Origin of the sequence: Brevundimonas mediterranea (assembly GCF_014196125.1) — a bacterium.
GTDB lineage: Bacteria > Pseudomonadota > Alphaproteobacteria > Caulobacterales > Caulobacteraceae > Brevundimonas > Brevundimonas mediterranea.
Genome location: NZ_JACIDA010000002.1, coordinates 277749 through 508434 on the forward strand (window position 1 = coordinate 277749; position 230686 = coordinate 508434).

The following is a 230686-nucleotide window of genomic DNA, read 5'->3' on the forward strand; positions in this document are numbered from 1 at the left end:
ACCAGACCACGCCGGCTCTCTACATCACGCCCGGCCTGGAGGCCCAGCTGACCGGGATCGATCCCAATGATCCTGCGGTGCTGGCGGCGACGGCGGCGGCCAACAACGCCCCCGTGCAGAAGGCCTTCAATCCGCGCGGCGCCGTCTATGGCGCGCCCGCCACCGCCTCCCAGGTAGTGATCCAGGCCAAGAAGGCCGGCGCCCTGGTCGTTCGGCTGGGGGACGGTCAGGCCCTGTTCGCCCGCCAGATGGCCGCCGGCGAGGCCTGGCGCGCGCCGATGGGCGTCAGCGCCACCATCGATGTATCCGATCCGGCGGCCTTTGACGTCTATCTGAACGGCGAACACGGGGGCATCCTGCCGGCTGTCCTGACGCCCCTGACCCAGTTGAACAGCCGCGCCGAACAGGCCGCCCGCCAGGTGGCGGAGGACCAGGCCCGCCGCGTGGCTCAGGCTCAGGCCGTGCGGGCGGCCCAACAAGCCGCTCAACCTGCCCCTCCCCCCGTCGCGGCGACAAACTGATCGTCGCCCCCGTGGCCCTGACGCCGTCTTCGGCCTATATGAGCCCGTGATGAGCGACCATACCCACGTCCGACCCTGGCGCCATATCGAGCGCCGCAAGAGCCGCCAGATCCGCGTGGGCTCCGTCCTGGTGGGCGGCGACGCCCCGATCAGCGTTCAGTCGATGACCAATACGCCGACGTCCGATGCGGCGGCGACCATCGACCAGATCCGCCAGCTGGAAGAGGCCGGCGCCGACATCGTCCGCGTCTCCTGCCCCGACGTGGAATCGACAGAGGCGTTCAAGATCATCGCCCGCGAGGCCAGGGTCCCCTTGGTCGCCGACATTCATTTCCACTACAAGCGCGGCATCGAGGCGGCCCAGGCGGGCGCCGCCTGCCTGCGGATCAATCCGGGCAATATCGGCAGTCCCGACCGCGTCCGCGACGTGATCCAGGCCGCCAAGGACCACGGCTGTTCGATGCGGATCGGCGTCAACGCCGGCTCGCTGGAAAAGGAGCTGCTGGAGAAATACGGCGAGCCCTGCCCCGACGCCATGGTCGAGAGCGCCCTGAACCACGCCCGCATCCTGCAGGACCACGACTTCCACGAGTTCAAGATCTCGGTGAAGGCGTCCGACCCCTTCCTGACCGTGGCCGCCTATCAGCAGCTGGCCGAGGCCATCGACTGCCCCCTGCACCTGGGCGTGACCGAGGCCGGGCCGCTGCGCACCGGCACGATCAAATCGGCCATCGGCATGGGGTCGATGCTGTGGGCCGGCATCGGCGACACCATCCGCGTGTCGCTGGCCGCCGATCCGGTCGAGGAGATCAAGGTCGGTTTCGACATCCTGAAGTCGCTGGGCCTGCGCCATCGGGGCGTCAACATCATCGCCTGTCCATCGTGCGCGCGTCAGGGCTTCAACGTCATCGAGACCGTGACCCTGCTGGAAGAGAAATTGGCCCATATCTCGACGCCGATGAGCCTGTCGGTCATCGGCTGCGTCGTGAACGGCCCGGGCGAGGCCCTCTATACCGACATCGGCTTCACCGGCGGCGGCAAGGGCGCCGGCATGATCTATCTGAACGGCAAGATCGCCCACAAACAGGCCAACGACGGCATGATCGACCACATCGTCGACCTGGTCGAACAGAAGGCCGCTGAGCTAGACGCCGCACGGGCGGCGGAGCTTCAGGCGGCGGAATAGGCTCCGCGTCCGCGAGTTGTGTCAGTTTTGATAAATTGCACGCGTATCGATTGACGACCCACCCCCCAGATGCAACCTATGCCGTAAGTTCACCTGGGGAGGGTGAACGGTAATCCATTGAGGGGCTTCATGATATTCCGTAATCCCGCGCGCTTCGGCGTGCGTGCGCTCGCGCTTGCCGGCGTGGCGTTGTCTCTGCCTGCCTGCGCCACCGTAACGCGTGGTTCGAGCCAGCAGTTTTCCGTCCAGAGCACGCCGCCTGGCGCGCAGGTCAGCACATCGAACGGCTTTGAATGCCAGGCGACGCCCTGCACCTTCCGCATGCCGCGCAAGGACGCCTTCCGCATCACCGTGTCCAAGGACGGCTACGTCGCCCAGACCCATGACATCACCAGCAGCGTCTCCGGCGCGGGCGGTACGGCCATGGCCGGCAACATCCTGATCGGCGGCATCATCGGCGGGGCGATCGACGCCACCTCCGGCGCCATGAACGATCTGAAGCCCAATCCGCTGATCGTGACCCTTCGCACCCCGGCCGAAGAAGCGGCCGCAGCCCAGGCCCCCGTCTCGACGCCGCCCGCCGCAGCCGCAGCCGCAGCCGGAGGCGAATAATGATCCGTCGTCTCGCCGCCGCCGCCGCTCTGGGTGCCCTGATGGGCGTCGCGGCCTGCGCCAGCCCGTCCAACCCCGCCCTGATGACCTTGCCGGCGACATCGGGCCTCACAGCGGCGCCCGGTGATCTCGGCTATCGGTCGGTGACGACGGTGACGGTTTCCGGCGGCCAGAACACCAATCCGATGTGGACCTCCGAGGTTTCGAATGCGGACTTCAAGACCGCACTGGAAGGCTCGTTGACGGCCGCCGGCTATATGGGGACCGAAGGTCAGCCCATGACAGTCTCCGCATCCTTGATCGACCTGAAACAGCCGATGGCCGGCTTTGACATGTCTGTGACCAGCCAGGTTCGCTATACCGTGATGCGAGCCGACCGTTCCGTCTTCGACGAAACGGTGGCGGCGACCGGCACAGCGACCATGGGTCAGGCCTTCATGGGCGTGGAACGTCTGCGGATGGCCAACGAAGCCTCGATCCGCGAAAACATCAAGGAATTCCTGACCCGCTTCCGCGCCCGCGCGCGCTGATCGGATCAAGGAAGACCACGGCGACGGTGGGCCCCGACCCGCCGTCGCCTTTCGTCTCAAATCACCCCGAACAGCCGCAGGGCCTGATAGCCGGCGGACAGCAACACAACGGCCCCGACGCCGTAGGTCAGGATCCGACGGGGCGCGATCCGCGCGATCACCCCGGCGAAGGGCGCGGCGATCAGACCGCCCAGGATGAGGCCCAGGATGGAGGCGGCGTGGGTGGCGACGCCTTTGGCGTCCGCCCAGTGACCGGTCAGCAGGGCGGCCAGGAAGGTCGCCGAAATGGCCGAGGTGACGAAGAACTCCGCCGTATTGGTGGTGCCGATCGCGGCGCGCGGGTCGCCCCCCGACCCCACCAGGGTCGTCGTGACCGTCGGCCCCCAGCCGCCGCCGCCGATGGCGTCGAAGAACCCGCCGACGACGCCCAGCGGCCCCGCGAACCTGACCGGGAAGATCCGCGCGCGAGTCTGGCGGGTCGCGCGCCAGATGATCACGCCGCCCATGATCGCCAGGTAGGCGGTGATCCAGGGCTTGACCAGGTCGCCGTCGATGCTGGTCAGGACGAAGGCTCCCAGGCAGCCGCCCACCACCCCGCCCATGGCCAGGGGCACGAACAGTTTCCAGTTCACATTCTTGTTGACCGTGTGAGATCCGGCCGACGCCGCCGTGGTGAAGACCTCTGCGGCATGGACGCTGGCCGAGGCTGTCGCAGGGGGCACGCCGAACGACAGGAGGACCGTCGAGGAGATAACGCCGTAGGCCATGCCCAGGGCCCCATCGACCGACTGGGCCAGGAAACCGACGAGGAGAAAGACGAGGAAATCTTGCATGGCCGCCCCTGAAAATCCGTTCGACGGTGCGTGTTATTTTCCTATCGGGTCAATAGGAGAAGAATTGGAGGCGGCTTGCAGAAGGCTTCGCGCCTCGAACACGGCGGCGACGGCGTCGCGCCCTTCCTGCAGGACCGGCTGCAACGGGCAGGTCTCGACGTCCGGACAGGTCTCGCAAGGCCCATGGGCGGTGCGCGACGCGCAGGGCGCCAGGGCCAGGGGGCCTTCCAGCGCCCGGATCACATCGGCGAAACTGACAGCCTCGGCCGGCGCCGCCAGGGCGTAGCCTCCGGTCCGGCCGCGCTTGGACACCAGCAGGCCTTGGCGCCGCAAGTCCAGCAATATGGCTTCGAGAAACTTGCGCGGCGCCGCGGCCGCCTCGGCGATCTCGCCGATGGTCGCCGGGCCGCCGCCGGGCAGACCGGCCAGATGGATCATGGCGCGCAGGGCGTAGCGGGACCGGTTCGACAACATGGTCCGTGATCGCGCGGCCGCGCGCCGGACGCAAGACGCTGTTCGCCCTTCGGCCCGACCTCACCCCGGACGGCCCAGCCGGCCCACCGCCGCCAGGATCTGCGGACCGGTATAGGGTTTCAGCACCAGGGCCTCGGCCAGGGGGGCGTAGCGGTCGGCGGCGTCAGCGTCGCCGGAAATGAAGATCACCCGGACGTCCCAGCGCCGCGTCAGAACCTCGGCCAGTTCACCCCCCGTCGTGTCGCCCGACAGATTGATGTCCAGCAGGGCGCCGTCGATGGCGTGCAGGGCCGCCGCAGCCTCGGCCGCCGCCGCGCTGTGGAACGGCCCCACCACCCTGTGTCCGGCCTCGGTCAACAACTCGGTCAGGTCGGCGGCCACCTCGGCGTCGTCCTCGACCACCAGCAGGGTCAGGGGCTCCAGATCGGCTCCCACGACGGCGGTCTCAACCGGCCGAGGCGCCGGGTCTTCAGCCGGACCGGCCGTCTGGCCCACGATGACCCGACGCAGATCGCGCCAGACCTCGGTCGCCGGCCGGTCGCTGTTCAAGCCATAGAGGCCCGCCATGGTCTTCAGGTCGCGCGCGTCGTCCGGCGACAGCCGGCCGCCCGCTGCGGCGAGACGCGCGTCATACAGGCGGCACAGCCGTTCCACGCTGTCGGCGCCGTCCGGAGTCGCGTCGGCGGCCCGGGCGACAGGCTTCGACGGCGGCGGGCGATCGAACATGACGTCCTCCTCACGGCTGATCGGCCGTCAGCTAGTCGTTTGGAACCCTCGGCGTAAGCGCCTCTGACGCCATCGTTATCCAAAATCACAATCCCGGCGCCGACCGTGGTCCCCGCCGACAATCGACATCGCGCCCCTCGGCGCGCTAAGGACGGCCCTCCCTTCTCCAGGATTGCCCCCTTGCGTCTGCCCCAGGCCCGTCTCGATCAGGTGCTCGACCGTTTCCACGAGGTGGAGGCCCGCATGGGTGCGGCGACGGACGGCGTCGAGATCGTCCGCCTGTCCAAAGAGCATGCCGAGCTGAAGCCCGTCGCCGACGCGGTCCAGGGTCTGGCCCGACTCCGCGCCGAGATGGCCGATCTGGAGGTCATGGCCGCCGATCCCGAAATGGCCGCCATGGCCCAGGACGAGCTGCGCGACCTGACCGAACGCCTGCCGCAGATGGAACGCGACGTCGCCCTGCTGCTGGCCCCGCGCGACGCCGACGAGAACGCCTCGGCCGTGCTGGAAGTCCGCGCCGGCACCGGCGGCGACGAGGCGGCCCTGTTCGCCGGCGACCTGTTCCGCATGTATTCGCGCTACGCCGCCACGCGCGGCTGGCGGATCGAGCTGGATTCGGCGACCGAAGGGGACGCCGGCGGCTACAAGGAGATCATCGCCACCGTCACCGGCGACGGCGTCTTCGGCCGGCTGAAGTTCGAGAGCGGCGTCCATCGGGTCCAGCGCGTGCCGACGACCGAGGCCGGGGGCCGCATCCACACCTCGGCCGCCACCGTCGCCGTCCTGCCCGAGGTCGAGGACGTCGAGATCGAGATTCTGGAAAAAGACATCCGCATCGACACCTTCCGCGCCTCCGGCTCGGGCGGTCAGCACGTCAACAAGACCGACTCGGCGGTGCGGATCACCCACCTTCCGACCGGGATCGTGGCCACCAGTTCCGAGAAATCGCAGCATGTGAACCGCGACAAGGCGATGAAGAACCTGCGGGTGCGCCTGTACGACATGCAGCGCCAGGCCAAGGATCTGGCCCGCGCCGACTCGCGCAAGTCCCAGGTCGGGTCGGGCGACCGGTCCGAGCGGATTCGCACCTACAACTTCCCGCAGGGACGCGTGACCGACCACCGGATCGGCCTGACCCTGCACAGCCTGCCCCAGATTCTGGAAGGCGACCTGGACCCGATGCTGAACGCCCTGATCGCCGAGGATCAGGCCGCGCGCCTGGCGGATCTCGAGGCCGAGTTCGGCTGATCAGCCCAGCACGCCCGTCATCGGCAGGCAGAGCACCAGACCGGTGGCGGCGGTATAGCCGGCGAAGGCGTGGATCGAGCGTCGGCGGCAGGTGACGGCCTCAGGCTCGCCGATACGCGACACCTGATCGGTCCAGAGCAGATACAGGGCCTGCACCGTCCACCCGGCCATGAAGGCGACCACGGCCCAGCCGCTGAGGGCCGCCAGCGTCGCGCCGGACAGCATGATCAGTACGCCGGCAAGGACGATCACCCCATCCCCCACATGCTCGGCGACGGGGATGGCGACCAAACCCGCCAAGGCGCGTTGCAGACGCCAGTTGAGCCAGGCCTGATACAGAAGCATCAGCCCGCCCAAGACGTAGAAAACCCCTATCGCGCGCGCAGCCCACTCCATGGCAGGAATAAGGCGCCATTCACCGCCCCGCCGGAAGTGCGGAAAAGTCCTTAGTCGAGCGAATGGCGGCCGACCGCCGCTCGCAAGACACAACCATCGATATCTCAGATGGAAGTCGCGCCTTCGGCCTGAAGCGCTCGAACGACCGCCGGACGCCGGCTCATCCGTTCGTAGTGAGCAAGGACCCGGGGAAACTCGGCCATATCGACCCCGTCGCTCTCCAGCCAGCCGGAGAGGGTGAACAGATAGGGGTCCGCAACAGAATAGGCGCCGCCCATCACCCAATCGCTGTCTCCGTTCTGGGCCAGACCGTCCTCGATCAGCGCGAAACAGTCCCGCATGTTCTGCGTCACCTTGGCCGCCATCGAGGCCTGGGCCGCAGCATCGTCGCTCCAGCGCGAGGGCCGTCGGCCATGCGCGTGGGCGACGTGGACGGTCGAGGCGAGATAGAGGTTGAACGCCTGCATCCGCGCAAAGGCGAAGGGCTCGACCGGCGCCAGCATAGCCTTCGGCGCGAGCGCGGCGATATAGGCCAGGATGGCGGGACTTTCGGTCAGAACGCCTTGATCGGTCGTCAGGGCCGGAACCCGCCCTTTGGGGTTCATCGCGAGAAACTCAGGTCGGCGCTGATCGCCGTTAGCGAGGTCGGTCAGCCGGATTTCGAAATCCAGCCCGGATTCTTCCAGCGCGATATGGCTGGCCCGGCTGCAGGTTCCGGGCGCGGTATAAAGGGTCAGCATGATCGTCTCGGCGTGAAAGAAAAAAAGGCGGCGAGATCATCGCCGCCTTTCCAGGTCTCTTACAGGTCCAGCAGGGCCCGCTGCGGATCTTCCAGCAGTTCCTTGATGCGGACCAGGAAGGTCACGGCTTCCTTGCCGTCGACGATCCGGTGGTCGTAGCTCAGGGCCAGATACATCATCGGGCGGATCTTGACCTCGCCGTTGATGGCCATCGGGCGCTGGACGATGTTGTGCATGCCCAGAATGCCGGACTGCGGCGCGTTCAGGATCGGCGTCGACATCAGCGACCCATAGGTGCCGCCGTTGGTGATGGTGAAGGTGCCGCCCTGCATCTGGTCCATGGTCAGGGCGCCGTCACGTGCAGCCTTGCCCAGGGCCCCGATGCCCTTTTCGATGCCCGCCAGAGACAGGGTGTCGGCGTCGCGCAGCACCGGAACCACCAGACCCTTTTCGGTGCCGACGGCGACGCCGATGTCATAGTGGTTCTTGTAGATGATATCAGTGCCGTCGATCTCGGCGTTGACGGCCGGAATCTCGTGCAGGGCCGCGACGACGGCCTTGGTGAAGAAGGACATGAAGCCCAGCTTCACGCCGTGGCGCTTCTCGAACACGTCCTTGTACTGGGTCCGCAGGGCCATGACGTTGGTCATGTCCACCTCGTTGAAGGTGGTCAGCTGGGCGGCCGTGTTCTGCGATTCCTTCAGGCGACGGGCGATGGTCTGACGCAGGCGCGTCATCTTCACCCGCTCTTCGCGCGGACCGACGGCGCGCGGGGCCGAGGGAGCCGAGACGGCAGGAGCCGGAGCTGGAGCAGCGGCGCCGATGGCGGCGATGGCGTCAGCCTTGGTGATATTGCCCTTGGGCCCGGTGGCGGCGATGGCCTTCGGATCCAGATTGTTTTCGGCGACGACGCGCTGGACGGCCGGCGACAGGGTGTCGTTCTTGCCGCCCGAGACCTGGGCCGAGCCGGTGTTGGCCGGAGCGGCGGCCGGCGCCGGGGCGGCGGCGGTCGGAGCCGAAGCGGCTGCGCCCGAACCCGAAACCGAACCGATCTTCTGGCCGGGGGTGACGGTCGCGCCCTCGTCGGCGGCGATGGTCAGGACGCCGTCAGCCGGGGCCGACACCTCGACCGCGACCTTGTCGGTCTCGATTTCGACCAGCAGTTCGTCCTTCTTGACCGCATCGCCGCTCTTCTTGAGCCATTTGCCCATCGAGCCCTCGGCGACGCTTTCGCCCATGACCGGCACGGTGATGTCGATGGCGGCGGCCTCGGCGGGAGCGGCCTTGGTCTCGGCCTTGGCGGCCTTGGCCGGAGCGGCGGCGGCAGGCGCTGCAGCGGCGCCGCCCTCTGTCACCGAACCCAGGACGGTGCCGGGCACGACGGTGTCGCCCTCGGCGGCGTTGATGGCGCCCAGGACGCCGTCGGCCGGGGCCACGACTTCCAGCGACACCTTGTCGGTTTCCAGTTCGACGAGCAGTTCGTCCTTCTTGACCGCGTCGCCGACCTTCTTGGTCCATTTCGCGATGGTGGCCTCGGTGACGGATTCACCGAGGGCGGGGGTCAGGATGTCGGCCATGTCGGGTCCAGCTGTCTTTCGGAGTGTCGTGTGACGTGTATCAGGCGAAGGCTTCGTTGGTGAAGGTCTCGAGTTCCTTCAGGTGTCGGCTCATCAGGCCGGCGGCCGTGGAGGCCGAGCCGGGACGACCGACGTAGCGGGCGCGCTTGGAGGCGACGTCCAGCTTGTCGAGCGTCAGCTCCAGCCACGGATCGACGAAGGTCCAGCCGCCCATGTTCTTTGGTTCTTCCTGGCACCAGACCACTTCCGCCTTCGGGAATCGGGCCAGTTCCTTGCGCAGGGACTGGATCGGCCACGGATAGAACTGTTCCAGGCGCAGGATATAGACGTCGTCCACCGCCTGGCCGTCCTTGGCCTTCTTCTCGCGGGCGTCCAGCAGGTCGTAATAGACCTTGCCCGAGCACAGGATGACGCGGCGGATCGCCTTGTCGGCCTTGATCTTGATCCCGGCGACGTCGGGGCGGGTCTGGGCGTCGTCGTGCAGGACGCGGTGGAAGGACGAACCCTCCGCCAGATCCTTCATCGACGAGACCGCCTTCTTGTGACGCAGCAGGCTCTTGGGCGTCATCAGGATCAGCGGCTTGCGGAACGGCCGGTGCATCTGGCGACGCAGGATGTGGAAATAGTTGGCCGGGGTGGTGCAGTTGGCGACCTGCATATTGTCTTCGGCGCACTGTTGCAGGAAGCGCTCCAGACGGGCCGACGAGTGTTCCGGCCCCTGGCCTTCATAGCCGTGCGGCAGCAGCATGGTCAGGCCGCTCATCCGCAGCCATTTGCGTTCGCCCGAGCTGATGAACTGGTCGATCACCACCTGGGCGCCGTTCACGAAGTCGCCGAACTGGGCTTCCCACATCACCATGGTGTTGGGGTCGGCCAGCGAATAGCCGTACTCGAAGCCCAGCACCGCCTCTTCCGACAGGGCCGAGTCGATGACCTCGTAGTTGGCCTGGCCTTCGCGCAGATTGTTCAGCGGGATGTACCGCTCTTCGGTCGTCTGATCGATGACGCCCGAATGGCGCTGCGAGAAGGTGCCGCGCACCGAATCCTGGCCCGACAGGCGCACCGGGAAACCTTCGTCCACCAGAGAGGCGAAGGCCAGGCTCTCGGCCGTGGCCCAGTCCAGGTTCTCGCCCGAGGTGATGGCCTCGCGCCGGCCGTCGATGACCCGCTTCAGCGTCTTGTGCATGTCGACGCTGTTGGGGATCGTGGTCAGGCGATGGCCCAGGTCGGTCAGCTTGGCCAGAGGCACGGCGGTCTCGCCGCGCAGCTCGTCCTTGGGCGCCTGGAAGCCCTGCCATTGGCCGTCCAGCCAGTCGGCCTTCTCGGCGGACCAGGTCTTCCCGGCCTCGAACTGGTCGTCCAGGAAGGTGTCGAACCGGGCGATCTCGGCGTCCACATCGGCCTGAGAGACCACGCCCTCGGCGACTAGACGCTGCGAATACAGTTCGCGGGTCGAGCGCTGGGCGCGGATCTTCGAGTACATCAGCGGCTGGGTGAAGGTGGGATCGTCGCCTTCGTTGTGGCCGAAACGGCGATAGCAGAACATGTCCACCACCGCGTCCTTGTGGAACTTCTGGCGGTATTCGGTGGCCACCTTGGCGGCGAAGACGACCGCTTCCGGATCATCGCCGTTGACGTGGAAGATCGGCGCCTGGACCATCAGGGCCACGTCCGACGGATAGGGCGACGAGCGCGAGTTGCGCGGGCTGGTGGTGAAGCCGATCTGGTTGTTGATGACGAAATGCAGGGTGCCGCCCGTGCGATAGCCCTTCAGACCCATCAGGGCGAAACACTCGGCCACCACGCCTTGACCGGCGAAGGCGGCGTCGCCGTGGATCAGCAGGGGCACGACCTTGGAGCGGTCCAGGGCCCATTCGGCCTCGGGCTTGCCGGCGTTGGCCTCGCGGATGTCGAACGCCTGTTTGGCGCGCGCCTTGCCCAGCACGACCGGATTGACGATTTCCAGGTGCGACGGGTTGGCGGTCAGCGACAGGTGGACGTGGTTGCCGTCGAACTCGCGGTTCGAGCTGGCGCCCATATGATATTTGACGTCGCCCGAGCCCTCGATGTCGCTCGGCACGGCCGAGCCGCCCTGGAACTCGTGGAAGATCACCTTGTAGGGCTTGCCCATCACGGCGGCGAGCACGTTCAGGCGGCCGCGGTGGGCCATGCCCAGCACGACCTCGTCGACGCCCAGATTGCCGCCGCGCTTGATCACCTGCTCCAGCGCCGGGACCATGGCCTCGCCGCCGTCCAGGCCGAACCTCTTGGTGCCGGGGAAACGCTTGTGCAGGAAGCGTTCGAAGCCTTCAGCCTCGATCAGCTTGTGCAGGATGGCCAGCTTGCCTTCCTTGGTGAAGGCGTTCTGCTCGAACTTGTCCGGCCCCTCGAACCGCTGCTGCAGCCAGGACTTCTCCTCCGGCTCGGCGATGTGCATGTACTGGATGCCGATGGTGCCGCAGTAGGTGCGCTTCAGGATGTCCAGGACTTCGCGGATGGTGCCGGTCTGAAGACCCAGGACTCCGTCCAGGAAGATCGGGCGATCCAGGTCGGCGCCCGAGAAGCCATAGAATTCCGGCGTCAGTTCCGGGTTTTCGACCGGCTGTTCGATGCCCAGCGGGTCCAGCTTGGCCTGCAGGTGACCGCGCACGCGATAGCTGCGGATCAGCATCAGGGCGCGGATGGAATCATGGGCGGCGGCGCGGATGGCGTCGCCTGAAACTTCTACGGGGGCAGGCTTGGCAGGGGCCGTTGTCGCAGCAGGCGCAGCACCCGGCTTTTTCGGATCAGGCTTGGGCGCCGGCCAGCGGCCGTCGAACACGGCGTTCGCCTCATTGGGCTCCGTCGCTGTGCCGCGCCCCCAGGCGCCGGCCTCGGCCGAGGCCTTCACGCTGGCGGCGTTGTCGCGCAGCTGGTCGAAGAAGGCTTTCCATTCCGCAGAGACCGAGCCGGGATCATTGGCCCATTTCTCGTGCAGCTCCTCGATATAGGCCGCATTGGACCCGTAGAGGAAAGAGGTCTCGGCAAAGACCTGGTTCAGCCGACCCGCATCGTCCGCCATTGTTCTCGCTATCCTTCGGACCCCGCGGACACATCTCCGTGAGGGGCGCGCCCGTCATATAGGCTCGCTTTCCTTATGGGTCATGACCGAAACGGGGCAATTCGGTGAGAAATTGGTCGCAGCCGCAAAGAAAAACGCCCCCGGGCTGAGCCGAGGGCGTACATTCCTGCCGAGACCGGCATTTTTCGTTCTCCCTCCCCGCAGGGGAAGGGAGAAGCACACGCGGGTCTTGGATTTTTAACCCTTCAGCACTTCCACCAGGGTCTTGCCCAGGCGGGCCGGCGATTCCGACATGCGGATGCCGGCGGCTTCCATCGCCGCGATCTTGGATTCCGCATCGCCCTTGCCGCCCGAGACGACGGCGCCGGCGTGGCCCATGGTGCGGCCCTTGGGCGCAGTACGACCCGCGATGAAGCCGGCCATCGGCTTCTTGCGGCCCTTCTTGGCTTCGTCGATCAGGAACTGGGCGGCCTCTTCTTCCGCGCCGCCGCCGATTTCACCGATCATGATGATCGAGGTGGTTTCCGGATCGGCCAGGAACAGTTCCAGCACGTCGATGAATTCGGTGCCCTTGACCGGGTCGCCGCCGATGCCGACGGCCGTGGTCTGGCCCAGGCCTTCGTTGGTGGTCTGGAACACGGCCTCATAGGTCAGGGTGCCCGAACGCGACACGATGCCGACCGAGCCCTTCTTGAAGATATTGCCCGGCATGATGCCGATCTTGCACTCGTCCGGCGTCAGGATGCCCGGGCAGTTCGGGCCCAGCAGGCGCGACTTGGAGCCTTCCAGGCGGCGCTTGACGTTGACCATGTCCAGCACCGGGATGCCCTCGGTGATGCAGGTGATGAAGGGGATCTCGGCGTCGATGGCCTCGATGATGGCGGCGGCGGCGCCCGACGGCGGGACATAGATCACCGAGGCGTCAGCGCCCGTGGCGTCCTTGGCTTCGGCGACCGAGGCGTAGATCGGCAGGGTTTCGCCGTGCGAACCGGTCCAGTTGGTGCCGCCCTTGGTCGGGTGCACGCCGGCGACCATCTTGGTGCCGTGATAGGCCAGGGCCTGTTCGGTGTGGAAGCCGCCGGTCTTGCCGGTCAGGCCCTGAACGATGATCTTGGTGTCTTTGTTGACGAGGATGGACATGGGGTCTCGTTTCTGGGGTTAGGCGGAAAGGAAAGGATTTTCGACCCGGACCGACCCGTAGGTCTGACCGTGATTGAGGTCTTCGGAGTAGAGGACTTTCGCGCCGAGCCGTTCGGCGGCGGCGATGATGGCGCCGTCCCAGTAGGACAGTTGGTAACGCCGAGCATTGTCTATGCCGGCGACCACGACTTCCGGCGTGACGGGCTGACATGGCTTCAAGGCGATTACCCGAACCCACTCCCGCGCCTTGTCAGGGCTCAGCGGCGTCGGGCCCTTCTTGATCGCATTGTGATAGAATTCGGCCAGCACCTGACCAGAGGTGCAATAGTCCTCGGTCAACACGATCTCGCGCGCCCGTTCCAGCCGATCCGCAGCATGTCTACGGCCCAGGGCGGCGTAGAGCAGGATGTTCGTGTCCAGAAAAACCTCGGTGTTAGCGATCAAACCGAGGGTCTCCGCTGTAGGTCTCAGCCCGGCTAGGCCGCCAGTCGCCCATGTCGCCGTCCGACTCGTCGATCAGTTTCAGCAGCGCCTCGCGCGCCTCGTCCTTGGAGGTCTCCTGCTCGACCAGCCGTGTCAGAAAGCCGCGCACCATCTCGTTGACGCTGGTCCGCTTCATGGCGGCCAGAACCCGCACCTTGTCGAGCAGGTCGTCGTCGATGGCGAGAGTCAGGTTGCGGGTCATCGGCCTACACGGGTTATGTGGAACACATAGGCCGTGGAGCGAGACGGGGCAAGTCAGTCCTTTGTCGGCCAGCGGGGGCTCGAAATATCGAGCAACAATCCCAGCCGCCGCAGAATCCAGGCCTGAACCGGCGTGAGGGCGTACAGTCTCTCGAACAGCGCGGCCTCCCGGCCCGCGGCCCGCGCCTCGGCGTAGTCCGCCTGCTGCCGTCTTCGGCGACGGCCGCACTCAGCCGTATCGCCGACAGCCAGCCGTCGATCCCATTTGGCGCGCCAGCCGTCCAGGCTGATGGCGTCATAGTGGAGCAGCCAGGCCCGACCGCCAGCGCCGGGGTCGCGGGCGAGGGCGGCCTTCAACGGAACCCCCACCCGCTTGGATTCGTGGATGCAGACGGTGATGTCTGCCAGGCCGCGCCGCACGGCGTGCTTGCCCATATGATGGCCCAGCAGCCCCCGGACGAAGAACTTGCCGGCGCCCGGATAGAGGCCGTGGCTCAGCTCGGACCAGAACGGCCCGCTGTAGGACTTGCGGGCCAGACTGGCCCCGTATTCCAGATTGAGATCGTCCCCGGATCGCCAGACCGCCTCGACAGTCTCGAAGATGACGGACTCACAGTCTGCCGGCACCGCCTCCAGCACGGCGGCAGGCGAGACCGCGCCGAACAGCTGCTCGTCTATATCGACGACCAGCAGCCAGTCGGCGGCCAGGCTGCGATAGGCCGCGCCATAGACGACCCTTTGCCGATCCTCGACCGTCGCCGGCCGACCGCCGAGTGCGGACCAGAAGGCGTCGTCACAGACGATCAGCTCACCTTCAGCCAGGCCCACGGCGTCCGGCGCCGGCGCGGCCGCGCCGTCGAAATAGACGCGAACGCGCGCGGCCCCCTTGCGGCGGAAATGATCGACGAAGGCCGCGACATGCCGCTCTGGCGCCAAGGCCATGGCGACGACTTCGAACACGGCCATCGACGATTTCCGCCTGGGGCGGCCGCCGGACCTAGCCGACCGCCGCGACGATCTTCTGGGCGGCGTCGTCCAGATCATCGGCGGCCTGGATGGTCAGGCCCGACTCGTTCAGGATTTTCTTGCCCAGTTCGGCGTTGGTGCCTTCCAGACGCACGACCAGCGGCACCTTCAGACCGACTTCCTTCACCGCGGCGACGACGCCCTCGGCAATGACGTCGCACTTCATGATGCCGCCGAAGATGTTGACCAGGATGCCTTGGACGTTCGGATCGGCGGTGATGATCTTGAAGGCCGCTGCGACCTTCTCCTTACCGGCGCCGCCGCCGACGTCGCAGAAGTTGGCCGGCTCCTTGCCGTACAGTTTGATGATGTCCATCGTCGCCATGGCCAGGCCGGCGCCGTTGACCATGCAACCGATGTTGCCGTCCAGCGAGACATAGGCCAGGTCCCACTTGGAGGCTTCGATTTCCTTGGCGTCTTCCTCGGTCTCGTCGCGCAGGGCCTTGATGTCGTCGTGGCGGAACAGAGCGTTGCCGTCGAAGCTGACCTTGGCGTCCAGGACGCGCAGATGGCCGTCCTTCATGACGATCAGCGGGTTCACCTCCAGCATGTCCATGTCCTTCTCGACGAAGGCCTTGTACAGCGCGGGGAACAGGGACTTTGCGTCTTCGGCGGCGGCGCCCGTCAGGCCGTAGGCGGCGCTGATGGCGGCGACGTCGGCGTCGGTCACGCCCGCGCTCGGGTCGATGACGATGTTCTGGATCTTCTCGGGCGTGTCGTGAGCGACGGTTTCGATGTCCATGCCGCCTTCGGTCGAGACGACGAAGGCGATGCGGCCATAGGCGCGGTCGACCAGCAGCGAGCAGTACAGTTCACGATCGATGTCGGCGCCGTCCTCGATATAGAGGCGGTTGACCTGCTTGCCGGCGTCGCCCGTCTGGGCGGTGACCAGGGTGTTGCCCAGCATTTCCTTGGCGTGGGCGACGGCCTCTTCGACCGAGAAGGCCAGGCGCACGCCGCCCTTGGCGTCGGCCGGCAGTTCCTTGAACTTGCCCTTGCCGCGGCCGCCGGCGTGGATCTGCGACTTCACAACATAGAGGGGACCGGGCAGGGATTTGGCGGCCGCCTCGACCTGATCGACGGACGTCACCGCGACGCCTTCGGCGACCGGGGCGCCGAAACCTTTGAGGACCTGCTTGGCCTGATATTCGTGGATGTTCATGAGGGACCGTCGCAACCGCTGCTGGGAGAGTTGCGGGGCTTATAGGCCCCGTCCCTTCGCAGGTGCAACCGTCCACAGCCTCCCTTTAGTCGACCCAGTCCCGCTTCAGCGTCCGCGAGGCCCCGATCAGCAGGATCGCCGCCAGCACATAGAAGCCCATGCCGGTGTAGATGGCCCACCTCAGGCTCTCCTCCCCGAACCGGGGCGCCAGCAGGTCGCTCATCCAGCCGAAATAGTAGAAGCCGACCGCGATCCCCAGCAGATTGTTCAGCAGCAGGAACAGGGCCGAGGCCGTGGACCGCATGGCCGCCGGCACCAGATGCTGGACCGCGGCCGTGATCGGCCCCAGCCAGGCCAGGTTCAGACCGGTCGGCAACAGGAAGATGAGGAAGGCCAGGACCAGCTGCTGGGTGTTGCTGCCCCCGCCCGGCAGGACCAGGCCGATCAGCCAGGGCGAGTTCATCGCCAGAATGAAACAGGGCGCCGAGATCAGGAAAGCGATGGCCGGGGTCAGGGGATAGGCGCCCTTGCCCTTCTTCGAGAGCTTGTCGGCGATCATCCCGCCCAGCCAGATGCCCAGCAGACCGCCGATCAGGGCGATGCCGGCGTAATACCAGCTGGTCTGACGCAGGGTCAGGTCGAAGCTGCGCATGAAGAACAGCGGCAACCAGCCCGCGACGCCATAGCCGCACACCGAGGACGAGGCCGCGCCCAGGCCCAGCAGCCAGAAGCTGGGCTTCTTGATCACCACCGAGGCGGTGCGTCGCGCCACCATCAGCGACACCCCGATCACGCCCGCCAGCAGGCCGGCGAAGGCCAGGACCAGCGGACTGCCCAGGGACACGCCCAGCAACCAGTTCGCCGCCGCCAGGAGCAGCAGCCCGGCGCCCAGGCCCAGCATGACCTGGGCCGCGATCCGGCCCGCCCGGTCGGTGCCGACCGGCGCGGCCGCCAGGGCCGCGACCTGGGCCTCGGTCTTGATCGCATCGGTTCCGCCGCGCTGGGGATCCTTCACCGTCAGCCTCAGCAGGGGTGCGACCAGCAGGCCCAGCAGGCCGACGACGATGAAGGCCGTGCGCCAGCCGTAGGTCGCCGCCAGCAGCCCCCCGACCAGGGTGCCCGCCGCCATGCCCAGCGGAATCCCGAAGGCGAAGGCCGCGAGGGCCCGCGCCCTTTGATGGGGCGGGAAATAGTCGGCGATCAGCGAATAGGCCGGGGCGACCCCGCCCGCCTCGCCCACGCCCACGCCCATACGGCACAGGAACAGCTGGCCGAACGACCCCGTCATGCCGCACAGGGCGGTGAAGCCCGACCAGACCGCCAGGGCTCCGGTCATGATCCAGACCCGGCTGAACCGGTCGGCCATCCAGGCCAGGGGAATGGCCAGGGTCGAATAGACCGATGCGAAGGCGATGCCGCCCAACAGGCCGAACTGGCTGTCGGACATGCCGAACTCTTCCTTCAGCGGCGCGGCCAGGATGCCGATGATCTGCCGGTCCAGGAAGTTCAGCATGTAGATCAGGATCAGCACCGCCAGCACATAGAAGCGGTAGCCCGGTCGGTGCGGCGCGGGCGCCTGCGCGTCCGTCAGCGTGTCGGTCGTCATCGGCGTTTCCCTCGACATGTTCTTCTTGTTGGGGCGAGCCTAGCCGCAAGTCCGCCCCCTGCAAAGCAAAGGGCGGCGGCCCGGAGACCGCCGCCCTCCGTCAGGCGTCTTCGGCGATCAGAACCGGTAGGTCAGGCGCGCCGAATAGGTGGTCGGCGGGCCGTAGAAGGCGCTGATCGAGTTGTTGTAGGTCGCGCCCGGGAAGCTGTAGCCCCCGACCTTGTAGCGGACATCGGTCAGGTTGCGGCCGAACAGGCCGACCTCCCACTGCTTGCTCGGCGCGATCCAGACCACGCTGGCGTCGGCCAGGACATAGCCGTCCTGGTCCAGGATGGGGTCCGGCGTGTCGAACAGGTGGTAGTCCGACCGGTAGGACAGCGACGGCGTCACCCGGATCTCCCCGCCCAGGATGTCGCCCCGCCAGGTCATGCCGTAATAGGCCGACCATTCCGGCGAGTTCTGCGGCTCGCGGGTGTCCGAGATATCGACCGGCGTGCCCGTGATCCGGGTGATGAACTCGTCGAACTCGTTCTTCAGATAGCCCAGCGAGAAGTTGGCGGTGATGTCGTCGGTCAGGAAGGCCGACCCTTCCAGCTCGAAGCCGTAGATGGTCGAGGCGCCGGCGTTGTCGACCACCGAGGCGATGCCGACGGCCGGGGCCGTGGCCACCTGCTGGGTCGTGATCTGCTGGTCCTTGTAGTCGGAATAGAAGACCGCCGAGGCGAAGTTCATACGCCGGTCGAAGGCCGACCCCTTCAGGCCCAGCTCATAGGTGGTGACCGTCTCGGGCTGGTAGCCATTGACCGTCTGCGGCACCAGGGCGGCGTCGCCCCGCATGTCCCAGCCGCCCGACTTGAAGCCCTGGCTGACCGAGGCGTAACCGGTAACCTCCTCGGTGAAGTCATACGAGATGCTGGCGCGCGGCGTGAACTTCTCGAAAGTGTCCGAGGCGGTGTAGTCGGTGCGTGTGGCGAAGATCGGCCGGGCGACCCCGCCGGTGTAGGGCGTCGGCGTGGCGCCCAGATAGAAGAGGCGCAGGACCGAGGCGTCCTTGTCGTCCTTGGTGTAGCGCCCGCCCAGCGAGACGTGGAGCCGGTCAGAGATGTCGTAGCTGAAGTCGCCGAACACCGAGAAGGACTTTGTGTCCACCGACCCCGCCGCCGCGATGGCCAGGCCCAGATTGCCCGCGATGGTGTCGAAGGCGCCCGAGGAGGTGCCGTCCAGATAGAAGACGCCCGCCACGCCCGACCAGCGATCTCCGGTGAACAGGGCCTGGAACTCCTGGGTGAACTGGTCGTCCGAATAGATGGCCGGCACGTCCAGGGTCGGCAGCGGCGTCTGGTCGAAGTCGATGACCGTCGAGGTGTCGCCCGACCGATAGGCGGTGATGGACTTGAGGGTCAGCATGTCGTTGACCCGGTATTCGCCGGTCAGGGACACGCCCTCGGTGACCACCTTCTGCTCGCCGGTAATCCCGGCGTAGGTGTCATATTCGCTGGCCGGAGGCGTATAGCCGCCAGTGGTCGAATTCACTTCGCGGTGGCCGTGACGGGGGCTGGAATCGTCCTCGACCCGATCCCAGGCCAGTCGGAAGAACAGGTTCTCATTCGGCGTCCATTCGGCGCTGGCGCGATAGGCGGTGACGTCCTTGTCGTACTGGTCCTGGCCGGTGTTCAGGTTCTCGCCGTAGCCGTCGTGCTGATAGGTGGCGACCGCGCCGCCGATGGCGAACGCATCACCGACCGGGACCGAGCCGGACAGAAGGAAATTGTGCTCGTTATACGAACCGACCTCGGCCCGCGCCGTCAGGCTGGGATCGGCGCCCAGGCGTTTGGTGACATATTTGATCGCCCCGCCGATGGTGTTGCGGCCGTACAGGGTGCCCTGGGGCCCGCGCAGCACCTCAATGCGCGAGATGTCGAAAATGTCCAGCACGGCGCCCTGCGGCCGGGCCACATAGACGTCGTCGATATAGAGGCCGACGCCGGGCTCGAAGCCCCACAGCGGGTCCTGCTGGCCCACGCCGCGGATGAAGCTGATCAGGGTCGAGTTGGAGCCGCGGGCGATCTGCACCGTGGCGTTCGGCGTCTGCTGCTGCAGGGCCGTGATATTGGTCGCGCCGGTCTGTTCCAGACGCTCGGCGCTGAGGGCCGAGACCGCGACCGGCACGTCCTTCAGCTGTTCGTCGCGCCGCCGGGCGGTGACGACGATGTCCTCGACCATATTGGCCTGTTCTGCATTGGCCGCCTGGGCCGCCGCCTCGGCGTCCTGGGCCGTGGAAGCCCCCGCCAGCACGCCCCAAGCCGCGCCGGCCAGCAGCGCGCACTTCACATGATGTCTCATGATCCTACCCCTTTGGTTGTCGTTTCCAGCCCGTTGACGCTTTTATTCAGCGTTCAATGATTTTCTTGAACCTGACCCGGTTTCCGCCGTCTGTCAAACCCTCCCCTTACCTTGCGTCGCCGCGCCGCCGCTTCGATCGCGGGCGTGGCGCCGTTGCACCGGTGCGACCGCCCGCCTAGCCTCACGGACATGAGCAAGCCCGACGCCTCGTCCCCTGCCGCCCGTCCCATCGCCGCCGCGCGTCGCAAGTCGGCCGCCGACGCCGTTCCAGCGCGACGCGGCCGGCCGCCCAAGACCCAGGCCAAGGCCGCCGGCGAGACCCGCGACCTGATCCTGGACGCGGCCGAGGACCTGTTCTCCAAACACGGCTTCTACGGCGTCACCATCCGCGAGGTGGCGCGCGAGGCAGGCGTGGACACCGCACTTGTGCATTACTATTTCGGGGCCAAGCGCGACCTGTTCGACGCCGTCTTCCTGCGCCGGGCCCAGGTCTGGAACGACGACCGCGTCGCCGCCATCGATCGTTACGCCGAGGCCGCCGGGCCGGACATGACCCTGGAGGGCCTGCTCGAGGCCTTCCTGCGCCCCCCGTTCGAATGGTCGCTGAAGGGCGGGCCGGGCTGGAAACACTATGCCGCCCTGGTGGCCCAGACCAACGCCAACCCCACCTTCGGCGGCGAGACCATGGCCCGCTATTTCGACCCGGCCATCCGCCGGCTGATCGAGCTGATCGCCGTGGTCCTGCCGGACGCCAGCGAGGTGGACCTGTACTGGGGCTATCACAATCTGTCGGGCGCCCTGACCCTGACCCTGGGCGAGACGGGCCGTCTGGACCGGCTGTCGGGCGGCCTGGCCCGATCCGGGGACCTGGAGACGGCCGGCGACTATATGGTCCGGTTCGCGGCGGCGGGCTTCCGCGCCGTCGTCGGCATGTCGCCCCGCTAGCTGAAGAAGATCGCCCACATCAGCCGGCCAGGCAGGAAGGTCAGCAGGCCGGCGACGATCAGCCCGCCCACGAACATCCCCGTCATCGCCCGCCGGTGCGTCTGCACCCGATGCCGCCGCGCGGCGTAGACCGCCATCGGCAGGCCCACCATGGTCCAGCCGCTGAGCAGATGGATCAGCGACAGACCCGCCGGCCCGCCCGGATTGATCGCGTGGATGAAGAAGGAGCTGACCGCCGTCGTCCCCATGGCCAGCACCCAGGTCCAGCCCAGCGCCCGGTGCAGCCGCGTCCCCTTGATCCCCGCCAGCAGCACGATGCCGATGGCGAGGGCGGTCAGGGCCGCCGCCACATGGATCTGGATCGCGGTCGGCGCCGCCGCCAGAAGGCCGAAGTCGGGCGCGCGCAAACTGAACCCGAGCAGGGCGATCCGCCCCCCGTCCGCCGCCAGATAGGCGACAATGGGGGCGCCCAGCAGGACCAGGGCGACGATGGACGGGACGAAACGGGCGAGACGGGCGTGACGAAACAAGGGGAACCTCCGGCGATCTGTCTCGCCGCTTCTGACGCACGGCTCGCGGTCGCGCCTCCCGTCCTGCGTCAACGACCACCTCGGCTTCGCGAACGGACACCCCTTCCTCAGCAAGGGAAATCGTGATTTCAGACAGGCGCCCTTCCTTGAAAGCCGCCATGACGTCTCCCGCCGCCGACAGTCGCCAAACCTTCCTGCGCGGCCTGGTCGTCGCCACCCTGGTCGGCGTCTTCCTGGCTACGACCGGGGCCTTCGGCAGCGCCAACGCCCCCTATCTCCAGCGTCTGGCCTACTGGGTGTTGGTGATGATCCTGGGCGGACTGTGGGGCCATATGTCCAGCCGGGTCGTGACCCGGTTCATCGACGTGGACGACCGCCCCTGGGTGACGGTCGCGGTGATGACCGCCGTGATCACCGGCCCCCTCAGCGTCATCGTCTGGGCGGCGACGGGCCTGTTCTTCGCGCAGAAACTCTATCCGCTGGCGGCCCTGCCCCAGCTGTTCGGCCCGGTGCTGGTCGTCACCCTGGCGGTCACGACGGTCAACGTCTTCCTGGGCCGGGCCCAGCCGGTCCAGACCCATGCTGCGGCCCCCTCCCCAACGTCGTCGCCGGCGCCCGTCCGTTTCCTGGATCGACTGCCGTTCAAGCTCAGGGGCGCGACCCTGCACGCCGTCCAGGCCGAGGATCACTATCTGCGTCTGCACACCGACCGAGGCTCGGACCTGATCCTGATGCGCCTGTCCGACGCGGTTGAAGAGCTGGAGGGGCTGGAGGGCGCCCGCACCCACCGCAGCTGGTGGGTGGCGCGGTCGGCCGTGCGCGGCGTCGATCGCGGCGACGGCCGCGCCACCCTGACGCTGGAGGGCGGCCTCAGCGTCCCCGTCAGCCGCCGCTACGCCCGCGCCCTGCGCGAAGCCGACTGGTGGTGACGACCGGGGCCGGTCAGGGCGCCGGCGCGACTTTCAAGGCGGAGGCCGAGGCCGCACAGCCGCTCAGGGTGTCGTCGCCGATCTCGACCCGCGCGGTCAGCGGATAGGTGCGGTCGCTCATGCCGTCCGAACATTCGGTAGCGATCAGCACGACGTTCATCGCCGCATTCAGGTCGGTGGAGGTGGCGTAGGTGGCGACCGTCCCCTGAACCGTCGCCCCGCGGTTGGGGGCCCGCTGCGTCGGCTGGTCCATCCGGGTGTAGATCAGGGTGTCCGGCGTGATCTCCACGCTCCAGAAGGGTTCGGTCCCCAAGGCCCGCACGGGCTTACCCAGATCGACCCCCGCCAGAACCGGCGCGGCCTCAGGCGGCGGGGCGGCCTCAGGCGCCTTGTCCCGACGGTCGTAGCAACCGACCAGGGTCAGGCCGAGAACCGGCCCGATCAGCAATGTGGTGAGTATGGCGCGCATGACGGACCCCCGCGTTCAGCCTGCAGGTGTGGACGGGGCCGGCCTCGGTCAAGGGGCCGGGCTGAGTTATGGTGGCCGCATGTCGATTCGCCCGACCGCCTATGAATTCTTCGCCGGGGGCGGTCTCGCGGGCCTGGGCCTGTCCGGCGCGAGCCTCTCAGGCCAGAGATGGGCCGGCGTCGACACCGTCTTCGCCAACGACATGGACCCCGCCAAGGGGCGGGCCTTCGTCGCCAACCATCCCGACATCCGCTTCCATCTGGGCGACGTCTGGTCCCTGCGCCCCGCCGACCTGCCGGGCGCGCCCGATCTGGCCTGGGCCTCGTCGCCCTGTCAGGACGTCAGCCTGGCCGGGGCGCGGGGCGGACTGGAGGCCGGTCGATCCGGCGCCTTCTGGGGCTTCTGGCGTCTGATCCAGGGTCTGGCGGTCGAGGGACGGGCGCCCCGCGTCATCGTGCTGGAAAACGTCATCGGTCTGCTGACCTCGGGCCCTAAAGACGAATTGGGCCGGGATTTTTCCGCCGTCTGCGCCGCCATGGTCCAGGCCGGCTATCGCGTCGGGGCGCTGGAGATGGACGCCGCCCACTGGCTGCCCCAGTCACGCCCGCGCCTGTTCGTCGTGGCGGTTCAGGAGTCGGCCCTGAATGGCGCGCCCGAGGCCTCCGCCCCCTCGGGACCCTTCCACTCCGCACGCCTGGTCGCCGCCCATGCCCGGCTGCCGGACGCCGTGCGCGAGGCCTGGGCCTGGTGGAGCCTGCCGGTCCCGCCCCGGCGCAATCTGGATCTGGCCGCCCTGCTCGAGCCGGATGGATCCGTGGAATGGCTGGACGACGGCGCGGACATCCTGGCCCTGGCCGCCCCGCTGCACCGCGCCCGGATCGAGGCCGCCGTCGCCTCCGGCCGACGCGTCGTCGGCGCCGCCTATCGTCGGGTGCGGACCGAAGACGGCCGCAAGGTCCAGCGGCTGGAGATCCGGTTCGACGGCCTGGCCGGCTGTCTGCGCACCCCGGCGGGCGGGTCGTCGCGGCAATATGTGGTGGTCTGCGACGGCGGTCGGGCGCGGGTGCGACGCCTGACCGGGCGCGAGGCGGCAAGGCTCATGGGCGTGTCGGACGACTATCGTCTGCCCGGCAGTGAGAGCGCGGCGCTTAAATTGATGGGCGACGCCGTCGCCGTGCCCGTGGTGCACGCCCTGACCGAAGGCCTGCTTCTGCCGGCCCTGACCTTGCGTCGCACAGCGGCCTGAAGCCCGCAGGATCGACCCGGCGACGCCGGATCGATCATCCAGGCGCCTGGCTCAGCGCTGGACCCACTGGCCCTGGGCGTTGCGGTACCACTGGCCCGACTGGATGCGGGGCAGAAGCTGGCTTTCGAACATCCGGGCGCCGGCGACGTCGGCGCTGGTGCCGGCGTCGGCCGCGCTGCGGGCGTAGGCGGCGCGGCGGCCGGCGTTCATGGCGTCCACGGCGGCGCGCAGGGCGGCGTCGGACGTGCTGACGCGGAAGCCGACGAAGCCGTCGGCCTGTTCGCCGACCGTGCCGGCGGCCTTGGCCTGGTCGACCAGGGTCTTCTGGGCTGCGGTCTGGGCCAGGGCGGCGCCGCCGAACGACACGGCGGCGGCCAGGGCGCCGATGGCGAGGAATTTACGAAGGCTCATGTCGGCCTGTCCTTTCAAAAGAAGCGAGGCGATCAGAAGAGGTTCGGGTTCTGCTGAAGCAGTTGCTGCAGCTCCTGATCCAGCCGGACGCGGACGTCTGCATCCAATTTGGCGTAGATCTGGATCGGCGCAACCTCCAGACGGATGGTCGGGGCGCAGGCCGCCACGGCGACGACGACCGCCCCGAGGCCGAGTCCGGCCAACTTGCGCTTGTTGATCATGGCGAGAACTCCGGGTCGGTCAAGGTTGAGAGGGTCATTAGCACGCTATCGCGTGAACGGTCGCTGAATGGTTCGGCTCACGGCGTCTCGGCCGCCGGAACCGGCACAGGTGCAGGCGCAGACGCCGGCTCGGGTTCTTTCTGACCCTGACGCGCCCGATTGACGGCCATGATGTCCGAAAACAACTGGTTGGCGTTCAGGGTGGTGTCCAGCGTCAGGTCGATCTGGGTGCCCGACGGCAGGGGCAGTTCCCGGTTCAGGAACTCCCGGCTGATCAGCTCGGCCACCGTCAGGCGCAGTTCCTGGCGCTGCGGCGGTTCGTGCCGCCCCCGGATGTGGAACAGGACCGAGATCCGTCCCTCGTCCAGACTGTTCACATCCGCGCTCAGCACGTCGAAGGCCAGATGCTCCATCGCCTGATAGGCCAGGTCCTCGACCATATTGGGCGGCACGTCGGCGCCCCCGCCGCCCGCGTCCACGTCGGTCAGCACCTCGCGCTGGATCGACAGCCGTCCCGGCTGGACCGCGCCCAGGGCGCCGGCCGTGATCTTCAGGCCCAGTTTCGGGTCCATGGTGAAGGGCAGCCGGCCCGACACCACCGCGTCCAGCATCACCTTGTCGGCGAAACCGCTGTCGGCGACCACATCCCCCAGCTGGACCCGGTCCAGCACGATGACCCCGCTATAGGCCTGGGTCGGGTCCAGCGGCACGACCAGGGGCTCGATGGAGACGGTCCCGCCCCCGGCCTGGACCGACCCGCCGGCGATACTGATCCCCGCCGCGTCGATGGCGAAGTTCAGGTCCAGGGCCGTGGCGTCGGCCCCGATGTCCAGGCTGTCGACCGTCAGCCTCTGGTTCGGCGCCGTGACGATGGCAGGGCTCAGGCTGGTGAATTCGATCTCGCCGCGTGCGCCCTTGACCGGCCCGGCGGGGCTGACGAAGTCCAGCCCCGGCACGCTCAACCGCCCGCTGGACGTCGGCTCGCCGTCCTTGGTCCAGTCGAACCGGCCGTCGAACCCGACGACGCCGGTCGCCGGCGACTGGACGAAGGCCTCGACCAGGGGGCTCAGCATCGAGGGCTGAAGGCCGCCCTCGACGAACCGCACCTCCGGCGCGGCGATATGAACGCCCCCGGCCCCGGTTCGACCGTCGTGGGCCAGGGTCAACCGCCCCAGGGTGGTCGCGGCCGCCTTGCCGGTTCCCTTCAGGTCGAACCCGCCGGTCCAGCGCTCATTGGCCAGGGTCGCCTGGCCCGAGGCCGCCAGGGTCTCGAACCGTTTGGGCGTGGTCGCATCGACGACCTGGGCCCCCGCCACCGTCGCCGTCAGCCCGACCCCCGCCTTGGTCCCATCGACCACCACTCGGCCCGAGGCCTCGGCGAACCGCATGCCCAGGAAGGGGGCGTCGGCCGACACGCCCTGGAACCCGCCGACCACGCGCCAGACGCCGTCCTTGGAACTCAGCAGGGGTCCGGTCTCGGGACACAGTTTCCCGGCGACCTGATGGACGTCGTTCTCGTCCAGCTCCAACCGCTCGACCGTCAGGTCGACACAGTCCGGGGTGACATAGGTCAGCCGCCCGTCGGCCATGGCCAGCAGGCCGCGCGTCCGGGCGTCGATCCCGCGCGCCAGATCGAAGTCCAGCCGCGCCCGCCCATCCAGCCGCGCCTCGAAGCCGCTGTCCGTCAGCCGCCATTCCGGCACGGTCACGGCCATTTCCGGCAGACCCCGCCCCCGCGTCGCCGTCAGATTCAGCGCCCCGCCGCCCAACCGTCCCGGTTCGGCCTGATAGGCGCCCGCGCCCCCCTGGGCGACCGTCAGCACCCCGCCGTTGGCCGGAGTCAGGGTCACGGGCCGGGCCAGGGTCACGCTGGTCCCCGCCGAACCCGTAGTGAAGCGGATGGCGGGCGCGTTCAGGGCGAAATCCCCCAGCGCGGTCTTCATCTCGGTCAACTCGGCGATCTCATCCGGCCCGACCGGCCCGAACAGGGGCCAGGCGCCGCCCGCCGAGCGCAGGCCGCCTTCGGCCGCGATCCGCATCGCTCCGTCCTGAACCACGTCGAGGCTCAGTTCGCCCCGCGCCTGTTTCAGCATCAGGTCGCCGAAGCCGATCCGGTCGAACGCCGCCATCACCGGCCCGGTCGCCTCAAAGGCCGTATCGCGCCCGCCCATCGACAGACCATTCGACTGGATCGAAAGCCCCTGGGCCTCAGCTTCGCCGGCCTGGCCGGAAGCCGCCGTCAAGTTCAGCGGCGTCTCCAGGCTCCAGCGCACAGCCTCATCGCGCGACACCGTCAGCCGACCGCCCGCCGCCGAACCGGCGACCTGACGCGCCGCAAGGCCCGGCCCATCGATCGCCGCCGCCTTCAGGTTCAGGGCGGTCGCGCCTTCCAGCCGGAAGGTCTCGATCCATCCGGCCGTCACGCCGTCGAACCGCGCCGACAGCTCCGCGTCCCGCGCCTGGGTCTGCTGTCCGCCTTGACCCAAGCCCAGCGCGCCGCCGACCAGACGGGCGTCGATCACGGCCCGGCCGTCGCCGCGCCGCCTCTTCATGTCGGGATAGGGCAGGTCGCCGGTCAGGCTCAGCCGCATCGCCCGGCCGTTCAGGGCGGCGGTCTGGACCCGGTCGCCCCCAGCCTCGACCCGCAGGGCGATCCGGTCGTCGGTCGTCGTCAGATCGACGACGGCGCCCAGGCCTTCCGCCTCGAATTCTCCGCTTTTCAGCGCCGCACGCGGCATCCGCGCGCTCAACCGCATCAGCTTGCCGTCGTCCACCCGCGCATCGGCCAGCAATTGCACCGGCCCATATTCTGTATCGAGCCGCGCCCGCCCGCCCTCGACGATCACCAGAGGGCTGCGCGAATCCGGCCTGGGCGGCCCGCCTGTGAACTGTTCGACCAGCGGATCCAGCGACCCCAGGGACAGTTTTCCGTTCTTCCAGCTGGCCCGCATCACCGGTCGCACCAGGCGGATCCGACTGGGCGTCACCCCCATGCCGGTCTTGGACCACGGCAGGGCCACGGCGTAATCCACCTCGACGCGCTCGACCGTCACATCCGGATTGCGCGGATCGCCGATGCGGATGCGGCCGACGAAACCGTCCAGCTCGATCCGCTCGACCTCCACGTCGGCCTGAACGCCCTGCCGCTCCAGCCAACCGACCAGAACCTCGCGCGCTGCGGCCCGGCGATTCAGATAGAGGGCGGCCGCCAGCAGGGCCACGACCACGAACACGGCGAGCAGGCCCAGGCCCAGTCGACGCCGCAGGCCGCCCTTGCGCCTGACACGTGGGGATCCGTCGGAAGGACTGTCCGGAACTTCGGTCAAACAGGGACGCCGTATCGATTGAGAACTGATCGCCGGACCACCATCGCCACCCTCGATGCGAATACAAGCCTCAAGCGTCGCCGACAGGCCCGAACCCTGCGTCCGTCGCAGCCAAGCTGGGCGACAAGAGGGCGAGCCTGCGTGTCAATCGCATGAGTATGTGAGACTTTTTCCGCCCACGTCCGGTTCTTAACGGTTTGTAACGGTCTGTCTTCCCAAACTGAGACAGGCAGGTTATAGCCGATGACTTCGTGCCCGGGGTCTATCGGCGCGATTTTGGGTAAAAAGTTTGGCGCCTCGGGCGTCGCAACACGATGAGACCGATGGCTCAGTTCGACCCACGCCGCCAACCTATGCGTCTCGCACCGCATGTCGTGACCGCCGCCGCCGCCATTTCGGTCGCCCTGCTGGCCGGTCGAGTCTATCAACCCGCTCAGGCGGAAGAAGTTCCCGTGATATCGTCGGCTCAGATGGCCGCCATGGAAGTCCAGGCCTTCGCCGCCGCCAACGCCCCGGCCGGCATGACCGCCCCGGAAGCCGTCCCCGTCCAGATCCGTCGCGGCGAAACCTTCGAGCAGGCCGTGCGCCGCACCGGCGTCGCGCCGGAAGAAGCCAGCGCCGTCGCCGCCACCGTCGCCAACGCCTTCGACCTCGCCGACCTCCGCGCCGGCCTTCGCTTCGAAACCGCCATCGCCAAGCCGCGCGACGGCCGGGGCGACGCGCGCCTGATCGGCCTGACCATGCGCACCGGACCGGCCAGCCAACTGACCGTGTCGCGCAGCTTCGACGGCGCCCTGCGCCTGCGTTCGCTGGAAGAAAAAGTCACGCACGAGACCGTGGTCCTGAAGGGCGACGTCGAACGCTCCCTGTCCGCCAGCGCCCGCGAACTGGGGGCCACCGCCTCCATCGTCCGCTCCGCCAGCCGCCTGTTCGCCACCAAGTTCGACATGCAGCGCGACATCCGCGCCTCGGACGAGTTCACCATGGTCTTCGACCGCGACGTGACCGAGGCCGGTCGCACCGTGGGCGTCGGCGACCTGATGTACGCCGAACTGCGCGGCGTTACCTTCTATCGATTCAAGCCGGCCGGCGCCAAGGAAGCCCAGTTCTTCGACGCCTCGGGCAAGAACCTGCGCTCGGCCATGATGCGCACCCCGCTGCAGAATTTCCGTCGCGTGTCGTCAGGCTTCGGTTTCCGCACCCATCCGATCTCCGGCTATAAGAAGATGCACCAGGGCATCGACTTCGCCGCCGGCTCCGGCACGCCCATCGTCGCCCCGGCCGACGGCGTGGTGGTCGAGGCGCGTCGCTGGGGCGGCTACGGCAACTGGTTGCGCATCCGTCATAACAACGGCCTCGAAAGCGGCTACGGCCACCTGTCGCGTTACGGCTCCGGCATTCGCGCCGGCCAGCGCGTGAGCCAGGGCCAGGTCGTCGCCTATGTCGGTTCGACCGGCGCCTCGACCGGCCCCCACCTGCACTATGAACTGTGGCGCAACGGCCAGCGGATCAATCCCGCCGGCGTCCGCACCCAGGAAGGCACCGAACTGGCCGGCGGCGACCTGGCCGCCTTCCGCGCGGAAAAGGCCCGCATCGACCGCATCATTGCGTCCGGCGGACAGAAGCGCCCGGCCCTGCAACAAGCCTCCGCCGACGGCCTGCGCCCCGTTCGGGGCTGATCAAGCCGTAACGGCACGCTTCCTCAACCCGCGCCTTCGCCGGCGCGGGTTTTCTATTGCGCCGACTGCAGAGCGAGACGGATCGACGTCAGTCCTGCGAATGTGCCAATCCGAGGCAGGCGAGGTGGCAGGCGTCGCAAACTGAGCGATGCGGACAGCGCGAAGGTTAACCCTGTCTCCCGGTCTGCGGGACGATCTTCAATGCGTATCAGGGCTTCGTCTCGAGGCTCGGTTAACGCCTCGAACGCGGAAAGACGCGGCCGTTCTTGCAATCGACAGAACGCCGTCATTTCCGGCGGCCATCCTCTTGGGGCTTTCAAATGACTCACAATATCGGCGTGACCAGCCTGGCGGCCGCGGCCGCTCTCGGCATTCTCGCATCCGGCGCTCAGGCGCAGTCTACTGTTGCATCGAACCAGAAGAACACGGCGACCGTCCGAGCTCAGCTCAACGCCGTCGTCAACGACGTCAACGGGAACGTCTCGCAGACCTCGGCGGCGATCAGCAACTCCGCGACGATCTCCGGCGCCGGGCCGACGACCGTGCGGAATCTTCAGGATAGCTGGGGTTCGACCAGCGCCGCCCTATCCAGCAATGTCGCCGACGTAAACGGCGATGTCGCGGCCACGGCGGCGGCCCTGGGCAACTCCGCCACCGTCACCCTGGACGGCAATGTCGTGTCCAAGGTCGCCAACACCCAGTACACCCACCGCGGACAGTTTCTGGCCGACGCCAACCTCAAGGTGGCGGACATTGACGGCGCCGTGAACGGCACCGCCGCCGCCATCGCGAACTCCTTCACCGCCTCGGGCGAGGGGGCGATGACCGTGACCAACGCCCAATATTTCAACGGCGACTCGCGAGCCGTGCTGAACGCGACGGTCCAGGACGTGTCCGACAAGGTGAACCTGACCTCGGCCGCCCTGGCCAATTCGGCGACCATCGACCTTCAGGGCGCGGGCAAGGGCACGGTCACCAACACCCAGATGTCCGGTTACGACCCGACCGCCACCCTGTCCGCCACGATCGCCGACGTGGATGGCGCGGTGTCGGCCACCTCGGCGGCGATCTCCAACTCGCTGACGCTGAACACCGGGCCGAACACCATGCTGACGGCTTCCTCTGTTCAGGACAACAAGGCCCTGACGCAGGCGATATCCAACGTCACGGTCCGGTCCGTGGATTCGGCGTCGCTGACGGCGGCGGCCATCGGCAATTCGGCGACCATCAGCCGAGTGACCGGGGGGCTCTGACCCTTCGTCGCGCGGGACGACCCCGTCCCGCGCGACGGATCGGGGGACTGACCCAGACGAAAAAGGCCGTCGCGAACCTCGCGACGGCCTTTTTCAGTCCGTTTGGAGAACCCGGAAAGTCCGTGGCGCCTCAACCGCCCGCAGTCGTCGTCCCGCGCACTGCCGACGACGGCGCAGTGCGCCAGCTCGAGGGATCCAGCACCCAGCGGGCCGGCGGTCCCGCAATCGGGCGGGACGGGGCCGGCCGATCGCCGGGCGGCGTGGCGGACGGCCGTTCGGCCTGGGGCGCAGCCGCTTCCACCGCGCGCAGCGCCAGCAGGCTCTCGCCTTGCAGCCCCGTTTCGGGCCGCGCGAGACAGCGGTCCCGGGGAATGGCGTAGAGGTCGGCGACGAAGTCGTACAGGCCGCGTTCGATCGCGGTTCGGACGGCGAACTGGATCGGCTCCATGCCGGAGGCTCCAGCGGAAAGGTCGAAAATATTGCCGTGGGTGAAGTCGAACACGCCCACGCGGATCTCGCGACCGACAAGCTGCTTTTGATAGGAGGCCGTGGCGACGACTTCCTGGGACTGGGTGTCGACCAGGCGAAGATCGATGGCGATGTTCATCACATAGCCGCTGCTTGTCAGCCCCCCCTTGACCCCGCTGGCCTCGATTCCCCCGGCGGAGACATCGACCCCGGAAGACCGAAGATTATAGTTCAGCTCGGTGACCCCGCCCACGACATAGTATCGCGAACCGGCGATCTGACCGGCATAGATCGGGCGGAAATTCTCGGCGCTTTCGCCGGCCGCCTGGGGTGTGTCGGACAGGAGATGAGATTGGGCATATTGTCGTTCGACCTCCGAAACCCCGCGATCCTGGCGCTCCACCGTGGGCACTCCGGCCTTGGTCAGGGCTGTCACGGCGAACAGGGACGCGCCCTGGCTGATCTTGCGTCCTGTCTCCAGATCATTGCGGCCGGTCAGGTCGGCGATGTCGCCGACCGCCAGCCGCGGCGCGCTGCGCCCCTCCGCCTGGCCTGCCGACGCCAGACATCTCAGCGCGGCGGAATAGGCGGTGTCGTTGCCGGTCGCCGGCGCGCCGCCGATGGGATTGGCGTAAAGACCGGTGGCGGGGTCGTAGTGTGCGGTCGTGCAGCCGGCCAGACCGACCGCCGCGATCATCGACGCCTCCAGGAGCGGTCTCAGTCTCACGAAGCGGCTCCTGCGGCGATGGCGTAGGTCTGGACCTCGACGGGGTCGTCGGCAGGCAGGCAGGTCGCCTTGGCGCCCGGCGTCTGGATGCCGGCCAACAGTTCGAAGACGCCGCGTTCGACCACCGTTCGCACGGCGGCCTGCACCGGCTCCATCGCGCCGCCGCCGGCCGTCGCAACGCCGCCGACCGATCCCTGGCTTCCCGTCAGCCCGAGGCTGCGGTCCACGCCGACCACCTGTTTCTGGAAGCTGACGCTGTTCACCACCTCCTGCGAGCGCGTATCCACCAGTCTGAGGTCGACCGCGACGTTCATCACATAGCGCGACGCCTGACCCAGGCCGCGCAGGCCGGTCGTGCTCACATCGCCCGCCTGGACGTTCACGCCGTTCGAGGCGATATTGTAGTTCAGTTCGGTGACGCCGCCGACGAGATAATACCGCGACCCCGCGACCTGGCCGACGTGGATCGGCCTGAAATTCTCGGGATCCTGACCGGCCCGTTCCGGGGCGTCGGACAGCAGGTGCTGGCGCGCATAGTTCAATTCGATCTCGGCGACCGTATTGTCGAGCCGCTCGACCACCGGCGCGCCGGAGCGGGTCAAGGCCGTGATGGCGAACAGCGCGGCGCCCTGCGAGACGCGTGCGCCGGTCTGGAGATCGACCCGGCCCGTCATGTCGGAAATCCGGCCCACCGCGATCCTGGGCGGGGCGCCGTCGATCCAGCCGCCCCGCCGCGACAAGCAGGTCAGGGCCGCAGAATAGGGAGACGGATTGGCTGTAGCGGGGGCGCCGCGGATCGCGCCCGGATTCATCCCACCCAAAGGTTCCGCCGTCGCGGCTCCGGCGACCAGGCCGAGCGCGATCCCCATGATCGCCGCCCGCCTCATGAGCCGGACTTCCGCACATTGGCGCTGACGTCGCCGCTGTTGGTCTGGCGGCTGTTCAGCACCACGGTGTTGCCGTGGCCGATGATGGAGACGTTGACCAGGTTGCCCACGGCCGTCGCGCTGCTCGTATCGCCCAGCGCCGCAGCGCCGCTGTCGAAATAGGCGGCGCCCGACTGCGTGTTCGACCCTGTGCTGGTGTAGCTGACGGTCGTGCCGGCCTGACTGTTCACGATGACGCCGTTGACGACCAGCCGATTGCCGTTGGCGTCGCGCGTGACGGGGTTGAAGGTCTGGGTCGCGACGGCGCCGGAGCGGCCGTAGCCGGCCTCCATCGAAGCCGCTCCGGCAGACTCGGTCGAGGATTGCGCGAGGGCCCGCCCGGAGAGACCGGACAGGGTCAGGATTACGAGCGGCAAGAGCGGCGTCTTGGTCATGATGTGTGTCATCTCAGCGGGAAGGGGAGCGGGGTGAAACGGCGGAAAGGGCCGACGCCGCCTTCGCGGAGAGCGCCGGCCTATTCACTCAGAAGCCGGTTACGGTCAAGCTGTTGCCAATGGCCGCCGCCGTGTTGGTGACGGCGCCCGAGACGTCACGCACGGTCGTGGTGGCGATGGCGGAAACCCCGGCTGTATTGGTCTGCGACGAGTTCAGGGAACCCAGCCGCGAGTCGATGGTGGCGGAGTTGCTGATGGCCGCCGCCGTCGCCGAAACCGTGCCCGACACGTCGCTGATGGTGGAGTTCAGCGTGGCCGAGGGGTCGTTATAGGCGACCTGGGTGTTGGTGATCGCGCCGCCCCAGTCAGAGGTCTTGATCGTCGCCGAGTTGGCGATGGCCGCCGACGTCGCCGAGACATCCTTGGAGACATCGCCGATGGTCGCGTTCAGCTGGGACGACGCGCCGCCCCAGGCGTTCTGATTATTGTTCAAGGACACCGCCGTGCCGCCGTCGATGGTGACGCTGTTGGAGATGGCGGCGGAGGTGACGGAAACCGAATTGTTCACGTCGGTGATCGTGGCGTTCAGCTGCGAGCGGACGGATGCATTGTTCGACTGGCCTGATCCGATGCTTTGTGCATGGGCGGCGCCGGCCGTCGCGACGCCGAGAACGGCGGTCATGATGAGGATCTTGGTGGTCACGAGATTTCTCCAGAAAGCCCAACATCGGGCAACCGGCTCAGTGCAAAAACCCGTCCATTACAATGACTAATACAAATTAGGCATAGGCGGTAAGGGGTTGATCGACGCGGAAGACGCAAGCGATTGATCTGACATCAAACCGCGTTCGGACAGGGTTAATACGGCCACTCTTAAAGCGTGGGGCGGCAGACTGGCTACGGGGCATCGTGAGTGCAGGCCTGTCGCAATTCGGCATGGGCGTTCGTCAACTGTCTCGAGACGGGGCGCCTGCGGACGGCGCCGCTGCGGCATAGGACCAAGCGGCTGAAGCGGGGCATGGATCGGGCTTCGATCCGCCTCCGCCGATGGCGGCCGAGTCGGACCCGGACTGATCCGCGGCGTATAAGGCTTGTCCGCGAAAGACAGCCCGGTTCCGGCCACTGTCACGCCGTCAGGAAAATTAGTCGGCGAACGGCATGACCAATTCGAAAACGGCGCCCCCGGTCGTAGGCATCAGATCCAGGGTGGCGTCGTTCGCGGCCAGCAGGGCGCGGGCGATGGACAGGCCGAGGCCGGCGCCGCCTTCTCCGCGTCGCGTGGTGAAGAACGGCTCGAAGACGCGACCGGCGTCGGCCGGCGCGACGCCTGGACCATCGTCCGCCAGGGTGACGACAAGTCGATCGGGCAGGGCCGCCGCCCTGATGCTGACGGCCGTCGCGCCGGCCTGGCGGCTGTTTTCCAGGAGCGTCGAAACGACCATCTCGATGGTAGACGCTGGAACGGCCACCCTGGGCGTTTCGTCCCCGAACATCACCGAGATCGCCAGCCGGCTTGACCTGGCGTCGACCGCCTTGCCGATCGGGAGGCGCACATCGACCGACAGTCCGGCTTGGGGACGCGCCATATCGGCCCGCGCCAGATCGAGCAGGCGCGTCACGAGGGCCGAGAGACGGCGAGCGTCGGCGGCGATGTTGTCGAGGAACCGCCGACGTTGGTCAGGAGCCATCTCATGGTCCTGCAGCAGTTCGACGGCGCCCTGTATCCCGGACAGGGGCGTCTTGAACTCATGGCTCACGGCGGCGGCGAAATCACGCAGATAGCGGGAGCGGCGATCAACGGCCTGAGCCATCCGCCCGAAGTCCTCATAGAGGGTTCGGATTTCGACGGCGGCGGTGGCCGGCGCGGGGGGAAGCACGCCGCCGCCGTTGGCGACATCGCGTGTCGCCCGGCTGAGCGCCTCGATCGGGCGGGCGATGCCGCGCGAGACCAGGACCGCCAGAAGGGCGATCACCCCCAGGGTGCCGACGACGCCCAGCCCGATCTTGATCCGGTCCTGGTACAGCCCCTTGAACAGGGCGCGGGGCGAGCGGGACGCCACGACGACCCCCTCGACCCGGCCATTCACCATCACCGGCCGCGCGTGGTGGATACGAACGCCCGCTGCACGGCTGAGCCATTCCATGGAATAGCGCGGGCGATAGGCGTCGTTGCGACGCAGGACCGTCCGAGGCCGGCCCGCAAGCGCCGAGCGCACTTCGGTCAGATCGGCCAGGCCGCCGCCCTGGCCGTAGCCCAGAACGATCGTCCCGTTGCGATCAAGCAAGAGGATCGAGGCCAGGGTGGTGCGGCTGGTCTGCTCGACGACAGGACCAAGCCGGGCGGCGACCCCGACCGCCCCTGCGTCAGGCGCGGCGGCGGCGCGCGGCGAGGGTCGGGCCGGCAAGACCGGCGTGGACCCCAGGTCGATCGTTGCGGGTTCAGGCCTGTAGTAACCCGGATCGTCGCGCCGGGCGGGATCGGGCGAAACCACGACGGCGCCGGGCCAATCCGAGGCGGCGACGGCCGACAGGACGACGGCCTGGGCGACCAGTTCCGCCTCCGTCTGGCGCACGAGGGTGTTCTCGTAGACCCGCAGGAAGATGGCGCTGAGCCCCGGCAGGACGCCGGCGAAGATCAGCACCGACAACAGGATCGTCCGGAGCCTGAGCGCCGGCCAGTGACGGCGGACGAAGGCGCGCAGGCGTGCGATCACGCCTCCGGCGCCCCGGGCGCGCCGAGGCAGGGGCCAAGCTGGTAGCCGATGCCGGGTCTCGTCTCGATCACGTCAGCCCCGCCCACCATGGCGAACTTGGCCCGCAGGTTGCGGACATGGCTGTCGATCGTCCGGTCGGTCATGGCGAAGCCTGGGCCGTGGACCCGGTCGATGATGGCGTCCCGCGTGAAGACCCGGCGCGGCGCATCGGCCAGGGTGCGCACGATGCTGAACTCCGTCACCGTCAGCGGCACCTCGATATTGCGCCACGTCGCCCGCCATCCGTCCGCGTCCAGGCCCAGGCTCCCCAAGGCGAACTGGCCCGGCGTCGGCGGGGGCGGGCTCCGCGCGATCCGGCGCAGGATGGCGGCGACCCGCGCCACCACCTCGCGCGGACTGAAGGGCTTGGTCACATAGTCGTCCGCCCCCAGTTCCATGCCGAGGATGCGATCGATCTCGTCGTCGCGCGACGACAGGAACAGGACCGGAAGATCGCCCTGGGCGCGGATTCTACGACAGGTCTCGATCCCGTCCATGCGGGGCATGTTGATGTCCAGCACGACGAGGTTCGGCCTGCACAGGGCGATGTCGGCCAGAGCGGCCTCGCCGTCGGCGGCCTCCCGCGTAGCCAGACCGGCCTTCTGAAGCGCGAAGGTCAGCAGGTCGCGGATGTGCGGGTCGTCATCGACCACCAGGACGGTGCTTTGCATGATGGCCATGTTCAGCCTTCCGTCCGCGAGGTCAACGGGACAGACGGCGGGGCGGCGATAGGCGCTGGAGCTGAAGGCGGCGCAGTTCGGATAAGCCGTCCGTCCCAATCGCGTGCGCCAGGCAACGGCGGCGATAGCGCGTCGTTCCGTTGCAAGGCATCGACACGATCGAGGCGACGCTGGTCGCGCCAGGTCCAGCCGCGCCATTCGCTTTGTCGGCGACGGACGTTCAGCAGGATGTCCTGGCGGACGGCGGCGACCCTGTCGCGCAGTACGGCGTCGTCGAGGGTCGTTTCCAGCTCGACCAGCGAGACGAGGGCGGGCGCGCCCAGGGTATGGAGATAGCCGAGGTCCAGCGCGACCCCGCGACCTCCGACTTCCCTGGCATGCCGCACGTTCCAGCCGGCCACGACGGCGCCGAGATCGACGACGCTGACGACCGCCAGCACGACCAGCGCGGCCGCAGCGTTGGCGTTGATCAGCCAGTGCGCCGACTTGGCAGCCAGCATGCGCCAGCAGATCAGCATCAGGCCCACCGCCACCAGCCCCATCCAGATCATCGCGGCGATGCGGAAACGGGTCAGGGCGTAGGCCTCGATATAGTCGGCGGTGCGCAGCAGGCTGGATGCGACCAGGATCATGTTCTGCGCGATCCAGACGACCACCAGACGACGCACCAGCGGCCTGTTCGCTGTGTCGGAACCCGGCTGGAGCGCCGCCAGGACGAACAGCCCGGCGAGCAGGGCGGTGACGATCAGGGGATAGGCGCCGCGATGGGCGTATTCGGCCAGGCCCATATCGCCGGGAAGCGGCGCGCCGCTCCACAGGAAGGCGATGTCCAGGCCGTTCTGGAGCGCGAAGACCGCATTGAAGACGATCAGGGACAGGGTGATCGTGCGGGTCAGGAAGGCTGAAGGCTTTCCGATCTTGCGTTCAGGCAGGGCGAGCAAGGGCTTGCGCCAGCGCGGACGCAGCAGGCCCAGAGCGCCGATGAAGACGACGCCCCAGAACAGGGCGCGAAGGGTGTTCTGGGGCGATAGGGACGGCAGGGACAGGTTGGCGAGCGCATTCGAAATGAGCGGATTCGCCGCCGAGAACAGGGCGAGGAAGACACCGCCGCCGACCACGGGCATGATGAGAAGGCCAAGCAGGTTCAGAGCGGACATTCCGCCGCGACCGCGCCTCTGCCGCGAGACCCTGAACAGGTCGACCACAGGGCCAAACAGCGCAAAAAACCAGTGAAGCGCCAGTCTTTGGGTCCAGCCCCACGCCGTCTCGTTCGGCCCCACCCGGCTCGACAACGCCCCGAGGCTGATCGAGACCCCGAACAGAGCCCAGGCCAGCAGCCCAGGCCGGTCCGCCAGAACCAGGGCGAAGGCCACGCCGACCAGGACGAAGCCCCGGCCTCGACGGTCTTGCAGCAGGTCTTTCCGGCCAAAGAGCGCGCCCCCCAGGACCGCGAAGGCGAACAGGCCAAGACTCGTACCTGGGGCATGGGCGAAGAACAGCAGGTCGGCGAGGCCGACCAGGGCGGCGCCGACGGCGACCCTGAGCCAGAATGATGATCGAGGCAGAACGGGTATGTGAAGCATGGGGCCTCCCTTTCGGGAAATGCTTCTCCGCCATGGCCGTCGAGAACGGTTGCGCCGTCGATGGATTGTCAGCGCAGCCGTTATGCAGGTTCGATGCACACGGCGACCCTTCTCGAGCCTCGGACCCTATAAACCGGGTGCGTTGTCTAAAATCAGAGACTTGGATTCGACTGTCGGCAATATTACAGCCAGCCCGTCGGTTGGACTCGCAGCGCGGCCCGTCTACCCGAATGATATATTTGTGGAAGTGGCGCACCCGGAGCGATTCGAACGCCCGACCCCCAGATTCGTAGTCTGGTGCTCTATCCAGCTGAGCTACGGGTGCGGCTGCCTTGCGGCGAGGGCGGGTCTTTAGCCGTAGAAACCGGCGGGCGCAAGCGGCGGAATGCAGTTTCTGCGTGGTCGGCGGTTGGCGCGGCCCCCAGGACGGCCTAGGTCGGGAGACGACGTCCTCCCTCGTCCGGATTTTCTCATGCATTTCATCCGCCGTCGTCTCGCCGTCCTGCTCATTCCCATTGTCATCGCCGGCTGCCAGACGGCGGGCGGGAGCGCCCCGACCGCGGCCGAGACACCGGTTCAGGGTCAGGCGACGAGGCCAGAGCCCGGAACGCCTGCGCGCGGCCCCTTCGTGGCGGCGGCCAATCCGCTGGCGGTCGAGGCGGGGATGAAGGTGCTGCGGCGCGGCGGGTCGGCGGTGGACGCCGCCGTGGCAGTGCAGGCGGTTCTGGGCCTGGTGGAGCCCCAGTCGTCGGGTCTGGGCGGCGGGGCCTTCCTGATGAGCTATGAGGCGGCGACCGGCCATGTGACAGCCTATGACGGGCGCGAGACGGCGCCGGCCTCGGCCACGCCCGAGCTGTTCTACGAGAACGGCAAGCCGCTAAGCTTCGTCGACGCCCTGCTGTCGGGCCGCTCGACCGGCGCGCCGGGCGCGGTGGCCATGCTGGCCATGGCGCAGAAGGACCACGGCAAGCTGGCGTGGCGCGATCTGTTCAGCGAGGCCGAGCGGCTGGCGCGCGACGGGTTTGTCGTCAGCCCGCGCCTGGCCGGCATGATCAGCGGCGCCGCGCCCCAGGCGAGAACCCGGTGGGCCAGAGCCTATTTCACCCGGCCGGACGGCGAACCCTATCGGGCCGGCGACGTGATGCGGAACCCCGCCTATGCCCGAACTGTGGCGGCCCTGGCGAACGAAGGGCCGGGCGTTCTGTATGGCGGCCGCATCGGGCGCGAGATCGCCCAAACAGTGGCCGAGGCGCCGCGGCCCGGCGGCCTGACCGAGACGGACATCGCCGCCTATCGCCCGCTGCGTCGCGACGCCCTGTGCCGGCCCTATCGGATCTATGTCGTCTGTGTGCCCCCGCCGCCGTCCAGCGGGGTGGCGCTATTGCAGTTCCTGGCCATGGCCGAGCAGACGCCCGACGTCCGAAAGGGCCCCGACAGCCCGGCCGCCTGGGTCGCCTTCGGCCGGCTTCAGCGTCTGATGTACGCCGACCGCGACCGCTATGTGGGCGATGCGGACTTCGTCGGCGTGCCGATCGCCGGCCTGCTGGATCCGGACTATGTCGCCGCGCGCGCGGCCCTGGCGCCGACCCTGAACGGTCCCGCGACGGCCGGCGCTCCCACGGGCTCGCCCCCGCGCGGCGTTGACCGCACGGCCGAGCCCGGCGGCACCTCCCACATGGTCATCGTCGATGCGGAGGGGAATGCGGTCAGCATGACGACCACGGTCGAGAGCATCTTCGGCAACGGCCGGATGGTCGAGGGTTTCTTCCTGAACAACCAGCTGACCGACTTCTCCTTTACCCCGAGCGAGGACGGCCATCCGGCCGCCAATGCGGTGGCGGCAGGCAAGCGGCCGCGGTCGTCAATGACGCCGGTGCTGATCCTGGACGGTCAGGGCCGTCTGGTCGGGGCCATCGGCTCGCCGGGTGGGTCCAGCATACTGGCCTATGTCGCCAAGGCCCTGATCGGGATGATCGACTGGGACCTGCCGATGCAGGAGGCCGTCGCCCTACCCAATCTGGTGGTGCGCGGCGAGATGGTCGGGGCCGATACGGCCCTGATCGCGCCGGACATCCGCGACGCCCTGGGCGCGGCGGGCATGAGCCTTAGACCCAATGCGACCGAGACCTCGGGCCTGCATGGAGCCATCTGGCGGAATGGACGCTGGGACGGCGGCGCGGATCCACGCCGAGAGGGCGTGGCGGTGTCGGAGGTCCAGTAACCATAGGCCTGGACCGTCGCAGGGTCAGCGGCGCGGCTTGATCGACAGCTGGAAGGCGATCAGGCCCTCGTCCAGATCGGTGTCGAGGCCGTTCATGCCCCGCAGCCCCTTGCCGGCGTCGATCTCGCGATAGACCAGCCCCACCGAGGTCTGAACATCGCCCCGGCGATAGGCCACTCCGACGGAGGCGTCGCCCAGGAAGGCGCCCCGGTCCTGGGTATAGCCGGAGCGGGCGTAGTCCCCGTCGCGGGTGCGGGCGAAATTATAGCCTACCGCCCGGCCCGAGCCTGCGGCGTACAGATACCAACGGGCGCGTTCGCCGAAACGGGCGCTGCCGTCCGGCGCCAGACGATCCAGTCCCTCGCCGATCTTCAGGGTGGCGCCGGCCTCGGCCGAGCCGCCCTCGCTGCCGACGCCGAAACCGGCGTGGGGCGTCAGGCTGACTTCCAGACCCGAGGCGGTGCGTCCCACCGGGCCGCGGAAGCCGCGCACATAGCGCAGGTCATAGGCGTCGTGACTCACCTCCGCCCGGTCCACCGGCGTGACGGGAAGGGGCGATCCGTCGGCCCGGTGCAAACGCCCGGCGGTTTCCAGCGAGACCCGGTCGGTGAAGGTCTTGCGATCGATCCAGACGTCGCTGCGAACCCCTGCCTCCAGTCCAGACCCATCGGCCGTCCGGAACGCGGTCGGAATCTCGATGTCAGGGCCGAAACGGGCGTCGGGCGTGACGCGGAACCGTGTTTGATCAGTAAGGCGTGCAATATCGGTCTGGGTGGTTTGAGGCGCCCGATCGAAGGCGTTGGGCGCCCAGGCCTGAGCGCGGGCGTCTACCGCGCCGGCCATCGCCAGCACGCTTCCCATTCCACCAATCCAGGCCGCTACGCGCATTCGGTCTCCCCACCGTCCGCTGGTTGCACCCTGCACCAGACGGAACAGGAGTCCAACAGACATTTTCGCGACAGTCTTTCGTCGCTTTTGAACGCCGCCTTTCGGTCGCGGTTCCGGAAATGCAGAAAGGCCCCGCTTTCGCGAGGCCCTTCAAAGTCTTGATCGGAATCTGAAATCCGGGCCGCCCTACTGGCAGGCGAGGCACTCGTCGTAGTCGGTCTTGGGCATGGAGAAGAGGTCGGGCTGGTTCGGGTCGATGACCGCCTCGGCCTTGTCCTCGGCGCCGGCGAAGGCGGCGCGCTGCACCGACTTGGAGCGCAGATAATACAGCGACTTCACGCCGCGCTCCCAGGCGGACCAGTGCAGCATGTGCAGGTCCCATTTGTTGACGTCGCCCGGGATGAACAGGTTCAGCGATTGCGCCTGACAGATTTCCGGCGCGCGGTCGGCGGCCAGTTCCACCACCCAGCGCTGGTCCAGTTCGAAGGCGGTCTTGTAGATCCCCTTCTCGTCCTCGTTCAGGGCGTCCAGGTGCTGGACCGACCCCTCGTGCTCGAGGATCGAGTTCCAGACGGCCTCGGTGTTGATCCCCTTCTCGTCGAGCAGGCGCTCCAGATAGGGGTTCTTGACCGCGAACGAGCCCGACAGGGTCTTGTGGGTGTAGATGTTGGCCGGGATCGGCTCGATGCCGGCCGAGGTGCCGCCGCAGATGATCGAGATCGAGGCGGTCGGGGCGATGGCCAGCTTGTGGCTGAACCGCTCCATAACGCCGCGCTCCTCGGCGTCCAGGCAGGGCCCCTTCTCTTCGGCCAGGACGCGGCTGGCCTTGTCGGCCTCGCGGCGCAGATGTTTGAACAGGCGCATGTTCCACGACTTGGCCATGGCGCTTTCGAAGGCGACGCCCTGGCCTTGCAGGAAGGAGTGGAAGCCCATCAGGCCCAGACCGACCGAACGCTCGCGCTTGGCCGAATAGACGGCGGCCTTCATTTCCGACGGCGCGCGGCGGATGAAGTCCTCCAGCACGTTGTCCAGGAAGCGCATGATGTCTTCGATGAAGCGGGGCTCTTCGCGCCACTCCAGGAAGGTCTCGGCGTTGACCGACGACAGGCAGCAGACGGCGGTCCGGTCCACGCCCAGGTGGTCACGGCCGGTGTGCAGCATGATTTCGGCGCACAGGTTCGACTGTTTGACCTTCAGGCCCAGGTCACGCTGATGCGGCGCCATCTGGCGATTCACCGTGTCGGAGAAGATCATATAGGGCTCGCCGGTCTGCATCCGGATGTCGAGCAGCTTGGTCCACAGCGAGCGGGCGTCGACGGTCTTGATGACCGCGCCGTCCTTGGGCGACTTCAGGTCGAATGTGGCGCCGGCCTTCACCGCCTCCATGAATTCGTCCGTGACGTTGACGCCGTGGTGCAGATTCAGGGACTTGCGATTGAAGTCGCCCGAGGGTTTGCGGATCTCGAGGAATTCTTCGATCTCGGGGTGATGGATGTCCAGATAGACGGCGGCCGAGCCGCGGCGCAGCGAGCCCTGGCTGATCGCCAGGGTCAGCGAGTCCATCACGCGGATGAAGGGGATGATGCCCGAGGTCTTGCCCGCGCCCTTGACCTTCTCGCCGATGGAGCGGACGCCGCCCCAGTAGGTGCCGATGCCGCCGCCGTTCGAGGCCAGGGCCACGTTCTCGTTCCAGACGCTCTGGATGCCGTCCAGGCTGTCGCCGACCGCGTTCAGGAAGCAGGAGATCGGCAGGCCGCGATCGGCGCCGCCGTTCGACAGGACCGGGGTCGCCGGCATGAACCACAGGCGGCTCATATAGTCGTACAGGCGCTGGGCGTGCTCGGCGTCGTCCGAGAAGGCGGTCGAGACGCGGGCGAACATGTCCTGATAGCTCTCGCCCGCCAGCAGGTAGCGGTCTTCCAGGGTCTTCTTGCCGAAGTCGGTGAGCAGGGCGTCGCGCGAACGGTCCACCTGGACCGATTTCACGACAGTCAGATGCGGCTTCTCAGGGGTCGTATTCGTCACAACACCTTGGAATTCCGTCGTCTTCAAAGCCTCGCCGCCAGCCATGGTCATCTGCGTCCTGAACAATAAACAGCCTAGAGCCACCTGCGCCGTGACCACATCATCTAGTGGTCTCAACGCTCCCTGAGCCCACATATAGGGCGCACATGCCTAATAACCCGTCAACGTCTTGACGGTCGCTTTGTAAGCGAATCGGTCGGACAAGTCGTCCACGCCTGGGGAAAATCCAGCAAGCAAGCCAGCAAACCCCTCACAGGCCTTCGCAGTTGCGATATCACGAACGCGTGATCGGAACATAGGGCGAGCTTGGCCGTTTGGCCCGTCCATGACCGTTTCAGATTTCCGTCCCTTTTTGATACGCGCCCTGACGGTTGCGCGAACAGAGATCGCCGCTTTGACGGCCCTGTTCGTCGCCGCGATCGGCGTCATGACCTTCGTCGAGATCGCCGACGACATGACGGAGGCCGACGGCCAGGCCTTCGACCATCAGGTTCTGGCCCTGCTGCGCCCCTATGCCGACGATCCCGGCCGGCCCTGGGGGCCGTGGTGGCTGAAGGAGGCGGCGGCCGACATCACCTCGCTGGGCGGCATATCGGTGCTGGGCCTGTTCGCCCTGATCGTCATCATCTTCCTGTTGAGCCAGAGGAAATGGCTGTCGTCCGTCCTGTTGGCCCTGGGCCTGATCGGCGGCGTGATGCTCAGCGAGGGGCTGAAGGCGGTGTTCGAGCGCGAACGCCCGCCCCAGGCCCTGCAGGCGGTCGAGACGATCAACGCCAGCTTCCCCTCGGGTCACGCCCTGCTGGCGACGGTCTTCTACCTCAGCGTCGCGGTCATGCTGACGCGGGCCTTTCCGCGCCAGAGGTTCAAGATATTCGTTCTGGGCGTCGGCATTCTGATGGCCCTGCTGGTGGGGCTGACCCGCATCTATCTGGGCGCCCACTGGGCGACGGACGTGTTCGCAGGCTGGGCCGTGGGCTCGGCCTGGGCCATGGTCTTGTGGCTGGTCGCGTATGGGATTGCGCGCTGGCAGAGGCGCCGCCGCGCGCCCCTGCAGGACGAGCCCTCGCCGATCGAGCCCGAGACCAGGGACGATCCGACCAAAGTCTAGCCCCGCCTTGGCGTCAGACGCAGGATAGTCTGTCTTGAGACGCCGCCTCGATCTGAACAGAGCGGCGCGCAGACGGGAGATACGCCATGGACCACGCCGCCCTCTATGCCGAACGGCTGAAAACGCCGGACCAGGCTGCGGCCCTGATCCGGTCGGGCGCCAAGGTCGCCATGGGCCTGGGCGTGTCCCAGCCCCCGGCCCTGCTGAAGGCCCTGGCCGAACGGGCTGAGCGCGGCGAGGTCGAGGATGTGAACCTCTATTATCTGCTCTCCACAGCCATCGCCGGCGACACGGTGCTGCGCTACGAGCTGATGGATCGGATCCGGCCGTGGAGCCTGTTCCACAGCGCCGTCGAACGCCGGCTGGAACAGCGCGCCTTCGAGGAGGGACGGCCCAATCCCGTCCAGTTCATCCCGACCGGCTTCCAGCAGTCGCCGCGCCTGCTGTGCGACGAGGTCGGGGTGGATGCGCTGGTCTGCACCGTCTCGCCGATGGACGCCGACGGCTTCTTCTCCTTCGGGACCAACACGGACTACGCCAAGCCGGTGTCGGAGACCGCCCGCACCATCGTGGTCGAGGTCAATCCGCACATGCCGCGCGTATTCGGCGACTGCACCGTCCATGTGTCGAAGGTCGCCGGGATCGTGGAACACGCCGCCCCCCTGCTGGTCGTGCCCCGGGCCGAGCCCCAGCCGGCCGACCTCGCCATCGGTCGGATCATCGCCGATCTGGTCGAGGATGGAGCGACGCTGCAGATGGGGATCGGCGCCCTGCCCAACGCCGTCTGCGACGCCCTGAAGGACCACCGCGACCTGGGGGTCCATACCGAGATGCTGACGCCGGGCCTGGTCGAGCTGATGCAGGCCGGGGTGGCCAACCACGCCCGCAAAACCCTGCACCCCGGCGTCGGGGTCTTCGCCTTCTCGATGGGCGACCAGAACACCTATGACTTCCTGGACGGCAACCGCGGCCTGGAGGCCCGTCCGGTCTCCTATGTGAACGACCCTGCCGTGATCGCCCGCAATACGAAGATGGTCTCGGTCAACGCCACGCTTCAGATCGACCTGAGCGGCGCCTGCTGTTCGGAGTTCCTGAACGGGCGTCAGTTCACCGCCTCGGGCGGACAGCTGGACTTCGTGCGCGGAGCCTATGGCTCCGAAGGGGGCAAGTCGATCATCGCCTGCCATGCGACGGCGGCCAAGGGGACCTGTTCGCGCATCGTCGCCCGGCTGGACGGCCCCGTCACCACGCCCCGCAACGACGTCCACATCATCGTCACCGAACACGGCTGGACCAACCTGAAGGGCCAGTCGACCAGCGAGCGGGCGCGCGCCCTGATCGCCCTGGCCGCGCCCGAGTTCCGCGACGACCTGACGGCGGAAGCCGGGCGACAGGGTCTGATCTGAGACAAATCTTGCGAGTCGTTATCGACTTTTCATTTCTGGCGGCGCGGCCTAAACCCCGCCTCGTCATCGGGGAGTAGCCGCCCGCAGCAATCAGCGGGGCTCGCGTCAACATGCTTCCTCTCCCGGAGAGGATGGCGCGGGAACGGTCCGAGGCCCTTTTTGGGGTCCGGGACTACGGCAAGACCGGCGGCTTTCGCAGGGACGTCCACGCGGGGCCCGGCTGCGAACGCCACAGGTCCGTCCGCCGAGGCTCCCGCGCATATGGTTCCGTTTTGGAAGCCTTTCTGATCTCGACCGGCCTGGTCTCCATCGCGGAGATCGGGGACAAGACCATGTTGTTGTCCATCGTCATGGCGGCGACCTGGCGACGGCCCACGCCCATCATCCTGGGCATTCTCGCCGCCACCCTGCTGAATCACGCCTTCGCGGCCCTGGCCGGCACGGTTCTGGCCCATTTCATCACCGGCGAATGGATGCGCTGGATCGTCGGCGTCGCCTTCCTGGGCTTCGCCGCCTGGGCCCTGATCCCCGATACGCTGGACGAGCAGAAGGGCGAGGTCCAACGCGGCTTCTGGGCCATCTTCTGGACCACCGCCTCGGCCTTCTTCCTGATCGAGATGGGCGACAAGACCCAGGTCGCCACCGCCATGCTGGCCGCCCGGTTCGAGAACCTGCCGCTGGTCGTGGCGGGCTCGACCCTGGGCATGATGCTGGTCAACGGCCCCGCCGTCCTGCTGGGCGAGACGGCGGCGAAGAAGCTGCCGCTGAAATGGATCCGTCTTGCCGCCGCTGTGGGTTTCGCCGCGACGGGGTTGTGGATCCTGTTCGCCACATAGGAAGCCCCGCCCGAGGCTCGCAATCTGTCCGGCCTGGCCTTACCAAGAACCCATGCGCCGTCACATCCGCCCCCTGCTTGCGCTCCTCGCGCTCGCCCTGCTGAGCCTCCCGGCCGGCGCCAAAGCCGCCTCGCGCGCCTATGCCGTGGACGGCGACTGCGGCGGGCGGCCCGCGACCACGGTGCGGATGGCGCCGGGCTATTGTCTGGGCCTGATCTGGCAGGGCGCGGGGACTGACGGACCCCGCATGCCGCGCGGCCTGCTGCCCCTGCCCGGCGGAGACTGGCTCGTCACCGACCTGGGCGGGTGGGAGGCGGGACGCGGCGCGGTCTGGCGGCTGTCGTTCGGCGCCGACGGTGCGGCGCGCTGGCGCAGGCTCGCCCAAGGGCTGTCCATGCCCCACACGGTGGCGCGGGGCCCGGACGGAAGAATCTATGTGTCCGAAATGAACCGCATCCTGACCCTGGACCCCGACGCGGCCGATCCGGCGGCGACGGTGCGGACCGTAATCGGCGACCTGCCGGACAACCGACTGCACGACAATCGCCACCCCCTGTCCAGTTTCGTCTTCGACGGCGACGGCGCTCTGCTGGTCAATGTGGGGGCGCCCAGCGACCGTTGCCTGGACGTTCGGGGGCGGCCGCGCACCGACGGCTCAGGCGGGTGCGCCGACAGCGCCGAAACGGCCCAGGTGCGGCGCCACGCTTATCTGGGTAATGGTCGGTGGGCCGAGGACAGCACGGTCTTCGCCTCGGGCCTGCGCAACTCCATCGCCCTGGTGCGGCATCGGTCGGGGACCATCCTGCAAGGCGAGAACTCGGTCGACCTGACCACGCCCGACCATCCCTATGACGAGATCAATGTCCTGCGTCGGGGCGGCCATTACGGCTGGCCTTATTGCGTGGACCTGACGACGCCCCTGCCGGGCTGGAGCGCGGCCCAGGCCCGCTGCGACCGACGCGACCGACCGGTCGCCCTCTTGCCGCCGCACGCGGCGCCGCTGGACCTGATCTATTACGAAGGGGCGATGTTTCCCGAACTGCGCGGCCGGCTGTTGATGAGCTGGCACGGCTATCGTCGCGCCGCTGGACGGATCGTGGCGGCCGAGACCGACGCGCAAGGCCGCCCTCTGACCGACATCGGCGGACGCTACGCCATCTACCCGCGCGGCGCCCTGCCCTATCCGGCCGGCGCGCCCAGCGTGCGCGGCAAGGCGCTGACGCCGGGTTGGGACGCGGTCGCGGGCCGCCAGCCGCGTGGCTCGCCGGTGGTTCTGGCGGTCGCCGCCGACGGATCGATCTGGGTCACGGACGACCGCAGCCGGGCGATCCTCAGGATCGCCCGGTTGGAGATCGCCGACTAGGCCGGAACGGCGCGCCTAGGTCCGAAGCGTCAAGGCCAGGTGCTGCAACAGCATGATGGTCTTGGCGTCGCGGATGCGGCCGTCGGCGATCATGGCCAGGGCTTCGTCCAGGGTCGGCTCCAGCACCTCGATGTCCTCGCCCTCGTCCGGATGGCCGCCGCCGTCGCCGATCTTCATCGACGGATCGTACTCGGCGACGAAGAAGTGCAGGATTTCGGTGACGGAGCCGGGGCTCATGAAGGCCTCGAACACCTTGCGCACCGCGCCGAGCCGATAACCAAGCTCCTCCTCGACCTCAGCGCGGATCCGCACCTCGGGCTCGGCGTCGTCCAGCAGGCCGGCCGCCGCCTCGATCAGCAGGTCGTCGTAACCGTTCAGATAGGCCGGCAACCGGAACTGCCGCACCAGCAGCACGGTGCGCGCCGCCGGATTATAGGGCAGCAGCACCGCCCCATTGCCCCGGTCGTAATGTTCCCGCTCCTGGGTTTGCCAGCGTCCGTCGCGCCGTTTCCAGTCGAACCGGGTGGTCTTCAGCACATACCAGTTGTCCGAGAGAAGCCGGGTCTCGTGGATCCTGAGACGGTCCTTGACGGTCATCGGCTTGCCTCGGGCGGTCTGGCGCTAGGCTTTACGGGCGTCGCGCTTGGCCAGGACGCGCAGGCGGAGCGCATTCAGCTTGATGAAGCCGGCCGCGTCCTTGTGGTCATAGGCCTGGACGCCTTCCTCGAAGGTGACGAGGTCCTGGTCGTACAGGCTGTAGGGGCTCTCGCGGCCGATGACCGAGACATTGCCCTTGTACAGCTTGACCTTGACCGTGCCGGAGACGTTTTCCTGGCTCTTGTCGATGGCGGCCTGAAGCATCTCGCGCTCGGGCGAGAACCAGAAGCCGTTGTAGATCAGCTCGGCGTATTTCGGCATCAGCTGGTCCTTCAGGTGCATGGAGCCGCCGTCCAGGGTGATGCTCTCGATGCCGCGGTGGGCCGCGATCAGGATGGTCCCGCCGGGGGTCTCATAGACGCCGCGCGACTTCATGCCGACGAAACGGTTCTCGACCAGGTCCAGCCGCCCGATGCCGTTGTCGTGGCCGTACTGGTTCAGGGCGGTCAGGATCGTCGCGGGGCTCATGGCCTCGCCATTGATCGACACGGCGTCGCCCTTCTCGAAGCCGATCTCGATGACCGTGGCCACGTCCGGCGCGTCCTCCGGCGAGATGGTGCGCTGGTGGACGAACTCGGGCGCCTCGACCGCCGGGTCTTCCAGCACCTTGCCCTCGGAGGAGGAGTGCAGGAGGTTGGCGTCGACAGAGAAAGGCGCCTCGCCGCGCTTGTCCTTGGAGATCGGGATCTGGTTCTTCTCGGCGAAGTCCAGCAGGGCCTCGCGGCTGCGGAACTCCCATTCGCGCCAGGGCGCGATGACGCGGATGTCCGGCTCCAGGGCGTAATAGCCCAGTTCGAACCGGACCTGGTCGTTGCCCTTGCCGGTCGCGCCGTGACAGACGGCGTCGGCGCCGACCTGACGCGCGATCTCGATCTGGCGCTTGGAGATCAGCGGCCGGGCGATGGAGGTGCCCAGCAGATAGTCGCCCTCATATTGCGCATTGGCGCGGAACATCGGGAAGACGAAGTCGCGCACGAACTCTTCGCGCAGGTCGTCGATGAAGATGTTCTCGGGCTTGATGCCCAGCTTCAGCGCCTTCTCGCGTGCGGGGCCAAGCTCCTCGCCCTGGCCCAGGTCGGCGGTGAAGGTCACGACCTCGGCGTTATATTCGGTCTGCAGCCACTTCAGGATGATCGAAGTGTCCAGGCCGCCCGAATAGGCGAGGACGACCTTCTTGATGGGCTTGTCGGCGGGGGCGGACATGGCGGCTCTTTCTACAGGCTTGGGCAGCAGTCTTCGGGGAGTTGACGCGCGCATAAGACCGGGGGTCCGGGGATGCAACCTTTTCCGGGGGTACGGCGCGCGAAGATGAAGCTTTGTTCATGTTCAATGGGTCGCGTTGCCAGCGCATCGACCATCGTTATGGTCCGATCCAACTGTAACCCAAGGATGTCATCCCATGCGCCGTACCGGTTCCCTCGTCGCCGCAGCCGCCCTTCTGGCGGTCACCACTCCGGTCTGGGCCTCGGCGCCCGCGGCGCCGGCTCAGGCCGCCGCGCCCGCGATTCAAGCCGCGCCGGTGTCCGAACTGGTCGCCGAAGTCGATATTCCCTACACCAAATTCACCCTCGACAACGGCCTGACCGTCCTGGTTCACGAGGATCACAAGGCCCCGGTCGTGGCCGTGTCGGTCTGGTATAATGTGGGCTCCAAGGACGAGCCGGCCGGCAAGACCGGCTTCGCCCACCTGTTCGAACACCTGATGTTCGGCGGGTCCGAGAATGCGCCCGGCAGCTATTTCACCCCGATGCGCAACATGGGCGCGACGGACATGAACGGGACCACCTGGTTCGACCGCACCAACTATTTCGAGACCGTCCCGACCCCGGCGCTGGAACAGGCCCTGTTCATGGAAAGCGACCGCATGGGCTATATGCTGGGCGCCATCACCCAGGAGACGCTCGATCTGCAGCGCGGCGTCGTCCAGAACGAGAAACGCCAGGGCGACAACCAGCCCTACGGCCTGAACGAGTACAAGCAGCTGGAGGCCCTGTTCCCCGAAGGCCACCCCTATCGCCACTCGACCATCGGTTCGATGGCCGACCTGGACGCGGCGTCTATGGAGACGGTGCGCGACTGGTTCCGCTCCAACTATGGCCCCAACAACTCCGTCCTGGTCCTGGCCGGCGACATCACGCCCGCCAAGGCGCGTGAACTGACCCAGAAATATTTCGGCCCCATCCCGCGCGGTCCGGTCAACACCCCGGCCCAGGCCGCAGTCCCCACCTTGGCGGCCCCGATCGCTGAGACCACCCAGGACCGCGTCTCCAACGCCCGGATCCAGATCAGCTGGGCCGTGCCCGGCATGCTGGACGCGGACGCCGTGCCCCTAAGCGTCGGCGCCTCGGTGCTGGGCGGCCTGGCCAGCTCCCGCCTGGACAACGCCCTGGTGCGCGGCGAACAGAGCGCCGTCTCGGTCAGCGCCTCGAACGGCGCCTATCATCGCGTCGGCATGTTCGAGATCACCGTCGACGTGAAGCCGGGCCAGGATCCGGCCGCCGTCGAGGCCCGCACCCGCGAGATCCTGAACGGCCTGATCGCTGACGGCCCGACCGCGGCCGAGGTGGAACGGGTCAAGACCCAGTATGTCTCGCGCACCGTCCAGGGGCTGGAACAGGTCGGCGGCTTCGGCGGCAAGGCCGTGGCCCTGGCCGAAGGCCAGCTCTACGCCGGCGATCCGGAACACTACAAGAAAGAGCTCCAGGCCTATGCGGCGGTGACCCCGGCCCAGGTCCAGGCGGCCATGCAGAAATGGCTGACCCGCCCCGCCTATACGCTGACGACCCTGCCGGGCGAACGCGAAGCCTATGAAGAGGCGGCCGAAGCGCCGTCGGGCGCCAACCACACCCCCGCCCCGCCGATCGAGCGTGTGGCCCGCATGCCCAAACCCGAGATCGCCCCGGTCGCCAATGTCGACTTCCCGGCGGTCCAGCGCGCCCGTCTGTCGAACGGCGTCGAGGTGGTCTACGCCCAGCGTGACGCGGTGCCGGCGACCAAGATCGCCATCGACTTCGACGCCGGCCTGGCCGCGGACGACGCCTCGAAACTGGGTCTGCAAAGCCTGATGCTGGACCTGATGGACGAGGGTACGCGCACAATGAACGCGACCCAGCTGGCCGAGGCCCAGGAAGCTCTCGGCGCGACCATCATGACCGGCGCCACCATGGACCGGTCGGTGGTCCAGCTCTACGCCGTGACGCCGAACCTGCAGCCGTCGGTGGCCCTGCTGGCCGACGTGGTCAAGAACCCGGCCTTCGCCAGTTCGGAACTGGAGCGCCTGCGCGCCACCCGCCTGTCGCGCATCGCCGCCGAACGGACCCAGCCGGCGGCCCTGGCCAGCCGGGCCCTCCCGGAACTGATCTACGGCTCGGCCAGCCCCTATGGCCGTCCCTTCAGCGGCAACGGCGATGAAGCCAGCGTCAAGGCGATCACGGAAGCCGACATCCGCGCCGACTACGCCGAATGGATCCGGCCCGACAACGCCAAGATCTTCGTGGTTTCGGACAAGCCCCTGTCGGAGATCACGCCGGTGCTGGAAGCCGGTTTCGGCGCCTGGACCGCGCCGTCTGCCGCCAAGGGCGTCAAGGACTTCTCAGCCCCCATCCCGACCAGCACCTCGAAAATCGTGCTGATCGACCGCCCGCAGTCACCTCAGTCCTACATCATGGGCGGCGAGGTTCTGGCGGCGCGGGGCACCGACGACCTGCTGGTGCTGAACGCGGCCAACAATGTGCTGGGCAACGACTTCCTGTCGCGCATCAACTCCGACCTGCGCGAGACCAAGGGCTGGTCCTACGGGGTCAATGCTTCGGTCGCCGGCTTCGCCGGCCGCGTGCCCTATCTGGTCACCGCTCCGGTCCAGGCCGACCAGACCGGCCCCGCTATCGAAGCCCTGAACCTTCAGTTCAACGACTTCCTGAAGGGCGGCAAGGGCGTGACCCCCACTGAGCTGGAACGCACCGTCAACGGCAACACCCGCCGCCTGGCCGGCAGTTACGAGACCTCGGCCGCCGTTCTGGGCGCCATGCGGACCAATGACCTGCTGGGTCGTCCGGACGACTATCCGGAAACCGTCGCGGCGCGCACCAACACCTTGACGGCGGCTGAGCTGGACGCCGCCGCCAAGGCGGCTCTGGACCCCTCACGCTTCGTCTGGGTGGTCGTCGGGGACGCCTCGGTGGTCAAGCCGCAGCTTGACGCCCTGGGCCTGCCGGTCGAGGTCCGCTCGGCGGCTCCGGCCGCCCAGTAGGGCAGGCGATAGGCTGAAACGATTGAGGCCCGGAGAGCGATCTACGGGCCTTTCTTTCGTGATCCTCCGGCAAGCCGCGTCTTCGGGGCGCAGACCGGGGGCGCAGCGGCGCGCGTGAGCGAACCAGTCGCGCCCGCAATATGAAACCAGAAGGCGGAAGCGGACAGGCTGAGCCTTCGCCCATGTCGCCCGGCGGCATTCGAAATGCGCTGCGGAAAGTCGCTGCGAACTGATCTGTGTCAAGGCCGCTGGTACGGCAAGCGCCCACAGCGACGGGGTCGGCGACGACATCGCGCAAGGCGGGCTCCGTTATGGCCATAAAGATATCGATCCTGAGCGAGACCCGGAACCGCCAAGGCCGGGCCGAGATGACGCCCGCCGCCGGACCGGCGCAGGTCGGCGATCTTCCTCTCGGCAGCTGACCCGGTCCCTCCGACACATTTGCATCGCATTAGAAGGGAACCGATCGTGGCCTACCAAACGACAAATCCATTTACGGGCGAGGTGCTCAGGACCTTCCCCGACGCCACGGACGCGGAGGTGTCTCAAGCGATCGAGCACGCGCACACCGCCTTCCTGGCTTGGCGCGAAACGGCTTTCATCGAGCGCGCCAGAGTGATGCGGAACGCCGCCAGCCTCCTGCGACAGGACGTCGACGCCTTCGCCGCGATCCTGACCACCGAGATGGGCAAGCTGCTGTCCGAGGCGAAGGCCGAGGTCGAGCTTTCGGCGCAGATTTTCGACTACTACGCCGCCAACGCCGAAAATCTGCTGGCCGACGAAATCCTGCCCGTCGCCCATCCGGCCGAGGGCGAGGCGCGGGTGACGCACGAACCGCTCGGCGTGCTGCTGTGCATCGAACCCTGGAACTTCCCCTACTATCAGATCGCCCGGATCATCGCGCCGCAACTGTCGGCCGGAAACACCATGCTGCTCAAGCATGCCTCCAACGTCCCCCAGAGCGCCGAGGCTTTCGAGACGCTGATGAAGGCGGCCGGCCTTCCCGAGGGCGCTTTCAAGAATCTGTTCGCCACGCGCTCGCAGATCGAGTTCATCCTCAATGATCCTCGCGTTCAGGGCGTGGCCCTGACCGGTTCGGAAGCCGCCGGATCGATCGTGGCGGCCCAGGCCGGCAAGGCCTTGAAGAAGTCGACCCTGGAGCTGGGGGGCGCGGACGCCTTTGTCGTGCTGGCCGACGCCGATCTTCAGAAGACGGTCGACTGGGCGGTGTTTGGACGCCACTGGAACGGCGGACAGGTCTGCGTGTCGTCTAAACGGATGATCATCGTCGATGAGATCTATGACGCGTTTCTCGACCTTTACCGCCAGGGCGTGGCGGCCTTGGTCGCAGGGGATCCCTTCGACCCCCAGACCACGCTCGCGCCGCTGTCCTCTCAGGGCGCCGCCAATGAGGTGAAGGAAAAGATCGCCGAAGCGGTCAAGCTGGGCGCCAAGGCGGAAGCCGTTGGACCAGCCGCGCCTGACCGGGGCGCCTTCGTGCAGCCGACCATTCTGACCGAAGTCGGTGACGACAACCCGGCGCGGCACTGGGAGTTTTTCGGGCCGGTCTCGATGCTGTTTCGAGCCAAGGACGAGGCCGACGCCATACGCATCGCCAACGACTCCCCGTTCGGGCTCGGCGGCTCGGTCTTTACCAGCGATCCCGCCCATGGCGCCGAGGTCGCCAGGAAGATTTCCACGGGCATGGTGTTCGTCAACCATCCAACCATGGTCAAGGCCGACCTGCCGTTCGGGGGCGTGCGGCGCTCCGGCTATGGGCGCGAACTCATCGGCTTGGGCATCAAGGAGTTCGTCAACCACAAGCTTATCGACGTCGTCGACATAGACGCGCCGTTCTAGCGCACTGAGATCACCGGAAAGGACGTCGCCATGTACTATAGCAGCGGAAATTACGAAGCCTTCGCCAGGCCTCGCAAGCCCGAGGGCATAGAGAACAAGACGGCGTTCTTCGTCGGCTCGGGTCTGGCCAGTCTGGCCGGCGCGGCCTTCCTGATCCGCGACGGGCACATGTCCGGCGACAGGATCACCATCCTTGAACGACTGGCGCTGCCGGGTGGCGCGCTGGACGGGATCAAGGATCCGGAGAAGGGTTTCGTGATCCGCGGCGGTCGCGAGATGGAAGAACACTTCGAGTGCCTCTGGGACCTCTATCGCTCGATCCCCTCGCTTGAGGTCGAGGGGGCCAGCGTGCTCGATGAGTTCTACTGGCTGGACAAGGACGACCCGAACTTCTCCCTGCAGCGCGCGACCCAGAACCAGGGCCGGCCCATTGAGGATGTCGCTCTCCTCACCCTGAACGACAGGGCGCAGAAGGACCTCATCACCCTCTTCCTGGCGACCCGCGAGGAGATGGAGAACCGGCGCATCAACGAGGTGATGGGCGAGGACTTCCTGAAGAGCAATTTCTGGCTCTACTGGCGCACCATGTTCGCCTTCGAGGAGTGGCATTCGGCGCTGGAGATGAAGCTCTATGTCCACCGCTTCATCCACCACATCGGCGGCCTGGCCGATTTCAGCGCCCTGAAATTCACCCGACGAAATCAGTACGAGTCGCTGGTGTTGCCGCTGTACAAATGGCTGACCGATCACGGCGTCACATTCCAGTACGGCGTGGAGGTCACCGACGTCGACTTCGACATCACGCCCGAGCGCAAGCAGGCCACCCGCATTCACTGGCTGCAGGACGGCGTCGTTGGCGGCGTCGATCTCGGCCCCGACGATCTGGTCTTCATGACCATCGGCTCGCTGACCGAGAATTCCGACAACGGCGACCACCACACGCCCGCGGCGCTGAACCAGGGCCCCGCTCCCGCCTGGGACCTCTGGCGCAAGATCGCGGCCAAGGACCCCGCCTTTGGTCGGCCCGACGTCTTCGGCGCCCATATTCCGCAGACCAAGTGGGAATCGGCGACGATCACGACGCTGGACCCCCGCATCCCCGCCTATATCCAGAAGATCGCCAAGCGCGACCCATTCAGCGGCGCGGTCGTCACCGGCGGCATCGTCACCGTCAAGGATTCCAGCTGGTTGATGAGCTGGACCGTCAGCCGCCACCCGCACTTCAAGCAACAGCCGAAAGACCAGGTGGTCATCTGGGTCTATTCGCTGTTCGTCGACACCCCCGGGGATTTCGTCAAGAAGCCGATGCAGGACTGCACGGGCGAGGAAATCACCCAGGAATTGCTCTATCACCTCGGCGTGCCGGTCGAGGACATCGCGGAACTGGCCGCGACAGGCGCCAGGGCCGTGCCGGTGATGATGCCCTACATCACGGCCTTCTTCATGCCGCGGCAGGCGGGGGATCGTCCGGACGTCGTGCCCCAGGGCGCGGTCAATTTCGCCTTCATCGGACAGTTCGCCGAGTCGGCCGAGCGCGACTGCATCTTCACCACCGAATATTCGGTGCGCACGCCGATGGAGGCTGTCTATACGCTGCTGAATGTGGAGCGCGGCGTTCCCGAGGTCTTCAACTCGACCTATGACGTGCGCAAGCTGCTGGCCGCCGTCGGGCACGTTCGTGACGGCAAGGCCCTCGATATTCCCGGGCCGGCGTTCATCCGCGATTTTCTGCTGAAGAGGATCGACGCCACCGAGGTCGGCGAACTTCTTCGGGACGCGCATCTGATTTCACAGTGAGGCAGGCCCCGGCCTCGCCCCTGGCGTCGCGCCAGGGGCGAGGCCTGCGATCGCCGCCTTGAATATCCGCTTCAGGTCGTACGCTGGCCTAGCACAGGCGCCGATGCCGGACTTTCACCGCCAGGCCTTGCCGATCCCGGTGGATTTCCGCCGGATGATGACAAACGGTGTCAGTCGATCGTCGCGCCGGTGGTGCGCATGATCTCGGCGCGCAGTTCGGGCAGGCCCAGCCCCTTCTCGGAGGATGTCAGAAGCACCACCGGGAAGGCGGCAGGGCGTTTGGAGATGGCCTTCAGCGTGGCCTCTTGCACGGCCTCGCCTTCGCCCTTCTTCAGCTTGTCGGCCTTGGTCAGGACGATCTGGTAGCTGACGGCGGCGAGGTCGAGCGCGTCCAGCGCCTCCTTGTCCACGCTCTTCAGCCCATGGCGGCTGTCGATCAGCAGATAGACCCGTTTCAGCGTCACCCGGCCGCGCAGATAGTCGCGGCCCAGGTCCTGGAACTTGCGCACCGTCGTCTTGGACGCCTTGGCCCAGCCGTAGCCGGGCAGGTCGACCAGACGCATCCGGCCGTCCAGGTCGAAGAAGTTGACCTCGCGCGTCCGACCCGGCTCGTTCGAGGCGCGGGCCAGCTTGTGCATCCCGACCAGGCCGTTGATCAGGCTGGACTTGCCGACGTTGGACCGGCCGGCGAAGGCGATCTCGGGCAGGTCGGGATCGGGCAGTTGCTCGATCTTGGCGGCGCCCATGATGAAGGTCGCCGGCCGCGCGAACAGGATCCGCGCGGCCTCGATCTCTTCGGGGGTGAAGTCGGTTTCGTCGATCACGCGGCCTTCGTCTTCCGGATACGGGCGATGAAGTCGTCGATCGGGTTCTCAGCCTTGTAGCGGTGCATGATGTAATACTGCTGCAGGATGGTCAGGATGTTCGACCAGGCCCAGTAGACCAGCAGGCCGGCCGCGAACGGGGCCATGATGAAGGTGAAGACCAGCGGCATGAACTGGAAGATCTGGCGCTGAACCGGATCGGCCGCCGGCGGGTTCATCGCCGTCTGCAGCCACATGGTCAGCCCATAGGCCACCGCCAGCAGGCCGATCCCCAGAGGTCCGACCAGCAAGGCGCCCAACAGGGGCAGGGTCGCCGGATCCCACGGGATCAGGCCGAACAGGTTCCACACCACCGAGGGGTCACGCGCCGACAGGTCGTGGATGAAACCCAGGAAGGGCTGGTGGCGCATTTCGATGGTGACGGTCAGCACCTTGTACAGGGCGTAGAAGACCGGGATCTGCAGCACCAGCGGAAGACAGCCGGCGACCGGATTGATCTTCTCCTTCTGGTACAGGGCCATCGTCTCCTGCTGCTGCTTCTGCGGGTCGTCTTTGAACTTCTTCTTGATCTCCTCCATCTTGGGCTGGAGGTTCCGCATCTTGGACATGCTGGCGTAGGCGTTGTTGGCCAGCGGGAACATGACCAGCTTGACGATGACGGTCAGGGCCAGGATGGCGACGCCGAAGCTGCCGACCAGGCCATAGACGTTCTCCAGGATCCAGAAGATCGGGCGCGTCAGGAACCAGAACATGCCCCAGTCGATCGCATAGACGAAGCGCGGCAGGTGCAGGGTCTCTTCATAGGTCTTCAGCACCTCGGCCCGCTTGACGCCGGCGAACAGGCGCTGGGTCTCGGTCGCGGTTCCGCCGGGCTGGATGGTGCGGGCCGCGCCCAGGATATTGGCTTCCAGCTGCTGGCCCCCGTTGACGTCGCGGACGCGGAATTCGGTCTCGACCGCCTCGTTCTGCTGCGGCAGCAGGGCCGCCAGCCAGTATTTGTCGGTGATGCCCAGCCAGCCGCCGGTCGAGGCGTTCTCGATGCGGGGCTCCTTCAGCCAGTCCTTGTACTTCTTCTGCTCGGTCCGGTACTCGCCCGGCTTGCCGAAGGTGCCGATGGCGCCCTCGTGGACGATGTGGGACGAACCGGCCAGCGGCGGCACGCCCTGACGCTGGACGCTGCCGTAGGGGGCGATGGTGATGGACTGGGTTCCCAGGTTCTGGACCGTGTCCAGAATCGAGAAGACATAGCGATCATCGACCGACACCAGGCGGGTGAAGCGCAGGCCCTGGCCGTTGTCCCAGGTCAGGGTGACGGGCGTCGTCGGGGTCAGGGTCGAACCGGCGGTCAGGCGCCAGACGGTGTTGGGTCCGGGAACCCCGCCGACCACATTGGGGCCGGTCCAGCCGAACTGGGCGAAATAGGCGTTCTGCATGCCCTGCGGGCGGAACAGTTCGACCGGTTCGGGCTTGTCCTGCGTCTCCTTGTAGTCGGTCAGGAACAGGTCGTCGATGCGGCCGCCCTGCAAGGACAGCGAGCCCTTCAGGGTGCCGGACTGGATCGGCACGCGCGCGGCGGTGCTCAGCGCCTGGCTGCGGTCGGTGACGAAGGTCGGGCCCTGAGGGTTCAAGGCCGTGCGGGCGGCGTTCTCGGCCGTCTGGGACTGTTCGGCCTGGGCCTGCTGCTGGACGGCGCGGCGTTCAGCCTGCGGACGCAGCACGGTAAACCAGTAGACCCCCAGGATCAGGGCCGAGCACACGATGAAGATGATCGTGTTGCGCGAGTTCTCGTTTTTCATGGATTCGGGCGGTCCTGGCCGGAAGGGGCGCGGGCGGGCGAAGGCCGGTCGGCCTTCGGTGTCGCCAGCCTTGTAAGCGTCGATTTCACGTCGTCAAGCAGACGGTCCCACGCGCGCTCGGTCGTGCCCATGCGGGCGATGAAGACATAGTCGCTGCCGGGCACGCCATGGACGGGCAACATGGCCCGCGCAGCCTCACGCAGACGGCGTTTGGCGCGGTTCCTGACCACCGCCCCGCCGATCTTGCGGGTGGCGGTGAAGCCCAGGCCGATGTGCGGCGAACCGTCGCCACGCTCCAGCCTCTGGATCACAACGCCGCCGCGTGCTTCGGAAACGCCTTTGGCGGCCGCCAGAAACTGGGGCCGCCGCAACAGACGTTTGATCTGTAAAGGGTCGCTCATGCGTCCTTGGCTCCGGACGCGAGAGCCGCTTACGCCGTCAGGCGCTTGCGGCCCTTGGCGCGACGGCGCGCAACAATCTTCTGGCCGTTCTTGGTGGCCATCCGGCTGCGGAAGCCGTGACGGCGCTTGCGCACGAGTCGCGACGGCTGATAGGTCCGCTTCACGGTCGGCTCCTGACGTTAAAAGGTTGGGCGACGGGGCAAGAGGCGTCCGTCGCAGGAAGGGCGGGCGTATAAGTCGCATGTCCGCGTGAGTCAACGCTCGGACGGCATTTGGGGAATGAAGAACGTATGGCGAAACGAACGGCGAAGGAATGGGGCCTGCGACTGCTGCCGCTGGCGGTCATCGCCGGCCTGGTGGTCGCCTTCTTCGCCCTGGGCTGGAACCGCTATCTGTCGATGGATCTGATCCGCGAGCACGGCCTGAACCTTCAGGCCTATGCCCAGGCCCACTGGTGGATCGCCCTGGTCGCCTTCATCGCCGTCTATGCCGTCGCCACCGCCTCCACCATTCCAGGTCCGGTCTTTCTGACCCTGCTGGGGGGGATGATGTTCGGTCCCTATGTCGGCGCCCTGGCCCAGGCCAGCGGCGCCACAATCGGCTCGGTCGTCATCTATTCTGTCTATCGTACCTCGATCGGGACCTGGCTGCGCGCCAAGTTCGAGGCCGACGCCGGCTTTATGGATCGGCTGGCCAAGGGGATCGACCGCAACGCCTTCACCACCCTGTTCACCCTGCGCGTCATCCCGAGCGTGCCCTTCGTCCTGGTCAACGCCACGGCGGGCATGATGGCGGTGCCGCTGCGGCCCTATGTGATCGCCACCTTTATCGGCCTGCTGCCGTCCACCTTCATCTACACCTGGATCGGGTCGCAGCTGGCCGACCTGCTGCGGGCCGGGGTGCGGCCGGACCTGCCGATGCTGCTGCGCCAGTTCTTCTGGCCGCTGATGGGGGTGGTCTTCCTGTCCCTGCTGCTGCCCATCGGCATCAAACTGGTCCAGATGATCCGCGCCCGACGCGCAGAGGCCGCGCCGGCATGAGCGCGCTGTTCGACAAGGCGGCGGCGGCGCTGAAACTGTCGCCCGAGGTCGTGGAGACCTGGCGCGAGCGACTGCGGCCCCGAGCGCCCGACGGACTGTCGGCGCGGCTGCTGCTGCTGACCGTGGCCTTCACCCTGGCGGTCGAAGCCCTGATCATGGGGCCGAACCTGGCCGCCTTCCACGAACGCTGGCTGCGCGACCGGCTCCAGGCGGCCGAACTGGCCTCGGTCGGGGTCGAGGCCCTGCCCTACAGCGCGGTCGAGGACGACACGGCGGCCGAGCTGATGCGGATCGGCGGGGTCCAGGCCGTGGCCCTGACCGAACAGGGGGTGCGGCGGCTGCTGCTCCAGGCCCCCAATCTGCCGCGGGCCCCCGAACTGATCGACCTGCGCCAGCAGAACAGCTGGGCGCGGCTGACCGACCCCTGGCGCACCCTGTTCGGCCATCCCGACCGGTCGCTGCGGGTCCAGGCCAAGCCCCGCTATCGTTCGGGCGACTTCATCGAGATCGTCACCCCGGCCCAGCCGCTGAAGCTCGAGCTGAAGGCCTTCCTGCTGAACAGCCTTCTGGTCTCACTGCTGGTGTCGGTGACGGCGGGCGCCCTGCTGTATGGCGGCCTGGCCCTGCTGGTGCTGCGCCCCCTGCGGCGCGTCACCCGATCAATGGAGCGGTTCGCCGCCGATCCCGAGAGCGAGGCCGAGGCCCCGTCCGATCGGCACGACGAGATCGGCCGGGTCGAGCGCGAACTGTCGCGGATGCAGGAGGAGGTGCGTCAGTCCCTGCGCTCGCGCGCCCGTCTGGTCGCTCTGGGCGAGGCGGTGGCCAAGATCAACCACGACCTGCGCAACATGCTGACCTCGGCCCAGATGGCGTCCGAGCGACTGGCGACCTCGGCCGATCCCCAGGTGGCCAAGGCCCTGCCGCGACTGGAGCGGGCGCTGAGCCGGGCCGCAAGCCTGTCGCGCAATGTGCTGGAGTATGGCCGCAGCGAGGAGCCGGCGCCCCAGAAGACCCGCGTGGTCCTGACCAAGGCCCTGACCGTGGCGGCCGAGGACGCGGGGCTGGAGCCGGACGGCGTGCGGCTGGTCAAGCAACTGCCCGCCCGGTTCGCGGTCGAGGCCGATCCGGACCAGCTCTACCGCATCCTGGTCAATCTGATGCGCAACGCCCGCCAGGCCATCGAGGCCGACGGGGGACGTCCGCCGGAGCGACGCGGCCGGGGGGCCGTCACCGTCAGCGCCTTCGGCGAGGACGGGGTCTGCGTGGTCCGCATCGCCGACGATGGGCCGGGTATTCCCCCGCGCCTGGCCGAACGTCTGTTCGAACCCTTCGTCAGCTCCAAGAGCTCGGACGGATCGGGGCTGGGCCTGACCATATCGCGCGAACTGGCGGCCCTGCACGGCGGCGACCTGAGACTGGTCCCCAGCGAAGGGGCCAATGAGGGAAGCGGGGCGGTGTTCGAGCTGCGCCTGCCGGCCTAGAGCTTCAGATCCGGCGCCTATTCCAGACCGTCGTCCGAGACGATGAAGGCGCGGTTCGCCGCCTTGGCCTGGGCCGCCAGCTCATCCTGCACCAGATGCCAACGGCGCAGGCGTTCGTAGTTGATGGCGTGTTCGGGCGAGGCGTCCAGCCAGTGACGGAAATCCTCGATCTGCAGCCGGGCGTTCGGCGCGGCCGGATCGGGCAGGGCGGGCACGTTCGGCAGTTGACGCGCGACGTCGGCGGGGATCGGATAGTCTCCGGACGAGGTGCTTAGAATCATGAGGTCTGCTCGGTGGCGGGTTTGGCGATCGGAAAGATCGCGACCATGACGTGAAGCGCCGCCGCGCGCCACCTTTTCGTCACGTCTGCGTTATTGCGGATCGACGCCGTTACGGCGAAGGTTGGTTGATAGGCCTTGAGCGAAGGATAGCTGCATGACCATCCGAATGTCCCTGTTCGGCGCCCTGCTGGCGACGATCGCCCTGACCGGCGCGGCTCAGGCCCGGTCGGCGCCGCAGACGGCCCCGGATCCCTATAGCGCGCCGGACCCCTATCGCGATCAGCGCGCCCTGCCCGACCCCAATGACCCCGCCGCGCGCGAGGCGCTGCTGCGGGCGAAGGGCGAAGCCTACCACCGGGCTGAGGATTCCAGACAGACCGAGGAAGAATTGCGCCTCACCCGAGCGCTGAACGACGAGATCGCCGCCCAGAACGCCCTGGCCGACAAGGCGGACGAGGCCGCCCGCCTGGACTATGACGCCGCCGTGGCCCGTCATCAGATCGAGGTGCGTCAAGCCGAGGAACAGGCGCGAGCCGCCGCCGAGGCGACCCGCGCGGCCCAGGACCAGTACGACCGCGACTATGCGGCCTGGCGCGAGCAGGTGCGGCTGTGCCAGTCGGGCTTCCGCGAGGCCTGCACGGCCCGACCCGCCTGGGTCAGGCCGCAGCCGTAACCAACAGGGCTCAGCCGGCGACCAGGCTCATGTCGCGGCGGGCCATCATCCGGTCGAACTCGGTCCAGACGCCGTCCGAACCGTGCCAATTGCCCTGCGTCGCAGCCTTCGAATATTCGGTGGCGCGCGCCTCGAAGAAGTTGGCGTGTTCGACGCCCGACAGCAGGGACTGCAGCCAGGGCAGCGGGTTTTCCTTGACCCCATAGACTTCCGGCAGCTTCAGCTGGCGCAGGCGCCAGTCGGCGATGAAGCGGATGTACTGCTTGATGTCCTCCGGCGTCATGCCCTGGACCGAGCCCATTTCGAAGGCCAGGTCGATGAACCTGTCCTCCATGCTCACCACGGTCTTGCAGCAGTCGACGATGTCGTCGGCCACGGCCTTGGTGACGGCCCCCGTCTCCTTGTTGAAGGCGTGGTAGAGCTTGATGATGCCTTCGCAGTGCAGGCTCTCGTCGCGCACCGACCAGGACACGATCTGGCCCATACCCTTCATCTTGTTCTGGCGCGGGAAGTTCATCAGCATGGCGAACGAGGCGAACAGCTGAACCCCCTCCGAGAAGCCGCCGAACATGGCCAGGGTCCGGCAGATGTCGGCGTCGGAATCCACGCCGAACTGGCCCATATAGTCGTGCTTGTCCCGCATGGCCTCATATTCCATGAAGGCGCCGAACTCGCTCTCGGGCATGCCGATGGTCTCGAGCAGCAGGGCGTAGGCCGCGATATGGATGGTCTCCATATTGCCGAAGGCGGCCAGCATCATCTTGACTTCAGTCGGTTTGAATACCCGACCGTAGCGTTCCATATAGTTGTCCTGAACCTCGATGTCCGCCTGGGTGAAGAAGCGGAAGATCTGGGTCAGCAGATTGCGTTCGTTATCGTTCAGGGTCGAGGCCCAGTCCTTGACGTCCTCGCCCAGCGGCACCTCTTCCGGCATCCAGTGGACCTGCTGCTGCTTCTTCCACATGTCGAAGGCCCACGGATAGCGGAACGGCTTGTAGGCGGCGGAGGGCGTCAGAAGACCGGCGCGGTCGGGGCGGATGATCGGGGTGATGGCGTTCATCGAACTGGACCTGAAAGAGCGATTCCGGAGAGGAGTTCACCATGCGACTCCGCACGCCCGGCGCCAAGTCGGAAATCACCTATTTGGTGATCACAAATTGTCCTACCCGCTACATCTTGTGGTTTGGATTGAGGAAACTGGGGACGGGCCTGGGGATGCCTCCCACGGATCAAGCTTGGCTGCCGCTCCGGGGTCTTGAGCGGCGGCCCTTCCGGGGACACCATCCGCCGGCCCCAGTGGCGACGATCAAAGGAGCCGCGATGAGTTTCACCGTCTATGGCGCCGCCGGGTCCGGATCGGTGCCGGTCGAGGCGGCTCTGACCCTGCTGGGCCTGGCCTATACGGTGGTCGAGGCGCCGACCTGGGAGGGGGAGGCCGAGCGGGACAAGGTGGCGCCGGTCAATCCGATGCGGCAATTGCCGGTCCTGGTCACGCCCGAGGGCGAGATCCTGACCGAGAGCGCCGCCATACTGATCTGGCTGGCGGACCGTCATCACCCTGCTCGACGAGCCGAGGCGGGGCTGGCGCCCGCGCCGGACGACGCCCGACGCGGGCAGTTCCTGCGCTGGATGAGTTTCGTGCCGGCCGCCATCTATTCGATGTACTGGGTGCGGGACGTGCCTTCGCGGCTGGCGGGCAACGATCCGGAGGATCAGGCGCGCATCCTGCAACGCACCGAAGACCGGATCGCGGAGTGCTAGGGGATGATGGACAGCCAGATCGAACCGGGGCGGTTTCTGCTGGGCGAGACCCTGACGGTGCTGGACCTCTATGTGGCCGTGGCCAGCCGGTGGACGCCGAGACGCGCGCGCTTCTATGAGGTCGCGCCGCAGATGGCGGCGGTGGTGAAGCGGGTGGATGAGTTGCCGGAGCTCAAGGATTTCTGGGCGGAACGATTTCCGTTTGAGGCGGGGTGATGCGGACCCGGTCATCACCACCGTCGGAGTCGCAACCAAACCCTCTCCCGCTTGCGGGAGAGGTGGCCCGGCGTCCGCGCAGCGGACCAGGGTCGGAGAGGGAAGTGTCGCCTGCAGCAAGACTTCCCCCATCGTCAGCCGTCTCGCTGCGCTCGACGAGCTGACACTTCCCCCGCAAGCGGGGGAAGGTCTGTTGAGAGGCGACGCCGGCCTATTCCGTTCGTCATCTTGTCTATAGCTTTTCTACTGCCTTCCCTTAGCAAACATGGCCCCTCCCGCGCATTGACCCGCCGCATCTCCGCCCTGATATGGCCATGACCGCGAGGCGTTCCCCCTGACCGCGCGGTCGGAGACGACGATGTCCAAAGTCCTGACACAGGCCGGCCCTTATCGGCGCGGCGGACGATGTAGCGGCTAAAGCCGCCGATCCGTCAGATCCCCCCTAGGCCGGACGTCGAAGACGCCGGTTCCGCGCGCCATGCGCGCCAAGACACAATCATCAGGAAATCTCTCAATGCGCACCGCCTTCCGCGCCGCCTCTCCGGCGCTTCTCGCCACCGTCTCCGCCGTCGCCCTGCTGAGCGCCGCGCCCGCCTTCGCCCAGGAAGCCGCCCAGAATGAAGCCGCGACCGTCGACGAGATCGTCGTCACCGGCACCCGCGTGCCCAATCGCTCGCGCCTGGACACCCTGGCCCCCGTCGATGTGGTCACGGCCCAGAGCCTGCAGAACCGGGGCACGACCGAGTTCGCGACGGCCCTGGCCCAGTCCGTGCCGTCCCTGACCTTCCCGCGGCCCTCGGCCAACGACGGCAGCGACTCGATCCGTCCGGCGACCCTGCGTGGCCTGTCGCCGGACCAGACCCTGGTCCTGGTCAACGGCACGCGGCGCCACGCCTCGGCCCTGGTCAACACCAACGGCGTCGTCGGCCGCGGCTCGGCCGCCGTGGACCTGAACGCCATTCCGACCGCGGCCCTGGACCGGGTCGAGGTGCTGCGTGACGGGGCCTCGGCCCAGTACGGCTCGGACGCCATCGCCGGGGTGGTGAACCTGCGGCTGAAGGAGGCCTCCAGCGGCGGCGGCGCCAGCGTCACCTACGGCCAATATCTGACCACGGTGAAGACCGCGCGCGGCGAGCGCGACGAGGAGGACGGGGCCACCACCACCGCCTCGGCCTGGCAAGGGTTCGCCCTGGGCGACGACGGCTTCCTGACCCTGTCGGCCGAATATCTGAACCGCGAGTCCACCAACCGCTCGGACAATGACCCCCGCGCGGCCGCCAACGGCGCCGTGACCGCCCGGTTCGGCGATCCGGACGTCGAGCAGTGGACCGTCTTCGCCAACGCCGGCAAGGGACTGGGGAACGGCTGGGAGGCCTATGGCTGGGCCGGTTATCAGGACCGCGACAGTTCGGGCGCCGCCTTCCCGCGCCTGTCGGACAACGTCAACAACGTCACGGCCGTCTATCCGAACGGCTTCCTGCCCAAGGTGGCGGTCAATTCCCAGGACGCGTCGCTGGCCGGCGGCCTGCGCGGCGTCATCGCCGGATGGGACGCCGACGTCAGCCTGGTCTATGGCCGCAACGCGCTCGATTTCCGCACCGAGGATTCGCTGAACTCGACCTATGGGGCGGCGTCGCTGACCAGTTTCGATTCCGGCAGCCTGATCTATGACCAGCTGGTGCTGGGCGCCGACTTCAGCCGGCAGTTCGAGGCGGGTCTGGCGGGCGGACCGCTGAACCTGGCCTGGGGTCTGGAGCAGCGCTGGGAGAATTACCAGATCGAGGCGGGCCAGGCCGAGAGCTACAACCGCGGGCCGCTGGGATCGAACACGGCCCTGTCGGGCGGGGCCCAGGGCTTCCCCGGCTTCCAGCCGTCGAACGAAGTGGACGTGGATCGCGACAATTTCGCCGCCTATGCCGATATCGAACTGCCGATCACCGAGAAACTGACCCTGGCCGGGGCGGTGCGGTTCGAGGACTATTCCGACTTCGGCGACACCCAGACGGGCAAGCTGTCGGGCCGGTATGACTTCACGCCCAACTTCGCCCTGCGCGGCTCGGTCTCGACCGGCTTCCGCGCCCCGTCGCTGCAGCAGTCCTATTTCACCTCGACCTCGTCGGTGATCCAGGACGGGGCGGTGGTGGAGACCGGCACCTTCCCGTCGGTCAGCGCGGTGGGGACGGCCCTGGGCGGACGGCCGCTGAAGCCCGAGACCTCGACCAACTATTCGCTGGGCGCCGTGGTGCGGCTGGGGGCCTTCGATCTGACGGTGGACGCCTACAAGATCGATATCGAGGACCAGATCGTCCTGTCCGAACTGATCCGCGACCCGACCCTGCTGACCCCGCTGGGGGTTCAGGCGGCGCGCTTCTTCCTGAACGGGGTCTCGACCACGACGGAAGGGGTGGACGTGGTGGGCCGCTATCGCCTGCCGACCGAGAGCGCGGGCGACTTTGACTTCACTGTGGCCGCCAACTTCAACGACGTCTCGCTGGACACCGACCTGTCGACCACCCTGTTCGGCCGCCAGCGGATCCTGACCATCGAGGAGGGCACGCCGGACGTGAAGGTCTCGGCCGGCGCCGACTGGCGGCTGCAGAAGTGGGGCGCCACCCTGCGGGCCACCTATTACGGCGACGTGCTGCAGCCGGGGTCGGTCGCGGCCAACGACTATCGCACGGGCGAGAAGACGGTGATCGATCTGGAGGGCCGGTACCAGCTGACCGACCGGGTCGGGCTGGCGGTCGGGGCGGACAATCTGTTCGACGAATATCCGGACGCGACGCCCCTGGCCCTGAACTCGAACGGGGTGCTGGGCTATCCCTACAACTCGCCGTTCGGCTTCAACGGGCGGTTCGTCTACGCGCGGGTCAACCTGACCTGGTAGGCGGGCCTGGGCCGACCCTAGGCGGCTCGGACGTCGTCGATCCTGTGTTCGGCGGCGTCCATGGCCTGGTCCATGGCCGCATAGAGACGGGCCTGGGTGACGGGCTTGGCCACATGAGCGTCCATGCCGGCTGACAGGCAGCGCGCCACGTCCTCGGGCATGGCCTCGGCGGTCACGGCCAGGATGGCGGTTCCGGCCGCAGGCCCCTCCAGCGCGCGTATGGCCCGGGTGGCGGCGACGCCGTCCATCACCGGCATGCGGATGTCCATCAGCACCAGGTCGAAATCACTCGTCCGCACGGCCTCGACCGCCTCGCGCCCGTCGCAGGCCTCGGCGGTCTCGCAGTCGACGGCCTGCAGCATGATCCGCAGCAGGTCGCGGTTGGCGGGATGGTCATCGACGACCAGGACCCGCATGCGTCGCGCCTCCAGCGGCGGCGCCTCGACCGCAGGAGCGGCTGCGGCCGCCACGGCCTTGGCCGGGATCTCCACCGTGAATGTCGTCCCCCTGTGGGGCGTGCTTTCGACGGTCACGGTCCCGCCCAGCCGGTCGATATGGTTCTTGGCCAGGGCCAGACCCACGCCGGCGCCCTCATGGGCGCGGCTGGTGGTGGCGTCCGCCTGTTCGAACAGGCTGAAAATTCCGGCGAGAACATCCTCGGTCATGCCGCAACCGGTGTCATTGATCACGAAACGCAGTCGGTCGCCGACCCGCTCCACCCCGATGCGCACGCCGCCCTTTCCGGTGAACTTCACAGCATTGCTGCCCAGGTGGTGCAGAATCTGGCGCAGGCGTCGCCCGTCGGTCAGGACCAGGCCTTCCGTACCGGGAGCGAGGCCTACAGCGAAGTTCAGGCCCCGGACAGCGGCCCATTCGCGCGCTGGCCCGACGGCCTCCTCAATCAGGGTGGAGAGGTCCTCCGGCTTCAGGTCGAGCGCAGAACAGCCGTTCGACACCTCCAGCAAGTCCTCAATCAGGCGCAGCATGGCCTCACCGCACTGATGCACGGCCTCGACCTGACGTCGGCCCTCAGCGTCCAGTTCGGGATGTCGCGACAGCAGGTCCGCATAGCCGGTGATCCCGGTCAGGGGCGTGCGCATCTCGTGGCTCATCATGGCCAGGAAGCGAGACTTGGCGGCGTCGGCCTGTTCGGCGCGTTTCAAGGCGGCCAAGGCGGCTTCGGTGCGCACGTTCAGGCGGGCGACAAGGCGACGCCGTTCGGTCGACAGGGCGGTGATCGGCAGGGCCGTGCTCACCACGGCCAGGAGAAACAGATGAAGCACGTTCATCTGCCGCATGACGGCGGGAACCCCCTCCAGAGCCGGGTCCAAGGCCAGCCGGGTCAGAATAACGGGTCCATGGCCGGTGACGGTGGCGCCGGCTCCGATGACCGAGACCAGGATCACCGCCCCCGCCGTCCACGGCGGAGACAGGCGGAAGGCCAGCAGGATCAACGGCGGGAAGATGATGAACAGAATGGGCGCCAGGTTCTGACCGAAGGCCCACAAGGCTGCAGCGGCCACCAGGCTCATCAGAACGACGAACTCGGAGCGCGACGCCAGGGCGTCCTTGCGGAAGCGGTGATTGCGCGCGACCAGCAACAGGGTCGGCGTGACGATCATCATCGCCAGCAGCTCCATGTCGAACAGGTGGCGCATGCGGAAGCCGAGGCTTTCCAGCGGCGGCCGCCCGGCGATGACCGCGATCAGGCCCGCCAGCAGGGTGGTCACGGCGACGGCCGGAACCCCTGCCCCGACAGCGAAACGGAACAGGCGAAGCGGACGCCGCATATCGAGGGCCGCCCCGCAAAGGCGGCGAGCCAGCAGAGCCGCGATCCCCACCTGCAGCAGGTTCAAGGCGACATTGGTCACCGCGAACAGGAGAGGGTCGCCCCGGACGATATTGCTGGCCAGATTGATCAGGACGCAGCCGACCATGACCCCCATGGCCTTGTCCCGGCGCAATTGCAGGACCGCCGCCAGCAGTATGGCGTTGGCGGGCCACATCACGGTGGCGTGCAGGGCCGCGATGCTCCACTGGCCCAGCAACTGACTGGCTATGAACAGCAATACGTAGAACCAGGGCGGCGGGCCTGCCTCCCGACCGGCGTCATGGCGGAAAAACCGCCAGCGCCCGCGCCCCAGACTCGATCTGCTCCGACTCATAGTAGCAGGCTGGGCCAAAGCCCTTAGAATTCCGTTCTTTAAAATCTAGGTAGAATTGCGCACCTGGAGGATCCCAACACGGAGCGGCCAATGCTCAGGCGTTTTCAGAGATCCGCCCGCTCTTTCCTCAGTTGCGGTCCGGCGGCGGCAAGCCTTATCGTCTCCAGGGATCTGGCGCGGAAACGGCTTGCCGGCGCCCTTGTAGGAACAATTGTGCGGCGACCTGCCGCCTTCGGAGCGTCCAGATCATGCGTCTACTGTCTTCCGTCGCGGCCATCGCCGTCCTGAGCTTGGCTGCGCCTGTCCTGGCGTCTCCGGCCGTCGCGCAGCAAGCCGCGCCCCCCGCAGCGCCGGCTGAGGAGGCCGGCAGTCCCGACGAGGCCGCCTTCGAGGCCCGCGCAGAGGCCTTCGGCAAGAGCATGGAATCCATGTCCGCCGAGATGGAGGCCGCCGCGACCCAGGCGGACAAGGCCAAGGCCGCGACCGACCTCGCCGCCATCCAGGCGCGTTACGACTCGGAGGCCGCGTCTTTCGCCGCCGAGGTTCAGACCTTCGCCGTCGACCAGGGCGCATCCGCCGAAGAGGTCGCTGCGGCTGTGGAGCAGATCAAGTCCGTTCCGGCCATGGTCCGCGCCCAGATCGCCGCCAAAACCGCCTCTGCGCCGCAGTAGCGCCGCGTCTTACCGCGATTTCACTTGAGGCGGAGCGGCCTTGGGCGGAGTTTGTACGGGTCATCAACGGGGAAACTCCCATGATCCGCGCGCTCAGCCTGACGGCCGCCCTGGCCCTTCTGCCCCTCTCCTCGGCGCTCGCCCAGAATGCGGCGTCCCAGAATGCGGCGTCCGAGGCGGCGCCGGCCGGGGCCGTGGCTCACGACCCCGACTCCGCCGAAGCGCGGCTCGAAGCCGCCGCCGACGCCTTTGAGGCGCGGATGGAGGCTTTCGGCAAACGGGCCGAGGCCATTTCCGAAGACCCGAATCTGAGCGAGAGCGCCCGCGGCCAGAGCATCGCCGCCCTCTGGTCCGCCTATGCGCCGGACGTCGCCGCCTTCACCGCCGAGGCCACAAAACACGCCTCGGAACTGGCCGCCGAAGCCCTGAAGGACATCGACGTCGACGCCCTGGTCGAAGACGCCCTGAACGACCCCGAGGTCAAACGGGCGATGGAAGAGGGGATGCAACAGGGCGTCGCCGCCGGAACCGGCATCGCCCGCAACAGCGCCTGGACCAATCCCGATCCCGAACAGATGGTGACCTATGGTCTGATCGCCCAGTATGCGATGGACCAGGCCGCGGACGCCGTGGTCTCGGAGGAAGAGGCGGAGGATGTGGCGTCCATCGCGCCGCCTGAACCGCCGCAAGCCCCCCAACCGCCGGCGACCTGACCCGGTTTCGCAGTCCGCGTCTGATGAAGGCGTCGCCCGGCCTTGACCGCCGCCGCCATTACAGCGACATCGCGCCGCATGTCCGCCCTCCCCGTCGATCCGCACCTCTATTCGACCTTCCTGGGGGTGATGGCGGTCATGGCGATCACGCCGGGGCCCGCCAATCTGTTCGCCGTCGCCACGGGGGTGGAGAAGGGCCGGGCCTCGGCCCTGGTCGGGGTCGTCGGCATGAACTGCGCCACCCTGGTCTGGTTCGCCGCCGCCGCCCTGGGCCTGGGCGCCCTGGTCAAGGCCTTCCCCGACGCCTTTCGCCTGATCGCCGTACTGGGCGCCCTCTATGTCGCCTGGCTGGGGGTCAAGGCCCTGCGTGGCGCCTTGCAGAACACCGCCCCGACCGATCCCCAGCAGCCCGATCATGCCGTCGCGGTGCGCAAGGGCCGCAGCGCCTTCGTCGACGGCTTCGCGGTCCAGATCGCCAACCCCAAGGCCATCCTGTTCTTCACTGCCGTCCTGCCGCCGTTTCTGGACGTCGAACGGCCTGTGGCGCCGCAACTGGCCCTGTTCGCCCTGGCCGTCATCGGCATGGATATGATGTCGATGAGCGCCTATGCCCTGTCGGGCGCCGCCTTGTCGCAGCGAATGCAACAGCCCCGGTTCCGGCGCGGCTTCGGCCTGTTCGTCGGCATCCTTTTGCTGACGGCGGCCGTACTGATCGTATTGCGGCTCTAGACGCAGCCCGGCTTCGTCCTAGATTGGTGGGGAACATGGCCGTTCATGCGCCGTTCAGCCGCCAGCGCGCCCGAATGGGCGATCAAGGAGTCGATTCATGAAAGCCCTATCCAGAAAGACGCCGGCGCTCAGAGCCCTGGCGATGACGGCTGTCGCGGGATTGGCCCTGGCCGCCTGCGCCACCGCCACCCCCTATCAACCCGCGGGCCTCAATGGCGAGCGCGGCGGCTATGCCGAACAGCGGGTCGAGAACAACCGCTATCGCGTCAGCTTCGCCGGAAACTCGGTGACCTCGCGCGAACAGGTCGAGATGTCGCTGCTGCTCCGTTCGGCCGAACTGACGGTCGAGAGCGGCTATGACTGGTTCTCCACCGTCAACCGCGCCACCGACCGCGACACCCGCTACGTCACCACGCCGGACCCCTTCTACAGCCGCTACAACAGCTTCTACGGTCCCTACTGGGGTCCGTCTTGGCGCTATTACCGCGGCGGTTTCTGGAGCCCGTGGAATAGCTGGGGCGGCGACGATTTCGACACGCGCCAGATCGACCGGTACGAGGCCAACGCCGAGATCATCATGGGCCGCGGTCCCAAGCCGGCCGGCGACCCCAACGCCTTCGACGCCCGCGAAGTGGTCCAGAACCTGTCCTCGCGCGTCACCCGGCCGCCGGTGCGCTGAGGCGCAGACGAGCAAAAAACAGGAAAGGCCCGGAACTGCGGTTCCGGGCCTTTGTCGTTTCAGGTCGCGCCCGCCTATTTCATGGCCGCCAGGGCGTGGCCGGCGATCAGGGCGTCGGCCAGGCCGTGCGGATTGCGGACATTGTAGTTCTCGGTCGTCACCACCACGACCGTGTCCAGGTCCGGAACGATCACCACCTTGTTGCCGCCGGTCCCCGACATGCTCCAGGCCGGATGGGCCACGCCGTTGACCTGATAGGTCGGCAGCCAGACCAGATAGCCGTAGTCGCCCTTTTCCGCGTCCACCGTGGAATGCGGGGCGGTCATGGCGCGCGTGAAGGCCTGGGGCAGAACCTGACGGCCGTCCCAACGCCCCTGGTTCAGCAACAGCTGGCCCAGCGTCAGCAGATCGCGGCTGCGCAGGCCCAGGCCGCCGCCGCCCTGGGCCAGACCCGTCGGCGAGGTCTGCCACTGCTCACCCTCGATTCCCAGCGGGCCGAACAGGGCGTCGCGCGCAAAGGCCTGAAGCGGTTCGCCCGTCGCCGCCTGGACCACGGCGCCCAGGGTGGTCACGCCGGCGGTGCAATAGCTGAAGGCCCGGCCATAGGGCTGGTCCGCCGGTTTGGGGATCCAGGCCGGAAAGCCGCGGATCGGCAGGTCCATGGCGAACTTGACCCAGTCCTCGATCAGATACATCCGCTCCTCATTGCCGCGCGAGAAGGAATTGTCGTCGTCGCATTCCAGCAGCGAGCTCATGGTCAGCAGGTCCTCGACCGTGATCGCGGCCTTGCGCGGGTCGGGATTGTCGAACGGCCCATGGTCGGCGACGAAGGGCAGGATCGGGGCGTCGATGCTGGCGATGTCGCCGCGGGCGACGGCGGCGCCGACCAGCATGGCGGTGACGGTCTTGGTCACGGAGCGGGTGTTGCGTCGGCTTTCACGACCCGCGTCATCGAAATAGACCTCGTGGACCAGTCGGCCGTGACGGGCGATCAGGATGCTGGTGATCTTCTGGAAGGTCCCGGCGCGGACGGCGGCGTCCATGGCCGCCAGCCCCTCGGCCGACACGGCCTGGCTTTCAGGCGAAGCCACCGGCCAGGCGGGTTCGGCGAGCACCGGAGTTGAGACGAGCGCGAGACTGAGTGTCGCGAGAAGCAGATGACGCATGACGGTCCTTGAGGGGAAGAGACAACGACCGCCTGTCCCACGGCGGCGCGACAGGCGTCTTGAACAGGTGAAACCGCGCCGGCGCGGCGGCTAGGCGAACAGGGCGCGATAGCGGGCGGGAGTCAGACCGTAAATGGCCCCGAACTCTCGCGTCAGGTGGCTTTGATCCGCATAGCCCGCGCCCAGGGCCAGTTCGGCAAGATCGCGTCCCCGCGCCACCTGGGCCGCCGCCCGATCTGCTCGCACGGCCCGAATGGCGGCCGACGGAGACCGCCCGAAATGGCGGCGATAACGCCGGGCCAGGGAGACGGGATGGACCCCGACCATTTCAGCGACGGTCGCCACCTCCAGCCCCGGCTGGTCGGCCAGGTCGTGCAGCACCTGATGCGCGCGCAGCAGCCACTCCGGCGCCGGGTCCTCGTTCAATTCGACCGGCGACAGGACCGCCGCCGCCAGGTCCAGGGTCAGCCCCTCCATGACGACCGCGTCGCCCGCCGCGAACCGGCCGGCCACCCCGACCAGACGCCGCGCGGCGCTCTCGGCCCGCAGACCCCGCAGTCGTAGCGGATCGCCCTGGCCGGCGCCCTTCGGCGGATCGAAACTGATGGACAGGAAGCGACCGCCGGCGACGTCGAAACAGTCCCGATGCTCGACCCCCGGCGGGTTCCACACCAGGGCGCCGGGGCCAAAGGCGGCGCCCTTGGGCGTCAGCGGGTCATGGGCCAGGCTGCGGTAGCCGTCGTCCAGCGCCAGGACGAAATGGGCGTCGTCATGGGCGTGCTGTTCGACGCCTTCGGGCGGCCGGCTGGCGATCCACAGGCCGACGCGAAAGCCACCGGCCTGGACCGTCCGCGAGGCGGCGCCGAAGAAGTCGCCGGACGACAGATGGGGCCTGGCCATGAACGCAACGCCTTCCTCGACGCCCCGCGTGCGACGCCCCCATCATGCGCGGAACCGGACAAAAGAAAAGGTCCGGAACCTGGGTTCCGGACCTCAAACTCTCGGCGCCTGCGTACCCCGGACCTAGTCCAGGCTGCGCTTGATCTCTTCGACCGTGAAGCACTCGATGTAGTCGCCTTCCTTGATGTCCTGGAAGCCTTGGAACTGCATGCCGCATTCCTGGCCGGCCGTGACTTCGTTGACCTCGTCCTTGAAGCGTTTGAGCGTGTTGAGCACGCCCAGCTCCAGAACCACCACGTCGTCGCGCACGATACGGACGCGGGCGCCCTTGCGGACCACGCCTTCCGACACCCGGCAACCGGCGATCTTGCCGATCTTGGAGATGTCGAACACCTGCAGCACGGCGGCGTTGCCCAGGAAGGTTTCCCGTTGCAGCGGCGCCAGCATGCCGGACAGCACGCCCTTAATATCGTCCAGCAGGTCGTAGATGATCGAATAGTAGCGGATCTCGACGCCCTCGCGCTCGGCCAGATCACGCGCCTGTTTCGACGCACGGACGTTGAAGCCCAGGATCGGCGCCCCGGCCGACTTGGCCAGGTTGACGTCGCTCTCGGTGATGCCGCCGGCGCCGGAATAGACCGTGCGGGCGCGCACCTCGTCGGTGCTCATCTTGTCCAGCGAGCTGACGATGGCTTCGGCCGAACCCTGCACGTCCGCCTTGATGACGACCGGCAGTTCCGAGACCTTCTTGGACTGCAGGCGGGACATCATGTCGACCAGCGACACGGAACCGCCCGAGACCTGGGCCTTTTCGCGCTTCACCCGCTGACGGTATTCGGTCAGCTCGCGGGCGCGGGCTTCGGATTCCACCACGGCGAAGACGTCGCCCGGAGACGGGGCCTCGTCCAGACCCAGGATCTCGACCGGGACGGACGGACCGGCTTCGGTCAGCTGTTCGTTGCGTTCGTTCAGCAGGGCGCGAACCTTGCCCCACGATCCGCCGGCCACGACGATGTCGCCGCGCTTCAGCGTGCCGCGCTTGACCAGGACGGTGCCGACGGGGCCGCGGCCCTTGTCCAGCTTGGCCTCGATGACCACGCCCTCGGCCGAGCGATCGGCGTTGGCGCGCAGGTCCATAACCTCGGCCTGGACCAGGATGGCTTCCAGCAGGCCGTCGAGGTTCATCCGCTCCTTGGCCGAGACCTCGATGATCTGGGTCTCGCCGCCCAGGTTTTCGGCGATGACTTCGTGCTGCAGCAGTTCGTTGACGACCTTCTGAGACGTCGCCCCCGGCTTGTCCATCTTGTTGACCGCGACGATCAGCGGGGCGCCGGCCGCCTTGGCGTGCTGGATGGCCTCGATGGTCTGCGGCATGACGCCGTCGTCGGCGGCCACGACCAGCACCACGATGTCGGTCACATTGGCGCCGCGCGCCCGCATGGCCGAGAAGGCGGCGTGGCCCGGGGTGTCCAGGAAGGTGACCTTCTGGCCGTCATCCAGGCGCACCTGATAGGCGCCGATATGCTGGGTGATGCCGCCGGCTTCGCCGCCCGCGACGTCGGTGGTGCGCAGGGCGTCCAGCAGCGAGGTCTTGCCGTGGTCGACGTGGCCCATGATGGCCACGACGGGGGCGCGGACATCGGCCGCTTCTGCGTCGTCGGCGTCGCCCAGGAAGCCGAACTCGATGTCGGATTCAGAGACGCGCTTGACCGCCATGCCGAACTCCTCGGCCACCAGTTCGGCGGTGTCGGAGTCGATCACGTCGTTGATCTTCATCATCAGGCCCTGTTTCATCAGGAATTTGATGATGTCGACGCCGCGCACGGCCATCCGGTTGGACAGCTCCTGCACGGTGATGATGTCAGGGATGACCACTTCGCGCGGACGGTTGGGCGCGTCGGTGGAGCCGCCCTTGCGCTTTTCCTTCTCGCGTTCGCGGGCGCGGCGGACCGAGGCCAGCGAGCGCATGCGCTCGGCGGCGTCGCCGTCGCCGACCACGGACTGGATGGTCATGCGGCCTTCGCGGCGCTTCGGCTCGCCGCGCGTGCGGCTGACCGCCTTGCCGGCGTCGGAGAAACGCTTCTCGCGATCGTCGTCGCGACCGACCGGACGGCCGAAGCCGGCGCCGGGCGCACGGGCCGGACGCAGAACATTGGCCTCGGCCGGGGGGGCGTTCGGGGTCGGACGACCGCCAGGGCCGGTGCGCGCGCCGCCGGGACGGGCGGCGCCGGGGGCCGGACGCGGATTCAGGGCCGAATAACGGACCGGCTCGGCCGGCTTGGCGCCTTGCGGACGACCTGCGCCGCCGGGGGCCGGACGGGCGCCCTGGGGACGGTCGGCCTGCGGACGATCGGTCTGCGGGCGATCCGTATAGGACCGTTCGCCGCCGCCCATCGCCTGTTCACGGGCCGAACGACCGCCGAAGGCGGGACGCTCGGGGGCCGCGCGCTGCGGATTGCCGGGCTTGGGCACGCGCTGGCCGAAGTTGACCACCGGACGGGCCGGAGCCGCCGGACGGGCCGGAGCGGCGGGTGCGGGGGTCGGCGCCGGAGCCGGCGTCGTCGTGGCTGTCGGGGCGACCGGAGCCGGAGCCGGAGCCGGAGGGGCGGCGACGGGCGCAGCCGGCTTGGCCGCGGGCTTGGCCGGAGCGGCGGGCGCCGCGGCGGTCAGTTTGGCGGCCTCGGCGCGTGCGGCTTCGGCTGCAGCCTGAGCCGCGGCGGCCTCGTCGCGCGCGGCCTTGGCGGCGCGTTCGGTGGCGGCGGCCTGTTCGCGCGCAGCGGCGTCAGCCGCAGCCTTGGCCGCAGCGGCGGCGTCGGCCTTGGCGGCGTTGGCCTGGGTGGCCATGGCGATGGCGCGGCGACGCGCTTCCTGCTCTTCGGCCGACAGCGCGCCCCCGGCCGGTTGCGACGGCCGCTGACCTTGCGGACGGTTTTGCGACGACTGCTGCGGACGCGCCACGTCGAAGCCCTGCGGGCGTTGCGGCCCGCCGGCGCCGGGTCGACGCTTGGTCTCGACCACCACCGTCTTGGACCGCCCGTGGCTGAAGCTCTGCTTGACGGTCCCGGTCGGGACCGATCCCACAACGCGCGGCTTCAGGCTCAGCGGAGCGCGCGGCCCCGTCTGGGACGGCGCGCCGCCCGGAGTGCCCTGGCCCGAACCCTGGCCTTGGTTGGTCTTGTCGTTTTCGTCGCTCATACGGTCGCTTTAATAGGGGCGGAAAATCCCGCCGTCGTCTCAATGCACATGAACGACCGTGAGCCCGTCTCCGCCCTTGGAGACAGGCCCTCGGCCGCCAAAATCCTCAGCTCGCCCCACCTTTATCAAGGTCAGTCGGGGTTGCTCCCGCCGATCCGTCCCCGTCCCTGGGAATATCCCAGTGAGCGGGGCGAAGCGGCCGAAATCCAGCCAGTCGTTCGACCTCCATGGTCCACCGATCGGCCCGTCCGCCCGCAAGCAGGACGGCGTGTATCGCATTTTCCAGCCCAAGGGCCAAACTCAAATCGTCCACAGTGAACGCGCCGCAGACTTTCGCGGTCTGATGGCGGGCCAGAGCGAGGATTTTGCCACGCCCGTCGGCCGAGCCGTCGGCGGCCTCGATCACCCATGCGACCTTGCCGGCCCGCAGATTGGCGGCGGACTTTTCGAAGCCTGAGATAAGCACGCCTTCGCGCCGGGCAAGACCCAGCTGGTCGAGACAGCGCCGGAACAGCAGCCGTTCGACGACATCGGCCAAGTCGGCCGGGGCGGTCAGCTTGGTTTTGGCCGAGCGGGTGAAGCCGTTCTTCTTGACCGCCGTCTCGATCGAGGCGCGGCTGGCTTCGACCCACAGGCCGCGTCCGGGCAGTTTCCTGCCCAGGTCGGGAACCACCTGGCCATCGGGCCCGGCGACGAAACGGATCAGGCGAGATTCGTCCATGACCTCGTGAGAGACGAGGTCCCGGCGTTCCCGATCAATCGTTGCGTCGCGCAAGCTCATATGTGGCCAGGTCTCCCATCACGCGTTCGACGGTTCGGAGTCGTCCTCGGCGAGGACCTCCGTATCGTCGGAAGCGTCGTCTGAACCGTCGGCGTCGGCTTCGGTTTCAGCCGGCGCGTCGCCGAACACCTGGTCCGGGTCGTATTCGCCGTCGGCGAAGTCTTCCTCGGCCTCTTCCGGCGCGGGCTGCGGCAGTTCCGAGGCGTCGATCCAGCCGGCGGCCACACGGGCCTGCAGGATCAGCATTTCGGCGTCTTCCTGGGCCAGGTTGAAGCTTTCCAGCACGCCCGGGACCTTGACCCGTTCGCCGTTCTTCACTTCGTAGCCGCCGCGGATTTCGTCGGTGGCCAGGTCGGCCAGATCCTCGACGGTCTTGACCCCGCCTTCGCCCAGGGCGACGGCCATGGCCAGGGTCACGCCCGGAACCTGCAGCACGCCGTCCTCGACGCCCAGTTCGACCCGCTTGGCGTCCAGCTCGGCGGCCTTGCGGTCCAGGAAGTCGCGGGCGCGGGCCTGCAGCTCCTCGGCGGTCTCCTCGTCGAAGCCCTCGATTTCCGAGACTTCATAGGGATCGACATAGGCCAGGTCTTCGACCGTGGCGAAGCCTTCGGTGACCAGCAGCTGGGCGATGACCTCGTCAACGTCCAGGGCTTCCTGGAACAGGCCGGTGCGCTCGCTGAACTCGCGCTGGCGGCGCTCGGAGTCCTGAGACTCGGTGATGATGTCGATCTGCCAGCCGGTCAGCTGCGAGGCCAGACGCACATTCTGGCCGCGGCGGCCGATGGCCAGCGACAGCTGTTCGTCAGGCACGACCACTTCGACGCGGCCGGCTTCTTCGTCGAGCACGACCTTGGAGACTTCGGCCGGGGCCAGGGCGTTGACGATGAAGGTCGGCTCGTCCGGGTTCCACTGGATGATGTCGATCTTCTCGCCTTGCAGTTCGGCGACGACCGCCTGAACGCGCGAGCCGCGCATGCCGACGCAGGCGCCAACGGGATCGATCGAGCTGTCGTTCGACAGGACGGCCATCTTGGCGCGCGAGCCCGAGTCACGCGCGGCGGCGCGGATCTCGATCACGCCGTCGTAGACTTCCGGCACTTCCTGGGCGAACAGCTTGGCCATGAAGCCGGGGTGGGCGCGCGACAGCATGACCTGCGGGCCCTTGGCCTCGGGGCGGACGTCGTAGATGTAGGTGCGGATCCGGTCGCCGATGTTGAACACTTCGCGCGGGATGGACTGGTCGCGGCGCATGACGCCCTCGCCCCGGCCCAGGTCGACGATGGTGTTGCCGTATTCGACGCGCTTGACCGTGCCGTTGACGATCTCGCCGACGCGATCCTTGAACTCTTCGTACTGGTTGGCGCGCTCGGCCTCGCGGACCTTTCCGGTCACGACCTGGCGAGCCATCTGGGTCTGGACGCGGCCGAACTCGAACGGCGGCAGGGTCTCGACATATTCCTTGCCGACCACGGCTTCCGGATCGCGCTTGGATGCGTCGGTCAGGCGCACCATGGCGCTGTCGTTGAACTCTTCCAGCTCGTCTTCCGGCTGCCAGTCGTCCTCGACGATGGTGACGTGACGGGTCAGGGCCAGTTCGCCGGTCTTGTGGTCGATCTTGGCGCGGATGTCGTGATGGGCGCCGTAACGCGACTTGGCGCCCTTCTGGATCGCCTCCTCGATCGCCTCGATGACGACTTCGCGCTCGATGTTCTTCTCGCGGGCCACGGCCTCGGCGATCTGCAGCAGTTCGAGGCGGTTGGCGGAAATACCGGTGACGGCCATCAGGCGTTGTCCTCAGAAGGGGTCGTGGTGTCGGTTGTCAAATCAGCAGCCTCGCCTTCCGGCAGGCCGTCGTCTTCAGGTTCGCCGCGTGCGGCGCGAATGGCGGCGCCCCGTTTCATCAGGGCGTCGGTCAGGACCAGTTTCGCATCGCTCAACCAGTCGAAGGGGATCAGGGCGGTTTCGTCCTCGCCGTCCAGATCGACCAGGACATTGCCGTCCTCATAGCCGGCCAGAACGCCCTTGAACCGCTTGCGGCCCTCGATCATCCGGTCCGTCTCCAGCCGCGCCTCCTCGCCCTCGAACAGGTCGAAGTCGATGGGACGGGTCAGGGGCCGGTCGATGCCGGGCGACGAGACTTCCAGCATATATTCGCCGGCGATGGGGTCGGCGGCGTCAAACACCTCCGACACGGCCCGGCTCAGCTTGGCGCATTGCTCGACCGAGATGTCGCGGTCGGACGGGCGTTCGGCCATGATCTGCAGACGCTGGCGCTTGGAGCCGGTCATCAGGCGGACGCGCACGATCTCGAGACCGAGCGACTCCGCAATGGGGTCGATCAGCTCGAGCAGTTGGCGGTCCTGGGCGGTTCTTGCGCGCAAGCGGCGATTATCCAAAACAAAAGCGGCGGTCCGTCCGGGCCGCCGCTTGGAACGACGCCGTTGGACGCCGGTCTAACGATGTGGAGGGCCATATAGGCGTTTCACATTCGCTTGTCAGCCCTCTTTGTGTCGGGGGCGCGGGCGTTGGGCTCAGATCAGCGCCAGCCGCCCCAGATAATCCATCTTGCTCAGCGGCACGCCTTCCTTGCGCAGGATGGCGTAGGCGGTCGTGACGTGGAAATGGAAATTGGGCAGGACGAAGCTGGTGAGATAGCCCAGGCCGTCGAAATTCATCTCGCGGTTCGGCGTCTTCAGCTTCACCGGCCGGGTCTCGGCCCCGACGAAGGCGGCGGGGTCCACGCTCTCGATGAAGGCGAGGGTGCGGGCGATCCGATCCTTCAATTCCGCGAAACTCGTCTCGTCATCGGCCATGGCCGGATTGTCGACGCCGGCCAGCCGCGCCACGGCGCCCTTGGCCGAGTCCGACGCCAGTTGAACCTGGGCGGACAGGGGGCGCATGTCCTCGTGAAGCCGGGCCTGGATCAGGACGGCTTCGTCGAAGCCCTCCGCCGACGCCTTGTCCAGAAAGCCGGACAGGTTGGTCAGGCCGCGCACGAGGATGGGCGAGGCGACGTCGTAGATCGAGAAGGTCATTCCAGGGTTCCGGCCAGGGCTTTGGTAAGGAGGCCATAGCTGGGCGGTTCATCGCCGCCGCGCCAGCCCCCGCTCCACCTCCGGCCCTAGAATTCTTCCCAGCCCTCCGAAGCAGGTGCGGCCTGAGGTGCGGCCTCGACCTTAAGCGCCGCGCCGCCGCGACCGAGAGTCTTCAGGGCGGCGACCATAGGGTTCGAACGGGCGGGAGCCGGGGCGCTGGGCCTCGACGCAGCGCGGGGCGCGGGCGCGGAGGCGTGGGCCGACACGGTTTCGCCGACCTTGAACTGGGCCACCGAGGCCTGCAGGGTCTCGGCCTCCTGGGCCAGGGAATGGCTGGCGGCGGTCGATTGCTCGACCATCGCAGCATTTTGCTGAGTGACCTGATCCATCTGGTTCACGGCCGTGTTGACCTGGGCCAGGCCCACGGCCTGTTCCTGGGCCGACGCCGCGATCTCCGACACCAGGCCGTCGATCTCGGCGACACGATCGACGATCCGTTGCAGGGCCTCGCCGGTCTGACCGACCAGTTTGACGCCCGACCCGACCTGGGTGGTCGAGGCCGAGATCAGGGTCTTGATCTCTTTCGCGGCTTCCGCCGACCGTTGGGCCAGGGCCCGGACTTCTGACGCCACGACCGCGAAACCACGACCGGCCTCGCCGGCCCGCGCCGCCTCGACGCCGGCGTTCAGGGCCAAGAGGTTGGTCTGGAAGGCGATCTCGTCGATGACGCCGATGATCTGATTGATCTGCGCCGAGGAGCCCTCGATGGCCTGCATGGCCGTGACGGCGTCGCGAACGATGGTTCCCGAGGTCTCCGCGTCCCCCTTGGCGGATTGAACCACGTCCGAGGCCTGGCGCGCGCCCGAGGCGGTCTTGTTGACCGTGGCGGTGATCTCGTCGAGCGCAGCGGCGGTTTCTTCAAGCGAGGCCGCCTGTTGTTCGGTGCGGCGCGACAGGTCGTCGGCGGCCTGCGAGATCTCGCCGGCGCCCGAGCGGATGCCCGCCACATTGCCCAGCACCACGCCCATGGCCTGCTGCAACTGCGCGATGGCGGTGTTGAAGTCCGACTTCAGCTTGGCGTAGTCGCCGGGGAAATCATGGGTGATATTATAGGTCAGGTCGCCGCGCGTCAGGTGTTCCAGGCCTTCGCCCAGGGCCGCGACCACGGTCGCCTGCTCGCGGGCCAGGGCCTCGGCGGCGCGCTGGTTGCGGGCCCGCTCCTCGTCCGACTGGTTGCGCAGCGCCGCGCCCTCGGCTTCGAGCTGCATCTTCTCGATGGCGGCGTCGCGGAAGGCGATCAGGGCGACGCCCATCTGGCCCAGTTCGTCCCTGCGCTGGGCGTGCGGCACGTCGATCGTGGTGTCGCCGGCCGACAGCCGCCCCATCCGGTCGCCCATGCCCGACAGGGCGCCGACGATGGACCGCGCCACGACAAGGCCGGCGGCCAGGGCGGCGATGGTCGCCACCGCGATGGCGATCAGGGTGGTCAGCGCCGCCGCATTGACCTTTTGCGACGCCCGCGCCGACTCCTCGGCGGTCAGTTCGACCTTGGCGTTGGTGAAGGCGGTCAGTTTCGGGATCAGATCCGCCATCCTGGCGTCCATCTCGGTCAGCACGGGACGCCCCGCCACCGCGTCATTGGCCAGGCCCAGCTCGACAGACCGCGCAGCCAGGGCGCGGACTTCGTTCAAGGGGCCGCGGAAGCCCTCGATCTCGTCCTTCCAGTGCGGCGCGATGGATCCCGCCTCCGCCAGCAAGCTCTCGATCGTCTCGATTTTTTCCTTCGCCTGATCGGCCGCCTGGCGCGCCTCGGCGGAGGCGCCGTCATAGACGAAGACCTTGTAGGCGTCGTAGCCGAGGCCCTGAAGGGTCCGGTTCACCCGGATCATCTTCACCAGGGCGACGTTCTCCACATCGACCAGCCGGCTGTAATCGGCGTCGATCTTCTTCATCTCCCAGGCGCTGTAGGCGGCGCCCCCCAGCCCCACCAGGGCCAGCAGGACCAGGGGCACGATGATCTTCACGGCGATCTTCGTATCGGACAGGATCTTGTTCAAGGCCATCTCCAGGCGCCAAGGCAAGGACAGGATTCAAGGATTTTGAACCCTGGCTTCAGGCGCTCCGCTGGGCATGCGGCACCGGAGGAACGGACAATCCAGTCCCCAGGAGCGACACAGGGGTGAAGCCTGAAACCTGGGAGAATGTGGCGTCCCGGATCGGGACGAATCGTAAACTCGGGGTTAGGGCAAACTACATATATCGCCGCTCTCTAAGTGGCGGCCTGCGCCTCCGAGGTCAGAACTCTTCCCAACCCTCGGACTCGGCCTGGGGCTTGGGCGCCGCGCCGCCACGACCGGTGGTCTTCAGCGCCTGAACCAATTGGCGGGCCGGCGCCGCGCGCGCCGGCGTCGGTGCGGCGACCGGCGCGGCGCCGCTCGTCCCGACCTTGAACTGGGCCACCGAGGCTTGCAGCGACTGGGCTTCCTGCGACAGCGAATGGCTGGCGGCGGTCGACTGCTCGACCATCGCAGCATTTTGCTGAGTGACCTGGTCCATCTGGTTGACGGCGGTGTTGACCTCGGCCAAGCCGATGGCCTGTTCCTGGGCCGAGGCCGCGATTTCCGACACCAGGCCGTCGATCTCGGCGACACGGTCCACGATCCGCTGCAGGGCCTGGCCGGTCTGACCGACCAGTTTGACGCCCGAGCCGACCTGGTGGGTCGAGGTCGAGATCAGGGTCTTGATTTCTTTCGCCGCCTCGGCCGAACGCTGGGCCAGGGCGCGGACTTCCGACGCCACGACCGCGAAACCGCGACCGGCCTCGCCGGCGCGCGCCGCTTCCACGCCGGCGTTCAGGGCCAGCAGATTGGTCTGGAAGGCGATCTCGTCGATCACGCCGATGATCTGGCTGATCTGTTCGGACGAGCCCTCGATCGCCTGCATGGCCTGAACGGCGTCGCGAACGATGACGCCCGAGGTCTCGGCGTCGCCCTTGGCGGCTTGGACCACGTCCGAGGCCTGACGCGCGCCCGAGGCGGTCTTGTTCACCGTAGCCGTGATTTCGTCCAGCGCAGCGGCGGTCTCTTCCAGCCCCGCCGCCTGTTGTTCGGTGCGACGCGACAGGTCGTCCGCGGCCTGCGAAATCTCGCCGGCCCCCGAACGAATGCCGGCGATATTGGCCACCACCACAGCAACGGCCTGCTGCAGCTGGGCGATGGCGGCGTTGAAGTCCGACTTCAGCTGCGCCGCCTTGGGCGCGAACTCGGCCTCGATCCGATAGGTCAGGTCGCCGTCGGCCATGGCCGACAGCCCCTGCCCCAGGGCTTCGATGGTGACGCGGTCGGCCTCGGCCTCGGCGGCCTTCTCGGCCTCGCGCGCGGCGCGCTCCTGTTCGCTCATCGAGCGTTGCGACAGGGTCTCGGCCTCCAGTCGGTCCTTCTCGATGGCGGCGTCGCGGAAGATCGCCAGGGCCGAGGCCATCTTGCCGATCTCGTCGCCGCGCTTGACACCGGGAATCTCGGAGGTCTTGTCGCCGTCCGCCAGACCGCGCATGCGCCGTTCCAGCGCCACCACCGGGGCCGACACGGACCGGCCGATGAACCAGCCCGTCGCCCCGACCGCCAGCAGCACCAGCAGGGCCATGGAGCCCAGGGCCAGGGCCGCCTTGCCCACGGCCGCCGCGATCTGGTCCGTGTAGACGCCCGAGCCGATCACCCAGCCCCAGGGCGCGAAGCCCTTCACATAGGAGATCTTGGGCGAGGCCCCGTCCTGGTTCGGCTTGGCCCACTGATAGTTGACGAAACCCTCGCCGTCCTTCTGAACCACGGCGACGAATTCCTTGAACATCAGCACGCCGTCGGCGTCCTTGTTCGCGCTCACGTCCTTGCCGTTCAGCGCCGGCTTCATCGGGTGCATCACCATGGTGGGATGCATGTCGTTGATCCAGAAATAGTCGTCGGCGCCGTAACGCATGGCCCCGACAGCGGCCTTGGCGGCGTCCTGGGCCTGATCGCGCGTCAGCCGGCCGGCCGCCTCCTCGCCCTGATAATAGGCGACCACGCTGTGGGCGATCTCGACGCCCTTCTTCGTGCGGTCGGCGATCTCGTCGCGCATCACCGCATCCAGCCGCATCAGGGAAAGACCGGTCACGAGCAACAGGCCCGCCATGGTCACAAGGGCGAGGAGATTGATCCGCCCGCCGATCGTCAGCGTCTTCATGGTCCCGTCCCCCAATACGATTCGGGACCATTTCTAACCAAGTTCGTTAAACACCCGTCTATCGGCTGAATAAGTAGAAGTGCGTATATCGGAACGTCAGGATTTTCTGCGGTATTCCAGGAAGATCGGCGCCGTGTCCCCCAGCCGCTTTTCTTCGTAACGGGTGATGACGTGGTCCGCCGGCGGAACGAACCAGTCCTGATCCACCGCCCCGATCCGCTGCAGCCCCTGCGTGCGCTCAAGCCGCTCCAGCGTCCACTCGGCGTAGTCGCGCCAGTCGGTGACGAACCGCAGCGTCCCGCCCGGCTTCAGGATGCGGGCGAAGGCCTGGGCCGTCTCGTCCTGCAACAGGCGGCGCTTGTTGTGCCGCGCCTTGTGCCAGGGATCGGGAAACAGGATCAGCACCCGGTCGACCGAGACGTCGGGCAGGGCGTCGACCAGGTCGCGCGCGTCGTCGGCGTGGATGCGGACATTCTTCAGCCCGCCCTCTTCGACATGGCGCAGGGCCGAGGCGACGCCGTTCAGGAAGGGCTCGCAGCCGATCACCAGGGCGTCGGGCCGCGTCGCCGCCTGGGCCGCCATATGCTCCCCGCCGCCGAACCCGATCTCCAGCCAGACCTCGACCGCCTCGGGCATCATCGCCCTCGGGTCCAGCGGACCGGCCTTGGGATCGGGCACGGCGATCTGAGGCAGCAGCGTCTCCATCAGCGCCGCCTGCCGCGGCTTGATCGGCCGCGCCTTGATCCGGCCGAACGACCGCAGCGGCCGGTCGAGATGGGGGTTTTCGTCGTCGTTCATGCGCGTGCCGTTAGCGGTCCCAGGCCGGAGCGTCCAGACCATCCGCTCTCACCTCCAAAGAACATCGAAATCTTTTGACGCCTCCGCCGGATGCCCCTCCTATGACGATCGCAAGACACGTCGGGCTGGCGTGTCGTCGGGAAGAGGGGATCTGATGATCGGACATCATCTGCGAGGCGTCAGCCTCGCGGCCATAGGCTGTGCTGTGCTCGGCCTGTCGGCTTGCGCCACGACGGGCGCGGAATCGGAGACGGCGGCGCCGTCCAAGGACAAGACCCTGGCCGCCGGCCTGGATCCGGCGACCACGCTGAACCCCTATCCGTCCACCTATCAACCGTTGCCGCGCGAGAATTTCGCCGTGGTCGGCGCGACCGTCCTGACCGGCACGGACCGCAAGATCGAGAACGGCGTGGTCGTGGTCACGGACGGCAGGATCGCCGCCGTCGGCGACGCCTCGACCCCCGTCCCCGCCGGCTATCGCGTCGTCGAGGCGCGCGGCCGCTATGTCACCCCCGGCGTCATCGACGTCCACAGCCACCTGGGCGTCTATCCGTCGCCCGGCGTGCAGGGCATGAGCGACGGCAATGAGGCGACCAGCCCGAACACCGCCCAGGTCTGGGCCGAACATTCGCTGTGGCCCCAGGATCCGGGCTTCAACACCGCCCGCGCCGGCGGCGTCACCACGCTTCACATCCTGCCCGGCTCGGCCAATCTGTTCGGCGGCCGGGGCGTGACCATCCGCAACACGCCGTCCATCACCATGCAGGGCATGAAGTTCCCGGACGCCCCCTATACGGTCAAGATGGCCTGCGGCGAGAACCCCTCGCGCGTCTATGGCGGCCGTAACCAGAGCCCGGCCACCGGCATGGGCAATATGGCCGGCTACCGCGCCGCCTTCATCGCCGCGCGCGACTACAAGGCCAAGTGGGACAAGTGGCGCGAGGACGGCGAGGGCGCGGCCCCGACCCGCAATCTTCAGAGCGAGACCCTGGTCGGGGTGCTGGACGGCTCGATCCTGATCCAGAACCACTGCTACCGCGCCGACGAGATGGCCATGATGATCGATATGGCCAAGGAGTTCGGCTACCGCATCACCACCTTCCACCACGCCACCGAGGCCTACAAGCTGGCCCCGCAACTGGCCGCCAACGGCATCTGCGCCGCCATGTGGACCGGCTGGTGGGGCTTCAAGATGGAGGCCCTGGACGCCATCGAGGAGAACGCCGCCCTGGTGGACGCGCAACAGGGCTCGTGCGCCGTCATCCACTCCGACGACGCGGAACTGACTCAACGGTTGAATCAGGAAGCCGCCGCCGCCCTGTCGGCCGGTCGCCGCGCCGGGCTGAACATCTCCGAAGAGCACGCCATCGGCTGGATCACCTCCAACGCCGCCAAGGCCATCGGCATCGCCGACCAGACCGGCTCGCTGGAGGCCGGCAAGCGCGCCGACGTGGTGATCTGGAGCGCCGATCCCTTCTCCATCTACGCCCGCGCCGACCAGGTCTTCATCGACGGCGCCCTGACCTTCGACCGGACCAACCCCGCCTATCAGCCGACCAGCGACTTCGAGCTGGGCCAGCCAGGCTATGGCCTGACCACCGCCAACGTCGCCGAAGGAGCCCGCTGATGCGTCTGTCCCACATCCTCGCGGGCGCCGTCGCGGCCCTGTCTCTCGCCGCCCCGGCCCTTGCTCAGGACACCGTCGCCATCGTCGGCGGCCGCGTCCTGACCGGAACCTCCGTCATCGAGCAAGGCACCGTCGTGATCCGTGACGGCAAGATCGTCTCGGTCGGCGCGGGCGCCGCCCCCTCCGGCGCCCGCGTCATCGACGCGACCGGCAAGGTGGTCGCCCCCGGCTTCGTCGCCGTCGATTCCGGTCTCGCCGGGACCGAGGTCGGCGCTGTCAGCGGCACCAACGAACTGCGCAACAGCGCCAACACCCTCAGCGCCGCCTTCGACATCTCTTACGGCCTCGACCCCTGGTCCTTCACCCTGCCGGTGGCGCGCCTGGGCGGGATCACCCGCGCCGTGGTCGTGCCCCAACACCCCGGCTCGTCCGGCGGCCATGTGCATGAGGACGAAACGGCCGGCGCCGGCGACGGCGGCTATCAGACGCCGGGCCTGTTCGCGGGCCAGGCGGCGGTCATCCGTCTTGCTCAGGGCAGCGACATCCTGATCAAGCCGCGTGTGGCCATGGTCGCCCCCTTCGGCGAGGCCGGCGCCGACATCGCCGGCGGCGCGCGCGGCGCCCAGTTCGTCCTGTTCAAGGAGACCCTGGCCGAGGTCCGCCTCTACGCCCGCAACAAGTCGGCCTATGAGCGGGCGGGCCTGCGCGACCTCAGCCTGTCGCGCGCGGACCTGGAGGCCCTGATCCCGGTCGCCAACGGCTCGATGCCCCTGATCGTCAGCGTCCACCGGGCGTCCGACATCCAGCAGGTGCTGCGTCTGGCGCGCGAGGAAGGGATCAAGCTGATCCTGGACGGCGCCGAGGAAGGCTGGCTGGTCGCCGGCGACATCGCCGCGGCGGGCGTGCCGGTCCTGCTGAACCCCATCTCCAACCTGCCCGCTGACTTCGAGATGCGGGCGGCGCGGATGGAGAATGCGGCGGCCCTGAACGCGGCCGGCGTCGTCATCGCCATCAAGGGCAACGAGGGCTCGACCCACCGCGCCCGCGAGGCCCGCTACAACGCCGGCAACGCCGTCTCGCACGGCCTGCCCTATGGCGCCGCCATCGCCGCCCTGACGGTCAATCCGGCCAGGATCTTCGGCATGGCCGGCCAGTTCGGCCAGATCGCGCCGGGCGCCGCCGCCGACGTGGTGGTCTGGTCCGGCGACCCGCTGGAGCCGCTCAGCCAGCCCTCGGCCGTCTTCATCGACGGCGTCGAACAACCCCTGACCAGCCGCGCCCTGCTGCTGCGCGACCGCTACCGGCAACAGACGCCGATGCCGCCGGCCTATCGCAACTGACGGCCTTCATGGTCTGAAGAAAAGGGGCGGGACCGCAGGGGCCCGCCCTTTTTCACATCCGCCTATCGGACCATAAACCGCAGGGCCGCACGCGCCAGCCGGCCCGCCGCCCCGTCCCACGGCGGCCCCAGCCGTTCGAAAACGTTCACCGGCCCGACGTCATAGACCGCCCGCGCATGGCTGAAGCGTTTGAAGCCCTCATGCCCATGATAGGCGCCCAGGCCGCTGGGGCCGACCCCGCCGAACGGCAGGTCGTTCTGGGCGATATGGAGCATGGTCCCGTTCAGGGTCACCCCGCCCGACAGGCCGGCGCCCAGGATCCGGTCGCGCGTCCGCGCCTGGTTCGTGAAACCGTACAGGGCCAGAGGCCGGGGCCGGGCGGCCACGAAGGCCAGGGCCTGATCCAGGGTCTCATAGCCGATCACCGGCAGGACCGGCCCGAAGATCTCCTCCTGCATCAACAGCCCGTCGGTCGGCGGGTTCAGCACCAGGCTCGGGGCGATCTTGCCCCCCTCGGCGGCCGCATCAGGGTGTTCCAGCACCACCGCCCCCGCCGCCCGCGCCGCCGCCACCGCCTCGCGCAGCCGGACCCGGTGGCGATCGCTGATGACCCCGCTGTAGTCGGGATTGTCCCCAAGCCTCGGATAGGCCCGGCGCGCCTGATCCAGCACGGCCTCCGCAAAGGCCTGGACCTGCCCGGCCGGGACCAGGGCGTAGTCGGGGGCGATACAGGTCTGGCCCGCGTTCAGGAACTTGCCGAAGGAGATCGACTGCGCCGCCTTGTCCAGCGGATAGTCGGGGGCCACGACCGCCGGCGACTTGCCGCCCAGCTCCAGCGTGACCGGGGTCAGGTTCTCCGCCGCCGCCCGCATCACCTCGCGCCCCACCCGCGTCGATCCGGTGAAGACCAGATGGTCGAAGGCCAGGCGCGAAAAGGCCTGGGCGGTCTCCACCCCGCCGTTGACCACGTTCAGCACCGCCGGATCGAACCGCTCGGCCACCGCGGCCTCCAGCAGGGCCCCGAAGGCAGGCGTCAGTTCGGACGGCTTGATCATCACCCGATTGCCGGCGGCCAGGGCGTCCACCGTCGGCCCCAGGGCCAGCAGCAGCGGATAGTTCCACGGCGCGATCACCCCGACCACGCCCAGGGGCTCATGCCGGATCCAGGCCCGCGACGGCTGGAACATCAGGTCCACCCGCCGCCGCTCGTCCCGCATCCACCGCCCCAGATGGGCGCGCGCATGGTCCAGGCTGCGGATCAGCGGCGTGACCTCCAACAGCCCCGTCTCCATCGCCGACCGCGCCCCGAAATCCGCATCTATGGCCCGCGCAAAGGCCTCGCGCCGCTCCAGCACCAGGGCCTTCAGCGCCGCCAGCCGCTCGCGCCGCACCTGGGCCGACGGAGCCCCCTCCGCCCGCGAGGCCGCGTGCTGAAGCCCGAACCGGTCCGAGAGCCCGTCGTGTGTCATCGCATCCAGATCCTTCGCCGCGCCGGCCGCAATCGCCCGACCGCCCCCACTTCTCAAACCCGCTCCGGCCGGGGTCAAGCCCCATCCCCAAACCCTGTCTCCTCCCCCTCTGGGGGAGGTGGATCGGCGCATAGAGCCGAGACGGAGGGGGCGCGTCCGCACGACCCGCGCCTCTTGCGGACCGCTGCGATCCGGGTCCAAATGGTGCGCTGACGACTGCGGGAGGGCAGACGATGTCGAAACTGAGCCTTGCCTTGTGGGCGGCCCTCGCCACCTTCCTAATAGGGACTTTCCGGACCAGTTTTCCGGCTGAATGGGGCGGACGCCCCGGCCTCTTCGCCCTGGTCGTCGTGGCCGTTCCGACGCTCGCCTGGACCATCGAATACACACGTCGGCGGCAGCGCCTAGGCGACAGACGCTAGATCCAAACCGGCCACGCATGCCGATATTCCGAAACCCCTGGCTACAGGCCGTACTCCTGGGCGCAGGCCTGTTCGCCCTATCCCTGCTCATCCGAGCGGCGGCCAATATGGTCGTCGGCAGCTTCACCGCCGGCCCCAGCGCGCCGGACGCCTTGGTCGCCGCCCAGGATACGGTCTCGCGGTTCGCCTATGGGTTTCTCCTGGCCGTGTTTCTGCCTGCGGTCATCGAGACGCCGCTGGTCGTCTGGGCGGTCCGGCGCGCCCGCGACGACACCCCAAGCCTCGGGCTGGCCTTCATCATCGCGATCATTGCGGCGCTCGCCTGGCTGTTGCACGGCATGAGCCCCGGCTCGCTCGGCCAGGCGACCGCCTTCGCCGTGATGGCCTACGCCGCCTGGGGTTGGTCGCGACGGCTGGGACGGCTTCGCGCCTACGCCCTGCCGACCCTGTCGCACGCCGTCTGGAACAGCATCGGCCTGGCCCTCTTCATGGCCAACCCGAGCTGAGCCCAGCCCCCGACCTGCCGCCGTCCCCCACACCCGTCTCCTCCCCCTCTGGGGGACGCAGCGCGGCGCGTCTTCCGCGCCGTGACGGAGGGGGTGTGTCCGCAAGACCGGCGCCGTCTTTGACTGGAACGTGGCGGAAGTGGAACTTGGGCCGATAGTCTAGAGACCGATAGAGATCCATCGTAAGGGCGGTGGTGGCCTTGTCGATGGATCTCCGGCCCGATCCGAGGAGAATTTGGTGCTCACTGCAATCATGATGGCCGCAGCGGTGCAGGCGGTTGCGACGGATGAGTTTCCGAAACAGGCCTATGTGATGGTGCAATGTGTCGCCGGGCCGAACGAGACGGTCAGCGATTGTCGTGTGCTGGAAGTCAGCCACCCCGGCCAAGGCCTCGAAGACGCCGCCATAGCCGTGGTCCGCCGCGGGCGCGTAGGGCAGAGCAACGGCGTGGCTGTGGGTCAGACGTTTCGGATCAAGATTGCTTTCCGTTTAGCTGACGAGGACGATGAGACGCCCCCGCCAAAATCGATTGGCGGCGAGGCGCCCCCCAACTCAAACTGACGGGTTTGGCGCCGGCAAGCAGGGAGTCGACGACCCGCCCCCGTCCGCGCTAGGTCAGGCCCATGCCCACCGCCCTCTACATCGACGCCGACGCCTGCCCGGTGAAGGAGGAGGTCTATCGCGTCGCGCGGCGCTATGGGCTGAAGACCTATGTGGTCTCCAACGGCTGGATGCAGGTCCCGCGCGAGGCCCTGATCGAACAGGTGGTGGTGGACGCCGGGCCGGACGTGGCCGACGACTGGATCGCCGAACGGGCGGGCCTGGGCGATGTGGTGATCACCGCCGACATCCCCCTGGCCGACCGCTGTCTGAAGGCCGGGGCTCAGGCGCTGAAGTCCAACGGCCAGGCCTTCACCCCGGACTCCATCGGCTCGGCCCTGGCCGGGCGGATGGTGGGCGAGCATCTGCGGTCGATGGGGGTCGCGACGTCCGGCCCTCCGCCGTTTTCGGCCGCCGACCGGTCGCGGTTTCTTCAAGCCCTGGACCAGGCTGTGGTCAAGGCGCGTCGAGTCGCCCCCCCGAGCCAGCCATGACGACGGTCATTCCCGAGGACGAGCTGGAGTTCCACTTCTACCGCGCCGGCGGACCGGGCGGCCAGAACGTCAACAAGGTCTCGACCGCCGTCCAGATGCGGTTCGACGTGAAGAACTCCCCCAGCCTGACCGAGCCGGTGAAGCAGCGGCTGATGAAGCTGGCCGGCAGTCGGCTGACGCTGGAGGGAGTGATCCTGATCACCGCCGTGCGCCACCGCACCCAGGAGCGCAACCGCGCCGACGCGATGGAACGGCTTCAGGCCCTGGTGGACGAGGCTTCGATCCGGCCGGTCTTCCGCGTCCCGACCCGGCCGACCAAGGCCTCGAAGGAGCGCCGGCTGAAGGCCAAGACCAGCCGCGCGTCGATCAAGTCGGGACGCGGCCGGCCGACGCTGGACTAGGACTCAGCTCTCGACCGGACGGAACAGCAGGGCGGCGATCTTGTCGTCGGCGTCGAAGCCGATCACCCATTCGGTGACCTGGTTGTCGAAGGTCACCTTGAACAGATGGGCCTCGCCTTCCGGCCGTTCGAAGGCGACGGTCTTGACCGCGCCGAAGCCCTTGACCAGCGGCGCGACCTGATCCGCCTGCTGGCGGATCTGGGCCGCCAGGCTGTCGGTGAAGACCGAATAGTCGAAGCCGGGACCCTGGGCCGCCGCGATCACGGCGCGCAGCGCCTCTTCGGACCGGGCGATGTCGGGTGCGGTCGCCGCAACGGCGGGAGCGGTCGGCGCCGGGAGGGCCGGTTGAGATTGCGCCTGGGCCGGCCGGTCGAAACTGTTCGGCACGGCGCCGGCTGCGGCGCCACTGGATTGGGCGAATGCGGAGGCCGGGGCCAGAAGCAGGGCTACGGCGATCAGGGTCGACTTCATGCGAAGGCTCCGGTCAGTGCAGATAGGGCCAGAGCGAAAGGCCCAGGGCCGTCAGGGCCGCGATGACCGCGACCATGACTGAAGCCGTCACCCAAGCGGGAGTTCCCGACTTTTCGATGACCACCGTCGCCGGACGCGGCGGGTCCTGCACCAGGCGCGAGATGGCGCGCGCCGCCGCGATCATCTCGTTCAGGGCGTCGCGGGCCTGGGCCTGGGGCCCCAGCTCGCGCCGGATCCAGCGTTCGACCACCGGCTGGGCGGCCTTCCACAGGTCGTGGTCGGGCTGAAGCCGGCGCGCCACCCCCTCGACCGAAACCATGGTCTTCTGCAGCAGGATCAGTTCGGGCCTCAGCCGCATGTCGAACAGGGCGGTGATCTCGAACAACTGGCCCAGAAGCCGGCCCATCGACACCTGGCTGGCGGCCCGGCCGATCACCGGCTCGCCCACGGCGCGCAGGGCCTGGGCGAAGGTCTCGACGGAGTGATGCGGCGGCACATAGCCGGCCTCGAAATGGACCCGGGCGATGCGGTCGTAGTCGCGGCTGATGAAGCCCCACAGGATCTCGGCCAGATAGCGCCGCTCGGCCGGCCCAAGCCGCCCCACGATGCCGAAGTCGATGGCCGTCAGATGGGCCGGGGCGCTGGCGAACAGATTGCCCTCGTGCAGATCGGCGTGGAACACCCCGTGGTCCAGGGCCTGGACCAGGAAGGCCCGCACCACATTGTCGGCCAGCAGATCGACATCCAGGCCCGGCAGATCCGCCAGGGCCGGATCGGTCATGGGCAGCCCTTGCGCCCATTCCAGCGTCAGCACCCGCTTGCCCACCCCGTCCCACACCACGGCGGGGGCGGACATATAGCCGTCCTTGGCCATGACATCGGCCATCTCACTGGCGGCGGCCGCCTCAAGCCGCATGTCCAGCTCCAGATCCATCGAATTGGCGATGGTCTCGACGAAGGCCTGGGGCTCCAGCCGGCGCGACAGGGGAACCAGCCGGTACACCAGGGCGGCGCCCAGCCGCATGGCGTCCAGCCCGTCGGCGACCCGGCGCTCGACCCCCGGCCGCAGCACCTTGACCGCCACGGCCCGGCCGTCGGCCAGGGTCGCGCGGTGCGCCTGGGCCAACGACGCGGCGGCGACCGGCGGGCTCAGATCGATGAACAGGCTTTCGACCGGTCGGCCGAGGGATTTCTCGATCTCGCGCCGCGCGTCTTCCAGCGGAAAGGGCGGCAGGGCGTCCTTCAACCGGCCCAGGTCACGCGCGAATTGCAGGCCGAAGATGTCGGCGCGGGTGGCCAGGACCTGGCCCAGCTTGATCGCCACCGGCCCCAGATGTTCGAACGCCTTGCCCAGTCTCTGGCCCGGCCGGCCCTGACGCCCGTCTCGGCCGGACAGCATCTGCACCGCGCGGGCGAAGGGGCGAGCCCAGACGGGCAGCAGGGGATTGGCCTCGCGCGGGATCAGGGCGTCATGACGCGCCAGAACCCACAACCAGCCCAGCAGGCGCAGAAAGGCCGCCACAGGATTGTGCACCGCCACGGCGGCGGGGGGCGGCGGGGCCGTGCGGTAGACCCGGGTCAGATCGCCCACCCGTGGTGGATGGCGGCGATCCCGCCCGACAGATTGGTCACCGACACGCGTTTGAAGCCCGCGTCCTCGATCAGGGCCTTGAACGCCGCCTGGTCAGGGAAGCGGCGGATGCTCTCGACCAGATACTGATAGCTGTCGCGATCCTTGGCCACCCAACCGCCGATGCGGGGAATGGCGTGGAAGGACCAGGCGTCATAGGCCGCGCGGATCGGCCCTGTCGTCGGGCGCGAGAACTCCAGGCACAGGAACCGGCCGCCCGGCTTCAGCACGCGCCGCGCCTCGGCCAGGGCCTTGTCGATATGGGCCACGTTGCGGATGCCGAAACTGATCGAATAGGCGTCGACCGAGGCGTCCGGCAGCGGCAGGGCCATGGCGTCGCCGACCGACCAGCTCATCTCCGGCTCGCCGCCCTTGTGCACCCCGGCCAGGATCATCTCGGCGTTGTAGTCCAGCACGATCACCGAGGCGTCCTCGCCGCCGCGCCGCTCCTGGGCCGCGCGCGCCATCTTGGAATAGCGCCGGGCCATGTCGCCGGTGCCGCCGGCCACGTCCAGGATGGTCTCGCCGGGCCGAGGGTTCAGCTTGGCCGCCGCCGCGTCCTTCCAGAGGCGGTGGACGCCCACGCTCATCAGGTCGTTCATGACGTCATAGCTGGAGGCGACGGAATCAAAGACCCCGCGCACCATCTTGACCTTCTCGCGCGCATCGACGTCGCGGAAGCCGAAGGAGGAACGGTCGCCCGACGAATGCGGGCCGTGAGAGGAGGCGTCGGTCATGCGCGCGGGTCTAGCGCGTCGCGGGCCGCCCGTCACGCCTCACTAGAGCCTGATCGCGTCGCTTCCGATCCGGCTTGCGGCTGGGGCAGTTCGAGATCCTTCATCACCTCGCGCATCAGGCCGTAACAGCCGCACGACGCTTCCTCCAGCCCGTCACGGTCCAGCACCCTGACCCAGCCCCGGCCCCGCTGGATCAGGTCCTTGCCCTCCAACACGGTCCCGACCTCGGAGACCGTGGCGCGGCGCACGCCCAGCATGCCGGCGATGTCGGCCTGGGTCAGGTCGATACGGTCGTCCTCGGCCCGGTCGTGCAGGGTCAGCAGCCAACGCGCCAGCCGCTCGTCCAGCCTGTGCTGGGCGTTGCAAGCGGCGGCCTGCTGCACCTGGGCCATCAGGCCTTCGGTGAAACGCGACAGGGCCTGGCGCAGGCCTTCGCTCTCATCCAGCGCCTCGCCGAACACCTCGGCCGAACAGCAGACGGCCACCCCGTCGCGCTGGGAGATGGCGCGACTGGCGGCGCGGGCGTTGAACGGGCCGCAGGTCACCCCGACCAGACCTTCGCGCCCGATGGCGGCGGTCTCCACCATCTTGTCGTCCGGCAGGACGGTCATCAGCGACACCACGCCCTTCAGCGGGAACCAGACCTGATCGACCGCCTCGCCGGCGTCGTACAGCATCTGGCCGCGCGCGATCTGGTGCTCGCTCAGATGAGGTTCGATCCGCTTCCGGTCGGCCGCGTCCAGGGCGGCGAGCCACAGATTGTCCATATCCACTTCCTCCGCGCCAGAAACGGCGACGCTTTCGCGACGTCCGATAACGCCAGAGCTTGACTATGCGTTCCGCGACCGTCGGAGACGTTTGCGCACGCTTGCCGCGATCCGTCGGGCGCCTTACGCCGGAAGAAAAGAGGAAAGCCCATGACCGACACTCGCCTTGACGTTGCGGAAGCCCTGAAAACCCTGCCCGCCTGGTGCCCCCATGACGGCGACCGGGCGGCCATTTCGCGCAGTCTCAAGTTCGCGGATTTCAACGCCGCCTTCGGCTTCATGACCCGCGTCGCCCTGATGGCCGACAAGATGGATCACCATCCGGAATGGTCGAACGTCTATGACCGGGTCGAGGTGCTGCTGACCACCCACGACGCCGACGGCGTGACCGACAAGGACGTGACCCTGGCCCGGTTCATCGACCGCGCCGCCGGCGACATGGGAGCGATCTCGTGAGCGCCGCTTCCTCCGCCCGCCCGGGCCGCGTCGCCGGCAAGACCGTCCTGATCACCGGCGCCGCCGGCGGCCTGGGCGAGGCCATGGCCTTCATGATGGCCCGCGAAGGCGCCCGCCTGGCCCTGACCGACATCGACGGCGACCGCGCCGCCGCCCTGGCCGCCCGGATCAACGCCGAAATCCCCGGCGTCGCCTTCGCCTACGCCCACGACGTGGCCAGCGAGGCCGAATGGGAACAGGTGATCGCCGCCGCCGTCGCCGACCTGGGCGGCCTGTCGGTCCTGGTCAACAACGCCGGCGTCGGCGGCCCCCTGGCCTTCGTCGAACAGGACACGGTCGACAACTGGCAGCGTCAGTACGAGATCAATCTGCGCTCGATCATGCTGGGCGCCAAATACGCCATGCCGCACCTGCGCGCCGCCGCCCCGGCCTCGATCATCAACATCTCGTCCATCGCCGGCCTGGTCGCCGCCCCCGGCATGGGCGCCTATAACGCCACCAAGGCCGCCGTCTGGATGTACACCAAGACCCTGGCGCTCGAGGCCGCCAAGGCCGACTGGAACGTGCGCTGCAACTCGGTCCATCCGGTCTTCATCAAGACCCCGATCCTGGATCCCTTCATCGCCATGGCCGGCGGCGACGAGGCCAAGGCTCACGAACGCCTGACCCGCGGCATCCCGCTGAAACGGATCGGCGAACCCGACGACGTCGCCTGGTGCGTCCTCTACCTCGCCTCCGACGAGTCCAAGTTCGTCACCGGCTCCGAGTTCAAGATCGACGGGGGCATGACCGCGCAATAGGGCGTGAACGCCCTATTGCTTTCTTAGGGGGCCTATCGCGCTTCGCGCTGCATGAGGCCAGGGAGTCTCTTTTCGGCCTATCGCGCTTCGCGCTGCATGAGGCCAGGGAGTCTCTTTTCGGCCTATCGCGCTTCGCGCTGCATGAGGCCAGGGGGCGCCCGGCGGCGGCGGTTGGAAGACAGTCATCCGACCGTCTTGCGCGCATTCGGGATTGAGACCGCCCGCCGCTTGCTGTAAGCGGCCTCTTCGGCGTCACGCCGACCACGCACCCGTAGCTCAGCTGGATAGAGTACTGCCCTCCGAAGGCAGGGGTCACAGGTTCGAATCCTGTCGGGTGCGCCATCTTCTCGTGCATGATCCCGAAAGGCGGATCTATGAGGACCGGCGCCACGCCGAGCCACCAGATCTTGGTCGCCGGATCGCACCCTAGCAGCACGGTTCATTGAGAGCGCCCGTCGGTTGAACCTAGGCCCCGACGCAACTCCTAGAGGATTGACAGCCGCCACCGGTTGAGTCTCAATCCTCTCGCAACCTTTGGAGGCAAATCGTGATGAGAACCGCGTTCTTCTGCACTGCCGTCGCCGCTTTCGCGCTGTCCGGCTGCGCGGCCCACACCGGCGGGGCGGCGTCCGTGGCCATCTCGGCCACAGACTATTCCAGCTTGTCGTGCGAGACCTCCCGTACCGAGCTGACCGAGGCCCGCGCCCGGAAAGGCGACCTGACGCGCCGTGAGAGCCACGCCGCTTTGGTTGACGTCAACGGCGTCTCCCGGTCGACAGTCTGGCGGGGATCGGCCTTCGGCGCCGAGTTGGAGGGCAAGCTGGCCCAGGCGAAGGTCGAGGTGGAGACCCTAGAACGGAGCATCCAGGCGCGCTGTAACGGCTGATCCCCATCAGGATCGGACAGAAGCGCCCGGACGCCCCCACCCTGCATCGCCGACCTGCTCTTGCGCTGGCCGGGTTGGGCTGTTTCGGATTTTGCGACTTGAGGAAAAGGCTCAACCTTCCCCTAGGATCCCGTCCAGCCGGGCCGTCAGTTCCGCCTCGTCCAGCCCCTCGACCTCGACCATCTTCAGCCGCGACTGGCCGCCGCGCGCCAGATCGACCGACGACTTCGACACCCCCAGCGCCTTGGCCAGGAACTTGACCAGGGCGGCGTTGGCCTCGCCGTCCACCGGCCGGGCGCGCAGCCGCACCTTCAGCACCGGCCGGCCCTCGGCGTCGACGTCCCAGCCGTCGATCCGGTCGCTGGAGGCGCCGGGCTGAAGCTTGATCGGCAGTCGGGCCATTCGGTCCCCGCAGAATGCAGAAAGGGCGCGACGTCCGGCGTCGCGCCCTCCCCTTATCGGATAATTCCCCGGCGATCAGCCCAGGGCCTCAGCCCAAAGCCTCAACCCAGGGCGGCCATCAATTCCGGCACAACGGTCTTGTAGTCGCCGACCAGACCATAGTCCGCGACCTGGAAGATCGGGGCGTCCGGGTCCTTGTTGATGGCGACGATGGTCTTGGAGTCCTTCATCCCCGCCAGGTGCTGGATGGCCCCCGAAATGCCGATGGCGATATACAGGGCCGGGGCCACCACCTTGCCGGTCTGACCGACCTGGTAGTCGTTGGGGGCGTAGCCGGCGTCGACCGCCGCGCGCGAGGCGCCGATGGCGGCGCCCAGCTTGTCGGCCAGGGGCTCCATCACGGCGTGGAACTCGTCCGCCGAGCCCAGGGCGCGACCGCCCGAGACCACGATCTTGGCGGCGCCCAGGTCCGGGCGGTCCGACTTGACCATTTCTTCCGAGACAAAGGCCGTCTTGGGCGCATCGGCGCCGGCGACCCTCTCGACCGGGGCGGACCCGCCCTCAGCCGCAGCGGCGAAGGCCGTCGGACGCACGGTGATCACCTTCTTGGCGTCCGCCGACTGGACCGTCTCCAGGGCGTTGCCGGCGTAGATCGGCCGCACGAACGTATCGGCCGACACCACCTCGATGATGTCCGAGATCGGGGCGACGTCCAGCTTGGCGGCGATCCGGGGCGCGAAATTCTTCCCGTCCGTCGAGGCCGGCGTCAGGATGGCGTCGTAGCCGGCGGCCAGGGGCACGACGGTGTCGGTGACCGCCTCGGCCAGGCCATGGCCCAGGCCGGCGCTCTCGGCCAGCAGCACCTTGCGCACGCCCGCGATCTTGGACGCGGCGTCAGCAGCGGCCTGCGCCCCCTGCCCGACGACCAGGACGTCCACGTCGGACGACAGGCCCAGGGCGGCGGTCACGGTCTTGTGGGTGGTGTCGCGAACGGTCGAACCGTCGTGATCGGCGATGACGAGGACAGCCATATTACAGCGCTCCCACGGACTTGAGCTTGGAAACCAGTTCGGCGGCATCGGCCACCTTGACGCCGGCCGACCGCTTGGGCGGCTCGGTGACCTTCAGGACCTTCAGACGGTCGGCGACATCGACGCCATAGTCGGCGACCGCCTTGACGGCGATCTCCTTCTTCTTGGCCTTCATGATGTTGGGCAGAGAGGCGTAGCGCGGCGTGTTCAGCCGCAGGTCCACCGTCACCACCGCCGGCAGGTCGGCCGCCAGGGTCTGCAGACCGCCGTCGACCTCGCGCGTCACCGTCGCCTTGCCGCCTTCGATCACCAGTTTCCCGGCGAAGGTCGCCTGGGGCCAGTCCAGCAGGGCGGCCAGCATCTGGCCCACCGCATTATTGTCGCCGTCGATCGACTGTTTGCCCATCAGCACCAGGTCGGGCTTTTCTTCCTCGACCACAGCCTTCAGCAGCTTGGCGACCGCCAGCGGCTCCAGGTCCGTGTCCGACTGGATCAGTATCCCCCGATCCGCGCCCATGGCCAGGGCGGTGCGGATGGTTTCCTGGGCCTGGGTCACGCCGATGGAGACCACGACGATCTCGGTCGCGGTGCCGGCGGCGTGATGTTCCTTGCCTTCCTTCAGACGAACCGCCTCTTCGACGGCGATTTCGTCGAAGGGATTCATGCTCATCTTGACGTTGGCCAGATCGACGCCGGACTGGTCAGCCTTGACGCGGGCCTTGACGTTATAGTCGATCACCCGTTTGACGGGGACGAGAACCTTCATGGGTCTATCCGTGAATTCGCCTGAATGTAGGGGCAGGACATGGAGCGGTCGCGAAGGCCTGTCAACGTAACGCGGGGTCAAGCTCCCGTGCAAAACCCGCCTAACGGATCCTGAGATGAAGCGTTTCCTGACCTTTCCCCGCCTGGCCATGATCTTCTTCGCCCTGTTCGGCGTCGCCGTGGCGGGGGTTTTCGCGGTCCAGGCCTATTGGGTCGCGCCGGGCGAACGCTGCGAGGCGGCGGGCAAATGGTACGACATGGAAAACCGCATCTGCGCCCAGCCCATCTCCATCGCCCAGATCACCGGCCGCCCCAACGGCGTCTCCCGCGCCCAGGCCTCGGACGAAAAGAACCGCGAACTGATCCGCATCGAGGACGAACTCGCCGCCCAGGACCGCGCCCGCGCCGCCGAAATCACCCGCCAGAAGGCGGCGCTCAACGCGGCCAGACCGGCGACCTGATCGGATAACGTCACCTCTCCGCGCGCGAAGGCGCGGGGAACCAGACCCTCTCCCGCTTGCGGGAGAGGTGGCCCGGCGTTCGCGAAGCGAACCAGGGTCGGAGAGGGAAGTGTCTCTCAAAAGAAGACTTCCCCCATCGTCAGCCGTCTCGCTCCGCTCGACGAGCTGACACTTCCCCCGCAAGCGGGGGAAGGTCTGTGACCAGGATTCACCTCCCCCTTCGCCTTCGCGCGCGGAGAGGTGACGCCGCCCTCTCTTCTTTCGTCATGTATGGACGGTGCGCCCCCTACCGCCGCACCGCTTCCGCTCGCCCCGCCTGACGAGCGACCGTCTTGCCCGTCCCCTAACGCCCGTCTACCCTAGGGACCGGCCACGCCGCCCGGAGGTTGCGGCCGAAGGGGGACTTCTATGCCGTCTATGCGTCGCCTTGCGCTTGCCGCGGCGGGGGCCTTGGCCCTGTCGGCCGCTACCTTCCCCGCCGAGACCCAAGCCGCCCCCTTGCCGTCAGGATCGCCGCCACAGAACGCAGCCCCGCCCCCAGCTCAACTCCCGGCCGCCAGAGACTGGGGGAAAACCCTGCGCGAGGATGCGACGGCGATTCACGACGCCATCGCGTCCAGCCATCCCGGCATGGTCAACCCCGACGACCCACAGTTCGCGCGCCTGAACGAGGCGCAATACGCCCTGGCTCTGACCCGCGCCGACGCCGCCGACAGTTTCGCCGACTACTTCTACGCCCTGCAGCACTATGTGGCGGCGTTCAATGACGGCCATCTCGGGTTCGGCGTCTACGGATCGACGCCCGACCAGGTGAAGACCTGGCCTGGCTTTATCGCGCGGGACGACGGGGCCCGAGGCCTTGTGGTGACGTTTGCAGAGCCGTGGGCCGGCGTGCCTGCGGGCGCCAAAATCGCGTCATGCGACGGTCGCGACGCCTTCCAGGTCGGAAATGATCGGATCGGCGCCCGTTTCGGGCGGTGGGAACTGGCGTCCCAGCGCGTCCTTTCCGACGGAATGGTCATGCTCGATACGGGCGATCCGTACGTCGAACCCATCAAAAACTGCGTCTTCGAAACCCCCGCCGGCGCCCGCGCAGTCGACCTGGACTGGCGACCGGCCGGACCCGACTTCTATTCCCGCTACGATGTCTTTCCAGACCCCAAGCGAGGTGCGATCGGGATGCGCCGCCTGGACGACGGTCGCTACTGGATCACGCTTCCGACCTTCAACGGCAACCCGGAAAGTGAAGACGGGCGCGGTCTGGCCGGCTTGATCACGCAGATCGCAGCACAGGCCGACGCCCTGCGTTCCGCCCCGGCGATTGTCTTCGACCTTCGCGGCAATGGCGGCGGATCATCGCTGTGGTCGGATCAGATCGCAGAAAACCTGTGGGGGCCGGGCGCGTTTCAGCACGCGCCCGAACCTCCAATGACAGTCGTTTGGCGCGCCTCCGAAGACAATCTGCAAGCCATGCGCGCGAATCTGGAAAAGCGCGACGCGAATGGAAACCTCTCAAGCGAAGCCAGGGCCTGGTATCAGAACTCCATCGCCGGGTTGGAGCAGGCGCTGGCGAGAGGCGATGATCGCTGGGTCATACAGCCCAATCTCGATGGCGGCTCGGCGACCGCCCCCGAGGCCTTGGCCTTTCAGCCGCCGGAAGGGACCGTGTTCGTGCTGACGGACGAGACCTGCATTTCGGCCTGTCTCGACGCCGTGGACCTGTGGGTTCGTCTCGGCGCAAAGCCCATCGGACGCGAGACCGGAGCCGATACCGTCTATATGGAAGTGCGATCCGTCAGGGTCCCCAGCGGCCTCGGCGCCATGTCCCTGCCGATGAAATTCTATATCGGCCGGGAGCGGGGACATAATCAGCCCGTGACGCCCCTCCATCGCTTTGACGGAGACATGAACGACACGGCGGCGCTTGAGGCCTGGGTGACGACGCTTCCACACTAGGGGGGGCGGTGCAGCCCCTACCGCGTCGCCCCCGGCTTCCACTTCACGTCATTGGCCCCGTTTGCATTCGCCCGGCGCCCCGCCACGAACAGATGGTCCGACAGCCGGTTCAGATAGCGCACCGCCGCGCCGTTGACCGCCTCGCCCGCCTCGACCAGCCGCACGGCCTCGCGCTCGGCGCGGCGGCACACCGTCCGGGCTACGTGCAGATGGGCCGACAGGGGCGAGCCGCCGGGCAGGATGAAACTGTCCAGCGGCTTCAGGCTTTCGTTCATCCAGTCGATTTCCTGCTCCAGCCGCTCGACCTGGCTGTCCAGGATGCGCAGCGCCTCCCAGGCCGGGGGCGGGTCCAGCGGCGTCGCCAGATCGGCGCCCAGGTCGAACAGTTCGTTCTGGATCCGGGCCAGCATGGCGTCGATCCGGTCGTTCTGGCCGCTGTTCAGCCGGGCCACGCCCAGGACGGCGTTCAGTTCGTCCACCGCGCCGTAAGCCTCGACCCGGGGATTGGTCTTGGACACCGGCGCGCCCGAGGCCAGCCGCGTCTGACCGTCGTCGCCGGTGCGGGTGTAGATCTTGTTCAGCGTCACCATGATCAGGCCCCCTGCGTCGCCTTCCACACCATGCCGCCGACCAGGATCAGCACGGCCACGGCCTGAAGCCCGACCCGCCAGCGCATCAGTTTGTTGGAATGGCTCCGGGCGTAATCCCCGCCCCGGAACAGCGAATAGAGGCCCAGGCCCAGCGTCACCGTGACGGCGAGGATGGCGGCGATGACCAGGATGTCGAACATCTGCATGGCCCTGTTCTAGTCCCCGCGCGCGGCGGACGCCAGCGACCGAGCCTGTCCTGATCCCGCCGGAGCCAGGGATGGATTCGCCGACCCCTGCTTTTTCTGCGCGACAGCTAAGCCATTAGTCACGATTGGCGTTGCAATCTGCGCGGCATGACTGATCGCGCCGTCCGCAACCTCGAACACCTCCGGGGCTCCGCCTCCACCGCCCGCGTGCTGAACCTTCTGCGGGTGTGGGAGGAAAACGGCGAAAGCCGATCGGACGGCGCCGTGCGTAATCCCGACTGGGCCGCGCGACCGGTGTTTCGCACCCACGCCCTGAACCGGTCCCTGATCATCAAGCACCGGCTGCGGCGCAACGAGACCGATCTCTTCACCGGCCGACGCCAGGTCGCCACCAAGGTGGTCATCCCCATCGACGACGAGGATCTGAAGACCGGGGGGCGCTATGTCTTCGTCAATCAGATCGGCTTCGAGCGGATGATGATCGAGGCCTTCGGCGTGGCTCCCACCCACCCGGATATCGAGACCCTGCGCCTGATCGACAAGCTGCCGTCCCTGGACCCCTTCCTGCTGCGCGAGCAGCTGCGGCGCGGCGGACTGGATCCGGCCCCCTGCTATTTCTCCATCAGCGACGGCGACCTGCAGCGGATGGTGGCCTTCGTCCATAGCGAGGTCGAGCCCCTGGTCACCCTCAGCCTGGGGGCCGACACCTTCGCGGTGGCCTCGGACTCGGCGGCGCGGATGGCGGCCAAGATCCTGTCCAACACGCCCGGCGACCAGCTGGAGGCCCTGCGTCTGACCCTGCGTCTGGCGCCGGAGCAGTATCAGGAGGGGGTCTTCTGCTGGAAGGGCTTCCTCTATTACAAATGGACCCTGTCCACCCTGCTGGGCGAGGTCGCCGCCGTGGCCGAGGCCGTGCGCACCATCAAGCCGAGCGGCAGGATCGACCGTCCCGCCCGCGAATATCTGGACCGCAGCCGCGCGGTCCTGCGCGGCCGCATCATCCGCACCTGCGACGAGGTCAGCCGCACCCTCAGCATCTATGACGACGCCTACGCCCGCCTGACCCAGGAGGGCCGGCCGACCGCCTTCCGCGACTTCCTGCTGGACGCCCCCTCGATGTTCGCCAAGCTGGGCGACCAGCTGGGCGCGGTCCAGCATATCGTCAGCTACTGGCGTTTCCGCTTCGGCCCGGCCGCCCATCCGGCCAATGTCGAGGAGCTGATGGACATCTTCATGGACTTCGAGACCGGGCTGCTGGGCCGCGGCGAGAGCCCCGACGACATCGGCGTGATGGCCGCCTAGTGGGGGCGGCCTAGAGCGCCCGCACCCGCGGCCCCTCGCCCCGGCCGTCCAGCATCAGGTCGGTGACGGCCCAGACCAGGGCGTCGGCCCGGTCCCAGTGCCCCGCCGCCTCGCCCTCTTCCTCGGCGCCCAGCTCCATCAGCTCCTCCTCCAGCGCCGCGAACGCCCCCGCATGCCGCACCCGCCCCTGTTCATACAGGGCCGCCACCGGCTCGGCCCGCGCCGCCTTGCCGCGCGAGGCCCGCACCGCCGTAAAGCCGATGTTCTCCCCGTCGGCCCCGCACCCGGCCGCCTTCAGCACCGCCTCGACCATGTCCCCGCCCTGGTTGACCTCGCCGACGATGCATCGGGCGCCGAACAGCCGCGCCGTCTCCATCGCCCGCTCGGCCCATTTCTGCGGCGACAGCCCCCGCATCGAGCGGTCGGCCAGCACCCAGGCCGTCTCCCCGCGCCGCCCCACCGCCACGATGCCGCAGGCGTCCCCGCCGCGCGAACAGGTCGGGTCCAGCCCCACCACCACCCGCTCATAGACCGGCCGCCCCTCCACCGAGACCGGAGCCGCCCCCCGCGCCGCCGCCATCATCTCGGCGGTGAACAGCCCGCCCTCGGGCTCGACCACCTGGCCCTCCAGCTCCTGCGCCGCCCGCCGCGTCCCGCCGTACAGCCGCTCCAGCCCCTCCAGAAACCCCGGCGCCAGATGATCCCCATTGTCCCGCGTCGTCGCATGGGTGAGCGCACATAATTCCTCGGCGCGGAGCGCCTTGAGCGCCCTTGTCGGGCGCGGCGTCGTCGTAACCACCAGCCGGGGGCTATCGCTCGGCTCGCGGAGCCTCGCTCCTTGAGCCCCCACGCCCCCGTTTTGCGCCGCGCTTGGATCGACGGCTGGGGAGTCCGGGTCTGGCAACCTCAACCTCAGCCCCATCCGCAGCAGGGCCAGCGTCTCCCCGCCGTTGCGCCAGGCGCAGAATTCGTCGGCCCAGGCGGCGGCGAACTGGGGGCCGCGCAGGCTGTCGGGGTCTTCGGCCGAGAAGACGAAGGCCTCGGCCCCGTTCGGAAACACCAGCCGCCGCCGCGACGGCTGATACTCCGGCCCCCGCCACTCCACCTCGCCATCCCCACCGACATCCGTCCAGCGCGGCAGGCTCATCACCCCCGACGGCCCGGCGATCATCACCTCGCGCACATCGTGCAAGGTCGGCCCGATCAGCGCCAGCCGCCCGCCCGGCCCCAGCCGCTCGGCCATGTCCGCGATCCACGACGCCCCCGCCAGAGTCTTGCCCGCCCCCCGCCCGCCCAGAAACAACCAGGTCGACCACGCCCCCTCCGGCGGCCTCTGCGCCTCCCGCAACACCAGCCCGCCATTGCCCTGACCGTCCCCGTCGCCGCCTTCAAGCAAACCGGGGGTCTGGGGGCTCATGTAGCCCGAAGGGCGGTAGCCCCCAGGCATAGTGGGGGTCTGGGGGCTCAAGTAGCCCGCAGGGCGGTAGCCCCCAGGAATAGAAGCGCCCGCCCTTACCCGCTCCCGGTCGAACACGCGCTCGACCTGTTCTTTCGCCATGAGGATCCGTCCCATCACGGCGAACCGACCCTCCCCGGCCGCCCGCTGGATCAATCGCCAGAAGGCGGCCCGCGTCCCCTCGGGATCGGCGGGATCGACGGTCACGCCCCAGGTCGCCCCCTCCGGATCAGGCGACCCGTTCCCCAGGAGAGGTTCGCCCTCGGCCAGCGCCCTCTGCCGCTTCTGAAGGCCCAGCTTCCCCGCCATGCTCGCCACGTTCGAGGCCCGGACCGGAAACCGCGCCTCGATATCCCTATAGGTCGCCCCCCGGTCCACCAGGGCGAAGACCTCGCGCCATTGTCCCGCCGTCAGCTTGCTGTTGGGATGGCGCCAGTCGTCCGGCCGCTCGAGGACCGGGATCGACCGCCGCGCCGGATGATCGGCCGGCAGGTCGCCGATCCGCATCCCCAGCCGTTTGGCGTTCGCCCTCCAGGTGTCGGGCGACACCCCCGCCTCGGCCCGCAGCGCCTTCGCCGTCTCGCCCCCATGCCACCGCCCGAACAAGACCCGCCAGGCCGCGTCATCCATCCGACTGTTGAAATGCTTCCCCATGCGGAGAAGCCTAACCCCGCCCGCACCTCAGGCGCGTCGATTGGCAAAGCCGGACCTCAACCGCCTGATTTCAAAAGGGTTCGCTTTCAGAATTGCGTGCGTTCAACCCGTCCAGCGCCCGCAATTCCCATCCTTCCGGCGCCCCCGCCACAAGGACCGACCGCGTCGAAAAGGGCCGCCCCGACCCACCGACGCCCTCCCCCTGTCGTCATCCTCGGGCTTGTCCCGAGGATCCATACTCCCGGTCTCAACGACGGCGCACCCTGCGGACACACCGGGCTTATGGATCCTCGGGACAAGCCCGAGGATGACGGGTCTAGAGAGGCGAGGATGACGAACCTGGGGACCTCGCCCCAAGCCCCTACCGACCGCCCGCCTCGTCCGTCTTCACCTCGCTGGCGTCGCAGCTGTACCGTTCGCAGTATCGGCGTCTCAGTTCTGCGACCGCCGCCTTGGCGGCCTTGGATTCCGGAAAGGCCGATTCAAACCTGTCCATATCCGGCGGCGACACATAGTCGCCGGCCAGCAGGCGACGAAGGTCGCTCTCGCTCGCCAGCCGCGCCAGTTGCAACACCAGGGCCTCGCGCCGCTCGGCGCGCACCTCGACGAACAGTTCATCGACCCAGGCCTGGACGACCGCGCGCCTGTCGTAATCCAGCCCGTCGAGGAAATCATCCTCTTCCGGCTCCCCGTCCTCATAGGCGCGATCGACGATCTGGCGCGCAAGCTTCAGCTGGATTTCGGACGGCTCCGGCCCGCTCCACCCGCCTTCATCCGCCTCATCCTCCACGCGGAAACGCACTCTGGCCCGCACCTCGCCCGGCATCGGTATGCCGGCGACCCGCCCCAGCCTCAGCTCCCCGCTGGCGACCACCACGCGCGCCGCAGACCCGAATCCCAAGCCCTGCGGCCGTTCTTCGACGACCCTGCAGTTGTAGGGATGGCCGTCCGTCTCCTGATAACAGCGAACAATGGCCCAGCCCTGCAGGTCCAACTGCGCCGCGAACCCCGGCATCAGGTCAGAGGTCACTTCGGGATCGGGCGTCCGCGCCCAGTTGGTGGCGGGCGCCTCCTGCTCCCACAATTTGGGCGTCCCCGGATCCGGAACCAGAACAGCGAGTGCCAGCAGCGGCGCGACGAACATGACGACCCCTCATCCCCCAAACTCCGCAGCACTCACCACAACGCGAGGATATTGTCGATCCAAGCCCCTTGGTTTCGTCATCGCTCAGCTTGCTCGGCTTCCCCATCCGGAAAAGCCTAACCCCGCCCCACCTCAGGCGCGCAAATCGCGTAACCGGAAGGCTAAGGTTCTGTTCAACAGAGGTTATGTTCTCGGAATTAGGAGATTCGGAACCCGGCTGCGCACCTATTACGCCTTGCGTCAGGCCAATTCCTCGCCCGCATCCTCTTCCTTCTCGGCGTCCGCCACCCCGTCTGACAGGGCGCCGGTTTCCATCAGGTCGTCGGCGTCGATGGTGGGGCCGTCCACGATCCGGGCCAGCAGGTCCGCCTGCTGCGGCTCCAGCGCGACCAGCCGGGTCAGCACCCGCAGAACGTTCAACAGCTCGGTGGTGTATTCCGCCGGCCATTCGGTCGGCTGGATGGCCGACAGGGGCGAGGGCGGGCGTTTGTCGCCCATCGGCGGCTTGGACCGGTCGGCGCGGCGATAGCTCCACCACTGGCTGATCACCCGCTTGCCCGACACCTCATAGGCCCAGACCTCGGGCGCGACATTGTCGACATGGCCGGTCCCGATCTTCAGCCGGCGTTCGGCGGCGTCATAGGTCAGGTCGTGCGGCATCTCGGCCAGGGTGCGCGGCAGGGCGCCGTCCTTGGGGATGGTCGGCTCCGGCCCGTCGGTGACGCGCGGCGCCCCCTGGGGGCGGCCGTCGGCGAAGCGTTCGCCGAAGGTGTGAAGCCAGACGACCTCGCGCCCGAGCGTCGCCGCCTGATGGAACAGGTCGCCGTCAGCGGTGATCGGAATCCGCAGACCCGGCTGTTTCAGATTGGCCCGGAAGCGGGCGACATAGGCCGGATGGGCCGCGACGGCGGCGATGTAGGCCAGCATGTCCTCGGGCTCGACCGCCCGACCGTAGGTCTCGCCCAGGGTCTTCAACAGACCCGGCGCGATATTGCTCTGGCTCGCCGAGGCGTCGGCCCAGAGCGGGAAGACCCGGCCGCCGAAGGAACCTTTGTAGTGGTGGAGATCCGGCAACAGCCCTGTAATCGTCAATGCGGGGCCGTCGGTCGGCGAGTGGGCGATCAAACCGGTCAGATAAACTTGGCGCTCGGAATGGCATTTCCACAGCGTCGGATTGGACTGATTGATCAACCGAGCGTCGGGCAATATCCACTGCCGGTCAAAGGATCGAAAAGCGAAACGTGAAGGCGGGATCGCTTCAGCTTGATCCAAAGCGACCGGCTGAGTGCGTCTTTCGTGGCCTTCGAGCCCCTCCTTGACGCCCTTGTCGAGATGCTTGTCACCGGGCTTTCCATCTCGCAGATGGGGGTGGAAAAGCACCGCCTTCTTCGTCGCATCCTTCTCTGAAATCAGCCGCCTCCAGCGGTCTTTCAGCGACTGGGCGTCGGGCGCGATCACCCAGGTCCGACCCGCCATGACGCCCGAGCCGTTGTAGAGGAACAGGTCCTCCAGCGCCGGATAGCCGAGCCAGGCCGCCTCGCCGGCGGCGAGGAAGGGCGCGCGGGGGTCGGTCGGGGCGTCGGTCCAGCCGGCGTCGTCCAGGCCGATCCCGGCCAGGGCCTCGAACTTGGCCTTACGTCCGCCCTCGGGCAGGGCGCGAAACCGCACCCGCGCCGGTGTGGACGGACTGTCGGGCGACCGGCGCAGGGCCATGACGATACAGACCGTCTGCTGCACCCCGTCGAAGATGCGCGAGGCGACCGGCGCCTGGTGTCCCTCGGGCGAACAGTCGATGACCCAGATCTCGTCGGCGTCGCGGCGCAGGTCCGCCCGCATCTTCTGGAACCCCGGTCCGTTCAGGAAACCGGCCACGGTGATGAAACAGACGATCCCCTGGCGTTTGGTCCAGTCGCGCGCCTCGTCCTTGTCGCCGCCGCTGCGGAAACTGTCGCCGCCGAACACCTTCCACGCGGCCCAGCGCCAGAAATAGACATAGAGGTTTCTCAGGTGTTTGGCGTGGGCGCCGACGCCCCAGGCGACCGGCGGCTGCCAGTCGTCCAGCGGGGCGCGGTCGCGCCCGCCGTGATCCTCGACCCAGCCGCCCAGGCCCTTGGCCTTTTCCTTGTAGGGCGGATTGCCCATCACCACGGTGATGGCTTCCTTGCGCTTGACCTTGTTGGCCTGACGCCGGGATTCGGCGATGCCCTGAACCGACTGGGGCACCCACTGGGTCTCCTCGTCCGGGTCGGCCAGGGTGTCGGTGATATAGAGCCGCAGGGCGGTCGCATCGGCCACATCGGCGTCCACCGACGTCAGGTCGGCGATCTCGGCCAGCAGCCGCAGCTGGGCCACGGCGAAGGGGCCGAACTGAAGCTCGAACCCGACCAGACGTTTCAGGGCGCTCTGGACGGCGGCGGGGACCGAGCCCGCGCCCTCTTCGTCCTCGACCGTCCGGGCGATGCGGTTCAGCACCCCCAGCAGGAAGGTGCCGGTGCCGACCGCCGGATCGGCGAGGGACACCTCGCCGGACGCCAGGCCGCGCGCCAGATTAAAACGTTTCGGCGCGCGCAGGGCCTCGTCCACCAGCCGCACCATCTCGGTCACGACCTCGGGCGGGGTGTAATAGCTGCCGGTCTTTTTCCGCAGCGACCGGTCATACTGCTGCAGGAACTCTTCGTAGAAATACAGCCAGGGCTCGGCCCTGCCCTTGGTCAGGGTCTTCCAGTTCACCGCGTCCACGACCCGGACCAGGGTCTTGATCGAGGTGTCCAGCAGATTGGCGCCGGCCGTCGGGTCGGTCAGCAGTTTCAGCGCCGATCCGATCAGGGTGTTGGTCTGGCTCAACTGCCGGGCCGCCGCGTCCAGGCCGGCCGACAGGTCAATGCCCCGCGCCTTGGCCATCAGCAGGCCGAAGGTCACGGCCTGGGCGTAGCCGTCGGCGAATTCGTCGTCGGTCGCCTCGGGCAGCAACAGTTGACGCCAATCTTCCCTCAGCCCCACCAGGGCCGGCGCCTCGCGGTCCAGCTGTTCGACGACCTCGTCGCGCAGCAGGCGGCACAGGCGCGCCGTGGTGTCGGCCAGTTCCTTGGGGCTGCGCGGCGGAATCGGGTTCCATTCCAGGAACGTCTCCACCAGCGCCCGGAGGCTGTCCGGTCCCGTAAGGGCCGCCCCGCTCGTCTCAATGTCGCCGTCCAGCCGCACGATGGACTGGGCCAGTTCGCCGTCGCGCCACAGGGAAAAGGCGGACCCGTCGGTATAGATCAGGTTCGGCAGGGCCTTCAGCTTCTCCCACTGGCCCTTGTCGTGCTTGTCGGTGAATTTGCGCGGATCGGCGCCCTTGCCCGGCGCCTTGACCTCGATATGGCCGGTCAGGGCGCCCTTGCGCGTGACCGAATAGTCGGGCCGCGTCATCAGATCGGCCAGGGAGGTTTCGCCGACCAGGATCACATCGTCCGCCGCCGCGCCGATGACGGCGCAGATGTCGTGGATCAAGGTCTCCAGCGGCGTGCGCAACTGGTCCTCGGGCTGGCCCGTGACGGCGGGATTGCTCAGCTTGTCTTTGGCGGTCTTGCCGAATTTGGCGATGGCGTCCGCAAGCGTCGGCTTCATCCACTTCCCCCTCGATCTCCCTCAATCGCTTGGGGAGCGTCGCGATGCAACCGCGATGATGTCTGGACCTCGCCACGAATCAGCGGGAGAGTCCGTCTCATGTCCCAGTTCGAGCTTTTCACCCAGCCCGTCGTCCAGCCCTCGACCGAGCCCAGCGTCGAAGCGGTGCGCGCGCGGCTGGAGGCCCTGCTGAAAAGCCTGCGCGAGGCGGAGGTCATGCCTCTGTCGGAGCGGAAGCTGGCCTATTGGACCACGGTCGTGCCGCAGATGAGCCGGTGGCTGCCCGACGACGAACGAGCCGCCGTCCGCGCCGAGTTCTCGACCCAGATCGACCGGCTGACGCGCCGCGCGGCCTGAAACTCCCTTTCGTTCTCGTCGCCAAAGGGGCGAGGATGACGGTTCTATAGATTGCCCCTCAGTGCGCGGCGTCCCAGTTCGCCGCCGCCCGAGCCTCCACCACCAGCGGCACGGTCAGGGCCACCGCCGGGTCTGAGGCGTTTTCCATGACGCGTTTGATGACGGCGATGGCGCGGTCGGCCTCGGCCTCGGGGGTTTCGAAGACCAGTTCGTCGTGGACCTGCAGCAGCATGCGGGTGTTCAGCCCGGCCTCGGCCAGGGCTGTGGGCATGCGGATCATGGCGCGGCGGATGATGTCGGCGGCGGCGCCCTGGATCGGGGCGTTGATGGCGGCGCGTTCGCCGAACTGGCGTTCGGCGCCCGATTTGGAATGGATGGCGGGGATGTGGATGCGGCGGCCGAAGACGGTGGAGACGAAGCCGGCCTGGCGGACCTCGGCCTTGGTCTTGTCCATGTAAGTGCGGATGCCTGGAAACCGGTCGAAATAGGTCTTGATATAGGCGCCGGCCTCGCCCTGATCGATGCCCAGCTGGGCGGCTAAACCAAAGGCGCTGATGCCGTAGACGATGCCGAAATTGATGGCCTTGGCGCGGCGGCGGGTTTCGGACGGCATGCCCTCGACGGGGACGCCGAACATTTCGCTGGCGGTGGCGGCGTGGATGTCGAGCCCGGCCTTGAAGGCGCGTTTCAGCTCGGGGATGTCGCCGATATGGGCCAGCAGGCGCAGTTCGATCTGGCTGTAGTCGGCGCTGATCAGCAGATGGCCGGGGGCGGCGATGAAGGCCTGGCGGATTTCGCGTCCGGTCTCGGTGCGGATGGGGATGTTCTGGAGGTTGGGGTCCGAGCTGGCCAGGCGGCCGGTGGTGGCGGCGGCCAGCTGATAGCTGGTGTGGACGCGGTCGGTCTTGGGGTCGGCGGCGGCGGTCAGGGCGTCGGTATAGGTGCCCTTCAGCTTGGACAGCTGGCGCCAGTCCAGCAGGACGCGGGGCAGGGCGTGGGTGTGGGCCAGGTCTTCCAGCACGCTGGCGTCGGTGCCCCATTGGCCGCTGGCGGTCTTCTTGCCGCCGGGCAGGTTCAGCTCGCCGAACAGGATTTCGCCGATCTGGCGGGGGGAGCCGATGTTGAAGGGGCGGCCGGCGATCTCGTGGGCCTGGGCCTCCAGCTCGGCCATGCGCAGGCCGAACTCGCTGGACAGGCGTTTGAGGCGGTCGGGGTCGACGCGGACGCCGGCGGTCTCCATGTCGGCCAGGACGGCGGGCAGGGGGCGTTCCAGGGTCTCATAGACGGTGGACAGGCCCTCGCGCGCCAGCCGGGGCTTGAGGATGCGCCACAGACGCAGGGTGACGTCGGCGTCTTCGGCGGCGTAGGTGGTGGCGGGTTTCAGGGCGACGTGTCTGAACGACTTCTGGCTCTTGCCCGTTCCGGCCACGCTCTTGAACGGCACGGGGTCGTGCCCCAGATGCAGCCGCGCCAGCTCATCCATCCCATGCCCGTGCAGCCCGCCCTCGAGCACATAGGAGATCAGCATGGTGTCGTCATAGGGCGCGACGCGTATGCCCCGCCGCGCCATGACGGCTAAATCGTACTTGGCATTCTGCAGGATTTTCAATACACTAGGATCTTCCAACAACCCCTTCAGCTTCGCCAGAGCCGTCGCCTTGTCCAGCTGCTGGATCGGCTCGCGCGCCTCCCCCGGCTCCCCGAACAGCCCCCCCTCGCCCGCCTGGGGCTCATGCTCGTGCGTAAGCGGGATGTAGCAGGCCTCATTCGGCCCCACCGCCAGCGACACCCCGCACAGCCCCGCATGCGTCGCCGACAACGACGAGGTTTCTGTGTCAAAGCCGACAGTCCCCGCCTCGACCGCCCTAGCGATCCAGCGATCCAGCGCCTCTTCGGTCTGGACGCATTCGTAAGCCTCAAGGTCGAAGCTCTGGGCCTCGGCGGGACCTTCCACCACCTGCCCGTAGCGAGGCGTGGCGACCGGGGCGCTCAGGTTCGGCGCGCGCTTGGGGGCGAAGGCGGAAGTCTCGCTGGGGCCGGCCTTGCCGTCGCCGACACGACGTTGCAGCGACCGGAACTCCATCTTGTCCAGGAAGGCCGACAGGGTCTCGGGATCGGGATCGCGCACGGCGAAATCCTCGATCAGCTCGGGCGCCGGGGCGTCGCAGGTCAGGCGGACCAGCTCGCGCGACAGGCGTATCTGATCTGCGAAATTGATCAGGGTCTCGCGGCGCTTGGGCTGTTTGATTTCGCCCGCGCGGGCCAGCAGGGCGTCCAGATCGCCGTATTCATCAAGCAGCTGGGCGGCCGTCTTGGGTCCGATGCCCGGGGCGCCGGGAACATTGTCGACGCTGTCACCGATCAAGGCCTGAAGATCGATCATCTTCTCGGGGCCGACGCCGAACTTTTCGAACACCTCGGGCTCGGCCAGACGGCGGTCCTTCATCGGATCCCACATGACGACTCCGCCGCCGATCAGCTGCATCAGATCCTTGTCGGAGGACACAATCACCGCCTCGCCTCCGGCGTCGCGCGCCTTGCAGGCATAGGTGGCGATCAGGTCGTCGGCCTCGTAGCCGGGCAGTTCGACGCAATGGACGCCAAAGGCCGCCGTCGCCTCGCGCACCAGGGGAAACTGCGGGACCAGGTCCTCGGGCGCCGGCGGGCGGTGGGCCTTGTACTGGTCGTACAGGGTGTTGCGGAAGGTCTTGTCCGAGTGGTCGAAGATGGCGACCAGATGGGTGGGGCCGTCGGCGCCCTTCATATCCTTCAGCAGCTTCCACAACATGTTGCAGTAGCCCTGGACCGCCCCGACCGGCAGGCCGTCGGACTTGCGCGTCAGCGGCGGCAGGGCGTGATAGGCGCGGAAGATATAGGCCGAGGCGTCGATCATCCACAGCCGCAGGGCGGGGCCGTCCTGGGTGAGGGGGCGATCCTTATCGGGGGCGGTCTCGGAAGCGGAGGCGTCGGTCATGGCCGGAACATAGGCGGCCGAAGCCGCCGCGTCAGCCGTCAGAATTCGGTCCAGCTGGATCCGGGGTCGCGGCGGCCCGGCTGGGCCTGTTGCTGACCCCAGCTGACGATCATCAGCAGCTTGTGACTGCGGATCCGGTACTCGCCGATCATGGGCAGGACCGCGCCCAAGGGAGCGCCGGTCTTGGCTTCGTAAAGAAAGCCGGAAAATTCGGCGACGCCGACCCGGTCGCGATTGCTGTAGACAGACAGTTCCGGCAACGAGACGACGTTCAGGGTCTCGTTGATCGGAATCCGCATTTCCGGAAGACCGAAGACGCGGCGCATCTGCTCCAGCGACAGGGCGCCCGGCCGGATCTCGAACACGGCGTCGGACTCGTCCTTGTTGCGCGCCAGGCGGTATCCGGCGTCGGACAGAGCGGCGCGAATGGCGCTGATAGCGTAACGCGAGCCCTCGCCCTGGAAATAGGATTCATCGACGAAAATGGACGACGCCGTCGGCAGGGGCAGGGACAGGCCCTCCACCGCCTTGTCCGACGCCCGCGCCATCAGCAGCTGTTCGGTCGCGGTGCGGCCGATATAGGTCTCGGTGGTCGAGGCGCAGGCCGTCAAACACAGGGCCGCGGTCAACAAAAGCGCGAGGCGGCGCATCACCATGTTCCGGTATTGCCCATCGAGGCCCAGGGCTCGGCGGGCGCCAAGGGCTCGCCTTCCTGCAGCAATTCGATCGAGATCCCGTCCGGCGATCGGACAAAGGCCATATTACCGTCGCGCGGCGGACGATTGATCAACACCCCGCCGTTCATCAGCCTTTGGCAGGCGGCGTAGATGTCATCCACTTTATAAGCCAGATGGCCGAAGTTTCGGCCGCCCTGATAGGTTTCCGGATCCCAGTTGAAGGTCAGTTCAATCTCGGGGGCGCGTTCCGCCGCGGACTGCTCCAGGTTCTTGGGCGCCGCCAGGAAGACCAGGGTGAAACGGCCCTTCTCGTTCTCGGTGCGGCGCACCTCCTGCAGACCCAGCAGGTCGCAATAGAAATGCAACGAGGCGTCGAGGTCCTGTACGCGGACCATGGTGTGTAGATAACGCAAAGCGTGTGTCTCCGTCCGGGGGAGGCGCGGTTAAGCGCCCTCTATAGCCGCCAGATGGCGAAACCACGATTCAACTGAGGTGACAGGCTCAGCAGGCCCGCATTCAATGGGCCTCGGGCGCGCGGGCGGCGGGGCTCAGATATTCGCTCTCGTCGTGCGGATGGGCCGACAGGACGAAGCGGCGGTCGCAATAACCGCACTCGATGAAGTCGTCCTCGCCCATGTCCATATAGACCAGCGGATGGCCGAGAGCGCCGCCCCCGCCGTCGCAGGCGACCCGCTTGGTCGAGACCACGACTTGTTCGGGCGGAGGGATGATCGCATCGGGATGGCGGGGCGGCATTATTCGGCTCGTATCTTGGCGAGGAGGCGTCGGGCGCATACCTATGCGGCCCGTCCGGCGGCGTCAAACCGCCGTGCGACCCGATTCCTCGTTCAAAGCGCCCCGAATGACCGATGCGACGACCCTGCCCGACAACGCCATCGAGGTGCGCGGGCTGAAGAAGACCTACGCCGGCTCCAAGAAGTCGGCGCCCAAGACGGCCCTGCGCGGGGTCGATCTGGTCATTCCGCGTGGCTCGGTGTTCGGGCTTCTGGGCCCGAACGGCGCCGGAAAATCGACCCTGATCAACATCCTGGCCGGCGTGGTCAAGAAGTCGGAGGGCACGGTGACCATCTGGGGCCGCGACATCGACAAGGAGCCGCGTGACGCCGCGGCCGCCCTGGGCGTCGTGCCGCAGGAGATCGTCGCCGACGTCTTCTTCACCCCGCGCGAGTCGCTGGAGGTCCAAGCCGGCTTTTACGGCGTGCCGAAGAACGAACGTCGCTCGGACGAACTGCTGGCGGCGCTGGGCCTTTCGGACAAGGCGAACGCCTATGTCCGCGCCCTGTCCGGCGGCATGAAGCGCCGCCTGATGGTGGCCAAGGCCCTGGTCCACAATCCGCCCATCCTGATCCTGGACGAACCGACGGCCGGGGTGGATGTCGAACTGCGTCGCCAGTTGTGGGCCTATGTGCGCCAGATCAACGCCGAGGGCGTGACCATCGTCCTGACCACCCACTATCTGGAAGAGGCGCAGGAGCTCTGCGACACCATCGCCATCGTCAACCGGGGTCAGGTGGTGGCCTGCGAGCCGACGCCGCAGCTGCTGCGCCGGCTGGACAGCCGCAATGTGGTGGTCACGCCCGAGACGCCCCAAGCGACGCCCCCGGTTCTGGACGGCTTCCAGGTCACGCCCCGTCCCGGCGGCGCCTTCGCCGTGACCTACAAGAAGGGGCAGTCGTCGGTGGAACAGGTCATCAACGCCGTCCGCGCCGCCGGCGTCACCATCGCCGACATCACCACCGAGGACCCGGACCTTGAGGACGTCTTCCTGGCCCTGACCTATGGCGACGCCAGCCAGGTCGATCCGACGAAGGATTAATCCACGTCCGCCAGGAATTCGAAGATCGCCGCCTTGGCTTCGGCTTCGTCCAGCATCGGGGCGTGGCCGACGCCGGGGACCTCGACATAGGCCATGGCCGGCGCGGCCTTCTTCATCTTCTCCGCGATGGCGGGGCTCAGCAGATCGGACTCCCCGCCCCGCACCAGCAGGGTCGGCTTGGTCTTCGCCAGACGCCGGAACATGGGCCACAGGTTCGGAACCAGGGCCTTGGCCCCCGCCGCCCGGATCGGAACCGAGATGTCCGGGTCATAGTCCAGCCCGATCTCCCCATCCGGCTGCTGACGGAAGATGCGCCGCGCGAATCCGTCCCAGTCGGCGTCGGAATAGTGGGGAAAGGCGACCGCGTTGATCCGCTTCGCATAGGCCGCCGCATCGGCCCATGAGCCGATCTCGACGGGCTGGCCGCTGTAGGACGCGATGCGCGCCAGGCCTTCGGGCGCCACTTCGGGACCGATGTCGTTCAGTATGGCGGCGACCACAGCCCGCGGCTTCAGCGCCGTCAGGGCCATGGTGATCAGCCCGCCCATCGAGGTGCCGACGAAGACGGCGCGGTCGATCGCCGCCTGCTCCATCAGGGCCAAGATGTCCTTGGCATAGACGTCGGGCCGATAGGTCATCGGATCCGACGCGCGATCCGACAGGCCGCGTCCGCGCACATCGACGGCGAGGACGCGCCGGCCGCTCTGGGCCAGCAGGGGGGCGATGGCCTCGAAGTCGGCGCTGTTGCGCGTCAGGCCGTGGATGGCGATGACGGGGGGCCGGGCCACGCCGGGACCGGGCGCATAGTCGCGCGCGAACAGGTCCAGCCCGTCCGGGGACTTCCAGCGACGTTCGACATAGGGAGCGACCAAGGCCACGGCGATCTCCTTCAATCCAAGATGGACAGAGTAATTCACCGCGCGAGGAAATGCGATGGCGTCAGGCGCCGATCAGTTCGCGCACGAAGACGTCCAGATCGCCGCCCGGGAACAGAAAGCCGGACACGCCGGCCCGTTTCGCCGCCTCCACATCGGTCGGTTGGTCACCGATCATGAAGGATTTCGCCGGATCGATGTCGTGATCGGCGATGGCCCGCAGCAGCATGCCGGGATTGGGCTTGCGGTCGGGATGGTCGGGATGGCGATAGCGTTCGTCGCGCGCCTCCGGATGGAAGGGACAGGCGTAGACGGCCCCGATCACCGCCCCGTCCTGGGCCAGGTTTTTAACCAACAGGGCGTTGAACCCGTTCATCTGGTCCTCGTCGAACATCCCGCGCGCCACGCCCGACTGGTTGGTGACGATCACCGCCAGATAGCCCAGCCGGTTCAGCCGTCGCACCGCCGCCGTCGCGCCCGGAATCAGTTTCAGATGTTCGGGCAGGTGGGGATAGCCGGAATCCTCGATCAGGACCCCGTCACGATCCAGAAAGACGGCGGGTACGCCGGTCATGCGTCGTGTCTCAACAGTTCGGAAAAGGCGGTCATCAGGTGATACAGGCTGGAGGCGGGCACGGCCTTGTCGATCGACGTCCCGTCTCCCTCATAGCTGTCGATCCACAGACCCGGAACCGCCGTCGCCAGATGGGTGGCGAAGGTCGCCTCGATCAGGCCTACAGCAGCGGCGGCGTCCCCGAAGGTCAAGGCGGGGCGGATGGCCTCGGTCTGAGCCCACAGACGGCGGCCGGCGTTGATCGGCGCCCCGGCGGCGTCCATCTCGCGGATCATGAAACCGCCCTTCAGCCCCTGGGTGACGGCGCGGCGATGCAGGCCCTCGGCCGCGGGGTCCATATCTGAACCGGCGTCGAGACCGGCGATGCGCGCCTGACGCAGCAACCAGGCCCATTCCTCGAAATGGCCGGGTTCGACGATGTGGCCGGCGGCCGGATCCGGCCGCCAGTCCTCGGTGAAATATTCGTGGATCGCGCCGTCGATCAGGAAACGACGGCGGCACAGGTCCAGCACCCCCCGCGCCACAGTCTCGAACATCGGGTCCGGCGCGATCATCTGCCAGGCCAGCATGGCCTCCAGCAGGTGCATGTGCGGGTTCTGGCGACGCGGCAGACGCGGCGGCAGGGCCTCATGCCAGCCGCCGTGCGGGGCCCCCATCAACCGATTGATCGCCCCCAAGGTCTCCAGCGCCAGGGGCCGGGCCCGGTCGTCGCCCAGCACCCGATGCGCGGCCGCCAGGGCGAAGAGCACGAAGGCCAGATCATAAAGGTCCGGCGTCTCGTCCACGACCGCGCCTGCGTCATCGGTCGCCGCGACCCACAGGCCGTCGTCGCGGCGACAGGCGGCGATCATCCGGTCCAGACCGGCCTGGGCCACCGCCCGCCCCGGCGCCCAGCCCAGGGCGGCAGCCTCGCAGAAGACATAGATCTGGCGCGCCTGGACCCGGGTGCGGCGGCGCAGTCCGGTCCGCGCCCGGCCCTCGAAATCCAGCTGTTCGAAGAACCGCCCCTGGCCGTCCACGCCACGGTCGGCCCACAGCGGCAGGGCCTGGTGAAACAACCAGTTGGAGACCTTGGTCTTGGCGGCGGCGAGAGCGGACATGGCGTCGGCTTAGAACATCATCGTTGCAATGGGCAACGCGAAGTGACGCCGCCCGGTTTGGTCTCCGCGTTCGATCTTGCTAGGACGGCGGCCACCCTCGCGGCCCGACCCGTCGGTCCGCCGCCCCCGATCCCCCCGGATCCTCGTGGAGAGCGCGTTTTCATGATCCCCTTCATCGACCTTCAGGCCCAGCGCCTGCGTCTCGCCGGCAAGATCGAGGCCGCCGTTCAGGAGGCCGTCGTCGGCGGCGCCTGGGTCATGGGGCCTCAGGTCCGCCAGTTCGAAGCCGAACTCGCCGCCTTCGGCCGGGCCGAACACGCCCTGGGCTGCGCCAACGGCACCGACGCCCTGGCCCTGCCGCTGATGGCCTGGGGGATCGGGCGCGGCGATGCGGTCTTCGTGCCCAGCTTCACCTTCGCCGCCACCGCCGAGGTGGTGCCCTGGTTCGACGCCGAGCCGGTCTTCGTCGACGTGGACGCCGACACCTACAATATGGACCCGGCCGCGCTGGAGCGCGCCATAGAAGGCATCAAGGCCGAGGGCCGCCTGACCCCCCGCGTGGTCATCGCCGTCGACCTGTTCGGCCAGCCCGCCGATTATCCGGCGATCAGGGCGATCTGCGACAAACACGGCCTGAAACTGATCGCGGATTCGGCCCAGGGTTTCGGCTGCACCATCGGCGGCGAACATCCGCTGAAATGGGCCGACATCACCACCACCAGCTTCTTCCCGGCCAAGCCCCTGGGTTGCTACGGCGACGGGGGGGCGGTGCTGACCAATGACGACGAACTGGCCCAGCTGATCGATTCCGTCCGCGTGCACGGCAAGGCCGTGGCGGTGGACCTGAAGGACCGCGTCTTCGATCACGACCCCAAATATCTGAACATGCGGATCGGCTTGAACAGCCGTCTGGACACGATCCAGGCCGCCGTTCTGATCGAGAAGCTGAAGGTGTTCGGTGAAGAGATCACGTGGCGCAACCGGATCGCCGCCCGCTACAATCAAGGCCTGCGCCCTCACGTCGCCAAGGTTCCGGACGTCCCCGCGGGCAATATCTCGAACTGGGCGCAATATACGGTCGAACACCCCGACCGCGACGGCCTGATCGCCCATCTGAAGACCCATGACGTGCCGACCGCCGTCTATTATCCGATCCCGCTGCACCTGCAGCCGGCCTATGCGCATTTCCCGCGAGGGACCGGCGGCCTGCCGGTGACCGAACGTCTGAAGGACGTGGTCTTCAGCCTGCCGATGCACGCCGACCTGGACGAGGCGACCCAGGACAAGGTCATCGCCGCCGTCGCCAGCTACAAGGGATAAGCCTGATGCCGAACACCCCCGTCCTCAAGTTCGGCGTCGCCGGCGTCGGCGTCATGGGCCGCAACCATGCGCGCGTCGCCTCCGAGATGCGCGAGTTCGACCTGACCACGGTCTTCGACCCGGATGCGGTCGTCGCCGATGGGGTCGCCGCCGCCTATGAGGCGGCGCCGGTCACGACCGCCCAGGCCTTCGTCGACGCCGGCCTGGACGCGGCTGTCGTGGCCACGCCCAACCGATTCCATGCCGAAATCGGCGTCGCCCTGCTGGAAAAGGGCGTCCACGTCCTGGTCGAAAAGCCGATCGCCGCCACCGTGGCCGACGCCCAGCGGATGATCGACGCCGCCAAGGCCAATGACCGCGTCCTGATGGTCGGCCAAGTCGAACGCTTCAATCCGGCGGTGGACACGGTCAAGCGCGCCGTCGCCGACGACGAGATCATCTCCATCCAGGTCACCCGCGTCGGCCCCTTCCCGCCCCGGATGGGCGAGGTGGGCGTGGTCATCGACCTGGCGGTTCACGACATCGACATCATCCGCCACCTGACCGGATCAGAGATCGTCGAGGTCCAGCCGCAGCTGGCCCGCACCCGCGCCGAGCGCGAGGACACGGCCCTGCTGCAGTTCCGGCTCGACAACGGCGTGATCGCCCACATCACGACCAACTGGGTCACGCCCTACAAGACCCGCACCCTGCAGGTCGCCACCAAGACCAAATTCATCGTCGCCGACCTGATCACCCGCCAGGTGACGGAGTATTTCGGGCAGCAGCCCGACGGCTCCTATTCGACCCGCATGTTGAACAGCTGGCCGGCCGAACCGCTTCGGAAGGAACTGGAGGCCTTCGCCCGCGCCATCAACACCGGCGAGCCCCCGGCGGTGACCGGTGAGGACGGCCTGCGCAACCTCGAAGTCGCCCTGCGCTGCCTGGGCGAGGCCTAAGGCCCCGCTCTCGCCGCAAAGCCTGACGAAGGAAGAGGCATGCGCTCCATTCTCGTTCCCGTCGCCGCCGCTGTTGTCGCCGTGTCCGCCGCCGCCCCGGCCCACGCCGACACCCGCTACCTGTCCTACAACGCGTCGGATCGGATCACCCAGGCCCTGACCAAGGGGATCACCCTGCAGGTCAGGCGCGGCCTGTTCGGGGCGGTCAGCGCCGAGCGGCTTTTCTCCACCACGGCGCGCGGGTCGGCCGACTTCACCCGAGGCGGCCCGAACGAGGCGCGGCGCGTCCTGCCCGAGGGGGCGAACGAGACGGATATCTATGCGATCGACCAGACCGGCGACGGCCGCGGTCTGGCGCGCGCCCTGTGTCCCGGCGCGAACGACGTCTGGGTGGTGATGAGCCGCATACGCGCGCCCCGCCCCCTGACGATGCAGGCGGTCGGCCGCTGGGCCGACGGGACCTACCGCCATTGCGTGACCTTGAGCTACGACTGGCGCGGCGAATGGCAGACAGCGCCAGTGTCGCCGTTCGCGGACACGGACTCCTAGATCCAGCCCCGACGCCTCGCCCTTTCGCCTGTCACGCTTGGTCGTCTATCCTTGCGGCTGGAGAGGCGTTCGGAGAAACGGCGATGCGATGGGCCCTGCCCCTAGCGGTTCTGATCGGCGTGGTCGCCGCCCTGCTGACCTGGACCCGACCGGGCGCGCCCATTCCAACGACCGCTGATGCGCCGGTCGCCGTCTATCTCCTCGACAACGGCTTCCATACCGATCTGGCCGTGCCCCGCGCAGCGCTTGAGCAGCGGGGCGGGCCGCTGGCCCAAGCCATCGCGACCGTGCCCCCGGGCGACTGGATATTGATCGGCTGGGGCGACGCGACCTTCTACGTCGATCAAAGCCCGATCTCGGACCGCCTGCCCGACGGCGCGCGCGCCTTCTTTCGGCCGGGCAATCCGTCCGTCCTGATGCTGGACCCGGAGGCCCAGGATCCGCGCGACCGCTACCCCGCACACCGCCGCGCGGGCCTGCGCCTGACGCCCACCGCCTTCGACCGGATGGCGGGGCGGATCGAGACCTCGCTGGACCTCTCGCATGGCGCCCCGCGTATCGTGACCGCCCGCCCCGGCGACGACGCCCGCTTCTTCGCCGGCCGGGAAAGCTTCTCGATCCTGCACCTTTGCAACCACTGGACCGCCGGGGTGCTGAACGCCGGCGGGGTGACGATCCGCCCCGCGCGGTCGGTGTTTTCGGGCGAGGTGATGCAGTCCGTCAGAGCGGCGGAACTGGACAGGGCGGCTCCACGCGCCTAGACCGCCCGACTTTCGCTTATCCGGCCGGGTCCGAGCCCCGGCGGGCGAACAAGAAGGAGCGGCCGATGGCCCACAAGCAGCATACCCGCAATTCCTCCGGCCCGGTCGGTCCGAGCCAACGCCAGTTGCGCGCCGGCGAACTGATCCGTCACGCCCTGGTCGACATCCTGCGTGAGGAGGACATCCACGACGAGGCCCTGGCCGACGTGTCCGTCACCGTCACCGAGGTCCGCCTGTCGCCGGACCTGAAACACGCCACCTGTTTCGTCGAACCCCTGGGCGCCGGCGTCGAAGCCGCCGCGACCACGGGCCACGAGAGCGAGATCATCAAGGCGCTGAACGTCCACTCCAAATTTCTGCGCGGCCAGTTGGGCCGCCGCCTGGACATGAAGTTCACCCCCGACTTGCGCTTCCGCCACGACGAAAGCTTCGACGCCGCCAGCCACCTCGACAAACTGTTCGCCGATCCGCGTATCCAGGCCGACCTGGCGGCGCGCGACGACGAAGGGAACGACGCTTGATTAACCGCCCTCAAGGAGCGCCTAGCGCGGCAGGCCCAGCCTTCCGGCCTCAAGCAGCGCGAAGCGCGGTAGGCCAAGCATCGTGGCCTCAAGCAGCGCGAAGCGCGATAGGCCAAGCATAATGGCCCGCAAGAAGAAGGGCGACGTGATCGACGGCTGGGTCTGCTTGGACAAGCCGTTCGAGATGGGATCGACCGAGGCGGTCAGCCGCATTCGCCGCCTGTTCAACGCCCAGAAGGCCGGTCATGCCGGGACGCTGGATCCGCTGGCCAGCGGCATCCTGCCCATTGCGCTGGGCGAGGCGACCAAGACCGTGCCGATGATGATGGAGGCGCAGAAGGTCTATCGCTTCACCATCAACTGGGGCGTCTCGACCGACAGCGTGGACCGCGAAGGCGAGATCACTGGCCGTTCTGACGTGCGCCCCTCGGTCGAGGCGGTAAAGGCCGCCCTGCCCGCCTTCGTCGGCGAGATCGACCAGACCCCGCCCCGCTTCTCGGCCATAAAGGTGGACGGCGCCCGCGCCTATGACCTGGCGCGCGACGGGGTCGAGTTCGAGTTGCAGTCGCGCCGCGTGACCATCCATTCGGCCGAGGTCACGGATGCGCCGGACGCCGACCATGTCGAACTGACCATCCGCACCGGCAAGGGCGTCTATGTGCGCTCGCTGGCGCGCGACCTGGCGCTCGCCCTGGGCGCCGAGGGTCACGTAAGCGCCCTGCGCCGCGAGCGGGTCGGCCCGTTCAGCACGGAAAACGCCGTCACTCTGGATTCTCTGGAGGAAATGGTGCATAGGGGCGCCGCCTCGGAAGGCTTGCTTCCCGTTGCGACCGCCCTGGACGACATCCCGGAGCTGGCCGTGACGGATCAGGACGCCTTCTCGCTTCGGCAGGGACGCCCGATCGTTCTGCTCCCCCGTCAGGTGGAAACCCTCAAGGATCGCCTTTCCGGCGGTTCGCGAACGGTTTCAGCCTTCCAGGGCCAGACCCTCGTCGCACTCTGTCAGTTGCGGGCCGGCCGGTTAGAACCCGACCGCGTTTTCAACCTCTAGGCCCGCGCCATCCGGCAAGGGCCGAGACCCCAAGGCCTCAAGTAGCGCGAAGCGCGATAGGCCAAGAAAGGACTCTTCGATGTCGGTTACTGCTGAACGCAAGCACGAGATCATCGCCGATAACGCCCGCACCGCTGGCGACACCGGCTCGGCCGAGGTTCAGGTCGCGATCCTGTCGGAACGCATCTCCAACCTGACCGAACACTTCAAGACTCACAAGAAGGACAACCACTCGCGTCGTGGCCTTCTGAAGATGGTGTCGCAACGTCGCCGCCTGCTCGACCACCTGAACAAGGTCGACGCCGGTCGCTACCAGGCGCTCATCGCCAAGCTGGGCCTGCGCCGCTAAGGCGTCGGATCAGTGTAGAATACGCTTTCGAGGCGCGGGCGGTCACGTCCGCGCCTCGTTGTGCGACTAGAGACGACCTGTGCGCCGCAGGACTTACGGCGCAGTTGCGAGGGCCATGCCGGTCCTCTCCCGGTCGACCGCGATGGCGCGGCGACCTCTGGATCGAAGGACTGAACGCCCGACGCATCCGCACCCAATGATGGGACCCCGAACGGAATACGCCGTCCGGGATACGAAAGACGAAATATGTTCGATATCAAACGCAAGACGATCGACTGGGCCGGACGCCCGCTGACCCTGGAAACGGGCCGCATCGCCCGCCAAGCCGACGGCGCCGTGTTGGCGACCTACGGCGAGACCGTGGTTCTGGCCACCGTCGTCTATGGCCGCTCGCCCAAGCCGGGCCTGGATTTCTTCCCCCTGACCGTCAACTACCAGGAAAAGACCTTCGCCGCCGGCAAGATCCCGGGTGGTTACTTCAAGCGTGAAGGCCGTCCGACCGAGAAGGAAACCCTGGTTTCCCGCCTGATCGACCGTCCGATCCGCCCGCTGTTCGTCAAGGGCTTCAAGAACGAGACCCAGGTCGTCGTGACCGTGCTGCAGCACGACATGGAAAACGATCCGGACATCGTCGGCCTGGTCGCCGCCTCGGCCGCCCTGACCATTTCGGGCGTGCCCTTCATGGGCCCGATCGGCGCCGCGCGCGTCGGCCTGATCGACGGCGAGCTGGTCCTGAACCCGCACATCGACCTGATCGCGACCTCGGACCTCGACCTGGTGGTCGCCGGCACCCAAGACGCCCTGATGATGGTCGAATCCGAAGCCAAGGAGCTGTCGGAAGAGAAGATGCTCGAAGCCCTGATGTTCGCTCACGCGGGCATGCAGCCGGTGATCGAAGCCATCATCGAACTGGCCGAACACGCCGCCAAGGAGCCCTTCGACTTCCAGGGTGAAGACCATTCGGACGTCGTCGCCTCGATCAAGTCGCTGGTCGGCGAAGACATCAAGGCCGCCTACACCCACCCCGGCAAGTACGACCGTCGCTCGGGCGTCGATGCGGCCAAGAAGACCGCCGCCGCCAAGCTGGTGAAGACCGACGAAAACCCCGACGGCGTCGACAGCTCCAAGTTCTCGGCCGCCTTCAAGGAATGCGAAGCTGAGGTCCTGCGTCGCGACATCATCGAGAACGCACACCGCGTCGACGGCCGCGCCCTCGACAAGGTCCGCGCCATCGTGTCGGAAGTCGGCGTCCTGCCGCGCACCCACGGTTCGGCCCTGTTCACGCGTGGGGAAACCCAGGCCCTGGTCGTCGCCACGCTCGGCACCGGCGAGGACGAGCAGTACATCGACAGCCTGTCGGGCACCTACAAAGAGAGCTTCCTGCTGCACTACAACTTCCCCCCCTATTCGGTGGGTGAAGCGGGCCGCATGGGTTCGCCCGGTCGTCGCGAAATCGGTCACGGCAAGCTGGCCTGGCGCGCGATCCGTCCGATGCTGCCGTCTAAGGAAGACTTCCCCTACACCATCCGCCTGGTCTCCGAGATCACCGAGTCGAACGGCTCGTCCTCGATGGCCACGGTCTGCGGTTCGTCGCTGGCCCTGATGGACGCCGGCGTGCCGCTGATCCGTCCGGTCTCGGGCATCGCCATGGGCCTGATCCTGGAGCCGTCGGGCGAGTTCGCCATCCTGTCGGACATCCTGGGTGACGAAGACCACCTGGGCGACATGGACTTCAAGGTCGCCGGCACCTCGGAAGGCATCACCAGCCTTCAGATGGATATCAAGGTCGCCGGCATCACCAAAGAGATCATGAAGCAGGCTCTGAGCCAGGCCTCGGCCGGTCGTCTCCACATCCTGGACGAGATGTCCAAGGCCATGGACGCGCCGCGCACCGAACTGGGCGAGCACGCGCCGAAGATCGAAACGGTCAAGATCGCGGTCGACAAGATCCGTGAAGTGATCGGTTCGGGCGGCAAGGTCATCCGCGAGATCGTCGAGAAGACCGGCGCCAAGATCGACATCGGCGACGACGGCACCATCAAGGTCGCCGCCAACGACCAGGAGAAGATCGACGCCGCCAAGGCCTGGATCCAGTCCATCGCCTCGGAACCGGAAGTCGGCACCATCTACTCCGGCAAGGTCGTGAAGGTCGTCGACTTCGGCGCCTTCGTGAACTTCTTCGGCGCCAAGGACGGCCTGGTCCACGTGTCCCAGATCGCTCTGGAACGCGTCGCCAACCCGGCCGACATCCTGTCGGAAGGCCAAGAGGTCAAGGTCAAGTTCCTGGGCTTCGACGATCGCGGCAAGACCAAGCTGTCGATGAAGATCGTCGATCAGACGACCGGTGAAGACCTGACCGACAAGATCAACGCCGAACGCGCCGAGCGGGGCGAAGAGCCCCTGTCGGACGACACCGGCGGCCGTCCCAAGCGCGAAGGCGGCGGTGATCGCGGTGGCGATCGTGGTCGTCGTCGTCGCGACTAGGACTGAGCCCCAGGGCTGATACGAGAAGGCCCCGCCGGCGACGGCGGGGCCTTTTTCGTGACGGCCTGTCCTAAGATCGGCATTCCGCCGGCGGATCGCCGTCGCGCGCCCACAGTTTGCAGGACCGGTCGATCTCGCCCTGGATCAGGTCGCAGGGGTTGGCGGCGTTGCAGGGCGGGCGGGTCGCGGGGCTGACCTGGATGCAGCGTTCGACCAGGCGAGCGGACGCCGCCTCGCCGATCTGCTCACGGCAGGGGATTTCACTGGCGGGAATCCGCTCGGGCCTCATGTCCGGTCCTTCCGGAATCCGGGCCTGAGCGTCTTCCGACGGAGCCGGCGTCGACGCCGCGGGGTTCCGGGCCGGGGCGGGGCCAGGAGCGGCGGGGCTGGGGGCCGCCGAGGAAACGGTCCCAGAGGAAGAGGCGTCAGAGGAAGAGGCGTCGGGGGCGTCGCTTCCGGGCTGACAGGCCGCGACCGTCAGGGCGAAGGCCAGAACGGCGGCTGAGGCGGAACTGATGAACAGGGGGCGGCGCATCGGCATCTCCGGGCAGGGACGGGATCACCCAGACGATGACCCGTCCCCTTAATGCGCGAAACCCCCTATCGGCGCACCGCCTCCAGCGCGGCCTTTTGCAGGGCGAACAGTTCGGTGCAGCCGATCTCGGCCAGGGAGAACAGCCGGTCGAACTCGGCGCGGGAGAAGCCGCGCTTCTCGCCGGTGGCCTGGACCTCGACGATCTGGCCCGCGCCGGTCAGGACGAAGTTGGAATCGGCCTCGGCCTCGGAATCCTCTTCATAGTCCAGATCCAGCACCGGCACGCCGTCGCAGACGCCGCAGGATACCGCCGCCACCTGGTCCAGGATCGGGTCGGACTTCAGCACGCCCTCGTCGCGCAGATAGTTGAGGGCCGAGGCCATGGCGACCCAGGCGCCGGTGATGGAGGCGGTGCGGGTGCCGCCGTCGGCCTGGATCACGTCGCAGTCCAGCACCACCTGACGCTCGCCCAGGGCCTTCAGATCGACGACGGCGCGCAGCGAGCGGCCGATCAGGCGCTGGATCTCCTGCGTCCGGCCCGTCTGTTTGCCGACGGCGGCTTCGCGACGGCCGCGCGTATGGGTGGCGCGGGGCAGCATGCCGTATTCGGCCGTGACCCAGCCCTGGCCCTTGCCGCGCATCCAGCCGGGAATGGTCTCCTCGACCGAGGCCGTCACCAGAACCTTGGTATGGCCGAAGGTGATCAGGCACGAGCCCTCGGCGTAGCGGTTGACCCCGGTCTCGATGGTCACGGGACGCAGTTGATCGTCGGTGCGTTTCGAATGGCGCATTGAGATGAATCCTTGGAAGCGGGGGCTGCGGTGCTTATCCTGAAACCGTGAGCCTGTATGCCCCCAAAACCCCGCCCTTCGACGGCGCCCAGTCCTTTGCCGGACTGGCGGGGCTGGATATGCGCGCGCGCGACATCTTCCGCCGCATCGTCGAGAGCTATCTGGAGACGGGCGAGCCGGTCGGGTCGCGCACCCTGTCGCTGGGCGGGATCGCCCTGTCGCCGGCCTCGATCCGCAATACGATGCAGGACCTGACCCTGGCGGGTCTGCTGGCTGCGCCCCACACCTCGGCGGGGCGGATCCCGACCCATGCCGGCCTGCGCCTGTTCGTCGACGGCCTGCTGGAGGTCGGCGACCTGACCAAGGAGGAGCGGCGCGAGATCGACGGGCGGCTGGCGGGGCGGGGCCGGAACTTCGAATCCGCCCTGGACGAGGCGTCCAACCTGTTGTCCGGCCTGGCGGGGGGCGCCGGCGTGGTGTCCAGTCCGGTGCGGGATTCCGGCGTCAAACATGTCGAATTCGTCGCCCTGGGCGGGGATCAGGCCCTGGCGGTCATCGTCGCCGACGACGGTACGGTCGAGAACCGGATCATGACCCTGGCGGCCGGGGTCACGCCCTCCACCCTGGTGGAGGCCTCCAACTTCCTCAACGCCCGCCTGCGCGGCCGGCCGTTCGCCGACGCCAAGCGCGAGATGACCCAGGAGCTTGAGATCGCCCGACGCGAACTGGACCAGACCGCCGCCCGCCTGGTCGAGGACGGGTTCGCCGCCTGGTCCGGCGGCCCGGACCGCGAACGCGCCCTGATCGTGCGCGGCCGCGCCAACCTGTTGCAGCAGGGCGAAGGCCTGGCGGATCTGGAGCGGGTGCGTGTCCTGTTCGACGACCTGGAGCAGAAGGAACAGCTGATCGGCCTGCTGGACGGGGTGGATGCGGCGCAGGGCGTGCGAATTTTCATCGGCGCCGAAACACGGTTGTTTTCACTTTCGGGTTCCGCAGTGATCGCGGCGCCCTATATGAGCGGCCGACAGCGGGTTCTGGGCGCCATCGGCGTCATAGGCCCCGCAAGGTTGAACTACGCCCGTGTCATCCCGTTGGTGGACTATACCGCCCGGGTGCTGGGCCGGATGCTGGACGGGAACGACAAGTGAGCGACAAGCCCCTTAACGAAGACCTCAACGCACTGGACGCCGACATGGCGGAAGTGAACGCCGAACACGGCCTGGACGCCCAGCCGTCGGACGATCTGGCGCCGCTGGACGCCGTCATCGCCGAGCGCGACGAGTGGAAGGACCGCGCCCTGCGCGTCGCGGCCGAGATGGAGAACCTGAAGCGGCGCGCCGAGACGCAGCAGAACGACGCCCGCGCCTTCGCCATCCAGCGCTTCGCCAAGGATCTGCTGGGCGTGGCCGACAATCTGGAACGCGCCCTGATGGCCGCGCCCAAGGACACGGACGGCCCGACCGTCGCCCTGGTGACGGGTCTGGAAATGACACAGAAGGCCCTGCTGCAGGCGTTCGAGACCAATGGGCTGAAGCGCGTCGCCCCCGAGGCCGGCGAGGCCTTCAACCCCCATTTGCACCAGGCCATGATCGAACAGCCGTCGGACACGGTTCCGGGCGGCGCCGTGCTCCAGACCATGCAGTCCGGCTTCGAACTGTTCGGCCGCACCATCCGTCCGGCCATGGTCGTGGTCGCGGCCAAGGGGTCGGGCGCGCAGGCGTCGAACCCCTATGGCGCAGCGCCCGAGCCCGAAGGTCAGGCCTTCGACGGCAAGGCCTGATGTCAGGACGTGAGTGGTGATTGGTGAGGGCTGAGTAGTGAGCTGCTGTGTCTCCGCAAGCCGCTCACCTCTTGCTCACGACTCACCATTCACCAGTCACTCCCCCCTCAGAACCTCCGCCGCCATCCGCCGATCAAGGCGAATTCCGGCGCCGCGTCGGCGACATGGCGCGGTTCACGGCTGGCGACAGCCTGGACAGACAGGCTGGAGCCGTCCCACAGCCGCCGCTCGCCGCCCAGGATGAAGTCGATCTGACGACCGCTGGGCGACGCCGAGAAGCTTCGGCGTGAATAGGTCAGGGGATCGAAATATTCGACCGGCACATCGGCCAGCAGCGCCGAGAAGGTCCCGCTCTCGATCCGCAGCGGCTGCGACAGGGTGAAGCTGATCCGGTCGCAGACCATCGAACAGCCGGTCAGCAGCCCAAGCCGCCAGTTCGAACTGATCGCCGCCTGGTCCATCGACAGGAACCGACCCTCGATCCGGGTCGACCCCATGCCCGCCTCGCCGATCAGGCGCAGACCGGGCCTCAGCGTCCAGTCGCCGCCCACGGCATAGAAGCTGGTCCGCGACGGCAAGGCGAAGTCCGATCCGCCGGGCAGGAAGGCGCCCAAGGGACCCAGACGCTCGTCCAGGCCGCCGATGCTGACCGACAGGCCGCCGTCGGCGCCGCGCCAGGCCAGGGTGGCGCGGCTGTAGCTTGAAGCCTCCGCCTCGACCCGCCTCAGCGGCATACGCCGGTCCCCGCCCCCGCTCTCGGCCGCAAAGGTCAGCGACCCGAACCGCATGGCGCCGCGCGCCGCATGATCCGCCTGGGCCAGGGCGGCGAAACCGTCGCCGGCCGCGCCGTCGAAGGGCGACCGTGCTCCGCCCCGGCCCTGCCAGGTGGCGAAGCTCAGTCGGCCCATCTCCAGATCCAGCATGGCCTCCTGGCGGGGTTCGTCGCCCAGCCACGGCGCGGCGGTCAGGTCGTAGCGCGGCGCAATGGGCTCCGGCGTCTCGGCCGGTTGAGAGGCCGTCAGGTTCAGCCGGCCGCCGTTCGGCAGGGCCAGACGGGTCGTCGCCGTCCGGCTGGGTTCGAACGGCGCGGCCTGATACGAGCGGCTGGGCGCCGTCGGATAGGCCCCGCCCAGTTGGACGGCGAACATCCGGTCATAGCTGTCGAACAGGACGGTCCCCAAGGCCGTCTGGCGCGAAAAGGCGTCGCCGAAGGCGGGGCCGACGAAACTGCCAGGCTCACTCTCGGCGACGATGGAGCCTCCGTCGGCCATCGGGGTCGAGCTCGTTCCCACCGGCCGGAAGGCGTTGGCCAGGTCCAGCAGGCCCCGGCCGTACACAATGTCGGTTCCCGCGTCCCCGGCGTCGCGCGCCGTGTCGAGGAGGATAGCCAGGGCCTGACGCCCCGAAAGATTGGGGAAGGCGTCCATCAACAGGGCCAGGGCGCCCGAGACATGGGGCGCCGAGAAGGAGGTGCCGTTGATCCGCCAGCAGCTGGTCCCGTCACAGCCGGTGATGACGTCCTCGCCGGGCGCGGAAATATAGGCGACGGCCGTCGCCCCCGCGCGGTTCGAGAAGTCGGACATGACATTGGTCGCGCCGTGCGACCCCACGGCGATCACGGCGCCGGAGAACCGGGGATCCACCGCATATTGCGCGGGCCAACCGGGATTGGCCTCGCCGTCATTGCCCGACGAGGCGACGATGACCGCCCCGGAATTGACCGCGCGCAACAGGGCCGCCTCGAAGGCGGAGCCCAGCCGACCGTCGCCGCCCAGGGACATGTTGATGATCTTGACCCCGTTGGCCACGGCGAAGTCCAGGGCCCGGACCAGGTCTGAACTGCTGAAACAGACGTCGTCGTCCTCATCCTCACAGTCGGAGATGTCGCTGCGGATCGACAGTATGGTCGATTCATAGGCCACGCCGACCGAGCCCAGTCCGTTGAAGTTCGAGGCGATCACACCCGACACCAGGGTTCCGTGGCTGTCGTTCGCGACATAGGGGGTGTTGCGGCCTGGAACCACGTCGGTCGAGGCCGTGGAAATCCGGCCGACCAGATCGGCCTGGCTGTTGCTGACGCCGGAATCGACCACGGCGACCGTGACGCCGTTTCCGGTGGCGCCGGCCTGCCACCCGACCTCGGCCTTCATATTGGCCAGGCCGTAGTTCCGCAGATACTCGGTGGAGGACACCGAAGGGGGCGGCGGAGGCGGAGGGGGTGGTGGCGGCGGAGGCGGAGGAGGAGGAGGAGGAGGTGGTGGTGGTGGCGGCACGACGGGCGTTACGACGCCCCCGCCGCCGCCTCCCCCGCCCCCACAGGCCGCAAGGGGAAGAAACAACAGGCCGAGACCCAGCAGAACCGCCCGGCTTAACCGCAAACCGCCCATGTCACCCTCCTGGCGCAGAGCCCTCCGCAATGCGTCACATCAGTAACAATTCAACTCCTTAACGCTTTGTCGAGGTGGGCCAGAAGTTTCGCCCATGCGTCCCGGGCGTCCGCCTCGGCGTAGCTGGCGCGGTAATCGGCGTGGAAGCCATGCGGCGCGTCCGGATAGACGATGATCCGGCTGTCCGTCTGGCCCGCACGCGCCAGGGCCTCGCGCATCCGTTCAACGCTGGCCAGGGGGATGCCCTGGTCCTGGCCGCCGTACAGGCCCAGGACCGGCGCCTTCAGATCGTCGGCCAGATCGACCGGCCAAGGCTGACCGGATGAAACCTGCACCGGCGTCGCGTCCAGCGCGGGGGCCAGACGGCCGTACCAGGCCACGCCGGCGCCGATGACGGCGAACCGCGCCGCCGCCTGCCACACCACCTTGCCGCCCCAGCAGAAGCCGGTGACCCCGACCTTGCCGTCCCGCGCCCACAGCTGCTGGCTGGCCCAGTCGAGGGTCGCCGACAGGTCGCCCATCACCTGCTCATAGTCGGTGGCCCCGACGATCTGCATGATCCGCCCCATGTCCGACAGGGGCGCCGGATCCTCGACACGATTGAAGAAGGCGGGCGCAATGGCGGCATAGCCCTGTTTCGCCAGCCGACGGCAGACGTCGCGGATGTATTCGTGAACCCCGAAGATCTCGGACACCACCACGACCACCGGGAAGGGGCCGTCGCCTGCGGCACGGGCGACATAGGCCGGCAGTTCAAACCCGTCCGGCGCCGGATAGCTCACCTCGGCCGTCTCGAGCCCGGCGGCGTCTGTGGTGATCGGCTGGGCCTCCTTGGCCAGGGCCGCAACCGCATAGCCGGAGAACAGCAGCCCCCCCAGGGCGCCCACCGCCCGGCGGCTGAGCTTCAGATCATCGGCGGTCTGGCCTTCGGGACGGATCAGAGTGGTCATGGGACGGCTCCAGAAACGGGGGAGCCGCAGACCATCACGGCGCGCCGAGGGCGTCCAGTCAACTTAGGCGGAAGTCGATCCGATTGGTTTGGCGAAACAGACGGCTTCCGGTCGGCCGACATAGCGGCCGTAGGGCGGAATTTCGCGATAGCCGGCGCGGAGATAGAAGCCCACGGCCAAAGTGTTGACGCGACGCGTTTCCAGCCGGATTTCGCCGTAGCCGAGGCCTTGCGCCTTCGCCTCCAGGGCCGCGAGCACCGCGGAACCCACGCCCCGTCCGGCGACCGCCGCATACATGCGCTTGATTTCGGCGACCCCGGGCTGGAGCGGACGCAGGGCGCCGCAGCCAATGGCCCGACCCTGCTCGTCGCGCGCCAGCAGGAAGGCGGCGCCCGGCCCGCGCACATCGTCCGCGTCGAACGAGGCCTGACCGCTGGAGCCCGTGATCGCCGCCAGTCGCTGGGACAGGGCGGCGATCAGGACTTTGGCGTCGGCATGGTCGGGGTCGGCGTCCTCGATAAGGATCATCCGGGGTTGATCCTCAGTGCCGGAAGACCCGCACCCCGGTGAAGGCCATGGCGATGCCCTTTTCGTCGGCGGCGGCGATGACCTCGGCGTCGCGCATCGAGCCGCCCGGCTGGATCACCGCCGTGGCGCCGGCGGCGATGGCTTCCAGCAGGCCGTCGGCGAAGGGGAAGAAGGCTTCGGAGGCGCAGGCGGACCCTTGCGCCAGCGAATGGGCCAGACCCTTTGCCTCGCCGGCCTCCTTGGCGCGGATGGCGGCGATGCGGGCGCTGTCGCGGCGGTTCATCTGGCCGGCGCCGATGCCGGCGGTCTGGCCGTCCTTGGCGTAGACGATGGCGTTGGACTTGACGTGTTTGGCCACGGTGAAGGCGAACAGCATGTCCTGGATCTCGGTCGGCGTCGGCTGGCGCTGGGTGACGATCTTCAGGTCCGACGGCTTGATCAGCGACCGGTCGCGGCTCTGGACCAGGAAGCCCCCGGCGACCGAGCGGAACACCTCGCCCGGCCCTTGCGGATCCGGCAGGCCGTCGGTGATCAGCAGGCGCAGGTTCTTCTTGGCGGCGAAGACTGCCTTGGCTTCGTCGTCCGCGCCGGGGGCGATGACGACCTCGGTGAAGATGCCGGTGATGGCGCGGGCGTCGTCGCCGTTCAGCGGCCGGTTGACCGCGATCACGCCGCCGAAGGCCGAGACGGCGTCGCATTCCAGCGCGCGGGCGTAGGCTTCCGACAGGTCCTTGCCCACCGCCACGCCGCAGGGGTTGGCGTGTTTGACGATGACCACGGCCGGGGCCTCGAACTCGGCGACCAGCTCATAGGCGGCGTCGGCGTCGGCGATATTGTTGTAGCCCAGCTCCTTGCCCTGGATCTGGGTCGCATGGGCCACGCCGGGACGGGCCTCGCCAGTGCGGTAGAAGGCGCCGGTCTGGTGCGGGTTCTCGCCGTAGCGCAGGGTCTGGGCCAGGGATCCGGCAATGGACTTGCGGGCCGGGGCGACGTCCTCGACTTGGCTTGCGAACCAGCCGGAGACGGCGGCGTCATAGGCGGCCGTGCGGGCGAAGGCGCGGGCGGCCAGGCGTTTGCGCAAGGCCAGATCGGTCGAACCCTCGGCCTTCAGCGCCGCCACGATCAGGCCGATGCTCTCGCCGTCGACGGCGACGGCGACATAGCCGTGGTTCTTGGAGCCCGAGCGGATCATGGCCGGGCCGCCGATGTCGATATTCTCGATCGCCGCCTCGAACGAGCCGCCCGCCGCAACAGTGGATTCGAACGGATAGAGGTCGATCCATACGATATCGATGGCGCCGATGCCGTGGTCGATCATTGACTGGGCGTGGTCGGCGGCGTCGCGCACGCCCAGCAGGCCGCCGTGGACCACGGGGTGAAGCGTCTTGACCCGGCCATCCATCATCTCGGGGAAGCCGGTCAGGTCGGCCACGTCCTTGACCGGCAGGCCCAGTTTGGCGATCGCCGCGCGGGTGCCGCCGGTCGAGACCAGTTCGACGCCCAGGTCGTGCAGGGTGCCGGCGGCGTCTTCCAGCCCGGCCTTGTCGGACAGGGAGATCAGGGCGCGTTGCGGCTTGACCCGGTCGGGGGCGGGCGGAAAGTCGGGAGCGGCGGGCATGGCGGCGTCCGTGAAGGCTGGGGGAGGATGGCGGGGCGTCTAGCACTGGGGCGCTTGTGCGTCACCCCGTATGCGGACGGATCAGAGCAGGCCGAACCAGCGAAGCGCGTTGAGGATCAGCCCAAGCGTGATCAGCGGACCGAAGACCCGAAAGGTGTGACGGGTGCATCGCTCGGGAAAAAAGGTGTCATAGGGACCGTCCGGCCGGGCGCCGTAGCGGACGGCGACGGCGGTCAGGGGACACTTCAGGCCGCAGCCGACGAAGATCACGACCTCAATGGCCACCAGGGCGAGGGCGACGTGAAGCCAGGCGCCGCTTTGGCCCGAGATCCCCGCATAGAGGACGGCGAAACAGGCCACGGACATGACCACATAGATGGCCGTATGCAGACCGCGCACGATCCGCAGGCGGCCGGCGTCGGTCACGTCGGATCGCCGCTCGCGCCCGCCGGGCTCAGCTTCCAGCGGATCCGGCTCTCGCTGTCGGTGCGGGCCGAGCCGCGCACGACGATCTGCAGCGAGCGGCGGGTCAGGCCGGCGTCGATATGGACGCTGGGCTCGATGGCCACGTCGGGGCCGTCGGTGCGGAACCACCAGCCCCGGCCCGAGGCGCCGCGCAACAGGATCGAGCGACGGTCCCGCGCCAGCGAGGCCTGGACCCCCGGCTCCAGATGGAAGCGGATGGCGTAGGGGGCCGCGATCTGGCGGATCATCTCCTTGCGGCCCGGCGTCGGGAACAGTTTTTCCTCGGCGCGCAGTTCGTCCATCCGCTGGTCCAGATAGAGGCGGCGCTGGTGGTTCAGGCCGAAGGCCTCGTTCCAGCCGTCATGCTCCATGTCCAGCCAGACGGCGCCGTCGCCGTCGCGCTGATCGGTGGTGACATGGATCGGCGGCCCGACCAGTCGCGGGCCCAGCAGTTCGCCCTTCCAGCCGCCCAGGGGTTCGTTCAGCGACCGCTCGCCCAGGGTCAGGGTCGAATGGCCGGGCGTCAGCCGCAGGGCCTGACGGTCCGTCGCACGCGGGGTCCAGCCGGAGCCGGTGACCAGCCGGTCCTTGCCGCAGGCGATCTCCAGCGCCATCGGCTGGGCGCAGGCGGACGCCCCCCAGGCGCCCCCGGCCGGCGCGGCGGCGTCGGCGATGATGGCCAGCAGGGGGCTAGCGATCCGCGTCAGGCCGGCGACGGTTCCGGTCGGCGGATGAGCGGGATCGCCCTTGGTCGTAGCGGTCTCGTCATGGGCGCGAGCGGCGGCGACGCGGGCGACGGTGGACGGTCCCCCGCCCTGGAAACTGGCCAGGCGACCGTCGGGCAGGGTTAGCAGCCGCAGACCCTCGGTCAGGCGGGCGATGGCGCCCGACACGGCGTCCGGCGTCGGCTCCGAAAGCTGGGCCAGGGCGTCGTCGAGGGTGAGCAGGTCGAGCAGCAGCTCCAGCCCGGCCTCGGGACTGCGTGACGCATGGCCGCCGTCGTCCAGGACCGTGGTCTTCAAGGCGCTCGTCAGGCCGCCCAGCGCACGCCGCCGCAAAGCCTGACCCGGCGCCCCGGCCAGGACGCAGCCGCCGATCGCCGCCGCCGTCAGCCGTTCGGCGCGGGTCGCCAGACCGCCGGGCGGACGCAGCAACTGGCGGGTCTGGCGCGCCAGGCTGTCGGCCAGTTTCAGCCGTTCGGCCTCGGTCGCCACTGCGCCCATCTTGCGGGCGGCGCAGGCCAGGTTGATCACCCGGCGCGGCAGAATTTCGGGGCCCCAGGCGAAGGGCGACCAACGCGCAAAGGCATCCGCCCAGGCGAGCGTCAGACGCAAGGCCTCGCGCGCGCCCCGCTCTCCCTGGGCCATCAAGGCCGGCAGCCAGTTGAAGGCATGGAGTTCCACGGCGAAGGGTCGTGACGGGCTGGGGCGGTTCCACGGATCCGCCGGCGCCTCGGCCTCCATCGAGGCGCCGGCCAGAACGAAACGACCGACCAGCAGATTCTTGCCCGGCGCGGGATCGTGGGGCCGGAAATCGCGGGGCGTGGCCGCGAAGGCCGTGACCTTGCCCCCGCCCATGATCGGGCTCAGCGTCAGGCTGTAGCCCGGCAGGCCGTACAGTTCGATCCACAGTTGACGAGTGACCAGACGTCCGGCGATGGCCGGCCACAGGCCCGGTCCCGTCACCGTCTCGCCCGAACGCACCGGAGTCCGCACCGGCGCGCCGGCCAGACCGGGGATCTGACCCGAGGCCACGTCGGGCGTGGCTTCGGCGCCGCGCGGGGCGAAGGGACCGATGGGGCTCACGCGACGGCCGGGGCGGCCTTCAGGGCGGCGATATTGGTCGCATAATCGCCCTTGAACACGAAGGAGCCGGCGACCAGGGCGTCGGCCCCGGCGGCGACGCAGGCGGCCGCATTGGCCGAGGTCACGCCGCCGTCCACCTGCAGATGGGCCGCCGATCCGGCGCGGTCCAGAATGGCGCGGGCGCCGGCGATCTTGCGCAGCGAACTGTCGATGAATTTCTGTCCGCCGAAGCCGGGATTGACCGACATGATCAGCACCAGGTCCACCAGATCGACCACTTCGTCCAGGATCGACAGGGGGGTGGCCGGATTGAACACCACCCCGGCCTTGGCCCCCAGCTGGCGGATGCGGCCCAGGGTGCGGTGCAGGTGCGGCCCGCTTTCGGGGTGGACGGTCAGCAGGTCGGCGCCCGCGTCGCGATAGGCCTCCAGCCATGGATCGACCGGCGCGACCATCAGGTGCACGTCGAACGGCAGGCTGGTGTGCGGCCGGATCGCCTTCACGATGTCCGGACCCAGGGTGATGTTCGGCACGAAATGGCCGTCCATCACATCGACATGGATCCAGTCGGCGCCCGCGGCTTCCAGCGCACGGACTTCTTCACCCAGCCGCGCGAAATCGCTGGCGAGGATGGACGGGCAGATCAGGGGGGTAACGGCCATGGCCCCTCGGATAGGACGGCTTGCGGGCGGGAGCAAGCCGCTCCCGCTCAGGAAACCCGTTCCAGCCTGGCGACGAAGAAGCCGTCGAGGCCGCCGTGTTCGGCCCACATGGAGGGCAGGATGCGCAGCCAGCCTTCGGGCGTCAGGGCCTCGGGCGGGGCGCCCAGGGCGGCGGGATCGGCCGCGACGGTGCGGAAGCCGGGGTTGCGGCGCAAGAAGGCGATGATCTGGGTCTCGCCCTCCTCGCGCTCCAGCGAACAGGTGCAATAGACCATCCGGCCACCCGGCTTGACCCGTTCGGCGGCGACGTCGAGCAGCCGGTGCTGGACGTCGGCCAGTTTGGCGACCTCGGCCGGCTTGGTGGCGCGCAGGACTTCCGGATTGCGGCGGAAGGTGCCGGTCGCCGTGCAGGGGGCGTCCAGCAGTACGGCGTCGAAGCTGCGGTCGTCCTCCCAGTCCTCGGCCGGGACGGCGATCACCTCGGCGGTCAGGCCGGTGCGTTCTAGGTTCTGGCTCAGGCGTTTCAGGCGTGGGGCCGAACGGTCCAGGGCCACGACCGCTGCGCCGGCGGCGGCCAATTGCAGGGTCTTGCCGCCGGGGGCGGCGCACATGTCCAGCGCGGTCTCGCCGGAATTCACGTCCAGCAGGCGCACCGGCACAGCGGCGGCAGCGTCCTGGACCCACCAGTCGCCGTCGTCGAAGCCGGGCCAGGTCGCCACGTCGCCGCGACGGCCGGTGCGCACGGTTCCACCCTCAAGCGCCTCGCCCTCGACGGCGGCGGCCACGGCGGCCGGATCGACCCCGGGCTTCAGGCTCAGATCCGTCGCCGGCTCCTCGCGGGCGGCCAGGGCCAGACCGGCCAGGGCCGCCTCGCCATAGGTCGCCTTCCAGCGGGCGGCGATCCAGTCGGGCAGATTGCTCTCGGCCGTCGTCAGGCCGGGGCCTTCGCGGCCCACGCCGCGCAGGACGGCGTTGACCAGGTTCTTGTACGGCCGGGTCTTGGGATCGCGCTCGGCCAGTTTCACGGCCGTGGAGACGGCGGCGAAGGCGGGCGTCTCCAGCACCAGGGTCTGGGCCAGGGCGATGCGCATCAGGGTGCGGACGGCCTCGGGCGGCGACTTCTGCAGGCGGCGGTTCAGGATCTGGTCGATCTCGCCCAGGCGACGCAGCGCGGCCATGGCCACGGCGCGGGCGAAGGCGCGATCCACCGGCTCAAGGGCGCGGGCGGCGGGCTGGGACAGGGCCTCGTCCAGGCCGTTACGCTTCTCCAGCGCCGCGTTCAGCAGGAGGCCGGCGACCACCCGGGCCTCGACGCCGATGTCGTCCTGCGACGGGGCTTGCGTGACCTCGAGCGCAGCGGGGCGCGGGCGGCCCTTGGTGGCCATGCGGCGACCGCGCGCCTGTGAGCTGTGACCGCCCCCCCGTCCTTCAGAACCGCGTCCTTCGGAACTCATACGGCCACCTGCGCGCCCAGCTCGACCACGCGGCCGGGCGGGATATGGAAGAAGTCGGTCGGGTTGGCGGCGTTGCGCATCAGGAAAATGAACAGCCGGTCCTGCCACAGGGGCATGCCCTGGCGCGCCGACGGGATCAGCGAGCGGCGGCCCAGGAAGAAGCTGGTCGACATGATGTCGAACTTCAGCCCCTGTTTGCGGCACAGGCCCAGGGCCCGGGGCACGTTCGGCGTCTCCATGAAGCCATAGGTGATGGTAAGCTTCTTGAAGTCGTCGTTGATCGGCTCCATCCGCACCCGGTCGGCCTCCTTGACGCGCGGCCGCTCGGAGGTGCGCACGGTCAGGATGACGTTCTTCTCGTGCAACACCTTGTTATGCTTGAGATTGTGCATCAGGGCGACCGGGGCGACGTCGGGATCGCTGGTCAGGAAGATGGCCGTGCCGGGCGCGCGGTGCGGCGGCCGGGCCTGAAGCATCTCGATCAGGTCGTTCAGCGGCAGGCTGTCCTTGCGGGTCTTGGTCGTCAGGATCTGGGTGCCGCGCACCCAGGTCCACATGATCAGCACCAGACAGGCCCCCAGCACCAGCGGCATCCAGGCGCCGTCCGGAATCTTCAGCAGGTTGGAGGTCAGGAAGACGCTGTCGATGAAGGCGAACGGAATGAGCGTTCCGGCCACCGCCCACATCGGCCATTTCCAGCCCTTGGTGATGACCGAATAGCTCATAAGCGTATTGACCAGCATGGTCCCCGTCACCGCCACCCCATAGGCCGCAGTCAGGTTGTGCGAGCTCTGGAACACGACCAGCAGCACCAGCACCCCAACCATCAGGAAGGTGTTGACGGCCGGCACGAAGATCTGGCCGGCCTGGGTCTCGGAGGTGTTGCGAATGTCGATCCGGGGCAGGAGGCCCAGCTGGACCGCCTGTTGCGTGACCGAGAAGGCGCCGGTGATCACGGCCTGGGAGGCGATGACGGTGGCGGCTGTGGCCAGGATCAGCATGGGCCAGTAGGCGAACTGGGGCACCATATTCCAGAACGGGTTCTCGGCCGCGCCCGGATTGTCGAGGATCAGGGCGCCCTGGCCCAGATAGTTCAAGGTCAGGCAGGGCAGGACGAAGGCCAGCCAGCCCATGCGGATCGGCGCCTTTCCGAAATGGCCCATGTCCGCATAAAGAGCCTCGGCCCCGGTCACGGCCAGGAAGACGCTGCCCAGAATGATGAAGCCCAGGAAGCCGTCATTGATCAGCAGCATGACGCCATAGTGGGGCGACAGGGCGCGCAGCACGCTGATGTCGTCGAAGATGTGGTAGAGGCCCAACGCCCCCAGGCACAGGAACCAGACGGCGGTGATCGGGCCGAAATATTTGGCCAGGCTGGCCGTGCCGCGCGACTGAACCATGAACAGGGCGATCAGGATGCCGGCCGAGATCGGCACGATGAAGGGGTCCAGACGTCCAGCAAGACCCGGCGCGTCCTGCAGACCCTCGACGGCCGACAGAACCGAGATTGCGGGCGTGATGATGCCGTCGCCATAGAAGAGGGCGGCGCCGCAGACGCCCAGGATGAAGATCCAGGCGCTGCGCCGACCGACGGCGAACTGGGCCAGGGCCATCAGCGACAGGGTGCCGCCCTCCCCCTTGTTGTCGGCGCGCATCAGGAAGAAGACGTATTTGAACGTCACCACCACCATCAGGGCCCAGAAGGCCAGGGACACGACGCCGATCACGGCCAGGTCGCCGCCGACGCCCGACTGGGCGTGGGCGATGGCTTCACGCAGGGCGTAAAGCGGGCTGGTGCCGATGTCGCCGAACACCACGCCGATCGCGCCCAGGGTCAGGGCCCAGAAGCCGCCGTGCTTGGCGATCTGGCCCCCTGGAGCGTGGGACTCGGGTCCCGTGGCGTGGGTGGGTTTGTCCGGCGTGTTCGACGCGGCGGGGAGAGCGCCCGCGTCGTGGGGAGTATCCCCGGCCATGCGTATCCTCCGGGTCTCCGACGACAGGTCGAGCCCTTCAAAGCGGCGAGCCTTTAGGCCCATTCCGCGCCCGCTTCAATCGTGGGCGCGGGGATTCGGTTTCCCCTTGCACCACAAGGATTTGTGATTCGGTCCAGGAGCGCCTATTTTCCTTACAGGAACACAACCATGTCAGACAGCCAGCGCTTCCCCGTCGCCGCCCACGCCCTAGCCTATATGGCCCACAAGGGGGCGTTTTCGCCTGCCCAGGCGGCGCCCAGCGCCTTGCTGGCGGCGTCCGTCCCGACCAATCCTGTCGTGGTGCGGCGCGTGACGGCGCTGCTGGCCAAGGCTGGACTGATCGCCACCCGTCCCGGCGCCACCGGCGGGTCCTGGCTGCTGCGCCAGCCCGAGGACATCCGGCTGGACGAGGTGCTGAAGGCTGTGAACGGCTGCGCCCACATCGGTTCGCCGCCGGCGGGGGCCAAGGGCTGCCCGATCAGCGAACATATCCCGCGCCAGGTCGCCAAGGCCCTGACCGCCGCCGACGAGGCCGCAACCGAAGCCCTGTCCAAGATCACCATCGCCGACCTGCTGGCCGAGAACCCCCTCTCCCTGGCCGCCTATACGCCCCACGCCTCCTGCCCCGTCGCGGCGTGAGCATGGGACCTGGGCGACGCCGGATCGACGCATGAAGCGGACGGTGCTGATCACGGGCGCCTCCGCCGGCATCGGCGCGGCTCTGGCCCGCACCTACGCCGCCGAGGGCTGGGACCTGATCCTGACCGCCCGGCGAGAAGGACCGCTCGTGACCCTGGCCGAGGCCCTGTCCGCCGCCCATGGCGTCGTCGCGACCGTCCTTCCCGAAGACCTGTCGGACCCAGCGGCGCCCGAACGTCTGATCGCGGCGGTCACGGCGCGCGGCCTGACGGTCGACGGCCTGGTCAATAATGCAGGCTTCAGCCGCGTGACCGGTTTTCTCGACACCGACCTGGCCGCCCACCGCGCCATGATCCAGGTCATGCTGACGGCGCCGGTCGAGCTGTCGCGCCTGCTGCTGCCGGGCATGGTCGAGCGCGGCTTCGGCCGGGTGCTGAACGTCGCCTCCCTGGCGGGCCAGATGCCGGCGACCGGCGGCGACACCCTGTACGGCCCGATCAAAAGCTTCCTGATCAAGGCGTCACAGGGCCTGTATCTGGAGACCTTGGGAACCGGGGTCCATGTCGCGGTGCTGAACCCCGGCTACACCTTGACCGAGTTTCACGACGTCAACGGCTCGCGCGACCAGGTGTCCAGCGCCTATCCGGCCTGGATGTGGATGGACGCCGACCGTGTCGCCCGCATCGGCTACGACGCCTGCGAGGCGAACCGGCCCAGCGTGACCCCCGGCGTCATGAACAATCTGATGGCCGGCCTGGCCCGCTTCCTGCCCGACGGTCTGGCGCTGCGCATGGTGGCGAACCACGCCAAGCGGCTGGACCGGCTTTAACCGTCAGATGTGGATCGCGTGTCCCAGGGAGCGCAGAGACGCCTCGTGGAAGGCCTCGCCCAAGGTCGGGTGGACGTGGATGGTTCCCGCCACATCCTCCAGCACCGCCCCCATCTCCAGCATCTGGGCGAAGCTGTTGCTGAGTTCCGACACATGCTGGCCGACCGCCTGGACGCCCAGGATGCGGTGGTCCGACTTGGAGGCGATGACCCGCACGAAGCCGCCGTCCTCGCCCGCCTCGATGGCCAGGGCCCGGCCGATGGCGGCGAAGGGGAAGACCGACTGGATCACGTCGTCGCGGCCTGCGACATCATTCGGACCCAGACCCGCCGAAACGATCTCCGGCTCGGTGAAACAGACGGCGGCGATGGCGACTGGGTCGAACACCCGGTCGTGGCCCGCGATGATCTCCGCGACCACCTCGCCCTGGGCCGAGCCCTTGTGGGCCAGCATGGGTTCGCCGGTCAGGTCGCCGACGGCCCAGACGTTCTTCATTGAGGTGGCGCAGCGGTTGTCGATCTTCACGAACGGCCCGGCCATGGCCACGCCCATATTCTCCAGACCCCAACCTTGAGTGCGCGGCCGACGCCCCACGGTGACCAGCACCTTGTCGGCGTCCAGTTGCAGCGGTTCGCCGTCCCTGGTCGTGATCGACAGCTTGCCTTCCCCGAACCCGCCGGCGCGCGCGCCCAGGTGCAGTTCGACGCCGTGGTTCTCCAGCCATTTCGCGACCGGGTCGGTCAGGGCCTTGTCGTAGAGCGGCAGGATCCGCTCGGCCATTTCGACGATGGCCACCTCGGCGCCCAGCTTCCTGAAGGCGATGCCCAGCTCCAGACCGATATAGCCGCCGCCGACGACGACCAGTTTCTTTGGGACCTCCGAGAGGCTCAGCGCCTCGGTCGAGGAGATGACGTCGCCGCCGAACGGCAGGAAGGGCAGTTCGACCGGCTCCGATCCCGTGGCGAGGATGACGTGTTCGGCGGTGATGCGGATGTCGCCGTCTTCGGTCTTCACCACGCAGGTCTTGGCGTCCTCGAAGTTCGCCCAGCCCTTGATCACCCTGACCTTGGCCTTCTTCAGCAGGGCCGCGACCCCGGCGTTCAGCTTACGGACGATGCCGTCCTTCCACTCGACCGTCTGTTTCAGGTCGATGGCAGGCGCCGCCGCCGTGATGCCCAGCGTCCCGCCGCCGGCCGCCTTGGCCACGGTCTCGAACTTGCCCGCCGCATGGATGATGGCCTTGGACGGAATACAGCCGACGTTCAGGCAGGTCCCGCCCAGCCCGTCGCCGCCGTCCACCAGCACGGTGTCCAGCCCAAGCTGGCCGCAACGAATACCGGCGACATAGCCGCCGGTGCCCGCGCCGATGATCAGGACTTTGGTTTTCAGGTTCTGGGTCATCAACGCTCGCAGAGTGGAAGAGGATGGGCCATCGCACGATCGTAGTCAGCGACTTCATCGCGATCAGGATTCCGACTGCCCAAATAGGTTCGACGATCGACTTGGAAAGTGTCGATTTGACCCGGGTTAAAAAGGTTCGCACATATGTGTCGCCCGGCAAAATCCGTCTTCGAAGCTGTGCACCCAACCCGCACGATAACAGGACGTGTAATCGGGGCTCCCCGGAGAACTCGGATTGGGCGAATAGTGGCAACGACCTCGTAATAGATGTCACCAAAGGGAGTCCACCAAACTGGCTGTTCTCGTCTAATCGTCTGGCGTTCTACCCGACCTGTAAAGACGCTCACTTGGCTCATATCCAAGTCCGTGCAACGCAACGGTTCATCGCCAGCGACTAGCGACGTGATGGCGAACAGTGCAGCGACGGCCGACATCCTTCACCCCATCCACAGCGTCGCCGGCTGCTCCAGCAACCCCTTAATCCGCTGTACGAAGACAGCCGCATCATGCCCGTCGACGATCCGGTGATCGAAGCTGGACGACAAGTTCATCATCTTGCGCACCACCATCTGGCCGTCACGGACCACGACCCGCTCAGCGATCTTGTTGGGGCCGACTATGGCGACCTCGGGGTGGTTGATGATCGGGGTGTGGACCACGCCGCCCAGGGTTCCCAGCGAGGTGATGGTGATGGTCGAGCCTGACAGCTCCTCGCGCTTGGCCGAACCATCCTTGGCCGCGCCCGAAACTCGGGCGATCTCCAGAGCCGTGTCCCAGGCGTCGCGCGCCTCGGCGTGGCGGACCACCGGCACCATCAGCCCGTTCGGCGTCTGGGCGGCGATGCCCAAATGGACCGGGGCGTGCTGGGTAAGAACGCCCGCCTCGTCGTCATAATGGGCGTTGATCTGCGGCTGGTCGCGCAGGGCCACCACGATGGCGCGGGCGATGAAGGGCAGCAGGTTCAGCTTGGGCTGATCCTTCGCCTTGGTCGCGTTCAGATGGGCCCGCAGTTCCTCCAACGCCGTGACGTCGATCTCCTCCACATAGGTGATGTGGGGAATGCGGCGCACGCTCTCGGCCATCTTCTCCGCGATCTTGCGGCGCAGGCCGATGATGCGGACCTCGGTGGTTCCTTCAGCGCGAGCGAAGGTCGAGCCGGCCGCCGGTACGGTCGCCGGCTGGGCGCCGCCGCGCGCGATGAAGCCGTCCAGGTCTTCGTGGGTGATCCGTCCGGCCAGGCCGGAGCCGGGCACGAAGGACAGGTCCACACCCAGGTCCCGCGCGCGGTTGCGCACGGCGGGCGATGCGGACGGGCGTTCGCCCGGCGCGCGGCCGGTCAGGGCGGGGGCGACAGACTTGCCCCCCTCCCCCGCTGCGCGGGTGCTCCCCCCGGGAGGGGGAGATTTTGGTGCGGGCGTCAGCGCTGATCCTCCCCCCTTGGGGGAGGTGTCGCCGGAGGCGACGGAGAGGGCCTGAACGGGTCTCTTGGCGACATTGCCGGCGCCCGCCACATCGAACGCCACCAGCGGCCCTCCGACCGGAACCTGCTGCCCAGCCTCGCCATACAGGGCGACGACGACACCGGCGACCGGCGAGGTGATCTCCACCGTCGCCTTGTCGGTCATGATGTCGGCGATGATCTGGTCTTCCTCGACCGCATCCCCGACCTTGACGTGCCAGCCGACCAGCTCGGCCTCGGCCGTGCCTTCGCCGACGTCGGGCAGTTTGAAGACATAGTTGCCGGCGGGGGACGGTGCGACCGCTTCAGCCTTGGGCTTTTCGGCTTTCGGCGCTTCGACCGGCGCCGGATCCGGCTTGGCGACCACCGGTGCGGATGCGGGTGCGTCCTCCGCATTCCCGCCACCCTCGACCTCGAACTCCACCAGGGGTCCCCGCACCGGCACCATGGCGCCGGGCTCGCCGTGCAGGGCGACGACCTTGCCGGACACCGGGGCGGTGATCTCGACGGTGGCCTTGTCGGTCATGACGTCGGCGACGATCTGGTCCTCGGCGACCGTGTCGCCGACCTTGACGTGCCAGCCGACCAGCTCGGCCTCGGCGGTGCCTTCGCCCACGTCGGGCAGTTTGAAGACGAAACGACCCATCTTATCGACCTCCCGTCATGACGCTCTTCAAGGCGTCTGCGACCCGTTGCGGCCCAGGGAAATATTCCCATTCGAAAGCATGGGGGTAGGGCGTGTCCCAGCCGGTGACGCGCGTGATGGGCGCCTCCAGATGATAGAAGCAGCGCTCCTGAACCAGGGCCGACAGTTCGCCGCCAAAGCCTGAGGTCCTGGGCGCCTCGTGCACAATGACACAGCGGCCGGTCTTCTTCACGCTGGCCTCGATGGTCTCGATGTCCAGCGGCACGAGGGAGCGCAGATCGATGATTTCGGCGTCCACGCCGGCGTGTTCGGCGCCCGCCAGCGCCACCCAGACCATGGTGCCATAGGCCAGGATGGTGACGTCGTTCCCCTCGCGCATGACGCGCGCCTTGCCGATGGGCTCGACATATTTGCCCGTCGGGACCTGGGCCAATCCTTGCGCCTTCCACGGCGAGACCGGCTTCTCGTGCCAGCCGTCGAACGGACCGTTGTACAGGCGTTTCGGCTCGAAGAAGACGACCGGGTCGTCATCCTCGATGGCGGCGATCAACAGGCCCTTGGCGTCATAGGGGTTGGACGGAATGACGACCTTCAGCCCGGCGATATGGGTGAACAGGCTTTCCGGCGACTGGCTGTGGGTCTGGCCGCCGAAGATGCCGCCGCCGTAGGGCGAACGCACCACGATGGGGCTGGTGAACTGGCCGCCCGAGCGATAGCGCATCTTGGCCGCCTCGGAGACGATCTGGTCGTAGGCCGGATAGATGTAGTCGGCGAACTGGATCTCGACGACCGGGCGCAGGCCATAGGCGCCCATGCCGATGGCGGCGGCGACGATGCCGCACTCGCTGATCGGGGCGTCGAAACTGCGGGTCAGGCCGTGCTTCTGCTGCAGCTTGTCGGTGACGCGGAAGACCCCGCCGAAATAGCCCGCGTCCTCGCCGAACGACAGGACGTTGGAATCCTCGCTCATCTTGACGTCGATGGCCGAGTTCAGGGCCTGGATCATGTTCATGGGGACCACACCCGTGCCCATGGCTTCCGACGCAGGGGCGGCGTTCTGGTCGACCATATCCGGCTCGACGCCGTCGTTGCGATCGGCGTCGGTGAAGGTGGTTTGCTCGCTCATGGTCAGACCCCCACCTCGCGGCGCTGTTCGATCAGCCGCCAGTCTTCGGTCGCATAGACCTCTTCGAACATCGTCTTCACGCTGGGGCGCGACTGGCCCAGGGTGCCGATGGCTTCGGATTCCTTGCCGGCGGCGCGGACCTGTTCGACCGCCTCGCGCAGGGCCGTGGCGTGGCGCTCGTCGTCCCACTCGCCGATCACGGTCAGGTGCTGACGCAGACGGTCCAGCGGATCGCCCAGCGGCCATTTCTCATGCTCGTCGCCGGGGCGATAGCGGCTGGGATCGTCGGAGGTCGAGTGCGGGGCGCCGCGATAGGTGAACAGTTCGATGACCGTCGCGCCCTGGTTCGACCGGGCGCGCTCCTCGGCCCACTGGGTCGCCGCCCAGACCGCCAGGAAGTCGTTGCCGTCCACCCGCAGGGCCGGCAGGCCATAGCCGATGGCCTTGGAGGCGAAGGTGGTCTCCAGTCCGCCGGCGATCCCCTGGAAGGAGCTGATGGCCCACTGGTTGTTGACGATGTTCAGAATGACGGGCGCACGATAGACGCTGGCGAAGGTCAGGGCGTTGTGGAAGTCGCCTTCGGCCGTGGCGCCGTCGCCGATCCAGCTGATGGCGATCTTGTCGTCGCCCTTGTAGGCGCTGGCCATGGCCCAACCGACCGCCTGGGGCACCTGGGTGCCCAGATTGCCGCTGATGGTGAAGAAGCCATAGTCCTTGGCGGAATACATGATCGGCAGCTGGCGGCCTTTGATCGGGTCCGCCGCGTTCGAATAGATCTGGTTCATCATCTCGACCAGCGGATAGCCGCGCGCGATCAGCAGCCCTTGCTGGCGATAGGTCGGGAAGCCCATGTCCTCGCGGCTCAGCAGCATGCCTTGGGCGACCGCGATGGCCTCTTCGCCGGTGCACTTCATATAGAAGCTTGTCTTGCCCTGGCGGTGGGCGCGGTGCATCCGGTCGTCGAAGGCGCGGGTCAGGATCATGGCCTTCAGGCCGCGACGCAGGGTCTCCGGGTCCAGACGCGGGTTCCACGGACCGACGGCCTGGCCTTCGTCGTCCAGCACCCGGATCAACCGGAACGCAAGGTCGCGCATCTCGTAAGGCGTCGTCCCCACCTCGGGCCGCTCGACGGCGCCGGGGACGTCCATCAACAGATGACTGAAGTCCGGCGCATCGCCCGGCCGCCCCGAGGGCTCGGGCACGCGAAGCGACAGCGGCCGGCTGTTCTTTTGGCTCATTTTGTCGTTCATGCGGGCGTCCATATCCGTTCGGGGGTCCGTCCGAGTTTCCTCTGGACGTTTGATAACACGGCGCCTAAGCAGGCGCTCGCTCAATTTGACCTTGCGAAATCCCGATTTAGGGTATTTTATTTCGCCATAATAACAATCGGAGAAACGCATTGGCGGACGAACTCGATCCCATCGACGCTCGGATCCTGGATATCCTGCAACAAGACGCCGGTCTGTCGGTCGCGGAAGTCGCGGATCGCGTCGGCCTGTCGGCCTCGCCCTGCTGGCGCCGGATCAAGCGGCTGGAGGATTCCGGCCTGATCACCAAGCGGGTCACCCTGCTGAACGCCAAGTTGCTGGGCCTGGACTTCGAGGTCTACGCCATCGTCAAACTGATGCTGCCGTCGGCCGAGAATCTCGACATCTTCGAAGCGGCCGTCGCCAAATGGCCGGAAGTGGTCCAGTGCGCCACCATCACCGGCCGCGAGGATTATGTGCTGCGCATCATCACCTCGGACATGCACGCCTTCGACAAATTCCTGCGCGAGAAGCTGCTGGCCCTGGGCATCGTCTCCGACTGCGAGAGCCATATCGTCACGCGCGGCGTGAAGAATGTGACCGCCCTGCCTCTTGGCATAGTGACCCCTCACGTCGGATAAGACCGTTCGGCGGGCCTTTCCACTGAGGGCCTTGGTCCGCCGAGGGGATGCCGAACATGATCGAACTGGTGATCGACGCGCGCCGCAAGGACCTGGGCGGGTTCGAGGTCGGCCGCGTCCTGCCCTTCCATTCGCGCCGGATGGTCGGGCCCTTCATCTTCCTGGACCAGATGGGGCCGGCCGAGTTCGCGCCGGGCTCGGACGCCATCGATGTGCGCCCGCATCCGCACATCGGTCTGTCGACCCTCACCTATCTGTTCGAGGGCGAGATCATGCACCATGACAACCTCGGCTATAATCAGGTCATTCGTCCCGGCGAGGTGAACTGGATGACGGCCGGCAAGGGCATCGTCCATTCCGAGCGCACCGATCCGCTGAAGCGCAGCCGCGGCGGGCCGATGCACGGGATGCAGGCCTGGGTCGCCTTGCCCGACGAGGCCGAGGAGATCGATCCGTCCTTCCACCACCTGGATGAGGACGCTCAGCCCGCCTACGAGAACGGCGGCCTGTTCGCGCGTCTGGTGGCGGGCGAGGCCTATGGCGCCAAGGCCGGCGTGCCGGTGTCATCGCCCCTGTTCTATGTGCACTGGGAGCTTCAGCCCGGCGTCCGCACAGCGCCCCCTCCGGGCAAGGGCGCCGGAGGAATGAGTGAACGCGCCCTGTTCGTGGCCAAGGGCTCCATCGAGGTCGGCGACCGCACCTTCCACGAAGGCCAGATGATCGTGCTGGAGCCGACGGCCGAGCCGACCATCAAGGCCCTGGTCCAGTCCAGTGTCATGGTCCTGGGCGGCGAGCCGGTGGGCGAGCGCCTGATCTGGTGGAATTTCGTCGCCTCCAGCCAGGCCCGCATCGATCAGGCCAAGGCGGACTGGAAGGCGGGCCGGATGGCCTTGCCCAGCGAGGACGATCTGGAGTTCATCCCCCTGCCGGACGAACCCGCCAAGGCCCTGGCCGCGCCGGCGCCGGTGGCGCCTTCGCCCACCGACCCCGTTTGATTTCTCCCTCCCCTTCATGGGGAGGGATGATCGCGCAGCGATCCGGGTGGGGCCGTAAGGGCGCGAGCGATGTCCTGACTACCCCACCCCGGCTACGCTGCGCTTCGCCGCCCCTCCCCATGAAGGGGAGGGAGAATGAACGGGAGGGAGAAAAGCCCGCGATTTGCCCCCGCCCTCGCAACCCGCTAACGCCTCCGCCATGAACTTCGATTTCGACGCCCAGGTCACCGCCGCCCTGTTCGACAGCGCCGGCGCCGTCTTCGCCCTTGGCGACGGCTCTGTCCGGTTCGAGAATGGAGCGACGGTCCAGGCTCATGACGGCGCCGTCCTGTGCGCCGCCGTGCACCCGTCCGGCGACGGGATCGTCACCGGCGGCGACGACGGCGAGGTGGTCTGGAGCCGCCGCGGCGCCGAACCCGTGGTCCTGGCCACGGCCAAGAACCAGTGGATCGACTCCATCGACGCCTCGGCCGCCTCCGGCCTGGTCGCCTTCTCCTGGGGCCGCACCCTGTCGGTGATCGATCCCAAGGACGCCGGCTTCCGCCGCGACTTCCAGCACGAACGCACCGTTTCCGGCGTCGCCTTCGATCCCAAGGGCCGGCGTATCGCCGCCTCGACCTACGGCGGCGCGGCCCTCTGGTACGCCCGGATCGAGAAGCAGCAGCCGATCAAACTGGCCTGGGCCGGGTCCCACACCGCCGTGGCATTCTCGCCCGACGGCGCCTTCGTGGTCACCACCATGCAGGACAGCCAGCTGCACGGCTGGCGGCTGAAAGACGCCAAGAACCTGCGCATGGGCGGCTATCCGTCCAAGGTTCGGTCCCTGGCCTTCCTCGCCGGCGGCCAGCTGCTGGCCACCTCGGGCGCCCAGGGCGCGGTGCTATGGCCCTTCATCGGCTCGAACGGGCCGATGGGGCGCGAGGCGACCGAGATCGGCTATGACGACACCACGCTGGTCAATCTGGTCTCGGCCCGGACCGAGCACGGCCTGCTGGCCGCCGGCCTGACCGACGGTCGCGTCTGGGTCGCCCATCCGGCCGCCCATGGCCTGAACTTCGTCAAGGCCGAGAAGGGGCCCTCCATCATCGCCCTGTCCCTCAGCCCGGCCGCCGACAAGGTCGCCTGGGCCGACGAGGACGGCGCCGCAGGGGTCCTGATCCTCTAATGGCGCGCGGGCGGAAAAAGGGTTGGTTCCGTGCGGCCCTGGTCGCCCTGGCGGTCCTGACCCTGCTGCCGATCGGCGGGGTGCTGATCGTCGCCGTCCTGCCGCCCGCCCCGACCATATTGATGCTGCGCCAGGCCGTGCGCGGCGAGGGTCTGGATTATCAATGGCGCGGGCTGAACGACATCTCGCCCAACCTGGTCAACGCCGCCATCGCCGCCGAGGACGCCCGGTTCTGCAGCCACCACGGCTTCGACATGGAGGCGATCCAGAAGGCGCTGGATCACAACGCCGAGGGCGGCCGCATCCGCGGCGGCTCGACCATCAGCCAGCAGACCGCCAAGAACGTTTTCCTCTGGCCGGGTCGCGACTGGATCCGCAAGGGGCTCGAGGCCGGCTACACCGTCCTGATCGAAACCGTCTGGTCCAAACGCCGGATCATGGAGGTCTATCTGAACGTGGTCGAATGGGCGCCCGGCGTCTATGGCGCCCAGGCCGCCGCCCAGCACTGGTTCGGCAAGGACGCCGCCGACCTGACCCCGCGCGAGGCCGCGCGCCTCGCCGCCATCCTGCCCGCCCCGCGCCGCTACAAGGCGGCGTCGCCGGGTCCCTATGTCCGCAGGCGCGCCTCGCGCATCCAGGCGGCTATGGGCACGGTCCGCAACGACGGACTGAACGCCTGCGTTATTCGTTGAACGGCGTCGCTTGACGGCGGATCGGGGCTGACCTCTCCTGCGCCCGCTGTTCAGGAGATCCTATCATGAAGCGTCAGATGATGACCGCCGTCGCGGTCTGCGCCCTCGCCTTCACCGCCGGCTGCGCCGCCACCACGACCCCGGACGAGCCGCTGCCGCTTCAGGCCGACGGCGGCGAACAGACCTTCACCCCCGCCCCTGTCACCGCCACCGGCTTGCGCGCCGACTATCCGGCGACCGTCGAGGGCGCGACCCAGTTCGTCGCCGACGCCGAGGCCAAGATGCTGACCTTCGGCGAATACGCCGCCCGGGTGCAATGGGCCCGCGCCACCAACATCACCTTCGACACCATGTGGCTGGAATCCAAGGTCAACGCCGAGGCGACCGAGCTTCAGGTCCAGTTCGCCAACCAGGCGGCCAAGTTCAATGATGTTGCGGTGGACCCCGTCGTCCGCCGCAAGCTGAACCTGCTGCGGCTCGGCATCGTCCTGCCCGCCCCCAACCGGCCCGGCGCGGCCGAGGAGCTGTCGCAGATCACCACCCGGCTGGACTCGACCTATTCGACCGGCAAGTTCGACTTCAAGGGCCGGCCGATCACCCTGGATGAGGCCTCGCTGATCCTGGCCGACAGCCGCGACCCGAACGAGACCAAGGCCCTGTACGAAGGCTGGCGCACCATCTCGCCGGTCATGCGCGACGACTATGCCCGCATGGTCGAGATCGCCAACGAGGGGGCCCGTGATCTTGGCTTTTCCGACACCGGGGCCCTGTGGCGGTCCGGTTACGACATGCCCGCCGACGACTTCGCCAAGGAGACCGACCGGCTGTGGGCCCAGGTGAAACCCTTCTACGAGAACCTGCACTGCTATGTCCGCGCCCGGCTGAACGCCAAATACGGCGACGCCGTCCAGCCCGACCACGGCCCGATCCGCGCCGACCTGCTGGGCAATATGTGGTCGCAGCAGTGGGGAAACATCTATGATGTCGTGGCCCCCACCAGCGGCGGCGCCTCCAGCTATGACCTGACCGAACTGCTGAAGACCGCCGACTACGACCCCTTGAAAATGGTCAGGACGGGCGAGGGCTTCTACGTCTCCCTAGGCCTTGATCCCCTGCCCCAGACCTTCTGGGAACGCAGCCAGATTGTGCGCCCGCGCGATCGCGAAGTCGTCTGCCACGCCTCGGCCTGGGACCTCGACAACGCCGACGACATCCGCATCAAGATGTGCACCAACGTCAACGGCGAGGACTTCTACACCGTCCACCACGAGCTGGGTCACAACTACTACCAGCGCGCCTACAAGAACCAGCCGATGCTGTTCCGCAACGGAGCGAACGACGGCTTCCACGAGGCCATCGGCGACTTCGTCGGCCTGTCAGCTCTGACCCCCACCTATCTGAACCAGATCGGCCTGCTGAAGACCACGCCGGGCGCCGAGGAGGACATTCCCTTCCTGCTGAAGATGGCCTTGGACAAGATCGCCTTCCTGCCCTTCGGCCTGATGGTCGACCGCTGGCGCTGGGACGTCTTCTCGGGCGCCACGACGCCGGACCAGTACAACGCCGCCTGGACCGCCGACATGCTGAAGTATCAGGGCCTGGCTCCGCCGGGGCCGCGTCCGACCAACGCCTTCGACCCCGGCGCGAAATATCACGTGCCGGGCAACACCCCCTACACCCGCTACTTCCTGGCCCACATCTACCAGTTCCAGTTCCAGCGCGCAGCCTGCAAACAGGCGGGCTGGACCGGGCCGTTGCACCGTTGCTCGGTCTACGGAAACGAGGCGGTCGGAGCCCGTTTCAACGCCATGCTGGAGATGGGCCAGTCCAAGCCCTGGCCCGAGGCCATGCAGGCCTTCACCGGCGAGACCACCAACGACGCCTCGGCCGTCGCTGACTATTTCGCGCCTCTGAACCGATGGTTGACCGTCCAGAATCGTGGCCACGACTGCGGCTGGTCAGAGGCTTGAGCCTTATGCGTCGTTAACCCTGACGCTTCAGCCTTCCCTTAACCGCATGACGGCATTCTGTCGTCATGCGGGCGGGGTGCGCCCGGCAGGGAAGCGACGAACTTGGCCTCTCAATCGATCCATCGGGCGGTCGGCCGCCTTCGCAAGCTCGTCTCGCGCCTGCGCGACGACCGGCGCGGCAATGTGGCGATGATCTTCGGCCTCAGCCTGCCGGTCATCGTCATGCTGGCGCTCGGCGGCGTTGATCTTCACAGGATCACGACCGCGAGGTCGCAGTTTCAGGATGCGCTGGACGCCGCGACCCTGGCCGCCGCGCGCTCCTCCGAAACGACGTCCGAGGGTCTGAAGAGCGTCGCCCTGGCGACCCTGCACGGCAACCTTCAGGGCACGGAGGTGGAGAAGGTCAATGACGCTGACGTCAGCGTGTCCATGAACGCCAACAACGTCGTGATCGCCACGGCCCAGGGTCAGGTGAAGACCCTGGTCGCCAACATCGTCCTGCCGCCCTATGGCCAGCTCCTGGACGACACCCTGCCGATTTCAGCCCACTCCGAAGTCAACCGCTCGTCGAAAGACGTCGAAGTCGCCTTGGTGCTCGATATTACGGGCTCGATGGCCAACAACAATCGGATCGGCGACCTGAAGAACGCCGCGCGCCAGCTGATCAACCTCGTTGTTCAGCCCGCGAACAAGCAGACTCCCTATTACTCGAAGATGGCCATCGTTCCCTATTCGGTCGGCGTGAATATGGGATCATATGCCGTCGGCGCGCGAGGTCCGCTCGCTCAGCCCACCAACATAACCGGCGCGGCGTGGGCGACCGCCGCAGGCAAGACCATCAGTGGGGCGACCCGCGCATCGCCCGGCGTCATCACCGCAAACAGCCATGGCTTGGCGACAGACGATTACGTCTGGATCAGCAATGTCAGCGGGATGACCAATCTGAATGACAGGGTGTTTCGCGTCACCCGCGTTGACGCGAACAAGGTGACGCTGCGCTACAATAACGGAACGGGCTGGTATCCGCTCAATACGACCAACTACGGCACATACCAAAGAGGCGGGCAGATTCGGCGATGCGCTAGGTCGGATTGCTACATAACCATCACCTCTCAGAACCACGGAATATCAGTTGGAGAGGGCCTTGAGCTCAAAGGTATAAAGGGGACGACGGCGTTAAACGACAAGCTTTATGAAGCCTATGAAGTGACGCAAAACTCCTTCACCATTCCCGTTGGGGGCGCCCAGTACGCGGACTATGTCAGCAATGGGACTGTACAGTGCGGTCGCGATGGTTGCGCGAAGCGCATTTTTAGGGACGATTATTATAAGTCTCTTACGGCTTTCGACGCGAGCAATTGCGTCAGCGAGCGCATCGGGACAGGCGCCTATGATGATCGGGCGCCGGGCGTCGGGGCATATGTTGGTCGGAACTATCCGGCAATGGCGCGATCAACGCCCAGATCTGCCGGCAATCCGTGCCCAGGACCGGTCATACAGCCGCTCACCGCTGAGATATCCACCCTTACAACCTTGGTGGAGAGCCTGAATGTGACTGGCTCGACGGCCGGACAGATCGGACTAGCCTGGGGCTGGTACGCCGTCTCGAGCAATTTCAACAAACTCTGGCCGTCCAACAGCGCCGCCGCTTACGACAATACGAAAGTGCTCAAGGCTGTAATCCTGATGACGGACGGGGAGTTCAACACCCCCTATTGCCAGGGCGTCATCGCGCGCGACGCTGGGGGCGGATCGGGCAACGCCTATGACAAGATCAACTGCGACGCCACAAACGGCGACCCATTCGACCAGGCTGCAGAACTGTGCTCCGCCATAAAGGCCCAGGACGTGATCGTCTATACTGTCGGTTTTTCGATCGAATCAGGAACGGACGCGGCGCGAATTCTGAAGGAATGCGCCTCCGACGAGGATCGAGCCTATTTGCCTCAATCGGGCGCGGATCTTTCTGCCGATTTCCAGGCGATCGGCCGCGAAATCACGCGACTTCGGATATCACGTTAATGACGGTCCACAGGATGAAACGACACCGTCAAAGCAACCGGATCTCGCGCAGTCGCTCGGCCAGATAGTCTTCGGCGGTGATTGCTTTACCCGCGTAGCGGTCTGGATTGTCCGGCGTTATCGCGCTCGGCAGGGTTTCGATCAGGAAATCCGGATTGAAGTGCAGGAAGAAGGGCGTCGAATAGCGGGCGAAGCCACGCCGCTCCGGCGCAGGATTCACCACCCGGTGCGTCGTCGACGGCAGGACGTGATTGGTCAGCCGTTGCAGCATGTCGCCGATATTGATCACCAGGGCCCCCGGCGGCGGCGCGATGTCCAGCCAGCTGCCGTCCTTCTCCTTCAGCTGCAGCCCCGCCTCCTCGGCGCCCAGCAGCAGGGTGATGACATTGATGTCCTCATGGGCGCCGGCGCGCACCCCCGGCGCATCCGCCGGCACGGGCGGATAGTGCAGCAGGCGGAGCACGCTGTTGCCCATCTCGACCTTGTCCTCGAAATAGGCGTCGCCGAGGTCCAGATAACGGGCGATAGCCTTCAGGATCTTGCGCCCCAAGGCGTCAAGCTCCTCGTACAGGCCATAGACATTAGCCTTGAATCCGGGCGTCTCCACCGGCCAGACATTATCGCGCATGAAACGACGATAGGGGTGGCCCTCCGGCAGCTCGCGTCCGACATGCCAGAACTCCTTCAGATCGACGGACGCGGCCCCTTTGGCCGCTTCCACGCCGAACGGAGTCAGGCCGCGTGCGCCGCCTGTTCCCGGTTGGTGATACTGGCGCTTCATCGCCTCGGGCAGGGCGAAGAAGGTTTTGGCGTCAGCAAGAGCTGCGGCGATCCGGGCGTCATCCAGCGCATGGTCAGCCACCACCGCAAACCCATACTCCACGAACGAGGCGCCCAGAGCGTCGCTGAACCCCCGGAAATCAGCGTCATATCGCTTCATCGACACGGGCGTGATGGCGCGCGCGGTGACGGCAGGGGCGGTGTCGTTGGGGCTCGAACTCACGGGGGCGTCGTCCTCGGTCAAAAGCAATGTGCGGCGGTTCCCTTACGCCTATTCCGCAGCCGTGTCAGTTCGTGGCGGTTCCTCCCTCTGCCCATGGAGCGCAAAACGCGCTCGTTCACTTGAGGTACAGCTTGGAACCTTGACAGTAGGCGCGCGTTTTACGCCACACAGAAATTCGGAAGGATTATTCCATGCGCGCCAAGATCATTGTCGCCAGCGTTTCCATTGCGGCCCTGCTGGGAACCGCCGCCTGCACCACGACCGACCCCTACAGCTCGACGCCGACCCGCAACAATACCGGCACCGGCGCCATCGCCGGTGCATTGGGCGGAGCTCTGCTGGGCTATCTGACAAACACTTCAAACGGCGAACAAGGCCGCAAGAATGCTCTCATCGGAGCCGGTGTCGGCGCCCTGGGCGGCGCAGCCGTGGGCCAGTACATGGACCGCCAGCAGCGCGCCATGGAGGCTGAACTTTCAGGCAGCGGCGTCGGCGTCGCACGCCAGGGCGACAACCTGGTCCTGCGCATGCCGTCGGATGTGACCTTCGCCACCAACCAATCCTCGATCGATCCGCACTTCCTGCCGGTGCTAGACGACGTGGCGCGGGTGCTTCAGGAATATGACCGCTCAACCATCGATGTGATCGGCCACACCGACTCGACCGGCGGGGACGCCATTAACCAGCCCCTGTCCGAGCGCCGCGCCGCCAGCGTGGCTTCGGAACTGGTTCGTCGTGGCGTGATCGCCGAGCGTCTCTACGTCGCAGGCAACAGCTCCCGCAATCCAGTGGCCTCCAACGCCACGCCGGAGGGCAAGGCCCAGAACCGTCGCGTCGAGATCCTGATCCGGCCGTTCACGGGCTGATCGGGTTCGATAGTGATGAGATTGGAGGGACGGCGCCGCAAGGCGCCGTCCCTTTTTAATAGATGGACACTGTTCCGTGACTTGCGCCGGCACACGCCTCATGTTTGAGCGGAGGCGTTGGGATGGAGATTTGAGTGACGCCGGAAGGTCGTGAGTTCGTACAAACGCTCAAGCTTGCGGTTGTCGCCGTGGTGTGCGCCGTTCTGACCGCGACAGTGGTGATCGGCGCCGGCGAAGCCTTGTTGCGCCGATCCCAAACGCCCGAATCCGCACCATCATTGCTGATTTCAGCGGCCAACTGAACCAAGATCTAAAGCCCACATCCCCCGCTGGCGAAGCGGGTTTTCAGGCAAAGAAAAACGCCGTTTCCAGTCGGAAACGGCGTTCAGTCTTTCAACGCTTCTTGTCTGTCTTCGGTCGGCCCGGAAATCCAGGCCGACCGTCGGGACAGGCTTAGAAGTTGATGTTGATCGTCGCGCGACGGTTGAGCGGCTCACGCACGCCGTCAGCGGTCGGCTTGGCCAGGGCGGTTTCGCCCTTGCCGTCCAGGGCGATGACGCCGCCGTTGACGCCTTGGGCGACCAGGGCGTCCGCGACGGTGCGCGAACGACGGTTCGACAGGCCGAGGTTATAGGCGGCCGAGCCCGAGGTGTCGGTGTAGCCGACGATCAGGACGCGCGTCGCGGCGCCGGACTTGGCGTAGGTCGCGGCTTGCGTCACGACCGAGCGGGCTTCCGCCGTCAGGTCCGAGCGATCCCAGTCGAAATAGACCACGAACTCACGCGCGGCCGGCTTGACCGGAGCCGGCGGCGGCGGCGGGGGGGGCGGAGGAGGCGGGGGCGGCGGCGGGGGCGGAGGAGGCGGGGGCGGTGCAGCTTCTTCAGCGCCGAAGCTGTAACGCAGACCCAGGGTTACGGTGTGCGACTGATCGTAGTCGCCGTCCCACTCGCCGAACGAAGTCCCGCCGACCGTCGTCGAGGCGAACGAGGCGTCGCCCGTCAGATAGCGGTAGGTCAGGTCGATATTGGTGCGGTCGCCCACAGCCCAGGCCAGACCGGCGATCGCTTGAGCGGCGAACTCAGTCGAGTCGTCATCGGCGGTGAAGGTGGCGCCGCGGCTGGCGCGCAGGTTGCCGATCGTGTCGGTGGTGACGCGGTTCACGCCGGCGCCGAGGCCGACGAAGGGACGGATGCCCCAGGCTTCATAGCCGAAGTCATAGATGACATTGGCCATCAGGGTGGCGGACTCGATGTCGCCTTCCGGAGAGAAGCAGCCGCCGGTCGCCGGGGTCAGGTTGCACAGGCCCTGGGTGCCGGAGACGGCGCGCACGGTGCCGATGTCGCCCGAGCGGTAGCCGCCCTCGAGTTCAACGCGCCAGTTGGGATTGAAGCGATAGCCGAGACGGGCGAAAGCCGCCCAGCCGTTGTTCACTTCATAGTTCCAGTTGGCGCCCGTCGTCGACGATTCAGCGTTGATGTCGTCGATCATGTGGTAGCCGGCGTCGATCGCGCCGTACCAGCCGTTCGGTTCTGCCGAAGCCGCGCCAGCTGACAGGGCCAGGGCGGCCGCTGCGCTGGAGGCCAGCACGATAGTCTTCATACGCATGGGGATTAGCCCTCCGCCTGTTTATATTCGGGCGGGTCTACCGCCTTCGCGGGTCTTACCAGCGTTGCCGTGGAAGGTCGAGGCGAAAACGAGGCGAACAAGCGCGCTGAATTGATCACCGTGCTATTGATGCTACAGGTAAAATTGTCTCTGAGCCTTTGCTTGGACGCCCTTCGGACCCGGTGAGGACACAACGTTGGGGCGTTGATATGGAGCCCTAGACGAGAATCTAGCCGACCATCACCTGCATCGCCAACCATTCCGCGATCAGGGCGGGCTTGTCCTCACCTTCAATCTCGACCGTGATTTCATGCTTCAACAACCAGCGCCCTGCACCCCTGTCTTCGGCCGACAGCAGCCGGAACCACCCCCGAATCCTCGACCCCGCCCGTACCGGAGCCAGGAATCTGAGCCGGTCAAATCCGTAGTTGATTCCCATCACCGCACCCTCAAGCGGCGCAACGGCGTCATAGCTCATCGCCGACGCCAGGCTGAGGGTCAGGAAGCCGTGGGCGATGGTGCCGCCGAACGGCGTCGCCTGGGCGGCCTCGGGATCCACATGGATGAACTGCCGATCCTCGGTGCAATCGGCGAAAGCGTCGATCCTGGCCTGGCTGACCTCGAACCACCTCGAGACCCCCACCTGCTGGCCGACCCGGCTCTGGAGCTCGCTCGTCGTCATCACTGTCATCGCCGTGAGGTTCCTTCCCGACTTTCCTGTTTGAGCGACGGTGGCCGAGACGGCGCCTGAAGGAAAGACCTACCCTTCGAAACGGCCTTCCAAGATCTCGCCATAAAGCACCGCGTCAACATTGCCCCCGGACAGGACGATACCTGTGGTTCGCCCTTTCGTCTGGGACTTGCCGGAGAGCAAGGCCGCCAGGGAGACCGCCCCGCCCGGCTCGACGATCAGCTTCAGGTGACGGAAGGCGAACCGCACCGCCTCGGCCACCTCCGCATCCGAGACCGTGAGCGCACCCGCCAGCCGCCGATTGATCGGCCAGGTCAGTATGCCCGGCATCGGGGACATCAGGGCGTCGCAGATCGACGGCGGGCCCTCCGGATGACCGACCCGCTCCCCCGCCGCCAGAGACCGCGCGGTGTCGTCATAGGCCTCGGGCTCCACCACGATCACCTTCGTCTGCGGACTGCGTTCGGCCATGACCAGATTGATCCCGGCCATCAGCCCGCCGCCGGAGGCGCCGCACAAAAGCTGGTCCATCGGCGCATCAGCCTGGTCCAACATCTCCAGCGCCACCGTGCCCTGGCCCTCGATAATGAAGGGATCGTCGAACGGCGGGACCAGAACAGACCCCCGCTCGGCTGCTATTGCGGCGCCGATGGCCTCTCGGCTCTCGGTCCAGCGATCATAGAGCCGCACCTCGCCGCCGAATCCGATCACCCCCTCGACCTTCACCCGGGGCGAGTCGGACGGCATGACGATGATCGCCGACGTCCCGACCAAGGCGGCCGCGGCGGCCACGCCCTGGGCGTGATTGCCGGAAGAAAAGGCGACGACGCCGCGCGCCTTCTCCTCGGCGTTCAGTCGGCTGATGCGGTTGTAGGCCCCGCGAAACTTGAACGCTCCTGCCCGCTGCAGATTCTCGGCCTTCATCAGCACCCGCCCGCCGACCACTGCGTTCAGTGCGGGACTTTCGATCAACGGCGTGCGGACAGCGACGCCGTGGATCTGGCGGGCGGCGTCAAGGACGCCTTCAAAGCTGGGCAGGTGCGTCGTCATATGCTCCCCTTAGCCCAAGGACTGAGCGCCGCGTAAGGCGCCGATATGGAGAGAAACCGCTTGAGCCTGATCCTCGCCATCGACCAGGGCACGACCTCGACCCGCGCCATCGCCTTCGAAATTCGCGACCAGGGCCTTCGCCCCTTGGCTGTCAGCCAGATCGAACTGGCCCAGCATTTCCCCCAGTCCGGATGGGTCGAGCATGATGCGTCCGAGATCTGGTCCGCCGTGCTCCAAACCTGTCGTGAAGTGGTGCAGAAGGCCGGCGGCGTGGACCGTTTCGCCGCCGTGGGCCTCACCAACCAGCGCGAGACGGCGGTGATGTGGGACGCAGAGACCGGCGCACCCCTGCACCGCGCCATCGTCTGGCAGGACCGGCGCACCGCTCCCGTCACTGCGCGGCTGACCGCTGAAGGCCACGAGCCCGCCGTCCAGGCTGCGACCGGCCTGATCCTGGACCCCTATTTCTCGGCGACGAAGTTCGCCTGGCTGCTGAATTCCGTGCCGGGGGCGCGCGACCAAGCGATGCGGGGCGAGGTCAAGCTGGGCACGATCGACGCCTGGTTGATCTGGAAACTGACGGGCGGCCGGATCCACGCCACCGACGCCTCCAACGCCGCCCGCACCGCTCTGATGGACCTGAAGACGGTGGAATGGCGTGACGATCTGTGCGCCCTGTTCGCCGTACCCCGCGCCGCCCTGCCTGCCATTGTTCCTTGCGCGGGGGTGATCGGTGAGACGGAGCCCGGCCTGTTCGGCCGCGCCCTGCCCCTGGCCGGATCCGCTGGAGATCAGCAGGCGGCCCTCGTCGGGCACGGCGCGCTGAACCCCGGCGACGCCAAGATCACCTATGGCACCGGGGCCTTCCTGGTCGCCAATGTCGGGCCGGAACCCGTCGCCTCGACCCGTCGCCTGCTGGGCACGCTGGGCTATCAGGCCGCGGGCCAGACCGCCTATGCGCTGGAGGGTTCGATCTTTTCGGCCGGGTCGGCGATCCAGTGGCTGCGCGACGGGGTGAAGCTGATCTCGGAGTCCCGCCAGTCCGAAGCCATGGCTCAGGGCCTGGCCGACAACGGCGGCGTCTATATGGTGCCCGGTTTCACCGGCCTGGGCGCGCCCTGGTGGGAGCCCGAGGCGCGGGGCGCCGTGGTGGGGCTGACGCGGGATTCCGGCCCGGCCCATTTCGTCCGCGCGGCGCTGGAGGCCCTGGCCTATCAGACGCGGGACCTGCTGGACGCCCTGGCCCAGGACGGCGCTCCGCCGCTGAAGACGCTGAAGGTCGACGGTGGCGTCACGGCCAACAGTTTCGCCATGCAGTTCGTCGCCGACATCTGCGAGGTCGAGGTCGAACGCCCCGCCTTCCAGGAAATGACGGCCCTGGGCGCCGCCCGCCTCGCCGCCCTCGGCGTCGGACTTCTGCCCGATCTGCAGGCCCGCACGACCGAGGCCCCGGCCCGCTGGACGCCCCGCATGAAACCGGCCGAGCGCGACCGCCTGCTTTCCGGCTGGCGCCGCGCCGTAAAGGCCGCCATCATCGCCGCGCCGGACCGCGCATAAGACGCGGCCGGTGCAGGAAACAACAGGCCGCCCATGACCGACGCTACAATAGACGCCCAGACGGCTTTTTCCGGCACACGTGAGGTCGATCCCCGCTATCGTCTTGACGAAGAGGCTCTGAACGCCTGGATGGCCGGCCATGTCGCGGGCTACGTCGGTCCGCTGACGATGCGCCAGTTCAAGGGCGGCCAGTCGAACCCGACCTATGAGCTGACCACACCCGGCGCCGCCTATGTGTTGCGCCGCAAGCCGCCCGGCGTCCTGCTGCCTAGCGCCCATGCGGTGGACCGCGAATTCCAGGTCATCTCAGCCCTCGCCGCCCAGGGATTTCCAGTGGCCCGGCCGCACGCCCTGTGCATGGACCAGACCGTCATCGGCTCGATCTTCTATGTAATGGACAAGGTCGAGGGGCGGATCTTCTGGGACCTGAAGCTGCCCGGCCTTACGCCGGCGGAACGTCGAGCCGTCTATGAGGCCCAGACGGACGCCCTGGCCCGGCTGCACGCCTTCGATCCAGACGCCATCGGCCTGTCGGACTATGGCAAGGCCGGCAACTATTTCGCCCGCCAGGTCGGCCGCTGGACCAAACAGTATCGCGCTTCCGAGATCGAGCCGATCCCGGCCATGGATCGGCTGATCGCCTTCCTGCCGGACAGTCTGCCACCCGAGGGGCCCAGTCGCATCGTCCACGGCGACTTCCGGCTGGACAATCTGATTCTGGCTCCGGATGCGGCCGAGGTCCGGGCCGTGCTGGACTGGGAGCTGTCGACCCTGGGCGATCCAATGGCCGACTTCTCCTATCTGCTGATCGCCTGGGCCATTCCGGCGTCCCTGCGCAACGGCCTAGCCGGCGCCGACCTGAAGGCTCTGGGGATTCCCTCCGTCGAGGAAACGGTCGAACGCTATGCGGCGGCGACCGGGATGCGGCCCGCCAATCTGGACTGGCTGTACGCCTACAATCTGTTCCGACTGGCGGCCATCTGCCAGGGCATCGCCGGTCGCGTCCGCGACGGCACGGCGGCCAGCGCCCACGCCCGCACCATGGCCGCCCAGGTCGGGCCGCTCAGTGACGCGGCCTGGGGCTTTGCGAAGAAGGCGGGCGCCTAGAACCGCCCGGCCTGCCCTGCCGGCCCCTGCAGCTTTATCCGCTTCTGAGCCTCACGCGCCGAACGACCTGTTGCCGGCGACAGGCCCAAACTCCGTCAGTGCGTCCTGCCCGACGTCCCAGTAGGCGCGGCTCAATTTCTGACGGCGGCGCCCAGGATGCGACGATCCGTCTTGCCCTGGATCATCACCACCACGGCGTCGCCGCCATGCGTCTGGGGCAGATCAAACAGGACGGGCCGGCCCCGCCAGTCGCCGAGATTCACGATATCCCGCACCACATTGATGTGGCGTACGGTCTGCCCCCGGTTCTCGCCGCGGTTGACCTCGACCATTTGGGGGCCGGGCGTATAGGTGACGGCCAGCACCTCGGCGCCGCCCGACGGCGGGCGGCCCGAGCCGATCCCGACCTGATCGCCGGTCTCGCGGAACTCGATCTCAGGCGGCCAGATACGGCGGCTCGCCTCCTCGACGATAGCGGTTTCAAGCTCCAGTCCGCGCGCGCCGGACACCTGGCGGCGGCCGTCGATCACCACCTGGGGCGTGGACACGCCGCGTTGGCGCAAAGCGGCGCGATAGGCGCGCTGGCGCTGAACGAACTCGGGCCGGGCGAAGGTGTCGGTCCAACCCAGATAGTCCCAGTAGTCGACGCCATAGGTCAGGGCGATGACCCCCGGCTCGCCCGCCGCCCGCTCGACCACCGCATTCGCCTCGACGCAGCCGCCGCAGCCCTGGGCGGTGAACAGTTCGACCACCACCGGGGAGCCGGCCGTGGCGGCCGCGCGCACGGGCTGGCTCCGCGCCCCGACAGGCTGGGCGACCGACCCGACGGACAGCAAAACGCCCGTCATGACCGTCGCTGCGATGATCCAGACCCTGTTTCTCATGGCGACGTTCTTTAGCCCGCGCGGATGCGGCCGAGAGTCATAAGTGCGTGACCCGCAGCACGAGGCCTCAATCCATCAGCTGCTGGGACAGATAGACATAGTGGCGGGCCCAACGGCGGGCATTGGCCACCGGATCAGCGTCGTTGGAGTGACCGCCGGCCGTGTCTTCGTAATAGAGATGGTCGTGGCCCTGGTCGCCCAGACGGGCAGCGAACTTGCGCGCATGACCGGGGTGGACCCGGTCGTCGCGGGTGTTGGTGGTCAGATAGACGCGGGGATAGGCCACATCCGGCCGCAGCTGCTGATAGGCGGAATATCGGGCGATCCATTCGGCTTCTTCGGGGATGCGCGGGTCGCCGTATTCGCCGATCCAAGAGGCGCCGGCCGGTAGCTCGTGATAGCGCAGCATATCGACCAGCGGGCTCTCGATCACGGCCGCATTGAACAGTTCCGGGTGCTGGGTGATGGACACGCTTGTCAGAACCCCCCCGTTCGATCGGCCATAGATGCCCAGACGACGCGGGCTGGTGACGCCCCGCTGTTCCAGATCGCGCGCCACGGCGGCGAAGTCGTCGAAGGCCCGCTGGCGATTTCCGTCCAGGGCCGCCTGGTGCCAGTCGGGACCGAACTCGCCGCCGCCGCGGATATTGGCCTGAACGAAGACCCCGCCCCGCTCCAGCCACAGCTTACCCATCTCGGGCTTGTAGGCCGGGTTCAGACTGACCTGGAAGCCGCCGTAGCCCAGCATGATGGTCGGGTTCGACCCGTCCAGCTTCATGTCGCGCGGACGGGTGATGAAATAGGGGATCTTGGTCCCGTCGGTCGAGGTGGCCTCATATTGCTCCACCACATGGGTCGAGGCGTCGAATTTGGCCGGGGCGGATTTCAGTTCGGTCAGGGCGCCGGTGTCCATACTGGCGAGGCTGAGGGTCGGAGGCGTCAGGAACCCCTGGAAGGAGACAAAGGCCTCGCCGCGCGACTTGGAGGAGTCGCCCAGATTGACGGCCACATTGTCGGGCACGGCGATGGAGGCGCCGCTCCAGACCGGGCGATTGTCCCGCCCGAAGCTGAACTGGGTCAGGCGACCGGCGACATTGTCCGACAGGGTGGCCAGGACGGAATCGCTCATCACCGCGACCGACTGCAGCGATTGGCGCGGCCCTGGCGTGAAGATGGTCTCGGGATCGGTGTCGGGATAGAGGCCGCCGCTTCCGCGTTTCAGCTCATCCAGCGACACGGCCAGCAGCGAGCCCGCCGTCACCTCTCGCGCACCCCAGCGCCATGCCTCGTCGTTCGATACGACCAGCCGGTCGCCGATGACGCCATAAATCGACACCCGCGACGGCAGGGCCAGTTTCACCGTCGAACCGTCGTGGGCCATGGCCCAAGTCTCCGACCGGAAGGTGTCCAGCGGGCGGGTGATGATCACCGCCGTCACCTTGCCGTCCTTGTCGCGATAGACGGCCGGGCTGACCCCGTAGCCGCCGTCGCCCTGTTCGCCGCGATAGACCTCGACTGCCTGGGCCAGGGTCTGGCCGCGCTTCAACGTCTTGACGATGAAGGGATAACCGGACTCGGTCATGGTCCCGGCGCCGAAGTCGGTGGCGACCAGAAGCGTGTCGCGGTCCAGCCATTCGATGCGGTGCTTGCCCTCGGGAAGGCTGAAGCCGCCGTCCACGAACCGCTTGGTCGTCAGGTCGAACTCACGCACGACCACCGCATCCTTGCCGCCGTCGGACAGGTTGATCAGGCAGCGGGTCTCGTCGGGCGCCAGGCAGTCGGCGCCCTTGAACACCCAGTCCTTGCCCTCGGCCTTGGACAGGGCGTCGATGTCCAGCAGGGTCTCCCACTGCGGCGTCGCGGTGCGGTAGCTGTCCAGCGTCGTGCGGCGCCAGACGCCCTTGGGATTGGTCGCGTCCTGCCAGAAATTGCCGATTCCGTCGCCGAGGAAGGACGGGCCCGGGATCCGGTCGGTGGCGGTCAGGATCGCCTGGGCCTCGGCGCGGAAGGTCTCATAGCGGGGATCGCCGGTCAGGGCGGCCAGGGATTTGCGGTTCTCCTCCGCCACGAAGGCCATAGCCTCGGCCCCGTCCACCTGTTCCAGCGCCAGATGGTCATCGGCCGCCGCAACGCCGGCGGGCGTCAGGTCGCGGGGGAAGTGGGGCGGGCGGCTGTCGTTCGTCGAGACGACGATTTCGTCGGCGCCGCCGGTTGTGGCGGCTCCGGCGCAGGCTCCGAGCAGAAGGGCCGGAATGGCGGCAGACAGGATCAGATGACGCATGGCTTAAACTCTCCGCTCATCCCGGCGAAAGCCGGGACCCAGATCTTTGGGCGTTCGGCGGCGCCCATTCGTACTGAACTCGATCCCAGCCGCCGAACCTTGCGAAAGGACTGGGTCCCGGCTTTCGCCGGGATGAGCGGGAGAACTATTCCTGCGCCGGGGAATCCATCAGCCGCCGCGACAGATAGGTGTATTCCAGCGCCAGACGCCGCGCCGTCTCTTGTAGGTTCGCCCCGGCCGCATGGCCGCCGTCGGTGTTCTCGTAGAACAGGACCGGATAGCCCAGCTCTTCCAGACGCGCCGCCGCCTTGCGGGCGTGGCCCGGATGGACCCGGTCGTCCTTGGTCGAGGTGTGGATGAAGACCTCCGGATAGGGCTGGCCCGCCCGCAGGTTCTGATAGGGAGAATAGGCCTGGATCCAGGCGCGTTCTTCCGGAACGTCGGGATTGCCGTATTCCCCGATCCACGAGGCGCCGGCCAGCAGCTTGTGGAAGCGCAGCATGTCGAACAGGGGCACCTGGATGACGGCGGCGTTGATCAGGTCCGGCCGCTGGGTCAGCATCGCCCCCATGAACAGGCCGCCCTGCGAGCCGCCCATGATTCCCAGCTTCGGCTGGCTGGTGATGTCGCGGGAGATCAGGTCCAGAGCCACGGCCTGGAAGTCCTCGTGCGCCCGCTGGCGGTTCTGTTGCAGGGCCGCCTCATGCCAGCGGGGACCGAACTCGCCGCCGCCGCGCGTATTGGCGATGACATAGACCCCGCCCCGCTCCAGCCACAGCTTGCCGACCGTGGCCGAATAGCCGGGCAGCAGCGAACTTTCGAACCCGCCATAGCCGTACAGCAGCGTGGGGTTGGACCCGTCCAGCGGCATGTCCGCCTTATGGACCACGAAATAGGGGATCATCGTCCCGTCGGCCGAGCGGGCCTCGTGCTGGTCCACCGTCATGCCGGTCGCGTCGAACTTGGCCGGCATCGACTTGACCTGATCCACCGCGCCGGTCGCCGCATCGGCCAGCCACAGGCTGGACGGGTTCAGATAGCCGGTGACGCTGACGAAGACCTTGTCGTCGGTCTCCGACGCCGAGCCGACGCCGACCGAGACGTTCTGCGGCAGGTCCAGGGTGGAATCGGTCCACTCGCTGTCGCCGGGACGATAGACCCGCACCGAACCGCGCACATTGTCATACAGGGCGACGACCAGGGTGTTGCGCGTCGCATTGACCCCCTCGACCGCCTGACGCTCGGTCGGGCGCAGCACCAGCACGGCGGGCGTCGCCTGGTCTTCCAGCCAGGCGTCCAGCGGCCAGGCGATCAGGTCGCCGCTCTTGAAGTCCTGGCCCGACGGCGCGGTCCAGTCCTGCTTCAGCGACACCACCAGCTTGCCGGCGACCAGTCCGGTGATGTCCGACTTGGCCGGCAGGGCCAGTTTCACCACCGCCCCGTCGTCGGTCACGCGATAGGTCTCGGACGAATAGAAGTCGATCGACCGGTTGATCAGGGTCGCCTTCAGCACTCCGTCGGCGTCCCGCAGCGTATAGCCGGACACCGAGACGTCGGTCGGTTCGCCCATGAACAGGACATCGGCCTGATCCAGCGACTGACCGCGCATCATCCGCTTCACTATCATCGGATAGCCGGAGTTGGTCAGGGTGCCGACGCCGAAATCGCGCGAGATCAGCAGGGTGTCCCTGTTCAGCCAGGTCGCGCCGCCCTTGGACTCCGGCAGGAAGAAGCCGCCCTCGACGAAGCTGCGGGTCACACTGTCGAACTCGCGCAGGGTGACGGCGTCCTTGCCGCCGTTCGACAGGCTGATCAGGCAATAGCGTTCTTCGGGGGCCAGGCAGGTCGAACCCTTGTAGACCCAGTTGGCGCTCTCGGCCTCGGCCAGGGCGTCGATGTCCAGCACCGTCTCCCACTGGGGTTCGGCGGTCTTGTAGGAGTCCAGCGTGGTGCGCCGCCAGACGCCGCGCACATGCTCGGCGTCCTGCCAGAAATTGTCGATATGGCCGTCGTGGGTGAAGCCCGGCGACGGGATCCGGTCGCGCGCCTGAACGATGGTGAGCGCCTGCTGGTGCAGGGGCTCATAGCGCGGGTCGCCCTGCAGCACGCCCAGCGAATGAGCGTTGTGCGCCTTGACCCAGGCCATGGCCCGCTCGCCCTCGACGTCTTCGAGCCAGACATAGGGGTCGCTCGCCTCGCTGGTTGCGAAGGCGGGAGCGGAGGGGGCTGTTTGGGCCATGGATACCGACGTCAGGCTGGTGGAGGCGAGAAGAGCCGCGAGCACGGCGGCGGATGAGCGGATCATGGACAGTCCCCGGAATTGAAGACGGGCACCTTAACGGCGACCCGCCCTGCGGCAAGGCGACGAATCCGCCCTTACGGTTTTGTCATCTTTGTCTCAGCCCTCGTCGGGGATGCAGATCAGATTTCCGCAGGCCTTGCAGTGGACGGCGTCGGGGTCGTGGGTCTGAAGGCCGCATCGGTCGCAAGGAAACCGAACCTTGTGCGGCTTGATCAGAGCCTGGGCCAGACGCAGGAACAGGGTGATCCCCACCAGCATGATGGCGATGGACAGAAGCTTGCCCAGCGGCCCCGGCAGGGTGACGTCGCCGAACCCGGTCGTGGTCAGGGTCGCCACGGTGAAATAGAGGGCGTCGATATAGCCGCTGATCCCGTCATGCCCGCGGAAGGTCGCATAGACGAAGCCGGTCACGACAAAGACGAAGGTCACCAGACCCGAAAGCGCGCGCACGATCCCCTCGACCCGGGTGTCGTCGAACCGCGCACCCACCGTCCGCCAGAAGAAGTCGGAGTTCAGCAGGGTCCACAGCCGCAGCATCCGCAGGAAGCCGAGATTGAACAGCCAGGCCGGGAACAGCAGGGTCGCCAGAATAAACAGGTCCAGCCAGACAATCGGCCGTTTCAGCCAGTCCTTGATGTCGGAATAGGCGTAGGCCCGCGCCGCCAGATCGATCGCCAGCAGGGCGGCGATCAGATAGTCGAGCACATAGAAAGCCCAGCCCATGTTCTTCAGGATCGGCGCCGCCAGGAAGAAGGCGATGATGGCGAAGTCGATGACGATGACCGTCAACCGGAACTTCACCGCCGCCGGTTGGCCGCCGTGATACAGATATCTCAGCCGCGCACGCAGTCGCAGGCCGTCGTCCTTCGGGTCGGTTTGGGTCTGGGACACAGCGGTTTCCGGACGGCGGGGATGGGCCTATATGGCCTGCATGACCCGTCCTTTCGTCAAGATGAACGGCGCCGGCAATGACTTCATCGTCATCGACGCGCTGGAAACGCCGTTTCGCCCGACCGAGGACCAGATCCGCGCCCTGGCCGACCGCGCCTCGGGCGAGGGTTTCGACCAGCTGATCGCCATCGAGCCGTCCGAGACGGCCGACGCCTTCATGCGGGTGTGGAACGCCGACGGCTCGATGGTCGAGACCTGCGGCAACGCCCTGCGCTGCGTCGGCTGGCTGCTGATGGAGGCGAAGGGAACGGACCGCGTCGTCATCGACACCGCCGCCGGCCCCACCACCGCCGCCCGCGCCGGCGACCGCCAGGTGACGGTCGACATGGGCAAGCCCCGGCTAGACTGGACCCAGGTGCCCTTGGCCGAGGAGATGGACACGCGCGGCATCGAGCTTCAGGTCGGCCCCATCGACGCACCGCTGCTGCACACGCCCGGCGCCGTCTCCATGGGCAATCCTCACGTCGTCTTCTTCACCGACCGCCAGGACGACGGCTTCGTCACCGGATCCGGCTCCCTGGTCGAACATCACCCGCTGTTTCCCCAAGGGGTCAATGTCGGCTTCGCCCATGTGCTGAACCGCGACCATATCCGTCTGCGCGTCTGGGAACGCGGCGCGGGACTGACCAAGGCCTGCGGCACCGGCGCCTGCGCGGCCCAGGTCGCGGCGGCCCGGCGCGGCCTGACGGATCGCAAGGCCACCGTCGTCGTCGATGGCGGCGAACTGGTCATCGACTGGGACCCGGCGACCGACCATGTCCTGATGACCGGCCCGGTCGAGATCGAACGCACGGGCGCGCTGACCTTCTAGGCGGCGCTGCCGGTTGACGCTGACGCGAACGGAAGCTTCGGAACAGGTCTGTACGCCTTACGGGGGGTCAAGGCTTGGCGCGGCCCTTCCCACGCTCTAGGACACGAACGGTTACAGCCCCGCCGACGCCCTGGACGCCCCCGATGCCCGATCAAACCGAAAAACAGACCTTCTCCGATCAGGAGGCGCTGGACTTCCACCTCTTCCCGACCCCGGGCAAGATCTCCATGGCCCCGACCAAGCCGATGGCGACCCAGCGTGACCTGTCGCTGGCCTATTCGCCGGGCGTGGCCGTGCCGGTCCTGGCCATCGCCGCCGATGCGGACAAGGCCTACGAATACACGTCCAAGGGCAATCTGGTCGCCGTCATCTCGAACGGCACCGCCATCCTGGGCCTGGGCAATCTGGGCCACATGGCCTCCAAGCCGGTGATGGAGGGCAAGTCGGTCCTGTTCAAACGGTTCGCTGACGTCGACAGCTTCGACGTCGAGGTCAAGACCACGGATCCGGACGAGTTCATCACCGTCGTCAAGAACATCGGCGACACCTGGGGCGGGATCAATCTGGAGGACATCAAGTCCCCCGAGTGTTTCGTCATCGAGAGCGAGCTTCAGGACCTGCTGGACATCCCCGTCTTCCATGACGACCAGCACGGCACGGCCATCATCTCGACCGCCGGCCTGATCAACGCCTGCCACGTTGCCGGAAAACGGCTGGACGAGGTCAAGGTGGTGCTGTCGGGCGCGGGCGCCGCCGGCCTGTCCTCGATCGCCCTGATGAAGGCCGCCGGGGTCAAGGCCGAGAACACCGTCATCTGCGACAGGGACGGCGTCGTCTATCAGGGCCGCGAACACGGCATGGACCAGTGGAAGGCCGCCCACGCCACCAACACCCCCCTGCGCACCATGGCCGAGGCCATGGTCGGGGCCGATGTCGTCCTGGGTCTGTCGGCCAAGGGCGCGATCACCAAGGAGATGGTGGCCTCCATGGCCCCCAATCCGATCATCTTCGCCATGGCCAACCCCGATCCCGAGATCACGCCGGAAGACGTCAAGTCGGTGCGGTCTGACGCCATCATCGCCACCGGCCGTTCGGACTATGTGAACCAGGTCAACAACGTCCTGGCCTTCCCCTATTTGTTCCGGGGCGCCCTGGACGTGCGGGCGCGCCGGGTGAACCACGAGATGAAGGTCGCCTGCGCCCAGGCCCTGGCCGCCCTGGCCCGCGAGGATGTGCCGGACGAGGTCGCCGCCGCCTATCGCGGCCGCAAGCTGAAGTTCGGCCCCGACTATATCATCCCCACCCCGTTCGACCCGCGCCTGATCTGGTACATCCCGCCCTTCATCGCCCAGGCGGCGATGGATACCGGCGTGGCCCGGGTCCAGATCGAGGACATGGACGTTTATCGCAACGCCCTGCGTTCGCGCGTCGATCCGTCCGCCGCCCTGATGCAGAAGATCAGCTCGGCCGTGCGCGGCGGACCGAACAAGCGGGTCGTCTTCGCCGAGGGTGAAGAACTGGCCGTCATCCGCGCCGCCTGGGGCTTCAAACAGGCCGATCTGGGCACCCCCATCCTGGTCGGTCGCGAGGATCTGATCCGTCAGAACGCCGCCGAGGCCGGTCTGAACTTCGACGACCTGGGCATAGAGATCACCAACGCCCGCGTTTCCGAACACAATGTCGAGGACACCGACTGGTTGTACGAGAAGCTGCAACGCCGGGGCTATCTGCGCCGCGACGTGGCGCGGATGATCAACCAGGACCGCAACTATTTCGCCGCCACCCTGGTCGCCAAGGGCCGGGCCGACGCCATGGTCGCCGGCGTGACCCGCAACTTCAACATGGCCCTGAAAGAGGTCCAGCGCGTGCTGGACGTCGAGGACACCCTGATCGGCCTGTCGATCCTGCTGGCCAAGGGCCGGACCCTGTTCGTGGCCGACACCTCCATCCACGAACTGCCGGATGCGGCGGAACTGGCCGACATCGCCATCAAGGCGGCCGAGACGGTGCGCAAACTGGGCCGCAATCCCCGCGTGGCCTTCCTCAGCTATTCCACCTTCGGCAATCCCCCCGGCGACCGCGCCGAAAAGGTGCGCGAGGCCATCCGCATCCTGGACAAGCAGGGCGTCGATTTCGAATACGAGGGCGAAATGCCGCCCGAGGTCGCCCTGGATCCCAAGGGTCACCCGGCCTACGCCTTCAACCGCCTGACCAAGCCGGCCAACGTCCTGGTCATGCCCGCCATTCATTCAGCCGCCATCTCGACCAAGCTGGTCCAGGCCCTGGGCGGCGCCACGGTGATCGGCCCGCTTCTGGTCGGGCTGGAGAAGCCGGTTCAGATCGTCTCCCTGGGCGCTTCGGTCAGCGAGATCATCACGGCCGCCACCTTCGCCGCCTATGACGCCGGTCCCGCCTTCCAGGGTTCGGGCCTGACCTCGGCGCCGCGCCCGCCTGCAGCAGCGGTCGAAAAGCCGAGCACTGCGGTGCCGCCCACCGTCTGATCATGAGCGAACCCGGCCCCTTCCCGCCCATCGCCCCCCCGCCCCGGCGGGTGGAGCCGGGTCTCTATCTGGTGGCGACGCCGATCGGGAACCTGCGCGACATGACGCTCAGGGCGCTGGACGTCCTGGCCGCCGCCGACCTGGTCCTGGCCGAGGACACCCGCGTCACCGCCAAGCTCCTGACCGCCTATGGGCTTAAGGCCAAGCTGGAACGCTGCGACGACCACGCCTCGAGCCGCGCCGCCGAACTTGCCATCGAACGGCTGAGGAACGGCGAGGTCGTGGCCCTGGTGTCCGACGCCGGCACGCCCCTGGTTTCCGACCCCGGCTTCGTCGTCGCCCGCGCGGTGATCGCCGAGGGCCTGCCGGTCCACCCGATCCCCGGCCCGTCCAGCCTGCTGGCCGCCCTGTGCATCGCCGGCCTGCCCGCCGACCGGGTCCTGTTCGCCGGTTTCCTGCCGCCCAGGACCGCCGGCCGCAAGTCGATGCTGGAAGACCTGAAAAGCCAGCGCCAGACCCTGGTCTTCTTCGAGAGCGGGCCGCGTCTGCGCGACAGTCTGACGGACATGGCCGCCGTCCTGGGTCCGCGCCCCGCCGCCGTGGCCCGCGAACTGACGAAACTGTTCGAGGAATGCGTGCGCGGCACGCTGGACGAACTGGCTGTTCATCCCAAACTCGACGGCCCCAAGGGCGAGATCGTCGTGGTGGTCGGTCCCGGCGAAGCCGAGGTCGCCTCGGCTGCCGATGCCGATGCGGCCCTGGCCGAGGCCCTGACCCGTCTGGCGCCCGGCGAAGCGGCGTCCGAGGTGTCGCGCGCCCTGGACCTGCCCCGCAAGCCTCTTTACCGCCGGGCTCTGGAGCTCCAGGGCAAGTGAACGCCCGCCTGCCCCGCCCGGCGCCGCAGCGACGCCCCAAGGCGGCGTGGCGTCAGGCCAGGGGCGGCGCCGCCTTCAAGGCCGGCCACGCGGCGGAATGGGTCGCCGCCCTGTGGCTGATGCTCAAGGGCTATCAGGTGCTGGGTTTCCGCCTGAAGACCCGCTCGGGCGAGATCGACTTGCTGGCCCGACGCGGCCGGATTCTGGCCGTGGTCGAGGTCAAGCGGCGCACCACCCTGAACGCCGCGCTCCTGGCTCTGAAGCCGGCCCAGCATGATCGACTGATCGCGGCGGGCGAGGCCGTCCGGCGCAATCGGCCGGCCCTGCAACCTCTTGATTTGAGAATTGATATGGTGGCGCTGGCTCCTGGCCGGTTTCCGCGTCATCTTCGCGGCGTCCAGAGACACGGCGGGGGCTGAAAGGATCGCATGACGCGGGAGAAGGCCGAGGCCATCCTGACGTCGGCCGGAGCGGCCGGCGACGACGGCTTCCCGCTGCTGGAGGCCGCGATCGCCTGCGCCATCCACGACGACCCGTTGCGCGACGCCGGGCCCGTCCGCACACTGGCCCACGGCGCCTGCGAACGGCTGAAGGAACGGATCGGCGCAGAAGGCCCCGACGACGCTCTGTCCGAGACCATGGCGGCCGATCTGCGGCTGAACGGCGACCTGCTGCACTACGACCACCCCGACAATACCGACATCATCGCAGTCGCCGAGCGTCGGCGCGGTCTGTCGGCGGCGCTTGCGGTCTTTTATCTGCACGCGGCCAAGGCGGCGGGACTCAAGGCAGCCGGCGTCGATTTTCCGGGCCATTTCCTGGTGCGGGTCGAGACCGGCGAAGGGCCCGTGGCTCTGGACCCCTTCAGTCAGGGGCGGCTGGTCATGCCCAGCGAACTAACCCGGCGCGCCCTGCGAGCCGGCTTGACGCCGCATGTCGCCGACCGTCTGGACATACTGATGGCGCCGGTGACCGACCGCCAGACCCTGATCCGGCTGCAGAACATGCTGTTCAGCCGCGCCATTCACGCCCGCGACTATGACGCCGCTGAACGCTCAGCCCTACGCCGCGCCCTGCTCGACCCTGACGACCACCGGCCCTGGCTGGACGTCGCCGCCGCGCGCGAGAAACAGGGCGCCCTGACCGGCTCGCTCCAGGCCCTGTCGCGCGCCCACGGTCTGGACGGTGTCGAGGAGGCGCGGCGCAGTTCGACCTTCGAACGCGTGCGGCTGCAGCTGAACTAGACCGTCTCGCCGCGCAGCAGCTTCGGCAAATCCCCGGTCGCCCCGCCGGCCTCCTGCATGAAGGCCCGGCGCAAGGGTCCGATACGGTTCACCGCCGCCATGCCGAGGTCGCGCGCGATCCGCACCGGGGCGATGTCGTTGGAGAACAGCCGCACGAAGGCGTCGAACCCCGCCGCCAGGGCCGCCGTGTCGAACCGGCGCCAGCGGGCGTAGCGTTCCAGAACTGTCTCGGCGCCCAAGTCTTCGCCCAGACGCGCGGCCTCGGCCAGCACTTCAGCCAGGGCGGCGGCGTCCTTCAGCCCCATGTTCAGGCCCTGACCCGCCACCGGATGCACGCCGTGAGCCGCGTCGCCGATCAGGGCGATGCGCGGCGCGACGATCCGCTCGGCCAGGCTGAGCGACAGCGGATAGACAAAACGCGGCCCCTCGACCGAAACCCCCTCCAGAAAATCGCCGAAACGCCGCATCAGATGGGCGTGGAACGCCGGGTGCGACGCGTCGCGCAAGGCCTCGCCCCGCCGCGTCGTCTCGGTCCAGACGAGGCTGGCGCGCTGGTCCGTCAGCGGCAGGATCGCAAAGGGGCCGCTGGGCAGGAAATATTCATGGGCGACATTGCCGTGGTCGCGGCCCAGCCGCACCGTGGCCACCACGCCGCTCTGACCATAGCTCCAGCCGACCGTCTCGATCCCGGCGGCGCGCCGCACGGTCGAACCCCGGCCTTCCGCCCCCACCACCAGAGGCGCGATCAGGGTCGCGCCGTCCGCCAGGGTCACGGTCGCCTTGCCGGCGTCGGTTTCGACCCGGACGACCGAGGCCGGCGCCTGTACTTCGATCCCCGCCGCCGTCACCGCCTCGGCCAGGGCCACGCGGATGCGGCGGTTTTCGACCATATAGCCCAGCGGCTCGCCGCCGGTGCGGCCGCCGATCTCGTCGGCGTCGAACCGCAGGAAGGCCGGCGAGGCCGACCGGCTGGCCGCGCCCGGCCGACGGCCGTCGGTCACCAGGATATGGTCCATCCGGCAGGCGTGGGGCCGCAGGGACTGGCCCAGGCCCAGGGCGTCCAACATGCGGAAGGTCGAAAAGGCCACGGCCGTCGAACGGCCGTCGAACGTCGGCGCAAGTTGTGCGCTGAACGGCTGCGGATCGACCAGGACCACCTTCAACCCGGCCTGGGCCGCCGCCAGGGCGAACGCCGCCCCGCTCAACCCCGCGCCGGCGATGATGATGTCGTAGCGATCGGTGTGTGCCATGGCAGGCTTGTCGCGCCCGAAGGCCGAAACGTCCATACGGGAAATCGTCACAGCGCCGACGAGCCTTGACCTCGGTCAAGGCTTTCGCCGGACGACTGCCCCACGGATAGCGCGGCAGGAGGCCAGGATGAACAGACGACGGATTCTGATCGGCGCCGGCGCGACGCTCGCCCTGGGCGCGGCGGGCGGCGTCGCTTGGCGGACATCCACAGGATCAGGCGGCGACTACGACCGTCTCACGGCCCGGTTTCGCGCCCCCCTGACGGACGCGCCCCCCGTGACTGAACTGGTCCGCTACGCCGCCCTGGCGGCCAGCGGTCACAACACCCAACCCTGGCGCTTTCGCCTCTCCGACGGCGCCGTCGACATCCTGCCCGACCTGACCCGCCGGACGCCGGCGGTCGATCCCGATGACCACCATCTGTTCGTCAGCCTGGGCTGTGCGGCCGAGAATTTGCGCATCGCCGCCGCCGCGACCGGCCGCCCCGGCGAACTGGCTTTGGGCGCCGACGGACGCAGCCTGCGCTACAGCTTCACCTCCGGAGCCGCCCAACCGGATTCCCTGTTCGCCGCCATTCCAGCTCGACGCTCCAGCCGCACCATCTATGACGGTCATCCCATACCGCCGAGCGCGCTGGCCCGACTGCGTCAGGCGACCACGGCGCCCGGCGTCGCCTTTCATTTTCTGACCGACCGGCCCAGCCTGGATCGCGTCCGCGAACTGGTGGTCGCCGGCAACACCGCCCAGATGGCCGATCCCGCCTTCATGGCAGAGCTGAAACATTGGCTGCGCTTCAATCCCCGCGCGGCCCTGCGCCAGGGCGACGGCCTGTTTTCGGCGTCCAGCGGCAGTCCCGTCCTGCCCGATAGCCTGGGCCTGCTCGCTTTCGACCGGTTCTTTACAGTCGCGAGCGAAAACACCCGCTATGAGGCCCAGATCGCCTCGTCCGCCGCCGTGGCCGTCTTCGTGGCGGAACGATCCGATCCGGCCCATTGGATCGCTGTCGGCCGGGCCTGCCAGCGGCTGATGCTGGCTGCGACGAGCCTGGGTCTGCGCCACGCCTTCGTCAATCAGCCGGTCGAGGTCGCGGCCCTGCGCCCGGAACTGGCCGCCCTGGTCGGCGAGGGCGACAAACGCCCGAACCTGGTGCTGCGGCTCGGCTATGGTCCGACCCTGCCTCTGTCCGCGCGCCGCTCTGTCGAGGCGGTGATCGTCTGACGGCTTGGGGCGGCTGGTAAACAACCTCTTAACCCTGACGGTGCGACAAGGGCGGTCGAACGTCAGCCGCCCGGAAGGTCACGCCTTTCATGTCCACCGCCCTCGCCGTCGGCCGTCAGGCCTGGATCAGCGCCCGCATCCTGTGGGGCGCGCCCTTTGTTGTGCGGTTCCGAGGCGTGCTTCAGGCCCTGCTGGCCACCCTGTTGATGGTCGCCCTGATCTCGTGGAACCCGGCCGACGCCAGCCTGAACGCCGCCTCCAGCCTGCCGACCACCAACTGGCTGGGCGCCAATGGCGCTTTGTTCGCCGATCTGTTCATGCAGTCGCTGGGTCTGGCCGCCTGGCCCGCCGCCCTGCTGCTGGTCGCCTTTGGTCTGGCCCGTGCGGTCGGCGACGCCATCCAGCAGCGGTTGAAGCCGACGCCGCTGAAGGCCCTGGCCGCGACGGGCGGGGTGCTGCTGCTGTCCGGCGCCCTCGCCGCCCTGGCCGCGCCCGCCGCCTGGCCCCTGGCCGCCGGACTGGGCGGTCTGTGGGGCGACGCCTTCACAGGTCTGACGGCCCAGGGCCTAGGCGCCCTGCGCATTCCCGGCGGACGGATCATCGCCGGTCTGGTCTTCCTGATCGGCGGCCTGTGGCTGACCGGTTTCGCCATCGGCCTGCGAGCCATGGATTTTGTAGACGCCCTGCACTGGGGCCGGTCGCTGCGTCGTCCGCCCGCCCCCCCCGCCCCTGCGGTCAAGACGCCCCGCCCCCGCGCCGCGGCCAAGCCCAAAGCCGAACCTCGCGCCGCCGCAAGCCTCGACGAGGTCGCGACGGACTCCGGTTCGGCCGACGCCCCCCAGACCGCCTATGACGACCTGCCCCCGTGGGAAGACGAACCGGCTCAGGCGGCGCCCCGCCCCTCGGCCGCCCGGCCGATCGAGCCCCGCGTCGCTGCGCCCAAGGCGCCCAAGGCCCGCAAGGACGACACAGACCAGCAGGCCTTCGACTTCGTTCGGCCAGAAGGCGCCTTCGACCTGCCGCCCCTGGGCATACTGACCAAGCCGGCCCAGCGCGTCGCCTCGGTGGACGAGCACTCGCTGAAGCAGAACGCCAAGATGCTGGAAGGCGTGCTGCAGGAGTTCGGCGTGCGCGGCGTGATCGACCAGATCCGCCCTGGCCCCGTCGTCACCCTGTACGAACTGGTCCCCGCCCCTGGGGTGAAACACGGCCGCGTCGTGGCCCTGGCCGACGACATCGCCCGGTCCATGTCCGCGCGCGCCTGCCGCATCTCGGTGGTCCAGGGCCGCAACGCCATCGGCATCGAACTGCCCAACGCCAAGCGCGAGACCGTCTATCTGCGCGACCTGCTGTCCAGCGCCGAATACGACAAGAAGGGCCATCTGCTGCCCCTGGCCCTGGGCGAGACCATCGGCGGCGAACCCTATGTCGCCGACCTGGCCCGCATGCCCCACCTGCTGATCGCGGGCACCACCGGTTCGGGCAAGTCGGTGGGGGTCAACGCCATGATCCTGTCGATCCTCTATCGCCACAGCCCGGCCGAATGCCGCTTCATCATGATCGACCCCAAGATGCTGGAGCTGTCGGTCTATGACGGCATCCCGCACCTGCTGGCGCCGGTCGTCACCGATCCGAAAAAGGCCGTCGTCGCCCTGAAATGGACGGTGCGTGAGATGGAGGATCGCTACCGCCGCATGTCCAAGCTGGGCGTGCGCAACATCGCCTCCTACAACGAACGCGCCCGCGAGGCTCAGGCCAAGGGCGAGCATTTCGAACGCACGGTCCAGACCGGTTTCGACGAGCAGGGGCGCCCGGTCTATGAGTCCGAGAAGATCCGGCCCGAGCCCCTGCCCTTCCTGGTCGTGGTCATGGACGAAATGGCAGACCTGATGCTGGTCGCCGGCAAGGACGTCGAGGGCGCGGTCCAGCGCCTGGCCCAGATGGCCCGCGCCGCCGGCATCCACCTGATCATGGCCACGCAACGCCCGTCGGTCGACGTCATCACCGGCACCATCAAGGCCAACTTCCCGACCCGGATCTCCTTCCAGGTCACGTCCAAGATCGACAGCCGCACCATCCTGGGCGAACAGGGCGGCGAACAGCTGCTGGGCCAGGGCGACATGCTCTATATGGCCGGCGGCGGACGGATCACCCGCCTGCACGGCCCCTTCGTCGACGACAAGGAGGTCGAGGACGTCTGCAAACACCTGAAGGCCCAGGCCGAGCCCGACTATCTGGACCTGATCACCGACGAACCGGACGGCGACGCGGACGGGGCCATGGACGACGGCGGCGGCGGCTCCGGCGACGACCTCTATGATCGCGCCGTGGCCGTGGTCACCCGCGACCGCAAGGCCTCGACCAGTTACGTCCAGCGCCGGCTGCAGATCGGCTACAACCGCGCCGCCTCCCTGATCGAACGGATGGAGCAGGAAGGCGTGGTCAGCCCCGCCAACCACGCCGGCAAGCGCGATGTCCTGGCCGGCCCGCCGCCAATAGCGTGACGCCGCTTCGGAACAGGTGGCGTCCAGGCCCGTTACCCCTCCCGCTGCCGTCGCAAGCTTCAGCATTTCGATGAACAGGGCTTCATCGGAGCGCCGGAATATGGTCAGGCTCGCGTCATTCCGACGCCAAGCCGACCGGGCAAGATGGCAGGATCGACAACCGTCCCGAACGGGAGACTGACTTCATGACCGCCCACGCCAAGACCCTCGCCATCGCCCCTGCCGATCCCCAGCGCCGTCGGCTGTTGTTGGGCGCGGGCCTTCTGACCGGCTTCGCGGCGCTCGGCGTCTTCGATACGGCCCAGGCCCAGTCCAACCTGTCCGCCGACGACCGCGCCGTGGTGCAGCAGGCTCAAGCCTATCTGCAGGCCCTGACCTCGGCCCAGGGGACCTTCGTCGAGACGGGTCCCGGCGGTCAGCGTCGTGAAGGCCGTTTCTATTTGCAGCGTCCGGGCAAGATGCGGTTCGAATACACCAATCCCGCCGGTCTTCTGGTCGTGTCGGACGGCTACAACGTCAAACGCTATGACCCGCGCCTGAACAACTTCCAGCAGGTGCCGCTGGGCCGCACGCCCCTGTCCACCTTCCTGGCGCGCAATGTCCGTCTGGACCAGGGCGTCCGCATCGACCGTGTGACGCGGATGAGCTCCGGCGCCTTTGCGATCACGGCGCGGGATTCCGGTCGTCCCAACGACGGTGCAGTCGTTCTGGCCTTCGCCGGCGATCCGATGCGGCTGCACGAATGGACCATCACGGACGCACAGGGCGCCCGCACCCGCACCCAGCTGACAGCGCTTCAGCCGGCCTCGAACCTGGCTTCCAGCCTGTTCCAGTTGCGGGATCCGACCCGCCGCCCGGGCCGCAACTGAGTCTGACTTCAAGGATCAACGCTATCCGTCCGTTGCCGGATAATCACAGCCAAACATCAAATATGACAATTTGACCTTTTCTTTTTGCCGTGACATCAGAAGCACAGAGCGGCGGCGGCCGTTCTACCGCCTCGGATGCATCCCCCTCCCGGCGGCGAGAGACGATCACCTTTTATAAGCCCGGCCCGTAGCGGCCGGGCCTTTTTTATGCGCCGAGGCCTGCTATGGCGGGGGCATGACCCTTCGCCTCGCCACTTGGAACATCAACTCCGTCCGCCTGCGCATCGACCAGGTCGCCCGGTTCGTCGCCGAACGCGCGCCCGACGTCCTGCTGTTGCAGGAGATCAAGTGCACGACGGATCAATTTCCGCGAGCCGCCTTTGAGGACATGGGAATGCCCCACCTGCGCGTGGCGGGCCAGAAGGGCTGGCACGGGGTGGCCATCGCCTCGCGTCTGCCGCTGGAGGACAGCGACACCTTCCAGGTCTGCAAGCTGGGCCACGCCCGCTGCGTCTCCGCCCAGGTCGCCGGAATCGACGTTCAGAACTTCTATATCCCGGCCGGAGGCGATGTTCCCGACCGGGTTCTGAACCCCAAGTTCGATCACAAGATGGACTTCTACGAACAGCTGACGGCCATCGTCGCCCGCCAGGACAAGGCCCGCCCCCTGGTCATGGCCGGAGATTTCAACATCGCGCCGGGCGAAGGCGATGTCTTCAATCATCGCTACATGTCCAAGATCGTCAGCCACACGCCGATCGAGGTCGAGACCCTGAACCGGCTGCAGGCGACCGGCGGCTTCGCCGACGTGCTGCGGGACCGATTCCCGGAGCCGCAAAAGCTGGCCAGCTGGTGGAGCTATCGCGCCGCCGACTTCCGCAAGTCCAACCGCGGCCTCCGCCTGGACCACATCTGGACCTCGCCGGGCCTCACCCCAGCCGTGGTCAAGGACACCGCCCGAATCCACGACGACGTCCGCGAATGGGACCGCCCGTCCGACCACGCCCCCGTGACGGTCGATCTGGACGTCTGAACGCCGCGAGGACGGAGATGACGGACGGCGGCCGCTCGGGGCAGGCCATCTCAAGCATCTTACAAGCTTTACCTTATTGAAACACGATCGGTATTTGGCGGTCATGGAGCCGCCCTAAATGGACCGCGCCGCCCGAGGGGGACGGCGCTTTTCATTGGATGATCCATGACCTATTCCGGTTCGCTCGCCCGGCGCGCCCTGCTGTGCGCCGCCACCAGCCTCATCGCCCTGAGCGCAGGTTCGGCGCTGGCCCAATCCAGCTCCACTGCATCGACGCAGGACAAGTCCGAAGGCACGACGCTTCAGGACATCGTGGTGACCGGCGCACGACGCGCCCAGACGGTGCTTGAACAGGAAAGGGCCGCTGTCGGCGTCGTTGACTCCGTCGCCGTCGGCGACATCAGCCTGAACCCCCAGACCAATATCGCCGACTTGGCCAAGCGGCTGCCCGGCGTCTCGGTCAGCCAGGACCAGGGACGGAACCAGTCGGCGACGGGCGAGGCACAGTACGTCGCCATCCGCGGCTTCGACACCAGTTTCAACGCCTATACGCTGGACGGCCTGCGTCTGCCCCAGACGGCGGGTGGTCGTTCCATTTCGCTGAACCTCTTCAGCCCGTTCGCGATCCAGGCGATCGGAATCGACAAGACGCCGAACGCGGCGTTCGACGCCGACGCCATCGCCGGCATCGTCAATCTGGTCACCCCCTCCGCCTTCGACTTCGGCGACCAGATGCTGCGGTTGCGCGCGGTGGGACAGATGGCCGAACTGGCCGAGGATCGCGGTCAGGACAGCCTGGGCGGCGCGATAGGCCTGGACATGTCGCGTCGGTTCGCCGACGGCCGCTTGGGCGTCTATGCGGCGGCCTATTATGAGCAAAAGAGCAGCGCCGCCGAAAGCGTCGCCGTTCAGAACGACTACAAGACCTCAAAGGCCAATGTCGGCTCGGCGCGCGACAACGAAAACGCCTTGTCTGCGGACGGTTTGCAGTGGAACTTCTTCAACTCCACCGTCGAACGCTATGGCGCAACGGCGGCTCTGGACTATCGCACCCAGCCCTTGGACCTGTTCGCGCGGGTCAATTATGCGACCTACACCAACACCAATACGATGAATCAGACGGGGCTGCGCAGCGAGCGGACCTCGGGACAGACCAACCCCAATCCGGGCGGCTCCAACTATAACGCCGCCGGCGACTACACGCCCTACGGCATCAACCCGGCCAATTATTTCCGTGTGGAGGACGTCGAGCAGGAACTGCTGTCGGTCCAGACGGGCGGCAAGCTGAAGTTCGGCGGCTTCACCGCCTCGCTGGAAGCCGCCTACGCCGACGGTCGGCTGGATTCGCCCAACTCGATCGAAGCCGCCTGGCGCGGCGTCGCCTACAATGGCGCGCCCGGCAATACCGGCGTTTCGTCCGAGGGGCTGAAGATCGACCTGTCTGACGCCCGCTGGCCGATGCCGGTCCTGTCGTCCGGAGCGACGGCCTATGTCGCCAGCCAGGACCGCCCCAGCCAGATCTATGTCCAACGCGGCTACAGCTATCTGTCCGAGGTCAAGAAGACGGTAAAGGGCGATCTGACCTGGACGGGCTCGGGCCTGCTGGCCAGCGCCTCGATCGGCGGACTTTATGAAACGGCGGACCAGGACGGCCGCAGCCTGACGCCGGACGACACGCGCTATCGTTTCCGCACCTCTCTTCAGGCCGGCGCTGTGGACGGCCCCTCGATCGGCGCGACGCCCGGCCAACTGATCACCGACTTCATGGGGCACGGCACGGTGCGCCCGGTCAAACTGGTGGATCGTCGCTTTGTGGAGCATGAGTTGGATCTGTACGGCTCGACGGTGACGGTCTCGCAAGACAAGCTGAACCAGGGCCTGTCGGACAGTAAGGAAGACCGTTCGGCCGCCTTCGCCGCCGCCAAGCTGAAGTTGGCGGGCGGCGATCTGGAGATCACCCCCGGCGTTCGCTACGAAGACAATCACTTCGAAGCCCGCTTCTTCGTCAAGGATGCAGACGGCGCCCGCTTCGCCACGGCCGACCGGGATTATGACCATGTCGATCCCAGCGTCGTCGCCGCCTGGCGTCCCAATGACGCCCTCGTGGTGCGCGCGGCGGCCCGCTCCAGCTACAGCCGCCCCTCGGGCGGCCAGCTGGCGGGGCCCACCACCGTCAGCCGCGATCCCGTCACCAACGCCATCATCAGCATCAGCCAGCCGAACCCGGACCTGAAGCCGGTCGAGGGCTGGAGCTATGACCTGGGCCTGGAATGGTACGCCGTCGGCGCCAATCTGCAGCTGGCCGTCTACCACAAGGATCTGGACAATATCGTCGTGCCGACCGCCCTGCGGAATGGGACGAACGAGACCAGCGACGGGGTGATCATGATCAAGCCGTTCAACGGCCTGGGCGGCTCGGCCACCGGCGTCGAACTGGGCGGCCATTACGCGCTTCCGGTTGATGGCTGGCTGGAAGGCGTGTCGTTTGGCGGAAACCTGACCTATCAGCAGACCCGCGCCGAATACCGCCTTTCCTCGACTGTGACGCGCGAGAGCGACCTGCCCCAGGCGCCCGAACTGATGTACAATCTGGAGGCCGGGTATGAGCATGGGCCGGTGCGCGCCAGCCTCTGGTACAACCACACCGGTCGGCGCTTGGACACGGTTCAGGACAGCCAGCCGGACATCTACATCCAGCCGTCCAAGGAGCTGAACCTGGGCGTGGCCCTGACCCTGGCGCCGGGACTGGAAGTCGGGGCGGCGGTCCGCAATCTGACTGACGAACCGACCCGCTGGTCGACCGTCGGCGCGGGCGAACGCTATGTCTCGCCCGACCGTAAAGGCGGCTACCTGGAAACCGGCCGGGTCTTCCAGGTCAGCGTCAACGCCACCTTCTAAGGCGCGGACGTCAGAACCGATGTAGACATGACAGAGGGCGGCGGCGTTCAGCCGCCGCCCTCTAATCTGTCGCGGCTGCTTCAGTAGACTAGGACTGTGCGGCTTTGGGTTGAGGTCGTCTGTCTGGACTTACGCCCGAGCGCCTTAACCCCACGCGCCAGTCGTTCTACAGCCTGTTGCAGTTCGCTCTCAGGCAGGGTGTAGGGCAGGCGCAGGCGTTGTTCGAAGGCGCCGTCGATCCCGAAGCGTGGCCCGGCCGCTAGCCTCAGCCCTTCGGTCTCGGCCTGGGCCGTCAGGGCGGAGCTGATCGGCGCAGGAAGTCGCACCCAGAGCGACAGCCCCCCTGCAGGACGGGGGCAGCTCCAGTCCGGCAGATGCTGCGCCAGTTGCGCCCGAAGGTGGTCCCGCCGCGCCCGCAACAGGGGCCGTCGCGCCGCGAGGGCCGCGCCGCCGTCGGTCAACAGCTTCACCGCTGCCAGCTGTTCGAGGATCGGAACCCCCAGATCGAAACTGGCGCGGCTCTGGGCCAGGCGCTGAATCACGGCGCGGTCGGCGCGAATCCAACCGATGCGGAGACCGCCCCAGACGCTTTTCGACATGGAGCCCAGCCGCACCACACGCGGGGCGTCCACGGCCGAGGCGGTGAGCGCCGGCGGGCCGCTGAGCGTCAGTTCGACCAGGGTTTCGTCCAGCACCAGCAGGGTCTCCGACCCCTTCAGCCCGGCCAGAAGCCGGGCGCGGTCCGGGGCGCGCATCATCCGGCCGGTCGGGTTGTTGTGGTCCAGCACCAGATAGGCCATCGGCGCGCCGCTGCTCCGACAGGCCGAGACCAGACTGTCCACATCCCAGCCGTCGCCATCGTCGGGCAAGGCGACCGGCGTCGGCCGCCCCCCTGCCGCGAGGATGGCGTCGATCGCCTGGGGGTAGGTGGGGTGATCGAACACCACCGGGACGCCGGGCCGAACGGTCAGGCGCAACAGGTGGACCAGACCATTGTGGGCGCCGTGGGTGATAAGGATTTGGCCCGGCGACGTCGCCAGCCCACGTCGTCGATAGCTCTGGGCCACGGCTTCGCGGAGTTCTTCGAGGCCCTCCGGCTCATAGCCATGGCCGGGCAGGTTGGCGGGAAGCCGCTCGAGCGCCCGCACATAGGCGGCGTGGACATTGGGGTCGGCGGGAAGGACAGCGGCCGTCAGGTCGATCATTCCCGGCTTCGGCGGCCCGTCTGGCTGCGGCTGGCGAGGGGCAGGCCCCGCCGGGAGACTGGTGCGCGCCGCCTCCCCCTGTCCGCCGACCAAAAACCCGTCATCCCGGAGTCGTCCATAGGCGGCCGATACGGTCGTACGGCTCAAACCCAGGGCCTGAGCCACTTCGCGCTCGCCCGGCAGACGGGCGGCGAGCGGCAGGCGCCCGTCGAGGATCAGAAGTCGTACCGCTGCGGCGAGCTGCCGGTAGGCTGCGCCCGCCCCCGACGAACGCCAGACGCCGAGATGGCGGACAAGGGGACCTAGGCCGATAGAGCGAGGGGACATGAAGCCAGAATGCCATAACTGGCCCTTTTTTGCGCGGCCAGTTATGCGAAAACCTTCGAAATGACCCGTCGCCTTCTCCAACTCTTCGCCGGCCTTGTCCTGTACGGCCTATCCATCGCTCTGATCGTTCGCGCCGATCTGGGGCTGGATCCCTGGGATGTGCTGAACCAGGGGGTCTTCGAGCGGTTCGCCGGCCCGGCCGGAATCAGCTTCGGCCTGGTGGTCAATCTGATCGGTATGGCCGTGCTGCTGCTGTGGATTCCCCTGCGCCAAAGGCCTGGAATAGGGACTGTGGCCAATGTTCTGGTGATCGGCACCGTCGCGAACTTCGGTCTGGATTGGATCTCGTCTGACCTGGGCCTACCGATGCGAGCGGGCCTGTTGGGCGCGGGCGTCGTGTTGAACGGCGTCGCCAGCGGGGCCTATATCGGCGCGGGACTGGGTCCGGGCCCGCGTGACGGCTTGATGACCGGCATCGTGGCGCGCACGGGCTGGCCGGTCAAATGGGTGCGGACCGCCATCGAGCTGAACGTCATCGCCTTGGGCTGGCTGCTGGGCGGCTCGGTCGGCGTCGGCACGGTGATCTACGCCGTGACCATCGGCCCGCTGGTCCATCTGTTCCTGCCGATTTTCACGATCCACCGCCGAGGCGCGGACGCCTAGGGTTGAAGGCGATAGCCGCCCGCGTCGGTCAGCAGCAGCCGGGCCTGACCGGGTTCGGGCTCGATCTTCTGGCGCAGGCGATAGATATGGGTTTCCAGCGTGTGGGTGGTGACGCCGGCGTTATAGCCCCAGACCTCGGTCAGCAGTTCCTCGCGCGACACAGGCTTGGCGCCGGCGCGGTAGAGGTATTTCAGGATGTTGGTTTCCTTTTCGGTCAACCGCACCTTCTTGCCCTTGGCGTCCATCAGGACCTTGGCGGCCGGGCGGAACTCGTAGGGACCGATGGAGAAGACGGCGTCTTCCGACTGTTCGTGGCTACGCAGATGGGCGCGGATGCGGGCCAGCAGGACGGCGAACCGGAAAGGCTTGGTGACATAGTCATTGGCGCCGGCGTCCAGGCCCAGGATGGCGTCGGCGTCGGCGGCCTGGGCCGTCAGCATGATGACCGGGGTCGAGACCCCGTCCTTGCGCAGCAGGCGGCAGGCCTCGCGGCCGTCCATGTCGGGCAGATCGACGTCCAGCAGGATCAGGTCGGCGCGGATCTCGCGCCCCATGCGGACGCCGTCGGCGGCGGTGGAGGCCTGCTGGGTCTTGAACTCCTCGTGGAGGTTCAACTGCTCGGCCAGGGCCTCGCGCAGGTCGTCGTCGTCGTCGATGATCAATATGGTCTTGGGCGTGGGCATGGACAGACAATGGCGAGGCTTGGCCCCCGCGCCAAGGCTTGGGGGTGCGAATTCACGTCGGGTTACGGCCTAGAGGCGGTTTAAGGACGATTTCGTTCCCCGAACAACGCCGTTCCCACTCTTACATGGGTCGCGCCGTAGCGGATCGCGGCCTCATAGTCGCCGCTCATTCCCATCGACAGGACCGAAAGGCCGTTGCGTTCGGCCATGTCGCGCAACAGGACAAAATGGGATTCGGCCGCCTGATCCGCTGGGGGAATGCACATCAGACCCTCGACCGTCAGGCCGTAGATCCGTCGCGCCGTCTCGATCAGGGCGTCAGCGGCCTCGGGTGGGACTCCCGCTTTCTGCGGCTCGGCGCCGGTGTTGACCTGAACCAGAAAGCGCGGCGATCGGCCGCGTTTCTGCGCCGCCTCGGCCAGGGCGCGTGCCAGTTTTTCGCGGTCCAGGGTCTCGATCACATCGAACAGGGCGACGGCGTCCTCGGCCTTGTTGGTCTGCAGAGGGCCGATCAACCGCAACTCCAAGCCGGCAAGGTCCGACCGTCGTTCGGTCCAGCGCCCCTGCGCCTCCTGCACCCGGTTCTCGCCGAAAACCCTTTGGCCCGTGGCCAGGATGGCGTCGATGGCCTCGTCCGGCTGGGTCTTGGAGACGGCGGTCAGGGTGACGGCGGCGGGATCTCGCCCGGCGGCGTGACAGGCGGCGCCGATTCGAGCGCGGACGGCGGCGACCCTTTCGGCGATGGACGGGGCGGGCGAAGCGGGGGAAGAAGAGGTCATGATCCTGCCGGCTGGTTACAGCGACGATGCGCGCGCGCTCTGGGATGCGGCGACCGCTCTAAACCGCGCCGCCGCCGCTGTCAGCCCGCGCGCCGCCGGTTTGCCGCCCTTGCTGTTCTTCACCGACCCGGGCCGCACGCCCCGACCTTGGGAGACGGCGGCCCTGCTGCCGGCGGGATCTGCGGTGGTCTATCGCGCTTTCGGGGCGGCCGACGCCGTCGAGACGGGACGGCGGTTGCGAGAAGCGACGCTGGGCGCCGGTGTGAAGCTTCTGATCGGGCGAGACGCCGATCTGGCGGAGACCTTGGAGGCGGACGGGCTGCATCTGCCTGAACGCGAGGCGGGGCGGGCGCGATCCGTGGGTCAGGCTCACCCCGATTGGCTGCTGACCGCCGCCTGGCATGGGGGCCGGCCCCTGACCGAAGGTCTGAACGCCCTGGTGCTGTCGCCGGTGTTTCCGGCCGGCGGGGCCTCAGCGGTCAAACCCGCCCTGGGCGTCGCCGAATTCAGGCGTTGGAGCCAGAATGTCGATCTTCCGGTCTATGCTCTGGGTGGGATCAAGCCGGACAATGTCGCGTCCCTGATCGGAGCGGGAGCGTGCGGGCTGGCGGGGGTGGAGGCGATCCAATCCGCCTTCCGTTGAGACGCTCGTCTCGACGATCCGTAAACCATCGGCCAGTCTGACCCGCAAGGCGTGGCCAAGGCGGAAGACTGGCGTCGACGCCGTGAAGCGTCGATCACGAATCAGAAGTTGAAGATGGTCTCGAGCCGCACGCGGGGCTGGGTGCGGCCATTGGTTTCAGGCGCGCGGGCCGGGTCAGCTTCCCGAGATGCCACAGCGGCGGCGGCGCCGACGCGCAGACGGTCGTTCAGGCGGTAATAGGCGCCGGCCTCGACATCGCCCCAGTCGGTCTCGCGCCCAACCGGTTGGTTCAGATTGAAATCGAGACCCCACCGACCCTTGTCGTTCAGGCGCAGGCCACGTCGTTGTTGTGACGGGGCGTTGCGCTGGGCGGCCTGGGCTTCGGACAAGGTGACGCTGGGCGCGCGCGTCGTCGCAGCGTTCTGGGCAAGCGCCGGCGCAGCGACGGCAAGGGCCATCGTCGCAAAAATAACAGCCGAGAAACCGCCGAAACGCATTCTGAACCCTTCGAACGTCCTTGATTTTGGACGTCCCTACCCTGAACCGACCCTAATATGGTCGTGGACGCCGCGATTAGACACCGGGGGTCCGCCCGGTCAACGCAACGTGGTCCGGATGTCGGGGTTCCGCTGCATTGTTGCAGTGCGATGTGGCTCAAGCGTCACGGGATTCGAGCCAAAAGAGGGGTTGCTGTCAGCGATCTGTCACGGAACGGCGCAACTCGTATCGGCGCAGGGCTGCACTTCGCCTTGTCATCGCCCCTTTTGCCCGTGTTATAGAGCCACGCAGCGGCGCGAACCTACGCGCGGTCCCCTGCGCGCGTGTGGGCGAGGGCCTTCACGTCCCTGAGTTTACGGAGACTTCCTTGATGAGCCTCAACAAGGCCCTGGTTCGCGGCGTCGCCATCGCCCTGGTCTCGGGCGTCGCCCTGAGCGCCTGCTCGAGCATCCCCTTTGTCGGCGGCGGCGACAAGAAGGCCCCCAAGACGAACGTGCAGCAAGGCATCGGCGTCAACGGCTATCTGTGGCGCGCCTCGCTCGACACCCTCAGCTTCATGCCGTTGCTGACTGCTGATCCGTGGGGCGGCGTGATCAACTACGACTGGTACACCAACCCCCAGACGCCGAACGAGCGCTTCAAGGCGACTGTCTTCATCCTGGACACCCGTCTGCGCGCCGACGCGCTGAACGTCACGGTGACCAAGGAAGTGAAGGGCGCGGACGGTCAATGGACCGCCGCTCCGGTCGCCGCCCAGACCGAGGCGGACCTGGAAAACGCCATTCTGACCAAGGCGCGCCAACTGAACCTGTCTAACGCAGGCTGACTTTCTGGTTGGCGCTACCGCCCTTCGGGCTAGTTGAGCGCCGATTGGTCTGAGTTCGGTCGTCGTTGAGGCGACGAGAACGCATTTTTCTTGGGCGCTGTCGTCCTTCGGGCTAGTTGAGCACGGAGGGCGGCAGCGCCCTTTTGACTTCAGGACGACCGTGGCCCGTTACGAACCCAAGACCGCCGAACCCCGCCAACAGGCCCGCTGGGCGGACGCCTCCGCCTTCGTGACGAAGGACACCGGCAGGCCGAAATACTATGTGCTTGAAATGTTTCCCTATCCGTCGGGGAACATCCACATGGGCCACGCCCGCAACTATGTGATGGGCGACGTCGTGGCGCGGTCCAAGCGCGCCCAGGGTTACGACGTTCTGCACCCGATGGGCTGGGACGCCTTCGGCATGCCGGCCGAGAACGCGGCCATGGAGCGCGGCATCCACCCCAAGGGCTGGACCTACGACAATATCGCCCAGATGCGCGAGCAGCTGAAGCTGCTGGGCCTGTCGCTGGACTGGTCGCGCGAGTTCGCGACCTGCGACCCGGAATACTACGGCAAGCAGCAGGCCTGGTTCCTGGCCCTGTATCGGCGCGGCCTGGTCTATCGCAAGGACGGCGTGGTCAACTGGGACCCGGTCGACAACACCGTCCTGGCCAATGAACAGGTGATCGACGGGCGCGGCTGGCGTTCGGGCGCCGTGGTGGAGAAGCGCAAGCTGAACCAGTGGTTCCTGCGCATCACCGACTATGCCGACGACCTGATCGACGGGCTGAAGACCCTGGACCGCTGGCCCGAGAAGGTCCGGCTGATGCAGGAGAACTGGATCGGTCGCTCCAAGGGCCTGCAGATGACCTGGAAATGGGCAGGCGAAGCGCCGGCGGCTTCGCCTGACGGTCTGGAAATCTACACCACCCGCCCGGACACGCTGTATGGCGCGTCCTTCATGGGCATCGCGCCGGACCATCCCATCGCCAAGGCCCTGGCGGAGGCCGACCCGGCCGTCGCTGACTTCGTCGCCAAATGCCGTGCCGGCGGCACGTCCCAGGCCGACATCGACCAGGCCGAAAAGATCGGCTGGGACACGGGCCTGAAGGCCGTCCATCCCTTTACGGGGGCGGAAATCCCCGTCTGGATCGCCAACTTCATCCTGTCGGAATACGGTACGGGCGCCATCTTCGCCTGCCCGGCCCACGACCAGCGCGACCTGGACTTCGCCCGCAAATACGGCCTGCCGGTGATCCCGGTGGTCCGTCCCGAAGGCGCCGGCGATGACTTCCCCGTGGGCGACGAGGCCTATACCGGCCCTGGCTCCATCTTCCATTCCGACTTCCTGGACGGCCTGGACATCGAGACCGCCAAGGCCGAGGCGGTCCGCCGCGTCGAGGCGGCGGGCACGGGCCAGGGCGCGACCATCTATCGCCTGCGCGACTGGGGCGTTTCGCGCCAGCGGTATTGGGGTTGCCCGATCCCGATCATCCACTGCCCGTCCTGCGGGCCGGTGGAGGTTCCCGCCGACCAGCTGCCGGTGGTCCTGCCTGACGATGTCACATTCGATGTGCCGGGCAATCCGCTGGATCGCCATCCGACCTGGAAACACGTCAAATGCCCGTCCTGCGGCCAGGATGCGACGCGCGAGACCGACACGCTCGACACCTTCGTCGACTCCAGCTGGTATTTCGCCCGTTTCACCGACCCGACCGCGGCCGAGCCGATCAATACCGAGGCCGCGAACCGCTGGCTGGCGGTGGACCAGTATATCGGCGGGGTCGAGCACGCGGTGCTGCACCTGCTGTACGCCCGTTTCATCACCCGCGCCCTGTCCGACGCCGGCATGCTGTCGGTGAAGGAGCCGTTCGCCGGCCTGTTCACTCAAGGGATGGTGGTTCACGAAACCTATCGTCGCGAGAACGGCCAGTGGGTCGAGCCGACCGACGTGGAACTGAGCAATGACAACGGCGTCCGCTCCGCGCGCCAGCTGTCGACCGGCGAGACCCTGGTCATCGGCGACATCGAGAAGATGTCCAAGTCCAAGAAGAACGTCGTCGCGCCTCAGGAGATTCTGGAGAGCCACGGCGTGGACGCCGGCCGTCTGTTCGTCCTGTCCGACAGCCCGCCCGAGCGGGACGTGCAATGGACCCCCGGCGGGGTCGAGGGCGCCAGCCGGTTCGTGCAACGGACCTGGAACCTGTTTGACGCCTATGACGCGGGCTTCGCGGGCGAGGACAAGGCCAACGCCGAGCTGCTGCGCGAGACGCACAAGGCGATCAAGGCCGTGTCCGAAGGGGTCGAGGGCTTCCGCTTCAACTCGGCCATCGCCAAACTGTACGCCTTCGTCGCCACCGTCCGCGACAGCGCCCAAGCCGGCGGCGACGCCAGACGCCAGGCCCTGTCGGCCCTGGCCCGCCTGATCGCCCCCTTCACCCCGCACCTGGCCGAAGAATGCTGGACCCAGCTGGGCGAGGACGGGATGGTTCTGGACGCGCCGTGGCCCGTGTGGGACGCTGCGCTCGCGGCCGACGACGAGGTGGTCCTGCCCATCCAGATCAACGGCAAGCGTCGCGCGGAAATCCGCGTGCCGCGCGGCATGGAGCCCGCCGAGGTCGAGGCCCTGGTTCTGGCCGACGAAACCGTGCAGGCGCGGCTGGAGGGTTTGAACGTGAAGAAGATCGTCGTGGTCAAGGACCGGATCGTCAATCTGGTGGCCGGCTGATGCGGGGCGCGGCGGCCTTTGCGGCTCTGACGGTGTTGGGGGCGTCCCTGGCGGTCTCGGCCTGCGGCTTCACCCCGATCTACGCCGAGCCGGCCATGGGGTCGTCCCTGCGCCGGATCGCCGTATCCACTCAGGACGACCGTCTGGGCTATCGTCTGCGCGAACAGCTGGAAGACGCCCTGGCCTGGGATCAGTCGGCTACGCCCCTGTATCGCCTGACGACACAGGTCGAACAGAGCCGCCGCTCGCTGGGCCGCCGGATCGACGACACAGCCACCCGCTATGAACTGACGGTCAAGGCGGCCTGGACCCTGACCCCGGCGGCGGGCGGAACCCCCGTAACCGGTGTGGAGACCGTCACCACCACCTATGCGACCGCCGACCAGCCCTATGCCGCCATCGCCGCCCAGCAGGACGGCGAAGAGCGCGCCGCGGCGGAACTGGCCCGCCTGATCCGACTGGACCTCATGCAGGCGCTGTCGAACCGGTGATCCTCGCCAAACGCCCAGAGATCGATCGCTTTCTGAAGGCGCCCGATCCGGCTGTCCGGGCGGCGGTGATCCACGGCAAGGACCGGTCCGGCGTCGCCGAACGGGCCGAGGTCCTGTGCCGCGCGATCACGCCGGACCTGAATGATCCCTTCAACGTCACCGTCCTGACCGACAGCGACATCGACAGCGACGAAAGCAAGCTGGAGGAGGCCCTGACGGCCATGTCCCTGATGGGCGGGCGTCGTCTGGTGCGAATTCGTCTGTCGGCGCTGAAACCCGGCGTGGACAAGGCGGTCGCCGCCGCCGTCAAGATCCATGCCGAGGGCGGCTATAATCCCGACGCCATGCTGGTGGTCGAGGCCGACCAGCTGGGCCGCGACTCCGCCCTGCGCAAGACGGCGGAGAAGGAGGCCGGAGCCGTCGGCATCGTCTGCTACGAGGACGAGACCGGCGACGTCGCCCGCATGACGCGTGAGGCTCTGGCCGTCGACAAGGTAGGCCTGACCGCCGACGCCCTGGACCGGTTTGTCGGCCGACTGCCGCGCGAGCGGGGCCTGATGCGCCAGGAGATCGAGCGCCTGGCCCTGTTCATCGGTCCCGGCTCGAGCCGGACCATCGATGTCGAAGAACTGGAGCAGCATCTGGGCGTCGAGCCCGACGCCTCACTGTCCGATGCCGCGCTTCAGGCTTTCGGCGCCCGGCCCGGCCCCGCCCAGTCGGGTCTGAGGCGCGCCTTCGCCGAGGGTGAATCCTCGGTCCTGGCCGTGCGGTCCGCCGCCCTGCACCTAGGAAGGCTGCGCCGGATCAATATCCTGCAAGCCAATGGCGCAAACGCCAAGGAGGCGGCCAAGGCGGCTGGGGTCTTCTGGAAGCAGGAGGCGGAAATGCTGCGCCAGGCCCGGGCCTGGCGGCTGGAGGCGCTGGACGAGGTGCTGGACAGCATCAACACCGCCGACGTCGCCACCAAGACGACCGGAATGCCGGATCAATTGATCGCCGAACGCCTGCTGCTGGAAATCGCCGGCCGCGCGCGCAGGCTCGGTCTTTGACGTCCTTCCTCCCACGAAACGGGAGGAAACGAAGCCTAGCCCCGCTTCGAAGCCTTTCGGAAGGCCGGTTGGGCCATGGCGACATTCCGCGCCGAGACGCTCTTTTCCTCAGCCTTGGCGCCGACCTGGGCGTTAAAGCCATGACCTGCCTTGGCCTTCTTGGCGGCCAGGGCCTGTTTCAGTTTGTCGGCGGCGGAGGGGGCGGTTTCGTCGGTCATGGGTTGATCCTAGCACGTCCTCAGCGATGAGTCTGGCGTCTCAGGCGCGCATCAGCCGCCGGCAAAGGTCGTCCAACTGTTCCAGCGAGCCGTAACGGATCGTCAGTTCGCCCTTGCCGCTGCGGTCGTTCAGCTGGACATTCAGGCCCAGTGCGTCGGCCAGATCCTGTTGCAGGGCGGCGACATCGGCCGCCCCCTCCCCGCCCTCTGCGGGCTTGGGCTTGACCGGCTTGGGGCCTTCCGCCGCGCGCCGCGCCAGGGCCTCGACCTGACGCACGTTCAGCCCTTCATTGTAGGCCTGCTCAGCCAGGGCGGCGGCGTGGGGCGCGGTGATCAGGGCGCGGGCGTGACCGGCGGTCAGCTTGCCGTTTCGGACGTACCAGAGCACTTCCTCCGGCAACTGCAGCAGCCGCAGGGTGTTGGCGATGTGGCTGCGGCTCTTGCCGACGATGCCCGCCACCTGGTCCTGGGTGCGACCGAACCGTTCCATCAACACGCGATAGGCGTCGGCCTCTTCCAGCGGGTTCAGGTCTGCGCGCTGGACGTTCTCGATGATGGCGACTTCGAACACCTCGACGTCGTCCATTTCGTGGACGACGATCGGCACCTCGGTCAGCCGAGCGGCCTGGGACGCACGCCAGCGGCGCTCACCGGCGATGATCTGCCAGACCCCGTCCTCGCCAGGCTGCGACCGGACCAGAATGGGTTGCAGCACGCCCTTGTCGCGGATCGACGCCGTCAGTTCTTCCAGATGTTCCTGGGTGAAGATCTTGCGCGGTTGATCAGGATTGGGCTTGAGGCTCTCGATCGGCACGCGTTGAACGCCCGAAGGCAGGGTCGCGCCCGCCGCCGTCGGCGCCTCGACAGCCTCGCCCATCAGGGCCGACAGACCCCGTCCAAGACCTCTTTGTCGTTCAGCCAAGATACTGTTCCGTTTCTTCTTTTAAACTCGTGTACCGGTCGGTCGGGATCAGGCGGCCAGCTTCAGCCGCTGGCGTTCGCGCTTCACCACTTCCTTGGCCAGGCGTAGATAGGCCTGGCTGCCCGCGCATTTCAGGTCATAGATCAGGGCCGGCTTGCCGAAGGACGGCGCCTCCGCCACCCGGACGTTGCGGGGGATGACGCTGTCATAGACCTTGTCGCCGAAATGGGCCCGTACGTCATTGGCCACCTGGCCCGACAGGGCGCTGCGGCGGTCATACATGGTCAGGACCAGACCCTGGATTTCAAGGGCGGGGTTCAGGCTTTGCTTGACCATGTCGATGGTCCGCATCAGCTGGCTCAACCCCTCCAGAGCGAAGAATTCGCACTGGAGCGGCACCAGAACCGCATCCGCCGCCGCCATGGCGTTCAGGGTCAGCAAATTCAGCGAAGGGGGGCAGTCGATCAGCACATAGTCATACGCGGTAGGGCCGTCGTCATGCGCTCGCAAGGCGTCACGCAGGCGATAGGAGCGGCGGTCTGCCTGGCTCAATTCGATCTCGACCCCGGACATGTCGGCGTCTGCCGGCACGATCCATAGCCCAGGCACCGTCGTCTGCACGGCAGCATCATCGACCGAGCGCTGATCGACAACCACGTCATAGATGGTGACGCGGCGTGTTTCACGTGGAACACCCAGACCGGTCGAGGCATTGCCCTGGGGGTCCATGTCCACGATCAGCACGCGCTTGCCGATGGCGGCCAGGGCGGTGCCGAGGTTGATGGCGGTGGTCGTCTTGCCCACGCCACCCTTCTGGTTGGACACGGCGAGGACGCGGGCAGGCAGTTTGTTAGTGCTTGGGGCGGGCACGTCGAACACTCCGGACTGTCACGATGCGGCCGCGCGGGTCGCTTTGCGACGGGGCCAGTTCAGCGTCGAGATGCCAGGATTTCCGCGCCTCAATCAACTCGGATTCGGCCTTCTCCCCCTTCAGGAACAGACCTTGTGCACCCCTTTGGAAGTAGGGCTGTGCATAACCCAGCAATCGCTCCATCGGGGCGACCGCACGAGCGGTAACGATATCGCATTTGACCGTCTGCTCCTCCGCCCGGCCGTTGATCACGGTCGCCGGCAGATCCATGACATCGACGATCTCCTGCAAGAACCGACACCGTTTCCCGAGGCTGTCGATTAGCCAGACGTGCGCGCCCGGAGCGTCCTTCAGCAGAATAGCCAGAACCACGCCCGGGAACCCCGCCCCAGCGCCGAGATCAGCCCAGGTGCGGGCCCCAGGCGCATGGGTCAACAGCTGGGCGCTGTCCCAGGCGTGGCGATTCCAGAAATCCGGGAGACTGTCCGGGCCGACCAGGTTCATCACCGAATTGGCTTCGCTCAGCCGGATACGGAAATCTTCCAGATCCGCCATCTGCTGCGGCGTCGCGCCGACCTTGCCCTGAAAGACGGTCTTTTCGGCATTCAGCATCAGGCCGCCACCCCTCCCTGGACCGAGGTCCTGGGCGCCCTCTTCACATGCGCCAGGAGGGCCGTGAGAGCGCCAGGCGTCATGCCCTCGATCCGCCCCGCCTGGCCGAGGGTGCGGGGCTGCACTCGCGCCAGCTTTTCCTTCACTTCGTTCGAAAGACTGCCGATGGCGGAATAGTCGAGATCAGTGGGCAGAAGCAGGCCGTCTTCGGTTCGCAAGGCCTCGGCGTCGATCAATTGCCGGTCCAGGTAGTTGGCGTAGCCAGCGTCTATTTCCACCTGCTCGCGCACCTCGGCGTCCCAGGTGGCGACGACCGGATGGGTCTGGATGAAGTGATCCAGCGTCACCTCAGGAAACGCCAACAGTTCCCGCATGGAACGCCGTCTTCCATCCGCGTTGACTGGAATTCCAATGGCGTTGGCTTCCTTCGGCGTGAACAGGGTTTCACGTGAAACAATGCCGGCCTCGGACAGTTTTTGGGCCTTAAGCTCAAAACGCTTCCGGCGCTCAGGTCCCACGATCCCAAGCGCAATTGCCAGCGGCGTCAGTCGCTGATCGGCGTTGTCCGCCCTCAGGGTCAGCCTGTACTCGGCCCGGCTGGTGAACATCCGATAGGGTTCCGTCACCCCCCGCGTCACCAGGTCGTCGATCATCACCCCGATATAGGCCTGGTCACGGCCCAGGATCACCGGCGCATCCCCCCCAGCCGTGCGGGCCGCGTTCAGGCCGGCCATCAAGCCCTGGGCCGCCGCCTCCTCATATCCCGTGGTGCCGTTGATCTGGCCAGCCAGATAGAGACCGGGCCGCTTCTTGACCTCAAGGGCGGGGCTCAGCTCGCGTGGATCGACATAGTCGTATTCAATGGCGTAGCCGTAGCGGAACACCTCCACCGCCTCCAGGCCGGGGATGGTCCGGAGGAACGCCAACTGGGTCGGTTCCGACATCGAAGTCGAGATACCGTTGGGATAGACGGTGGGATCATCCAGACCTTCTGGTTCCAGGAAGATCTGATGGCTCGTCTTGTCGGCGAACCGCACGACCTTGTCCTCGATCGACGGGCAATAGCGGGGTCCACGGCCCGACAGCTTGCCGCCATAGACTGCGCTCTCGCCCAGGTTCTCGGCGATGATGCGATGGGTTGCCTCGGTCGTATGGGTAACGCCGCAAGCGATCTGCGGCACGTCGATCCGGTCCGTCATGAAGGAAAAGGCGGACGGCGTCTCGTCCGCCTGCTGCATCTCCAGCCGGTCCCAGGCGATGGTTCGTCCGTCCAGCCGCGCCGGTGTTCCGGTCTTCAGCCGCCCCATCATCAGGTCGGCCGCGTGAAGATCAGCGGCCAAGCCGGTCGAGGGATCCTCGCCATGACGGCCTGCCGGAATCCTTTCGTCGCCCCGGTGGATGACACCGTTCAGGAAGGTGCCGGTCGTCAAGACCACGGCCCCTGCCCTCACCCTCTCCCCGGTCCCCGTCGTCACGCCGACCACGCGATCGCCGTCCAGGATCAAACCCTCAGCCGTTCCCGCCATCAGGCTCAGGTTCGGCGTCCGGGCCAGCTCCGCCTGCATGGCTTCCCGGTACAGACGGCGATCGATCTGGCTCCGGGGACCACGCACGGCCGCGCCCTTGGACCGGTTCAGGAGGCGGAACTGGATTCCTGACACGTCCGCCAGACGCCCCATGATCCCGTCCAACGCATCAATCTCACGCACCAGATGGCCCTTGCCCAGGCCGCCAATGGCGGGATTGCACGACATTTCGCCGATGGTCTCCAGCTTCTGGGTCAGCAACAGAGTCCGCGCGCCAGCACGGGCTGAAGCGGCAGCGGCTTCACAACCGGCGTGACCGCCGCCGATGACGACGACGTCGTAGGAAATCTCGATGGGGGCGTTCATCCTCGCCACATAGTCCAGATGGACGGTTTTCGCTACACCACAGACCGGCGCCCGGTTCGAAGATCGGTGGTATTACCTAAGGTGTTTCACGTGAAACACCGGTATTACTTGCCGATGCAGAAGGTCGAAAACACCTCGCCAAGGATATCTTCGACCCCGATCGCCCCCGTCACCCGCGACAGGGCCTCGGCCCCACGCCGCAGGTCCTCACCGGCCATCTCTGGCCCGGCATCCAAGGCACGCCGCCCGGCATCCACAGCCTCCAAGGCCTCGTTCAGGCGCAGACGGTGACGCTCTCGCGTAACCGCCGGAAAATCGGCGCCCGACAGATCCTGCGCCAGCCGCGTCGCAATCCAGTCGTGCAGAAGCGACAGACCCGCCCCACTGCGGCTGCTGACCTCGATTCGGTCGAAGCCCCCGCTTGGAACAGACCCACCGAGGTCAGCCTTGTTCGCCACGACCAGATCGCCTGGCCTGGCATAGGCCGCCGCCACGCCATCGGGATCGCCCGGCGCCCTGACCCAAAGACGCAGATCCGCCTGTTCGGCCCGCATCCGCGCCCGCCGCACGCCTTCCGCCTCGACGGGATCAACGCTCTCTCTCAGGCCCGCCGTGTCGGACAGGGTCACGGCATAGCCGCCGATCACCAGGTCGGCGTCCAGCACATCCCGCGTCGTTCCGGCGATGGGTGTGACGATGGCCGCTTCACGTTCGACCAAAGCGTTGAACAGCGATGACTTGCCGGCATTGGTTTCGCCGATCAGGACGATGCGATAGCCGTCGCGCACCCGCTCGCCCCGTCGCCCCGTATCCACGGCGCGCCGCAAATCCTCGGCCAATCGGTCGAGAACTGGTCCGGCGGTTCGGGACAGATTGTCGGGTACGTCCTCATCCGGAAAATCGATCTCCGCCTCGACCAAGGCCAGGGCGTGGAGCAGATCCCGGCGAAAACCCGCATAGGTCTCGCTGAGCTTCCCGTCGAGCTGGCCCAGGGCCTGCCGCGCCTGGGCGGCCGTCTCGGCGTCGATCAGGTCAGCCACCGCCTCGGCCTGGGCCAGGTCCATCCGTCCGTTCTGGAAGGCGCGGCGGGTGAACTCCCCAGGCTCGGCCGGCCGTACGCCCAGAGCGATCAGGGCGCCGCTGGCCGCTTCCACGACCGCTCGACCGCCATGCAGATGGAGCTCGGCGGAGTCCTCGCCGGTATAGGAATGAGGCGCGACGAAACGAAGCACCAGGGCCTGATCGATGTGGTCGCCGGCGTAGGCCAGGTCTCGTACCGAGGCCATTCGAGGCTTCAATCGAGGGGCGCCAAGCGCCGTCAAGGCCGCATCAACGCGCGGCCCCGACAGACGCATGACGGCGATGGCCCCACGTCCGGGCGGCGTCGCGAGGGCGAAGATCGTATCTTGCATCATCGGATTATGCCTCCTCCCCTCCGGTCGGGAGGGAAGCGGCCTCTTCATTTCACCGCCGCGTCCATCATCCGGCGGAACTGGTCCTGAGCCTGAAGGCCGAAGCTCGTCCAGGTCTTCATCAATTCATCGGGCTGCATGGCGGCGACATTGGCCTGCATCCGCTTCTGCATCTCGGCGACCATGGCGTCGTTGAGCGGCGTGACGTCCGGCAGCCCCAGGAAGGCGCGCGCCTCCGCCGGGGTGCAGTCCACTTCGACATTGACCTTCATCGAACCGTCTCCTGTTTCACGTGAAACGTCCGAAGACGGATCAGGTGTTCATCGACTGGAAGAAGTCCGAGTTGTTCTTCGACTGACGCAGCTTGTCGAGCAGGAATTCGATCGCGTCCTGCGGGCCCATGGGGTTCAGGATGCGGCGCAGGACATAGGTCTTGGCCAGCTGGTCCTTCGGCGTGATCAAATCTTCCTTGCGGGTGCCGGACTTCAGCACGTCGATGGCGGGGAAGATGCGCTTGTCGGCCACCTTGCGGTCCAGCACGATTTCCGAGTTGCCGGTACCCTTGAACTCTTCGAAGATCACCTCGTCCATCCGGCTGCCGGTGTCGATCAGGGCCGTGGCGATGATGGTCAGCGACCCGCCCTGCTCCACATTCCGCGCGGCGCCGAAGAAGCGCTTGGGCCGTTGCAGGGCGTTGGCGTCGACGCCGCCGGTCAGCACCTTGCCCGACGAGGGGACGGTGGCGTTATAGGCCCGACCCAGACGGGTGATGGAGTCCAGCAGGATCACGACGTCCTTCTTGTGCTCGACCAGACGCTTGGCCTTTTCGATCACCATTTCGGCGACGGCGACGTGCCGCGTGGCCGGCTCGTCGAAGGTCGAGGCCACCACCTCGCCCTTGACCGTGCGCTGCATATCAGTGACTTCTTCCGGCCGCTCATCGATCAGCAGGACGATCAGGATGACTTCCGGATGGTTCTTCTCGATCGATTTGGCGATGTTCTGCAGCATCACCGTCTTGCCGACCCGCGGCGGCGCCACGATCAGGCAGCGCTGGCCCTTGCCCAGGGGCGCGACGATGTCGATGACCCGGCCCGAGCGGTCCTTCAGCGTCGGATCCTGGATTTCCATGTGCAGCCGCTCTTCGGGATAGAGGGGCGTCAGGTTGTCGAACAGGACCTTGGTCTTGACCATCTCGGGGTCTTCGAGATTGATCGTATCGACCTTCAACAGGGCGAAATAGCGCTCGCCTTCGCGCGGCGCCCGCACCGCGCCATGGACCGTATCGCCCGACCGCAGGCCGAAGCGACGGATCTGGGACGGCGACACATAGACGTCGTCCGGGCCGGGAAGATAGTTGGCGTCCGAGCTGCGCAGGAAGCCGAACCCGTCGGGCAGGATCTCCAGAACCCCATCGGCGATGATCTCGACTTCCTCGTCGGCGAGGGCCTTCAGGATGGCGAACAGCAGGTCCTGCTTGCGCAGGTTCGAGGCGTTCTCGACCTCCAGCTGTTCGGCGAAGGCGACCAGGTCGGCCGGCGTCTTCTCGTTCAGCTCGGCCAGAGTGATCCGGCCGTTGGCGACGACGGGCTCGCCATCCTCTTCTTCGTCGTCCGCCGTGGTGTCCACGCCGGAATCGGCGCCCGCCGCCTCGCCGGCTTCATGCTCGGCGCCGTGATGGGTCGGCGCCTCGGCCCCCGAGCTCTCAGTCTGGGCGTTTTCGGTCTCGGGGGTGTCGTTGTCGGTGACGTCGGTCATGATACAGGCTCGCGAACGCGCGCACGGAACCGCACGGCGTCAGGTCTCTGGAAATGTCTGGCCGTGAGGCCGGAGGGGGGCGCGACGGGCTCCCGCTGGTCGAACCGGCGGGCGTCGCGAAAAGAGAGGGACCGCCGGAAGGCCCGAACGGTTCACCGCCAGCGGAACCACAGGCGGAAGGTCAGGTCAAGCGGAGGCGTTCCTCAACCTATCACTTCCCAAACTCTGACAGCGAAAGCCTAGCGATGAATCCTTGTCCTGTTGGGGTCTAGCGCAGACATCGGCCCTTCAGTCCCATCTGGATTCAATATGGAAGAAAAGACGACGCCAACCTCATCGGCATAGAGAAAGCGGCACTGCTCGTGCCCATAGAATCTCACACACAGTTTTCCGCCATCGATTCCGTAGCTTCCCCGGCGAGGGATTCGTCCCGCACCATAAGCCATTCCATCGGGGCCAAACGCCTCTCCGACTTCTCCCATGATCCCGGCCGGATAGACGCCGTGATTGACGACATAGGTCGCCACCTCGCTGTCAACGAGGCGTCGCACCTCTCCTTGTGGTCGAGTCGCATCTTCTGAGAGGGGCCTCACAGCGTCCTCCGACTGAAAGGACGCAAACATCAGCAGAGCCAGAAGTTCGCATGTCATGGGCGAAACCTCTCACGGCCGAGGTTAGGCTTCAATCACCGACGGAGGACGACCGTCACCCGAACGTCCACTCCGTCGTCACCGACAGCACCATGATGATGGCCAGAACGAACGGGACCTCGTTCGTCATCCGCCAGAACTTGCCGGAATATTTCGAGGTTCCCGCCGCGATCTTCTTCCTCTGCCCGGCCAGGAAGCCGTGCCAGCCGGCCAACAGGAAGACTCCAACGAGCTTGGTCACCATCCATGGCTGATGCGCGAAGCTCCAGTCGGCTCCCTCGCCGCTACGCAGCCACAGCAACCAACCGCCGAAAACGAAAGCCAGGATCATGGCCGGGTTGACGATGATCCGCAGCAGCCGGGTTTGCCACAGGCGTAACAGCCCCTGCATCTCGCTGCGCAACGGCTCGGGCTTGGCGTTCTGTTCCGCGTCATAGGCATAGAGGCGCGGCAGGAACAGCAGCCCCGCCATCCAGGCGATCACCGCCAGGATATGCAGGCCGCGCGCCAGGTCATAGGGGTTCATGCCGCGTGTTTCCTTTGCGATACGGACAGGCCTTCCAGTCCGTCTTGCAGCCCTGACCGAACGGGGCGACGCCCGTCCGACCCAGGGCGCCGACGGCCGCATCAGCCAGAGCGTCGATGAACGGGGGGGAGATCCCGACGGCCGGCGCTCGCAGATAGAGACTTACCCCTTTTTCGTGGGCCAGTTCTCCATATTCGATATCCAGCTCCACCAGGGTCTCGATATGTTCGGAGACAAAGGCGATGGGGGTGATGACCACGCCCACCCCGTCCGCCCCGGCCTGGGCGATGGCGTCAGGTGTGGACGGTCCCAGCCATTTCATCGGCCCGACCCGGCTCTGGTAGCACAGGGCGTGGTCGATCGGCCCCCGGTCGCGTTCAATGGCGGCGACCACTGCGGCGACGGTCGTCTCGACCTGTTCCTGATAGGGGTCGCCCTTGCCGCTGACCAGTTTCTCTGGGATGCCGTGGGCTGAGAACAGGACCCGCACCGGCCCCTCGCCGGCTTCGTCCAGCTTCGACCCGATGGCCTGGGCCTGGGCCTCGACCCAGCCCGTAGCGCTGGGATAGCAGCAGACGGCGCGACTGACGCCCGATCCGGCATAGGTCTCATTCCAGATTTTCAGCGAGGATTCGGTCGTCGTGGTCGAAAACTGGGGGTAGAGCGGCAGCAGAACCACCTCGTCGGGTCCAAAGGCCGCCACCTCGACCGCCGTCTCATCGGTGAACGGCCGCCAGTAGCGCATGGCGATGAAGACCTGGACCTCATCCCCGGTCAGCCGCGCGTTCAGCACCGCCTCCAGGGCCTCGGCCTGCCGGCGGGTACCGGGCAACAGCGGCGATCCACCGCCCATCAGGGCGTAGTTGGCCTGGGCGCTGGTCTCGCGCCGGCTGGAGATCAGCTTGGCCAGGGGCGTGCGCAGAACGCCAGGCAGACCGATGATGGCCGGATCATTGAACAGATTGAACAGGAAGGGCTTCACCGAGGCCTGATCGTCCGGCCCGCCCAGATTGAACAGCACCACCGCGATCCGGCGGCCTTGCGAGGTTTCGGTCATTGGGCGCCGATCCTCTTCAGAACCCGTTCGACATGGTCGATGGGCACGTCCGGCAATATGCCATGACCGAGGTTGAACACCCACGGCCCCTGGCCCCAGGCCTCCATCAGCTGATCCACCCGGCGATCCAGAAGTTCGCCCCCGGCGCGCAGCAACAGGGGGTCCAGCGCGCCCTGGATCGGCTTGATCTGCTGCACCCGTTTGCCGACCTCCAGCGGGCAGGCGGTGTCCAGGGCGACGGCGTCCACCTCAACCTCCTGCGCATACCGCTCTGCAAGCGCCGCAGAGCCCCGTGGGAAGCCGATCAGGGGCACAGTGACACCGAGCTCCCGGGTACGCTTCACAAGCGCCTGGTGGGGCTTCAGGACCAATCTTTCGAACAGGTCGTCGGGAAGCCCCTCGGCCCAGCTCTCGAAAATCTTCAGCACCTGGGCGCCGGCGTCGGCCTGCATCTTCAGATACCGCGCCGTGGCCTCGACCAGAACCTCCAGGGTTTCGTCCACCCGGCGGGGGTCGGCATAGGCATAGGTCCGGGCCTGGGCGCGCTCGCCCTTGCCGATGGTTCGGTGCTCGCCGTCCAGCATATAGGTCGCCACCGTCCAAGGCGCGCCGGCGAAACCGATCAGGGCGCGTTCAGGCTCCAGGGCCCTGCGCACGATCGACAGGGTCTCGCCTACGGCCGACAGATGCGCGCCCGCATCCGGGGCCAGTTCCGCCATCCGACCGGGGATCGGCATTTCGCCCAGCCGAGGCCCCTCGCCCGTCTCAAACCAGACGTCCTGGCCCAGGGCGCGCGGGATCAGCAGGATGTCGGCGAAGACGATGGCCGCGTCGAACCCGAACCGACGCATCGGCTGAAGCGTCGCCTCAGCCGCCATCTCAGGGTTCAGACAGAAGGCGATGAAGTCCGGCGCCTCGGCCCGGAGCCGTCGGTATTCGGGGAGGTACCGTCCCGCCTGGCGCATGAACCAGACCGGCGGACGATCCAGCGTCTCCCCTCGGAGAGCCCGGATCATCAGGGGAGTCTGAACAGCGTTCTGGGTCGGATCGGTCATGCCGGACGATTAAGGTCACAGGCCCCCGCTCTCAATCCCTAATCAGATTAAGAATTAAAAGATTCGAAGTGGCAGGTAGGACGGTGGAACGGCGGGGACGGTTTGGCCGACGCCAGCGGAACAAAAGCGGATATCCACGCTGCGCCAAGGCTTACCGGGGATGTCGAACAGCCCTATCCCGTCGGTGGACAATCCCTAATGAAACCTTAACGCCCAAGGCTTTGCGGGGATCCGGGGCTGTGAACGGGGTTAAGCGATGTTAACCTTCCATTAGGATTTTCCACAGCCAAGCCCAAACCTGTTGTCCGCCTTGGGATGAACCATCCTCGAACCGAAGGCGCCATCCACCGTCATCCCCGCTCGCCGCCTTGTCGATGAGCCGCTAAGGAGAACGGCGCCCCGACGGTCCCCCGCCGTCCCCCATTTTTCAACAGGGAGTCGACAGACCGAATGAGCCCCGCGCGACCTTCCGGCCCCCGACCCGGCCCCACCCGTCTGGCCACCTATTTTCACGTTCATCTGGTTTCGGATTCGACCGGAGAGACCCTGAACGCGATGGCCAAGGCGGTGACGGCCCGCTTCGACGGGGTCATTCCGATCGAACATATCTACGCCCTTGTCCGATCGGAGAAGCAGATGGAGCGTGTGCTGCAGGAGGTGGAGGCGGCGCCGGGCGTGGTTCTGCACACCCTGGTCGACCGCCATCTGCGCGAACAGCTGGAGGACGGCTGCCGGCGACTGGACATGCCCCAGATCGGCGCCCTTGATCCTCTGGTCGGGGCCATGTCCCGCTATCTGGGCGCGGCCTTGTCGACGCGGGTCGGGGCTCAGCACGCCCTGGATCATGATTATTTCAACCGGATCGCGGCGCTGGACTTCGCGATGGCTCATGACGACGGCCAGGGCACGACCGAACAGCTGGAAGGCGCCGATGTGGTCCTGTGCGGGGTCAGCCGGACCTCCAAGACCCCGACCTGCATCTATCTGGCCCATCGCGGAATCCGCGCCGCCAATGTCCCGCTGGTGCCTGGACAGGAGGACGGCGAGCGACTGACGAGGCTGAAGAATCCTCTGGTCGTCGGCCTGACTGTATCGCCCGACCGCCTGATCCAGATCCGGCGCAACCGGATCGACAATCTGAACGCCAGCCAGTCCTCCAACTATACGGATCAGGACGCCGTCCGCGACGAGACGATCAAGGCCAAGCGCGCCTTTGCCCGACGCGGCTGGCCGACCATCGACGTCACCCGCCGGTCGGTGGAGGAAACGGCCGCCGCCATCACCAACCTGCTCAGCGAGCATCGCAACCACAAGATCGGGACAAGCTGGTGAGCGACATATCCCTGTCCCGCCCGGGGGGGCGCGAGACCCTCATCCTGGCGTCCAAGAGCGCCGCACGCCGCGCCATGCTGGAAAACGCCGGCGTTCCGTTCGAGGTTCGCGTCGCCGGCGTGGACGAAGACGCGATCAAGGCCGTCTCGACCGATCTGGATCCCGCCGGCCTGGCGGTGCGGCTCGCTGAGGCCAAGGCCCTGGCCGTGTCGCGCGATGACGAAACCGCCTGGGTGCTGGGATCGGATCAGACCCTGGCCTTCGACGGCGGGCTGATTTCCAAGGCGAAATCGCTCGACGCCGCCCGCGAACGGCTGAAATCCATGCGCGGCCGCACCCATCACCTCCATTCCGGCGCCGCCCTGGCGGTGAAGGGCGAGATCGTCTGGTCGGGCGTGGACACGGTCGAGATGCGGATGCGTGACTTTTCCGACGCCTTCCTCGACGCCTATCTGGCGGCCGAGGGCGAGGCCCTGCTGGCCTGTGTCGGCTCCTACCGGCTCGAGGGCATGGGATCCCAGTTGTTCGCGGCCATTGACGGCGACTATTTCACCGTCCTCGGCCTGCCGCTGTGGCCGGTCCTGGCCGAGCTGCGCCGGGCGGGGGTCCTGTCCGCATGAGCCGTCATCGCATCACGGGCGCGGCCCTGGTCGCCGGGATCGCCGGCAATCCGGTGGCCCATTCGCTCAGCCCCGTCATCCACAACGCCTGGCTGGCGGCCGGCGACATGGACGGCGTCTATGCGCCCTTCGCCCCCGCCGATGCGGCGGGGTTCGAGGCCCTGGTCGCGGCGGGCCGCGCCGGACTGATCCTGGGTCTGAACGTCACCGCGCCCTTCAAGGAACAGGCCTTCGCCCTGGCGGATCAGGCGACCCCGGCGGCCCGGCTGACAGCCTCGGCCAATATCCTGACCTTCGACGCTGGCCGGGTGTCGGCCGACAGTTCGGACGGGATCGGCCTGATGCTGGGCCTGAAGGAACAGGCGCCGGATCTGACCCTGGCAGGTCGATCGGTGGTCATGCTGGGGGCGGGCGGCGCGGCGCGGGCCGGCTCAGGCGCCCTGATCGAGGCCGGGGCCGAAGTTCGGATCGTCAATCGGTCGCGCGACCGGGCCGAAGCCCTGGCCGCCGATCTGGGCCCTTCGGTCAGGGTCATGCCGGCGGCCGAGGCTCTCGACGGGGCCGTCCTGGTGATCAACGCCCTCAGCGTCCAACCGGATCTGGATTTCGCCGCCGTCGCCCCCGGCACGGTGATGATGGACATGACCTACAAGCCCCTGGCCACCCCCTTCCTGACGGCGGCGCGGGCGCGTGGCCTGCCGACCGTGGACGGACTGGCCATGCTGATCGGCCAGGCGGCGCCCTCGTTCCAGGCCCTGTTCCGCCGCCCGCCCCCGCCGCTGGACCTGCGCGCCCTGCTGACGGCGCATCTGGGCGAAGCGCCATGATCCTGCTCGGCCTGACCGGCTCCATCGGCATGGGCAAGTCGACGACGACCGCCATGTTCGCTGAGCTCGGCGCCGTGGTCTGGAACGCCGACGACGCCGTGCACCGGCTCTATGCACCCGGCGGCGCGGCCGTCGAACCGGTCGGCGCCGCCTTCCCCGGCGTGGTCGTGGACGGAGCCGTTGACCGCACCCGGCTGGCCGAGGCGCTGGGGCGGGACGAGACCGCCTTTCGCCGGCTGGAATCCATCGTCCATCCTCTGGTGACGCGGGGCCGCGCGGCCGATCTGGCGGCGGCGCGGGCCATGGGGGTGAAGCTGGCTGTGCTGGACATCCCCCTGCTGTTCGAAACCGGCGGCGACGCCCATGTGGACGCCGTGGTCGTGGTCACCGCCGATCCGGCGATCCAGGCGGAACGCGTCCTGGCCCGCCCCGGCATGACCCGCGACCGGTTCGAGGCCATCCTGGCCCGCCAGCTGCCCGACCCGGAAAAACGCGCCCGCGCCGACTTCATCATCGATACGGGCCGGGGGCTCGAGCCTGCCCGGGCCGATGTCGCCGCCATAGTCGAGACCGTGCTGGATCCGGCGTGGATATCTCCCCGTCACGCCAAAGCCGGTCTTTCGCAAAGCGGCGAACGATTCCATTAAGGGCCATGGCCCGCGAGATTGTTCTGGATACCGAAACCACCGGCTTCGACCCCAAGACGGGCGACCGTCTGATCGAGGTCGGCTGTATTGAAATTCAGGACCTGCTGCCGACCGGCCGCACCTTCCACCGGTTCGTCAATCCGGAACGCCTGATCCCGCCGGACGCCATCCGGGTTCACGGCATCACCGACGACAAGGTGAAGGACGCCCCCAAATTCCACGAGATCGCCGACGACCTGATCGAATTCATCGGCGACGCGCCGATGATCGCCCACAACGCCGGCTTCGACCGCAACTTCATCGACTTCGAATACAAGCTGTGCGGCCGGCCGATCACGGGCGAGGCGCGCTGGATCGACACACTGAAACTGGCTCAGGCCCGGTTCCCGGGCATGCCCAACTCGCTGGACGCGCTGTGCAAGCGGTTCAAGGTATCGCTGGTCGAACGCACGCTTCACGGCGCCCTGATCGACGCCCGCCTGCTGGCCGAGGTCTATCTGGAGCTTCGTGGCGGCAAGGAGCGGGTGCTGGACTTATCGTCGGCGCCGGTCGCGGGTCGTTCAGCGGGCGTCGCCGTCCCGACGGCCGCCTACGGCCCCCGTCCCCAGCCGCTGGCCCCGCGTTCGAGCCCGGAGGAACAGGCCGCTCACATCGCCTTCCTGGCCGAGGTTCTCAAGGACCGGTCCCTGTGGGACGCCTACGGCGTCAAGGTTCAGGAAGAAGCGGCCTGAGAGCACCTATTCTCCCTCCCCCGCAGGGGGAGGGAGATTTTCGTTCGTTCTTTTACGCCTGGCCCGTTTCGACCGGCTGCCGGGCGATCTGCTGCTGGCGCGCGATATAGATGGCGGCGAAGTCGATCGGGTCCAGCATGAAGGGCGGATAGAAGCCGCCGTCCGCCGTGGCGCGCGCGATGATTTCGCGGGCGAATGGGAACAGATAGCGCGGGCATTCGATCAGCAGCAGGGGCTCGATATCCTGCTCCTGGACATTGGCCAGCTGGAACAGGCCGCCATACACCAGCTCGACGTGGAAGACCGCCTGGTTCTCGTGGCTGGCCTTGATCGACAGCTTCAGGTCCAGCTCGAACAGGCCGTCCGGACGGCCCTGAGCCGCCATTTCGACGCCCAGGTCGATGGCCGGCTTGCCGTCGATGCGCAGGGATTCCGGCGCGCGCGGGTTCTCGAACGAGAAGTCGCGGACATACTGCGCCAGGATGCGGAACCCGGGGCCGGCGGGCTGGCCTTGCTGAGGCTGTGCTTGCGTCGGGTTCGGGGCGTTGGTGTCGGCGGGCGGAGCGGCGTCGGTCATGGGCGTCTTCGATTACGGAAAAGGGCCGATTGGGCCGGGAATAAGGCGCCGCGACTACCACGCCGAGACGCTTGGCCGCAACGTCGCTTGCTCGACAGGGGGCGCGCGCCGCCTTGCGCCGTCCTATATGAGCCCGTAATCGTCTCCATGGCGCACCCTCGCTCACGCGCCGACAGTCAGGAAGTCCCCTTGCCGGTCCAGTTCCAGATCGTGATTTTCGCCGTCATCGCGGCGATCGTCCTGTTCCAGCTCTATAATGTGCTGGGCAAGAGAGTCGGCCGTCAGCCGCAGGAGGACGCCAAGGTCCTCCCCTCGTCGCCGACCTCTGCGGCCGAGGCCTCCAAAACCCCGGCCCTGGACGCCGCGACCCTCGCCTCTATCGCCGGGCTGAAGGCGCGCGATCCGGCTTTCGACCCCAATCGTTTCGTTGAGGGCGCGCGTCAGGCCTATGAGACCATCGTGCGCGGTTACGCCGCCGGCGACCGCGCGGCCCTGACGCCCCTCCTGACCCCCAATGTCATGGCCTCCTTCGACGCCGGCATCGCGGCGCGTGAGACGCGTGGCGAGACCGAGACCGTCGAATTCCTCTTCCCGCCCCGTGCGGACCTGGAAGGCGCCACTGTCCAGGGCGACAAGGCTGTGGCCAAGGTCCGCTTCCTGGCCGAGCTGCGCAGCCGGGTGACCAAGGCCTCGGGCGACACCGCCGATTCCGTTACCGGCGAGCCTCTGGTCGAGGAGCGCCGCACCGCTGAACACTGGACCTTCGAACGCACCCTTGGGGCCGCCGATCCGAACTGGGTCCTGGCCCGCGTCGAGCCGGCCAACGCCTGATGTCGGCGCCCAGGCAGGTCTTGCCCAGGCAGGTCTTGTCTTGGGCGCCGACGCTCGCGTCGGTCCTGGCGGCCGCCGCCTGTTCGACCGGTCCCATGACCCCGACCGTCCCGGTCCCGCCGGGAACGGCGGGGCCTAAACCCTATCTGCCTTCGCCGAAGCCTGACGCGCCTCTACCCCGGCCTACGCCGTCCGACGCTCTCAGCCCGGCCGTCCTGCCGGGCTGGAACGACGAGGATCACCTCGCCGCCTTCCGCGCCTATATCGAAGGCTGCGGCGCCGCGCGCGACGCCGCTTCGCGGGCGGTTTGCGCCCGCGCCCAAGCCATGTCTTCCACCCTGACGCCCAGCGACGCGCGGGCCTTTTTCGAGGCGAACTTCAGCGCTGTTCCCGCCCGGACCCCTGACGGGGCGCCCGGCCTGCTCACCTCCTATTTCGCGCCCGAGTATCCGGCCCGCCGCGTCCCGGACTCCGAATTCTCGGCCCCCGTCCTGCCCAAGCCCGCCGATCCGCGCGACGCCGGCGACCGGGCGACGATCGAAGCCACGGCTCGCCCCGATCAGGCCCTGGCCTGGATGAGGCCCGAGGACCTGTTCTTTCTCCAGATCCAGGGCTCCGGCTATCTGACGTTTGAGGACGGCGCGCGCGGTCGCGCCGCCTACGCCGCCGACAACGGCAAGACCTTCGTCGGCATCGCCCGACCGATGGCCCGCCAGGGCCTGCTGCCGGAAAACGGCACGTCCGGCGACGCCATTCGCGGCTGGCTGGCCGATCACAGGGGGTATGAAGCCCAGGCGGTGATGGCCCTGAACCCCCGCTACATCTTCTTCCGCCTCGATCCGGACGACAACGGCCATCCGCCTGGTGCGGCGGGCATCCCCCTGACCGAGCGGCGCGCCATTGCGGTCGATCCGTCCCACTGGCGCTATGGCGAACTGGTCTGGCTGGAGGCCGACGGCGGCAATCTGCGCGGCGCCACGGCCTCCTATCGCGGTCTGGCCATGGCGCTGGACACCGGCTCGGCCATTCGCGGCCCGGTCCGCGCCGACCTCTATATGGGCCGGGGCGACGCCGCAGGCGTGGAGGCTGGAACCGTCCGCCACCCCCTCCACATGTGGCGGCTGGTCCCCAAGAGCTGACCACGCAAGATCCTCTCCCGCCGGGAGAGGGCTTGAGCGCACGCGCAGCCGTCCAGCGCGCCTAATTTTGAGAATATAAGCCTGCGATTTCAATCGCCTGATTTGGCGAATTCGTCTTCACCTCAGCGCCGGTCCGGGCGGGTGTAGGATGTCGCCGGGTCTTTGACATCGCTACGCCGCACGGGCCGCACCGCACGGGGCCACGCGCCTGAATAGACGAAAATAGACTCCATTTTTATTGCGTGGAATGAGTCTATTTCCACGGCTCGGACCCCCGTCCTCCCGGGCTCCGACTTCGGCCTTTAGGCCAGATCCTCGATCTCGGCCTCGGTCAGTTCACCGGGCACGATGGTGACCGGCAGCTTGCGCCCGCCCAGCTGGGCTCCCTGTTTGATGATGGCCGAGACCAGCGGCCCCGGCCCGCGCGAGCCGCTTCCGGCGGCCAGGACCAGGATCTTGATGTCCGGATCGTCGCCGACCGCCTTCTTGATCGCGCCCTGGGCCTCGCCCTTCTCGATCAGGAAGATCGGCGCGGCCCCGGACCGTTCCAGCGCCTCCTCCCCCAGCCTGTTCAGCAGGGCTTCGGCCTCCTCGCGCTGCTGACGCTCGATCTCCTCGCGCACGCCCGACCAGTGGGCGTCGCTGTTGGACGGCAGGACGCGCAGCATGACCACCCGTCCTCCGGTCGAGCGCGCGCGCCGACAGGCGAACCGCAGAGCGGCCTCAAACTCGGGGCTGTCGTCGACGACGACCAGGAACTTTCTCGGCATATCGGCCTCCCCCGCCTTATCGACCGAAGAGGCCGTGAGACGGGATCGCCGTCAAGCCTGCACCGCGGCCGAGGCCAGATCGCGGATCGTCGCATTGGCGATGGTCAGCTTGGCGAAGGTCCAGCCCGAGCCCGACTGTTCGATCTCATCGACCGAGGTGCGCACGCCCTCGACCACGGCCAGTTTCGACCCGATCCAGGCGTCCACGGCGCCTTCGGCCGCATCCTCGCTGACCCCGACCGCGGCGTCCGACACCCGGGCCACGGCGCGGGTCAGGGTCGCCTGTTCGTTCATCAGGTCCTCGATCATGCGACGCACGGCCAGCCGGTCGAAATGATCGACCGACGGGATCGAACCGGCTGCGGCGCGCAGCCGGTCGAAGTCGAAGGCGGCGCCCACCTGGTGATACAGCCGCGCCATGGCCGCGACCGGCCAGCCGCTTTCCTGGGCCAGGTCTCCGATATCGGCGGCGGCCACGAGGGGCCGCATGATGGCGATGCGACGGGTCAGATCCTGCGGCGCCCCATGATGCGCGAAGATGGCGACCCGATCATCCAGACGGCTCTGCTCGAACCGTGAAAGAACCGGCGCGCCCTCGGCCCGTAGCGCGTCGGCGGTCGGACGATAGCGGTCGATCAAGGCCTGGACCGACGCCCCTGCCTTGGCGCGGCGGGCCAGCCAGAAGGTCTGACGACGCAGCACAACGGCGATCTCGCGATAGAGGGCGGTCTGAGCCTCGGCCGAGATCTTCAGGTCCAGGGCGGACACCGCGTCCCAGGCCTCATCCAGGCGGAACACGCGCCGCGCCGCCTCGAAGGCGATGATCAGGGCGGTGGTGTCGCACTCGGCGGAGCCGCGCAGCCGGTCCGGGAAGGTCGGACCGCACATGTTGACGACCTCGTTGGCCATGACGGTGGCGATGATCTCGCGCCGCAGACGGTGGCTCTTCATCTCCGGCTCGAACCGGGCCAGGGCCTGCGGGAAATAGCGGACCAGGATCTGTTCGAAGAAGGGGTCTTCCGGCGCGCGTGAGGCGACGATCTCTTCCGACAGTTCCAGCTTGGCGTAGGCGGTCAGCACCGCCAGTTCGGGCCGGGCCAGCGGAATCCCGGCGGCCATCATCTCCTTGATGCGGGCGTCGTTCGGCAGACCCTCGACCTTGCGGTCTAGCTTGCCGCGGGCCGAAAGGGCCTGCATGAACCGTTGCTGGGCGTCCAAGGCGGCCGCGCCCTCGGCCTGTTGCAATGTCAGGGCCAGGGTCTGGTCGTAGTTGTGGGCCAGAACCTTCAGCCCGACCTCTTCGGTCATCGAGGCCAGAAGCGGGGCGCGTTCCTCGGCCGGCAGGACGCCGTTGGTCACGGCCGATCCGACCAGGATCTTGATGTTGACCTCGTGGTCCGAGGTGTCGACCCCGGCCGAGTTGTCGATGGCGTCGGTGTTCATCCGGCCGCCGCCCTGGCCGAAGACGATGCGGCCCGCCTGGGTGAAGCCCAGGTTCGCGCCCTCGCCCACCACCTTGACCCGCAGCTCGTCGGCGTTGATCCGCAGGGCGTCGGTGCCCTTGTCGCCCACCTGGGCGTCGGTCTCGGCCGCCGATTTCACATAGGTGCCGATGCCGCCCAGATACAGCAGGTCCGCCGGCGCCTTCAGGATGGCCCGGATCAGGCTGACCGGGTCCAGTTCGTCGTCGGTGATGTCCAGAGCCGCCTTGATTTCGGGCGTCAGCTGGATCGACTTGGCCGACCGCGAGAAGACGCCGCCGCCTGCGGAGATCAGCCCCTTGTCATAGTCCTGCCAGGACGAGCGCGGCAGGTCGAACAGTCGCTTGCGCTCGGTCCAGCTGGCGGCGGGGTCGGGCGTGGGATCGATGAAGATGTCGCGGTGATCGAAGGCGGCGATCAGCTTGGTCGCCTTGGACAGCAGGGCGCCATTGCCGAAGACGTCGCCCGACATGTCGCCCACGCCGACCATGGTGAAGGGTTCAGTCTGGATGTCCCAGACCTTGGCGCGCGGACCGATCTCGCGGAAGTGGCGTTTGACCGCCTCCCAGGCGCCGCGCGCGGTGATGCCCATGGCCTTGTGGTCATAGCCGATCGACCCGCCGCTGGCGAAGGCGTCACCCAGCCAGAAGCCGTAGGCGGCCGAGACCCCGTTGGCGATGTCCGAGAAGGTCGCGGTGCCCTTGTCGGCGGCGACGACCAGATAGGGATCGTCCTGCTCCCAGGCGACGACATGGGCCGGACGTGTCACGGAACCGTCCGCGGCGATGTTGTCGGTGATGTCCAGCAAGCCCGACAGGAAGGTGCGATAGGCTCGGATGGCCTCGCCCTGAATGGCCTCGCGGTCTGTCGTCCGGGGCAGCTGCTTGGGATAGAAGCCGCCCTTGGAGCCGACCGGAACGATGACGGCGTTCTTGACCTGCTGCGCCTTGACCAGGCCCAGCACCTCAGTGCGGAAGTCATCGCGCCGGTCTGACCAGCGCAAACCGCCCCGCGCCACCGGTCCGAAGCGCAGATGCACCCCCTCGACGTGCGGCGCCCAGACGAAGATCTCGCGATAGGGCTTGGGCAGCGGCAGATCTTCCAGCTCGCGCGAGGCGATCTTGATCGAGATATACGGCTTGGACAGGCCGTCGGCGTCCAGCTGGAAATAGTTGGTGCGCTTGATCGCGCCGATCAGGGCGGCCATCCGGCGCAGGGCCTTGTCGTGGTCCAGGCTCTTCACGTCCTGCAGCAGGGCCGTGATCTTGGCGTTAAGCTCAGCCACAGCGCCCTCTCGCGCCTCCACCGCGCCGTCCGCCGGGTCGAACCGGGCCTTGAACAGCGACAGCAGGGCTCGCGACAGGTCCGGATATTCGCGCAGGGCCTCTTCCTGCACCGCTTGGGACGGATCAAGGCCCGTCTGTTGGCGATAACGGGCCAGGGTGCGGATCAGGGCGGCCTCGCGCCATTCCATGCCCAGTTCGACGACCAAACGGTTGAAGCCGTCGCTCTCGGTGCGGCCGTTCCACACGGCGGCGAAGGCCCGTTCGAACGGCTCCTTCACATCGGCGAAGACGAGGGCCTCGCCACGCGGATCCTCCATCAGGAATTCGTGGACATGGATCTCTTCCTCGCCCAGCGGCCGGATCGGATAGCCGTATTCCTCCAGAGTCTTCAGACCCATGTCGGCCATGATCGGCAGGACGTCCGACAGGGGCACCGACGGGCCGCGGCGATAGAGCTTGAAGCGGAACTGCAGACGGCTGTCGTCGGCGTTGCGGAAAGCGCGGACCGCCACCGATTCTCCGGCTCCGACCTGTCCCGTCGCGTTCAGCCGGTTCATCTCGCTCAGATCGACGGCCGCTTCGTCGGCGTCATAGCGGTCGCGATAGGCGGCGCCGAAGGCGCGGGCCCAGCGGGTGCTCAGCGGCCCGACCTCGACATCGGCCACGTCGGCGCGGCGCAAGGCGGCTTCGAACCGCTCGACCCAGCCGCGCCCGGCCTCGGCCACATCATGTTCAAGCTGGGCGGCGTCGGGGACCGGATGGTCGCCCGGCGTCACGCCGATGATGAAATGGACCCGCACAAGGGGGGCGTCCGACAGTTGCGGATACCAGGCCGAGATCCGGCCGCCCCAGGCGCGGGCGACGATCTGGCCGATCCGCTCGCGCACCGAGGAATCAAATTTTTCGCGCGGGACGAAGCACAGGACCGAGACGAACCGGTCGAACGGATCCTGGCGGGTGAACAGACGGATGCGCGGCCGGTCGTAGAGGTGAAGTATGCCCAGGGCGATGGAAAGAAGCTCGTCCTCACCGATCTGGAACAGTTCGTCGCGCGGATAATTCTCGAGAATATTGCGCAGCCGCTTTTCGTTATGGCTGCCAGGCGCCTTGTCGGCACGGCTCAGGACATTGGCCACCTTGCGGCGGATCAGGGGCGTTTCGATCGCCAGCTGGTCATAGGCGTCCGAGGTAAACAGGCCGACGAACCGCGTCTCGCCCGTCGCCTTGCCGTCCGCGCCGTAACGCTTGACCCCGACATAATCCATGTAGGCGCGCCGGTGAACGCGGGACCGGGCGTTGGCCTTGGCCACAGTGACCGGATCGCTCAGATCCAGCTGCCGGCGCATCTGACGGGTCAGGACGGCGGGTTCCGACGCGCGACGCAGAACGGTGCGGTCGGGGTCGGCCAGGATGCCCAGACCGGCGCTCGACTGGCTCAACGGAGCCTCGGCCTCGTAGTCGCCGTCGGCCTTCAGGGGGTAATTATAGTCGCGAGCGCCCAGGAAGACGAAATGATCGCTCTTGAGCCATTTGAGGAAGGCGATGTTTTCGGCCAGAACCGCCGGATCGACGCTTGGCGGCGTCGCCTCCAGCCTTTGCATGGCCTGACGCATCAGGCCGGTCATGGCCTCGTGGTCGGCCACGGCGGCGTGGACGTCGGTCAGGCACTCGGCCAGGCCCTCGCCCAGGGCGTCACGTCGCTCCTGCGGAGCGCCGTCGATCACCAGCATGATCACCGACAGACGTCGATCACCCAGCTCGACCACCGGGTGGAACAGGGCGCGCACCGAGACGCCGGCCTCGGCCAGGGCGCCCATGACGCTGTCGACCAGGAAGGGGGCGTCCATCTGGACGATGCGGACCAGGTCATAGTCCAAGGCCTGGCCGTCGGCGCCGGCCAGGGGGCCGACGGTGATAAGCGGAGCGGAACCGGCCGGATAGTCCTTGGCCGCCCGCCACGAGGCGGCCAGGAGCGCGGCCAGATCCTCGCCGTCCAGTTCGGGGGTCTCGTCGGCGGCGTAGTCCTCGTGCGCCTGGGCGAGGAAGGATTGCTCCGGCTTGCCGGGGCTGGTGCCGAGAATCCGCGCGAATGAGGTTTCCAGGGCGGCCGAGGAGATCGGCTGAACCGGGAGGGGGCGCGGATCGAGGGCGGTCATGGACTACAGTCTCAGGCGACGCGGCCTTGGCCGCAAGGGGCACGGCGCGACGAGGCGCCACAGCGTTGACTAGGCCAGGTCCGGTCGCGCGGGAAGCCCCCGATGATTGAAGATTCTCATGAACAGCGTTCAGGTTGGAAGAATTGTGCGGCGCCACAAACGAGAAGGCCGCCGAGCGGGGGAACTCGGCGGCCTGCGCGAACGACGCTCGGGGAGGGGAGTGTGCGTCGGTCGCTTCGCTGCGGTTCGGAGGGGAATGTCCCGCAGCGGTGAGGATCAGATGGGAAGCCTTGTTTGGGGTTCAAGAGACGAACACACGGCTTTCGATGTGGCGCGGCGCCGCAGGTTCAGGCTCCGGCCTTGCCCTCCGCTTCCGTCTCGGTCTCGCCCGTCTTCTTCCGTTTCGACTTGCCCTCGTCGGCATAGGGCTCGCCGTCGCCCGACAGCAGGATCGCCATCCAGCGTGATCCCTGGAATTCAGCCAGGATCGCCATGGCCATGACCGCCAGAGGGGTGGAAAGGAACATGCCGACCACGCCCCACAACTTGCCCCAGAAGGCCAGGGACAGCAGGACCACGACGGGGTCGATGTTCTGGTTGTCGCCCTGCATCCGCGGCTGGATCATATTGCCGACGATGAACAATATGGTCTGAAGACCGACCAGCAGGATCAGGGCCGGCCAGTAGCTGGGGAACTGCACCAGGGCGAACAGGGGGGGCGCCAGTCCCGCCACGGCCCCGCCCAGCACGGGAATGAAGCCGACGATGAAGATGACGAAGGTCCAGAACTCGGCGTTCTGAAGCCCCACGGCGCGCATCAGTATCCAGGCCACGACGCAGATCATGGCGCCGGTGACGGTCTGGACCCAGATATAGCCCTCGACCCCGCCGCGAACCCGTTCGAACACTGCGATCGCTTCGTCGCGCTGGCGCTTTTGCGGGAACATGGCGACGATCTTGCGTCGGAAGCCGATCTGCGAGGCCAGGAGAAAGCCCAGGTAGACCATGACGAAGAAGGCCCCGGAGGCGATACCCTGGGCCTGTATGGCGATGGAGGCCACATAGCCGCGAATATCGACGCCGTTGATCAGCTCCTGGGCCGTCGGCGGATTGTTCAGGCGCGCCATGCCATAGACGTCGCGGATGATCTGATCGATGCGCGGCCCGATATTCTGCGAGACGCCCGAGGCTTCCCCGAAGAAGCCCGCCGCACCGTTCACGATGATGCCGATGGAGGCGAAGAAGGCCAGGACCACCAATACGAGGGCGGCGACACCGGCCCAGCGGTCGTTCAGCGGGGTCCGGTCGGCCACGGTCCGCTTCACCCCGTCGATCATGATCAGCAGGAACAGGGCCATGGCCAGAGGCGTCAGTATGTCCCGAAGCCAGTAGACGGCCGCGCCCGCAGCGACGGTCGCGATCAGGGCGGCGGCGTTCCGCGATACGGCCGAAGGCTGCATGGTGACGGGGTTCTTCATGGTGATCCTTGTCGGCGGCGGGCCGAGCGGCGTCAACACGCATGAACAGCAGCGGTTCCGACGCGCGGGGCTCTGCGCTAGACCTAGCCGGTTCTCTGGAGACTTTTCATGTCCGACGCCCCTGCCGGCCTATTCCTCGGCCAGTCCGACGCCGCCCAGCCGGAAGCCCTGCTGTTTCACCGCGCCAACCGACACGGCGTTGTCGCCGGCGCCACGGGCACCGGCAAGACGGTCACCCTTCAGATCATGGCCCAGGGCTTCTCCGACGCCGGGGTGCCGGTCTTCTGCGCCGATGTGAAGGGGGACCTTTCGGGCATTTCCCAGGTCGGAACGCCGAACGAGAAGCTGGTCGCCCGGGCGACCGAAATGGGTCTGACCCTGACGCCGCGTGCGGCTCCGACCGTCTTCTGGGACCTGTACGGACAGAAGGGCCACCCGATCCGCACGACCGTGTCAGAGATCGGTCCGGTGCTGATGTCCCGAATGCTGGGCCTCAACGAGGTGCAGGAAGGCGTGATGACAGTCGTCTTCCATATCGCCGACAAGGAGGGCCTGCTGCTGCTGGACCTGGGCGACCTGCGCAGTCTGCTGGTCTATGTGGGCGAGAACGCCGAGCGGATCGGCCGCGAGGTCGGCAATGTCGCCCCCGCCTCCATCGCCGCCATCCAACGCGCCCTGCTGCAGCTTGAGCAACAGGGCGGCGACGCCTTTTTCGGCGAACCGGCTCTGAAACTGGAGGACATGATCCGCGTCGGCCTCGACGGGCGCGGTCAGGTCAATGTGCTGGACTCCACGCGGCTGATGAACAGCCCGCGGCTGTATGGGGCCTTCTTGCTGTGGTTGTTGTCGGAGCTGTTCGAACAGCTGCCGGAGGTGGGCGATCCCGACCGGCCGCGCCTGGTCTTCTTCTTCGACGAGGCCCATCTGCTGTTCGACGACGCCCCGCGCGCCCTGCTGGACAAGGTCGAACAGGTGGTGCGGTTGATCCGGTCCAAGGGGGTCGGCGTCTATTTCGTCACCCAGAATCCAGCCGACATTCCCGACAGCGTCCTGGCCCAACTCGGGAATCGTATCCAGCACGCGCTCCGGGCCTATACGCCGTCGGAACAGAAGGGGTTGAAGGCCGCTTCGCAGAGCTTCCGCGCCAATCCCGCCTTCGATACGGCCGAGGCCATTCAGGGCCTGGGCGTGGGCGAGGCCCTGGTCTCGGTCCTGGACGAGAAAGGCGCACCGACCGTCGTGGCCCGCACGAAGATCCGCCCGCCGGCCTCGCGCCTGGGCCCGGCGACCGAGGCCGAGCGCGCCGCCGTCATGGCCGCCAGCCCGGTGCGCGGCCTCTACGACCAGACGCTGAACCGCGAATCCGCCGAGGAAATCCTCGCGGCCCGCCATGCCGCCTCCGATCGGGCCGAGACTCAGGCCAGGGCGCAATCGGACGCCGCCAAGGCCGCCGAAGCTCAGGCGAAAGCGAACGGGAAGGCGGTCAGGGCGGACGCCAGGGAACGGGCCCGGACGACGCCGCGCGCCAGAACCTCCAATCGTCAGACCCCGATGGAGGCTCTGACCAAGTCCGTGTTGCGAACGGCCGGATCCACCCTCACCCGCGAACTGTTGCGGGGATTGTTGGGCGGGCTGAAGCGGCGCTAGGTCTTGCAACGGGGCGGGGGCGAGCGCATCTCCCGCCCATGTTCATCCAGACCGAACCCACGCCCAATCCCAATGTGCTGAAGTTCTTGCCGGGCCGCGATGTTTCTCCGCTCGCCGTGCTGGACTACCGCACCATCGACGAGGCGACCGCCTCGCCCCTGGCCGAGGCTCTGTTCGAACTCGAGGGCGTCGACGGCGTCTTTTTCGGCGCCGACTATGTGTCCGTGACCCGACGGGAGCGCGGGCCGGACTGGTCGGAGATGAAGGCCCCGATCCTGGGCGTCATCATGGATCATTTCGTCTCGGGCCGGCCATTGACCCTCGCGGGGTCTGTAACCGAGACCCATGCCGAGGACGACAGCGAGATCGTGGCCGAGATCAAGGCTCTGCTGGACAGCCGCATCCGCCCGGCCGTGGCCCAGGACGGGGGCGACATCCTATTCGATTCCTTCGATGAGGCGACCGGGGTGCTGAGCCTGCGGATGCGCGGCGCCTGTTCCGGCTGCCCTTCCTCTTCGGCGACACTGAAGGCCGGGGTCGAACAGATGATGCGCCATTATGTGCCCGAGGTGACGCGGGTCGAGCAGACCCTCTGACCGACTGACGTTTTCGTTCTCGCCAGACGTGCGGCGGGGCGCCATCTTCGTCCTCCATGCCGCGTTTCGTTCCAGATCCTGAAGTCCTTCGTCTGGGCGAGGCCCTGGCCGCCCTGCGCCGCGGGCGCGGCCTGTCCCAAGCCGAGGCCGGGGCGCGTCTGGACATGACCAGCCAGGGCTGGGGACTCTATGAATCCGGTCGCCGACCCGGCCTGTTCCGGCCCGATGTCCAGCGTCGTCTGACCGGGGCGCTGGACGCCACGCCCGAAGCCCTGGCCTTGCTCGTCTCGGGCGCTCAGACGCCGCACGTCGATCCGGCCGCGACAGTCCTGGAAAGCCGGGGACGTGGCTTCGACAGCCCGCCGCCTGTTGTCGTGAAACGCCTGACGGTTCGCGACGACGCCCTCTCCCCCTGGGCCGAACCGGGCGTCATCCTAGAATACCAACCGGACCTGTGGCCCAGGGGCGGCCAGGGCTGCGTCATCGAGATGAAGGACGGCGATCTACGCCCGCGCCTCTTTGACCGGTCCGAGGACGACCGCCTCCATGTCCGGGGGGCGGGCGCGCTGGACCGGGCGGAGGTGATCGACCGCCAGTCCGTGGCCCGCATCTCGGCCGTGATCGCCCGCCGCGAATCATGAAACGAAAAGGTTGCATACGCGGAAAGGTTGTGAGATCGTTCCGGCATGGACAGGACGCCCCCTACTGCTCGCCAGACGGCCCGCGCGCCGGAACCCTTGGACGCCGTCGTCGGCGCCCGGATCGCATCACGGCGCACGGCCCTGGGTCTGTCGCAGACCGCCCTTGGCGCCCTGATCGGGGTCAGCTGCCAACAGGTGCAGAAGTACGAGGGCGGTCAGAACCGGATCTCGGCCTCGCGGCTGCACAATCTGGCCCTGGCCCTTGGACTGCCCGTCGGAGCCTTCTTTCCCGAGCCGGCGGACGGCGGGGAAATCCCCGAACTGTCGATGATGCGGACCATGGCTGCGACACCGGAAGGCCGGGCGATGGCCGTCGGTTTTTCCCGCATCGAAGACCGCGCGGTGCGTCAGGCCCTGACGCGACTGGTGGAGGTTCTGTCTCGCGCGGCCTAGAAGACGCGCCATGAGACTTCTGGTGATCGATACGGCGCTCGGCGCCTGCACGGCGGCGGTTTTCGAGGACGAGCGACCCTTGGCCGTTCGTTTCGAACCCATGGCCAAGGGCCATCAGGAACGTTTGGGCGGTCTGGTGCGCGACGTCATGGCCGAGGCCGGCGGGGGGTTTGATGCTCTGGATCGGATCGGGGTCACTGTCGGACCCGGCTCCTTCACCGGCTTGCGGGTCGGTCTGGCCTTCGCCCAGGGGCTGGGCGCCGCCTTGGATCGGCCGGTGGTCGGGGTGTCGGCTCTGGACGGACTGGCTGCGTCTGTGGATCCGGCCGGAACGCCGGTCGCGGCCCTGATCGACGCCCGACGGGGCCAGGTCTACGCCAAGCTGTTCGTCGACGGCGCGGCCGTCGGCCCGGACGAGGCCCTGTCGCTGGACGAAGCGGCGCGACGAATCACCGCCCTGGGGAAAGGGGTTCGACTGGTCGGCTCCGGCGCCGCCGTCCTGGCCGAGGTCTTTCCGGACTTGAACATGGCGTCCGTGGACCCTCGTGTCGCCCCGTCGGCTGGGGCGCTGGCGCGACTGGTCGCAGCTGCTGACCCCGCCGACCATCCGCCCCGCCCCCTGTATCTTCGCGCGCCGGACGCCACCCCGCCCACCCGCCTGCCGGGCCAGCCGCGCCAGCCGGTCAGATGACGCCCGCCGACCCGGCCCAGCTGGCGCGACTGCATGCCCAGGCCTTCGCCGCGCCGTGGAGCGAGGCCGAGTTTGCGGACCTTCTGGGCCAGGCCGGGGTCTTCGCCGTGGTCGAACCCGACGGTTTCATCCTGGTTCGGGTCGTGCTGGACGAGGCCGAAATCCTGACCCTGGCGGTCCGGCCCGAGGCGCGCCGGGCCGGTCTGGGCGGGCGCCTGACGGGGCGGGGGGCGGTGGCCGCCGCCCAGGCCGGAGCCTCGCGTCTGTTTCTGGAGGTGGCCGAAGACAATGTCGCCGCCTGCACCCTGTACGACCGAGCCGGCTTTAGGCCCCTCGGCCGTCGCAAGGCCTATTACGCTGCGCCGGACGGGGGGAGGACCGACGCCCTGGTCCTGAGTCTGGACCTCGCGGCAGATCCTGAAAAGCCGGCGCTTCCCTGAAACGGTCCGACGTCCTATTCTAGGGTCATGGACCGGATCGAAAAACTCTGCGCCGACCGCGGCATGCGTATGACCGAACAGCGTCGGGTGATCGCCCGGGTGCTGTCCTCGGCGGAAGATCACCCGGATGTGGAGGAGCTGTATCGCCGCGCCTCCTCGATCGATCCGCACATCTCGATCGCCACCGTCTATCGCACCGTGCGCCTGTTCGAAGAGGCGGGCGTGGTCGAGAAGCACGACTTCGGGGACGGACGCAGCCGCTATGAAGAGGCGGGCGACGATCACCACGACCACCTGATCGACACCAAGACGGGCGAGGTGATCGAGTTCTTCGACGCCGAGATCGAGAAGCTGAAGACCGAGATCGCCGACCGGCTGGGCTTCGAACTGATCGGTCACAAGCTGGAACTGTACGGCGTGCCGATCGAGGGCGCTGAACCGTCCAAGCGCGAGGGGTTGATCTTCAAGCGCCATGCAGCCCGCGTAAACCCCGCCGATCTGCCCGCAGACGTGGATGCGGGCTGAGCCTCGGTCTTGTCGTCGCCTGTCCGGGCGATCATAAGCCCGGCATGACCGAAATCCGGGTTCAAGAAGCCGAAGCGATGCTGGAGGCGCCGTCAAAGCGCCTGTTCATCAAGACCTACGGCTGTCAGATGAACGTCTATGATTCAGAGCGCATGGCCGACGTCCTGCGCCCTCTGGGCTATGCCGTCACCGAGGACGTCCGGGCCGCCGATTTCGTCATCCTGAACACCTGCCACATCCGCGAAAAGGCGGCGGAGAAGATCTATTCCGAGCTGGGCAAGCTGCGCGAACTTCGCGACATCAAGCGCGAGACCGGCGGCGACCTGACCATCGCGGTCGCCGGCTGCGTCGCCCAGGCCGAGGGCGAAGAGATCATGAAGCGCCAGCCGGCGGTCGACATCGTCGTCGGCCCCCAGGCCTATCACCAGCTGCCGGAGCTTCTGACCCGCACGGCGCGGGCGCGGGGCGAACGGATCGGCGCCGACTTCGCTCCGGACGACAAGTTCGACGCCCTGCCCGCCGCCCGCTTCACTGCGGGTCCGACCGCCTTCCTGACGGTGCAGGAGGGCTGCGACAAGTTCTGCACCTTCTGCGTCGTGCCCTATACGCGCGGCGCCGAATGGTCGCGGCCCATGGTCTCGGTGCTGGAAGAGGCGCGGGCCCTGGCCGGGTGCGGCGTGCGCGAAGTCACCCTGCTGGGCCAGAACGTCAACGCCTATGACGGCGAACGGCCCGATGGCCGCAAGTCGAGCCTGGTTGAGCTGGCCTATGCGCTGGCCGAAATCCCCGGACTGGAGCGGATCCGCTATACCACCAGCCATCCAAACGACATGTCGGACGCCCTGATCGCGGCCCACGGCGATCTGGACGCCCTGATGCCCTATCTGCATCTGCCGGTGCAGGCGGGGTCGGACCGGATCCTGCGGCTGATGAACCGCAAGCACGGGCGTCAGAAATATTTCGACCTGATCGACCGCATCCGCGCCGCGCGACCCGACATCGCCATGGCGGGCGACTTCATCGTCGGCTTCCCCGGCGAGACGGATCGCGAGTTCGAGGACACGCTCGATCTGGTGCGGCGAGTGAACTACGCTTCGGCCTTCGCTTTCATGTATTCGCCTCGCCCAGGCACCCCCGCCGCCGGCATGGGCAAACAGGTCGAGCCGGAGGTCGCCAAGGATCGGCTGCACGCGCTGATCGACCTGCTGACCGAACAGCAGACCGCCTTCAACGCCGCGCAGGCGGGGCGGACCCTGAATGTGCTGTTTGATCGCAAGGGCCGTCACGGCAGCCGTCGCCAAGCGGTGGGACGATCCCCATATCTTCAGTCGGTTCACGTCGATGACGCGGATCATCTGATCGGCCGGATCGTTCCGGTCGAAATCATCGCCGGCCAGCACAACAGCCTGACCGGTCGGCTTGTCGCCCCGGAAGCGGCGGCCCCAGCAGAAAAGGCCGCTTGATGGCGCGAGAATCCGAGTTCGTCCCCCTGAACGACGCCGAACTGCGCGCCGTCGTCGGGCCGAACAGCCGTCACGTCGCCCTGATCGAGGACGCCTTCAAGGTGCTGGTCGAGGCGCCGGGCGGCGGGGTCTCGGTCAACGGCGGCACGCGCGACCGATCCGACGCCCGCCATGTGATCGAGGACCTCGCCAAGCGCGCGGCCCTGGGCGCCGAGGTGACCGAGGCCGATGTGCGCGCGGCCCTCGGCCAGGCGCGGGGCGGCAAGGGCACGCCGGGCATGGCGGCGGCGGGCGTGTCGCTTCCGGGCGGCAAGCGCGGCTCCATTGTGCCCAAGACCAAGGCTCAGGCCGCCTATCTGGACATGCTGGGCCGGTGCGAACTCAGCTTCGGCGTCGGCCCGGCCGGCACCGGCAAGACCTTCCTGGCCGCCGCCTACGGCGCGTCCCTGTT

Annotated in this window: 204 protein-coding genes, 2 tRNA genes, 1 pseudogene and 1 riboswitch (2 of these 208 only partly in view); of the genes and pseudogenes, 96 read left to right on the forward strand and 111 right to left on the reverse strand. The window is 67.6% G+C overall.

All coding sequences use genetic code 11. The features are described 5' to 3' along the window. From GGR11_RS10260 to GGR11_RS10275, 4 genes are all read left to right on the forward strand, one after another. Positions 1-521: the end of a helix-turn-helix domain-containing protein gene (locus GGR11_RS10260; protein WP_183196723.1), read on the forward strand. 565 nt of this gene lie to the left of the window's left edge; 521 of the gene's 1086 nt are visible here — the last part of the coding sequence; its start codon lies beyond the left edge, outside the window; its stop codon occupies positions 519-521. A gap of 46 nt (positions 522-567) precedes the next feature. Then, positions 568-1707 (forward strand): flavodoxin-dependent (E)-4-hydroxy-3-methylbut-2-enyl-diphosphate synthase, encoded by a 1140-nt coding sequence (gene ispG, locus GGR11_RS10265; protein WP_183196724.1) that lies wholly within the window; start codon positions 568-570, stop codon positions 1705-1707. A 129-nt stretch (positions 1708-1836) separates the two neighbouring features. Next, on the forward strand, positions 1837-2319 hold the full coding sequence (locus tag GGR11_RS10270; RefSeq protein ID WP_183196726.1) for a PEGA domain-containing protein: 483 nt from the start codon (positions 1837-1839) through the stop codon (positions 2317-2319). After that, entirely contained in the window at positions 2319-2849 is a 531-nt protein-coding gene (locus GGR11_RS10275) for a hypothetical protein (protein ID WP_008263699.1), read from the forward strand. The genes GGR11_RS10270 and GGR11_RS10275 overlap by 1 nt, the downstream gene beginning before the upstream one ends. Positions 2850-2905: 56 nt before the next feature. Here GGR11_RS10275 and GGR11_RS10280 read toward each other — a convergent pair whose 3' ends face one another. The 3 genes from GGR11_RS10280 to GGR11_RS10290 are packed head-to-tail and all read right to left on the reverse strand — an operon-like array spanning position 2906 to position 4882. Next, positions 2906-3682: a sulfite exporter TauE/SafE family protein gene (locus tag GGR11_RS10280; RefSeq protein WP_183196728.1), complete on the reverse strand. Its 777-nt coding sequence runs from the start codon at positions 3680-3682 to the stop codon at positions 2906-2908. A 33-nt stretch (positions 3683-3715) separates the two neighbouring features. Next, positions 3716-4156 carry an RrF2 family transcriptional regulator gene (locus GGR11_RS10285; protein WP_183196730.1) on the reverse strand — a complete coding sequence of 147 codons (441 nt, stop codon included), beginning with the start codon at positions 4154-4156 and terminating at the stop codon, positions 3716-3718. Between the two features lie 60 nt (positions 4157-4216). Further along, positions 4217-4882 (reverse strand): response regulator, encoded by a 666-nt coding sequence (locus tag GGR11_RS10290; RefSeq protein ID WP_183196732.1) that lies wholly within the window; start codon positions 4880-4882, stop codon positions 4217-4219. 180 nt (positions 4883-5062) lie between these two features. On the opposite strand from GGR11_RS10290, the gene prfA reads away from it, so the two are divergent. Next, positions 5063-6130, forward strand: coding sequence for a peptide chain release factor 1 (prfA, locus tag GGR11_RS10295; RefSeq protein ID WP_008262463.1), 1068 nt, complete (start codon positions 5063-5065; stop codon positions 6128-6130). Here prfA and GGR11_RS10300 read toward each other — a convergent pair whose 3' ends face one another. The 11 genes from GGR11_RS10300 to GGR11_RS10350 form a co-directional block, all read right to left on the reverse strand. Beyond that, a complete protein-coding gene (locus tag GGR11_RS10300; RefSeq protein WP_221205245.1) occupies positions 6131-6475 on the reverse strand; it encodes a hypothetical protein in 345 nt (114 codons plus the stop codon). A gap of 155 nt (positions 6476-6630) precedes the next feature. Further along, positions 6631-7266 (reverse strand): glutathione S-transferase family protein, encoded by a 636-nt coding sequence (locus tag GGR11_RS10305; RefSeq protein ID WP_183196737.1) that lies wholly within the window; start codon positions 7264-7266, stop codon positions 6631-6633. Between the two features lie 59 nt (positions 7267-7325). Beyond that, positions 7326-8843, reverse strand: coding sequence for a 2-oxoglutarate dehydrogenase complex dihydrolipoyllysine-residue succinyltransferase (gene odhB, locus GGR11_RS10310; RefSeq protein ID WP_183196739.1), 1518 nt, complete (start codon positions 8841-8843; stop codon positions 7326-7328). Positions 8844-8883: 40 nt separating this feature from the next. Further along, the gene (locus GGR11_RS10315) at positions 8884-11904 is read right to left on the reverse strand and encodes a 2-oxoglutarate dehydrogenase E1 component (protein WP_183196741.1); all 3021 of its coding nucleotides are present in this window, start codon (positions 11902-11904) and stop codon (positions 8884-8886) included. A 237-nt stretch (positions 11905-12141) separates the two neighbouring features. Continuing rightward, complete coding sequence (sucD, locus tag GGR11_RS10320) at positions 12142-13044, reverse strand: succinate--CoA ligase subunit alpha (protein WP_183196743.1); 903 nt, start codon at positions 13042-13044, stop codon at positions 12142-12144. 18 nt (positions 13045-13062) lie between these two features. Next, complete coding sequence (locus tag GGR11_RS10325) at positions 13063-13488, reverse strand: PIN domain-containing protein (RefSeq protein ID WP_183196744.1); 426 nt, start codon at positions 13486-13488, stop codon at positions 13063-13065. Beyond that, positions 13478-13729 (reverse strand): DUF6364 family protein, encoded by a 252-nt coding sequence (locus tag GGR11_RS10330; RefSeq protein ID WP_183196746.1) that lies wholly within the window; start codon positions 13727-13729, stop codon positions 13478-13480. Before GGR11_RS10330 ends, GGR11_RS10325 begins: the two co-directional genes overlap by 11 nt. 53 nt (positions 13730-13782) lie before the next feature. Further along, complete coding sequence (locus tag GGR11_RS10335) at positions 13783-14694, reverse strand: hypothetical protein (RefSeq protein WP_183196747.1); 912 nt, start codon at positions 14692-14694, stop codon at positions 13783-13785. Positions 14695-14725: 31 nt separating this feature from the next. Further along, entirely contained in the window at positions 14726-15916 is a 1191-nt protein-coding gene (gene sucC / locus GGR11_RS10340; RefSeq protein ID WP_183196749.1) for an ADP-forming succinate--CoA ligase subunit beta, read from the reverse strand. A gap of 85 nt (positions 15917-16001) precedes the next feature. Next, a complete protein-coding gene (locus GGR11_RS10345) occupies positions 16002-17522 on the reverse strand; it encodes a spinster family MFS transporter (protein WP_183196751.1) in 1521 nt (506 codons plus the stop codon). Between the two features lie 117 nt (positions 17523-17639). After that, a complete protein-coding gene (locus GGR11_RS10350; protein WP_183196753.1) occupies positions 17640-19865 on the reverse strand; it encodes a TonB-dependent receptor in 2226 nt (741 codons plus the stop codon). 189 nt (positions 19866-20054) lie between these two features. Between GGR11_RS10350 and GGR11_RS10355 the strand changes: the two genes are divergently transcribed. Next, on the forward strand, positions 20055-20810 hold the full coding sequence (locus tag GGR11_RS10355; protein WP_183196755.1) for a TetR/AcrR family transcriptional regulator: 756 nt from the start codon (positions 20055-20057) through the stop codon (positions 20808-20810). Here GGR11_RS10355 and GGR11_RS10360 read toward each other — a convergent pair. Continuing rightward, entirely contained in the window at positions 20807-21340 is a 534-nt protein-coding gene (locus GGR11_RS10360) for a DUF2306 domain-containing protein (RefSeq protein WP_183196757.1), read from the reverse strand. The genes GGR11_RS10355 and GGR11_RS10360 overlap by 4 nt on opposite strands. Positions 21341-21498: 158 nt before the next feature. On the opposite strand from GGR11_RS10360, the gene GGR11_RS10365 reads away from it, so the two are divergent. Continuing rightward, entirely contained in the window at positions 21499-22269 is a 771-nt protein-coding gene (locus GGR11_RS10365) for a LytTR family DNA-binding domain-containing protein (RefSeq protein ID WP_183196759.1), read from the forward strand. A gap of 13 nt (positions 22270-22282) precedes the next feature. On the opposite strand, the gene GGR11_RS10370 is transcribed toward GGR11_RS10365, so the two are convergent. Next, entirely contained in the window at positions 22283-22738 is a 456-nt protein-coding gene (locus tag GGR11_RS10370; RefSeq protein WP_183196761.1) for a COG3650 family protein, read from the reverse strand. 79 nt (positions 22739-22817) lie between these two features. Here GGR11_RS10370 and GGR11_RS10375 point away from each other — a divergent pair, with 79 nt between their 5' ends. Further along, the gene (locus tag GGR11_RS10375) at positions 22818-23984 is read left to right on the forward strand and encodes a DNA cytosine methyltransferase (protein WP_183196763.1); all 1167 of its coding nucleotides are present in this window, start codon (positions 22818-22820) and stop codon (positions 23982-23984) included. Positions 23985-24035: 51 nt separating this feature from the next. Here the strand turns inward: GGR11_RS10375 and GGR11_RS10380 are convergent, their stop codons facing one another. The 3 genes from GGR11_RS10380 to GGR11_RS10390 form a co-directional block, all read right to left on the reverse strand. Beyond that, positions 24036-24395 carry a DUF1318 domain-containing protein gene (locus GGR11_RS10380; protein WP_183196765.1) on the reverse strand — a complete coding sequence of 120 codons (360 nt, stop codon included), beginning with the start codon at positions 24393-24395 and terminating at the stop codon, positions 24036-24038. Positions 24396-24427: 32 nt separating this feature from the next. Then, positions 24428-24616: a YnbE family lipoprotein gene (locus tag GGR11_RS10385; protein ID WP_183196767.1), complete on the reverse strand. Its 189-nt coding sequence runs from the start codon at positions 24614-24616 to the stop codon at positions 24428-24430. Positions 24617-24693: 77 nt separating this feature from the next. Further along, positions 24694-27942 carry an intermembrane phospholipid transport protein YdbH family protein gene (locus GGR11_RS10390; protein ID WP_246331759.1) on the reverse strand — a complete coding sequence of 1083 codons (3249 nt, stop codon included), beginning with the start codon at positions 27940-27942 and terminating at the stop codon, positions 24694-24696. Positions 27943-28265: 323 nt separating this feature from the next. Here GGR11_RS10390 and GGR11_RS10395 point away from each other — a divergent pair, with 323 nt between their 5' ends. Together GGR11_RS10395 and GGR11_RS10400 are read left to right on the forward strand one after the other, a co-directional pair. Next, the gene (locus tag GGR11_RS10395) at positions 28266-29621 is read left to right on the forward strand and encodes a M23 family metallopeptidase (RefSeq protein WP_183196769.1); all 1356 of its coding nucleotides are present in this window, start codon (positions 28266-28268) and stop codon (positions 29619-29621) included. Positions 29622-29941: 320 nt separating this feature from the next. Then, entirely contained in the window at positions 29942-30874 is a 933-nt protein-coding gene (locus GGR11_RS10400; RefSeq protein ID WP_183196771.1) for a hypothetical protein, read from the forward strand. Positions 30875-31004: 130 nt separating this feature from the next. Here the strand turns inward: GGR11_RS10400 and hfaB (GGR11_RS10405) are convergent, their stop codons facing one another. The 8 genes from hfaB (GGR11_RS10405) to GGR11_RS10440 form a co-directional block, all read right to left on the reverse strand. Next, positions 31005-32069, reverse strand: coding sequence for a holdfast anchoring protein HfaB (hfaB, locus tag GGR11_RS10405; RefSeq protein ID WP_183196772.1), 1065 nt, complete (start codon positions 32067-32069; stop codon positions 31005-31007). Beyond that, the gene (gene hfaB, locus GGR11_RS10410; RefSeq protein ID WP_246331761.1) at positions 32066-32938 is read right to left on the reverse strand and encodes a holdfast anchoring protein HfaB; all 873 of its coding nucleotides are present in this window, start codon (positions 32936-32938) and stop codon (positions 32066-32068) included. The genes hfaB (GGR11_RS10405) and hfaB (GGR11_RS10410) overlap by 4 nt, the downstream gene beginning before the upstream one ends. A gap of 14 nt (positions 32939-32952) precedes the next feature. Continuing rightward, complete coding sequence (hfaA, locus tag GGR11_RS10415; RefSeq protein ID WP_183196777.1) at positions 32953-33390, reverse strand: holdfast anchoring protein HfaA; 438 nt, start codon at positions 33388-33390, stop codon at positions 32953-32955. An 88-nt stretch (positions 33391-33478) separates the two neighbouring features. After that, positions 33479-34093 carry a hypothetical protein gene (locus GGR11_RS10420; protein WP_183196779.1) on the reverse strand — a complete coding sequence of 205 codons (615 nt, stop codon included), beginning with the start codon at positions 34091-34093 and terminating at the stop codon, positions 33479-33481. 439 nt (positions 34094-34532) lie between these two features. Next, positions 34533-36104, reverse strand: a complete 1572-nt coding sequence (locus tag GGR11_RS10425; RefSeq protein ID WP_183196780.1) for a histidine kinase dimerization/phospho-acceptor domain-containing protein — start codon at positions 36102-36104, stop codon at positions 34533-34535. Then, a complete protein-coding gene (locus GGR11_RS10430) occupies positions 36101-36823 on the reverse strand; it encodes a response regulator transcription factor (RefSeq protein ID WP_183196783.1) in 723 nt (240 codons plus the stop codon). The genes GGR11_RS10425 and GGR11_RS10430 overlap by 4 nt, the downstream gene beginning before the upstream one ends. Positions 36824-36825: 2 nt before the next feature. Next, entirely contained in the window at positions 36826-38406 is a 1581-nt protein-coding gene (locus GGR11_RS10435) for a DUF4153 domain-containing protein (protein WP_183196785.1), read from the reverse strand. Positions 38407-38654: 248 nt separating this feature from the next. Beyond that, positions 38655-38731, reverse strand: a tRNA-Arg gene (locus GGR11_RS10440). 147 nt (positions 38732-38878) lie between these two features. Between GGR11_RS10440 and GGR11_RS10445 the strand changes: the two genes are divergently transcribed. Beyond that, positions 38879-40627, forward strand: a complete 1749-nt coding sequence (locus GGR11_RS10445; RefSeq protein ID WP_183196786.1) for a gamma-glutamyltransferase family protein — start codon at positions 38879-38881, stop codon at positions 40625-40627. 24 nt (positions 40628-40651) lie between these two features. On the opposite strand, the gene GGR11_RS10450 is transcribed toward GGR11_RS10445, so the two are convergent. Then, positions 40652-41488, reverse strand: a complete 837-nt coding sequence (locus GGR11_RS10450; protein WP_183196789.1) for a lipid A-modifier LpxR family protein — start codon at positions 41486-41488, stop codon at positions 40652-40654. A 213-nt stretch (positions 41489-41701) separates the two neighbouring features. After that, positions 41702-43591, reverse strand: a complete 1890-nt coding sequence (locus tag GGR11_RS10455; RefSeq protein WP_183196791.1) for a ribonucleoside-diphosphate reductase subunit alpha — start codon at positions 43589-43591, stop codon at positions 41702-41704. Positions 43592-43934: 343 nt separating this feature from the next. Here GGR11_RS10455 and GGR11_RS10460 point away from each other — a divergent pair, with 343 nt between their 5' ends. The 4 genes from GGR11_RS10460 to GGR11_RS10475 all read left to right on the forward strand — a co-directional run bounded on the left by GGR11_RS10460 (position 43935) and on the right by GGR11_RS10475 (position 48253). Beyond that, complete coding sequence (locus GGR11_RS10460) at positions 43935-44648, forward strand: phosphatase PAP2 family protein (RefSeq protein ID WP_246331762.1); 714 nt, start codon at positions 43935-43937, stop codon at positions 44646-44648. Between the two features lie 86 nt (positions 44649-44734). Next, positions 44735-46054, forward strand: coding sequence for an acetyl-CoA hydrolase/transferase family protein (locus GGR11_RS10465; RefSeq protein ID WP_183196795.1), 1320 nt, complete (start codon positions 44735-44737; stop codon positions 46052-46054). A gap of 56 nt (positions 46055-46110) precedes the next feature. Next, positions 46111-46228: riboswitch (yybP-ykoY riboswitch) on the forward strand. Between the two features lie 98 nt (positions 46229-46326). Then, the gene (locus GGR11_RS10470; RefSeq protein WP_183196797.1) at positions 46327-46890 is read left to right on the forward strand and encodes a TMEM165/GDT1 family protein; all 564 of its coding nucleotides are present in this window, start codon (positions 46327-46329) and stop codon (positions 46888-46890) included. 52 nt (positions 46891-46942) lie between these two features. After that, positions 46943-48253 (forward strand): PQQ-dependent sugar dehydrogenase, encoded by a 1311-nt coding sequence (locus tag GGR11_RS10475; protein ID WP_246331764.1) that lies wholly within the window; start codon positions 46943-46945, stop codon positions 48251-48253. A gap of 15 nt (positions 48254-48268) precedes the next feature. On the opposite strand, the gene GGR11_RS10480 is transcribed toward GGR11_RS10475, so the two are convergent. Both GGR11_RS10480 and GGR11_RS10485 read right to left on the reverse strand, forming a co-directional pair. After that, positions 48269-48850 carry an NUDIX hydrolase gene (locus GGR11_RS10480; protein WP_183196799.1) on the reverse strand — a complete coding sequence of 194 codons (582 nt, stop codon included), beginning with the start codon at positions 48848-48850 and terminating at the stop codon, positions 48269-48271. A gap of 24 nt (positions 48851-48874) precedes the next feature. Beyond that, a complete protein-coding gene (locus GGR11_RS10485) occupies positions 48875-50113 on the reverse strand; it encodes an argininosuccinate synthase (RefSeq protein ID WP_183196801.1) in 1239 nt (412 codons plus the stop codon). A gap of 196 nt (positions 50114-50309) precedes the next feature. Between GGR11_RS10485 and GGR11_RS10490 the strand changes: the two genes are divergently transcribed. From GGR11_RS10490 to GGR11_RS10500, 3 genes are all read left to right on the forward strand, one after another. Further along, on the forward strand, positions 50310-53159 hold the full coding sequence (locus tag GGR11_RS10490) for a M16 family metallopeptidase (RefSeq protein WP_183196803.1): 2850 nt from the start codon (positions 50310-50312) through the stop codon (positions 53157-53159). 468 nt (positions 53160-53627) lie between these two features. Continuing rightward, positions 53628-55019, forward strand: coding sequence for an aldehyde dehydrogenase family protein (locus tag GGR11_RS10495; RefSeq protein WP_183196806.1), 1392 nt, complete (start codon positions 53628-53630; stop codon positions 55017-55019). Between the two features lie 30 nt (positions 55020-55049). Further along, a complete protein-coding gene (locus GGR11_RS10500; protein WP_183196808.1) occupies positions 55050-56816 on the forward strand; it encodes an oleate hydratase in 1767 nt (588 codons plus the stop codon). Between the two features lie 170 nt (positions 56817-56986). Here the strand turns inward: GGR11_RS10500 and yihA are convergent, their stop codons facing one another. From yihA to rpmH, 4 genes are read right to left on the reverse strand one after another with little or no spacing between them, the layout of a single operon-like run. Continuing rightward, a complete protein-coding gene (yihA, locus tag GGR11_RS10505; RefSeq protein ID WP_183196810.1) occupies positions 56987-57640 on the reverse strand; it encodes a ribosome biogenesis GTP-binding protein YihA/YsxC in 654 nt (217 codons plus the stop codon). Further along, positions 57637-59436: a membrane protein insertase YidC gene (yidC, locus tag GGR11_RS10510; protein WP_183196812.1), complete on the reverse strand. Its 1800-nt coding sequence runs from the start codon at positions 59434-59436 to the stop codon at positions 57637-57639. Before yidC ends, yihA begins: the two co-directional genes overlap by 4 nt. After that, positions 59433-59837 (reverse strand): ribonuclease P protein component, encoded by a 405-nt coding sequence (gene rnpA, locus GGR11_RS10515; protein ID WP_183196814.1) that lies wholly within the window; start codon positions 59835-59837, stop codon positions 59433-59435. Before rnpA ends, yidC begins: the two co-directional genes overlap by 4 nt. A gap of 29 nt (positions 59838-59866) precedes the next feature. Next, positions 59867-60001, reverse strand: a complete 135-nt coding sequence (rpmH, locus tag GGR11_RS10520) for a 50S ribosomal protein L34 (RefSeq protein ID WP_003164000.1) — start codon at positions 59999-60001, stop codon at positions 59867-59869. A 126-nt stretch (positions 60002-60127) separates the two neighbouring features. Here rpmH and GGR11_RS10525 point away from each other — a divergent pair, with 126 nt between their 5' ends. Then, positions 60128-60877 (forward strand): TVP38/TMEM64 family protein, encoded by a 750-nt coding sequence (locus GGR11_RS10525; RefSeq protein WP_183196816.1) that lies wholly within the window; start codon positions 60128-60130, stop codon positions 60875-60877. Further along, entirely contained in the window at positions 60874-62358 is a 1485-nt protein-coding gene (locus GGR11_RS10530) for a sensor histidine kinase (RefSeq protein WP_183196817.1), read from the forward strand. Before GGR11_RS10525 ends, GGR11_RS10530 begins: the two co-directional genes overlap by 4 nt. Before the next feature lie 17 nt (positions 62359-62375). On the opposite strand, the gene GGR11_RS10535 is transcribed toward GGR11_RS10530, so the two are convergent. Beyond that, entirely contained in the window at positions 62376-62639 is a 264-nt protein-coding gene (locus GGR11_RS10535; protein WP_183196818.1) for a hypothetical protein, read from the reverse strand. Positions 62640-62793: 154 nt separating this feature from the next. Here GGR11_RS10535 and GGR11_RS10540 point away from each other — a divergent pair, with 154 nt between their 5' ends. Beyond that, a complete protein-coding gene (locus tag GGR11_RS10540; protein ID WP_183196819.1) occupies positions 62794-63312 on the forward strand; it encodes a hypothetical protein in 519 nt (172 codons plus the stop codon). A gap of 10 nt (positions 63313-63322) precedes the next feature. Here the strand turns inward: GGR11_RS10540 and GGR11_RS10545 are convergent, their stop codons facing one another. Beyond that, on the reverse strand, positions 63323-64372 hold the full coding sequence (locus tag GGR11_RS10545; protein WP_183196820.1) for a ribonucleotide-diphosphate reductase subunit beta: 1050 nt from the start codon (positions 64370-64372) through the stop codon (positions 63323-63325). A gap of 260 nt (positions 64373-64632) precedes the next feature. Between GGR11_RS10545 and GGR11_RS10550 the strand changes: the two are divergent. Together GGR11_RS10550 and GGR11_RS10555 are read left to right on the forward strand one after the other, a co-directional pair. Further along, positions 64633-65289 (forward strand): annotated as a pseudogene (locus GGR11_RS10550) (glutathione S-transferase family protein). A 514-nt stretch (positions 65290-65803) separates the two neighbouring features. Next, entirely contained in the window at positions 65804-68176 is a 2373-nt protein-coding gene (locus GGR11_RS10555) for a TonB-dependent receptor plug domain-containing protein (RefSeq protein ID WP_183196821.1), read from the forward strand. A gap of 17 nt (positions 68177-68193) precedes the next feature. Here the strand turns inward: GGR11_RS10555 and GGR11_RS10560 are convergent, their stop codons facing one another. After that, positions 68194-70245 carry a response regulator gene (locus tag GGR11_RS10560; protein WP_183196822.1) on the reverse strand — a complete coding sequence of 684 codons (2052 nt, stop codon included), beginning with the start codon at positions 70243-70245 and terminating at the stop codon, positions 68194-68196. A 344-nt stretch (positions 70246-70589) separates the two neighbouring features. On the opposite strand from GGR11_RS10560, the gene GGR11_RS10565 reads away from it, so the two are divergent. The 4 genes from GGR11_RS10565 (at position 70590) to GGR11_RS10580 (ending at position 73133) form a co-directional block, all read left to right on the forward strand. After that, positions 70590-71012 (forward strand): hypothetical protein, encoded by a 423-nt coding sequence (locus GGR11_RS10565; protein ID WP_183196824.1) that lies wholly within the window; start codon positions 70590-70592, stop codon positions 71010-71012. 80 nt (positions 71013-71092) lie between these two features. After that, on the forward strand, positions 71093-71725 hold the full coding sequence (locus GGR11_RS10570) for a hypothetical protein (RefSeq protein WP_183196826.1): 633 nt from the start codon (positions 71093-71095) through the stop codon (positions 71723-71725). 78 nt (positions 71726-71803) lie between these two features. Next, positions 71804-72454 carry a LysE family translocator gene (locus GGR11_RS10575; RefSeq protein ID WP_183196828.1) on the forward strand — a complete coding sequence of 217 codons (651 nt, stop codon included), beginning with the start codon at positions 71804-71806 and terminating at the stop codon, positions 72452-72454. A gap of 97 nt (positions 72455-72551) precedes the next feature. Then, entirely contained in the window at positions 72552-73133 is a 582-nt protein-coding gene (locus tag GGR11_RS10580) for a CC0125/CC1285 family lipoprotein (protein WP_183196830.1), read from the forward strand. Between the two features lie 74 nt (positions 73134-73207). Here GGR11_RS10580 and GGR11_RS10585 read toward each other — a convergent pair whose 3' ends face one another. The 10 genes from GGR11_RS10585 to trmB all read right to left on the reverse strand — a co-directional run bounded on the left by GGR11_RS10585 (position 73208) and on the right by trmB (position 87226). Continuing rightward, entirely contained in the window at positions 73208-74299 is a 1092-nt protein-coding gene (locus GGR11_RS10585) for a serine hydrolase domain-containing protein (protein ID WP_183196833.1), read from the reverse strand. 90 nt (positions 74300-74389) lie between these two features. After that, on the reverse strand, positions 74390-75199 hold the full coding sequence (locus GGR11_RS10590; RefSeq protein ID WP_183196835.1) for a helix-turn-helix domain-containing protein: 810 nt from the start codon (positions 75197-75199) through the stop codon (positions 74390-74392). 123 nt (positions 75200-75322) lie between these two features. Further along, a complete protein-coding gene (gene infB, locus GGR11_RS10595; protein WP_183196837.1) occupies positions 75323-78394 on the reverse strand; it encodes a translation initiation factor IF-2 in 3072 nt (1023 codons plus the stop codon). A 106-nt stretch (positions 78395-78500) separates the two neighbouring features. Next, positions 78501-79175: an RNA-binding protein gene (locus tag GGR11_RS10600; protein ID WP_183196839.1), complete on the reverse strand. Its 675-nt coding sequence runs from the start codon at positions 79173-79175 to the stop codon at positions 78501-78503. An 18-nt stretch (positions 79176-79193) separates the two neighbouring features. Further along, entirely contained in the window at positions 79194-80957 is a 1764-nt protein-coding gene (nusA, locus tag GGR11_RS10605) for a transcription termination factor NusA (protein WP_183196841.1), read from the reverse strand. Next, positions 80957-81556 carry a ribosome maturation factor RimP gene (gene rimP, locus GGR11_RS10610; protein ID WP_183196843.1) on the reverse strand — a complete coding sequence of 200 codons (600 nt, stop codon included), beginning with the start codon at positions 81554-81556 and terminating at the stop codon, positions 80957-80959. Before rimP ends, nusA begins: the two co-directional genes overlap by 1 nt. Before the next feature lie 150 nt (positions 81557-81706). After that, positions 81707-82210 carry a DUF1993 domain-containing protein gene (locus tag GGR11_RS10615; RefSeq protein ID WP_183196845.1) on the reverse strand — a complete coding sequence of 168 codons (504 nt, stop codon included), beginning with the start codon at positions 82208-82210 and terminating at the stop codon, positions 81707-81709. Between the two features lie 86 nt (positions 82211-82296). Further along, positions 82297-84273 carry a methyl-accepting chemotaxis protein gene (locus tag GGR11_RS10620; RefSeq protein WP_183196847.1) on the reverse strand — a complete coding sequence of 659 codons (1977 nt, stop codon included), beginning with the start codon at positions 84271-84273 and terminating at the stop codon, positions 82297-82299. A gap of 232 nt (positions 84274-84505) precedes the next feature. Then, positions 84506-86428 (reverse strand): methyl-accepting chemotaxis protein, encoded by a 1923-nt coding sequence (locus GGR11_RS10625; RefSeq protein ID WP_183196849.1) that lies wholly within the window; start codon positions 86426-86428, stop codon positions 84506-84508. A gap of 96 nt (positions 86429-86524) precedes the next feature. After that, on the reverse strand, positions 86525-87226 hold the full coding sequence (gene trmB, locus GGR11_RS10630; protein ID WP_183196851.1) for a tRNA (guanosine(46)-N7)-methyltransferase TrmB: 702 nt from the start codon (positions 87224-87226) through the stop codon (positions 86525-86527). A gap of 154 nt (positions 87227-87380) precedes the next feature. Here trmB and GGR11_RS10635 point away from each other — a divergent pair, with 154 nt between their 5' ends. Together GGR11_RS10635 and GGR11_RS10640 are read left to right on the forward strand one after the other, a co-directional pair. Further along, positions 87381-88853: an amidohydrolase gene (locus GGR11_RS10635; protein ID WP_183196853.1), complete on the forward strand. Its 1473-nt coding sequence runs from the start codon at positions 87381-87383 to the stop codon at positions 88851-88853. Then, the gene (locus GGR11_RS10640; RefSeq protein ID WP_183196854.1) at positions 88853-90193 is read left to right on the forward strand and encodes an amidohydrolase family protein; all 1341 of its coding nucleotides are present in this window, start codon (positions 88853-88855) and stop codon (positions 90191-90193) included. The genes GGR11_RS10635 and GGR11_RS10640 overlap by 1 nt, the downstream gene beginning before the upstream one ends. A 62-nt stretch (positions 90194-90255) precedes the next feature. Here GGR11_RS10640 and GGR11_RS10645 read toward each other — a convergent pair whose 3' ends face one another. Beyond that, complete coding sequence (locus tag GGR11_RS10645; protein ID WP_183196855.1) at positions 90256-91662, reverse strand: coniferyl aldehyde dehydrogenase; 1407 nt, start codon at positions 91660-91662, stop codon at positions 90256-90258. A 439-nt stretch (positions 91663-92101) separates the two neighbouring features. Between GGR11_RS10645 and GGR11_RS10650 the strand changes: the two genes are divergently transcribed. From GGR11_RS10650 to arfB, 4 genes are all read left to right on the forward strand, one after another. Continuing rightward, positions 92102-92590 carry a hypothetical protein gene (locus GGR11_RS10650; protein ID WP_183196856.1) on the forward strand — a complete coding sequence of 163 codons (489 nt, stop codon included), beginning with the start codon at positions 92102-92104 and terminating at the stop codon, positions 92588-92590. A 238-nt stretch (positions 92591-92828) separates the two neighbouring features. Then, the gene (locus tag GGR11_RS10655) at positions 92829-93152 is read left to right on the forward strand and encodes an energy transducer TonB (protein ID WP_287929011.1); all 324 of its coding nucleotides are present in this window, start codon (positions 92829-92831) and stop codon (positions 93150-93152) included. Positions 93153-93214: 62 nt separating this feature from the next. Further along, on the forward strand, positions 93215-93685 hold the full coding sequence (locus GGR11_RS10660; protein WP_154726976.1) for a YaiI/YqxD family protein: 471 nt from the start codon (positions 93215-93217) through the stop codon (positions 93683-93685). Then, positions 93682-94086 (forward strand): alternative ribosome rescue aminoacyl-tRNA hydrolase ArfB, encoded by a 405-nt coding sequence (gene arfB / locus GGR11_RS10665; RefSeq protein ID WP_183196857.1) that lies wholly within the window; start codon positions 93682-93684, stop codon positions 94084-94086. Before GGR11_RS10660 ends, arfB begins: the two co-directional genes overlap by 4 nt. Before the next feature lie 3 nt (positions 94087-94089). On the opposite strand, the gene GGR11_RS10670 is transcribed toward arfB, so the two are convergent. From GGR11_RS10670 to GGR11_RS10685, 4 genes are read right to left on the reverse strand one after another with little or no spacing between them, the layout of a single operon-like run. Next, positions 94090-94557, reverse strand: a complete 468-nt coding sequence (locus GGR11_RS10670; RefSeq protein ID WP_183196858.1) for a hypothetical protein — start codon at positions 94555-94557, stop codon at positions 94090-94092. 13 nt (positions 94558-94570) lie between these two features. Continuing rightward, positions 94571-96148 carry a 2-polyprenylphenol 6-hydroxylase gene (ubiB, locus tag GGR11_RS10675; RefSeq protein ID WP_183196859.1) on the reverse strand — a complete coding sequence of 526 codons (1578 nt, stop codon included), beginning with the start codon at positions 96146-96148 and terminating at the stop codon, positions 94571-94573. After that, the gene (locus GGR11_RS10680; protein WP_008259087.1) at positions 96136-96924 is read right to left on the reverse strand and encodes a class I SAM-dependent methyltransferase; all 789 of its coding nucleotides are present in this window, start codon (positions 96922-96924) and stop codon (positions 96136-96138) included. Before GGR11_RS10680 ends, ubiB begins: the two co-directional genes overlap by 13 nt. Positions 96925-96956: 32 nt before the next feature. Next, entirely contained in the window at positions 96957-97691 is a 735-nt protein-coding gene (locus GGR11_RS10685) for a Crp/Fnr family transcriptional regulator (protein WP_183196860.1), read from the reverse strand. Positions 97692-97841: 150 nt separating this feature from the next. Between GGR11_RS10685 and GGR11_RS10690 the strand changes: the two genes are divergently transcribed. From GGR11_RS10690 to GGR11_RS10705, 4 genes are all read left to right on the forward strand, one after another. Next, on the forward strand, positions 97842-98147 hold the full coding sequence (locus GGR11_RS10690; protein WP_183196861.1) for a 4a-hydroxytetrahydrobiopterin dehydratase: 306 nt from the start codon (positions 97842-97844) through the stop codon (positions 98145-98147). Beyond that, positions 98144-98947: an SDR family oxidoreductase gene (locus tag GGR11_RS10695; RefSeq protein ID WP_183196863.1), complete on the forward strand. Its 804-nt coding sequence runs from the start codon at positions 98144-98146 to the stop codon at positions 98945-98947. Before GGR11_RS10690 ends, GGR11_RS10695 begins: the two co-directional genes overlap by 4 nt. Positions 98948-99212: 265 nt before the next feature. Continuing rightward, positions 99213-99289: transfer RNA gene (locus tag GGR11_RS10700), tRNA-Arg, on the forward strand. 205 nt (positions 99290-99494) lie between these two features. Beyond that, positions 99495-99833: a hypothetical protein gene (locus GGR11_RS10705; RefSeq protein WP_183196865.1), complete on the forward strand. Its 339-nt coding sequence runs from the start codon at positions 99495-99497 to the stop codon at positions 99831-99833. Positions 99834-99944: 111 nt separating this feature from the next. Here the strand turns inward: GGR11_RS10705 and GGR11_RS10710 are convergent, their stop codons facing one another. The 3 genes from GGR11_RS10710 to GGR11_RS10720 form a co-directional block, all read right to left on the reverse strand. Next, on the reverse strand, positions 99945-100235 hold the full coding sequence (locus GGR11_RS10710; RefSeq protein ID WP_183196866.1) for a DUF167 domain-containing protein: 291 nt from the start codon (positions 100233-100235) through the stop codon (positions 99945-99947). 101 nt (positions 100236-100336) lie between these two features. After that, positions 100337-101266 (reverse strand): electron transfer flavoprotein subunit alpha/FixB family protein, encoded by a 930-nt coding sequence (locus GGR11_RS10715; RefSeq protein ID WP_183196867.1) that lies wholly within the window; start codon positions 101264-101266, stop codon positions 100337-100339. Between the two features lies 1 nt (position 101267). After that, positions 101268-102032, reverse strand: a complete 765-nt coding sequence (locus GGR11_RS10720) for an electron transfer flavoprotein subunit beta/FixA family protein (RefSeq protein ID WP_183196868.1) — start codon at positions 102030-102032, stop codon at positions 101268-101270. A gap of 115 nt (positions 102033-102147) precedes the next feature. Between GGR11_RS10720 and GGR11_RS10725 the strand changes: the two genes are divergently transcribed. After that, on the forward strand, positions 102148-102492 hold the full coding sequence (locus GGR11_RS10725; protein WP_183196869.1) for a hypothetical protein: 345 nt from the start codon (positions 102148-102150) through the stop codon (positions 102490-102492). Positions 102493-102900: 408 nt separating this feature from the next. Next, positions 102901-104448: a S41 family peptidase gene (locus GGR11_RS10730; RefSeq protein ID WP_221205247.1), complete on the forward strand. Its 1548-nt coding sequence runs from the start codon at positions 102901-102903 to the stop codon at positions 104446-104448. 17 nt (positions 104449-104465) lie between these two features. On the opposite strand, the gene GGR11_RS10735 is transcribed toward GGR11_RS10730, so the two are convergent. Further along, positions 104466-105038 carry a cob(I)yrinic acid a,c-diamide adenosyltransferase gene (locus tag GGR11_RS10735; RefSeq protein ID WP_183196871.1) on the reverse strand — a complete coding sequence of 191 codons (573 nt, stop codon included), beginning with the start codon at positions 105036-105038 and terminating at the stop codon, positions 104466-104468. Positions 105039-105040: 2 nt separating this feature from the next. After that, entirely contained in the window at positions 105041-105244 is a 204-nt protein-coding gene (locus GGR11_RS10740) for a twin transmembrane helix small protein (RefSeq protein WP_183196873.1), read from the reverse strand. Positions 105245-105391: 147 nt separating this feature from the next. Here GGR11_RS10740 and GGR11_RS10745 point away from each other — a divergent pair, with 147 nt between their 5' ends. After that, positions 105392-106546 (forward strand): hypothetical protein, encoded by a 1155-nt coding sequence (locus GGR11_RS10745; RefSeq protein ID WP_183196874.1) that lies wholly within the window; start codon positions 105392-105394, stop codon positions 106544-106546. A 10-nt stretch (positions 106547-106556) separates the two neighbouring features. Here the strand turns inward: GGR11_RS10745 and GGR11_RS10750 are convergent, their stop codons facing one another. The 3 genes from GGR11_RS10750 to GGR11_RS10760 all read right to left on the reverse strand — a co-directional run bounded on the left by GGR11_RS10750 (position 106557) and on the right by GGR11_RS10760 (position 113409). After that, positions 106557-108656, reverse strand: coding sequence for a terminase large subunit domain-containing protein (locus GGR11_RS10750; protein ID WP_246331766.1), 2100 nt, complete (start codon positions 108654-108656; stop codon positions 106557-106559). A gap of 361 nt (positions 108657-109017) precedes the next feature. Continuing rightward, complete coding sequence (locus tag GGR11_RS10755; RefSeq protein ID WP_183196876.1) at positions 109018-109800, reverse strand: hypothetical protein; 783 nt, start codon at positions 109798-109800, stop codon at positions 109018-109020. Between the two features lie 240 nt (positions 109801-110040). Next, positions 110041-113409 (reverse strand): type ISP restriction/modification enzyme, encoded by a 3369-nt coding sequence (locus tag GGR11_RS10760; protein ID WP_183196878.1) that lies wholly within the window; start codon positions 113407-113409, stop codon positions 110041-110043. 99 nt (positions 113410-113508) lie between these two features. On the opposite strand from GGR11_RS10760, the gene GGR11_RS10765 reads away from it, so the two are divergent. Next, the gene (locus GGR11_RS10765) at positions 113509-113766 is read left to right on the forward strand and encodes a hypothetical protein (protein WP_183196880.1); all 258 of its coding nucleotides are present in this window, start codon (positions 113509-113511) and stop codon (positions 113764-113766) included. Positions 113767-113824: 58 nt separating this feature from the next. Here GGR11_RS10765 and polA read toward each other — a convergent pair whose 3' ends face one another. The 4 genes from polA to GGR11_RS10785 form a co-directional block, all read right to left on the reverse strand. Beyond that, positions 113825-116740 (reverse strand): DNA polymerase I, encoded by a 2916-nt coding sequence (gene polA / locus GGR11_RS10770; protein ID WP_183196881.1) that lies wholly within the window; start codon positions 116738-116740, stop codon positions 113825-113827. Positions 116741-116778: 38 nt separating this feature from the next. Next, a complete protein-coding gene (locus tag GGR11_RS10775) occupies positions 116779-117390 on the reverse strand; it encodes a DUF6655 family protein (RefSeq protein WP_246331768.1) in 612 nt (203 codons plus the stop codon). Continuing rightward, entirely contained in the window at positions 117390-117830 is a 441-nt protein-coding gene (locus GGR11_RS10780; RefSeq protein WP_183196886.1) for a VOC family protein, read from the reverse strand. The genes GGR11_RS10775 and GGR11_RS10780 overlap by 1 nt, the downstream gene beginning before the upstream one ends. A 103-nt stretch (positions 117831-117933) precedes the next feature. Further along, positions 117934-118173, reverse strand: coding sequence for a zinc-finger domain-containing protein (locus GGR11_RS10785; RefSeq protein WP_183196887.1), 240 nt, complete (start codon positions 118171-118173; stop codon positions 117934-117936). A gap of 106 nt (positions 118174-118279) precedes the next feature. On the opposite strand from GGR11_RS10785, the gene GGR11_RS10790 reads away from it, so the two are divergent. After that, entirely contained in the window at positions 118280-119254 is a 975-nt protein-coding gene (locus GGR11_RS10790; protein ID WP_183196889.1) for an ABC transporter ATP-binding protein, read from the forward strand. Here GGR11_RS10790 and GGR11_RS10795 read toward each other — a convergent pair. From GGR11_RS10795 to GGR11_RS10805, 3 genes are all read right to left on the reverse strand, one after another. After that, positions 119251-120132 carry an alpha/beta fold hydrolase gene (locus GGR11_RS10795; RefSeq protein WP_183196891.1) on the reverse strand — a complete coding sequence of 294 codons (882 nt, stop codon included), beginning with the start codon at positions 120130-120132 and terminating at the stop codon, positions 119251-119253. The genes GGR11_RS10790 and GGR11_RS10795 overlap by 4 nt on opposite strands. A 61-nt stretch (positions 120133-120193) precedes the next feature. After that, on the reverse strand, positions 120194-120703 hold the full coding sequence (locus tag GGR11_RS10800) for a D-glycero-alpha-D-manno-heptose-1,7-bisphosphate 7-phosphatase (RefSeq protein WP_183196893.1): 510 nt from the start codon (positions 120701-120703) through the stop codon (positions 120194-120196). Next, complete coding sequence (locus GGR11_RS10805) at positions 120700-121803, reverse strand: AGE family epimerase/isomerase (protein WP_183196896.1); 1104 nt, start codon at positions 121801-121803, stop codon at positions 120700-120702. Before GGR11_RS10805 ends, GGR11_RS10800 begins: the two co-directional genes overlap by 4 nt. 162 nt (positions 121804-121965) lie before the next feature. Between GGR11_RS10805 and GGR11_RS10810 the strand changes: the two genes are divergently transcribed. The 8 genes from GGR11_RS10810 to pnp all read left to right on the forward strand — a co-directional run bounded on the left by GGR11_RS10810 (position 121966) and on the right by pnp (position 129776). Next, positions 121966-123123: a DegT/DnrJ/EryC1/StrS family aminotransferase gene (locus GGR11_RS10810; protein ID WP_183196898.1), complete on the forward strand. Its 1158-nt coding sequence runs from the start codon at positions 121966-121968 to the stop codon at positions 123121-123123. A gap of 5 nt (positions 123124-123128) precedes the next feature. Continuing rightward, positions 123129-124061: a Gfo/Idh/MocA family protein gene (locus tag GGR11_RS10815; protein ID WP_183196900.1), complete on the forward strand. Its 933-nt coding sequence runs from the start codon at positions 123129-123131 to the stop codon at positions 124059-124061. A 39-nt stretch (positions 124062-124100) separates the two neighbouring features. Continuing rightward, complete coding sequence (locus tag GGR11_RS10820) at positions 124101-124610, forward strand: hypothetical protein (RefSeq protein ID WP_183196902.1); 510 nt, start codon at positions 124101-124103, stop codon at positions 124608-124610. Positions 124611-124693: 83 nt separating this feature from the next. Further along, entirely contained in the window at positions 124694-125371 is a 678-nt protein-coding gene (locus GGR11_RS10825; protein WP_183196903.1) for a DUF2459 domain-containing protein, read from the forward strand. A 65-nt stretch (positions 125372-125436) separates the two neighbouring features. Next, positions 125437-125892: a 30S ribosome-binding factor RbfA gene (gene rbfA, locus GGR11_RS10830; RefSeq protein WP_183196905.1), complete on the forward strand. Its 456-nt coding sequence runs from the start codon at positions 125437-125439 to the stop codon at positions 125890-125892. 121 nt (positions 125893-126013) lie between these two features. Then, complete coding sequence (truB, locus tag GGR11_RS10835; RefSeq protein WP_183196907.1) at positions 126014-126943, forward strand: tRNA pseudouridine(55) synthase TruB; 930 nt, start codon at positions 126014-126016, stop codon at positions 126941-126943. A 79-nt stretch (positions 126944-127022) separates the two neighbouring features. Further along, on the forward strand, positions 127023-127292 hold the full coding sequence (gene rpsO / locus GGR11_RS10840; RefSeq protein WP_008261985.1) for a 30S ribosomal protein S15: 270 nt from the start codon (positions 127023-127025) through the stop codon (positions 127290-127292). Between the two features lie 246 nt (positions 127293-127538). Next, positions 127539-129776, forward strand: a complete 2238-nt coding sequence (gene pnp / locus GGR11_RS10845) for a polyribonucleotide nucleotidyltransferase (RefSeq protein ID WP_183196908.1) — start codon at positions 127539-127541, stop codon at positions 129774-129776. A gap of 70 nt (positions 129777-129846) precedes the next feature. On the opposite strand, the gene GGR11_RS10850 is transcribed toward pnp, so the two are convergent. Both GGR11_RS10850 and rph read right to left on the reverse strand, forming a co-directional pair. After that, positions 129847-130311 carry a hypothetical protein gene (locus tag GGR11_RS10850; protein ID WP_183196911.1) on the reverse strand — a complete coding sequence of 155 codons (465 nt, stop codon included), beginning with the start codon at positions 130309-130311 and terminating at the stop codon, positions 129847-129849. Positions 130312-130376: 65 nt separating this feature from the next. Then, positions 130377-131102: a ribonuclease PH gene (rph, locus tag GGR11_RS10855; protein WP_183196913.1), complete on the reverse strand. Its 726-nt coding sequence runs from the start codon at positions 131100-131102 to the stop codon at positions 130377-130379. Between the two features lie 119 nt (positions 131103-131221). On the opposite strand from rph, the gene hrcA reads away from it, so the two are divergent. Together hrcA and grpE are read left to right on the forward strand one after the other, a co-directional pair. Further along, positions 131222-132250, forward strand: a complete 1029-nt coding sequence (gene hrcA / locus GGR11_RS10860; RefSeq protein WP_221205301.1) for a heat-inducible transcriptional repressor HrcA — start codon at positions 131222-131224, stop codon at positions 132248-132250. Between the two features lie 44 nt (positions 132251-132294). Next, positions 132295-132882, forward strand: a complete 588-nt coding sequence (grpE, locus tag GGR11_RS10865) for a nucleotide exchange factor GrpE (protein ID WP_221205302.1) — start codon at positions 132295-132297, stop codon at positions 132880-132882. A 107-nt stretch (positions 132883-132989) separates the two neighbouring features. On the opposite strand, the gene GGR11_RS10870 is transcribed toward grpE, so the two are convergent. From GGR11_RS10870 to GGR11_RS10910, 9 genes are all read right to left on the reverse strand, one after another. Next, on the reverse strand, positions 132990-135074 hold the full coding sequence (locus tag GGR11_RS10870; protein WP_343051121.1) for a S8 family peptidase: 2085 nt from the start codon (positions 135072-135074) through the stop codon (positions 132990-132992). Positions 135075-135319: 245 nt separating this feature from the next. Further along, positions 135320-136219, reverse strand: coding sequence for a dienelactone hydrolase family protein (locus tag GGR11_RS10875; RefSeq protein ID WP_183196919.1), 900 nt, complete (start codon positions 136217-136219; stop codon positions 135320-135322). 63 nt (positions 136220-136282) lie between these two features. Continuing rightward, positions 136283-136747 carry a GNAT family N-acetyltransferase gene (locus GGR11_RS10880; RefSeq protein ID WP_183196920.1) on the reverse strand — a complete coding sequence of 155 codons (465 nt, stop codon included), beginning with the start codon at positions 136745-136747 and terminating at the stop codon, positions 136283-136285. A 13-nt stretch (positions 136748-136760) separates the two neighbouring features. After that, complete coding sequence (purH, locus tag GGR11_RS10885) at positions 136761-138365, reverse strand: bifunctional phosphoribosylaminoimidazolecarboxamide formyltransferase/IMP cyclohydrolase (protein ID WP_183196922.1); 1605 nt, start codon at positions 138363-138365, stop codon at positions 136761-136763. Positions 138366-138446: 81 nt separating this feature from the next. Next, the gene (locus GGR11_RS10890; RefSeq protein ID WP_183196924.1) at positions 138447-138791 is read right to left on the reverse strand and encodes a hypothetical protein; all 345 of its coding nucleotides are present in this window, start codon (positions 138789-138791) and stop codon (positions 138447-138449) included. After that, entirely contained in the window at positions 138788-140635 is a 1848-nt protein-coding gene (locus GGR11_RS10895; RefSeq protein ID WP_183196927.1) for a heparinase II/III domain-containing protein, read from the reverse strand. Before GGR11_RS10895 ends, GGR11_RS10890 begins: the two co-directional genes overlap by 4 nt. Then, positions 140632-141297 carry a ribulose-phosphate 3-epimerase gene (gene rpe, locus GGR11_RS10900; protein WP_183196929.1) on the reverse strand — a complete coding sequence of 222 codons (666 nt, stop codon included), beginning with the start codon at positions 141295-141297 and terminating at the stop codon, positions 140632-140634. Before rpe ends, GGR11_RS10895 begins: the two co-directional genes overlap by 4 nt. Positions 141298-141344: 47 nt before the next feature. Further along, positions 141345-142682 (reverse strand): RsmB/NOP family class I SAM-dependent RNA methyltransferase, encoded by a 1338-nt coding sequence (locus tag GGR11_RS10905; protein WP_221205248.1) that lies wholly within the window; start codon positions 142680-142682, stop codon positions 141345-141347. A gap of 65 nt (positions 142683-142747) precedes the next feature. After that, positions 142748-144724, reverse strand: a complete 1977-nt coding sequence (locus tag GGR11_RS10910; RefSeq protein ID WP_183196933.1) for a potassium transporter Kup — start codon at positions 144722-144724, stop codon at positions 142748-142750. Positions 144725-144892: 168 nt separating this feature from the next. Between GGR11_RS10910 and GGR11_RS10915 the strand changes: the two genes are divergently transcribed. Together GGR11_RS10915 and GGR11_RS10920 are read left to right on the forward strand one after the other, a co-directional pair. Continuing rightward, the gene (locus GGR11_RS10915; protein WP_183196934.1) at positions 144893-145363 is read left to right on the forward strand and encodes an Rrf2 family transcriptional regulator; all 471 of its coding nucleotides are present in this window, start codon (positions 144893-144895) and stop codon (positions 145361-145363) included. A 31-nt stretch (positions 145364-145394) separates the two neighbouring features. After that, entirely contained in the window at positions 145395-146192 is a 798-nt protein-coding gene (locus tag GGR11_RS10920; protein ID WP_183196936.1) for an SDR family NAD(P)-dependent oxidoreductase, read from the forward strand. A 3-nt stretch (positions 146193-146195) separates the two neighbouring features. Here the strand turns inward: GGR11_RS10920 and lpdA are convergent, their stop codons facing one another. From lpdA to GGR11_RS10940, 4 genes are all read right to left on the reverse strand, one after another. Further along, positions 146196-147593, reverse strand: coding sequence for a dihydrolipoyl dehydrogenase (lpdA, locus tag GGR11_RS10925; protein WP_183196938.1), 1398 nt, complete (start codon positions 147591-147593; stop codon positions 146196-146198). Positions 147594-148030: 437 nt separating this feature from the next. Further along, positions 148031-149698 (reverse strand): 2-oxo acid dehydrogenase subunit E2, encoded by a 1668-nt coding sequence (locus tag GGR11_RS10930; protein WP_183196940.1) that lies wholly within the window; start codon positions 149696-149698, stop codon positions 148031-148033. Position 149699: 1 nt separating this feature from the next. Continuing rightward, positions 149700-150824: an alpha-ketoacid dehydrogenase subunit beta gene (locus GGR11_RS10935; protein ID WP_183196942.1), complete on the reverse strand. Its 1125-nt coding sequence runs from the start codon at positions 150822-150824 to the stop codon at positions 149700-149702. 2 nt (positions 150825-150826) lie between these two features. Then, entirely contained in the window at positions 150827-152062 is a 1236-nt protein-coding gene (locus GGR11_RS10940; RefSeq protein WP_246331772.1) for a thiamine pyrophosphate-dependent enzyme, read from the reverse strand. 161 nt (positions 152063-152223) lie between these two features. Between GGR11_RS10940 and GGR11_RS10945 the strand changes: the two genes are divergently transcribed. From GGR11_RS10945 to GGR11_RS10970, 6 genes are all read left to right on the forward strand, one after another. Next, positions 152224-152712, forward strand: a complete 489-nt coding sequence (locus tag GGR11_RS10945) for an Lrp/AsnC family transcriptional regulator (protein WP_054764449.1) — start codon at positions 152224-152226, stop codon at positions 152710-152712. A 56-nt stretch (positions 152713-152768) separates the two neighbouring features. Further along, positions 152769-153707: a pirin family protein gene (locus GGR11_RS10950; protein WP_183196946.1), complete on the forward strand. Its 939-nt coding sequence runs from the start codon at positions 152769-152771 to the stop codon at positions 153705-153707. A 199-nt stretch (positions 153708-153906) separates the two neighbouring features. Continuing rightward, entirely contained in the window at positions 153907-154872 is a 966-nt protein-coding gene (locus GGR11_RS10955; protein WP_183196949.1) for a WD40 repeat domain-containing protein, read from the forward strand. After that, entirely contained in the window at positions 154872-155564 is a 693-nt protein-coding gene (gene mtgA, locus GGR11_RS10960) for a monofunctional biosynthetic peptidoglycan transglycosylase (protein ID WP_183196951.1), read from the forward strand. Before GGR11_RS10955 ends, mtgA begins: the two co-directional genes overlap by 1 nt. Positions 155565-155629: 65 nt before the next feature. Beyond that, on the forward strand, positions 155630-157534 hold the full coding sequence (locus GGR11_RS10965) for a M2 family metallopeptidase (RefSeq protein WP_183196954.1): 1905 nt from the start codon (positions 155630-155632) through the stop codon (positions 157532-157534). A 102-nt stretch (positions 157535-157636) separates the two neighbouring features. Beyond that, positions 157637-159556, forward strand: coding sequence for a TadE/TadG family type IV pilus assembly protein (locus tag GGR11_RS10970; protein WP_183196956.1), 1920 nt, complete (start codon positions 157637-157639; stop codon positions 159554-159556). A 28-nt stretch (positions 159557-159584) separates the two neighbouring features. Here the strand turns inward: GGR11_RS10970 and GGR11_RS10975 are convergent, their stop codons facing one another. Further along, on the reverse strand, positions 159585-160496 hold the full coding sequence (locus GGR11_RS10975) for an isopenicillin N synthase family dioxygenase (protein WP_183197827.1): 912 nt from the start codon (positions 160494-160496) through the stop codon (positions 159585-159587). Positions 160497-160750: 254 nt separating this feature from the next. Between GGR11_RS10975 and GGR11_RS10980 the strand changes: the two genes are divergently transcribed. Together GGR11_RS10980 and GGR11_RS10985 are read left to right on the forward strand one after the other, a co-directional pair. Beyond that, complete coding sequence (locus tag GGR11_RS10980; RefSeq protein ID WP_183196957.1) at positions 160751-161425, forward strand: YiaD family glycine zipper/OmpA-like lipoprotein; 675 nt, start codon at positions 160751-160753, stop codon at positions 161423-161425. A 134-nt stretch (positions 161426-161559) separates the two neighbouring features. Continuing rightward, positions 161560-161727, forward strand: a complete 168-nt coding sequence (locus tag GGR11_RS10985) for a hypothetical protein (RefSeq protein WP_183196958.1) — start codon at positions 161560-161562, stop codon at positions 161725-161727. Between the two features lie 151 nt (positions 161728-161878). Here the strand turns inward: GGR11_RS10985 and GGR11_RS10990 are convergent, their stop codons facing one another. The 3 genes from GGR11_RS10990 to GGR11_RS11000 all read right to left on the reverse strand — a co-directional run bounded on the left by GGR11_RS10990 (position 161879) and on the right by GGR11_RS11000 (position 164771). Beyond that, entirely contained in the window at positions 161879-163024 is a 1146-nt protein-coding gene (locus GGR11_RS10990; RefSeq protein ID WP_183197829.1) for an outer membrane beta-barrel protein, read from the reverse strand. A 235-nt stretch (positions 163025-163259) separates the two neighbouring features. Next, complete coding sequence (locus tag GGR11_RS10995; protein WP_183196959.1) at positions 163260-163721, reverse strand: MaoC family dehydratase; 462 nt, start codon at positions 163719-163721, stop codon at positions 163260-163262. A gap of 69 nt (positions 163722-163790) precedes the next feature. Further along, entirely contained in the window at positions 163791-164771 is a 981-nt protein-coding gene (locus GGR11_RS11000; RefSeq protein ID WP_183196960.1) for a threonine ammonia-lyase, read from the reverse strand. A 45-nt stretch (positions 164772-164816) separates the two neighbouring features. Here GGR11_RS11000 and glpK point away from each other — a divergent pair, with 45 nt between their 5' ends. Together glpK and GGR11_RS11010 are read left to right on the forward strand one after the other, a co-directional pair. Then, positions 164817-166328 (forward strand): glycerol kinase GlpK, encoded by a 1512-nt coding sequence (glpK, locus tag GGR11_RS11005; RefSeq protein WP_183196961.1) that lies wholly within the window; start codon positions 164817-164819, stop codon positions 166326-166328. Between the two features lie 33 nt (positions 166329-166361). Beyond that, positions 166362-167435 carry a phosphotransferase family protein gene (locus tag GGR11_RS11010; RefSeq protein WP_183196962.1) on the forward strand — a complete coding sequence of 358 codons (1074 nt, stop codon included), beginning with the start codon at positions 166362-166364 and terminating at the stop codon, positions 167433-167435. A 131-nt stretch (positions 167436-167566) separates the two neighbouring features. On the opposite strand, the gene GGR11_RS11015 is transcribed toward GGR11_RS11010, so the two are convergent. The 4 genes from GGR11_RS11015 to GGR11_RS11030 all read right to left on the reverse strand — a co-directional run bounded on the left by GGR11_RS11015 (position 167567) and on the right by GGR11_RS11030 (position 173793). Further along, entirely contained in the window at positions 167567-168319 is a 753-nt protein-coding gene (locus GGR11_RS11015; RefSeq protein WP_183196964.1) for a DUF1223 domain-containing protein, read from the reverse strand. Between the two features lie 67 nt (positions 168320-168386). After that, entirely contained in the window at positions 168387-170600 is a 2214-nt protein-coding gene (locus GGR11_RS11020; RefSeq protein ID WP_183196966.1) for a prolyl oligopeptidase family serine peptidase, read from the reverse strand. A 145-nt stretch (positions 170601-170745) separates the two neighbouring features. Beyond that, the gene (locus tag GGR11_RS11025; RefSeq protein ID WP_183196968.1) at positions 170746-172905 is read right to left on the reverse strand and encodes a prolyl oligopeptidase family serine peptidase; all 2160 of its coding nucleotides are present in this window, start codon (positions 172903-172905) and stop codon (positions 170746-170748) included. Between the two features lie 93 nt (positions 172906-172998). Then, a complete protein-coding gene (locus tag GGR11_RS11030) occupies positions 172999-173793 on the reverse strand; it encodes a potassium channel family protein (RefSeq protein ID WP_183196970.1) in 795 nt (264 codons plus the stop codon). A gap of 40 nt (positions 173794-173833) precedes the next feature. On the opposite strand from GGR11_RS11030, the gene dapF reads away from it, so the two are divergent. From dapF to GGR11_RS11055, 5 genes are all read left to right on the forward strand, one after another. Next, positions 173834-174664, forward strand: a complete 831-nt coding sequence (gene dapF / locus GGR11_RS11035; RefSeq protein WP_183196972.1) for a diaminopimelate epimerase — start codon at positions 173834-173836, stop codon at positions 174662-174664. A 143-nt stretch (positions 174665-174807) separates the two neighbouring features. Continuing rightward, the gene (locus GGR11_RS11040) at positions 174808-177165 is read left to right on the forward strand and encodes an NADP-dependent malic enzyme (protein ID WP_183196974.1); all 2358 of its coding nucleotides are present in this window, start codon (positions 174808-174810) and stop codon (positions 177163-177165) included. Positions 177166-177167: 2 nt separating this feature from the next. Next, complete coding sequence (rsmI, locus tag GGR11_RS11045; RefSeq protein WP_183196976.1) at positions 177168-178040, forward strand: 16S rRNA (cytidine(1402)-2'-O)-methyltransferase; 873 nt, start codon at positions 177168-177170, stop codon at positions 178038-178040. Continuing rightward, a complete protein-coding gene (locus GGR11_RS11050) occupies positions 178037-178459 on the forward strand; it encodes a YraN family protein (RefSeq protein WP_183196978.1) in 423 nt (140 codons plus the stop codon). Before rsmI ends, GGR11_RS11050 begins: the two co-directional genes overlap by 4 nt. Positions 178460-178468: 9 nt before the next feature. Further along, complete coding sequence (locus tag GGR11_RS11055) at positions 178469-179284, forward strand: transglutaminase family protein (protein WP_183196980.1); 816 nt, start codon at positions 178469-178471, stop codon at positions 179282-179284. Here the strand turns inward: GGR11_RS11055 and GGR11_RS11060 are convergent. Beyond that, positions 179281-180534, reverse strand: coding sequence for a UbiH/UbiF/VisC/COQ6 family ubiquinone biosynthesis hydroxylase (locus tag GGR11_RS11060; RefSeq protein WP_183196982.1), 1254 nt, complete (start codon positions 180532-180534; stop codon positions 179281-179283). The genes GGR11_RS11055 and GGR11_RS11060 overlap by 4 nt on opposite strands. 127 nt (positions 180535-180661) lie before the next feature. On the opposite strand from GGR11_RS11060, the gene GGR11_RS11065 reads away from it, so the two are divergent. From GGR11_RS11065 to GGR11_RS11085, 5 genes are all read left to right on the forward strand, one after another. Then, positions 180662-181753: an Acg family FMN-binding oxidoreductase gene (locus tag GGR11_RS11065; RefSeq protein WP_183196983.1), complete on the forward strand. Its 1092-nt coding sequence runs from the start codon at positions 180662-180664 to the stop codon at positions 181751-181753. A gap of 89 nt (positions 181754-181842) precedes the next feature. Beyond that, entirely contained in the window at positions 181843-184257 is a 2415-nt protein-coding gene (locus tag GGR11_RS11070) for an FtsK/SpoIIIE family DNA translocase (RefSeq protein ID WP_183196985.1), read from the forward strand. Positions 184258-184442: 185 nt separating this feature from the next. Then, on the forward strand, positions 184443-185126 hold the full coding sequence (locus GGR11_RS11075) for a LolA family protein (protein ID WP_183196987.1): 684 nt from the start codon (positions 184443-184445) through the stop codon (positions 185124-185126). Between the two features lie 235 nt (positions 185127-185361). Further along, positions 185362-186159, forward strand: a complete 798-nt coding sequence (locus GGR11_RS11080; protein WP_183196989.1) for an exodeoxyribonuclease III — start codon at positions 185362-185364, stop codon at positions 186157-186159. 165 nt (positions 186160-186324) lie between these two features. Then, positions 186325-189057, forward strand: a complete 2733-nt coding sequence (locus GGR11_RS11085) for a TonB-dependent receptor (RefSeq protein ID WP_183196991.1) — start codon at positions 186325-186327, stop codon at positions 189055-189057. Between the two features lie 80 nt (positions 189058-189137). Here GGR11_RS11085 and yczR read toward each other — a convergent pair whose 3' ends face one another. Further along, positions 189138-190589 carry a MocR-like transcription factor YczR gene (gene yczR, locus GGR11_RS11090; protein ID WP_183196993.1) on the reverse strand — a complete coding sequence of 484 codons (1452 nt, stop codon included), beginning with the start codon at positions 190587-190589 and terminating at the stop codon, positions 189138-189140. Positions 190590-190649: 60 nt separating this feature from the next. On the opposite strand from yczR, the gene yczE reads away from it, so the two are divergent. After that, positions 190650-191252, forward strand: a complete 603-nt coding sequence (yczE, locus tag GGR11_RS11095; RefSeq protein WP_183196995.1) for a membrane protein YczE — start codon at positions 190650-190652, stop codon at positions 191250-191252. Here the strand turns inward: yczE and GGR11_RS11100 are convergent. Then, positions 191249-191935 (reverse strand): response regulator transcription factor, encoded by a 687-nt coding sequence (locus GGR11_RS11100; RefSeq protein ID WP_183196997.1) that lies wholly within the window; start codon positions 191933-191935, stop codon positions 191249-191251. The two genes, yczE and GGR11_RS11100, sit on opposite strands and share 4 nt — an antisense overlap. An 80-nt stretch (positions 191936-192015) precedes the next feature. Then, positions 192016-192714 (reverse strand): YggS family pyridoxal phosphate-dependent enzyme, encoded by a 699-nt coding sequence (locus GGR11_RS11105; protein WP_183197000.1) that lies wholly within the window; start codon positions 192712-192714, stop codon positions 192016-192018. On the opposite strand from GGR11_RS11105, the gene GGR11_RS11110 reads away from it, so the two are divergent. Further along, on the forward strand, positions 192713-193357 hold the full coding sequence (locus GGR11_RS11110) for a thiamine phosphate synthase (RefSeq protein ID WP_183197002.1): 645 nt from the start codon (positions 192713-192715) through the stop codon (positions 193355-193357). The genes GGR11_RS11105 and GGR11_RS11110 overlap by 2 nt on opposite strands. 101 nt (positions 193358-193458) lie before the next feature. Here the strand turns inward: GGR11_RS11110 and GGR11_RS11115 are convergent, their stop codons facing one another. Beyond that, positions 193459-193854, reverse strand: coding sequence for an NtrZ family periplasmic regulatory protein (locus GGR11_RS11115; protein ID WP_183197004.1), 396 nt, complete (start codon positions 193852-193854; stop codon positions 193459-193461). A gap of 371 nt (positions 193855-194225) precedes the next feature. Here GGR11_RS11115 and GGR11_RS11120 point away from each other — a divergent pair, with 371 nt between their 5' ends. The 4 genes from GGR11_RS11120 to holA all read left to right on the forward strand — a co-directional run bounded on the left by GGR11_RS11120 (position 194226) and on the right by holA (position 198931). Next, complete coding sequence (locus GGR11_RS11120; protein WP_183197006.1) at positions 194226-194681, forward strand: DUF3576 domain-containing protein; 456 nt, start codon at positions 194226-194228, stop codon at positions 194679-194681. 160 nt (positions 194682-194841) lie between these two features. Next, entirely contained in the window at positions 194842-197391 is a 2550-nt protein-coding gene (gene leuS / locus GGR11_RS11125; RefSeq protein ID WP_183197008.1) for a leucine--tRNA ligase, read from the forward strand. Next, positions 197391-197882: an LPS assembly lipoprotein LptE gene (gene lptE, locus GGR11_RS11130; RefSeq protein ID WP_035308316.1), complete on the forward strand. Its 492-nt coding sequence runs from the start codon at positions 197391-197393 to the stop codon at positions 197880-197882. Before leuS ends, lptE begins: the two co-directional genes overlap by 1 nt. Further along, a complete protein-coding gene (gene holA, locus GGR11_RS11135) occupies positions 197879-198931 on the forward strand; it encodes a DNA polymerase III subunit delta (RefSeq protein ID WP_183197010.1) in 1053 nt (350 codons plus the stop codon). The genes lptE and holA overlap by 4 nt, the downstream gene beginning before the upstream one ends. A 35-nt stretch (positions 198932-198966) precedes the next feature. Here the strand turns inward: holA and GGR11_RS11140 are convergent, their stop codons facing one another. The 11 genes from GGR11_RS11140 to hemE all read right to left on the reverse strand — a co-directional run bounded on the left by GGR11_RS11140 (position 198967) and on the right by hemE (position 209904). Further along, the gene (locus GGR11_RS11140; protein WP_035308321.1) at positions 198967-199149 is read right to left on the reverse strand and encodes a hypothetical protein; all 183 of its coding nucleotides are present in this window, start codon (positions 199147-199149) and stop codon (positions 198967-198969) included. A 40-nt stretch (positions 199150-199189) separates the two neighbouring features. Continuing rightward, positions 199190-200071, reverse strand: coding sequence for a ParB/RepB/Spo0J family partition protein (locus GGR11_RS11145; protein WP_198004257.1), 882 nt, complete (start codon positions 200069-200071; stop codon positions 199190-199192). A gap of 48 nt (positions 200072-200119) precedes the next feature. After that, complete coding sequence (locus GGR11_RS11150) at positions 200120-200917, reverse strand: ParA family protein (RefSeq protein WP_183197831.1); 798 nt, start codon at positions 200915-200917, stop codon at positions 200120-200122. Between the two features lie 4 nt (positions 200918-200921). Beyond that, positions 200922-201554: a 16S rRNA (guanine(527)-N(7))-methyltransferase RsmG gene (gene rsmG / locus GGR11_RS11155; RefSeq protein WP_183197012.1), complete on the reverse strand. Its 633-nt coding sequence runs from the start codon at positions 201552-201554 to the stop codon at positions 200922-200924. Then, entirely contained in the window at positions 201554-203446 is a 1893-nt protein-coding gene (gene mnmG, locus GGR11_RS11160; protein WP_183197014.1) for a tRNA uridine-5-carboxymethylaminomethyl(34) synthesis enzyme MnmG, read from the reverse strand. The genes rsmG and mnmG overlap by 1 nt, the downstream gene beginning before the upstream one ends. A 104-nt stretch (positions 203447-203550) precedes the next feature. Beyond that, positions 203551-204858, reverse strand: a complete 1308-nt coding sequence (mnmE, locus tag GGR11_RS11165; RefSeq protein ID WP_183197833.1) for a tRNA uridine-5-carboxymethylaminomethyl(34) synthesis GTPase MnmE — start codon at positions 204856-204858, stop codon at positions 203551-203553. Positions 204859-204905: 47 nt separating this feature from the next. After that, entirely contained in the window at positions 204906-205130 is a 225-nt protein-coding gene (locus GGR11_RS11170) for a DUF6489 family protein (protein WP_035308330.1), read from the reverse strand. A 40-nt stretch (positions 205131-205170) separates the two neighbouring features. Next, the gene (gene rho, locus GGR11_RS11175; protein WP_183197016.1) at positions 205171-206616 is read right to left on the reverse strand and encodes a transcription termination factor Rho; all 1446 of its coding nucleotides are present in this window, start codon (positions 206614-206616) and stop codon (positions 205171-205173) included. A 705-nt stretch (positions 206617-207321) separates the two neighbouring features. Then, positions 207322-207792: a CopD family protein gene (locus GGR11_RS11180; RefSeq protein WP_183197018.1), complete on the reverse strand. Its 471-nt coding sequence runs from the start codon at positions 207790-207792 to the stop codon at positions 207322-207324. Next, positions 207779-208849, reverse strand: coding sequence for a ferrochelatase (gene hemH / locus GGR11_RS11185; protein WP_183197020.1), 1071 nt, complete (start codon positions 208847-208849; stop codon positions 207779-207781). Before hemH ends, GGR11_RS11180 begins: the two co-directional genes overlap by 14 nt. Next, positions 208846-209904: a uroporphyrinogen decarboxylase gene (hemE, locus tag GGR11_RS11190; protein ID WP_183197023.1), complete on the reverse strand. Its 1059-nt coding sequence runs from the start codon at positions 209902-209904 to the stop codon at positions 208846-208848. Before hemE ends, hemH begins: the two co-directional genes overlap by 4 nt. A gap of 450 nt (positions 209905-210354) precedes the next feature. On the opposite strand from hemE, the gene GGR11_RS11195 reads away from it, so the two are divergent. From GGR11_RS11195 to dnaQ, 5 genes are read left to right on the forward strand one after another with little or no spacing between them, the layout of a single operon-like run. Beyond that, a complete protein-coding gene (locus GGR11_RS11195) occupies positions 210355-211236 on the forward strand; it encodes a pyruvate, water dikinase regulatory protein (RefSeq protein ID WP_183197025.1) in 882 nt (293 codons plus the stop codon). Next, complete coding sequence (locus GGR11_RS11200; RefSeq protein WP_343051123.1) at positions 211233-211856, forward strand: Maf family protein; 624 nt, start codon at positions 211233-211235, stop codon at positions 211854-211856. The genes GGR11_RS11195 and GGR11_RS11200 overlap by 4 nt, the downstream gene beginning before the upstream one ends. Then, the gene (locus tag GGR11_RS11205) at positions 211853-212683 is read left to right on the forward strand and encodes a shikimate dehydrogenase family protein (RefSeq protein ID WP_183197027.1); all 831 of its coding nucleotides are present in this window, start codon (positions 211853-211855) and stop codon (positions 212681-212683) included. Before GGR11_RS11200 ends, GGR11_RS11205 begins: the two co-directional genes overlap by 4 nt. Beyond that, positions 212680-213330, forward strand: a complete 651-nt coding sequence (coaE, locus tag GGR11_RS11210; RefSeq protein ID WP_183197029.1) for a dephospho-CoA kinase — start codon at positions 212680-212682, stop codon at positions 213328-213330. The genes GGR11_RS11205 and coaE overlap by 4 nt, the downstream gene beginning before the upstream one ends. A gap of 5 nt (positions 213331-213335) precedes the next feature. Next, positions 213336-214061, forward strand: a complete 726-nt coding sequence (dnaQ, locus tag GGR11_RS11215; protein ID WP_183197032.1) for a DNA polymerase III subunit epsilon — start codon at positions 213336-213338, stop codon at positions 214059-214061. 52 nt (positions 214062-214113) lie between these two features. Here dnaQ and secB read toward each other — a convergent pair whose 3' ends face one another. Next, positions 214114-214638: a protein-export chaperone SecB gene (secB, locus tag GGR11_RS11220; RefSeq protein WP_183197034.1), complete on the reverse strand. Its 525-nt coding sequence runs from the start codon at positions 214636-214638 to the stop codon at positions 214114-214116. Positions 214639-214785: 147 nt separating this feature from the next. Between secB and timA the strand changes: the two genes are divergently transcribed. Together timA and GGR11_RS11230 are read left to right on the forward strand one after the other, a co-directional pair. Next, positions 214786-215469, forward strand: a complete 684-nt coding sequence (gene timA, locus GGR11_RS11225; protein WP_183197036.1) for a TIM44-related membrane protein TimA — start codon at positions 214786-214788, stop codon at positions 215467-215469. Between the two features lie 95 nt (positions 215470-215564). Next, positions 215565-216608: an MltA domain-containing protein gene (locus GGR11_RS11230; protein WP_246331774.1), complete on the forward strand. Its 1044-nt coding sequence runs from the start codon at positions 215565-215567 to the stop codon at positions 216606-216608. A gap of 302 nt (positions 216609-216910) precedes the next feature. Here GGR11_RS11230 and GGR11_RS11235 read toward each other — a convergent pair whose 3' ends face one another. The 3 genes from GGR11_RS11235 to GGR11_RS11245 all read right to left on the reverse strand — a co-directional run bounded on the left by GGR11_RS11235 (position 216911) and on the right by GGR11_RS11245 (position 223779). After that, the gene (locus GGR11_RS11235) at positions 216911-217378 is read right to left on the reverse strand and encodes a universal stress protein (protein ID WP_183197040.1); all 468 of its coding nucleotides are present in this window, start codon (positions 217376-217378) and stop codon (positions 216911-216913) included. A 51-nt stretch (positions 217379-217429) separates the two neighbouring features. Beyond that, on the reverse strand, positions 217430-222301 hold the full coding sequence (locus GGR11_RS11240; protein WP_183197041.1) for an NAD-glutamate dehydrogenase: 4872 nt from the start codon (positions 222299-222301) through the stop codon (positions 217430-217432). Positions 222302-222648: 347 nt separating this feature from the next. Next, positions 222649-223779 (reverse strand): AI-2E family transporter, encoded by a 1131-nt coding sequence (locus tag GGR11_RS11245; RefSeq protein WP_183197043.1) that lies wholly within the window; start codon positions 223777-223779, stop codon positions 222649-222651. A gap of 108 nt (positions 223780-223887) precedes the next feature. On the opposite strand from GGR11_RS11245, the gene GGR11_RS11250 reads away from it, so the two are divergent. The 9 genes from GGR11_RS11250 to GGR11_RS11290 all read left to right on the forward strand — a co-directional run. Next, positions 223888-225426 (forward strand): helicase HerA-like domain-containing protein, encoded by a 1539-nt coding sequence (locus GGR11_RS11250; RefSeq protein ID WP_183197045.1) that lies wholly within the window; start codon positions 223888-223890, stop codon positions 225424-225426. Between the two features lie 38 nt (positions 225427-225464). Continuing rightward, complete coding sequence (locus tag GGR11_RS11255; RefSeq protein WP_183197047.1) at positions 225465-226022, forward strand: NifU family protein; 558 nt, start codon at positions 225465-225467, stop codon at positions 226020-226022. Positions 226023-226078: 56 nt separating this feature from the next. Then, positions 226079-226663, forward strand: a complete 585-nt coding sequence (locus tag GGR11_RS11260; protein ID WP_183197049.1) for a helix-turn-helix domain-containing protein — start codon at positions 226079-226081, stop codon at positions 226661-226663. A gap of 45 nt (positions 226664-226708) precedes the next feature. Then, entirely contained in the window at positions 226709-227116 is a 408-nt protein-coding gene (locus GGR11_RS11265; protein WP_183197051.1) for a helix-turn-helix domain-containing protein, read from the forward strand. Between the two features lie 10 nt (positions 227117-227126). Beyond that, positions 227127-227807, forward strand: coding sequence for a tRNA (adenosine(37)-N6)-threonylcarbamoyltransferase complex dimerization subunit type 1 TsaB (tsaB, locus tag GGR11_RS11270; RefSeq protein ID WP_183197053.1), 681 nt, complete (start codon positions 227127-227129; stop codon positions 227805-227807). Then, positions 227804-228247: a GNAT family N-acetyltransferase gene (locus GGR11_RS11275; RefSeq protein WP_183197055.1), complete on the forward strand. Its 444-nt coding sequence runs from the start codon at positions 227804-227806 to the stop codon at positions 228245-228247. Before tsaB ends, GGR11_RS11275 begins: the two co-directional genes overlap by 4 nt. 27 nt (positions 228248-228274) lie before the next feature. After that, on the forward strand, positions 228275-228772 hold the full coding sequence (locus tag GGR11_RS11280) for a Fur family transcriptional regulator (RefSeq protein WP_008259871.1): 498 nt from the start codon (positions 228275-228277) through the stop codon (positions 228770-228772). A gap of 77 nt (positions 228773-228849) precedes the next feature. Beyond that, positions 228850-230235, forward strand: a complete 1386-nt coding sequence (miaB, locus tag GGR11_RS11285) for a tRNA (N6-isopentenyl adenosine(37)-C2)-methylthiotransferase MiaB (protein ID WP_183197836.1) — start codon at positions 228850-228852, stop codon at positions 230233-230235. Continuing rightward, on the forward strand, positions 230235-230686 hold the start of the coding sequence (locus tag GGR11_RS11290) for a PhoH family protein (protein ID WP_183197056.1). Its footprint extends 535 nt past the window's final position; 452 of the gene's 987 nt are visible here — the first part of the coding sequence; the start codon lies at positions 230235-230237; its stop codon lies off the right edge, out of view. The genes miaB and GGR11_RS11290 overlap by 1 nt, the downstream gene beginning before the upstream one ends.

Bases quoted from the DNA above. Each gene is read 5' to 3' on its own strand.
- GGR11_RS11170 (WP_035308330.1), bottom strand. From the start codon at position 205,130: ATGAAGGTCAATGTCGAAGTGGACTGCACCCCGGCGGAGGCGCGCGCC.
- GGR11_RS10690 (WP_183196861.1), top strand. From the start codon at position 97,842: ATGACCGACACTCGCCTTGACGTTGCGGAAGCCCTGAAAACCCTGCCC.
- GGR11_RS11070 (WP_183196985.1), top strand. From the start codon at position 181,843: ATGTCCACCGCCCTCGCCGTCGGCCGTCAGGCCTGGATCAGCGCCCGC.
- GGR11_RS11235 (WP_183197040.1), bottom strand. From the start codon at position 217,378: ATGCCGAGAAAGTTCCTGGTCGTCGTCGACGACAGCCCCGAGTTTGAG.
- GGR11_RS10645 (WP_183196855.1), bottom strand. From the start codon at position 91,662: ATGACACACGACGGGCTCTCGGACCGGTTCGGGCTTCAGCACGCGGCC.
- GGR11_RS10435 (WP_183196785.1), bottom strand. From the start codon at position 38,406: ATGCTTCACATACCCGTTCTGCCTCGATCATCATTCTGGCTCAGGGTC.
- GGR11_RS11000 (WP_183196960.1), bottom strand. From the start codon at position 164,771: ATGACGACGCACCTGCCCAGCTTTGAAGGCGTCCTTGACGCCGCCCGC.
- coaE (WP_183197029.1), top strand. From the start codon at position 212,680: ATGATCCTGCTCGGCCTGACCGGCTCCATCGGCATGGGCAAGTCGACG.
- GGR11_RS10720 (WP_183196868.1), bottom strand. From the start codon at position 102,032: ATGAAGGTTCTCGTCCCCGTCAAACGGGTGATCGACTATAACGTCAAG.
- GGR11_RS10790 (WP_183196889.1), top strand. From the start codon at position 118,280: ATGACCGATGCGACGACCCTGCCCGACAACGCCATCGAGGTGCGCGGG.
- GGR11_RS11105 (WP_183197000.1), bottom strand. From the start codon at position 192,714: ATGACCTCTTCTTCCCCCGCTTCGCCCGCCCCGTCCATCGCCGAAAGG.
- GGR11_RS10590 (WP_183196835.1), bottom strand. From the start codon at position 75,199: ATGGCCAGGCCCCATCTGTCGTCCGGCGACTTCTTCGGCGCCGCCTCG.
- GGR11_RS11195 (WP_183197025.1), top strand. From the start codon at position 210,355: ATGAGCCCCGCGCGACCTTCCGGCCCCCGACCCGGCCCCACCCGTCTG.
- GGR11_RS10625 (WP_183196849.1), bottom strand. From the start codon at position 86,428: ATGAAGACGCTGACGATCGGCGGGCGGATCAATCTCCTCGCCCTTGTG.
- GGR11_RS11085 (WP_183196991.1), top strand. From the start codon at position 186,325: ATGACCTATTCCGGTTCGCTCGCCCGGCGCGCCCTGCTGTGCGCCGCC.
- GGR11_RS10300 (WP_221205245.1), bottom strand. From the start codon at position 6,475: ATGCTTCTGTATCAGGCCTGGCTCAACTGGCGTCTGCAACGCGCCTTG.
- GGR11_RS10545 (WP_183196820.1), bottom strand. From the start codon at position 64,372: ATGAACGCCATCACCCCGATCATCCGCCCCGACCGCGCCGGTCTTCTG.
- miaB (WP_183197836.1), top strand. From the start codon at position 228,850: ATGCTGGAGGCGCCGTCAAAGCGCCTGTTCATCAAGACCTACGGCTGT.
- GGR11_RS10730 (WP_221205247.1), top strand. From the start codon at position 102,901: ATGCCGTCTATGCGTCGCCTTGCGCTTGCCGCGGCGGGGGCCTTGGCC.
- GGR11_RS10850 (WP_183196911.1), bottom strand. From the start codon at position 130,311: ATGCGCCGCCCCCTGTTCATCAGTTCCGCCTCAGCCGCCGTTCTGGCC.
- GGR11_RS10810 (WP_183196898.1), top strand. From the start codon at position 121,966: ATGATCCCCTTCATCGACCTTCAGGCCCAGCGCCTGCGTCTCGCCGGC.
- GGR11_RS10330 (WP_183196746.1), bottom strand. From the start codon at position 13,729: ATGACCCGCAACCTGACTCTCGCCATCGACGACGACCTGCTCGACAAG.
- GGR11_RS10350 (WP_183196753.1), bottom strand. From the start codon at position 19,865: ATGAGACATCATGTGAAGTGCGCGCTGCTGGCCGGCGCGGCTTGGGGC.
- odhB (WP_183196739.1), bottom strand. From the start codon at position 8,843: ATGGCCGACATCCTGACCCCCGCCCTCGGTGAATCCGTCACCGAGGCC.
- GGR11_RS11010 (WP_183196962.1), top strand. From the start codon at position 166,362: ATGACCGACGCTACAATAGACGCCCAGACGGCTTTTTCCGGCACACGT.
- GGR11_RS10455 (WP_183196791.1), bottom strand. From the start codon at position 43,591: ATGACCATGGCTGGCGGCGAGGCTTTGAAGACGACGGAATTCCAAGGT.
- GGR11_RS10825 (WP_183196903.1), top strand. From the start codon at position 124,694: ATGCGATGGGCCCTGCCCCTAGCGGTTCTGATCGGCGTGGTCGCCGCC.
- GGR11_RS10755 (WP_183196876.1), bottom strand. From the start codon at position 109,800: ATGTTCGTCGCGCCGCTGCTGGCACTCGCTGTTCTGGTTCCGGATCCG.
- hfaA (WP_183196777.1), bottom strand. From the start codon at position 33,390: ATGACCAAGACGCCGCTCTTGCCGCTCGTAATCCTGACCCTGTCCGGT.
- GGR11_RS10275 (WP_008263699.1), top strand. From the start codon at position 2,319: ATGATCCGTCGTCTCGCCGCCGCCGCCGCTCTGGGTGCCCTGATGGGC.
- GGR11_RS10375 (WP_183196763.1), top strand. From the start codon at position 22,818: ATGTCGATTCGCCCGACCGCCTATGAATTCTTCGCCGGGGGCGGTCTC.
- GGR11_RS10680 (WP_008259087.1), bottom strand. From the start codon at position 96,924: ATGACCGACGCCTCCTCTCACGGCCCGCATTCGTCGGGCGACCGTTCC.
- dnaQ (WP_183197032.1), top strand. From the start codon at position 213,336: ATGGCCCGCGAGATTGTTCTGGATACCGAAACCACCGGCTTCGACCCC.
- nusA (WP_183196841.1), bottom strand. From the start codon at position 80,957: ATGGCCGTCACCGGTATTTCCGCCAACCGCCTCGAACTGCTGCAGATC.
- GGR11_RS10940 (WP_246331772.1), bottom strand. From the start codon at position 152,062: ATGAGCCAAAAGAACAGCCGGCCGCTGTCGCTTCGCGTGCCCGAGCCC.
- GGR11_RS10935 (WP_183196942.1), bottom strand. From the start codon at position 150,824: ATGAGCGAGCAAACCACCTTCACCGACGCCGATCGCAACGACGGCGTC.
- GGR11_RS10600 (WP_183196839.1), bottom strand. From the start codon at position 79,175: ATGAGCTTGCGCGACGCAACGATTGATCGGGAACGCCGGGACCTCGTC.
- GGR11_RS11100 (WP_183196997.1), bottom strand. From the start codon at position 191,935: ATGCCCACGCCCAAGACCATATTGATCATCGACGACGACGACGACCTG.
- GGR11_RS10685 (WP_183196860.1), bottom strand. From the start codon at position 97,691: ATGGACAATCTGTGGCTCGCCGCCCTGGACGCGGCCGACCGGAAGCGG.
- rbfA (WP_183196905.1), top strand. From the start codon at position 125,437: ATGGCCCACAAGCAGCATACCCGCAATTCCTCCGGCCCGGTCGGTCCG.
- GGR11_RS11115 (WP_183197004.1), bottom strand. From the start codon at position 193,854: ATGCGTTTCGGCGGTTTCTCGGCTGTTATTTTTGCGACGATGGCCCTT.
- pnp (WP_183196908.1), top strand. From the start codon at position 127,539: ATGTTCGATATCAAACGCAAGACGATCGACTGGGCCGGACGCCCGCTG.
- rho (WP_183197016.1), bottom strand. From the start codon at position 206,616: ATGACCGACGTCACCGACAACGACACCCCCGAGACCGAAAACGCCCAG.
- GGR11_RS10525 (WP_183196816.1), top strand. From the start codon at position 60,128: ATGGCGAAACGAACGGCGAAGGAATGGGGCCTGCGACTGCTGCCGCTG.
- yczR (WP_183196993.1), bottom strand. From the start codon at position 190,589: ATGTCCCCTCGCTCTATCGGCCTAGGTCCCCTTGTCCGCCATCTCGGC.
- GGR11_RS10430 (WP_183196783.1), bottom strand. From the start codon at position 36,823: ATGGCCATCATGCAAAGCACCGTCCTGGTGGTCGATGACGACCCGCAC.
- GGR11_RS10785 (WP_183196887.1), bottom strand. From the start codon at position 118,173: ATGCCGCCCCGCCATCCCGATGCGATCATCCCTCCGCCCGAACAAGTC.
- GGR11_RS10745 (WP_183196874.1), top strand. From the start codon at position 105,392: ATGACTGATCGCGCCGTCCGCAACCTCGAACACCTCCGGGGCTCCGCC.
- GGR11_RS10530 (WP_183196817.1), top strand. From the start codon at position 60,874: ATGAGCGCGCTGTTCGACAAGGCGGCGGCGGCGCTGAAACTGTCGCCC.
- yidC (WP_183196812.1), bottom strand. From the start codon at position 59,436: ATGAAAAACGAGAACTCGCGCAACACGATCATCTTCATCGTGTGCTCG.
- GGR11_RS11140 (WP_035308321.1), bottom strand. From the start codon at position 199,149: ATGACCGACGAAACCGCCCCCTCCGCCGCCGACAAACTGAAACAGGCC.
- GGR11_RS10585 (WP_183196833.1), bottom strand. From the start codon at position 74,299: ATGCGTCATCTGCTTCTCGCGACACTCAGTCTCGCGCTCGTCTCAACT.
- GGR11_RS10670 (WP_183196858.1), bottom strand. From the start codon at position 94,557: ATGAAGTCGACCCTGATCGCCGTAGCCCTGCTTCTGGCCCCGGCCTCC.
- GGR11_RS10540 (WP_183196819.1), top strand. From the start codon at position 62,794: ATGACCATCCGAATGTCCCTGTTCGGCGCCCTGCTGGCGACGATCGCC.
- GGR11_RS10290 (WP_183196732.1), bottom strand. From the start codon at position 4,882: ATGTTCGATCGCCCGCCGCCGTCGAAGCCTGTCGCCCGGGCCGCCGAC.
- GGR11_RS10640 (WP_183196854.1), top strand. From the start codon at position 88,853: ATGCGTCTGTCCCACATCCTCGCGGGCGCCGTCGCGGCCCTGTCTCTC.
- GGR11_RS11020 (WP_183196966.1), bottom strand. From the start codon at position 170,600: ATGCGTCATCTGATCCTGTCTGCCGCCATTCCGGCCCTTCTGCTCGGA.
- yczE (WP_183196995.1), top strand. From the start codon at position 190,650: ATGACCCGTCGCCTTCTCCAACTCTTCGCCGGCCTTGTCCTGTACGGC.
- polA (WP_183196881.1), bottom strand. From the start codon at position 116,740: ATGACCGACGCCTCCGCTTCCGAGACCGCCCCCGATAAGGATCGCCCC.
- GGR11_RS10725 (WP_183196869.1), top strand. From the start codon at position 102,148: ATGAAGCGTTTCCTGACCTTTCCCCGCCTGGCCATGATCTTCTTCGCC.
- GGR11_RS10475 (WP_246331764.1), top strand. From the start codon at position 46,943: ATGCGCCGTCACATCCGCCCCCTGCTTGCGCTCCTCGCGCTCGCCCTG.
- GGR11_RS10815 (WP_183196900.1), top strand. From the start codon at position 123,129: ATGCCGAACACCCCCGTCCTCAAGTTCGGCGTCGCCGGCGTCGGCGTC.
- arfB (WP_183196857.1), top strand. From the start codon at position 93,682: ATGACGACGGTCATTCCCGAGGACGAGCTGGAGTTCCACTTCTACCGC.
- hemH (WP_183197020.1), bottom strand. From the start codon at position 208,849: ATGACCGAAACCTCGCAAGGCCGCCGGATCGCGGTGGTGCTGTTCAAT.
- GGR11_RS10445 (WP_183196786.1), top strand. From the start codon at position 38,879: ATGCATTTCATCCGCCGTCGTCTCGCCGTCCTGCTCATTCCCATTGTC.
- mnmE (WP_183197833.1), bottom strand. From the start codon at position 204,858: ATGCAAGATACGATCTTCGCCCTCGCGACGCCGCCCGGACGTGGGGCC.
- GGR11_RS10615 (WP_183196845.1), bottom strand. From the start codon at position 82,210: ATGACCTTCTCGATCTACGACGTCGCCTCGCCCATCCTCGTGCGCGGC.
- timA (WP_183197036.1), top strand. From the start codon at position 214,786: ATGGCGCACCCTCGCTCACGCGCCGACAGTCAGGAAGTCCCCTTGCCG.
- GGR11_RS10650 (WP_183196856.1), top strand. From the start codon at position 92,102: ATGCCGATATTCCGAAACCCCTGGCTACAGGCCGTACTCCTGGGCGCA.
- infB (WP_183196837.1), bottom strand. From the start codon at position 78,394: ATGAGCGACGAAAACGACAAGACCAACCAAGGCCAGGGTTCGGGCCAG.
- GGR11_RS10635 (WP_183196853.1), top strand. From the start codon at position 87,381: ATGATCGGACATCATCTGCGAGGCGTCAGCCTCGCGGCCATAGGCTGT.
- GGR11_RS10775 (WP_246331768.1), bottom strand. From the start codon at position 117,390: ATGCGCCGCCTCGCGCTTTTGTTGACCGCGGCCCTGTGTTTGACGGCC.
- GGR11_RS10380 (WP_183196765.1), bottom strand. From the start codon at position 24,395: ATGAGCCTTCGTAAATTCCTCGCCATCGGCGCCCTGGCCGCCGCCGTG.
- GGR11_RS10570 (WP_183196826.1), top strand. From the start codon at position 71,093: ATGATCCGCGCGCTCAGCCTGACGGCCGCCCTGGCCCTTCTGCCCCTC.
- GGR11_RS10370 (WP_183196761.1), bottom strand. From the start codon at position 22,738: ATGCGCGCCATACTCACCACATTGCTGATCGGGCCGGTTCTCGGCCTG.
- dapF (WP_183196972.1), top strand. From the start codon at position 173,834: ATGACCCGTCCTTTCGTCAAGATGAACGGCGCCGGCAATGACTTCATC.
- GGR11_RS10750 (WP_246331766.1), bottom strand. From the start codon at position 108,656: ATGGGGAAGCATTTCAACAGTCGGATGGATGACGCGGCCTGGCGGGTC.
- glpK (WP_183196961.1), top strand. From the start codon at position 164,817: ATGGAGAGAAACCGCTTGAGCCTGATCCTCGCCATCGACCAGGGCACG.
- GGR11_RS10315 (WP_183196741.1), bottom strand. From the start codon at position 11,904: ATGGCGGACGATGCGGGTCGGCTGAACCAGGTCTTTGCCGAGACCTCT.
- GGR11_RS10980 (WP_183196957.1), top strand. From the start codon at position 160,751: ATGCGCGCCAAGATCATTGTCGCCAGCGTTTCCATTGCGGCCCTGCTG.
- GGR11_RS10715 (WP_183196867.1), bottom strand. From the start codon at position 101,266: ATGGCTGTCCTCGTCATCGCCGATCACGACGGTTCGACCGTTCGCGAC.
- GGR11_RS10555 (WP_183196821.1), top strand. From the start codon at position 65,804: ATGCGCACCGCCTTCCGCGCCGCCTCTCCGGCGCTTCTCGCCACCGTC.
- GGR11_RS10765 (WP_183196880.1), top strand. From the start codon at position 113,509: ATGTCCCAGTTCGAGCTTTTCACCCAGCCCGTCGTCCAGCCCTCGACC.
- lptE (WP_035308316.1), top strand. From the start codon at position 197,391: ATGCGGGGCGCGGCGGCCTTTGCGGCTCTGACGGTGTTGGGGGCGTCC.
- GGR11_RS11040 (WP_183196974.1), top strand. From the start codon at position 174,808: ATGCCCGATCAAACCGAAAAACAGACCTTCTCCGATCAGGAGGCGCTG.
- tsaB (WP_183197053.1), top strand. From the start codon at position 227,127: ATGAGACTTCTGGTGATCGATACGGCGCTCGGCGCCTGCACGGCGGCG.
- GGR11_RS10345 (WP_183196751.1), bottom strand. From the start codon at position 17,522: ATGACGACCGACACGCTGACGGACGCGCAGGCGCCCGCGCCGCACCGA.
- trmB (WP_183196851.1), bottom strand. From the start codon at position 87,226: ATGAACGACGACGAAAACCCCCATCTCGACCGGCCGCTGCGGTCGTTC.
- GGR11_RS10915 (WP_183196934.1), top strand. From the start codon at position 144,893: ATGTCAGACAGCCAGCGCTTCCCCGTCGCCGCCCACGCCCTAGCCTAT.
- GGR11_RS10905 (WP_221205248.1), bottom strand. From the start codon at position 142,682: ATGGCCACCAAGGGCCGCCCGCGCCCCGCTGCGCTCGAGGTCACGCAA.
- GGR11_RS10270 (WP_183196726.1), top strand. From the start codon at position 1,837: ATGATATTCCGTAATCCCGCGCGCTTCGGCGTGCGTGCGCTCGCGCTT.
- GGR11_RS10485 (WP_183196801.1), bottom strand. From the start codon at position 50,113: ATGTCCGCCCCCGCCGACAAGCCCATCAAGAAGGTCGTCCTCGCCTAT.
- GGR11_RS10280 (WP_183196728.1), bottom strand. From the start codon at position 3,682: ATGCAAGATTTCCTCGTCTTTCTCCTCGTCGGTTTCCTGGCCCAGTCG.
- GGR11_RS10805 (WP_183196896.1), bottom strand. From the start codon at position 121,803: ATGTCCGCTCTCGCCGCCGCCAAGACCAAGGTCTCCAACTGGTTGTTT.
- sucC (WP_183196749.1), bottom strand. From the start codon at position 15,916: ATGAACATCCACGAATATCAGGCCAAGCAGGTCCTCAAAGGTTTCGGC.
- GGR11_RS10930 (WP_183196940.1), bottom strand. From the start codon at position 149,698: ATGGGTCGTTTCGTCTTCAAACTGCCCGACGTGGGCGAAGGCACCGCC.
- GGR11_RS10820 (WP_183196902.1), top strand. From the start codon at position 124,101: ATGCGCTCCATTCTCGTTCCCGTCGCCGCCGCTGTTGTCGCCGTGTCC.
- sucD (WP_183196743.1), bottom strand. From the start codon at position 13,044: ATGTCCATCCTCGTCAACAAAGACACCAAGATCATCGTTCAGGGCCTG.
- GGR11_RS10400 (WP_183196771.1), top strand. From the start codon at position 29,942: ATGACTCACAATATCGGCGTGACCAGCCTGGCGGCCGCGGCCGCTCTC.
- GGR11_RS11265 (WP_183197051.1), top strand. From the start codon at position 226,709: ATGGACAGGACGCCCCCTACTGCTCGCCAGACGGCCCGCGCGCCGGAA.
- GGR11_RS10335 (WP_183196747.1), bottom strand. From the start codon at position 14,694: ATGGCCGTGTTCGAAGTCGTCGCCATGGCCTTGGCGCCAGAGCGGCAT.
- hemE (WP_183197023.1), bottom strand. From the start codon at position 209,904: ATGACCGATCCGACCCAGAACGCTGTTCAGACTCCCCTGATGATCCGG.
- GGR11_RS10620 (WP_183196847.1), bottom strand. From the start codon at position 84,273: ATGGCCTTGAACAAGATCCTGTCCGATACGAAGATCGCCGTGAAGATC.
- rnpA (WP_183196814.1), bottom strand. From the start codon at position 59,837: ATGAGCGACCCTTTACAGATCAAACGTCTGTTGCGGCGGCCCCAGTTT.
- lpdA (WP_183196938.1), bottom strand. From the start codon at position 147,593: ATGACCCAGAACCTGAAAACCAAAGTCCTGATCATCGGCGCGGGCACC.
- GGR11_RS11275 (WP_183197055.1), top strand. From the start codon at position 227,804: ATGACGCCCGCCGACCCGGCCCAGCTGGCGCGACTGCATGCCCAGGCC.
- rsmG (WP_183197012.1), bottom strand. From the start codon at position 201,554: ATGCTGAATGCCGAAAAGACCGTCTTTCAGGGCAAGGTCGGCGCGACG.
- GGR11_RS10355 (WP_183196755.1), top strand. From the start codon at position 20,055: ATGAGCAAGCCCGACGCCTCGTCCCCTGCCGCCCGTCCCATCGCCGCC.
- grpE (WP_221205302.1), top strand. From the start codon at position 132,295: ATGGCGGAAGTGAACGCCGAACACGGCCTGGACGCCCAGCCGTCGGAC.
- GGR11_RS10535 (WP_183196818.1), bottom strand. From the start codon at position 62,639: ATGATTCTAAGCACCTCGTCCGGAGACTATCCGATCCCCGCCGACGTC.
- mnmG (WP_183197014.1), bottom strand. From the start codon at position 203,446: ATGAACGCCCCCATCGAGATTTCCTACGACGTCGTCGTCATCGGCGGC.
- hrcA (WP_221205301.1), top strand. From the start codon at position 131,222: ATGCGCGCGCGCGACATCTTCCGCCGCATCGTCGAGAGCTATCTGGAG.
- GGR11_RS10480 (WP_183196799.1), bottom strand. From the start codon at position 48,850: ATGACCGTCAAGGACCGTCTCAGGATCCACGAGACCCGGCTTCTCTCG.
- GGR11_RS10285 (WP_183196730.1), bottom strand. From the start codon at position 4,156: ATGTTGTCGAACCGGTCCCGCTACGCCCTGCGCGCCATGATCCATCTG.
- GGR11_RS10740 (WP_183196873.1), bottom strand. From the start codon at position 105,244: ATGCAGATGTTCGACATCCTGGTCATCGCCGCCATCCTCGCCGTCACG.
- GGR11_RS10565 (WP_183196824.1), top strand. From the start codon at position 70,590: ATGCGTCTACTGTCTTCCGTCGCGGCCATCGCCGTCCTGAGCTTGGCT.
- GGR11_RS10760 (WP_183196878.1), bottom strand. From the start codon at position 113,409: ATGAAGCCGACGCTTGCGGACGCCATCGCCAAATTCGGCAAGACCGCC.
- GGR11_RS11080 (WP_183196989.1), top strand. From the start codon at position 185,362: ATGACCCTTCGCCTCGCCACTTGGAACATCAACTCCGTCCGCCTGCGC.
- GGR11_RS10880 (WP_183196920.1), bottom strand. From the start codon at position 136,747: ATGATCCTTATCGAGGACGCCGACCCCGACCATGCCGACGCCAAAGTC.
- GGR11_RS10965 (WP_183196954.1), top strand. From the start codon at position 155,630: ATGAAGCGTCAGATGATGACCGCCGTCGCGGTCTGCGCCCTCGCCTTC.
- GGR11_RS10995 (WP_183196959.1), bottom strand. From the start codon at position 163,721: ATGACAGTGATGACGACGAGCGAGCTCCAGAGCCGGGTCGGCCAGCAG.
- rph (WP_183196913.1), bottom strand. From the start codon at position 131,102: ATGCGCCATTCGAAACGCACCGACGATCAACTGCGTCCCGTGACCATC.
- GGR11_RS10735 (WP_183196871.1), bottom strand. From the start codon at position 105,038: ATGGTGACGCTGAACAAGATCTACACCCGCACCGGCGACGACGGTCAG.
- GGR11_RS10920 (WP_183196936.1), top strand. From the start codon at position 145,395: ATGAAGCGGACGGTGCTGATCACGGGCGCCTCCGCCGGCATCGGCGCG.
- GGR11_RS11015 (WP_183196964.1), bottom strand. From the start codon at position 168,319: ATGAGAAACAGGGTCTGGATCATCGCAGCGACGGTCATGACGGGCGTT.
- secB (WP_183197034.1), bottom strand. From the start codon at position 214,638: ATGACCGACGCCGCTCCGCCCGCCGACACCAACGCCCCGAACCCGACG.
- GGR11_RS10500 (WP_183196808.1), top strand. From the start codon at position 55,050: ATGTACTATAGCAGCGGAAATTACGAAGCCTTCGCCAGGCCTCGCAAG.
- GGR11_RS11025 (WP_183196968.1), bottom strand. From the start codon at position 172,905: ATGATCCGCTCATCCGCCGCCGTGCTCGCGGCTCTTCTCGCCTCCACC.
- GGR11_RS11280 (WP_008259871.1), top strand. From the start codon at position 228,275: ATGGACCGGATCGAAAAACTCTGCGCCGACCGCGGCATGCGTATGACC.
- hfaB (WP_246331761.1), bottom strand. From the start codon at position 32,938: ATGGGGATCGCGCTCGGCCTGGTCGCCGGAGCCGCGACGGCGGAACCT.
- GGR11_RS10910 (WP_183196933.1), bottom strand. From the start codon at position 144,724: ATGGCCGGGGATACTCCCCACGACGCGGGCGCTCTCCCCGCCGCGTCG.
- GGR11_RS10575 (WP_183196828.1), top strand. From the start codon at position 71,804: ATGTCCGCCCTCCCCGTCGATCCGCACCTCTATTCGACCTTCCTGGGG.
- rsmI (WP_183196976.1), top strand. From the start codon at position 177,168: ATGAGCGAACCCGGCCCCTTCCCGCCCATCGCCCCCCCGCCCCGGCGG.
- GGR11_RS11245 (WP_183197043.1), bottom strand. From the start codon at position 223,779: ATGAAGAACCCCGTCACCATGCAGCCTTCGGCCGTATCGCGGAACGCC.
- rpe (WP_183196929.1), bottom strand. From the start codon at position 141,297: ATGGCCGTTACCCCCCTGATCTGCCCGTCCATCCTCGCCAGCGATTTC.
- GGR11_RS10955 (WP_183196949.1), top strand. From the start codon at position 153,907: ATGAACTTCGATTTCGACGCCCAGGTCACCGCCGCCCTGTTCGACAGC.
- GGR11_RS10710 (WP_183196866.1), bottom strand. From the start codon at position 100,235: ATGGCCCGACTGCCGATCAAGCTTCAGCCCGGCGCCTCCAGCGACCGG.
- GGR11_RS10990 (WP_183197829.1), bottom strand. From the start codon at position 163,024: ATGAAGACTATCGTGCTGGCCTCCAGCGCAGCGGCCGCCCTGGCCCTG.
- GGR11_RS10385 (WP_183196767.1), bottom strand. From the start codon at position 24,616: ATGATCAACAAGCGCAAGTTGGCCGGACTCGGCCTCGGGGCGGTCGTC.
- GGR11_RS10975 (WP_183197827.1), bottom strand. From the start codon at position 160,496: ATGAAGCGATATGACGCTGATTTCCGGGGGTTCAGCGACGCTCTGGGC.
- rpsO (WP_008261985.1), top strand. From the start codon at position 127,023: ATGTCGGTTACTGCTGAACGCAAGCACGAGATCATCGCCGATAACGCC.
- GGR11_RS11260 (WP_183197049.1), top strand. From the start codon at position 226,079: ATGCCGCGTTTCGTTCCAGATCCTGAAGTCCTTCGTCTGGGCGAGGCC.
- GGR11_RS11240 (WP_183197041.1), bottom strand. From the start codon at position 222,301: ATGACCGCCCTCGATCCGCGCCCCCTCCCGGTTCAGCCGATCTCCTCG.
- GGR11_RS11075 (WP_183196987.1), top strand. From the start codon at position 184,443: ATGACCGCCCACGCCAAGACCCTCGCCATCGCCCCTGCCGATCCCCAG.
- GGR11_RS10365 (WP_183196759.1), top strand. From the start codon at position 21,499: ATGACGTCTCCCGCCGCCGACAGTCGCCAAACCTTCCTGCGCGGCCTG.
- GGR11_RS10800 (WP_183196893.1), bottom strand. From the start codon at position 120,703: ATGACCGGCGTACCCGCCGTCTTTCTGGATCGTGACGGGGTCCTGATC.
- GGR11_RS11180 (WP_183197018.1), bottom strand. From the start codon at position 207,792: ATGAACCCCTATGACCTGGCGCGCGGCCTGCATATCCTGGCGGTGATC.
- GGR11_RS10305 (WP_183196737.1), bottom strand. From the start codon at position 7,266: ATGCTGACCCTTTATACCGCGCCCGGAACCTGCAGCCGGGCCAGCCAT.
- purH (WP_183196922.1), bottom strand. From the start codon at position 138,365: ATGCCCGCCGCTCCCGACTTTCCGCCCGCCCCCGACCGGGTCAAGCCG.
- GGR11_RS10580 (WP_183196830.1), top strand. From the start codon at position 72,552: ATGAAAGCCCTATCCAGAAAGACGCCGGCGCTCAGAGCCCTGGCGATG.
- GGR11_RS11205 (WP_183197027.1), top strand. From the start codon at position 211,853: ATGAGCCGTCATCGCATCACGGGCGCGGCCCTGGTCGCCGGGATCGCC.
- truB (WP_183196907.1), top strand. From the start codon at position 126,014: ATGGCCCGCAAGAAGAAGGGCGACGTGATCGACGGCTGGGTCTGCTTG.
- GGR11_RS10465 (WP_183196795.1), top strand. From the start codon at position 44,735: ATGGACCACGCCGCCCTCTATGCCGAACGGCTGAAAACGCCGGACCAG.
- GGR11_RS11065 (WP_183196983.1), top strand. From the start codon at position 180,662: ATGAACAGACGACGGATTCTGATCGGCGCCGGCGCGACGCTCGCCCTG.
- GGR11_RS11120 (WP_183197006.1), top strand. From the start codon at position 194,226: ATGAGCCTCAACAAGGCCCTGGTTCGCGGCGTCGCCATCGCCCTGGTC.
- GGR11_RS10395 (WP_183196769.1), top strand. From the start codon at position 28,266: ATGGCTCAGTTCGACCCACGCCGCCAACCTATGCGTCTCGCACCGCAT.
- GGR11_RS11055 (WP_183196980.1), top strand. From the start codon at position 178,469: ATGACGCGGGAGAAGGCCGAGGCCATCCTGACGTCGGCCGGAGCGGCC.
- GGR11_RS11230 (WP_246331774.1), top strand. From the start codon at position 215,565: ATGACCCCGACCGTCCCGGTCCCGCCGGGAACGGCGGGGCCTAAACCC.
- GGR11_RS11250 (WP_183197045.1), top strand. From the start codon at position 223,888: ATGTCCGACGCCCCTGCCGGCCTATTCCTCGGCCAGTCCGACGCCGCC.
- mtgA (WP_183196951.1), top strand. From the start codon at position 154,872: ATGGCGCGCGGGCGGAAAAAGGGTTGGTTCCGTGCGGCCCTGGTCGCC.
- GGR11_RS11255 (WP_183197047.1), top strand. From the start codon at position 225,465: ATGTTCATCCAGACCGAACCCACGCCCAATCCCAATGTGCTGAAGTTC.
- GGR11_RS10490 (WP_183196803.1), top strand. From the start codon at position 50,310: ATGCGCCGTACCGGTTCCCTCGTCGCCGCAGCCGCCCTTCTGGCGGTC.
- GGR11_RS10875 (WP_183196919.1), bottom strand. From the start codon at position 136,219: ATGACCACTCTGATCCGTCCCGAAGGCCAGACCGCCGATGATCTGAAG.
- GGR11_RS11110 (WP_183197002.1), top strand. From the start codon at position 192,713: ATGATCCTGCCGGCTGGTTACAGCGACGATGCGCGCGCGCTCTGGGAT.
- GGR11_RS10660 (WP_154726976.1), top strand. From the start codon at position 93,215: ATGCCCACCGCCCTCTACATCGACGCCGACGCCTGCCCGGTGAAGGAG.
- GGR11_RS10450 (WP_183196789.1), bottom strand. From the start codon at position 41,488: ATGGGAAGCGTGCTGGCGATGGCCGGCGCGGTAGACGCCCGCGCTCAG.
- GGR11_RS11060 (WP_183196982.1), bottom strand. From the start codon at position 180,534: ATGGCACACACCGATCGCTACGACATCATCATCGCCGGCGCGGGGTTG.
- GGR11_RS10950 (WP_183196946.1), top strand. From the start codon at position 152,769: ATGATCGAACTGGTGATCGACGCGCGCCGCAAGGACCTGGGCGGGTTC.